The 175,849-nt window shown below is 67.6% G+C and carries 183 protein-coding genes, 1 tRNA gene, 3 pseudogenes and 1 riboswitch; of the genes and pseudogenes, 113 read left to right on the forward strand and 74 right to left on the reverse strand.

Annotated features, from left to right (window positions below; all coding sequences use genetic code 11):
• Positions 1-104 precede the first annotated feature (104 nt).
• Complete coding sequence (locus tag A5771_RS19165) at positions 105-1,220, forward strand: SDR family oxidoreductase (protein WP_064856781.1); 1,116 nt, start codon at positions 105-107, stop codon at positions 1,218-1,220.
• Between the two features lie 2 nt (positions 1,221-1,222).
• Positions 1,223-2,245, forward strand: a complete 1,023-nt coding sequence (locus A5771_RS19170) for a lysophospholipid acyltransferase family protein (protein ID WP_064856782.1) — start codon at positions 1,223-1,225, stop codon at positions 2,243-2,245.
• 5 nt (positions 2,246-2,250) lie between these two features.
• On the opposite strand, the gene A5771_RS19175 is transcribed toward A5771_RS19170, so the two are convergent.
• From A5771_RS19175 to A5771_RS19185, 3 genes are read right to left on the reverse strand one after another with little or no spacing between them, the layout of a single operon-like run.
• Positions 2,251-2,778 (reverse strand): FAS1-like dehydratase domain-containing protein, encoded by a 528-nt coding sequence (locus A5771_RS19175; protein WP_064856783.1) that lies wholly within the window; start codon positions 2,776-2,778, stop codon positions 2,251-2,253.
• 60 nt (positions 2,779-2,838) lie between these two features.
• Positions 2,839-3,732, reverse strand: a complete 894-nt coding sequence (locus tag A5771_RS19180) for an HAD family hydrolase (RefSeq protein ID WP_064856784.1) — start codon at positions 3,730-3,732, stop codon at positions 2,839-2,841.
• A 54-nt stretch (positions 3,733-3,786) separates the two neighbouring features.
• On the reverse strand, positions 3,787-4,245 hold the full coding sequence (locus A5771_RS19185) for a nuclear transport factor 2 family protein (protein ID WP_064856785.1): 459 nt from the start codon (positions 4,243-4,245) through the stop codon (positions 3,787-3,789).
• Between the two features lie 36 nt (positions 4,246-4,281).
• Between A5771_RS19185 and A5771_RS19190 the strand changes: the two genes are divergently transcribed.
• The 11 genes from A5771_RS19190 (at position 4,282) to A5771_RS19240 (ending at position 14,460) form a co-directional block, all read left to right on the forward strand.
• Positions 4,282-4,557, forward strand: a complete 276-nt coding sequence (locus tag A5771_RS19190) for a glutaredoxin family protein (RefSeq protein WP_064856786.1) — start codon at positions 4,282-4,284, stop codon at positions 4,555-4,557.
• Between the two features lie 63 nt (positions 4,558-4,620).
• Positions 4,621-6,000 carry a glutamyl-tRNA reductase gene (locus tag A5771_RS19195; RefSeq protein WP_064856787.1) on the forward strand — a complete coding sequence of 460 codons (1,380 nt, stop codon included), beginning with the start codon at positions 4,621-4,623 and terminating at the stop codon, positions 5,998-6,000.
• Between the two features lie 5 nt (positions 6,001-6,005).
• On the forward strand, positions 6,006-6,938 hold the full coding sequence (gene hemC, locus A5771_RS19200; protein ID WP_064856788.1) for a hydroxymethylbilane synthase: 933 nt from the start codon (positions 6,006-6,008) through the stop codon (positions 6,936-6,938).
• Positions 6,939-6,957: 19 nt separating this feature from the next.
• A complete protein-coding gene (locus tag A5771_RS19205) occupies positions 6,958-8,670 on the forward strand; it encodes a uroporphyrinogen-III synthase (protein ID WP_064856789.1) in 1,713 nt (570 codons plus the stop codon).
• Positions 8,671-8,674: 4 nt separating this feature from the next.
• Positions 8,675-9,655: a porphobilinogen synthase gene (gene hemB, locus A5771_RS19210; RefSeq protein WP_064856790.1), complete on the forward strand. Its 981-nt coding sequence runs from the start codon at positions 8,675-8,677 to the stop codon at positions 9,653-9,655.
• Positions 9,652-10,083, forward strand: a complete 432-nt coding sequence (locus tag A5771_RS19215; RefSeq protein ID WP_064856791.1) for a hypothetical protein — start codon at positions 9,652-9,654, stop codon at positions 10,081-10,083. The genes hemB and A5771_RS19215 overlap by 4 nt, the downstream gene beginning before the upstream one ends.
• Positions 10,084-10,127: 44 nt before the next feature.
• Positions 10,128-11,132, forward strand: a complete 1,005-nt coding sequence (locus A5771_RS19220; protein ID WP_064856792.1) for a PHP domain-containing protein — start codon at positions 10,128-10,130, stop codon at positions 11,130-11,132.
• 60 nt (positions 11,133-11,192) lie between these two features.
• A complete protein-coding gene (locus A5771_RS19225; protein ID WP_064856793.1) occupies positions 11,193-11,750 on the forward strand; it encodes a hypothetical protein in 558 nt (185 codons plus the stop codon).
• Positions 11,744-12,034: a hypothetical protein gene (locus tag A5771_RS19230; protein WP_064856794.1), complete on the forward strand. Its 291-nt coding sequence runs from the start codon at positions 11,744-11,746 to the stop codon at positions 12,032-12,034. Before A5771_RS19225 ends, A5771_RS19230 begins: the two co-directional genes overlap by 7 nt.
• Before the next feature lie 26 nt (positions 12,035-12,060).
• Positions 12,061-14,157, forward strand: a complete 2,097-nt coding sequence (locus A5771_RS19235) for a heavy metal translocating P-type ATPase (protein WP_064856929.1) — start codon at positions 12,061-12,063, stop codon at positions 14,155-14,157.
• A 57-nt stretch (positions 14,158-14,214) separates the two neighbouring features.
• Positions 14,215-14,460, forward strand: a complete 246-nt coding sequence (locus A5771_RS19240; protein ID WP_064856795.1) for a hypothetical protein — start codon at positions 14,215-14,217, stop codon at positions 14,458-14,460.
• Positions 14,461-14,465: 5 nt separating this feature from the next.
• Here the strand turns inward: A5771_RS19240 and A5771_RS19245 are convergent, their stop codons facing one another.
• Genes A5771_RS19245 through A5771_RS19255 form a run of 3 tightly spaced genes read right to left on the reverse strand, consistent with a single transcriptional unit; the run spans position 14,466 to position 17,363 of the window.
• Positions 14,466-15,284 (reverse strand): alpha/beta hydrolase, encoded by an 819-nt coding sequence (locus A5771_RS19245; RefSeq protein WP_064856930.1) that lies wholly within the window; start codon positions 15,282-15,284, stop codon positions 14,466-14,468.
• A 48-nt stretch (positions 15,285-15,332) separates the two neighbouring features.
• Positions 15,333-16,319 carry an ATP-binding cassette domain-containing protein gene (locus A5771_RS19250; protein WP_064856796.1) on the reverse strand — a complete coding sequence of 329 codons (987 nt, stop codon included), beginning with the start codon at positions 16,317-16,319 and terminating at the stop codon, positions 15,333-15,335.
• Positions 16,320-17,363, reverse strand: coding sequence for an ABC transporter permease (locus A5771_RS19255; protein ID WP_064856797.1), 1,044 nt, complete (start codon positions 17,361-17,363; stop codon positions 16,320-16,322).
• Positions 17,364-17,530: 167 nt separating this feature from the next.
• On the opposite strand from A5771_RS19255, the gene A5771_RS19260 reads away from it, so the two are divergent.
• A complete protein-coding gene (locus A5771_RS19260) occupies positions 17,531-18,931 on the forward strand; it encodes a PPE domain-containing protein (RefSeq protein ID WP_064856798.1) in 1,401 nt (466 codons plus the stop codon).
• 19 nt (positions 18,932-18,950) lie between these two features.
• Here the strand turns inward: A5771_RS19260 and A5771_RS19265 are convergent, their stop codons facing one another.
• Together A5771_RS19265 and A5771_RS19270 are read right to left on the reverse strand one after the other, a co-directional pair.
• Complete coding sequence (locus tag A5771_RS19265) at positions 18,951-20,351, reverse strand: PPE domain-containing protein (protein ID WP_064856799.1); 1,401 nt, start codon at positions 20,349-20,351, stop codon at positions 18,951-18,953.
• A gap of 104 nt (positions 20,352-20,455) precedes the next feature.
• The gene (locus tag A5771_RS19270) at positions 20,456-21,682 is read right to left on the reverse strand and encodes a JmjC domain-containing protein (RefSeq protein ID WP_064856931.1); all 1,227 of its coding nucleotides are present in this window, start codon (positions 21,680-21,682) and stop codon (positions 20,456-20,458) included.
• Between the two features lie 131 nt (positions 21,683-21,813).
• Here A5771_RS19270 and A5771_RS24400 point away from each other — a divergent pair, with 131 nt between their 5' ends.
• Positions 21,814-23,370, forward strand: a complete 1,557-nt coding sequence (locus A5771_RS24400; RefSeq protein ID WP_064856800.1) for a PGRS repeat-containing protein — start codon at positions 21,814-21,816, stop codon at positions 23,368-23,370.
• A 1-nt stretch (position 23,371) separates the two neighbouring features.
• On the opposite strand, the gene A5771_RS19280 is transcribed toward A5771_RS24400, so the two are convergent.
• Positions 23,372-23,755, reverse strand: a complete 384-nt coding sequence (locus tag A5771_RS19280; RefSeq protein WP_064856932.1) for a nitroreductase family deazaflavin-dependent oxidoreductase — start codon at positions 23,753-23,755, stop codon at positions 23,372-23,374.
• 2 nt (positions 23,756-23,757) lie between these two features.
• Positions 23,758-24,141: a nitroreductase family deazaflavin-dependent oxidoreductase gene (locus tag A5771_RS19285; RefSeq protein WP_064856933.1), complete on the reverse strand. Its 384-nt coding sequence runs from the start codon at positions 24,139-24,141 to the stop codon at positions 23,758-23,760.
• A 94-nt stretch (positions 24,142-24,235) separates the two neighbouring features.
• On the opposite strand from A5771_RS19285, the gene hemL reads away from it, so the two are divergent.
• The 7 genes from hemL to A5771_RS19320 all read left to right on the forward strand — a co-directional run bounded on the left by hemL (position 24,236) and on the right by A5771_RS19320 (position 31,560).
• Positions 24,236-25,549 (forward strand): glutamate-1-semialdehyde 2,1-aminomutase, encoded by a 1,314-nt coding sequence (gene hemL, locus A5771_RS19290; RefSeq protein WP_234783123.1) that lies wholly within the window; start codon positions 24,236-24,238, stop codon positions 25,547-25,549.
• Entirely contained in the window at positions 25,549-26,151 is a 603-nt protein-coding gene (locus A5771_RS19295) for a histidine phosphatase family protein (protein ID WP_064856802.1), read from the forward strand. The genes hemL and A5771_RS19295 overlap by 1 nt, the downstream gene beginning before the upstream one ends.
• A gap of 2 nt (positions 26,152-26,153) precedes the next feature.
• A complete protein-coding gene (locus A5771_RS19300) occupies positions 26,154-26,744 on the forward strand; it encodes a TlpA disulfide reductase family protein (protein ID WP_064856803.1) in 591 nt (196 codons plus the stop codon).
• Positions 26,741-27,517, forward strand: coding sequence for a cytochrome c biogenesis CcdA family protein (locus tag A5771_RS19305; RefSeq protein WP_064856804.1), 777 nt, complete (start codon positions 26,741-26,743; stop codon positions 27,515-27,517). Before A5771_RS19300 ends, A5771_RS19305 begins: the two co-directional genes overlap by 4 nt.
• Positions 27,517-29,157, forward strand: coding sequence for a cytochrome c biogenesis protein ResB (gene resB / locus A5771_RS19310; RefSeq protein WP_207545480.1), 1,641 nt, complete (start codon positions 27,517-27,519; stop codon positions 29,155-29,157). The genes A5771_RS19305 and resB overlap by 1 nt, the downstream gene beginning before the upstream one ends.
• Entirely contained in the window at positions 29,158-30,135 is a 978-nt protein-coding gene (ccsB, locus tag A5771_RS19315) for a c-type cytochrome biogenesis protein CcsB (RefSeq protein WP_064856806.1), read from the forward strand. It begins immediately after the preceding gene.
• 93 nt (positions 30,136-30,228) lie between these two features.
• Positions 30,229-31,560, forward strand: coding sequence for a MinD/ParA family ATP-binding protein (locus A5771_RS19320; RefSeq protein WP_064856807.1), 1,332 nt, complete (start codon positions 30,229-30,231; stop codon positions 31,558-31,560).
• A gap of 16 nt (positions 31,561-31,576) precedes the next feature.
• On the opposite strand, the gene A5771_RS22820 is transcribed toward A5771_RS19320, so the two are convergent.
• Entirely contained in the window at positions 31,577-31,726 is a 150-nt protein-coding gene (locus A5771_RS22820) for a hypothetical protein (RefSeq protein WP_109401214.1), read from the reverse strand.
• A 97-nt stretch (positions 31,727-31,823) separates the two neighbouring features.
• On the opposite strand from A5771_RS22820, the gene A5771_RS19325 reads away from it, so the two are divergent.
• Positions 31,824-32,099 (forward strand): DUF4229 domain-containing protein, encoded by a 276-nt coding sequence (locus A5771_RS19325; RefSeq protein ID WP_064856808.1) that lies wholly within the window; start codon positions 31,824-31,826, stop codon positions 32,097-32,099.
• A gap of 64 nt (positions 32,100-32,163) precedes the next feature.
• On the opposite strand, the gene A5771_RS19330 is transcribed toward A5771_RS19325, so the two are convergent.
• Positions 32,164-33,045: a 1,4-dihydroxy-2-naphthoate polyprenyltransferase gene (locus A5771_RS19330; RefSeq protein WP_064856809.1), complete on the reverse strand. Its 882-nt coding sequence runs from the start codon at positions 33,043-33,045 to the stop codon at positions 32,164-32,166.
• Positions 33,046-33,078: 33 nt separating this feature from the next.
• Between A5771_RS19330 and A5771_RS19335 the strand changes: the two genes are divergently transcribed.
• Positions 33,079-33,855, forward strand: coding sequence for an S-methyl-5'-thioadenosine phosphorylase (locus A5771_RS19335; RefSeq protein WP_064856810.1), 777 nt, complete (start codon positions 33,079-33,081; stop codon positions 33,853-33,855).
• Between the two features lie 4 nt (positions 33,856-33,859).
• On the opposite strand, the gene A5771_RS19340 is transcribed toward A5771_RS19335, so the two are convergent.
• Together A5771_RS19340 and A5771_RS19345 are read right to left on the reverse strand one after the other, a co-directional pair.
• Positions 33,860-34,570 (reverse strand): cutinase family protein, encoded by a 711-nt coding sequence (locus tag A5771_RS19340; RefSeq protein WP_064856934.1) that lies wholly within the window; start codon positions 34,568-34,570, stop codon positions 33,860-33,862.
• 138 nt (positions 34,571-34,708) lie between these two features.
• A complete protein-coding gene (locus A5771_RS19345) occupies positions 34,709-36,160 on the reverse strand; it encodes a hypothetical protein (protein WP_082947332.1) in 1,452 nt (483 codons plus the stop codon).
• A 121-nt stretch (positions 36,161-36,281) separates the two neighbouring features.
• Between A5771_RS19345 and A5771_RS23625 the strand changes: the two genes are divergently transcribed.
• Positions 36,282-38,219: a hypothetical protein gene (locus A5771_RS23625; RefSeq protein ID WP_064856812.1), complete on the forward strand. Its 1,938-nt coding sequence runs from the start codon at positions 36,282-36,284 to the stop codon at positions 38,217-38,219.
• A gap of 18 nt (positions 38,220-38,237) precedes the next feature.
• Here A5771_RS23625 and menE read toward each other — a convergent pair whose 3' ends face one another.
• The 8 genes from menE to A5771_RS19390 all read right to left on the reverse strand — a co-directional run bounded on the left by menE (position 38,238) and on the right by A5771_RS19390 (position 44,025).
• Positions 38,238-39,338, reverse strand: a complete 1,101-nt coding sequence (gene menE, locus A5771_RS19355) for an o-succinylbenzoate--CoA ligase (protein WP_064856813.1) — start codon at positions 39,336-39,338, stop codon at positions 38,238-38,240.
• Between the two features lie 38 nt (positions 39,339-39,376).
• Positions 39,377-39,679 carry a DUF3349 domain-containing protein gene (locus A5771_RS19360; RefSeq protein ID WP_064856935.1) on the reverse strand — a complete coding sequence of 101 codons (303 nt, stop codon included), beginning with the start codon at positions 39,677-39,679 and terminating at the stop codon, positions 39,377-39,379.
• Positions 39,680-39,770: 91 nt separating this feature from the next.
• Positions 39,771-40,058, reverse strand: coding sequence for a hypothetical protein (locus A5771_RS19365; RefSeq protein ID WP_064856814.1), 288 nt, complete (start codon positions 40,056-40,058; stop codon positions 39,771-39,773).
• The gene (locus tag A5771_RS19370; protein WP_064856815.1) at positions 40,055-41,338 is read right to left on the reverse strand and encodes an inorganic phosphate transporter; all 1,284 of its coding nucleotides are present in this window, start codon (positions 41,336-41,338) and stop codon (positions 40,055-40,057) included. The genes A5771_RS19365 and A5771_RS19370 overlap by 4 nt, the downstream gene beginning before the upstream one ends.
• A 106-nt stretch (positions 41,339-41,444) precedes the next feature.
• Entirely contained in the window at positions 41,445-41,849 is a 405-nt protein-coding gene (locus tag A5771_RS19375; protein WP_064856816.1) for a VOC family protein, read from the reverse strand.
• A gap of 13 nt (positions 41,850-41,862) precedes the next feature.
• Positions 41,863-42,732 carry an SDR family oxidoreductase gene (locus tag A5771_RS19380; protein WP_064856817.1) on the reverse strand — a complete coding sequence of 290 codons (870 nt, stop codon included), beginning with the start codon at positions 42,730-42,732 and terminating at the stop codon, positions 41,863-41,865.
• 104 nt (positions 42,733-42,836) lie between these two features.
• Complete coding sequence (locus tag A5771_RS19385; RefSeq protein ID WP_064856818.1) at positions 42,837-43,739, reverse strand: 1,4-dihydroxy-2-naphthoyl-CoA synthase; 903 nt, start codon at positions 43,737-43,739, stop codon at positions 42,837-42,839.
• A gap of 88 nt (positions 43,740-43,827) precedes the next feature.
• Positions 43,828-44,025, reverse strand: coding sequence for a hypothetical protein (locus tag A5771_RS19390; protein ID WP_064856819.1), 198 nt, complete (start codon positions 44,023-44,025; stop codon positions 43,828-43,830).
• On the opposite strand from A5771_RS19390, the gene A5771_RS19395 reads away from it, so the two are divergent.
• The 9 genes from A5771_RS19395 to A5771_RS19435 all read left to right on the forward strand — a co-directional run bounded on the left by A5771_RS19395 (position 44,018) and on the right by A5771_RS19435 (position 51,043).
• A complete protein-coding gene (locus A5771_RS19395) occupies positions 44,018-44,839 on the forward strand; it encodes an amidohydrolase family protein (RefSeq protein WP_064856820.1) in 822 nt (273 codons plus the stop codon). The genes A5771_RS19390 and A5771_RS19395 overlap by 8 nt on opposite strands.
• 85 nt (positions 44,840-44,924) lie before the next feature.
• A complete protein-coding gene (locus tag A5771_RS19400; protein WP_064856821.1) occupies positions 44,925-45,119 on the forward strand; it encodes a hypothetical protein in 195 nt (64 codons plus the stop codon).
• Positions 45,120-45,266: 147 nt separating this feature from the next.
• The gene (locus A5771_RS23150) at positions 45,267-45,608 is read left to right on the forward strand and encodes a hypothetical protein (RefSeq protein ID WP_131808941.1); all 342 of its coding nucleotides are present in this window, start codon (positions 45,267-45,269) and stop codon (positions 45,606-45,608) included.
• Positions 45,605-46,879 carry a TNT domain-containing protein gene (locus A5771_RS22845; protein ID WP_234783124.1) on the forward strand — a complete coding sequence of 425 codons (1,275 nt, stop codon included), beginning with the start codon at positions 45,605-45,607 and terminating at the stop codon, positions 46,877-46,879. Before A5771_RS23150 ends, A5771_RS22845 begins: the two co-directional genes overlap by 4 nt.
• A 58-nt stretch (positions 46,880-46,937) precedes the next feature.
• Positions 46,938-47,273, forward strand: coding sequence for a hypothetical protein (locus A5771_RS22850; RefSeq protein WP_064856824.1), 336 nt, complete (start codon positions 46,938-46,940; stop codon positions 47,271-47,273).
• Entirely contained in the window at positions 47,270-47,509 is a 240-nt protein-coding gene (locus tag A5771_RS19420) for a hypothetical protein (RefSeq protein WP_109401219.1), read from the forward strand. The genes A5771_RS22850 and A5771_RS19420 overlap by 4 nt, the downstream gene beginning before the upstream one ends.
• Before the next feature lie 110 nt (positions 47,510-47,619).
• Positions 47,620-48,825, forward strand: coding sequence for a hypothetical protein (locus A5771_RS19425; protein ID WP_131808942.1), 1,206 nt, complete (start codon positions 47,620-47,622; stop codon positions 48,823-48,825).
• Between the two features lie 79 nt (positions 48,826-48,904).
• Complete coding sequence (locus A5771_RS19430) at positions 48,905-49,852, forward strand: o-succinylbenzoate synthase (protein WP_064856827.1); 948 nt, start codon at positions 48,905-48,907, stop codon at positions 49,850-49,852.
• Positions 49,853-49,897: 45 nt separating this feature from the next.
• Positions 49,898-51,043, forward strand: coding sequence for an LLM class flavin-dependent oxidoreductase (locus A5771_RS19435; RefSeq protein WP_064856828.1), 1,146 nt, complete (start codon positions 49,898-49,900; stop codon positions 51,041-51,043).
• 146 nt (positions 51,044-51,189) lie between these two features.
• Here A5771_RS19435 and A5771_RS19440 read toward each other — a convergent pair whose 3' ends face one another.
• The 3 genes from A5771_RS19440 to A5771_RS19450 form a co-directional block, all read right to left on the reverse strand.
• Complete coding sequence (locus A5771_RS19440) at positions 51,190-51,933, reverse strand: SDR family NAD(P)-dependent oxidoreductase (protein ID WP_064856829.1); 744 nt, start codon at positions 51,931-51,933, stop codon at positions 51,190-51,192.
• 137 nt (positions 51,934-52,070) lie between these two features.
• The gene (locus tag A5771_RS19445; RefSeq protein WP_064856830.1) at positions 52,071-54,050 is read right to left on the reverse strand and encodes a thiamine pyrophosphate-dependent enzyme; all 1,980 of its coding nucleotides are present in this window, start codon (positions 54,048-54,050) and stop codon (positions 52,071-52,073) included.
• Positions 54,040-54,522 (reverse strand): Rieske (2Fe-2S) protein, encoded by a 483-nt coding sequence (locus tag A5771_RS19450; protein WP_064856831.1) that lies wholly within the window; start codon positions 54,520-54,522, stop codon positions 54,040-54,042. The genes A5771_RS19445 and A5771_RS19450 overlap by 11 nt, the downstream gene beginning before the upstream one ends.
• Before the next feature lie 150 nt (positions 54,523-54,672).
• On the opposite strand from A5771_RS19450, the gene A5771_RS19455 reads away from it, so the two are divergent.
• Together A5771_RS19455 and A5771_RS19460 are read left to right on the forward strand one after the other, a co-directional pair.
• Positions 54,673-55,257 carry a TetR/AcrR family transcriptional regulator gene (locus tag A5771_RS19455; RefSeq protein ID WP_064856832.1) on the forward strand — a complete coding sequence of 195 codons (585 nt, stop codon included), beginning with the start codon at positions 54,673-54,675 and terminating at the stop codon, positions 55,255-55,257.
• A complete protein-coding gene (locus A5771_RS19460) occupies positions 55,254-56,807 on the forward strand; it encodes an alpha/beta hydrolase (RefSeq protein WP_234783126.1) in 1,554 nt (517 codons plus the stop codon). The genes A5771_RS19455 and A5771_RS19460 overlap by 4 nt, the downstream gene beginning before the upstream one ends.
• Before the next feature lie 72 nt (positions 56,808-56,879).
• Here the strand turns inward: A5771_RS19460 and A5771_RS19465 are convergent, their stop codons facing one another.
• Complete coding sequence (locus tag A5771_RS19465) at positions 56,880-57,548, reverse strand: sensor domain-containing protein (protein WP_207545481.1); 669 nt, start codon at positions 57,546-57,548, stop codon at positions 56,880-56,882.
• Between the two features lie 91 nt (positions 57,549-57,639).
• On the opposite strand from A5771_RS19465, the gene A5771_RS19470 reads away from it, so the two are divergent.
• The 4 genes from A5771_RS19470 to A5771_RS22245 all read left to right on the forward strand — a co-directional run bounded on the left by A5771_RS19470 (position 57,640) and on the right by A5771_RS22245 (position 60,950).
• Positions 57,640-58,470 carry an alpha/beta fold hydrolase gene (locus tag A5771_RS19470; RefSeq protein ID WP_064856834.1) on the forward strand — a complete coding sequence of 277 codons (831 nt, stop codon included), beginning with the start codon at positions 57,640-57,642 and terminating at the stop codon, positions 58,468-58,470.
• 10 nt (positions 58,471-58,480) lie between these two features.
• On the forward strand, positions 58,481-60,142 hold the full coding sequence (gene menD, locus A5771_RS19475) for a 2-succinyl-5-enolpyruvyl-6-hydroxy-3-cyclohexene-1-carboxylic-acid synthase (protein ID WP_064856835.1): 1,662 nt from the start codon (positions 58,481-58,483) through the stop codon (positions 60,140-60,142).
• Between the two features lie 29 nt (positions 60,143-60,171).
• Entirely contained in the window at positions 60,172-60,651 is a 480-nt protein-coding gene (locus A5771_RS19480) for a DUF3592 domain-containing protein (RefSeq protein WP_064856836.1), read from the forward strand.
• Between the two features lie 161 nt (positions 60,652-60,812).
• Complete coding sequence (locus tag A5771_RS22245) at positions 60,813-60,950, forward strand: excalibur calcium-binding domain-containing protein (RefSeq protein WP_234783127.1); 138 nt, start codon at positions 60,813-60,815, stop codon at positions 60,948-60,950.
• Here the strand turns inward: A5771_RS22245 and A5771_RS19490 are convergent.
• Complete coding sequence (locus A5771_RS19490; protein ID WP_082947335.1) at positions 60,947-61,648, reverse strand: DsbA family protein; 702 nt, start codon at positions 61,646-61,648, stop codon at positions 60,947-60,949. The two genes, A5771_RS22245 and A5771_RS19490, sit on opposite strands and share 4 nt — an antisense overlap.
• Positions 61,649-61,685: 37 nt before the next feature.
• Here A5771_RS19490 and A5771_RS19495 point away from each other — a divergent pair, with 37 nt between their 5' ends.
• A complete protein-coding gene (locus tag A5771_RS19495) occupies positions 61,686-62,378 on the forward strand; it encodes a demethylmenaquinone methyltransferase (protein ID WP_064856837.1) in 693 nt (230 codons plus the stop codon).
• A 6-nt stretch (positions 62,379-62,384) separates the two neighbouring features.
• On the opposite strand, the gene A5771_RS19500 is transcribed toward A5771_RS19495, so the two are convergent.
• The 3 genes from A5771_RS19500 to menJ are packed head-to-tail and all read right to left on the reverse strand — an operon-like array spanning position 62,385 to position 64,794.
• Positions 62,385-62,828 carry a nitroreductase/quinone reductase family protein gene (locus A5771_RS19500; RefSeq protein WP_064856838.1) on the reverse strand — a complete coding sequence of 148 codons (444 nt, stop codon included), beginning with the start codon at positions 62,826-62,828 and terminating at the stop codon, positions 62,385-62,387.
• A 7-nt stretch (positions 62,829-62,835) separates the two neighbouring features.
• Entirely contained in the window at positions 62,836-63,513 is a 678-nt protein-coding gene (locus tag A5771_RS19505; RefSeq protein ID WP_064856839.1) for a class I SAM-dependent methyltransferase, read from the reverse strand.
• A 60-nt stretch (positions 63,514-63,573) separates the two neighbouring features.
• Positions 63,574-64,794, reverse strand: coding sequence for a menaquinone reductase (menJ, locus tag A5771_RS19510; RefSeq protein ID WP_109401221.1), 1,221 nt, complete (start codon positions 64,792-64,794; stop codon positions 63,574-63,576).
• Between the two features lie 21 nt (positions 64,795-64,815).
• Between menJ and grcC1 the strand changes: the two genes are divergently transcribed.
• From grcC1 to A5771_RS19525, 3 genes are all read left to right on the forward strand, one after another.
• Positions 64,816-65,832 (forward strand): nonaprenyl/(2E,6E)-farnesyl/geranylgeranyl diphosphat synthase, encoded by a 1,017-nt coding sequence (gene grcC1, locus A5771_RS19515; protein ID WP_082947336.1) that lies wholly within the window; start codon positions 64,816-64,818, stop codon positions 65,830-65,832.
• A 69-nt stretch (positions 65,833-65,901) separates the two neighbouring features.
• On the forward strand, positions 65,902-66,750 hold the full coding sequence (htpX, locus tag A5771_RS19520) for a zinc metalloprotease HtpX (RefSeq protein WP_064856840.1): 849 nt from the start codon (positions 65,902-65,904) through the stop codon (positions 66,748-66,750).
• Positions 66,751-66,872: 122 nt separating this feature from the next.
• The gene (locus A5771_RS19525; RefSeq protein WP_064856841.1) at positions 66,873-67,211 is read left to right on the forward strand and encodes a type II toxin-antitoxin system HicB family antitoxin; all 339 of its coding nucleotides are present in this window, start codon (positions 66,873-66,875) and stop codon (positions 67,209-67,211) included.
• A gap of 85 nt (positions 67,212-67,296) precedes the next feature.
• Here A5771_RS19525 and A5771_RS19530 read toward each other — a convergent pair whose 3' ends face one another.
• Genes A5771_RS19530 through A5771_RS19540 form a run of 3 tightly spaced genes read right to left on the reverse strand, consistent with a single transcriptional unit; the run spans position 67,297 to position 70,390 of the window.
• Entirely contained in the window at positions 67,297-68,322 is a 1,026-nt protein-coding gene (locus A5771_RS19530) for an NAD(P)H-dependent glycerol-3-phosphate dehydrogenase (protein WP_064856842.1), read from the reverse strand.
• A 55-nt stretch (positions 68,323-68,377) separates the two neighbouring features.
• Complete coding sequence (locus A5771_RS19535; RefSeq protein WP_064856843.1) at positions 68,378-69,871, reverse strand: flavin-containing monooxygenase; 1,494 nt, start codon at positions 69,869-69,871, stop codon at positions 68,378-68,380.
• 27 nt (positions 69,872-69,898) lie between these two features.
• Complete coding sequence (locus tag A5771_RS19540; protein ID WP_064856844.1) at positions 69,899-70,390, reverse strand: YajQ family cyclic di-GMP-binding protein; 492 nt, start codon at positions 70,388-70,390, stop codon at positions 69,899-69,901.
• 79 nt (positions 70,391-70,469) lie between these two features.
• Here A5771_RS19540 and A5771_RS19545 point away from each other — a divergent pair.
• Positions 70,470-70,552, forward strand: a tRNA-Tyr gene (locus A5771_RS19545).
• Positions 70,553-70,558: 6 nt separating this feature from the next.
• Here the strand turns inward: A5771_RS19545 and A5771_RS19550 are convergent.
• Both A5771_RS19550 and A5771_RS19555 read right to left on the reverse strand, forming a co-directional pair.
• Positions 70,559-71,716: a tyrosine-type recombinase/integrase gene (locus tag A5771_RS19550; RefSeq protein WP_234783129.1), complete on the reverse strand. Its 1,158-nt coding sequence runs from the start codon at positions 71,714-71,716 to the stop codon at positions 70,559-70,561.
• Positions 71,717-71,784: 68 nt separating this feature from the next.
• Entirely contained in the window at positions 71,785-72,321 is a 537-nt protein-coding gene (locus A5771_RS19555; RefSeq protein ID WP_064856845.1) for a helix-turn-helix domain-containing protein, read from the reverse strand.
• Between the two features lie 450 nt (positions 72,322-72,771).
• On the opposite strand from A5771_RS19555, the gene A5771_RS23160 reads away from it, so the two are divergent.
• From A5771_RS23160 to A5771_RS19575, 4 genes are all read left to right on the forward strand, one after another.
• Complete coding sequence (locus tag A5771_RS23160) at positions 72,772-73,467, forward strand: hypothetical protein (RefSeq protein WP_131808944.1); 696 nt, start codon at positions 72,772-72,774, stop codon at positions 73,465-73,467.
• A 230-nt stretch (positions 73,468-73,697) separates the two neighbouring features.
• Positions 73,698-74,018, forward strand: coding sequence for a helix-turn-helix domain-containing protein (locus A5771_RS19565; RefSeq protein WP_064856847.1), 321 nt, complete (start codon positions 73,698-73,700; stop codon positions 74,016-74,018).
• Positions 74,018-75,460 carry a hypothetical protein gene (locus tag A5771_RS23165; RefSeq protein ID WP_131808946.1) on the forward strand — a complete coding sequence of 481 codons (1,443 nt, stop codon included), beginning with the start codon at positions 74,018-74,020 and terminating at the stop codon, positions 75,458-75,460. Before A5771_RS19565 ends, A5771_RS23165 begins: the two co-directional genes overlap by 1 nt.
• Before the next feature lie 789 nt (positions 75,461-76,249).
• A complete protein-coding gene (locus A5771_RS19575; RefSeq protein WP_064856849.1) occupies positions 76,250-76,507 on the forward strand; it encodes a hypothetical protein in 258 nt (85 codons plus the stop codon).
• A gap of 78 nt (positions 76,508-76,585) precedes the next feature.
• On the opposite strand, the gene A5771_RS23170 is transcribed toward A5771_RS19575, so the two are convergent.
• Together A5771_RS23170 and A5771_RS24485 are read right to left on the reverse strand one after the other, a co-directional pair.
• Complete coding sequence (locus A5771_RS23170; RefSeq protein ID WP_131808948.1) at positions 76,586-77,119, reverse strand: hypothetical protein; 534 nt, start codon at positions 77,117-77,119, stop codon at positions 76,586-76,588.
• Between the two features lie 1,080 nt (positions 77,120-78,199).
• Positions 78,200-78,790, reverse strand: coding sequence for a hypothetical protein (locus A5771_RS24485; protein WP_131808953.1), 591 nt, complete (start codon positions 78,788-78,790; stop codon positions 78,200-78,202).
• A gap of 148 nt (positions 78,791-78,938) precedes the next feature.
• On the opposite strand from A5771_RS24485, the gene A5771_RS23500 reads away from it, so the two are divergent.
• From A5771_RS23500 to A5771_RS19595, 5 genes are all read left to right on the forward strand, one after another.
• On the forward strand, positions 78,939-79,172 hold the full coding sequence (locus tag A5771_RS23500) for a hypothetical protein (RefSeq protein ID WP_165606163.1): 234 nt from the start codon (positions 78,939-78,941) through the stop codon (positions 79,170-79,172).
• Positions 79,169-79,387 carry a hypothetical protein gene (locus A5771_RS23505; protein ID WP_064924582.1) on the forward strand — a complete coding sequence of 73 codons (219 nt, stop codon included), beginning with the start codon at positions 79,169-79,171 and terminating at the stop codon, positions 79,385-79,387. Before A5771_RS23500 ends, A5771_RS23505 begins: the two co-directional genes overlap by 4 nt.
• A gap of 286 nt (positions 79,388-79,673) precedes the next feature.
• Entirely contained in the window at positions 79,674-80,900 is a 1,227-nt protein-coding gene (locus A5771_RS19585; protein WP_064856851.1) for an RES domain-containing protein, read from the forward strand.
• 85 nt (positions 80,901-80,985) lie between these two features.
• Positions 80,986-81,831 carry a serine/threonine-protein kinase gene (locus A5771_RS24180; protein ID WP_428844426.1) on the forward strand — a complete coding sequence of 282 codons (846 nt, stop codon included), beginning with the start codon at positions 80,986-80,988 and terminating at the stop codon, positions 81,829-81,831.
• A 905-nt stretch (positions 81,832-82,736) separates the two neighbouring features.
• Positions 82,737-83,300 carry a recombinase family protein gene (locus A5771_RS19595; RefSeq protein WP_064856853.1) on the forward strand — a complete coding sequence of 188 codons (564 nt, stop codon included), beginning with the start codon at positions 82,737-82,739 and terminating at the stop codon, positions 83,298-83,300.
• 10 nt (positions 83,301-83,310) lie between these two features.
• Here A5771_RS19595 and A5771_RS19600 read toward each other — a convergent pair whose 3' ends face one another.
• Positions 83,311-84,357, reverse strand: a complete 1,047-nt coding sequence (locus tag A5771_RS19600) for a hypothetical protein (RefSeq protein WP_064856854.1) — start codon at positions 84,355-84,357, stop codon at positions 83,311-83,313.
• Between the two features lie 345 nt (positions 84,358-84,702).
• Here A5771_RS19600 and A5771_RS19610 point away from each other — a divergent pair, with 345 nt between their 5' ends.
• The 13 genes and pseudogenes from A5771_RS19610 to A5771_RS19665 all read left to right on the forward strand — a co-directional run bounded on the left by A5771_RS19610 (position 84,703) and on the right by A5771_RS19665 (position 99,325).
• Positions 84,703-85,779 carry a hypothetical protein gene (locus A5771_RS19610; protein WP_131808955.1) on the forward strand — a complete coding sequence of 359 codons (1,077 nt, stop codon included), beginning with the start codon at positions 84,703-84,705 and terminating at the stop codon, positions 85,777-85,779.
• Positions 85,780-85,829: 50 nt separating this feature from the next.
• Complete coding sequence (locus A5771_RS19615) at positions 85,830-87,194, forward strand: AlbA family DNA-binding domain-containing protein (RefSeq protein WP_207545482.1); 1,365 nt, start codon at positions 85,830-85,832, stop codon at positions 87,192-87,194.
• Between the two features lie 139 nt (positions 87,195-87,333).
• A pseudogene (locus A5771_RS24185) lies at positions 87,334-87,447 on the forward strand (HNH endonuclease); the annotation flags it as partial.
• An 89-nt stretch (positions 87,448-87,536) separates the two neighbouring features.
• Positions 87,537-87,719: a hypothetical protein gene (locus A5771_RS24190; RefSeq protein ID WP_064856858.1), complete on the forward strand. Its 183-nt coding sequence runs from the start codon at positions 87,537-87,539 to the stop codon at positions 87,717-87,719.
• 143 nt (positions 87,720-87,862) lie between these two features.
• Positions 87,863-89,863, forward strand: a complete 2,001-nt coding sequence (locus A5771_RS19630) for a type I restriction-modification system subunit M (protein WP_064856859.1) — start codon at positions 87,863-87,865, stop codon at positions 89,861-89,863.
• Positions 89,860-91,209, forward strand: a complete 1,350-nt coding sequence (locus A5771_RS19635) for a restriction endonuclease subunit S (protein WP_064856860.1) — start codon at positions 89,860-89,862, stop codon at positions 91,207-91,209. The genes A5771_RS19630 and A5771_RS19635 overlap by 4 nt, the downstream gene beginning before the upstream one ends.
• On the forward strand, positions 91,209-94,325 hold the full coding sequence (locus A5771_RS19640; protein WP_064856861.1) for a type I restriction endonuclease subunit R: 3,117 nt from the start codon (positions 91,209-91,211) through the stop codon (positions 94,323-94,325). The genes A5771_RS19635 and A5771_RS19640 overlap by 1 nt, the downstream gene beginning before the upstream one ends.
• Before the next feature lie 43 nt (positions 94,326-94,368).
• Positions 94,369-95,382, forward strand: coding sequence for a gamma-glutamylcyclotransferase (locus A5771_RS19645; RefSeq protein WP_165606164.1), 1,014 nt, complete (start codon positions 94,369-94,371; stop codon positions 95,380-95,382).
• Between the two features lie 922 nt (positions 95,383-96,304).
• Positions 96,305-96,529 carry a helix-turn-helix domain-containing protein gene (locus tag A5771_RS19650; RefSeq protein ID WP_064856862.1) on the forward strand — a complete coding sequence of 75 codons (225 nt, stop codon included), beginning with the start codon at positions 96,305-96,307 and terminating at the stop codon, positions 96,527-96,529.
• Complete coding sequence (locus A5771_RS19655) at positions 96,526-97,344, forward strand: DUF2637 domain-containing protein (RefSeq protein ID WP_064856863.1); 819 nt, start codon at positions 96,526-96,528, stop codon at positions 97,342-97,344. The genes A5771_RS19650 and A5771_RS19655 overlap by 4 nt, the downstream gene beginning before the upstream one ends.
• Positions 97,345-97,403: 59 nt before the next feature.
• Positions 97,404-97,562, forward strand: coding sequence for a hypothetical protein (locus tag A5771_RS23510; RefSeq protein ID WP_165606160.1), 159 nt, complete (start codon positions 97,404-97,406; stop codon positions 97,560-97,562).
• 92 nt (positions 97,563-97,654) lie between these two features.
• Positions 97,655-98,101 carry a hypothetical protein gene (locus tag A5771_RS19660; protein ID WP_064856864.1) on the forward strand — a complete coding sequence of 149 codons (447 nt, stop codon included), beginning with the start codon at positions 97,655-97,657 and terminating at the stop codon, positions 98,099-98,101.
• 498 nt (positions 98,102-98,599) lie between these two features.
• Positions 98,600-99,325 (forward strand): hypothetical protein, encoded by a 726-nt coding sequence (locus A5771_RS19665; protein ID WP_064856865.1) that lies wholly within the window; start codon positions 98,600-98,602, stop codon positions 99,323-99,325.
• A 286-nt stretch (positions 99,326-99,611) separates the two neighbouring features.
• On the opposite strand, the gene A5771_RS19670 is transcribed toward A5771_RS19665, so the two are convergent.
• Positions 99,612-100,043, reverse strand: a complete 432-nt coding sequence (locus tag A5771_RS19670; RefSeq protein ID WP_064856866.1) for a pyridoxamine 5'-phosphate oxidase family protein — start codon at positions 100,041-100,043, stop codon at positions 99,612-99,614.
• 134 nt (positions 100,044-100,177) lie between these two features.
• On the opposite strand from A5771_RS19670, the gene A5771_RS22285 reads away from it, so the two are divergent.
• From A5771_RS22285 to vapC, 8 genes are all read left to right on the forward strand, one after another.
• A complete protein-coding gene (locus A5771_RS22285) occupies positions 100,178-100,393 on the forward strand; it encodes a CopG family transcriptional regulator (protein WP_082947343.1) in 216 nt (71 codons plus the stop codon).
• Positions 100,390-100,797, forward strand: coding sequence for a PIN domain-containing protein (locus A5771_RS19675; RefSeq protein ID WP_064856867.1), 408 nt, complete (start codon positions 100,390-100,392; stop codon positions 100,795-100,797). The genes A5771_RS22285 and A5771_RS19675 overlap by 4 nt, the downstream gene beginning before the upstream one ends.
• A gap of 85 nt (positions 100,798-100,882) precedes the next feature.
• On the forward strand, positions 100,883-101,671 hold the full coding sequence (locus tag A5771_RS19680; RefSeq protein ID WP_064856868.1) for a class I SAM-dependent methyltransferase: 789 nt from the start codon (positions 100,883-100,885) through the stop codon (positions 101,669-101,671).
• A gap of 21 nt (positions 101,672-101,692) precedes the next feature.
• A complete protein-coding gene (locus A5771_RS19685; protein WP_064856869.1) occupies positions 101,693-102,169 on the forward strand; it encodes a DUF309 domain-containing protein in 477 nt (158 codons plus the stop codon).
• Positions 102,166-103,248: a galactose-1-phosphate uridylyltransferase gene (gene galT / locus A5771_RS19690; RefSeq protein ID WP_064856870.1), complete on the forward strand. Its 1,083-nt coding sequence runs from the start codon at positions 102,166-102,168 to the stop codon at positions 103,246-103,248. Before A5771_RS19685 ends, galT begins: the two co-directional genes overlap by 4 nt.
• A complete protein-coding gene (locus A5771_RS19695; protein ID WP_064856871.1) occupies positions 103,245-104,318 on the forward strand; it encodes a galactokinase in 1,074 nt (357 codons plus the stop codon). The genes galT and A5771_RS19695 overlap by 4 nt, the downstream gene beginning before the upstream one ends.
• A gap of 23 nt (positions 104,319-104,341) precedes the next feature.
• Complete coding sequence (locus A5771_RS19700; protein ID WP_207545483.1) at positions 104,342-104,554, forward strand: type II toxin-antitoxin system VapB family antitoxin; 213 nt, start codon at positions 104,342-104,344, stop codon at positions 104,552-104,554.
• Complete coding sequence (vapC, locus tag A5771_RS19705) at positions 104,551-104,955, forward strand: type II toxin-antitoxin system VapC family toxin (RefSeq protein ID WP_064856873.1); 405 nt, start codon at positions 104,551-104,553, stop codon at positions 104,953-104,955. The genes A5771_RS19700 and vapC overlap by 4 nt, the downstream gene beginning before the upstream one ends.
• Before the next feature lie 6 nt (positions 104,956-104,961).
• Here the strand turns inward: vapC and A5771_RS19710 are convergent, their stop codons facing one another.
• From A5771_RS19710 to A5771_RS19725, 4 genes are all read right to left on the reverse strand, one after another.
• Positions 104,962-106,119: an FAD-binding domain gene (locus tag A5771_RS19710; RefSeq protein WP_064856874.1), complete on the reverse strand. Its 1,158-nt coding sequence runs from the start codon at positions 106,117-106,119 to the stop codon at positions 104,962-104,964.
• Positions 106,120-106,123: 4 nt separating this feature from the next.
• Positions 106,124-108,490 carry a lysylphosphatidylglycerol synthase transmembrane domain-containing protein gene (locus A5771_RS19715; protein WP_064856944.1) on the reverse strand — a complete coding sequence of 789 codons (2,367 nt, stop codon included), beginning with the start codon at positions 108,488-108,490 and terminating at the stop codon, positions 106,124-106,126.
• 181 nt (positions 108,491-108,671) lie between these two features.
• A complete protein-coding gene (locus A5771_RS19720; protein ID WP_064856945.1) occupies positions 108,672-109,547 on the reverse strand; it encodes an oxidoreductase in 876 nt (291 codons plus the stop codon).
• Between the two features lie 21 nt (positions 109,548-109,568).
• The gene (locus tag A5771_RS19725) at positions 109,569-110,246 is read right to left on the reverse strand and encodes an ankyrin repeat domain-containing protein (RefSeq protein WP_064856875.1); all 678 of its coding nucleotides are present in this window, start codon (positions 110,244-110,246) and stop codon (positions 109,569-109,571) included.
• A 116-nt stretch (positions 110,247-110,362) separates the two neighbouring features.
• Between A5771_RS19725 and A5771_RS19730 the strand changes: the two genes are divergently transcribed.
• The 3 genes from A5771_RS19730 to A5771_RS19740 all read left to right on the forward strand — a co-directional run bounded on the left by A5771_RS19730 (position 110,363) and on the right by A5771_RS19740 (position 113,040).
• A complete protein-coding gene (locus tag A5771_RS19730) occupies positions 110,363-111,508 on the forward strand; it encodes an ADP-ribosylglycohydrolase family protein (RefSeq protein WP_082947345.1) in 1,146 nt (381 codons plus the stop codon).
• A 358-nt stretch (positions 111,509-111,866) separates the two neighbouring features.
• Positions 111,867-112,160, forward strand: coding sequence for a hypothetical protein (locus A5771_RS19735; RefSeq protein WP_064856876.1), 294 nt, complete (start codon positions 111,867-111,869; stop codon positions 112,158-112,160).
• A gap of 106 nt (positions 112,161-112,266) precedes the next feature.
• Positions 112,267-113,040, forward strand: a complete 774-nt coding sequence (locus A5771_RS19740; RefSeq protein WP_064856877.1) for a hypothetical protein — start codon at positions 112,267-112,269, stop codon at positions 113,038-113,040.
• Here the strand turns inward: A5771_RS19740 and A5771_RS19745 are convergent.
• From A5771_RS19745 to A5771_RS19760, 4 genes are read right to left on the reverse strand one after another with little or no spacing between them, the layout of a single operon-like run.
• The gene (locus A5771_RS19745; RefSeq protein WP_064856878.1) at positions 113,015-113,323 is read right to left on the reverse strand and encodes a hypothetical protein; all 309 of its coding nucleotides are present in this window, start codon (positions 113,321-113,323) and stop codon (positions 113,015-113,017) included. The genes A5771_RS19740 and A5771_RS19745 overlap by 26 nt on opposite strands.
• Positions 113,320-113,673, reverse strand: coding sequence for a hypothetical protein (locus A5771_RS19750; RefSeq protein WP_064856879.1), 354 nt, complete (start codon positions 113,671-113,673; stop codon positions 113,320-113,322). Before A5771_RS19750 ends, A5771_RS19745 begins: the two co-directional genes overlap by 4 nt.
• A 20-nt stretch (positions 113,674-113,693) precedes the next feature.
• Entirely contained in the window at positions 113,694-114,977 is a 1,284-nt protein-coding gene (locus A5771_RS24195; RefSeq protein ID WP_064856880.1) for a DUF4226 domain-containing protein, read from the reverse strand.
• 51 nt (positions 114,978-115,028) lie between these two features.
• Entirely contained in the window at positions 115,029-115,838 is an 810-nt protein-coding gene (locus A5771_RS19760; protein WP_064856881.1) for an acyl-CoA thioesterase, read from the reverse strand.
• Positions 115,839-115,947: 109 nt separating this feature from the next.
• Here A5771_RS19760 and A5771_RS19765 point away from each other — a divergent pair, with 109 nt between their 5' ends.
• The 3 genes from A5771_RS19765 to A5771_RS19775 all read left to right on the forward strand — a co-directional run bounded on the left by A5771_RS19765 (position 115,948) and on the right by A5771_RS19775 (position 118,240).
• Positions 115,948-116,199, forward strand: a complete 252-nt coding sequence (locus A5771_RS19765; protein ID WP_019736076.1) for a CopG family transcriptional regulator — start codon at positions 115,948-115,950, stop codon at positions 116,197-116,199.
• Positions 116,196-116,627, forward strand: a complete 432-nt coding sequence (locus tag A5771_RS19770; RefSeq protein ID WP_064856882.1) for a type II toxin-antitoxin system VapC family toxin — start codon at positions 116,196-116,198, stop codon at positions 116,625-116,627. Before A5771_RS19765 ends, A5771_RS19770 begins: the two co-directional genes overlap by 4 nt.
• Before the next feature lie 179 nt (positions 116,628-116,806).
• Positions 116,807-118,240 carry a protein adenylyltransferase SelO gene (locus A5771_RS19775; RefSeq protein WP_064856883.1) on the forward strand — a complete coding sequence of 478 codons (1,434 nt, stop codon included), beginning with the start codon at positions 116,807-116,809 and terminating at the stop codon, positions 118,238-118,240.
• A gap of 6 nt (positions 118,241-118,246) precedes the next feature.
• On the opposite strand, the gene A5771_RS19780 is transcribed toward A5771_RS19775, so the two are convergent.
• Both A5771_RS19780 and A5771_RS19785 read right to left on the reverse strand, forming a co-directional pair.
• The gene (locus tag A5771_RS19780; RefSeq protein ID WP_064856946.1) at positions 118,247-119,095 is read right to left on the reverse strand and encodes a class I SAM-dependent methyltransferase; all 849 of its coding nucleotides are present in this window, start codon (positions 119,093-119,095) and stop codon (positions 118,247-118,249) included.
• 32 nt (positions 119,096-119,127) lie between these two features.
• Entirely contained in the window at positions 119,128-121,431 is a 2,304-nt protein-coding gene (locus tag A5771_RS19785; protein ID WP_082947346.1) for an MMPL family transporter, read from the reverse strand.
• Positions 121,432-121,769: 338 nt separating this feature from the next.
• Here A5771_RS19785 and A5771_RS19790 point away from each other — a divergent pair, with 338 nt between their 5' ends.
• Genes A5771_RS19790 through A5771_RS19800 form a run of 3 tightly spaced genes read left to right on the forward strand, consistent with a single transcriptional unit; the run spans position 121,770 to position 124,338 of the window.
• Positions 121,770-122,822, forward strand: a complete 1,053-nt coding sequence (locus A5771_RS19790; protein ID WP_064856884.1) for a type III polyketide synthase — start codon at positions 121,770-121,772, stop codon at positions 122,820-122,822.
• A gap of 2 nt (positions 122,823-122,824) precedes the next feature.
• On the forward strand, positions 122,825-123,325 hold the full coding sequence (locus tag A5771_RS19795) for an isoprenylcysteine carboxyl methyltransferase family protein (RefSeq protein WP_064856885.1): 501 nt from the start codon (positions 122,825-122,827) through the stop codon (positions 123,323-123,325).
• A complete protein-coding gene (locus A5771_RS19800) occupies positions 123,322-124,338 on the forward strand; it encodes an NAD(P)/FAD-dependent oxidoreductase (RefSeq protein ID WP_064856886.1) in 1,017 nt (338 codons plus the stop codon). Before A5771_RS19795 ends, A5771_RS19800 begins: the two co-directional genes overlap by 4 nt.
• Here A5771_RS19800 and A5771_RS22290 read toward each other — a convergent pair.
• The 12 genes from A5771_RS22290 to A5771_RS19855 form a co-directional block, all read right to left on the reverse strand.
• On the reverse strand, positions 124,223-125,323 hold the full coding sequence (locus A5771_RS22290; RefSeq protein ID WP_082947347.1) for an aminotransferase class I/II-fold pyridoxal phosphate-dependent enzyme: 1,101 nt from the start codon (positions 125,321-125,323) through the stop codon (positions 124,223-124,225). The two genes, A5771_RS19800 and A5771_RS22290, sit on opposite strands and share 116 nt — an antisense overlap.
• On the reverse strand, positions 125,320-126,339 hold the full coding sequence (locus A5771_RS19805; RefSeq protein WP_064856887.1) for a 3-oxoacyl-ACP synthase III family protein: 1,020 nt from the start codon (positions 126,337-126,339) through the stop codon (positions 125,320-125,322). Before A5771_RS19805 ends, A5771_RS22290 begins: the two co-directional genes overlap by 4 nt.
• Positions 126,340-126,346: 7 nt before the next feature.
• Entirely contained in the window at positions 126,347-126,994 is a 648-nt protein-coding gene (locus tag A5771_RS19810) for a hypothetical protein (RefSeq protein ID WP_064856888.1), read from the reverse strand.
• On the reverse strand, positions 126,972-128,714 hold the full coding sequence (locus tag A5771_RS19815) for a thiamine pyrophosphate-binding protein (RefSeq protein ID WP_064856889.1): 1,743 nt from the start codon (positions 128,712-128,714) through the stop codon (positions 126,972-126,974). The genes A5771_RS19810 and A5771_RS19815 overlap by 23 nt, the downstream gene beginning before the upstream one ends.
• A 4-nt stretch (positions 128,715-128,718) precedes the next feature.
• Positions 128,719-129,414: an anti-sigma factor family protein gene (locus A5771_RS19820; protein WP_064856890.1), complete on the reverse strand. Its 696-nt coding sequence runs from the start codon at positions 129,412-129,414 to the stop codon at positions 128,719-128,721.
• Positions 129,411-129,902, reverse strand: a complete 492-nt coding sequence (locus A5771_RS19825; RefSeq protein WP_064856891.1) for a sigma-70 family RNA polymerase sigma factor — start codon at positions 129,900-129,902, stop codon at positions 129,411-129,413. The genes A5771_RS19820 and A5771_RS19825 overlap by 4 nt, the downstream gene beginning before the upstream one ends.
• Positions 129,903-130,019: 117 nt before the next feature.
• Entirely contained in the window at positions 130,020-131,642 is a 1,623-nt protein-coding gene (locus tag A5771_RS19830) for a carotenoid oxygenase family protein (protein WP_207545484.1), read from the reverse strand.
• A complete protein-coding gene (locus tag A5771_RS19835; protein ID WP_064856892.1) occupies positions 131,639-131,914 on the reverse strand; it encodes a sigma factor-like helix-turn-helix DNA-binding protein in 276 nt (91 codons plus the stop codon). Before A5771_RS19835 ends, A5771_RS19830 begins: the two co-directional genes overlap by 4 nt.
• Positions 131,915-132,052: 138 nt before the next feature.
• Complete coding sequence (locus A5771_RS19840; RefSeq protein WP_234783130.1) at positions 132,053-132,787, reverse strand: S1 family peptidase; 735 nt, start codon at positions 132,785-132,787, stop codon at positions 132,053-132,055.
• Positions 132,788-132,865: 78 nt separating this feature from the next.
• Entirely contained in the window at positions 132,866-134,284 is a 1,419-nt protein-coding gene (locus A5771_RS19845; RefSeq protein WP_064856894.1) for an SDR family oxidoreductase, read from the reverse strand.
• Positions 134,285-134,351: 67 nt separating this feature from the next.
• Positions 134,352-134,729, reverse strand: a complete 378-nt coding sequence (locus A5771_RS19850) for a hypothetical protein (protein WP_064856895.1) — start codon at positions 134,727-134,729, stop codon at positions 134,352-134,354.
• 38 nt (positions 134,730-134,767) lie between these two features.
• Positions 134,768-134,947 carry a DUF6131 family protein gene (locus A5771_RS19855; protein ID WP_064856896.1) on the reverse strand — a complete coding sequence of 60 codons (180 nt, stop codon included), beginning with the start codon at positions 134,945-134,947 and terminating at the stop codon, positions 134,768-134,770.
• 418 nt (positions 134,948-135,365) lie between these two features.
• On the opposite strand from A5771_RS19855, the gene A5771_RS19860 reads away from it, so the two are divergent.
• The 8 genes from A5771_RS19860 to A5771_RS19895 all read left to right on the forward strand — a co-directional run bounded on the left by A5771_RS19860 (position 135,366) and on the right by A5771_RS19895 (position 144,210).
• Positions 135,366-138,467, forward strand: coding sequence for a DUF3427 domain-containing protein (locus tag A5771_RS19860; RefSeq protein WP_064856897.1), 3,102 nt, complete (start codon positions 135,366-135,368; stop codon positions 138,465-138,467).
• A 53-nt stretch (positions 138,468-138,520) separates the two neighbouring features.
• Complete coding sequence (locus A5771_RS19865) at positions 138,521-139,177, forward strand: DUF429 domain-containing protein (protein ID WP_234783131.1); 657 nt, start codon at positions 138,521-138,523, stop codon at positions 139,175-139,177.
• A gap of 58 nt (positions 139,178-139,235) precedes the next feature.
• A complete protein-coding gene (locus tag A5771_RS19870; protein ID WP_064856899.1) occupies positions 139,236-140,018 on the forward strand; it encodes a thioesterase family protein in 783 nt (260 codons plus the stop codon).
• 42 nt (positions 140,019-140,060) lie between these two features.
• Complete coding sequence (locus A5771_RS19875; protein WP_064856900.1) at positions 140,061-141,080, forward strand: hypothetical protein; 1,020 nt, start codon at positions 140,061-140,063, stop codon at positions 141,078-141,080.
• A 163-nt stretch (positions 141,081-141,243) separates the two neighbouring features.
• The gene (locus A5771_RS19880) at positions 141,244-141,624 is read left to right on the forward strand and encodes a hypothetical protein (RefSeq protein ID WP_064856901.1); all 381 of its coding nucleotides are present in this window, start codon (positions 141,244-141,246) and stop codon (positions 141,622-141,624) included.
• 20 nt (positions 141,625-141,644) lie between these two features.
• Positions 141,645-142,304, forward strand: a complete 660-nt coding sequence (locus A5771_RS19885; RefSeq protein ID WP_064856902.1) for a vWA domain-containing protein — start codon at positions 141,645-141,647, stop codon at positions 142,302-142,304.
• A 69-nt stretch (positions 142,305-142,373) separates the two neighbouring features.
• A riboswitch (SAM riboswitch) is annotated at positions 142,374-142,486 on the forward strand.
• 57 nt (positions 142,487-142,543) lie between these two features.
• Positions 142,544-143,815: an ADP-ribosylglycohydrolase family protein gene (locus A5771_RS19890; RefSeq protein ID WP_342707875.1), complete on the forward strand. Its 1,272-nt coding sequence runs from the start codon at positions 142,544-142,546 to the stop codon at positions 143,813-143,815.
• Positions 143,812-144,210 carry a hypothetical protein gene (locus A5771_RS19895; RefSeq protein WP_064856904.1) on the forward strand — a complete coding sequence of 133 codons (399 nt, stop codon included), beginning with the start codon at positions 143,812-143,814 and terminating at the stop codon, positions 144,208-144,210. The genes A5771_RS19890 and A5771_RS19895 overlap by 4 nt, the downstream gene beginning before the upstream one ends.
• 37 nt (positions 144,211-144,247) lie before the next feature.
• Here A5771_RS19895 and A5771_RS19900 read toward each other — a convergent pair whose 3' ends face one another.
• The 6 genes and pseudogenes from A5771_RS19900 to A5771_RS19915 form a co-directional block, all read right to left on the reverse strand.
• Complete coding sequence (locus A5771_RS19900) at positions 144,248-144,496, reverse strand: hypothetical protein (RefSeq protein WP_234783136.1); 249 nt, start codon at positions 144,494-144,496, stop codon at positions 144,248-144,250.
• A 13-nt stretch (positions 144,497-144,509) separates the two neighbouring features.
• Entirely contained in the window at positions 144,510-144,695 is a 186-nt protein-coding gene (locus tag A5771_RS19905; protein WP_064856905.1) for a hypothetical protein, read from the reverse strand.
• 10 nt (positions 144,696-144,705) lie between these two features.
• Positions 144,706-144,864 (reverse strand): hypothetical protein, encoded by a 159-nt coding sequence (locus tag A5771_RS24200; RefSeq protein WP_234783133.1) that lies wholly within the window; start codon positions 144,862-144,864, stop codon positions 144,706-144,708.
• Between the two features lie 16 nt (positions 144,865-144,880).
• A pseudogene (locus A5771_RS24720) lies at positions 144,881-145,228 on the reverse strand (ADP-ribosylglycohydrolase family protein); the annotation flags it as partial.
• A 722-nt stretch (positions 145,229-145,950) separates the two neighbouring features.
• The gene (locus A5771_RS22300) at positions 145,951-146,397 is read right to left on the reverse strand and encodes a tautomerase family protein (RefSeq protein ID WP_082947351.1); all 447 of its coding nucleotides are present in this window, start codon (positions 146,395-146,397) and stop codon (positions 145,951-145,953) included.
• A gap of 17 nt (positions 146,398-146,414) precedes the next feature.
• On the reverse strand, positions 146,415-147,116 hold the full coding sequence (locus A5771_RS19915) for an SDR family oxidoreductase (protein WP_064856950.1): 702 nt from the start codon (positions 147,114-147,116) through the stop codon (positions 146,415-146,417).
• A gap of 96 nt (positions 147,117-147,212) precedes the next feature.
• Between A5771_RS19915 and A5771_RS19920 the strand changes: the two genes are divergently transcribed.
• From A5771_RS19920 to A5771_RS19935, 4 genes are all read left to right on the forward strand, one after another.
• Positions 147,213-147,698: a winged helix-turn-helix transcriptional regulator gene (locus tag A5771_RS19920; RefSeq protein WP_064856907.1), complete on the forward strand. Its 486-nt coding sequence runs from the start codon at positions 147,213-147,215 to the stop codon at positions 147,696-147,698.
• A 147-nt stretch (positions 147,699-147,845) separates the two neighbouring features.
• Positions 147,846-148,694: a DUF2182 domain-containing protein gene (locus tag A5771_RS19925; RefSeq protein ID WP_064856908.1), complete on the forward strand. Its 849-nt coding sequence runs from the start codon at positions 147,846-147,848 to the stop codon at positions 148,692-148,694.
• Between the two features lie 13 nt (positions 148,695-148,707).
• Positions 148,708-149,304, forward strand: a complete 597-nt coding sequence (locus A5771_RS19930) for a DUF1326 domain-containing protein (protein ID WP_064924584.1) — start codon at positions 148,708-148,710, stop codon at positions 149,302-149,304.
• Positions 149,305-149,308: 4 nt separating this feature from the next.
• On the forward strand, positions 149,309-150,031 hold the full coding sequence (locus A5771_RS19935; protein WP_064856910.1) for a ferredoxin--NADP reductase: 723 nt from the start codon (positions 149,309-149,311) through the stop codon (positions 150,029-150,031).
• Here A5771_RS19935 and A5771_RS19940 read toward each other — a convergent pair.
• A complete protein-coding gene (locus tag A5771_RS19940) occupies positions 150,025-152,004 on the reverse strand; it encodes an SEC-C domain-containing protein (protein ID WP_064856911.1) in 1,980 nt (659 codons plus the stop codon). The genes A5771_RS19935 and A5771_RS19940 overlap by 7 nt on opposite strands.
• Positions 152,005-152,099: 95 nt before the next feature.
• Between A5771_RS19940 and A5771_RS19945 the strand changes: the two genes are divergently transcribed.
• The 10 genes from A5771_RS19945 to A5771_RS19985 all read left to right on the forward strand — a co-directional run bounded on the left by A5771_RS19945 (position 152,100) and on the right by A5771_RS19985 (position 159,761).
• The gene (locus A5771_RS19945; RefSeq protein ID WP_064856912.1) at positions 152,100-153,083 is read left to right on the forward strand and encodes a metallophosphoesterase; all 984 of its coding nucleotides are present in this window, start codon (positions 152,100-152,102) and stop codon (positions 153,081-153,083) included.
• Between the two features lie 107 nt (positions 153,084-153,190).
• The gene (locus A5771_RS19950) at positions 153,191-153,436 is read left to right on the forward strand and encodes a type II toxin-antitoxin system VapB family antitoxin (protein ID WP_064856913.1); all 246 of its coding nucleotides are present in this window, start codon (positions 153,191-153,193) and stop codon (positions 153,434-153,436) included.
• Positions 153,433-153,831, forward strand: a complete 399-nt coding sequence (locus A5771_RS19955; RefSeq protein ID WP_064856914.1) for a type II toxin-antitoxin system VapC family toxin — start codon at positions 153,433-153,435, stop codon at positions 153,829-153,831. The genes A5771_RS19950 and A5771_RS19955 overlap by 4 nt, the downstream gene beginning before the upstream one ends.
• 20 nt (positions 153,832-153,851) lie before the next feature.
• Positions 153,852-155,138, forward strand: coding sequence for a cytochrome P450 (locus A5771_RS19960; protein WP_064856915.1), 1,287 nt, complete (start codon positions 153,852-153,854; stop codon positions 155,136-155,138).
• Positions 155,139-155,251: 113 nt separating this feature from the next.
• Complete coding sequence (locus A5771_RS24405) at positions 155,252-155,386, forward strand: hypothetical protein (protein ID WP_267887479.1); 135 nt, start codon at positions 155,252-155,254, stop codon at positions 155,384-155,386.
• 51 nt (positions 155,387-155,437) lie between these two features.
• Positions 155,438-157,078, forward strand: a complete 1,641-nt coding sequence (locus A5771_RS19965; protein WP_064856916.1) for a nuclease-related domain-containing DEAD/DEAH box helicase — start codon at positions 155,438-155,440, stop codon at positions 157,076-157,078.
• Between the two features lie 62 nt (positions 157,079-157,140).
• On the forward strand, positions 157,141-157,989 hold the full coding sequence (locus A5771_RS19970) for a hypothetical protein (RefSeq protein ID WP_234783134.1): 849 nt from the start codon (positions 157,141-157,143) through the stop codon (positions 157,987-157,989).
• Between the two features lie 97 nt (positions 157,990-158,086).
• Positions 158,087-158,986, forward strand: a complete 900-nt coding sequence (locus A5771_RS24205; RefSeq protein WP_064856917.1) for a hypothetical protein — start codon at positions 158,087-158,089, stop codon at positions 158,984-158,986.
• Positions 158,987-159,033: 47 nt separating this feature from the next.
• The gene (locus A5771_RS19980; protein WP_207545485.1) at positions 159,034-159,330 is read left to right on the forward strand and encodes a FitA-like ribbon-helix-helix domain-containing protein; all 297 of its coding nucleotides are present in this window, start codon (positions 159,034-159,036) and stop codon (positions 159,328-159,330) included.
• Positions 159,327-159,761: a type II toxin-antitoxin system VapC family toxin gene (locus A5771_RS19985; RefSeq protein WP_064856919.1), complete on the forward strand. Its 435-nt coding sequence runs from the start codon at positions 159,327-159,329 to the stop codon at positions 159,759-159,761. The genes A5771_RS19980 and A5771_RS19985 overlap by 4 nt, the downstream gene beginning before the upstream one ends.
• A gap of 12 nt (positions 159,762-159,773) precedes the next feature.
• Here A5771_RS19985 and A5771_RS19990 read toward each other — a convergent pair whose 3' ends face one another.
• Entirely contained in the window at positions 159,774-160,016 is a 243-nt protein-coding gene (locus A5771_RS19990) for a hypothetical protein (protein WP_064856920.1), read from the reverse strand.
• 69 nt (positions 160,017-160,085) lie between these two features.
• Between A5771_RS19990 and A5771_RS19995 the strand changes: the two genes are divergently transcribed.
• Genes A5771_RS19995 through A5771_RS20005 form a run of 3 tightly spaced genes read left to right on the forward strand, consistent with a single transcriptional unit; the run spans position 160,086 to position 163,022 of the window.
• Positions 160,086-160,559, forward strand: coding sequence for a nuclear transport factor 2 family protein (locus A5771_RS19995; protein ID WP_064856921.1), 474 nt, complete (start codon positions 160,086-160,088; stop codon positions 160,557-160,559).
• A 2-nt stretch (positions 160,560-160,561) separates the two neighbouring features.
• Positions 160,562-161,389, forward strand: coding sequence for an SDR family NAD(P)-dependent oxidoreductase (locus A5771_RS20000; RefSeq protein ID WP_064856922.1), 828 nt, complete (start codon positions 160,562-160,564; stop codon positions 161,387-161,389).
• A 34-nt stretch (positions 161,390-161,423) separates the two neighbouring features.
• Positions 161,424-163,022, forward strand: a complete 1,599-nt coding sequence (locus tag A5771_RS20005; RefSeq protein ID WP_064856923.1) for a peptide chain release factor 3 — start codon at positions 161,424-161,426, stop codon at positions 163,020-163,022.
• A 7-nt stretch (positions 163,023-163,029) separates the two neighbouring features.
• Here A5771_RS20005 and A5771_RS20010 read toward each other — a convergent pair whose 3' ends face one another.
• The 5 genes from A5771_RS20010 to recC all read right to left on the reverse strand — a co-directional run bounded on the left by A5771_RS20010 (position 163,030) and on the right by recC (position 172,919).
• A complete protein-coding gene (locus tag A5771_RS20010) occupies positions 163,030-163,905 on the reverse strand; it encodes an NYN domain-containing protein (protein ID WP_064856924.1) in 876 nt (291 codons plus the stop codon).
• 95 nt (positions 163,906-164,000) lie between these two features.
• Positions 164,001-164,309, reverse strand: a complete 309-nt coding sequence (locus tag A5771_RS20015) for a hypothetical protein (RefSeq protein ID WP_064856952.1) — start codon at positions 164,307-164,309, stop codon at positions 164,001-164,003.
• A 293-nt stretch (positions 164,310-164,602) separates the two neighbouring features.
• Positions 164,603-166,351, reverse strand: coding sequence for an exodeoxyribonuclease V subunit alpha (recD, locus tag A5771_RS20020; protein WP_082947353.1), 1,749 nt, complete (start codon positions 166,349-166,351; stop codon positions 164,603-164,605).
• Positions 166,348-169,653, reverse strand: coding sequence for an exodeoxyribonuclease V subunit beta (gene recB / locus A5771_RS20025; protein ID WP_064856925.1), 3,306 nt, complete (start codon positions 169,651-169,653; stop codon positions 166,348-166,350). Before recB ends, recD begins: the two co-directional genes overlap by 4 nt.
• The gene (gene recC / locus A5771_RS20030) at positions 169,650-172,919 is read right to left on the reverse strand and encodes an exodeoxyribonuclease V subunit gamma (RefSeq protein WP_064856954.1); all 3,270 of its coding nucleotides are present in this window, start codon (positions 172,917-172,919) and stop codon (positions 169,650-169,652) included. Before recC ends, recB begins: the two co-directional genes overlap by 4 nt.
• Positions 172,920-172,991: 72 nt before the next feature.
• On the opposite strand from recC, the gene A5771_RS20035 reads away from it, so the two are divergent.
• From A5771_RS20035 to A5771_RS20045, 4 genes and pseudogenes are all read left to right on the forward strand, one after another.
• Complete coding sequence (locus A5771_RS20035) at positions 172,992-173,477, forward strand: protein disulfide oxidoreductase (protein WP_064856926.1); 486 nt, start codon at positions 172,992-172,994, stop codon at positions 173,475-173,477.
• Positions 173,478-174,344 carry a cytochrome c biogenesis CcdA family protein gene (locus A5771_RS20040; protein WP_064856927.1) on the forward strand — a complete coding sequence of 289 codons (867 nt, stop codon included), beginning with the start codon at positions 173,478-173,480 and terminating at the stop codon, positions 174,342-174,344.
• 10 nt (positions 174,345-174,354) lie between these two features.
• Positions 174,355-174,474: pseudogene (locus A5771_RS23515) on the forward strand (zinc-binding dehydrogenase); the annotation flags it as partial.
• Between the two features lie 20 nt (positions 174,475-174,494).
• On the forward strand, positions 174,495-175,619 hold the full coding sequence (locus A5771_RS20045; protein ID WP_064856928.1) for a 6-phosphofructokinase: 1,125 nt from the start codon (positions 174,495-174,497) through the stop codon (positions 175,617-175,619).
• Positions 175,620-175,849: the final 230 nt, after the last annotated feature.

Raw genomic sequence — 175,849 nt, forward strand, 5'->3', positions numbered from 1 at the left:
GCAGAAAACTCGGTAAGTAACTCCGTCTGGCCTGCGCCTCGGCTACGACCGTGCACGGCCGATCGCCGGTACTCCTTTCCTCCAGTGGCCGTTAGGCTTGCGGAGTGGACGAGGCCGGCCCCCCGAGCGACAGCACGCGAAGCGACGTCCGGCACTACCCCAAGGTTGTGCTGGTCACCGGCGCGTGCCGGTTCCTGGGTGGTTATTTGACCGCCAGGCTCACGCAGAACCCCTTGATCAACCGGGTGATCGCGGTCGACGCGGTCATGCCGAGCAAGGACATGCTGCGCCGGATGGGGCGCGCTGAATTCGTCCGCGCCGACATTCGCAATCCCTTTATCGCCAAGGTGATTCGAAACAGTGAGGTCGACACCGTGGTGCACGCTGCCGCGGCGTCCTATGTGCCGCGCTCCGGCGGCGGGGCGGCGCTCAAGGAGCTCAACGTGATGGGCGCCATGCAGTTGTTCGCCGCCTGCCAAAAGGCGCCCTCGGTGCGCCGGGTGGTGCTCAAGTCGACCTCGGAGGTCTACGGGTCCTGCTCGCGTGACCCGGTGCTGTTCACCGAGGACAGCACCAGTTACCGGCCGCCCACCCAGGGCTTTCCGCGCGACAGCATCGACATCGAGGGCTACGCCCGCGGGCTGGGCCGGCGCCGGCCGGACGTCGCGGTCACCATTCTGCGGATGGCCAACATGATCGGCCCGGCCATGGACACCGCGCTGTCGCGCTACCTCGACGGACCGCTGGTTCCGATGGTGCTGGGCCGCGACGCGCGCCTGCAGCTGCTGCACGAGCAGGACGCGCTGGGCGCGCTGGAACGCGCCAGCATGGCCGGCAAGGCGGGCACCTTCAACGTCGGCGCCGACGGCATCATCATGATGTCGCAGGCGATCCGCCGCTCGGGCCGGATTCCGTTGCCGCTGCCCGGTATAGGCCTGTCGGTGCTGGATTCGCTGCGGCGCGCCAACAACTACACCGAGATCAACCGGGAGCAGCTGAACTATCTCAGCTTTGGCCGGGTGATGGATACGACTAGAATGCGAACCGACCTCGGGTACACGACGAAGTGGACTACCGCTGAGGCATTTGACGACTACGTTCGGGGGCGAGGTCTCACTCCGATCATCGACCCCAAATGGGTGGAGTCGATGGAGCGACGCGTGGTGAGCGCGGCGCAACGACTAGGTGACATCGGTATGGACAGGTTGCGGGGAGGTTAACCATGGCTGGTGGTGCAAAAGCCAAAGTCATCCCGCTGCACAAGAACTCGGGCGCCGGGCGGCGGCACCCGTCGACGCTGAGCGGCCCCGCCGAACGCGCCTCGGCCGAGCAGATCGCCGCCGTCGTCCGCGAGATCGATGAGCGCCGTGCTGCGGTGTCCGGCGACCCCGAGCCGACCCCGGGCGAGTTCGGCCGGCGGGTCGCCGCCGTCGTCGCGTTCCTGCGCGAGCGGATCACCGGCGATTACCAGGTCGACGAGTTCGGCTTCGACCCGCACTTCAACGAGGCCGTCGCGCTGCCGCTGCTGCGGCTCGTCTTCAACGAGTGGTTCCGGGTCGAGGTCAGCGGCATCGAGAACCTGCCGGCCGACGGGCCCGCGCTGGTGGTGGCCAACCACGCCGGGGTGCTGCCGATGGACGCGCTGATGCTCTCGGTGGCGGTGCACGATCACCACCCGGCCCACCGCGACCTGCGGATGCTCGGCGCCGACCTGGTATTCGACCTGCCGCTGATCGGCCCGGCCGCCCGCAAGGCCGGCCACACCATGGCCTGCACCGTCGACGCCAACCGGCTGCTGGCGGCCGGCGAGCTGACCGCGGTGTTCCCGGAGGGCTACAAGGGCCTGGGCAAGCGGTTCAAGGACCGCTACAAGCTGCAGCGGTTCGGTCGCGGCGGCTTCGTCTCGGCGGCGCTGCACAACCAGGCGCCGATCGTGCCGTGTTCGATCGTCGGCTCCGAGGAGATCTATCCGATGATCGCCGACGTCAAGCTATTGGCACGGCTGCTCGGTGTGCCCTACTTCCCGATCACCCCGCTGTTCCCGCTGGCCGGGCCTGCTGGTCTGGTGCCGCTGCCGTCGAAGTGGCACATCGCCTTCGGTGAGCCGATCAAGACCACCGACTATGAGCCCGGTGCGGCCGACGACCCGATGGTCACCTTCGAGCTGACCGACCAGGTGCGCGAGACGATTCAGCAGACGCTGTACCGGCTGCTGGCCGGCCGCCGCAACATGTTCCTGGGCTGAGCCGCCTACTTCTTGCCCTGCGCCCGGTCGCGCATCGATGCGATCGCGGCGATCGTGGCCGCCTCGGTGTCGGCGTCCTGGTTGACCGACTCGCCGAGCATGGTGACGACGCTGGTCACCACCGGCTTGCCCTCGGCGTCGGTGACTTCGCTGCGGACCTCGCTGACCACCGTGCCGTGGGACTCGATCACCGAGTCCAGGTAGGTGTCGAAGTACAGCCTGTCCCCGGCCATGATCGGCCGGTGGAAGGTGAACTTCTGGTCGCGGTGCAGCACCCGGGCGATGTTGATCGGGATGTCGAACTTCTCGAAGATCTCCAGCTGGACCTGGCGCCCGGCGACCGCCAGGAACGTCAGTGACGCGACCAGGCCGGTGTACCCGGCCTCGGCCGCGGCGTCCTCGTCGAAGTGGGCGGGGTGGTCATCCTTGACCGAGCGGGCGAACTCCCGGATCTTCTCCCGGCCGACCTCGAAGTAGTCCGGGAACCGGTAGTGCGTCCCGATGATTCCCTGCGACTCGGTGTGTACTGCCATGCCGGTCTACCCCTCCGCTCGCCGTGGTGTTCGGCGGGCGGAAGCTTATCAGCGGTCACGCTAGGCGCGCTCGTTCCGGTGCGCCACAGCCGCAGCCAGGGCCCCGCCGACCGCCCCCAGCGCCAGCGCCGACGGCACGCCGATACGCGCCGCCCGCCGCGCGGTGCGGAAGTCGCGGATCTCCCAGCCCCGGTTGCGCGCCATCTCCCGCAGCGCGGCATCCGGGTTGATCGCGACCGCGGTGCCCACCAGCGACAGCATCGGCACATCGTTGAAGCTGTCGGAATAGGCGGTGCAGCGCCGCAGGTTCAACCCCTCGCGGATGGCCAGCGATCGCACCGCGTGCGCCTTGCCGAGCCCGTGCAGGATCTCGCCGACCAGCCGGCCGGTGAACACCCCGTCGACCGACTCCGCGACGGTGCCCAGCGCCCCGGTCAGCCCGAGCCGCCGGGCGATGGTCGCGGCCAGCTCGTAGGGGGTGGCGGTCACCAGCCACACCTGCTGGCCGGCGTCGAGATGCATCTGGGCCAGCTCGCGGGTGCCGGGCCAGATCTTGTCGGCGATGATCTCGTCGTAGATCTCCTCGCCCAGATCCACCAGCTCCGACACCGGCCGGCCCTCGATGAACGCCAGCGCCTTGCGCCGGCCGGCCGCGACGTCGTCGCTGTTCTCCCGGCCGGTCAGCTGGAACTTGGCCTGCGCGTAGAAGAACCCGACGACGTCGCGGTAGGTGAAGTAGTTGCGCGCGGCCAGCCCCCGGCCGAAATGCACCATCGACGAGCCCTGCACCAGGGTGTTGTCGACGTCGAAGAACGCGGCCGCGGTCAGGTCGACCGGGGCGGGCGTGTCGGCTTCGGGCAGCTCCTCCAGCGCACGGTCGGCGCTGGCGCCGGCGACCAGCACGGGGTCGGCGCCCGCTGCGGAATCCCCGTCGGCCGGGCCCGGTAACGCCATCACCCGACTCCTTCCGCTTCGCATGGGCAGCCGGTTCTCCGGCCGCCGTCAACCCTAATGGGCCCCGCCCCCCAAGACCCCCAGGTGATCGCGCAGATCGCCTGTGAAATCGAGCATCGAGTAGTCCCGGAAACTGAACCGCCAGACGCCGTCGACCCGCTCGAACTCGTCGTGATAGCGGCCGGCGGCGACTACCTGCAGCGGCAGGGCGTCGGTCTGTTGCAGCACGGTGTAGTAGGACCGGCAGGCCGCGGTACCGGCCTCCTCGTCGATGTCGAGGATCGGATTGGTGACCACGTGCTTGGTGCGCGGCGTGCCGTCCGGGTGGATCTTGACCAGCCCCCGCCACAGTTGCAGCAGCCCGGTGCTGTCGAGGACGACGGTGCCGTCGGCGTCGGCCTTGATCCGGGCGTGGGTGAACAGCGCCGCAGCCGACTCCAGGTCACCGGCGTCCATCAGCTCGGCGTAGCGGTACAGCAGATTCGTGATCGAGACCGCACTTCCGCTGGGCATATCGAAAAGATAGCCACCCTGCGCCAGACTGAACTCATGACCCGCCCGCAAGTGCAGCTGCTGACCCGCGACGGATGTCCGGTCTGCATCGAGGTGCACACCCAGCTGGCGCAGCTCGCCGCTGAGCTGGGGTTCGACCTGCACGCAGTCGACGTCGACGCCGCCGCAGCGGGCGGTGACAGCGCCCTGCGAGCGGAATTCGGGGACCGGCTGCCGGTGGTGCTGCTCGACGGACGCGAGCACAGTTACTGGGAGGTCGACGAGCCCAGGTTGCGCGCCGATATCGCCGAATTTGGTGGGCCAGCGCTTTAGCCTCTACCGTGGAGTGAAGTTTGTTCACGGGTGACAGCAAGGAGCGGACCAGGTGATCTTGCCGTGAGCGTCCTGCTCTTCGGGGTATCGCATCGTAGCGCCCCGGTCTCCGTACTCGAGCGGCTCAGCACCGCCGAACCCGATCAGGTCAAGATCGTCGAGCAGGTGCTGGAATCGCCGCTCGTCACCGAGGCGATGATCCTGTCGACCTGCAACCGGGTCGAGGTCTACGCCGTCGTCGAGGCGTTCCACGGCGGGCTCTCGGCGGTCGGGCAGGTGCTGTCCGAACACTCCGGCATGTCGATGACCGACCTGACCAAGTACGCCTACGTCCGCTACAGCGAAGCCGCCGTCGAGCACCTGTTCTCGGTGGCCAGCGGTCTGGACTCGGCGGTCGTCGGCGAACAGCAGGTGCTGGGGCAGGTGCGCCGCGCCTACGCCTCCGCCGAGGCCAACAACACCGTCGGCCGGGTACTGCACGAACTGGCGCAGCGTGCGCTGTCGGTGGGCAAGCGGGTGCACTCCGAAACCGGGATCGATGCCGCCGGCGCGTCGGTCGTGTCGGTCGCGCTGGGGATCGCAAGTAACCAGCTGGGTGACAACGGATTACAGGGGCGCACCGCGGTGGTGATCGGTGCCGGATCGATGGGAGCGCTGTCCGCGGCGCACCTGGTGCGCGCCGGCGTGAAACGCATCCGGGTGGTCAACCGCTCGCTGTCGCGCGCCCAGCGCCTGGCCCGCAAGATCCGCGAATCCGGTGTGGCAGCCGAACCCGTCGCCCTGGACCGGATGACTGCAACCCTGTCCGACGCCGACGTCGCGGTGTGCTGCACCGGGGCGGTGAGCCCGGTGGTGTCGCTGGCCGATGTGCACCACGCGCTGGCCGCCGGTAAGCGGGATGAGGCGACCCAGCCGCTGATGATCTGTGACCTGGGCATGCCCCGCGACGTCGACGCCGCGGTGGCCGGCCTGCCCGGGGTGCAGGTCATCGACATGGAGCGGATCCAGCGCGAGCCGTCGGCGCAGGTCGCCCGCTCCGACGCCGACGCCGCGCACGGCATCGTGGCGCGTGAGGTCGCCACCTACCTGGCCGGTCAGCGGATGGCCGAGGTCACCCCGACCGTGACCGCGCTGCGCCAGCGGGCCGCCGACGTGGTCACCGCCGAGTTGCTGCGGCTGGATCACCGGCTGCCGAATCTGGAGACCGCCCAGCGCGAGGAGGTGGCGCGCACCGTGCGCCGCGTCGTCGACAAGCTGCTGCACGCCCCTACCGTGCGGGTCAAGCAGCTGGCCAGCTCGCCCGGCGGCGACAGCTACGCCGAAGCGCTTCGCGAGCTCTTCGAGCTCGACCCGACCGCCGTGGACGCGGTCGCGACCGCCGGTGAATTGCCAGTGGTGCCCGACGGGATGGACGTCGGCGCCGAAACCGGGTCAGCCGGGTAGACGTTTTGGGTGACGTAATCCGTATCGGTACCCGGGCCAGCGTGCTGGCTACCACTCAGGCCGGGACCGTTCGTGACGCCTTGGTGGCCGCCGGGCACCCCGCGGAGCTGGTCCTGATCAGCACGGCCGGGGACCGTTCGTCGGGTCCGATCGCCGACCTCGGGGTGGGGGTGTTCACCGCCGAGCTGCGGGAGGCCATCGCCGACGGTCGCGTCGACGCCGCGGTGCACTCGCACAAGGACCTGCCCACCGCCACCGATCCCCGGTTCCAGCTGGCCGCGATCCCGGCCCGGGAGGACGCCCGGGACGCGCTGGTGGCGCGCGACGGGCTGGTGCTCGGCGAGCTGCCGGCCGGGGCGGTGCTGGGCACGTCGTCGCCGCGGCGGGCCGCACAGCTTAGAGCATTGGGTCTCGGTTTGGAAATTCGCCCCCTACGAGGCAACCTAGATACCAGGTTGAACAGGGTAAGCAGCGGAGAACTCGACGCCATCGTGGTAGCCCGGGCGGGTCTGGCCCGAGTGGGACGCCTCGATGTGATCACCGAGACGCTGGAGCCGGTGCAGATGTTGCCGGCGCCGGCTCAAGGTGCGCTGGCGATCGAGTGTCGTGCCGGCGACACCGCACTGGCGGCAGTGCTGGCGGAGTTGGACGACACCGACACCCGCGTCGCGGTCACTGCCGAGCGTGCCCTGCTCGCCGAACTGGAGGCGGGTTGTTCCGCACCGGTCGGCGCGATCGCTGAGGTGGTCGAGTCGATCGATGAGGACGGCAGGGTCTTCGAAGAGCTGTCGCTGCGCGGTTGCGTGGCGGCGCTGGATGGATCCGACGTGATCCGTGCATCCGGCATCGGCAGCCCCGAGGCGGCCCGAGAACTGGGGATCTCGGTGGCCACGGAGCTGTTCGAGTTGGGTGCACGTGAGCTGATGTCGGACGCGTGAAGTGACTGGGAGTGGGAAAATGGCTCGCCATCTGAGCGTGCGAGGGCAAAAGCCCAAGCCGGGCCGCATCGTGTTCGTCGGCTCGGGTCCGGGTGACCCGGGCCTGTTGACGGCGCGAGCGCGCACGGCGCTGACGAACGCCGCGCTGGTGTTCGTCGACCCCGACGTGCCCGAGGCGGTGCTCGGGCTGGTCGGTACCGACCTGCCGCCGATCGCCGGGCCGGTTCTGCCGGACCCCAAGGCGGACAAGACCGACGACGCCGACGGCACCGACGGCTCTGAGGCCGACTCGGACAAGGCGGCCGCCGCGACCGTTCCGGGCGGGCCCGACATCCGCCCGGCGCTGGGCGAGCCGGCCGAGGTGGCCAAGATCCTGACCGCCGAGGCACGTTCGGGCGCCGACGTGGTGCGCCTGGTGGCCGGCGACCCGCTGTCGGTCGACGCGGTCATCACCGAGGTCAACGCGGTGGCCCGTACCAACGTGGTATTCGAGATCGTGCCGGGCCTGCCGGCCACCAGCGCGGTGCCGACCTACGCCGGCCTGCCGCTGGGCTCGTCGCACACCGTGGCCGACGTCCGCGACCCGCAGGTGGATTGGGCGGCGCTGGCCGCCGCCCCGGGCCCGCTGATCCTGCAGGCCACCACCTCGCATCTGCCCGAGGCGGCCCGCACCCTGATCGAGTACGGCCTCGCCGACGCCACGCCGTGCGTGGTCACCACGTCGGGCACCACGTGTGCGCAGCGTTCGATCGAGTCCACCCTGGCCGGGCTGACCGAACCGGCGGCGCTGGCCGGGATCGACCCGGTCGTGCTGCCCAATGGTCAGGAGACCACCGCCGGCACGCTGGTGGTGACCATCGGCAAGACGGTCAACAACCGGTCCAAGCTGAACTGGTGGGAGAGCCGCGCCCTGTACGGCTGGACGGTGCTGGTGCCGCGCACCAAGGACCAGGCCGGCGAGATGAGCGATCGGCTGGTCTCCCACGGCGCCCTGCCGGTCGAGGTGCCCACCATCGCCGTGGAGCCGCCGCGCAGCCCGGCCCAGATGGAAAGGGCCGTCAAGGGTTTGGTGGACGGCCGCTACCAGTGGGTGGTGTTCACCTCGACCAACGCGGTGCGCGCGGTGTGGGAGAAGTTCGGCGAATTCGGTCTGGACGCTCGCGCGTTCTCCGGCGTCAAGATCGCCTGCGTCGGCGAAGCCACCGCCGAGCGGGTCCGGGCGTTCGGGATCAGTCCTGAGCTGGTGCCGGCCGGGGAGCAGTCCTCGCTGGGCCTACTGGATGAATTCCCGCCCTACGACGACGTTTTCGACCCGGTCAACCGGGTGTTGCTGCCGCGCGCCGACATCGCCACCGAGACGCTGGCCGAGGGGCTGCGCGAGCGGGGCTGGGAGATCGAGGACGTCACCGCCTACCGCACCGTGCGGGCCGCCCCGCCGCCGGCGACCATTCGGGAGATGATCAAGACCGGCGGGTTCGACGCGGTGTGCTTTACCTCGAGCTCCACGGTGCGCAACCTGGTCGGAATCGCCGGTAAGCCGCACGCGAGGACCATCGTGGCCTGCATCGGCCCCAAGACCGCCGAGACGGCAGCCGAATTCGGGCTGCGGGTCGACGTGCAGCCCGAGACGGCCGCGGTGGGTCCACTGGTCGACGCGCTGGCCGAGCACGCAGCCCGGCTGCGGGCCGAGGGTGCGCTGCCGCCGCCGCGGAAGAAGAGCCGGAGGCGCTAGCCGCATGGCTTTTCCCCGGCAGCGTCCGCGTCGGCTGCGGTCCACGCCGGCGATGCGCCGCCTGGTGGCCCAAACCTCGCTGGAGCCGCGGCATTTGGTGCTGCCGATGTTCGTCGCCGACGGCATCGACGAGCCCAGGCCCATCCCTTCCATGCCCGGTGTCTACCAGCACACCCGCGACTCGCTGCGCACCGCGGCGGTTGACGCGGTGGCCGCCGGGGTGGGCGGGCTGATGCTGTTCGGCGTTCCGGCGGAGGCGGACAAGGACTGCGCAGGGTCGGCGGGCACCGACCCGGACGGGATCCTCAACACCGCGCTGCGCGATCTGGCCGCCGAACTCGGTGACGCCACCGTGCTGATGGCCGACACCTGCCTGGACGAATTCACCGACCACGGCCACTGCGGAGTGCTCGATGACCGGGGCCGGGTCGATAACGACACCACCCTGAAACGTTACGTGGAACTCGCTGTGGCGCAAGCGGATTCCGGTGCCCATGTGGTGAGCCCCAGCGGCATGATGGACGGCCAGGTCGCCACCATTCGCGACGGGCTGGACGCCGCCGGGCACAGCGACACGGTGATCCTGGCGTACGCGGCGAAGTTCGCGTCGGCGTTCTACGGCCCGTTCCGCGACGCCGTCGCCTCCAGCCTGGAGGGGGACCGCCGCACCTATCAGCAGGAGCCCGGCAACGCCCGCGAGGCACTGCGTGAGGTCACCCTGGATCTCGCCGAGGGCGCCGACATCGTGATGGTCAAGCCCGCCATGGGATACCTGGACGTGATCGCGGCCGCGGCCGCGATCTCACCGGTTCCGGTCGCCGCCTACCAGGTCTCCGGCGAGTACGCGATGATCGCGGCGGCGGCCGCCAACGGCTGGATCGACCGACGGGCGGCGGCACTTGAGTCGCTGGTCGGCATCCGGCGCGCCGGGGCCGACATCGTGCTGAGCTACTGGGCGGCCCAAGCGGCCGGCTGGCTGCAGTGACGGACCCGGACGTCGGGTCGCAGCCACCGGCGGCGACCCGGCCCACCGACGTCGACACCGGGTTCTGGCTGTGGCTGGCCGCCCTGCCGCTGATGACGACGGGGTATGTGGTGAGTCTGCTGGCCGCGCCGGAGATCGCCGACCTGCCGGTGACCTATCCGATCGTCGGGCTGACCGCACTGGTGCTGGTCGTGGTGGTGGCGACCTTCCTGATGCTGATGCGCTCCGGGTACCGCTGGGCCCGCACCTTGCTGACCGGCGGGGGGATCGGCTCGGTGGTGTACGCGGTGAACGGGCTGTCGCACGCCGATGCCCGGCCGGCGGTCGCAATCACCCTGGCCGTCACCGGCATCGTCGGATCGGTGCTGATCGCCGCGGGAACCTTCCTGCTGCATCGCAAGGACGCTCAGCAGTACTTCATCCGTTAGTCGGATCAGCCGGTGGCGCCCGTCACCGACGGCAGACTGGGTTGATGGACCCGGTGGAGGCACTGCGCCAGATCGCGTTCTACAAGGACCGGGCCCGCGAGGACCCGCGTCGGGTGATGGCCTACCGCCGCGCCGCCGACGTCATCGCGGCCCTGGACGACGACGAGCGGCGCCGCCATGGCCTGGCCGAGAGCTGGCAGTCCCTGCCGGGCATCGGGCCGAAGACCGCCGCGGTGATCGCGCAGGCCTGGGCCGGTGCTGAGCCCGACACCCTGGCGCGGTTGCGCGACGAGGCGGCGGATCTGGGTGGTGGGGTGCTGCGCGCGGCGTTGCGCGGGGACCTGCATCTGCATTCGGACTGGTCGGACGGCTCGGCCCCGATCGAGGAGATGATGAGCACCGCGGTGGCGTTGGGGCATGACTACTGCGCGCTGACCGATCATTCCCCGCGGCTGTCCATCGCCAACGGGCTCTCACCGCAGCGGCTACGCCACCAACTCGAGGTGATCGACGGGCTGCGGGAGCAGTTTGCGCCGCTGCGGATCCTGACCGGCATCGAGGTCGACATCCTCGACGACGGCAGCCTGGATCAGGAACCGGAGTTACTGGAGCGACTCGACATCGTGGTGGCCAGCGTGCACTCCAAGCTGGCGATGGAGCCGGGCGCGATGACGCGGCGGATGGTGCGCGCGGTCTGTAATCCGCGGGTCAACGTGCTCGGGCACTGCACCGGGCGGCTGGTGACCGGTGGGCGCGGCCGGCGGCCGGAGTCGCAGTTCGACGCTGAGGCGGTGTTCACCGCCTGCCGCGAGCACCACACCGCGGTGGAGATCAACTGCCGCCCGGAACGACGGGACCCGCCAACCCGATTGCTGCATCTGGCGCACGAGTTGGGGTGTGTGTTCAGCATCGACACCGACGCACACGCTCCCGGCCAGCTCGACTTCCTCGGCTTCGGCGCCCAGCGCGCGCTCGACGCCGAGATTGCCGCCGAGCGGATCGTCAACACCTGGCCGGTCGAGGAGCTGCTGGCCTGGGCGACGGCCTGAGAGCCTTGGTGAAAGAACCACCGTTTTTCGGGTAGCGGCGCCACGTTAGGCTGACCCGACATGTCTAACTCCGAGCTGTCCGCGCAGCCCGCACCGCTGTTCTTCGAGAGCGGTGCCAGCTGGTGGTGGGTGCTGTTCGGGCCGGTCGCGGCGAGCCTGCTGGTGGCGATCCAGAACTCCGGCGGCTACGGAATCCAGCCGTTGTTGCCCGCGCTGCTGGCGGCGCTGGTCTCGGCCATGCTCGCCATCCAGGTGAAGGCGGCGCGCATCCACACCTCGGTCGAGTTGTCCGCAACCACGCTGCGGCAGGGCACCGAAACGCTGCGGATCGCCGACATCGTGATGATCTACCCCGAGGCCAAGCGGCCCACCGGCTGGGGCAAGCAGCAACCGGAGAAATGGCAGGAAGCCCGGGCGCTGGGCGAACTGAGCGGGGTGCCGCGCCGCCGGGTGGGCATCGGGCTGCGGCTGACCGGGCGGCGCACGGTGCAGGCCTGGGCGCGTGATCACCGCACGTTGCGGGCGCTGCTGAGCGAGCTGGTGCCCCAGGCGGTCCCGCCCGGCGACCTCACCGCGCCGGCGGAGCTCGACGAAGATACCGAAGAAACCTCATGGTGAGAGCCCCGATCGTGCGAGGGGTCGTCGAGCTGATCCTGGCCGGGGCCGCAGCGGCGGGCTGCGCGGCGAGCTGGCTGAATGTTCGCTACCTGGTGCTGGTCGCGCCGGTGACCGACGGTGAACCGGCCACCCTCTCGGTGGCCTACCACCCCCGGATGGTGCTGCTGGCGCTGTTGTTGGCGACGGCCGCCGGCGTGCTGGCGGTCGTCGGTATCGCTCGGCTGCGCAGGGCTCGTCGCCGTCCCGGGGCTATATACCCCGCGGGGGTATCATCGGCGGGGTGATCGTTACCGACCTCGAACTGCGGGGAATGACCTGCGCCTCCTGTGCGGCGCGGGTGGAGCGCGGCCTGAACGCGCTCGACGGAGTGCAGGCCACGGTGAACCTGGCGGTCGAACGCGCCCACGTCGAACACGACGTGAGCGTGTCGGCCGAAGAGCTGGTGCTCGCGGTGGAATCGGCCGGCTACCAGGCCGCGGTGATCGGGGCGGCGCACGAGCACCCGGCTGAGCATGCGGACATCCCGGCTGGGCAACTACGCCCCCGGCTGATCGGGTCGGCGCTGCTCGCGCTGCCGGTGGTGGCCCTGTCGATGGTGATGGCCTGGCAGTTCAGCGGCTGGGGCTGGCTGGCGCTCGCGCTGACCACGCCGATCGTGGTGTGGGGCGGCTACCCGTTCCACCGCGCCGCTGCGCGCACGGCGGCCCACGGCGCCGCCACCATGGACACCCTGGTGTCGCTGGGCACGCTGGCGGCCTACCTGTGGTCGGTGGTCGCGGTCCTCACCGGCTCGGGCCACCTGTATTTCGAGGTGGCGGCGGTGGTCACCGTCTTCCTGCTGACCGGCCGCTACGCCGAGGCGCACGCCAAACGCTCGGCGGGTGCCGCGCTGCGCGAGCTACTGGAACTGGGCGCCAAGGACGCCGCGGTCATGCGCCGCGGCGACGACGGCCTCAAGGAGACCCGGGTGCCGATCGCCGAGCTGCGGGTGGGCGACGTCGTCGTGGTCCGGCCGGGTGAGCGGGTCGCCACCGACGGCGTCGTCGTCGACGGCGCCACCGCGCTGGACATCTCGGCGATGACCGGCGAGTCGCTGCCGGTCGACGTCACCGAGGGCGATGCGGTGCTGGGCGGCTCGCTCAACACCACCGGGCTGGTGCTGGTGCGCGCCACCAAGGTGGGCGCCGACACCCAGCTGGCCCGGATGGCCAAGCTGGTCACCGACGCCCAGGCCGGCAAGGCGTCGATCCAGCGGCTGGCCGACCGGGTGTCGGCGGTGTTCGTGCCCGCGGTGCTGGTGATCGCCGCGCTCACCCTGGCCGGCTGGCTTTTGGCCGGGCAATCCGCGGCGGCGGCGTTCACCGCGGCGGTCGCGGTGCTGATCATCGCGTGTCCGTGCGCGCTGGGGCTGGCCACGCCGACCGCCATCCTGGTCGGCACCGGCCGCGGCGCGCAGCTGGGCATCCTGATCAAGAACCCGCAGGTGCTCGAAGCCGTCAAGGACATCGACACCGTCGTGCTGGACAAGACCGGCACGGTCACCACCGGCGTGATGGCCGTCGCCGGCCTTGCGGTCAGCCGCGGCGAGGACCCCGACACCGTGCTGGCGCGCGCCGCGGCCGTTGAATCGGGGTCCGAGCACCCGATCGCCGCGGCCATCGTCGCCGGGGCGAAAGCGGCCGGGCTGACGATCGCACCGGTGACCGAGTTCGCCAGCCGGCCCGGCCACGGGGTGAGCGGGCTGGTCGACGGGGTGCGGGTTGAGATCGCCCGCTCGGCCGCCGCGCACCAGACCGGGACCGCCGTCGAGGTGTCCTGGGACGGCCGGGAACGCGGGACGATCACCCTGACCGACACGGTGCGGCCCAGCAGCGCCGCGGCGGTGGCCGAACTCAAGGCCATGGGCATCACCCCGGTGCTGCTCACCGGCGACGGCGCGACGGTGGCGCGCAAGGTGGCCGGCGAGGTGGGAATCGACCCGGCCAACGTCATCTCCGACGTGCTGCCCGTGGACAAGGCCGACGCCGTCAAGACCCTGCAGGCCGCCGGCCGTCGGGTGGCGATGGTCGGCGACGGCGTCAACGACTCGGTGGCGCTGGCGACCGCCGACATCGGCATGGCGATGGGCACCGGCACCGACGCCGCCATCGAGGCCGGTGACCTGACCCTGGTGCGCGGTGACCTTTTAACGGTTCCGGCCGCGCTGCGGCTCTCTGGGCGTACGCTCCGCATCATCCGGCAGAACCTCGTCTGGGCGTTCGGTTACAACGTCGCCGCGATTCCGCTGGCGGCGGCGGGACTGCTCAACCCGATGATTGCTGGCGCGGCGATGGCCGCTTCTTCGGTTCTGGTGGTGACGAACAGCCTGCGACTGCGGGCGTTCTCGGCCGAGCGAAGGAGTGATTAGGTGAGAATCGTTTCAGCGTCTTCGGTGGCTGTTGCTGCCGCCGCATGTGCCCTGGTAATGGCCGGACCGGCCGCAGCCGACCCGGCCGACCCCGACCCGTTCAGCCCCAGCGACTGCATCGCCAACGCCAGTGCGGCCTGCAACGCCGGCCCGTACGGACCCGACAGCCTGACCAACCCGGCCAACATCAGCAGCCCGCTGAACCCGGACAACCCGGCCAACATCGACAGCCCGATGAACATCGACAACCCGGCGAACATCGACAGCCCGATGAACCCGGCGAACCCGATGAACCAGCCCTAGGAAAATCAGGAACCCAGCCAGGCCAATTCGCCCGGCAGCTGCCCCCGCCAGTAGGTCACATCGTGGCCGCCCGGTGCGAACCCGCCGGCCGGCGGCGGATTCAGCTGGCCGACGAAGCTTCGGGTCGCGTAATTGAAACTGTCCGAGGTGCCGCAATCCACTCGCAGCGGAATGTGGGCCAGCTGCGGCACCAGGCTGAACGGCGAACTCGTCCGCCAGTCGTCGACACTGTCGAACGCCCCGGCGGGCGCGCCGAAGTAGGTCATGTAGATCGCCGGGCTGATCGCGCAGATGCCGGCGGTGCGGGCCGGCCCCAGCCGGGTGCCCAGCAGCATTGCGCCGTAGCCGCCCATCGACCAGCCCATGAACCCGATCCGCGAGGTGTCGATGCCCTTGTCGGCCAGTATCGGGACCAGCTCATTGAGCACCATCGCCCCGGAATCCTGGCCGTTGCTGTGCGGTCGCCAGTAGGAGTTGCCGCCGTCGACGGCCACCACCGCGAACGGGGGCCGGCCCGAGGCGGTCAGCTTCGCCAGCTCCTCCTCAACCCCGAGATCCATCACCCAGGCGGCGTCGCCGTCCTTGCAGTGCAGCGCGATCACCGGCCGCAGCGGCGCGGTCTGCCCCGGCGGCCGGGCGATGATCCAGTTGGTCTCCACCCCGCCGCGGGCCGCGGACACGAACGACCCGGACTCCCGGGTGGGGTAGGCATTCCCGGTGGCCCGTGCCTGACCCGAGACCCACGTGCCCGAGCCGAACAGGCCCGCGGCACCGACCCCGAGGCGCAATGCAGCCCGGCGGGTCAGATCAGCCATGACAGGCATCATCTCGTGACCGCGCACCACGATTGGACAGGCACGCCGCAGGAACGGTCACGTTGATGCAGGGGCGTCCGGAGCCGGCGGGTGACCGAACTGTTCGCGAAACGCCTCCACGGTGTAGCTCACCACCGTCGCCTCGCGGGGCGCGCGGACGGTGGCCGAGCGGGGGATACGAACCATCGGGCCGAGCTGCCCGGCATAGTTGTCCGGCTTGCCGATCTTGAGCAGACCCCCGCCGGCATCGGACGATTGCGGTGCGATCTCCACCTCGCCCTCGGTGACGACGTAGATCAGATCCTCCACGGTGCCCTGTTCCAGCAGCACCGCGCCGGGCCCCAGCCGGACCGGTGCCTGCTGGGCGCGTGCCGGGGCAGGCGCCGCGGTCGGTGAGAGCTGGATGACGATGTCGGCCAGCGGCACGATCCGGGTGTCGTGGGTGGCCACCACCACGACGCGGTCACCGGCGGCGAGCACCCGCAGCAACTGCACGACTTCGTCGGCGCGGACGTAGTCCAGTTGCGCGGTGGGTTCGTCGGCCAGGATCAGCGGCGGGTCCAGGGCCAGGGCCCGGGCCACCGCCACCCGCTGCTGCTGGCCGCCGCTGAGCTGGCCGGGCCGGTGGTCGATCCGGTCGGCCAGGCCGACCCGGGTGAGCAGATCGCGGGCGCGTTCGGTGGCCGACCACTGCGTCCAGTCGGCCGCCCACAGCGGCACCATCACGTTCTCCAGGGCGGTCAGGCTCGGCACCAGGTTGAACGCCTGGAAGACGATGCCGACGGTGCGGCGCCGGTAGGAGGTGATCTCGCGGCGGTTCAGCGCGGTGACCTCGGTAGCGCCGAACCGGATCTCACCGCTGGTCGGGCTCAGGATCCCGCCCAGGCACGACAGCAGCGTGGTCTTCCCACACCCGCTGGGCCCGAGCACGACCACCAGCGATCCCGCCGGAATCTCCAGGCTCAGGCCATTGATGGGGCGAATCGGTTCCCCGCCGCCGGTCGCGTATTCGATGACCAGATCGCTGATCCGCAGGTCACCCATTTACGGCCCCCCGAACGCCAGCACCGGGTCGACAGCCACCGCGTGGCGCAGGCCCGCCAGGCTGGCCAGCAGGCCGATGCCGACCGCGGTCAGCATCAGCAGCGAGAACGACGACGACGTCACGGCCACCAGCATCGGAAACGCCGGCCCGATCGCCACCGCCAGGATTCCGCCGAGCACCGCCGCGGCCACCGTCACGATCACCGACTGCAGCGCCAGCCCGGCCAACACCATCCAGGTGGTCACACCCAGCGCCTTGAACACCGCGAAGTCGCGGGTGCGCTCCAGGGCCGACAGATAGATCAGCGAGCCCACGATCAGCGCGGCGACGCCCCACAGCAGCACCGACATGTACGACAGCGCCATCTGCGCCCCGGCCAGCGGGCGCACCATGTCGTCGACCGCGGCGGCCCGGTCCACCACCCGGTAGCCCTCGGGCACCTTCGCCGGGGTGCCCCGCAAGCCGATCGCCGAGGCCACCGGCTGCGCGGAGAACATCAGGCGCTGCGCTCCCGCGACGGTCAAAAAGCCATTGGGTTGCCCGGCCAGCGTCGTCGACTTCTCCACCAGTCCGACGATCCGTAGCTTGTCCGCCCCCATTTCGACGTCGTCGCCGATGGCTCGCTTCAGCGTCGTGGACATCGCGACCTCGTTGGGCTCGGTCGGTGCCCGCCCCGAAATGATCGGCGGCATCGCCTCCTTCGGGACGCCGTAGATGTTCACGTTCAGCGGTGACTCGCCGTCCTGCAGGATGGTGTTGCCGTAAACCACCGGCAGTGCCGCTTCGACACCGGAGATGCCGGCGACGTCGCCCGCCTCCTTCTGCGGGAACCGCGACGAGCCCATGAACGGACCGACGGCGGCCGTCTGGATCAGATAGCTGTCGATGCCCAGCGAATCGACCACGTGCTCCGCCTCGACCCGGAAGCCGTGGGTCAGCCCGGCCAGCACCAGAGTCAGCGCGAACACCATCGCGGTGCCCACGGCGGCGACGATGAACCGGCGCAGCCGCCACTGCAGGTCGCGCAACGCAGTGATCAGCATCCGCACGCGCGCATGTTATCGCAGCATGCGGCTGTGACCGCCATCTCGGCAGCTGAGCCGGACCCTTGCCCCGCAAAACCGGAATCGTAGGCCACGGGGGGCGATTTTCGGATAGAAATACACACACGACGGTTTCCGTCGGCGGTGCCCAGGGAGGGGGTCAGTGAATGAATTACGCTGCCCTGCCGCCGGAGGTCAATTCGCTGCGGATCTACACCGGCCCGGGCTCCACGCCGATGCGGGCGGCGGCCGCCGCCTGGAGCGGCTTGGCCGCCGAACTGCACTCGACGGTCACCTCCTATGAGACGGTGATCGCCGAGCTGACCGGCCAAGCCTGGCTAGGGCCGGCGTCGGTGGCGCTGACGCAGTCCGCCGCGCGGTACGCGACCTGGATGGCCGCCACCGCGGCGCAGGTCGACCAGACGGCGGCGCAGGCCAACGCGGCGGCCGCGGCTTACGAGGCGGCGTTCAGTGCGACGGTGCCACCCACGGTGGTGGCCGCCAACCGGGCCCAGCTGATGCTGTTGGTCGCCACCAACGTGCTGGGCACCAACACCGCGGCGATCGCCGCCAACGAGGCCGAGTACGCCCAGATGTGGGCACAGGACGCCGCCGCGATGTACGCCTACGCCGCGGCGTCGGCGACCGCGACCGGGCTGGCACCATTCCAGCAGCCCCCGCAGACCAGCAATCCGGCCGGGCCGCTCAGTCAGACCGCCGCGACCGGCACGGCGGGGCTGGACGCGTCGTCGTCGAACATCCAGTCGCTGCTGGGCCAGTTGGCCTCGGGAATCTTCGGATCCCCGCAGAGCACCGCGCTGCAGGCGGGGGCGGCGGCCGCGGCGGGAGTGGCCCAGGAGACCCCGGTTCTACCCGACCTGATCGGACTGAACCTGATCGCGGCGATTTCCCTGGGCGCGTCGTCGGCCGGCATCGCGCTATCGGCCGGCGCCTGGACGGCGGCCGACGCCAGCACCCGGGAGATCCTCTCCGAGCAGGATCAGTTGCGGATGGTGGAGTACGAGATCCTGCACAACATTGATCTGTTCTCGCCGTTGACCCCATCGCGGCCGAGTGGCTTCATCGGGGACGCGCTCTCGTCGGCGTCATCGGTGTCGTCGGTGACGTCCGCGGCCAGGGGCGAGGCGATCAGCGCCGGGAACCTGTCGGTGCCGATCAACTGGGCCGCCAACGCCCCGGAGGTCCGCACGCTGTCTTACACGACGCCGCTGGCCGGACCGGGCGTCGGCGGCGCACCGGCGGCCTCACTCGCCGGCGCCGGAAGCGCGTTCAGCCAGATGGCGCTGGCCGGCATGGGCGGCAGCGCGCTGGCCGGCTCGGTCAGCCGTGGCCGCGCCGACGCCGCGCCGGCTCCGGCGAACGCCCCCACGCCGCACCGTGCCGCCGGCCCGGCTGCGGATTCGCCGACCGGTGCGACCGGCGGCGACGGCACCCCGACGATGATGGGAATCGCCGCGGAGATCCGCGAATTCGCCGAGCTGCGCGATCGCGGTTTGATCACCGACGACGAGTACAACGAGCAGAAGATGCGGCTCCTGGGCCACTGAGACGGTCGGGGTATCTGGATCAGCCCGAGCCTTCGGGGCTCTCCCAGGTGTGCGGCAGCATCGGGGCACTGTCTGTCAGAGTCGTCAAACCCGTTACCGCAGAACCGGTTTCCTGGTGCACGGTGCCGGTGAAACCCAGCTGTCCCGCCCCGCTCGCCGAGTCGAGGTACTCGTAACGGTTGCCGGGGTCCCGCAGCCCCTGACGGTGCCGGCGCCGGCGGGCCTGACGCTCCGTGGTCGCGGTGACCGCGGCGGCCGCAGGCGCGGGGGAGCGCTGGGCCGCCGCTGGTGCGGCGAGGCGCATCGCGGTGGCCGCGCCGTGGTTCGGGCCGCTGCCGACCAGATACGGGAAGACCGCGGCCTCGGCTCCGGTGACCGGGGGCGGCATTACCGGGACGCCGCCGGCAGCCGTGGCGGCCGGGGCCAGTGTCGGCGGAGCCATCGCCGGGGGAGTGGCCGCGGCCGGGGCTGGCGGGGCGGCCAGCGTCGTCGGCGCAGCAGCGGACGCGGCGGGCACCGGCGGGCTGGGGGCCGGCAGCGCCGGTGCGGCGGGAACGTTGATGCCGGCCAACCCGGCGACCGCGGCGAGGCCGGCCAGCGGTGACGCCGGTGCGACCAGGCTGAGCATCGTCTCGGTCAGCGCCGTCACGGTCGGCGCCATCCCCAGGACGATCTCACCGGCGTAATGCGGGGCGATCGTCATCAGCACCGGGTCGCTGATCAGGCTGGTCAGCGGATTGTTGCTGGAAAGATCGGCCTGAATGGCCTCGTTGATCTCGGCGATCCGGGTGGTCCACCAGCTCTCCTGGTAGATGTTGCCGAAGTCCTGGGTCTGCTGCTGGTTCGGCCGGTGCTGGTGGTCGCGATGTACCGGTGTGTCGGGGTTGAGCACCGTGGGCGCCGTTGTCGCAGCCGGGGAGGACGCCACGGCCGCACCGGCCACCGCCTGATACGTCGACATCGTGCTGGCCGCCTGCACCCACATCCGGGCGTAGTCGGCCTCGTTGAGCGCGATCGGAATGGTGTTGACCCCGAAGAAGTTCGTTGCCTGCAGCACCGCGTGCACGGCGTGGTTGGCGGCCAGTTCGGCCAGGGTGGGCATCGTCGCCAGCGCGGAGATGTAGGCCGTGGCGGCGCTCTGGTGCCGGGCCGCCAATGCCATCGCGTCGGCGCCGGCTTTGGCCAGCCAGGTCAGGTACGGAACATTCGCGGCCACATAGGATTCCGCGCTCGGTCCCTGCCACGAGCCGGCCTGCACCGCCGCAAGCATCGTGGACAGCTCCTGCGCCACCACGGTGTATTCGGTGCTCAACGCGTCCCACATGCCGGCGGCCGCCAGCAGTGGCCCGGCACCCGGACCGCTGCTCAGCAGCGCCGAGTACACCTCCGGTGGCGACGCCATCCAGATTGGTGCCGTCATGGTCACCTTTCCCCGTTGCGAACGCCTCGATCCTATCCTCAAATCAAGAGCAATAACTGGATGTCGGCTGGGAATACGGATTTTACCCCCGGCAATCACCGCATTTATGGAATCACCGGTGCGGCTTGGGCGGTCCAGGTGGTCGGCCGCACCAGGAATCCACTCATGATCAGACTCCGCACCAGCTCCACCTGCTGGGCGTCCGTCAGCCCGGGCAGTTCGCCGATGCGGAACGGGTCGGTGCGCTCCGAGAGAAACCGCATCGCCGCTTCATGGTCCGGACGGGCGCTGACGATCAACTGGGCGAACTGCAGGCCGACGCCCTCGGCGGTCGTGGTCACCCGGGAGTACAGCGGCTGCTGCTTGTGCACCACCGTGTCGGTGTCGAGGCCAACGGTGTCGGAGACCTGTCCGACGACCGGGCAGCGGGCGCGCCGCAGCAGGAAATCCTGCATGGCGCCAAGACCTTCGGCCAGCGCCTCGGGAGCCGCGATGGCGGCCAGCCCGTCCCGGATCAACGTGCCCAGGCCGGCGCGCACCTGCGGGTCGTCCAAATGCCTTGCGGGCAAACGGGTGTGCACCGCATCGTCGCGCAGGCTCAGCATGTGCAGCGTGTGGGTCAGCAAGGTGAGCACCGTCGGCACGTGAATGCCCACGGTCAGATGCACCGACGCCTGCGATGTCGTCTCGGCCGAATGCACCCGGCCGCGGGGCAGATACAAGGTGTCCCCGGCGGCCAAATTCAGGCTGGTCGGCTCCGGCAGCCCGGCCGGGTCGACCTCATGCATCTGCTGCATCAGGTGCGGTGGCACCGGATCGTCGCCGTAGAAGTACCAGCTCTTGCTGCCCTGGATCTGCAGCACCAGCACGTCGTGGTGGTCGTAGTGCGGCAGGAACCCTGTCGAGGCCGGCGGGGTGAGGTAGGCGTTGACGTGCGTCGGGAAGTTCAGCTCCACCTCGACCGCGTGGGTCAGCGTCGACATCGGGCGCAGGTACTTCTCGATGTTGTTGCAGATGACCGTGTAGCCGCGGGCCATCTCGGCGTGAACCCGGGCCAGGTCCAGGGTGCCGTCGGCAAGGGTGTACTCCGGCGGCTGCAAATGATCGGCCCCGCGCACTAATCGCACCGCGGACGGCTCGGTGCGCAGCGCGGCCAGGAGCTGTTCGGCCGACGACGGGCCGGCCAGCAGGTCGAAGTAGTCGGCGCTGTCTCGGGCGATGTGATGCGGCGCGGCGCCCCACAGTTCATCGAGGAAGGTCTGCACCGTCACCGGTGCCAGCAACCAGGCAAGCGGGGACCCCGGGCCTGAGAAGCCACCACCGGCTGACATCGGCACAAAATACACCCGGCCACCTCTGGTATCTGCGGCGGCTATCGATCAGTCGATCCGCACCTGCCCAACGTTACCGGGTTGAATATCCGTAGTTGTGGAATCCGTACCTGGCTGGATAAGTTCGGTGGATGCCCGGTCGTCGCGCTGAGAACCAGAACCCTCGCCCCTCTCGTGCCGTCGGCGCGGCCACGTCGGTAGGCACGTTCCTGGCGCTCGGGCTCAGTCCACTGGCCGCCGCGCCGGCGCGCGCCGACTTCGATGAGCTGTTCTCCCTCGATGGGCTGATGGACGCCTTCGCTGGGGCCGACCCGGGTCCGGCGGAGGCGGACACCTTGGATCTGTCCCAGGTGGGCACCGATCTCTACACCTGGACGTCGGTGGTCGAGGTCGTCTTCGCCGGGCTGATCCAGAACCAGCTGTACGCCACCATCCACGATCTGGGCAACTTGTGGATCATGGGCCCGGGCGCCCTGATCGATCCGATCATCAACCCGCTCTTCGCATTCGACGGGGCCTGCGGGCTGATCTGTCACGGTGTCGACGGCACCGTGGATCACCCCGACGGCGGTGATGGCGGCTGGTTGTTCGGCGACGGCGGCAACGGCTACGGCGCGGGCAGCGACGAGAACATCGCGGCGGGTGTGGTCGGCGGCCACGGCGGTAACGCCTTCATGGTCGGCAACGGCGGCTGGGGCGGTGACGGCGGTGCCGGAGCCGACGGCGGTGACGGCGGCACCGGGGGCTGGCTGCTGGGCAACGGCGGCGAAGGCGGCTGGGGCGGCGACGGACTGGACAGCATCTCCGGCACCGCGGGCAACGGCGGTGACGGCGGACTCGGCGGCGACGCCATCTCGCTGTTCGGTGCCGGTGGGCGTGGCGGCGACGGCGGCGACGGCGGCTGGGGCAACGGCGGTGGCGACGGCGGCCGCGGCGGCAACGCCGGGGACGGCGGAAACGGGGTGGCCGGCTTCGGCGGTCCCGGCGGCTCCGGCGGGTACGGCGGCAACGGCGGGGCCGGCACCGCCGACCACCCCAGCGGCGGCAACGGCGGGGATGGCGGAGCGGCCGGTAACGCCGGCGACCTGGTGTTCATGGGCAACGCCGGGCCCGGCGGGTTCAGCGCCCCCGGTGGTAACGGCGGCGACGCGCTGGCCGGCTCCGACGGCAACGGCGGCAACGGTGGTCGTGGCGGTGACGGCGGCTCAGGCGGCTACGGCGGCGTCCCCAGCCACGGCCGGGTGGCCGGCGCCGGGGGCAACGGCGGCGCGGCGGGATCGTGGGCCGGCACCGCCGGAAACGGCGGCGACGGCGGCAATGGCGGCCAGGGCATGCTCGGTCACCCGGGCAGCGGTGAGAGCGGCGGCGGCGGCAAGGGTGGCACCGGTGGTGCGGGTGGTGCCGGTACGGCGGCGCATCCCGATGGCGGCGTCGGCGGGATGGGTGGCAACGGTGGCAACGCCGGAGACGGGGCCGCCGCGGTGGCCGGTGGTGCCGGAGGTACCGGCGGTGCCGGCGGTGCGGCGGCCGCCGGTGGCTCGGTCGGTCCGGGCGGACCGGGTGGCGACGGCGGTGACGGTGGCAATGGTGTCCAAGCCGGAAAGGCCGGCGCGGCCGGAGCCGGCGGGGCCGGAAACCCGGACGGCAACCCCGGGCAACCCGGCAACGCGGGCACTGAAACGGGGTAGGTCAGCCGGCGCGGTCCAGCAGCAGGGTGTGCGCCACGCCGGCGCGCCCGAGCAGCTGACGCCAGGGCGACCGCAGCAGCCCGACGGCCTCGTCGGTCGGCACTACTCGCGGACCGGTGACGGCGAACGTCTTGCCGGCGACCTTGACCCGTCCGCCGCCGGCCGCCTGCAGGTTCTTCACCCAGTCCCGGTCGGTTCCGTACGGCAGCAGCACCGCGACGCCGTCCGCGGTGTGGAACATCGAGACCGGGGTGCGGTAGGTCGCGCCGGAGCGCCGGCCGGTGTGCTCGACGATCGACCACATCGGCACCCAGCCGGAGATCGGGCGGAACAGCGGGTTGGTCACCACCCGGTTGAACCGGGCGCGGCGCTCGGAGAACTGCACCACTAGCTCTGCCTGGTGAGCAGGACCGCCTGCTCGAACGGCAGCCGCCCGAACACCCGGCGCGATCCCGGGCGCACGTGCGCCGCCGCCTCGTCTCGGCTCACCACCCGCGGATTCGTGACGGCGAAGGTCTTACCGTGCCGGCGCATCTTCGCGCCGCCGGCGGCGGTGATGTTCTTCAGCCAGTCCCGGTCCGGGCCGTAGGTGAGCAGGATGGCCACCCCGTCATCCGTGTTGAACACGCTCAGCGGGGTGCGGTAGGGCTTGCCGGATTTGCGACCGACGTGTTCGAGGATGCCGAAGCTCGGGGCCCAGCCGGCCCACATGCGCTGGATCGGGTTGGTGACGTGCCGGTTGAACCGGGCGAGGCGTTGCGGTAGTTGCATGGTCGCCATCCAACTCCGTGAGCCGGGTCACCTCAACCCCTGACAACTACACCCTGTAGTCGGCTGAGCTGCAGGAGCTGGGACACTGGTCGTCGTGGATCGTCTCCTTGCGGCATCGGAGCGGCTGTTCGCCGAGGCCTGCGCGGTGATTCCCGGCGGGGTCAACTCGCCGGCCCGCGCGTTCGCCTCGGTCGGCGGCACGCCCCCGTTCATCACCGAGGCCCAGGGCTGCTGGCTCACCGACGCCGACGGCCACCGGTATGTGGACCTGGTCTGCTCCTGGGGCCCGATGATCCTCGGCCACGCCCACCCGAAGGTGGTCGAGGCGGTTCGCACCGCTGCCGGTGCCGGCCTGTCGTTCGGGGCGCCGACGCGCACCGAGACCGACCTGGCGGCTGAGATCATTCGCCGGGTGCCCGTGGTGGGCAAAGTCCGGTTGGTCAACTCCGGCACCGAGGCCACCATGAGTGCGTTGCGGCTGGCCCGCGGCTTCACCGGCCGGGCCAAGGTGGTCAAATTCTCCGGCTGCTACCACGGTCACGTCGACGCGCTGCTCGCCGACGCCGGCTCCGGGGTGGCCACCCTGGCGCTGCCGTCCTCACCCGGGGTCACCGGCGCCACCGCCGCCGACACGATCGTGTTGCCTTACAACGACGTCGCCGCCGTCCGCGCGGCGTTCGCCGAACTCGGCGACCAGATCGCCGCCGTCATCACCGAGGCCAGCCCCGGCAACATGGGCGTGGTGCCGCCGGAGCCCGGCTTCAATGCCGCACTGCGGGAGATCACCGCCGAACACGGGGCGTTGTTGATCATCGACGAGGTGATGACCGGCTTCCGGGTCACCGAAAGCGGTTGGTACGGCGTCGATCCCGTCGACGCCGACCTGTTCACCTTCGGCAAGGTGATCAGCGGCGGGTTGCCCGCTGCGGCCTTCGGCGGCCGGGCCGAGGTGATGGACCGGCTGGCACCGCTGGGGCCGGTGTATCAGGCCGGCACGCTGTCGGGGAACCCGGTGGCGGTCGCCGCCGGGCTGGCCACGTTGCGCGCCGCCGACGCCGAGGTCTACGGCGCGCTGGACAAAAACGCCGACCGACTGACCGCGCTGCTGACCGAGGCGTTGACCGACGCCGGTGTGGCGCACCAGATTCCGCGGGCCGGCAACATGTTCAGTGTGTTCTTCGCCGAGGAGCCGGTCACCGACTTCGCCGCCGCACGCGCAAGTGACACCTGGCGCTTTCCGCCGTTCTTCCATGCCCTGCTGGACGCCGGCGTCTACCTGCCGTGCAGTGCCTTCGAGGCCTGGTTCGTCTCAGCGGCACTGTCCGATGACGCCTTCGAACGGATCGCGGCCGCGCTGCCCAGGGCAGCCGAAGCGGCCCGCGACGCAACCCCGGAGCCGAAAACCTGATGCAGACCCGCGTACACCTGATCCGCCACGGCGAGGTCCACAACCCCGGCCGCATCCTCTACGGCCGGCTCCCGGGCTTCCGGCTCTCCGAGACCGGTCGGGCCCAGGCCATTGCCGCCGCCGACATGCTGGCCGATGCCGACATCGTCGCGGTGATCGCGTCGCCGCTGCAGCGCGCCCAGGAGACCGCCGCGCCGATCGCCGCCCGTCACGGCCTGCCGGTCGACACCGACGAAGACCTGATCGAGTCGGCCAATATTTTTGAGGGCAAACGGGTTTCGCCGGGCGACGGCGCGTGGCGCAACCCGCGGTACTGGTGGCACCTGCGCAATCCGATCACCCCGACCTGGGGCGAACCCTATGCCGAGATCGCCGCCCGGATGGCCACCGCGGTGGACAAGGCCCGGGCGCGGGCGGCCGGCCACGAGGTGGTGTGCGTCAGCCACCAGTTGCCGGTGTGGACGGTGCGGCAGTACCTGAGCGGCAAGAGGCTCTGGCACGACCCGCGCCGACGGCAGTGCGACGTGGGTTCGGTCACCACGCTGATCTTTGACGGTGATCGGCTGGTCGACGTCGACTACCGCGTTCCGTCCGGCGGTTGACGATGCGGGCGGTGCTGATCGCCGGGGCTTTAGCGGCCGCCCTGGTCTCGGGTTGCTCGGTCGGCGACGACGCGGTGACCCACGGCGGCACCTTCGAGTTCGTCTCACCCGGCGGCAAGACCGACATCTTCTACGACCCGCCGGAGGCGCGCGGCAAGCCCGGCCCGATCTCCGGGCCCGACCTGATGGACGCGCAGCGCACCATCGGCGTCGATGACTTCGCCGGCAAGGTCGTCGTGATCAACGTCTGGGGACAGTGGTGCGGGCCGTGCCGCACCGAAATCAGCCAGCTGCAACAGGTCTACGACGACACCCGCGCCGGCGGGGTGGCGTTTCTCGGCATCGACGTCCGCGATCCCGAGCCGCAGGCGTCCCGCGACTTCATCAAAGACCGCAAGGTGACCTACCCGTCGATCTATGACCCGGCGATGCGCACCATGATCGCCTTCGGCGGCCGGTATCCGTCGTCGGTCATCCCGGCGACCATGGTGCTCGACCGGCAGCACCGGGTGGCCGCGGTGTTCCTGCGTGAGGTGCTCGCCGAAGACCTGCAGCCGGTGCTACAGCGGCTGACCGCCGAGGCGCCGCAGTGAGCAGCCTCACCGCCACCGCCACCACCGGCCCGCTGCTGCTGGCCGTCGCGGTGTCGGCGCTGGCCGGGCTGGTGTCGTTCGCCTCGCCATGCGTGGTGCCGCTGGTGCCGGGCTACCTGTCGTATCTGGCGGCGGTGGTCGGCATTGATGAACGGCTGGAGGGCGCACTCAGGCCGCCGCCGTCGGCGAGGTGGCGGGTGGCGGGGTCGGCGGCGCTGTTCGTGGCCGGATTCACCGCGGTGTTCCTGCTGGGCTCGGTCGCCGTGCTGGGCATGACCACCACCTTGATCCGCAATCAGGTGCTGCTGGAGCGGGTCGGCGGCGCGCTGACGATCGTGATGGGCTTGGTGTTCATCGGCTTCGTCCCGGCGTTGCAGCGCTCACTCCGATTCACCCCGCAACGACTGTCGACGGTGCTGGGGGCGCCACTGCTGGGCGCGGTGTTCGCGCTGGGCTGGACCCCGTGCCTGGGGCCGACGCTGACCGGGGTGATCGCGGTCGCCTCGGCCACCGACGGCGCCGGCGTGGCCCGCGGGGTGGTGCTGGTAATCGCCTACTGCCTGGGATTGGGCATTCCGTTCGTGGCGCTGGCGTTCGGTTCGGCCAGTGCGGTGGCCGGGCTGGGCTGGCTGCGCCGGCACACCCGGGCCATTCAGATCGCCGGCGGGGTGCTGCTGATCGCGGTCGGGTTGGCGTTGATCACCGGCGCGTGGAGCCACTTCGTGGCCGCGGTGCGCGACGGGCTGGTCTCCGACGTCAGGCTGCCGATCTGATGGTCACTTCTACCCCACCGCAACCCACCACTCCTCCGCGAGCAGACGCGAATGCCCCCAAAACGGGTGGCTTTAAGGGGCTTTCACGTCTGCTCGCGAGGCTCACCGCCAGGCTGCGCAACACCTGGCGGGCGCTGACGTCGATGGGCACCGCGCTGGTGCTGCTGTTCCTGCTCGCGCTGGCGGCGATCCCCGGGGCACTGCTGCCGCAACGCAACCTCAACGCCGCCAAAGTCGACGAGTACCTGGCGCTGCACCCGGTGCTCGGGCCGTGGCTGAACCGGCTGGAAGCGTTCGACGTCTTCTCCAGTTTCTGGTTCACCGCCATCTACGTGCTGCTGTGCATCTCGCTGATCGGCTGCCTGACCCCGCGGACCCTCGAGCACCTGCGCAATCTGCGTGCCAGCCCGGTCGCCGCGCCGCGCAATCTGGCCCGGCTGCCCAAACACGCCGAGACGCAACTCGCCGGCGATGCCGACGAACTCGGCGCCCAGCTGGCCGGGCGCCTGCGCGGCTGGCGGCGCACCACCCGCTCCGAGGGCGGCGTCGTCGAAGTCTCGGCGGAGAAAGGCTATCTGCGCGAATTCGGCAACCTGGTCTTTCATTTCGCGCTGCTGGGTCTGCTGGCCTCCGTCGCGGTCGGCCGGCTGTTCGGCTACGAGGGCAACGTGATGGTCATCGCCGACGGCGGGCCCGGGTTCTGCTCGGCATCGCCGGCCGCGTTCGACTCGTTCCGCGCCGGCACCACCGTCGACGGCACCCGACTGCACCCGATGTGCATCCGGGTCAACGACTTCGAGGCCAACTACCTGGTCTCCGGGCTGGCCACCTCGTTCACCGCGCACATCGACTACCAGGTGGGTGAGGACCTGCGCGCCGACCGGTGGCGCCCCTACCTGCTGGAGGTCAACCATCCGCTGCGGGTGGGCGGCGTCCGGGCCTACCTGCAGGGACACGGCTACGCGCCCACCTTCACGGTGATCTTCCCGGACGGGCAGACCCGCACCCAGACCGTGCAGTTCCGCCCGGACGACCCGCTGACCCTGCTGTCGTCGGGTGCGGTGCGCATCGACCCACCGGCCGGCACCTATCCCGACGCCCGCGAGCGCCGCAAGCACCAGATCGGGATCCAGGGCCTGTTCGCGCCCACCGCGGAGCTCGATGACGGGCTGCTGTCGTCGGCGTTCCCGGCGCTGCGCGACCCGGCGGTGGCGGTCGACGTCTACCGCGGTGACACCGGCCTGGACACCGGCCGCCCGCAGGGACTGTTCACGCTGGATTCCCGGCTGATCCACCAGGGCCGGATGACCAAGGTGGCCCGCTCCAACCTCAAGCCCGGCGAAGAGATCCGGCTCGACGACGGCACCCGGGTCCGCTTCGACGGCGCCGTGCCGTTCATCAACATCCAGGTGTCGCACGATCCGGCCGCGGTGTGGGTGCTGGTGTTCGCGATGACGATGATGGCCGGACTGGTGGTGTCGCTGGCGGTGCGCCGGCGCCGGATCTGGATCCGGATTTCTCCCGCCGGGCAGGCCGGTACGGTGAACGTCGAGCTGGGCGGGCTGGCCCGCACCGACAACTCCGGCTGGGGCGACGAATTCGAGCGGCTGACCGCCCGGCTGTTCGGCAAGGAGAGCTAGATGAACACCACCCATATCGACGTCGGACTGGCGCGCTACTCCGACTGGGCGTTCACTTCGGCGCTGATCGTCCTGGTCATCGCGCTGCTGCTGCTGGCCGTCGAACTCGCCTCCAGCCGCGGCCGCACCCCCGCCGAGGCCGAGCTGGTGGCCGCCGGAGGCGTTCGGGCCGACAGCGCCACCCCCGGGGTGGTGGCGCCCGCGGCGCGGCGGCCGTTCGGGGAGCGGGTGGGCCGCGCCGGGCTGGCCCTGGTCTACCTGGGCATCGCGTTGCTGCTGGCCTGCATCGTGTTCCGCGGCGCGGCCACCCTGCGCCCGCCGTGGGGCAACATGTACGAGTTCATCAACCTGACCTGCTTCTCTGGGCTGGTGGCCGCCGCTGTCGCGCTGCGCCGTCCGCAACACCGCAGCCTGTGGGTGTTCGTGCTGCTGCCGGTGCTGATTCTGCTGACGGTCTCGGAGCGCTGGCTTTATGCCACCGCCGCCCCGGTGATGCCGGCGCTGCAGTCCTACTGGCTGCCGATCCACGTCTCGGTGGTCAGCATCGGCTCGGGGGTGTTCCTGGTGGCAGGTGTGGCCAGCATGCTGTTTTTGGTGCGGTGCTCACGGTTGAGCGATCCCGAGACCCCGGGTGCGCTGGCCCGGATGGCCCGCCGGTTGCCGGACGCGCAAACCCTGGACCGCATCGCCTACCGGACTACGATTTTCGCCTTCCCGGTGTTCGGCTTCGGCGTGATCTTCGGCGCAATCTGGGCCGAAGGTGCGTGGGGCCGCTACTGGGGCTGGGACCCCAAGGAGACGGTGTCGTTCGTCGCCTGGATCATCTACGCCGCCTACCTGCATGCCAGGTCGACGGCCGGGTGGCGCGACTACAAGGCGGCCTGGATCAACGTCGCGGGGTTCGTGGCGATGATCTTCAACCTGTTTTTCGTCAATCTGGTGACCGTGGGCCTGCACTCCTATGCCGGAGTCGGCTAACGCTGCTGACAGATACGCTTAAAGGGCCTGCGCTACCCTGCGCTTACAGACGTCCACCGACTCGACCCAACCACCGTGATGGGGGAGATATCAGTGTCTGACCATGCACCGGGTGATGCCACCCAGGGCAATGACGTAACCGATCATCCGACCACCCAGTTCCGGCCGTATCAGCAGGGCGCCGGGGCCGACGAGGCGGGCAACCCGGACACCGGGGAGTTCAACCGGCAGTCGGACGGCACAGAGGGCGGCGACACCCGGTCTTTCGGCGGGTTCCGCACCGAACGCCGGTTCTCCGAGCCGCTGGGCCCGTGGCCGGCGCCCGCCGAGACCCAGACCCACCAGCAGCAGCAGTGGAACCCCGGCCCGGCGACCTGGGTCCCGCAGCCGATGGAGAACCCGGCGCCGGTCTACTACGGCGGCAGCCCGGGTAACGCCCCCGGCGGCGGCAGCGCTCCCTATCGCCCCGCGGAGCCCATCGCACCCTTTTCGGATTTGTCCACCACGTCACTGCTGCGGCAGGTCAAGCCGCCGCCCACGTCCGGCTGGCGCCGGCTGCTCTACGTGCTGTCCGGCCAGCTGATCAACGTCGGGGAGAGCCCGCGCACCGCCCGCTACAACGATCTGGTGGTGCAGGTCAACCGGCCACTGCAGGGCTGTCACCGGATCGCGGTGCTCTCCCTGAAGGGCGGCGTCGGCAAGACCACCATCACCGCGACGCTGGGGGCCACCTTCGCATCCATCCGCGGCGACCGAGTGGTCGCCGTGGACGCCAACCCCGACCGGGGCACGCTGAGCCAGAAGGTGCCGATGGAGACCCCGGCGACGGTGCGTCACCTGCTGCGCGACGCTGACGGCATTCAGCGCTACAGCGACGTCCGCAGCTACACCAACCAGGGACCCAGCCGGCTCGAGGTGCTGGCCTCGGAGAGCGACCCGGCGGTGTCGGAGGCGTTCAGCGCCGAGGACTACGCCCGCACGCTGCAGGTGCTGGAGCGGTTTTACAGTCTGGTCCTGACCGACTGCGGCACCGGCCTGATGCACTCGGCCATGTCGGCGGTGCTGGCCAAGGCCGACACCATGATCGTGGTGAGCTCCGGTTCGGTCGACGGCGCCCGCAGTGCCTCGGCGACGCTGGACTGGCTGGACGCGCACGGCCACGAGGATCTGGTGCGCAATTCGATCGCGGTCATCAACGCGGTGCGCCCGCGAGGGGGCAAGGTCGACATGCAGAAGGTGGTCGACCACTTCTCCCGGCGGTGTCGCGCGGTGCGACTAATCCCGTTCGACCCGCACCTGGAGGAGGGCGCCGAGATCGATCTCATGCGTCTGAAGCGGGACACCCGCGAGGCGCTCGTCGAGCTGGCGGCCATCGTCGCCGAGGCCTTCCCGGGCGACGACCGGTTCAACCAGCACTTCGTCTAGAGCCGGGGTTGGCGTCCTACGGCTGGTTGTCGCCGTGGCTGAGCCGCCACAGGAAGTCCGGGTCGTCGTCCGGCCCGATGACGCGCGTCTTCGGCCGCGCGCGGCTGGCGCGCAGACCAAGGTAGATCAGTGTCCCTAGGGTCAGGACGAGGAGCAGGTAGAGCACTCGCGACACCTCCTGGCGCCGAATATACCGTGAGTGCCGCCGGAGTCCCCCAGACCCGACAGTAGGCTTGGTGAGCGTGACAGCGGGTCGAGGCCGGATGGGCCGTGCGGTAGTCGATGTGATGGTGTACACGGCGGCGCGCCTGGCGCTGGTAGCGGTGCTGAGCGTGGTGATCTACGGGCTGGGGCGGCTGATCGGGCTCAGTGACTTCCCGCCGGTGGTCGCGGTGCTCTTGGCGCTGATCATCGCGCTGCCGTTGGGCATCTGGATCTTCACTCCGCTGCGCCGGCGGGCCACCGCCAGCCTGGCTGAGGCCGGCGAGCAGCGCCGGCGAGACCGCGAGCAGTTGCAGGCCCGGCTGCGCGGCGAGTGACCTTCCCCGTTGACTCTGCGCTCACCAGGCCGTCGACTCGCACTTTTGCCTGGTACACGCAGAGTCAACGCGGGACGGACAGCGCCACCGCCTCCGCGATCGCCCACACCAGCATCGTCAGCCCGGTGTCGCGCAGCACCGGAATCAGCGCCACGCCGCCCTGACCCGAGCGCACCGGTGCCATCGCCCGCAGTGCCAGCGGGGTGGCGATGAACCCGGCCGCGCACCACGGGGTGGCCCGCATCAACGCCAGCGTCAGCACCGCGGCCAGCGCCAGCAGGAGCTGAAACAACACCCGGGTACGGGCGTCGCCGAGCCGCACCGCCAGGGTGATCTTGCCCGCCGGTTTGTCGGTGGCGATATCGCGCAGATTGTTGGCCACCAGCACCGCCGAGGACAGCGACCCGACACCGACGGCCAGAGCCGCCCCGACCCAGTCCACCCGCAGCGCCTGGGTGTACTGGGTGCCCAGTACCGCCACCAGGCCGAAGAACACGAACACCGCGATCTCACCGAGGCCGGCGTAGCCGTACGGGCGCGAGCCGCCGGTGTAGAGCCACGCCCCGGCGATGCAGGCCGCGCCGACGGCCAGCAGCCACGGGGCGCTGACCAGCGCCAGCGCCAAACCGGCCAGCGCGCCCACCGACAGCGCGGTGATCGCCGCGGCCAGCACCGCGCGCGGGGTGGCCAGCCGTGAGCCCACCAGCCGCAACGGGCCGGTCCGGTCGTCGTCGGTGCCGCGGATGCCATCGGAGTAGTCGTTGGCGAAGTTCACCCCGATGATCAACGCGACCGCGACGGTCAACGCCAGCAGCGCCTTCCACCACACCGCAGCGTCCAGCCAGGCCGCCGCGCCGGTTCCGGCGATCACCGGGGCGATCGCGTTGGGCAGGGTGCGGGGCCGGGCGCCTTCGATCCACTGTGCAAAGCTGGCCTTTTGCGACATGGGCACGATCCTTGCACGCGGGAGGAGCACGAGTTGCTGGGCGTGATCGGCGGTAGTGGCTTCTATTCGTTCTTCGGCGACGACGCGCGCCGGGTACCCTGCGACACCCCCTACGGCAAGCCCAGCGCGGAGATCACCGTCGGCACCGTCGGCGGTCACGAGGTTGCGTTCCTGCCCCGCCACGGCGAACGACACGAGTACTCCGCGCACACCGTGCCCTACCGGGCGAACCTGTGGGCGCTGCGCGCGCTGGGGGTGCGGCGGATCCTGGCCCCGTGCGCGGTCGGCAGCCTGACACCTGAGCTGCCGCCCGGCTCGGTGGTGGTGCCTGATCAACTGGTGGACCGCACCTGGGGCCGTGCCGACACCTACTTCGACGACGGGGGCGTGCACGTCGAATTCGCTGACCCGTACTGCCCGACGCTGCGGACCGCGATGGTCGGCCTGCCCGATGTCGTCGACGGCGCCACCATGGTGGTGATCCAGGGGCCGCGGTTCTCCACCCGCGCCGAAAGCCAATGGTTCGCCGCCGCGGGTTTCCGCCTGATCAACATGACCGGGTATCCCGAGGCGGTGCTGGCTCGCGAGCTGGAAATATGTTACGCCGCAATAGCGTTGGTGACCGACCTGGACGCCGGTGTCGACGTCGGCAGTGGCGTGAAGGCCGTCGACGTGTTCGCCGAATTCCAGAAGAACATCGAACCGTTCAAAAAGCTGGTGCACCAAGGCATCGAGCGGGTCGACGAAGAGCGCAGCTGCACGCACTGCCTGGCGCACGAGGGCATCGAGTTGCCGTTCGAGCTGCCCTAGCGGCTCAGAGGTGGGCGGCCGCGAAGTCGGCGCCCTGCTCCGTCATCCCGTTGGCGCCGTACGTCGCGTGCGCAAAGGGCGGCCCGCCGGCCGGGGCGCCGTTGCAGATGGTGTCGCCGTCGGCGCACAGCTGCAAGGTCTTGGGCTCATACAGCGGGCCGATCCGGACCGGCGGTGCACCGTTGGGCGCCAAGAACTCCGCCGAGGGCGTGCCGAACAAGACGACCGCGGCCACGTGCTTGGCCACCGACGCCGGCATCGGCTGCGGGACGTAGGCGCGGTAGTCGGCGGGCACTTCCTTGGGGATCTCGGCCGAGGTGGTGTAGCCGGCCAGCGCCGCGCCCTGCGAGAAGCCGCCGAGCACGATCCGGGTGTTGGGGCAGTTCGCGGCGGTGCCCTCGATGTGGGTGGCGGCGTCCCGGATCCCGTCGACGACGGTGCGGGCGAACTCGACGCCGCCGCCGAAGTCGCTGCTGGCGGCATAGTTGACCGGATACACCTCCAGCGATCGCTCACCGACCCGGCCGCGTAGCGCGTCGACGAAGGCTTGGCCGAAGCCCCCGACGCCGGGCGGCTCGCCGGTGCCGCGCGCGAACACCACCTCCACGTCCGGACACGGCTGCGCCGAGACCGACGCGACGCCCGGGGACACCAGTGCGGCGCCGCTCATCACCAGCACGGCGACCAGATACCTGGCGAGCGGACGTGCTTTCATCGCGATCAATGCAGTGACGTACATCGTGACCCTCATTCGTATCTTCCTCCCCGACCCGGGCTGATTCCCGGGTCCCTGCATGTGCAGGAGCTAAAGCGGAGTGACGGCTACCCGGCCTCGGTGTTCGATAAACGCCCCCTATGCCGACGTCCCGGCGCCGGTCGGATGGTCGGCTCCCCGGTAGATCTTCGGGCCGCCGGTGGCTGCGGGCGCCGTCGAGTTCTCCGACCGGAAGATCTGCGGTGCGCCGTGGCCACCGGGTTTGGGGCGGTCGTCGGCGGGCAGGGCCAGGCGGCCGGCGATGATCGCGACGGCCAGGGCGCACAGCGCCAGCCCGCACAGCACCACATCGAAGGTGCTGGTGATCTGCTGGGCGAGCCCGTTGCCGTAGACGGGGTTCGCCAAGGCCTCGGCCCGCTGCCGGTCCGGCAGCCGCGGCGCCAGCCCGATGCCCACCACGAGGCGGGCGATCGTGAACCCGAACAAGACCGCGGCCACCGACCACAGCGCGGCCGCCGGAAGCGTCCGATTGCCCAGGTTGATCCGCAGCCAGATCGCGACCACCGCGGTCACCACGTCGAAAGATGCCATCGCCGCGCTGTCGTAGGGCGAACGCGGCAGATCCAGAGCGGCCGCGACCGCGAGGTCGTTGATGCGCATCAACGCCGACCCCAGGCACCAGACGATGATGAGCAGCAACATATTACGGGTCGCGGCCAGCCAGGTCGTCGCGGAGACGTCGCGCACCGCGGCCACCGCGAAGATCGCGGCCGCGGCCACCCACACCAGATAGCCCTCGAACCCGACGCCGGCGGTGGAGGTGTTCTGCGCGATACCGTGAAAGCCGTCGATGATCCGGCCCACGGGCAGCGCCCACACCAGTACGCCGGCAAGCAGGGTGGCGCCGCCGAGCATGACCACACCGAGCTGGGATGCCTTGTCGTGCCGCAGAATCCAGCGCGATGCGGTAAGCACTGCGATCCAGGCGACCAGCCCGTACACCAGAGCGGTCACGATGATTCCGACGTGCTGCGCACCGAAGTCACCCGCCGAGTGCGAGCCGGGCAGGGCGTAGCGCACCCGCCAGTACAGGTTGAACAGCACGCTCAAGGCAGCGCTGGCGATCGCGGCTGAGCCCAGGGCACGGGCCCCGCGTTTCCAGAATCGGACCGGCCCGGCCAGCACCGGCTGCCCGGCGAGCAGCGCGCCGGTGACCCCCAGCCACGCACCGGGACCCACACCGCCGGGCGGCTTCGCGCTGCCGCCGTATTGGATGGTCTGCACCACGTCGGCGACCACTACACCGAGTACCAGCAACAGATACGGCGCACTGAGCACCCGGCGCAGCCGTCCGGCCAAAGCAGGGTTGGGATGCGCGCCCAGCAGCGCCCCGGGCCCGACATAGGTCACGGCGACCGACCCCAGCGCGAGCACCGTTGCGGCGGCCAGCACCGCCAGCAACCGGGTGTCGCTGCCGGGGATTCCGGCCCCGAAGTACAGGCTCCAGGGCAACGCCGGCGCGACGCAGAGCAGCACCACTGCGGTCGCGTCACGGCCGATGTTCCAGCGCCTGGTCGACTCGGCGATCACCTGCTCACCATAACCGCGCGCCGGCCGGGCACCGCTGATCAGCGAAGATCGGCGCCGCTGCGCTGTCGGTTCGCGCGGCTAAACTGGCTGATCGAAGTGTTGGGCGGAAGGAGTCGCGCAGATGGATGTCGCGCTGGGCGTCTCGGTCACCGGCGCGCTGGCCCGCCTGGCGCTGGTGGAATCGGATGCCTACGGCGACGCCGTGCTTGACGAGTCGATGCTCGATCTGACCCAGGATCCGGTCGGCACGCTGGCCGAGACGGTGACCGGAACCTACCGGATGTTGGCCGACGAAGGCCATCGGCTGGCCGCCACGCGGCTGTGCTGGCCGGATCCGGAATTGCTGGCCGATCTTCGCCGGGCCCTCGACCAAGCTGGAGTCGAGAACGTCTCCGAGCAGTCCCATGCGCGCTCGGCAGTGGCGTTGGCGCGCAACGTTTCGGGCGAGGACGGTGAGACGTCCATGCTGCCGTCCCCCGGCGGGGAGGCGACGATGGCCGCCCCGGCGGCGACGGTGGCCGAGCCGACGATGGCGGCGGCCGCGCTGCCCGACCTCGACGCGGCGGACGCAGCGGCCACCGCCGCGGTAGCGCCGGTGGACAGCGCCGAGCCCGAACAGCAGCTGGCGTACTCCCTCACCGACGACGACTCCGAGTTGCTGCCGGTGGAGTACGCCGAAGACGACTACGACTACCACGACGACGCCGAGACCACCGCGGTCGACGAGTTCGACGTCGCGCCGCCACCGGTGGGTCGCGCACTTCTGGTGGGCAGCACGGTCGGCGGCATCCTGGTGGCCGGGTGCGCCGCCCTGGCGGTGGCGGTCACGATCGGTATCCGCCCGACCGCGGCGGCCACCCAGGTGCAGCCACCGGTGGTGGCGGAACCGCTGCCGCCCCAACCGGTGCCGGGCAACTTCCTGCCCGCGCTGCCGGCCCCGAAACCGGTGTCGGCGCCTGCTCCGCAAGTTCAGATTCCTCATCCCATTGTGGCGCCGGTGGTTCCGGCGCCCCCGGCTGCGGTTGCTCCGCCGCCGGTCGTTGCTCCGGTGCTACCGCCTGTCGCGCCCTCGGCGCCGGCGGTGATCCCGTTCCCGATTCCGATCCCGATCATCCCCGGACCCATTGACGGCGGCGGTGGTGGGCTGGGCGGCTCCGGCGGCAGCGGTGGTGGGCTGGGCGGCTGGGACGGCAGCGGTGGTGGGGGAGGCGCTGGCTCCGGTGGAGGCCACACCGGCAGCAGCCATCCCGGCGGAGATAACAGCTCCGGTGGCGACGCCGGTTCCGGCGGCAGTGGTTCTGGCGGTAGCGGCTCGGGTGGTAGCGGGTCCAGCGGTAGCGGCTCGGGTGGTAGCGGGTCCAGCGGTAGCGGGTCGGGTGGCACAGGTACGGATGAAAGCCATTCCGGTGGCAGCGATTCGGGCGGCAGTGGTTCAGGTGATTCGGGCAGCAGTGGCTCCGGCGGCAGTGGTTCTGGCGGAAGCCATTCCGGCAGTACCGGCTCCGGTGAGGATGAGGGGAGCACCGGCAGCTCCGGTAATAGCCCGGGCGGGTCGGGCAGTAACCCAGGCGGGTCGGACGACAGCGACACGGGCGGACAGTCCGGCGGGTCCGGTGGTACATCCAGCGGGTCGGGTAGCTCGGGGTCGGGTAGTGAGTCGGGCGGGTCTGGGAGCAGCGGATCCAGCAGTGGCAGCTCCGGTAGCGATTCAAGTAGCTCCGGCAGTGGCGGGTCCGGCAGTAGCGGTGCGGGCAGTGACTCGAGCGGGTCCGGCAGCAGCGGGTCCGGCAGCAGCGGGTCGAGCAGCAGCGGTTCCGGGAGTAGCTCCGGGGGTTCCGATAGCAGCGGTTCCAGTGGTGGCTCAAGCAGTGGTTCCAGTGGTGACTCGAGTAGTGGTACGAGCAGCGGTTCCAGTAGTGGTTCCAGTGGTGGCTCGAGTGGTGGTTCGAGTAGTGGTTCCAGTGGTGGCTCCAGCGGTGGTTCCAGCGGTGGCTCGAGTGGTGCTTCCGGCGGTGGCTCGAGTGGCGGTTCCGGCGGTGGCTCGAGCGGTGGCGACTGACGTCACGCAGCAGTCACATCAGCGAGAAAACTGACGTCCCAACGCTTTCCGATCCAGTTTTCCGATCCCCAACCGCGGCAAGTCGGCCACGACGTGCAACTCGCGCGGGGCGGCCGTGACGTCCAGCGATGCCGCGACGTGAGCGCGCAGCTCCTCCAGGGTCGGCGGCGTGACACCGGCCACCACCACCGCGGCCACCACCCGCTGGCCCAGCCGATCGTCGGCGGTCCCGAACACCGCGCAGTCCGCCACCGCGGGATGGGTCGACAACGCCGCTTCCACCGGCCCGGGTAGTACGGTCAGCCCCCCGGTGCTGATCGCATCATCGGCCCGCCCCAGCACGCTCAGGCGTCCCGAAGCATCCACGGCACCAATGTCGTTAGTGTGAAACCAGCCCGGTTCGGCGAACGGGTCGGGATCGACGCGATTGCGGTAACCGCGGGCCAGCGTCGAGCCGCCGATCGCGATCCGCCCGTCTGAGCCGATCCGTACCCCAACCCCCGACAGTGGCACGCCGTCGTAGATGCAGCCGCCGGCGGTCTCGCTCATGCCATAGGTGCGCACCACCCGCACGCCCGCACCAGCGGCGGCGTCCAGCACCGGTTGCGGCGCCGGCCCCCCGCCCAGCAGCACCGCATCCAGTTCGGCCAACGCCGCCGTTGAAGCGGGAGCCGCAAGCGCCTTGGCAAGTTGAGTGGCCACCAGCGAGGTATAGCGCCGCCCGGACCCGAGTGCCGCGACGGCCGCCGGAAGTCGGTCGATGTCGAAACCCGTTGCCACATCCAGCTGTACCGGGGTGGTGCCGGCCAGCAGGCTGCGCACCACGACCTGGATTCCGGCGATGTGGTGCGGCGGCAACGCCAGCAGCCAGCGGCCCGGCCCGCCCAGCCGGTCCTGGGTGGCGGCCGCGCTGGCCAGCAGCGCCGCCCCGGTCAGCAGTGCCCCCTTGGGCGTTCCGGTGGTTCCCGACGTCGTCACCACCAGCGCGACATCGTCATCGACCGGTTCCCCCACCCGCAGTGCCGCCAGGACTGAGGGATCTCCCTCGGAGGCGACCGGCGTCAGTGCGGCGTCGCGGCCGTCCAGGACGGCCTGCAGAGCGGGCAGCAGCGTCGACACCGCACCGTCGGAGGGGACGACCAGTGCTCGCAGGCCGGCTATGGCGTTCCTCCGCCGGTGGGGGCGTCGTCGAGCAGCCAGCCCTTGGCGGCCAACCGTTCCCGCACCCGGTCGATGTCCTCGGGGGAGGGCAGTTCGTTGGTGAGGCGGGCGATCAGCACGCCGATGTCGACGTGGTCGAATTCGCCGCGACCGATCAGTTCTCCGGCGACGGCCTTGACCTCGTCGTTGGTCAGCCGCCGCGACAACAGCGCCAACAGCGGGATGTAGTCGGTCTGCGGGACACCGTCGGGATATCCGGCGCGCAGCCAGGCAACGATCGAGGTGAGAAATTTGTTCATACCCGACTTCCCCGCGCTGACACCCGGCATGTCCAGACGATATTACGTCGAATGGAGCCCGAAGACGTTCGTCCCAGCCGCACGACCTGGGCTATGCCGGTTTTGCCCCGAGCAGATACCAGCCGAAGTGATGCCCGAGGAAGTCGCGGGCGATGAACAGCACCCCGACGACCACCACGGCCAGCACCAGCAGGAAGATCACCCAGCTGAGTGCGATCAGCGCCGGCCGCTTCGCGCTCGCGGTGCCCTCAGCGGTGTGACTGCTGCCGACGGCGTTGACCCGCACCCCGACCGCGAACAGCGCCGGTAGTGCTCCGCCGACCAGCAGCCCGAACACCAGGATTTTCAGGGTCGCGCTGTAGTTGAACCACTCGCTCATGACCGGACGACTTCGCGCGCGGCGGATTCGTCGTCGGTGACGACCGTCAGCTGCGGCACCTGGGGGGCGGCGTCGAACGCCGTCCGGAGGGCCTGCTCGACCAGCGGGCTCTGCGCCGGTACCGGCACGTGGCTGTCGAGGTCGGCCAGGCCGCCGGTCAGGCTGCCGTCCCACTCGGCGTTGACGTTGTTGTGGTCGATGCGCGACCGGCGCGACCGCAGCCAGATCGCCAAGATGGCGGTGATCAGCAGCGCTACGCCGATGATGATCCCGGGGAAGCCCCCGATCCCGTGCACCAGGCCGTAGGCGCCGGAGCCGACCGCGCCGGCCATCGGCAGCGTCACCAGCCAGGCTGACGCCATCCGGCCGGCGACGCTCCAGCGCACCTGGGCACCCGGCTTGCCGACACCGCTGCCCAGCACCGACCCGGTGGCCACCTGCGTGGTCGACAGCGAGTAGCCGAAGTGGCTGGACAGCAAGATGACCGCGGCGGCGGCCGATTCGGCGGCCATGCCTTGCGGCGGTTTGATCTCGACCAGGCCCTTGCCCAGGGTGCGAATGATGCGCCAGCCGCCGGTGTAGGTGCCGGCCGCCATCGCGAGCGCGCAACTGACGATCACCCACAGCGGCGGCAGCGTCGCCGACGTACTCACCGCGCCGTAGGACATCAACGCCAGGAAGATCACGCCCATGGTCTTCTGCGCGTCGTTGGTGCCGTGCGCCAGAGACACCAGCGCGGCCGAGCCGATCTGGCCGCGCTGGAACACCTTTTCGGAATGCTTCTCATCGACGTTGCGGGTGATGCGGTAGACCAGCCAGGTGCCGACGGAGGCGATCAAGGTGGCGATCACGGTGGCCACCACCGCCGGAACCAGCACCTTGGAGACCACGCCGCTCCAGATCACGCCGTGCCCGCCGACGGCGGCGATCATCGCCCCCACGATGCCGCCGATCAGCGCGTGCGAGGAACTGGACGGAATGCCGAGCAGCCAGGTCAACAGGTTCCAGACGATGCCGCCGACCAGGCCGGCGAAGACCAGCTCCAAGCTCACCAGGTGGGCGTCCACCAGACCCTTGGCGATCGTCGCCGCGACGGCGGTCGACAGAAAAGCCCCGAGCAGGTTCAGGCACGCCGACATGGTGACCGCCGCCTTGGGCTTGAGCGCGCCGCTGGCGATCGAGGTCGCCATCGCATTGCCGGTGTCATGGAAGCCGTTGGTGAAGTCGAAGGCGAGCGCCGTGACCACGACGATGATCAGAAGGAACAGATCAAGGCTCACGAGAGCATCACAGCGCCAATTCTGGCGACCGACGGTGCTGTTGTCTAACGATCACCCGCCCGAAATGCCGGTGTACTTCGAGACGTTCCGAAGTGTTCGCCTGCTGTTAACCTTCCGCGCGCTTGTCCTGGCGGGTGTCTCGGCGGAGCGGGTGCTCGGCGGGGACCTCCACGAAGATCAGGGTGGTGCCGTCGGGATCAGTGACATGCATCTCGTGCAGTCCCCACGGTTCGCGGCGGGCGGTTCGGGCGATTGGGACGCCGCGGCCCTCTAGCTCGGACTGGGTGGCGGCGACGTCGCGGACCTGCAGCCACAGCGCCCCCGGAAACGGCGCTTCCGGGCGCTCCGGGTTACCGTGGCCGGCCAGTTCGATCAGCGACTGCCCGGCGTAGAACACCATCCCGGCGCCGTAGTCGCGGGCGATGGCCAGACCGATCTCGTCGCGGTAGAACCGCAGCGAGCGTTGGTAGTCGGCCGGTCGGAGCAGCACCCGGCTGGCCAGAATCTCCATGACCTCGTGTCTATCACGTACCGCGCTGCATGACGGTGGTGACCAGGCCAGGCGCCATCACATCCAGCGCCCGCGCGGTCACCGCGATCCGCGGAGCGATGCGCACCGGCCGGCTGTGCGCCGCGGTGATCATCCACTCGGCCGCCTCGTGCGCCGTCAGCGCCGGACGGTTCTGGAAAGCCTTGGTCGGCGCGATCATCGGGGTCGCCACCAGCGGGTAGTACAGCGTGGTCGAATGCACGCCCTTGGCGGCCCACTCGGTTTCGATCACCCGGCTGACCGCCGACAGCGCCGTCTTGGAGGCGTTGTACACCGCGAACAGCGGTGAGGCCTCGGTCATCACGCCCCAGGTGGCGACGTTGATGATGTGCCCATCGCCGCGCTCGAACATCCCCGGCGCGATCGCGCGGATCAGCCGCAGCGGCGAGTAGTAGTTCAGCGTCATGGTCCGCTCGACGTCGTGCCAGCGGTCCAGTGATTCGGCCAGCGGCCGGCGGATGGACCGGCCGGCGTTGTTGACCAGAATGTCCACCCCGCCCAGCCGCTTTTCGACGTCGGCGGCGAGCGCGTCCACGGCGTCCATGTCGGACAGGTCGGCCGCGATCGCGATCGCGTCGCCACCGGCGGCGGTGATGCGTCCCACCACCTCGTCGAGCAGGTCTTTGCGCCGCGCCGCGGCGACGACCGTGGCGCCCTTCGCGGCAAACAGTTCGGCGGCGGCCTCACCGATGCCCGACGAGGCGCCGGTCAGCAGCACCCTCTTGCCGCGCAGGTCGATCTGTTTGGCCAGCGGCCGGTACGACAGCAGTTGCGGGGCGACTGGCGGGCGCATCGCGACCATGGCGGCCGCCTCGGTCAGGCGGCGTAACGGGCTTTTGCTCATGGATAGCCACTCTATGCGGTGGGACCGTTTGCCCCGAGCCTGTAGTTACCGTGCACGCCACTCGCACTTCTTCTCGCCAACTGCAGCCTCGGCGAAGCGCCCGCTCAGAAGTAGCGCGGGAAGGCGCTCCAATCCGGGTCGCGTTTCTCCAGGAACGCATCGCGGCCCTCGACGGCCTCATCGGTCATATAGGCCAGCCGGGTCGCCTCGCCGGCGAACAGCTGCTGGCCCACCAGCCCGTCGTCGAGCAGGTTAAACGCGAACTTCAACATCCGTTGGGCCTGTGGGGATTTGCCGTTGATCTCCTTGGCCCACTGCACGCCGGTAGCCTCCAGCTCGGCGTGGTCGACGACCTCGTTGACCGCACCCATGTGATGCATCTGCTCGGCGGTGTAGGCCCGGCCTAAAAAGAAGACCTCGCGGGCGAACTTCTGGCCCACCTGCCGGGCCAGATACGCGCTGCCGTAGCCACCGTCGAAGCTGCCGACGTCGGCGTCGGTCTGCTTGAAGCGCGCGTGCTCACGGCTGGCCAGGGTCAGGTCGCACACCACGTGCAGGCTGTGCCCGCCGCCGGCCGCCCAACCGTTGACCAGGCAGATCACCGGCTTGGGCATGAACCGGATCAGGCGCTGCACCTCCAGGATGTGCAGCCGGCCGGCCCGGGCGGCATCCACGGTGTCCGCCGTCTCCCCGCTCGCGTACTGATAGCCGCTACGGCCGCGGATCCGCTGGTCTCCGCCGGAGCAGAACGCCCAGCCGCCGTCTTTGGGGGAGGGCCCGTTGCCGGTCAGCAGCACCACGCCGACGTCCGAGGACATCCGGGCGTGATCGAGTGCCTGATACAGCTCGTCGACGGTGTGCGGGCGAAATGCGTTGCGCACCTCGGGGCGGTTGAACGCGACCCGCACCGTGGCGTCGGTGACATGGCGGTGGTAGGTGATGTCGGTCAGGTCGGCGAAGCCGTCCACCGGTCGCCAGATGCTCTCATCGAACGGGTTGCTGCTCAAGGCTTCTCCTCGTTGACTCTGCGGCCACCAGGCAAAAGTGCGAGTAACCCGCCTGGTCAGCGCAGAGTCAACCGTACGGCAAGCCGGGTCACGCACGTTTCGTTGACGGTGTCACCGAATCCAGGACGGCGGCGTAGCCCGGACCCTGGCCCGCTGCGGTGATCGCATCCAGGCGGGCGATGGCGTCGTCGCTCAGCACGATGTCGGCCACCGCCTGCTGGACCTTTTGGTCGCCGGAGTGGCCGCCACCGCATGAACCCGCGGCTACGGTGGGGACGATGACCATCGACGTGTGGATGCAGCACCCTACCCGCCGTTTCCTGGCCGACGACATGCTGGCGTCGCTGCGACGCTGGACCGGCGGGGCAATGCCCGACGATGAGATCCCCATCGAGGCCACCGTGGCCGCGATGGACAGCACCGGTGTGGATTTCGGTCTGCTCAGCGCATGGCGCGGACCCAACGGCATGGACCTGGTCTCCAACGACGAAGTCGCCGAATGGGTCCGGGCGCACCCGAGCCGGTTCGCCGGACTCGCCACCGTCGACCTGGATCGCCCGATGGAGGCCGTCCGCGAGCTGCGCCGCCGGATTAATGACGGGTTCGTTGGCCTGCGCGTGGTGCCCTGGCTGTGGAATGCCCCGCCCACCGACCGGCGCTACTACCCGCTGTTCGCCGAATGCGTCGAACTGGGCGTCCCGTTCTGCACCCAGGTCGGCCACACCGGCCCGCTGCGACCGTCGGAGACCGGGCGCCCGATTCCCTACATCGACCAAGTGGCACTGGACTTTCCCGAGCTGGTCATCGTGGGCGGGCATGTCGGCTATCCCTGGACCGAAGAGATGGTCGCCGTCGCCCGCAAGCACGAGAACGTCTACATCGACACCTCGGCCTACACCAGCAAGAGGCTGCCCGAGGAGCTGATCAGGTTCATGAAAACCCGAACCGGGCAACGAAAGGTGTTGTTCGGTACCAACTATCCGATGATCATGCACGATCACGCGCTGGACGGGCTGGATGATCTGGGGCTCGATGCCGAGGCGCGGGCGGATTATCTGCACGGCAATGCCGCGCGGGTGTTCAAGTTGGGGAGTGAGTAGCCGGCCGTCGCATTTATAGGTGACTGGCGGAACCGCCGTTAACCTTGCTAGCTTTCTGCTCAGAGCTCCAACGGGAGGTGTGAGCATGGCCTCGGTGCCGATCGATCCCGCGAAGCTATCGGTTCATCCGGCGCAGTTGCACGCCCAGGCTTCCCGGGTGGCCGACGCGACCGATGTGTCACGCACGTTCGCGGCCAGGCACGCTGGCTACGTGGGCGAATGCGCCGCGGCCTGGGCCGGGTCCTCTGCGGAAGCCCTGGCTGAGTTGAGCGCGCACTGAAAGGCTGCCGACGCGCGGTTGCACGGGCGGGTCGGGGCGTTCACCGAGGCCATGCGTGAGGGCGGCCGCCACTACACAGCGATGGAGGAGGAGCACGCCAGGATGTTCACCGTGCTCGTTCTCAGAGGAACCGGCGCTTCCTAGCGGATGACGATCACCACCGACGGCATCGAGAAGTGGAATCTCGAAACTCTGGACACGGTGTTCGAGATCGCCACGGAACGCGCCGCGCGCAAGGCCGACTTCGGTGCAGCGTTAGGCAGCGCCGGCAGCGGACTCAAGGACTGGGAAGGTCGCGGCGGCGACGCGTTCCGCCGAGAGTTGGGCAAGCACGGGCAGACATTGCCGATCACCAGAGTGAGGCGGCGGCGATCGCCAACGCCTTCTGCACCGCTCGGGCTGAGGTCTCGGCCTGTAAAACGGAGTGGACCTCGATCAAATCGGCTGCGGCAAGCAATGATTGGGCGATCAGTCCCGATGGACGGTTGAGCGGAAACGTCACCGAGAAGAAGCGCAACGACTTTGACACCCTGCAACGACGGCTGACCAAGCTGATGGCCGACGCAAGCAGGGCGGACCAGGATCTGGCCACAGCTATCCGGGCAGTGGTCGGTGACATCAAGGTCAACGCGGATGGTCGCGCGATGTTCGGCCCGCCGATGCCGGACGACGCCACGAAAGCGCCAGCCGGGAAGGCGCCGCTGACCGACGCGCGGAGGGCGGGTGACGCCTCCGGCGATCCAGCGGCTGGAAGCCTGCCCTGGCTGTTGAGCCAGGCGAAGCAGGGCGGTGGGCCCGTCCCCCCAGTGCCGTTAAACCCCAAGGACGTCGAGAGCTTCAAAGTAGCTGCTAGGCAGGTGCTGGCCAACGACGGTGTTCCGGCGGATCAGGTCGAGGCGCGGATCAATGCGGCCGTGGTCGCCGCCCAGCAGCCGCTGCCGCGATATATCCCCCCTGCACCGCAACGCGGACCGGCACCCGGGTTCGGCGACGGATTCGGTGACCGGTGGCGCGCCACCGAACACGGCGTCGAGAATCTGCTGGGACAGGGCGGACCGGGCGCCCCCGGTGTGCTGGAATCCTGGGGCGGAATGGCCAAAGGCATTGGCAGTGCCATGATCAACCCCGTCGGTGCAGGCTTCGCAGAAGTCAAAGACGCCCTCAACTCGCCGAGTCCCGCCTACTTCCTTGGAGAAAAGACCTTCGATGTCGGCTCCGCTGCCGCAACGCTCCCGTTCGCTGGGGAAGGTGCCATGGTTCGGGCGGGGCTTCCAGCTGAGGTTCTTACTCCGGGCGGCGCGCCCGCCGCAGTTTTGCGGGACTGGCATCCCACCGGCGGAATGCTGTCGGCGGAGTTTGAATCGCGGTTTGGCGCCCCAGAATCCCGAGCATGGCCTGGCAACGACGGGTTTCCACCGGGGTACGTCCCGCAACCGGCGCAGCTACCGGAGGGCACGATTCTCGACAGATTCGGTTCGGCAGGTGGTCGCTACCTCGCCCCCGACGGCACACCATTTGCGGATCGGTCCCTGGCCCCAGAATTGGTTGACGCAAACTACAATCGGTACATGGTTACCGGCGAGTCACTCCCGCCCGGTTGGCAAATAGTCGAGGGGCCAGTGCAGCCTTTTTACGGGCAGGCGCCGTCGCCTGGGGCAATGCAATACATGATCACTGCGCCAGATGGTGTCCAGCCAACGGTGCGGGAATTAGTAAAGTTAGGAATACTCGATAGTCATGGACCACCCCTCGGGCAATAAATCTACAGAACTTCAAATCGAAATTGATCGGTTATCGGAGCAATTGGGCGTTCGTTCCATGCCAGTCGGGCTGCGAACGGATGACGGGCTCAATATCTTCGTCGCCGACGATGGCTCGTGCCACTATGCCTTCTACGAGCGTGGGAAGCTTGGCTTCGACCGAGTCGGCAGCATAGATGATCTACGCTACTGGTACTGCGCTGATATCGTCACAGACGAAGCCGCAAAACGAGTCGGCGACCGCACCGAGCGTTTCAAACTTGAGTACGAAATATTAAGTCAATTCAGCACCGACTGGGCGAAAAGAAATGTCCGCGACACGGCGGCCATGTTTCGTAAGTATGGAAAGCCGCAGGATATCGCGCTGCTCCCTGATATCGGCGAGCCATTATGATGGATGTCGGCGTTAAATCCAACGCGCTTCAGATCGAAATCGATCGGCTGTCCGAGGAGGTCGAAGTCCGCTCCCTGCCGGTCGGACTGCGTACCAATGACGGGCTCAACATCTTCGTCGCCGACGATGGCGCCTTCGGCGAATACGTACCGCTCGAAGCCGCACTGGCTGGCTCGCCCGATCAGACCGGCCGCCTGCTGGAGCTGTTGATCGCCGGAGCGGCCGTCACGGGTTGACCGCGCCAGTGGGCAAGAGCCAGCAACCCCGCCTGGCCGAGCAAACCCCGCTAGGATAGGCAAGGTTAGCCTAAGCCGGGGGGCTTAGGCGGTAGTGCCGGGGGATGTCGGTGAGCGCTGTACTGGGGGTATCGCTGTCTGCGACGCGCGCGGGCGTGGTCGTGCTCGAAGGGATCGGGGCTGATGCGCGGACGGTGATCCGCGACGCGGTCGCCGTGTCTGCGGGAGGACTGGATGTCGTTGCGGACGCTGTCGCGCAGGCTGTGCGCACCGCAGCGAACCGCGGCTACCCGGTGCAGGCGGCTGGGCTGACCAGCACGACTGACGCCGAGCAGTATGCGTTGGACTTGGCAGGGCTGTTAACAGATTCGGATATTGCCGAGACCGTGATGTTCGAGCCGGCCGACGCTGTGGCGGCGCTGGCCGAGGTGGTCGCCTCGAGCAGACGATCTCAGCGCGCTACCGTCAGCCTGATCGCCGAGGACCAAACCATCGCGGTGCTGGCCGATGACCGAGACGGCGTGCACCATACCGCCGTCTCCGAGCACCACGACGACGACGCGGCGTTGGTATCGCTGGACCAACTCGTCGCCGACTGGGCACCAGGTGCGGTGTTCGTGATGGTCCCGCATGGCCTCGTGGCCGCAGGCTTCCCGCAGCGGCTTGAGCGCGCCGTCGCTCCGCGAACGATGGCGCTGATCGATGCCGAGCTGGGGTTGGCCCGCGGGGTGGCGCTCGCGGCCGGAAACGCAGCCCTCAACGGTGGCATTGTCGCCGAGGAGCCGACTGTTCCTATGCGGCAACGGCTCCACCGCGCCGATGCGCTGTTGGTAGCCGCCGTGGCGGTGACGTTGTTGCTGGCAGCGATGACGATCGCGCTGGTGCGCGGGGCTCTGTTCGGGGCCGAACCGCCGGCGCAGGCGAGTGTCGGCGCTTCCGGCAACGAGACCCAGCAGAGCCGACAGGCTCCACTGCCGCCCTCGTCCGCTGGGGCGCCGCCGGTTTCGGCAAGGGAGAAGGACTCCGTTGTGGTGCCACCGGTTTCGGCGCCGGCGCAGGCCGAACCTCACATCGCGGAAGCCGGTGAGGCGCACCTCCGAAAGATGACCGAGCCGCTCGCCGAATCAGCCCCGGCTCCGGCTGCCACACCCATAGGGTCTCCGCCGCCGCCGGAACCCGTCGAGGAACCGGCACCGTCGCCCATCCAAGACGCGATCGCCTTTGTGGAACAGACGTTGGGGATCGATGTCGACAATGACGGTCTGATCAATGGTCGCCCAGCAACACCGGCGCCGGACCCCGAGCACGCTCCGTAGCGGCCATGACCTAACCAGTTTGCGGGCCCGGTCCGACATCCACCTGGCGCACGCACCAGCCGACCGGCACCATAGACCGATGCCGCCCCTTGACGACATCCTCGACCGCCTGCATGTAGTGGCGTTGCCGATGCGCGTCAAATTCCGCGGCATCACCGTTCGCGAACTGGCGCTGCTCGACGGCCCGGCCGGCTGGGGCGAGTTCGGCGCCTTCCCCGAATACGAACCCCCCGAGGCGGCGCACTGGCTGGCGTCGGCGCTCGAATGCGCTTACCACCAGCTGCCGCAACCCCTCCGGGACCGTATCCCGATCAACGCGACCGTGCCCGCCGTCGACGCCGGTCAAGTCCCCGACGTGCTCGCACGATTCCCCGGCGCGAAGACCGCCAAAGTCAAAGTCGCCGAGCCCGGCCAGAGCCTGGCCGACGACGTCGCCCGCGTCGAGGCCGTCCGCGCGCTCGTGCCCACCGTGCGGGTCGACGCCAATGGCGGCTGGACCGTCGAGCAAGCAGCGCAAGCCGCAAAGGTGTTGGGGCCACTGGAATATCTGGAACAGCCCTGCGCCACCGTCGCCGAACTCGCCGAGCTGCGCCGCCGCATCGACACCCCGGTGGCCGCCGACGAGAGCATCAGGAAAGCCGAGGACCCGCTGGCCGTCACCAAAGCGGGTGCCGCCGACATCGCGGTGCTCAAAGTCGCACCGCTGGGCGGTGTTTCAAAGCTACTAACCATCGCCGACCAGATCGGCATCCCGGTGGTGATCTCCAGCGCGATCGACTCCGCGGTCGGCATCGGTGCCGGCTTGCATGCCGCCGCCGCACTGCCGGACCTGCGGCACGCCTGCGGGCTGGGCACCGGATCACTGTTCATCGACGATATCGCCGAGACGCCACCACAAACGGACGGCTACCTGCCGGTGCAGACCATCACCCCGGACCCGGCCCGACTGAACGCACTAGCAGCTCTACCGCAGCGGCGGCAATGGTGGATCGAGCGAATCAAGGCCTGCTACCGGCATTTGGGGTAGGCGCCTACCCTAGGCGGGCCGACGCGGCCGGCGCACACTGCGCACATGTCTGGATTCCGCGTGGGCATTCAAGAGGGTATCGTCGCCGCTCGTCCGACGGTCGACGCTTTCACCAGGGCCAACTATCTCGGGGCGGTGGCGAGTCGGGTCGACTCGTTCTGGGTGCCCGACCACCTCAACGCACTGTTCCCCCGAGCGCTGTGGCAGCCCAAGTACGCCGGCGCCGCCAAGGTCATGCCGTCGGTGGACGCCTTTCTGGAACCTTGGACCATGCTCGGGCATATCGCCGCGCGCAACCGGATCGGCCGCTTGAGGCTCGGCACCTCGGTGACCGACACCGGTCGGCGCAATCCGGCGGTCACCGCGCAGGGCGCCGCGACACTGCATCTGCTCACCCGCGGACGGGCCATCCTGGGCATCGGCACCGGAGAGCGGGAAGGCAATGAGCCCTACGGCGTGGAGTGGTCCAAGCCGGTCGCCCGGTTCGAGGAGGCGATCGCGACGATCCGCGCGCTGTGGGATTCCCATGGCGAACTGGTCAACCGGGATTCACCCCATTTCCCGTTGCGCAACGCGCTCTTCGATCTACCGCCCTACGGCGGCAAGTGGCCGCCGATCTGGATTGCCGCGCACGGGCCTCGCATGCTGCGCGCCGTCGGTCGCTACGCCGACGGGTTCTATCCCGCCGCGCCGCACCAACCGCAGGAATACGCGCGGCGCCTCGACGTTGTTCGCGCGGCGGCCTCCGACGCGGGACGCGACCCCAGGTCGATCGTCCCGGCCCTGTGGATGGGCGTCGTCACGGGCCGCAGCGCCGCGGAGGTCGACCAGGCACTGGAATCCGAAATGATCAAAGCATGGGCACTGAACGCAACCGACGAGTTCTTCGCCCAGCACGGCGCGCAGCACCCGTTGGGGATCGGCTTCGGCGGCGGCCAGGACCTGTTGCCGCACGACTGGGACGAGAATACGGCGCTGTCCTACATCAAGGACATTCCGCGGGAAGTCTTGAGCGAAACGCTGCTCGCCGGCACGCCCGCTGAGATCGTCGACCGGGTGGCGGAGTGGCGGGACTGCGGGGTGCGCTACATCGTGTTGGCGAACTTCAGTGCGTTCCAACGCAGCCTGCGCAACGGCATGGCCGCCAACGTGCCCTTCTTCAAGATCATCAGGGCACTCAAAAGGCTCTGACGCTTACACGCTGGGCAGTCGCGCGTCGATCCCGTTCGCGATCGTGACCGCCTCATCACTGACATAGAGTTTGCACGCCAGCACATCGATGGCGACGTTGTTGGCCACGCGCAGCGCAGTCGCCCCGCAGCAGTGGATCGCCGATATCAGAATTGGCTGGCGCCACCATCGACGTAGATCTCTGAGCCGGTCATGAAGGTGCTGCCGTCGGAGGCCAAAAAGGTGATCACGTTACCGATCTCCTCCGGCTGTGCACGCCGCTTCATCGGCACTGTGGAGGTCACCGCTGCCAGTGCGTCGTCGGCACCGTCGAAGAGTTCGGCCAGGCCCGGTGTCTCCGTGAGCCCTGGAGCAACGACGTTGACGCGGATCTTCCGGTCGACGAGTTCTGCGGCCCAGCTGCGGGCCAGCGACCGGATCGCGGTCTTGGACGCGGCGTAGACGCTGGTGCCGGGCGATGCCTTCACATCGCCGGAGGAGCCGCACAGGATGACCGATGCGCCTTCGTTGAGCAGCGGAAGGGCGGCCTGCACCGTGAAAATGATCCCGCCGACGTTGGTGTTGAACGTCTTGGCGTAGTGCTCCCAGGTGATCTCTTCCAGGACCGCGATCTCGGCGATACCGGCATTGGCGAAGACGATGTCGAGCTTGCGTCCCGTGGCCTCGATGGTGGATGCGACGCGGCGGAGATCAGACGGCTTGGTCACGTCGGCTCGAATGTAGCTGGCCTGACCGGTTCCGATGCCGGCGACAGCATTTTCGAGGGCGTCTTCGCGACGTCCCACGAGGAAGACGTAGGCCCCCTCTTTAGCCAGAGCACGCGCCCCGGAGAGACCTATGCCCGACGTTGCTCCGGTGACGAGCGCAGTCCTACCTGCCAGGAACGACATGCGAACCTCCAGGCTTTGTACCGTTCGGTTGCCCGCTGTTCGGGTATTGCCGGTTACGTTCTCGGGTGGCACTCATGGTCCGATCCTTCCCTTGGGGTCTGAGGAGTCGCGCATGTCATCGACAAGTGCTGCGTCCGCTAATGGGCACTGGGATGGGCAAGAATCTCGACCAGTGCTGGCCCGCGGTGGTTGAAGGCTTCCGCGATCGCTGCATTCAACTCGGCGGGATCGGTGACCCGCCTGCCGTAGGCGCCGCAGCTTCGGGCGTAAGCGGCGAAGTCGGGGTTGTGCAGCGATGTCTGCCAGACCTCGTATTCGGAGGCCCGCTGCTCCTGGCTGATCTTGGCGAGTTCGGCGTTGTTGAGCAGAATATGGGTGATATCCATGTCGTATTTCACTGCGGTGGTGATCTCGGCGAGGTATTGCCCGAATCCCCCGTCGCCGGTGACGGCGACAATCGGTCGGTCGGGGGCTGCGGCCCAGGCACCCATGGCGGCAGGAAATCCGAAGCCGATCGAGCCGAGATACCCGGACATTAGGACAGACTGCTCTTTGGCTTCGAAATATCGACCGAACGAGTACGCATGGTTGCCCACGTCAACGGCGAGAACGGCGTTCGCCGGAACCAGGTGGTTTAGCTCTTGAAAGATCGTTGCGGGAGCCACCCCCTCATCGGGGTTCTTCGCGGCCCGGCGGGTCTTATCCGCCCGCCACACCGACCAGCGTTGAGCGACTTCTGGACGCTGGTCGACCAGTGCCGGATGGAGGCGCACATGTTCCCACAAGGCGGAGGCAGTCACCCCCACGTCGCCGAGCACGGGAACCGCCACGGGTCCGAAACGACCGAGGGCCAGCGGGTCGGTATCGACTTGGATGGTTGGCTTGTAAGGGGAAATGCCGGTGTGGTTGGAGAAAGACGCGCCGAATACCAGCAGCAGATCGGCCTTGTTCATCATCCACGAGGCGACCGGCGTGCCGGAACGGCCCAGCACACCGCAGGCCAGGGGATGTGCGTCGGAGATTTGGCCCTTCGCCTTGAACGTGGTCAACACTGGCGCGTGCAGGCGTTCGGCCAGTGCAACAACGCCCGGCATGTCGAACTTCGAGCCGGCACCGACCACGATCACCGGTCGGGTGGCGCCCTCTATCGCGTCGAGGGCCTGCGCGAGTGGTACGGCGGGGGGCGCCACCCGGAGGTCGGGCATCCGACCCTCCGGCCCCAAGGACCGAACGTTGGGGGCCGCGATAACTTGCACCTCGTCCGGCACGACCAGGTGGCCGACACCGCGTTCGAGGATCGCGTGTTTGAGCGCCAGAGTCATCAACTCCGCGTGATCGGAGTTGGCCCGCACCATCGTTGAATAGACGGCAACGTCGGCGAATGCCGCAAGCAGGTCGATGTCTTGAAAGGCGCCCTTGCCCGCGACCGACGAGTCGACGTTTCCGGATAGCGCGAGCACCGGGGCACGGTCGGATCGTGCGTCGTAGAGCCCGGTCAGCAGGTTCGTCGAACCCGGGCCGGCGATACCGAAGCATGCCGCGGGCCGGCCGGTGAGTTTCCCGTAGGCGGCGGCGGCGAAGGCCGCTGCTCCTTCGTGCCGGATGCCGAAGTACCGGATTTTCCCCGCGGTTTCTGCACGGTGCAACGCCTCGGCAATGCCAAGGTTGGAATGACCGACCATGCCGAAAACCGTGTCCACGCCCCAATTGGTCATCGTCTCGACCAGCACATCGCTGATCGTCCGATTGGGTGGGCTGGGTTCGGGAATCCCGACGTAGACGCCGTCGTCGCGTGCTTCGACCGGGTAGGTGGGGACATCGAAATCCGGTCCGCCTGCGGCCATACCGGTGAAGGGGTCGAAATCGAAGCCATGCCATGGACAACGGATTTTGTCGTTCTCCACCGTTCCTTGCCCGAGCGGTCCGCCCTGATGCGGGCAACGGTTGTCGATAGCGCCGTACCGACCGTGCAGCTTGGTCAGGGCGACGGTCTTCAGGCCCGCCGGGCAGGCCGTGACTTCGCCCTCGTCAAGGCCGTCGGACTCGGCGACCTTGTGCCAGCGCACTTCCCGTTGCTGATCATCGGCCCCGGCGGGCGAGGTTTTTTCAACAGTCACAGTGGTTCAACTCCTGCGTAGGGGACCCCGCTGAGGTAGGCGAAGTGTGTGTGACGAAGGGTTCCTCGGCGGTGTCCGCCGGCTTGATCCACGCGCCCTGGTAGCCGTCGTCGTCATAGGTTTGTGAATTGGCTTCGGCGAACTCGGTCAGCGTGGACCTGTCGACATACACCGAGTCATCGGATACCCAGGCCGGAAACTTCGTCAGGGCGACCGATGGGTTGACCGGTGAGACGCCGGTGTCGACGGCGTAGCGCCAGCCGTGAACCGTGCACACCAGAACGTCTCCGTCGACATGCCCGTCGGCCATGAGGGCCCCGCGATGAGCGCAGCGCCCGTAAAGCGCGGAGACGTCGTTGCCGCGGAGGATCAGGACAAGGTCCACGCCGGACACTTTCGCGGCGAATGGCTCGCGCTCAGCCAGGTCTGAAAGCGATGCCACTCGCAGGCCGGTTGTCGACTCGGGCGTCATGATCGTGGCTGCTCCTAGTAGGTGACTGATCAAAAGTGCTTCTGTTTCAACCCGGCTAAGGTTCTACCTGACGATACGGAACGGTCCGTCTCGTGTCAAGACGGACCGGTCCGTCTTGTTGTATGCGTCGGACCCCATTAGTGTTCTGGCATGCGCGCAAGCCCCCGAGACCCCAGCCGGCGCAACGAACACTCGCGTCTTGCCATCCTCGAGGCGTCGATTTCCTTGATCGGCGAGCTAGGGTACGACAACGTTTCGATCGAGGCGATTGCCAGGCGGGCCGGCGTGGGCAAGCAAACGATCTACCGCTGGTGGCCCTCCAAAGGTGCGGTGGTGCTTGAAGCCGCTACCCAGAGTCTTGATCCCGTAGTCGCGTTTCCAGACACCGGGGACCTAGAGGCTGACCTGCGGGTTCAGCTGACTGGGATCCTGGAGGTCGTCACGACCACGGGTTTCGGAGCGGCATATCGAGGTGTGGTCGCCGCCGGCCAGTCCGACCCTGGCCTGTTGCGTGCCGTCTTCGACCAGATCATCGAACCCAACGTCACGGCGTTCGGCGCGCGGGCCGCCCTGGCTCAGGAGCGTGGCGAGATACGCGCCGACGCTGACGTGGGAACTCTGCGCGATGTGCTTTACGGGGTCATCGAGTACCGGATGTTTCACGCGATGCCGATCGAACCCAGATACATCGACGCAGTTCTGGAGATTGCGTTCCAAGGAATCAAACCGGGGTGAAGATCCACAGTTGTTCACGTACTCTCGCTGCCCTCACGGTTCTCACCTCGGCCATGACGTTGGCGGCCTGCGCTTCAGACGCCCCGGCAACAACGCCCTCATCATCCGGCCTGGATCGGTTCTACTCTCAGCAGATCGCCTGGGAGGCCTGCGAGCGTTATGCCAACACCTCGATCGAGAGTGCCGTCTTTGCCCGGACGCCGACTATTGAGTGTGGACGCTTGGAAGTGCCACTGGATTATCGGGATCCGGACGGCAGGACAGCCCGCCTCGCCGTCGCGCGAGTGCCCGCGCGAGGCCGGCCCGTCGGCTCGTTGGTGATAAACCCCGGCGGGCCCGGCGGCTCCGGGTTGTTCGCCACCGCGGCGATGGCGATGTCGCTCCCGGACGCTCGGCTGACCGAAAGTTTTGACCTTGTCGGTTTCGACCCGCGCGGCGTGGGTAGCTCGGACCCTGCCATCGAGTGCTTCACCGATGCCGAGGCAGATCGTGGCGAGTTCCTGTTGAGCACGCAGGGCACCACTGTGCAATGGACAGAACAGGACACGAAAGACATTCTCGATCGGTGCGCCGAGCGCTCGGGTGGCGTCGACGTACTGACCAGTGTCGGCACCCACAATGCAGCGCGTGACATAGACGTACTGCGGGCCGTGCTCGGCGATGAACAGCTCACCTTCCTGGGGCAGAGTTACGGGACGCGACTGGGCGCCGTCTACGCCGAGCAGTTCCCCCAGAACGTGCGCGCGATGCTGCTCGACGGCGCCATCGATCCGAATCAGGGCACCGTCCCGCGCCGGGTCGGTGCGTACGCAGGGTTCCAGCGCTCTTTCGAGCAGATGGCCGCGTTCTGTGCCACGCAGGTCGACTGTCCACTGGGCGACGACCCGGCCAGGGCTACCGAGGTGTTTCACCAGATCGTGCGCCCGCTCTACGGTAGGACGGTGCCGGCGTTGAACTCCGATCTAGGGTTCGACGAAGCGATCGGCGGAGTGATCTCCGGTCTCTACAGCCAAGCGGCTTGGCCCCGAATCATCACTGGGATAACGCAGTTGCAACAGGGGCGTGGCGACGAACTGCTACAGCTCAACTATGACTTCTCGCTGCGCGACGCCGAGGGGCGTTGGCCCAATTTCGCCGAGGCGCTCTACGCGATCAATTGCATGGATGAAGAACGGCTCAGCGAGAAGGAGGGTAATGCGTTGCGTGCCCGCATATTCGACGCTGCACCCTTCATGGACCCCGGAGTCGCTCTTACCGGCGCCCGCGACGGTTGCGAACAGTGGCCGACGGAGCCGACGCTTGGCATCCCGTACGCGGACGACATCGTGGGACTACCGCCCACGCTGGTCGTGTCGATCACCGGTGATCCCACCACACCACATGCCGGCGGCGTCAAGCTGGCAGCGAGGCTCGGCAGTGCCTTGCTCACGGTGGAAGGGGAAGGACACACCATCGTCATGGCCGGAACCAACCAGTGCGTCAACGAGATAGCCGCCGATTACCTGATCGAACTCAAGTTGCCGCCGTTAGGTGCGTCATGCAAGCTGTGACGCTGCCGGCGAACTGAGCCAAACGAGGCACCTGCATCGACACGGTCGTGACCTGCACCGCCATGCGCGGTGTCACACGCTGGGCAGTCGCGCGTCGATCCCGTTCGCGATCGTGACGGCCTCGTCACTGACGTAGAGCTTGCACGCCAGTACATCGATGGCGACGTTGTTGGCCACCCGCAGCGCCCGCTGGCAGGACCAGCCCGCCGTGTTGTCCTGGTGCTGGGTCATCCAGAGCGTGGAATCGATGTCGGAGACCGTGTCGAACGTCCACGGCGTATCGCGGTAGCCGTCCTTGGTGGTCGTGAAAGACCGCTCACCGCAGGGGGACCAGCGCCGCGCGGTCGTGTCGAAGAAGCTCTGGGCATCGCCGCGGTTGACGAACGTCGTCGCCGCCTGAATGACGAAGTGGTCCAATGCGGTTTCGGACAGGGTCTGGACGACCGTGGCGGTCCAATTGGTGTCGGCGTAGACCGACTGCTCCACGGGCATCCAGGCGGCCATGCACTCGTGGTCAGGAAATTGCCGGGCGGAGTCGAACATTCGCGAGCGCGAGTCTTGCACCCGCATCCCGGAGGCGCCCATGATGTCGCTGACGGTGGAGGCCTCCAACAGCAGATCGGCCAGCATCGACGCTGCGACCGGCCGGGGCCCGTTGTGGTCGGCCGGCACCGCCAGGCCGCCGGTCACCCTCGAACATCCGGCCAGCACGGCGCAGGCCAGCACCAACGTGCAAGCCACCCCTGCGGTCCGTCCCCGCATCACCGTCCCCAGCTGCGCAGTTGCGATGCTGACACCATAGGGCGTTGGCGGGTCGCGTACCTTCAAACCCGTGACCAACCTTGCTTACGACGACCGTAATCAGGATGGCGATCCGGTTTTGTTCATCGCAGGGCGTGGCGGGGCGGGCCGCGGCTGGCATCTGCACCAGGTACGCGACTTCCAGCTCGCCCGCTACCGCCCGATCACCTTCGACAACCGTGGTATCGGCGCCACGGAGAATGCCTCCGGGTTCACCACCGAAACAATGGTGGCCGACACCGCGCAATTGATCGAAACCTTGGGCGTCGGCCCGGTGCGGATCGTCGCGGTGTCGATGGGTGCCTTCATCGCCCAGGAACTGATGTTGGCGCGGCCCGAGCTGGTGCGCTCAGCGGTGCTGATGGCCACCCGCGGGCGCCATGACTGCGCGCGCGACTTCTTCTACCAGGCCGAAGTGAAGCTGGCCGAGTCCGGCCTCGACCTTCCTGCTGAATACGAAGCCAAAGTGCGCCTGCTGGAAAGCTTTTCGCCGAAAACACTCAGCGACGACGCGGCGATCAAGGACTGGATCGCCATGTTCACCATGTGGCCGGTCAAGAACACCCCGGGGCTGCGTCGCCAGCTCGATGTGGCGCCGCTGACCAACCGGCTTCCCGCCTACGCCAACATCACCCAGCCGGTGCTGGTGATCGGGTTCGGCGACGACGTCGTCATCCCCCCGCACCTGAGCCGCGAGGTCGCCGACGCGATTCCGGGCGCGCGGTACCTGGAGATCCCCGACGCCGGCCACCTGGGGTTCATCGAGAAACCCGAGGCGGTCAACAAGGCCGCGCTGGAGTTCCTCGCCGAGGTCGACGGCAAGCCGTTCCGCTGGACGCCTCCGCCGCCGGCACACGACTAACCTCATACCAATGACCAACCCTTCGACGGCACAGGCCCGCATCGTCGTCGACGAGCTGATTCGCGGCGGCGTCCGCGACGTGGTGCTGTGCCCGGGGTCGCGCAACGCACCGCTGGCGTTCGCGCTGCACGACGCCGACCGGGCCGGCCGGCTGCGCCTGCACGTGCGCATCGACGAACGCACCGCGGGGTATCTGGCGATCGGGTTGGCAGTGAGTGCCGGCGCGCCGGTGTGCGTGGCGATGACCTCAGGCACCGCGGTGGCCAACCTCGGGCCTGCGGTGGTGGAGGCCAACTACGCGCGGGTGCCGCTGATCGTGCTGTCCGCCAACCGGCCCTATGAGCTGCTCGGCACCGGCGCCAACCAGACCATGGAGCAGCTCGGCTACTTCGGCACTCAGGTGCGTGCCACCATCAGCCTGGGCCTGGCCGAGGATGCTCCTGAGCGGATGGACGCCCTCAATGCCACCTGGCGCTCAGCAGTGTGCCGAGTATTGGTGGCCGCCAACGGGTCCCGCACCGCCAACGCCGGCCCCGTGCAGTTCGACATTCCGCTGCGTGAGCCGCTGGTGCCGGAGGCCGATGACGCCGGTGCATTGACGCCGGGCCGTCCGGGCGGCCGACCGTGGACCTACACCCCGCCGGTCAGCTTCGATCAGCCCCTCGACATCGACCTGACCCCGGACACCGTGGTGATCGCCGGGCACGGCGCCGGTGTGCACCCGAACCTGGCGGCGCTGCCCACGGTCGCCGAACCCACCGCCCCGGTGCCGAAGAACCCGCTGCACCCGCTGGCGTTGCCGCTGCTGCGCCCACAGCAGGTCATCATGGCCGGCCGGCCGACTCTGCACCGCCCGGTATCGGCGCTGCTGGCCGACCCGGCGGTGCCGGTGTTCGCACTGACCACCGGGCCGCGCTGGCCTGACGTGTCGGGAAACTCGCAGGCCACCGGCACCCGCGCCGTCACCTCGGGGTCACCGGATGCGGCCTGGCTGCACCGCTGCGCCGAGCTGAACCGCAGCACCAACGCCGCGGTGCGCGAGCAGCTGGCGGCGCACCCGCTCACCACCGGCCTGCACGTGGCCGCGGCCGTCGCCGACGCGCTCCGCCCCGGCGATCAGCTGGTGCTGGGCGCTTCCAACCCGGTGCGGGACGCCGCGCTGGTGGGGCTGGGAAGCTCCGTGGGGGTCCGTGACATTGCCGTGCGGTCCAACCGCGGGGTCGCCGGCATCGACGGCACCGTTTCCACCGCGATCGGTGCCGCGCTGGCCTTCGAACGAGCACAAGGCGGGTCCGACCCCGGCCGCACCATCGCCCTGATCGGGGATCTGACGTTTGTGCACGACAGCTCCGGGCTGCTGATCGGGCCCACCGAGCCCGCCCCGCGCCAGCTGACCATCGTGGTGTCCAACGACAACGGCGGCGGCATCTTCGAGCTGCTCGAGCAGGGCGACCCGCGGTTCGCCGACGTGTCGTCGCGGATCTTCGGCACCCCGCACGACGTCGACGTCGGCGCGCTGTGCCGCGCTTATCACGTCGAGTCCCGGCAGATCGAGGTCGACGCGCTGCCCGCCGCGCTCGCCGAACCCGCCGGCGGCATGCGGGTGCTCGAGGTCAAGGCCGACCGGTCCTCTCTCCGCGCACTGCACGCCGCGATCAAGGCCGCCCTGTGAGATTGCCACGCTGTACGTCGTTGAAAGCGATGTTGCGCAAACTGATTCACGGTACGGGTGCCGTCGCGCCGGATAGCACGGCCGGACGTGTGCTGCGCTGGGCCCGAACCGGTGTGCTGATCATGGTCGTCGTGGTGACGCTGCAGTCGCTGCTGTTGGTGGCCGGGGCCTGGCGCAACGACATCGCCATCGAAGGTGACATGGGGGTAGCCGAGGCCGAAGTCCTCAACGCGGGCTTTCGGCGCTCCACCATCGAGTTCGTCACCCCGGAGCGAATCACCTACCGCCCCGAGCTCGGGGTGCTCTATCCCTCCGAATTGGCAACCGGGATGCGCATTTACGTCGAATACGACAAGGCCGACCCGGACCTGGTGCGGGTACAGCACCGCACCGCGGTACTGGCGATCATCCCGGCCGGCTCGATCGTGGTGATCGCCTTGCTGGTCGGCGCCGCGGCGCTGGCGGGATTGGCCGTCGTCGAACGGCGCTGGGCGGGAACCAGTAGCTGACGCAGGGTTGGCCACCTGCTAGCCTGCCGTGGATTTCCTGCCGTTCGGTTGCCAGCAAGCGACGGCCCTCAACGACGAGGAGTCCTTCCACGAATCGACGTACCGTGTCCCTCATCGGTGCACTCGCTTTCGGAGTCGGCGTTGCAACCGCTCCAACCGCTGTGGCAGAGCCCTACTACAAGAACTGCGCCGCCGCCCGTGACGCAGGAGCGGCGCCCATCTACCAGGGTGAGCCAGGGTATCGCTCGGAACTCGACCGCGACGGCGACGGCATCGCCTGCGAGCCGAAGCGCCGCTAGCGCTCCTGCACCAGCCGGTCCAGCCAGCCGGCATCATCGGTGTCGACAACAGTTCGGGTGGCAAGATCGTAAACCGTTGGGGTGCCGGGGCTCTCCGGGTTGGCCGCCAGCAGCTGTACCCGGTTGAAGGCGTTCATCGACGTCGGCTCGACGGCCGGCTGACCCTCGGCGATCCTGTCCACCACGTGGGCGGGCAGGCCGCTCTCCCGTGCGGTGGTCGCGATGTCCTCGAGATTCGGCGTCGCGCCCTTGCGGTACAGCTCGTTGACGAACGTCTGGTAGGACGCTGCCGGGGTGACCGGATCGGCGGCGGCCATCAGCGCGTTGCCGACGCGGGCGGAGGTGTCGTTGTCGCGGCGGGCATCCAGAAACGTCATCCAGCGGTAGGTGACCGTGACGTCCCCGGCGGCCAGGTGCCGGCCCAGGGCGTCCCCGGAGGCCGCCTCGAACTTCGCACACTCCGAGCATTGCGGGTCGCAGAAGATCTCCAGCTGTACCGGGGCGTCGGCCGAGCCGGCGAGCACGCCGAAGTGGTCGGGGGACAGGGCGGTGCCCGGCACACCGGGTCCATGCGCCGGTCCCAGCTTCGCCTCTCCTCCGTCGAGGCTCGCTGAACCGCTGGGGTCTGCCGCCGCGGGAGCCGCCAACGCCGCGCCGAACGTCACCAGTGCCGCCAATGTGCCCAGCCAAGACCGCATTCCACCCACCCTATCGGAGGCGGGTAGCGTCGACACCGTGAGCCGCGCGAGCCTGGACAAAGACCCCCACGCGGTGGCATCGATGTTCGACGGTGTCGCGCGCCGCTACGACGTGACCAACACCGTGATGTCGCTGGGCCGCGACCGTTCCTGGCGGCGAGCGACGCGGAAAGCACTGGGACTGCAGCCCGGGGAGAAGGTGCTGGACCTGGCCGCCGGGACTGCGGTGTCCACCGTCGAACTGGCGAAGTCGGGCGCGTGGTGCGTGGCCGCGGATTTCTCGGTCGGCATGCTGGCCGCGGGCCACAAACGAGACGTGCCCAAGGTGGCCGGCGATGCCACCAAGCTGCCGTTCGACGACGGCGTGTTCGACGCGGTGACGATCAGCTTTGGGCTGCGCAACGTCGTCGACCATACCGCGGGGCTGCGGGAGATGGCCCGGGTGACCAAACCCGGTGGGCGACTGGTGGTTTGCGAGTTTTCCACCCCGACCGTCCCGGTGTTCGCCACCGCCTACAAGGAGTACCTGATGCGGGCGCTGCCGGCGGTGGCCCGGGCGGTGTCGTCTAATCCGGAGGCCTACGTCTATCTGGCCGAGTCGATCCGGGCCTGGCCCGACCAGGCCGCGTTGGCCGAGCGGATCGGCGCGGCGGGCTGGTCGGACGTGAGCTGGCGCAACCTCACCGGCGGCATCGTCGCCCTGCACTCGGCCCGCAAGCCCTTGGCCTGACGGCGATCAGTCCGCCACCGGGTCGAACCGGAAGACGGCGCAGCGGCCGGCGAGCGCTTCGATCTCCTCAGGGGTGCCGTGCGGTGCCAGGCCGGTGCGCTTCATGAACCCCACCCCGACCGGCACCTCGGAGTGAAATGCCCGCAGCACCGGCCGCGCCTCGTCGGCGGGCAGTTCCACGATCTGCACGGTTCGCGATCTGCGCCCACGGGTCAACGTTCCCACCCGCGCGGCGCGGGCATTGCTCGCCCAGTCGGCACCGGGAAACGCCACACCGTGCACGCTGCCATTGACTGTGAACGGCGTCATCGGCGTACTGCGGGGTTGGCCTGACTTGCGGCCGGGCACCGTCAACACGCTGACGGGTCCCGCGGTGATGCCGAGCTTCTGGATCGTCATCATGACCTTGTTCATCGGCTTGAGCCAGCCGGGGAGACTCGCAGTGCTCATGGCGATCTCAGCCCAGGTGCGCCGAGAGCAGCCAACCCGCAGCCGATTTGCGGCCGCCTGCCTCGTCGCGCAGCGGCACGCCGCCGAAGCCGGGGAAGTCGTCGGGGAACACCGCGTGCAACCGGGCCGGCTTGATCTCGTCGATCACCCAGTACTTCGACACCACCTCGCGCAGTTCATCCTCGGTCACCGCGAACGGCGGGCCCTCCGGGATCGCGGCCTTGTCGAAGACCAGGACGAAGTACGACGCTCCCGGCGCGGCGGCGCGCACGATCGACTGCTGGTAACCCTCGCGGGCCTCCACCGGGATGGAGTGGAACAGCGTGCTGTCGACGATGGTGCCGAACCGGCCGTCATAACCGGTGAACGCGCTGATGTCGGCGACCTCGAAGGTGGCGTTGGTCAGGCCGCGTTTGGCGGCCTCGGCGCGGGCCAGGTCGATGGCGGTGGGCGACATGTCGAGACCCACCGTGGTGTGGCCCCGTTCGGCCAGATACAGCGAGATGGCGGCCTCGCCGCAGCCGACGTCGAGGATGTCGCCGTGAAACTTGCCTTCGGCGATCAGGGTGGCCAGCTCGGGTTGGGGTTCCCCGATGCTCCACGGTGGCTTGGCGCCCAAGCCGCCCATTTGCTCGGATTCGCCACGGTAGGCGGCGTCGAACTCAAGATCTAATGAATCGCTCATTGCCCCGGTATATCAATCAGGCTGATATATGTCAACGGCGTTGATACCACCGGGGACCGGCTAAGCGAACGGAGGCCGACGGTCGATCAGCCGCGATAGCCGCCCTCCGCCCCGCCAGGCCCGCGCCACCAGGTCGGCGTCGTCGTCGGTGACCAGATTGGCCATCACCCGCACCGCCACCCGCATCAGCGTCGTCGAGCGCATCGCCACCGGGCCGGTGGCCGGCAGGAACTTCGGGAACGTCAGCAGCAGCGCCAGCCGGCGCGCCACCGAGAACCCGCGGGCGTAGCGGGCGGCCAGCAACTCCGGCCAGGCGTGGGTGAGGTCGCCGCAGTCCAACATCTCGGCGGCCAGCAGTCCGGTCTCCAGGCCGTAGTCGATGCCTTCGCCGTTGAGCGGGTTGACGCAGGCCGCGGCGTCGCCGATCAGCATCCAGTTCGGCCCGGCCACCCCGGAGACTGCGCCGCCCATCGGCAGCAGCGCGCTAGCCGGGGCCCGCACCGGACCCTCGAAACCCCATTCGTCGCGGCGCAGGTCGGCGTAGTAGGACATCAACGGCCGCAGCGCCACGTCGGCGGGCCGCTTGACGGTGGCCAGCGCGCCGACGCCGATGTTCACCTCGCCATTGCCCAGCGGGAAGATCCACCCGTAACCCGGCAGCACCGCACCGTCGGGCGAGCGCAGTTCCAGGTGCGAGGTCAGCCACGGTTCGTCGCTGCGCGGTGAGGCCAGATATCCGCGGGCGGCCACCCCGTACACCGTCTCCTGATGCCATTGGCGGCCCAGTGCCCGGCCCAGCGTGGAGCGGGCGCCGTCGGCGACGATCAGCTGCCGGCAGGCGACCTCGGTGCCGTCGGCGAGCGCCACCGCACGCACCCGTCCCGACGAGTCGTGATGGACGCCGACGGCCTTGACGCCCAACCGCATCCGGGCCCCGGACTCCTCGGCGACCTTGCGGATCCGTTCGTCGAGTTCGGTGCGCGGCGCGGCGCTGCCGGTCGACGGGAACGACGGGCCGGGCCAGTCCACCTGCACCTCGCCGCCGAAGCCGGCCATCCGCAGGCCGCGGTGCCGGATGTGGCTGTCGAGCCACTCGCCGAGCCCCAACAACTCGAGCTGCTCGACGGCGCGCGGGGTCAGCCCGTCGCCGCAGGGTTTGTCCCGCGGGAAGGCGGCCCTGTCGATCACCAGCACGTCGCGACCCGCCCGGGCGGCCCAGGCGGGCGCCGCCGACCCCGCCGGTCCAGCCCCGACCACCACCACATCACCCTGCGAACTCACACTGACCAGTATGTTGGAGCCGTGAGGACACCGGCGAGTGTGGTGGCGGGGCTGGATTTCGGGGGCTTGGGCGACCCGGCGTTCGCGGGCAATGTCCGCGACGGGGTGGCCCGCATCGAAGAGCTGATGGACACCGAGTTGCGCGGCGGCGACGCGCTGATGACCGAAGCCGTCACCCACCTGTTCGACGCCGGGGGCAAGCGCTTCCGTCCGTTGTTCACGGTGCTGTCCGCACAGCTCGGCCCGGAGCCCGACGCCTGGCAGGTGACGGTGGCCGGAGCGGTGATCGAGCTGGTGCACCTGGCCACGCTGTACCACGACGACGTGATGGACGAGGCGCAGATCCGCCGCGGAGCGCCCAGCGCCAACGCGCGATGGGGCAACAACATCGCGATCCTGGCCGGGGACTACCTGTTCGCGACGGCGTCGCGGTTGGTGTCGCGGCTGGGACCGGAGGCGGTGCGGATCATTGCCGAGACCTTCGCCCAGCTGGTGACCGGCCAGATGCGCGAGACCCGCGGTGCCGCCGACGGGGTGGACTCTATCGAGCACTACCTGAAGGTGGTCTACGAGAAGACGGCCTGTCTGATCTCGGCGTCCGGTCGGTTCGGTGCGACGTTCTCCGGCGCCGACGACGATCAGATCGAGCGGCTGGCCCGCCTCGGCGGCATCGTGGGCACCGCGTTCCAGATCTCCGACGACATCATCGATATCGATTCCGACCCCGAAGAGTCCGGCAAACTGCCCGGCACCGATCTGCGCGAAGGGGTGCACACCCTGCCGGTGCTCTACGCGCTGCAGGACAGCGGCGCGGACGCCGAGCGGCTGCGGGTGCTGCTGTCCGGCCCGGTCACCGACGACGCGGCGCTGGCCGAGGCGTTGGGGCTGCTGCGCGCGTCGCCGGGCATGGCGCGGGCGAAGGAGACGGTGGCCGACTACGCCGCGCAGGCCCGTGCCGAGCTGGCCGCGCTGCCCGACGGCGTCGGCCGGGCGGCGCTGGCCGGACTGGTCGACTACACCATCCACCGCCACGGCTGATCACCATGCGGAACCCCCGTTGTGCCCGCGGCGTTGAATGAGCAAGACCGCGGTTGAAGGAGGAAGTCGATGACCTGGCACCCGCATCGCAACACGGCGAAGACATTTTTCTTGTTGCTCGCCATGTCGGGGCTGATCGTCCTGGTCGGTCGAGCATTCGGGCCCGGGATGATGTGGGTCGCGGTGCTGTTCGCCGTGGCGATGAACGCCTACACCTACTTCAACAGCGACAAGTTGGCGCTGCGGGCGATGCGGGCCCAGCCGGTCACCGAGGTTCAGGCGCCGGAGATCTACCGGATCGTGCGCGAGCTGGCCACCTCGGCCCACCAGCCGATGCCCCGGTTGTATGTCAGCGACACCAACGCCCCCAACGCATTTGCCACCGGCCGCAGCCCCCGCCACGCGGCGGTGTGCTGCACCAGCGGGATCCTGCGGCTGCTCAACGAGCGCGAGCTGCGCGCGGTGTTGGGCCACGAACTGTCGCACGTCTACAACCGCGACATCTTGATCTCCTGCGTGGCCGGCGCCCTGGCGTCAGTGATCACCGGGTTGGCCAACATGGCGATGTTCATGGGCAACCGCCGCGACGGCAATCCGCTGGCGATGCTGCTGGTCGCGTTGGTGGGGCCGCTGGCGGCGTCGGTGGTGCGGCTGGCGGTGTCGCGGTCGCGGGAGTATCAGGCCGACCAGTCCGGTGCGGTGCTGACGGGTGACCCGCTGGCGCTGGCGTCGGCGCTGCGCAAGATCTCCGACGGGGTGCAGGCCGCCCCGCTGCCGCCCGAGCCGGAGCTGGCCAGCCAGTCGCATCTGATGATCGCCAACCCGTTCCGCGTCGGGGAGAAGGTCGGGCAGCTGTTCTCCACCCACCCGCCGATGGCCGAGCGGATTCGCCGGCTCGAGGAGATGGCCCGGGGATAGTTCTCCCCAGCCGCCTGCCGCCCACGCCACTTTGGCCCCGGCTTCCCCACCCGTCACTTCCGCACCCGCCCCTGGGGATAGACGTCTTCTCGAATCGGATAGCGCATGCGCTACTACCGGCCATGAACCATTACACCTACCGGGCCGAATGGTCGCGTGAGCACGACGAGTACGTCGGGCGCTGCCTCGAACTGCCGTTCCTGAAGCATTGGGCACCGACCCTGCGCGATGCCATCGCCGGCGTCGAGAAGGCTGTCGACGAACACCTGGCCGAGCGGGAAGGCGACGACGTACCTGCTCCGATCACCGAGCGGAAGTTCAGCGGCAACTTCCTGGTCCGGACATCACCGGCGCTGCATGCGCGGCTCGCCGTCGAGGCCGCTGACCAGAACGTGTCGATGAATCAGTGGGTGGTCCAGAAGCTCGCCGACCGCCCGCCGAGCAGCCTGCTGGACTGGTGATACCGCCGGCGCTATCCGATTTGAACTCATCACACCCCTCCTCTGGGGGTGCCAAAGTGACGCCTGTGACGGCAGCGCCCCGGGTTCAGAACCCGCTGCCCTCCACCTCGTGCCCGGGCGCCTCGGCGATCAGCCCACGGTAGGCCTGCTCGACGGTCGAGCCGTGGTTGATCACGCCGTCGACCTCGCGGGCAATCGGCATGTTCAGCCCGTACTGCGCGGCGAACTTCATGATCACGCTGGCGGCCCGCACGCCCTCGGCGACCTGGTTCATCGACGCGATGATCTCGTCGATCGACTTGCCCGTCCCCAGCTGTTCGCCGACGAACCGGTTGCGGCTGCGCTGGCTGGTGCAGGTGACGATCAGATCGCCCATGCCGGCCAAGCCGGCGAAAGTGTCGCGGGCGCCGCCCATCGCTTCGCCCAGCTTGGACATCTCCCGCACCGAACGCGACATCACCATGGCCCGGGTGTTCTCGCCGATCCCCAGCGAGTAACCCATCCCCACCGCAATCGCGTAGACGTTCTTGAGCGCCCCGGCCATCTCGACCCCGGTCACGTCGTCGCTGGTGTAGACCCGGAACCGCTTGGTGCGAAAAAGCAGGGCCAACTGGGCCGCCAGATGCTGGTCGGGCATCGCCAGCACCGCCGCGGCCGCATAACCCTCGGCGACTTCGCGGGCGATGTTCGGCCCGGCCAGGATGCCGGCCGGATGCCCGGGCAGCACCTCGTCGACGATCTGCGACATCCGCATGTTGGTGCCCTGCTCCAGGCCTTTGACCAGGGACACCACCGGCACCCACGGCCGTAGCTCGTTGGCGAGCTCGGTGAGCACGCCACGGAACCCGTGCGACGGCACGGCCATCACCACGACGTCGGCGCTCCGGGCGGCCTCGGCGAAATCGGTGGTGGCCCGCAGGGTTTCGCTGAGCACTACGTCGTCGCCCAGGTAGCGGCTATTGCGCTGGTTGTCGTTGATGTCGGCGGCGGTCGATTCCGATCGCACCCATTGCAGCGTCGGGGCGCGCCGCGAGCAGATCGACGCCACCGTGGTGCCGAATGATCCGCCGCCGAGCACGACGACTCTGGGTGTACGAGTAGCAGCTGCCATGTTCGTCAGCGTATTGCCGTCGCTGCCGTCATACCGGCAGTTGACGAAGTCGGTCCTACCCGGCCAGCGGTATCGGCTCGCCGGCCCGGCCGAACACCATCGACTCCTCGATCCGGTCGAAGCGGTAGTCCAGCGCGTCCGCGAAGTAGTTCTGCCGCACGTTCCAGGGCCGCTTGGTGCCGGACTTGGGCAGCGCGTGCAGTGCCCGCAGCACGTAGCCGGCCTGAATATCCCAGGCCGGCTTCTCGGTGAGCGGCTCGTCGCCACGGTGCGGGTAGGCGTGGGTGTACCCGCGAGCGGCCATGTGCGACATCAGCTTTGCGGTAGCCCGGGCCGTCATGTCGGCACGCAGCGTCCAGGAGGCGTTGGTGTAGCCAACGCACCAGAACAGGTTGGGTATGCCTTCGAGCATGTGCGCCTTGTAGACGAAGCGATCGGTGGGCTTGACCTCGGTGCCGTCCAGGCTGATCCGCACCCCGCCGAGTGCTTGCAGCTGCAGGCCGGTGGCGGTCACGACGATATCGGCGTCCAGGTGTGTCCCGGACTGCAGCGCGATGCCGGTGGCGTCGAAGTGATCGATCCGGTCGGTGACCATGTCGACGCGGCCGGCGCTGATCTCGCCGTAGAGGTCGGCGTCGGGTATCAGGCACAGTCGCTGGTCCCACGGCTGGTACGGCGGCTTGAAGTGGGTGTCGACGTCGTAGCCCGGCGGCAGGTTCTGCACGGCCGTCCGGCGCAGCATCCACTTCAGGACCGCCGGCGTCTTGCGGGCCAGGAACCAGACCACACCCTCGAACAGGGCCATGGTGAACCGGATAATCGGGTGAGCCAGCTTGCGCGGCAACAGCTTTGCGACGGCATCGGTGAAACGACTGTATTTGGACGCCGAGATCAGGTAGGTGGGGGTGCGCTGCAGCAGGGTCACGTGGCCGGCCCGCTCGGTCAGCGCCGGAACCAGCGACATCGCCGTGGCGCCGCTGCCGATCACCACCATCTTCTTGCCGGTGTAGTCCAGGTCCTCGGGCCAGTGCTGCGGGTGCACCACCGTTCCGGTGAACGTCTCGACGCCGGGGAAGTCCGGGGTGTAGCCGTCGTCGTAGTTGTAGTAGCCCGACCCGAAGAACACGAACCGGCCGCGGTACACCCGTTGCGTGCCGCCCTCATCGGCGGTCACCGTCCAGGTGTCGGTCGCCGAATCCCAGTCGGCGTCGACGACGTGGTTGTTGAACCGTATGTGGGAGTCGATGCCGCGCTTGCGTGCGGCATCGGTCAGGTAGTCGCGGATCTCGTCACCGTCGGCCACCCGTTCGCGGCCCGTCCACGGCTCGTACGGCAGGCACAGCGTGAAGATGCTGCTGTCGGAGCGCACTCCCGGGTAGCGGAACAGATCCCACGTGCCGCCGATGCGCTCGCGCCGCTCCAGGATGACGTAGCGGGTGCCGGGGTTGCGTTCGGTGATGCGGTAGGCCGCGCCGATACCGGAGATGCCCGCTCCGATGATTACCACGTCGACGACATCTTCGGTGCTCACGCCCACCAGCGTAGGCATCGGGTCGGCGGCGGGCCAAGCTTTGGGCTACCGGTAGTTGACGAACTGCAGCGCCAGGTCGAGGTCGGCGCCCTTCAGCAGCGAGATGACCGCCTGCAGGTCGTCGCGCTTCTTCGACGACACCCGGATCTCGTCGCCCTGGACCTGGGTCTTGACACCTTTGGGACCCTCGTCGCGGATCAGCTTGTTGATCTTCTTGGCGTGCTCGCTGTCGATGCCTTGCTTGAGGCCGCCACTGACCTTGTAGGTCTTGCCCGAGGCCTGCGGTTCGCCGGCGTCGAACGCCTTCATCGAGATGTCGCGGCGGATCAGCTTCTCCTTGAACACGTCGACGGCGGCCTTGACGCGCTCCTCGGTGGAGCTGACCAGCTCGATGTTCTCCTCGCCCTTCCAGGCGATGGTGGTGTCGGTGCCACGGAAGTCGAACCGGGTGGCCAGCTCCTTGGCGGCCTGGTTCAAGGCGTTGTCGACCTCCTGACGGTCGACCTTACTGACGATGTCGAACGATGAGTCGGCCACGCGATCTGTCCTCTCTTGATGATGTGCTGCCCGTTTGTGTTCGGAGTACATCCTCGTTGTAGTCTGCTAGGCGCGATACGGCAGGTTGCCCGAGCGGCCAATGGGAGCGGACTGTAAATCCGTCGGCGCAAGCCTACGCAGGTTCGAATCCTGCACCTGCCACCCAGGTCAGGCCCCCTTTCGAGGGGGCCTGATTGTATTCAGAGGCAGGTTCGTCCGCAGTGCGTCCGCAGTAGTTCGCGTGGCGGCGTCGAATGCGAGCGCAATGGCGTCTAGATCGTCCGGGAACAGGTGTCCGTAGCGGTCGAGTGTCAACACCGCTGATTTGTGGCCCAGGAGCCTCTGCACCACCTTGATGTTTGCGCCTGATTTGATCGCCAGACTGGCGCAGGTATGACGCAAGTCATGCAACCGCACCCCTTGGCAGCCCTCGACCACGGCAGTTGCCTTTTGGAAGGCGTAGCGAGCCTGCCCCAGCGTGAGCCACTCCCCGCTGAGGGACGACGGGAACACCAGGGCATCTGGCTCGCGTTCGTCGACCTCTGTCTTGAGCAGCGCAATCAAGAACGCGGGGACCGGCACCATGCGGGATTGCTTTCCCTTAGTCGGTCCTTCCACGAGGCCTGTCTTCCGGACGTAAGTCACCGACCGTGCGACCCGTATCCGACTGGTTTCAAGGTCAATGTCGGACACGGTGAGTGCCGATGCCTCGCCGAATCGCAGACCGCAGTAGCCGAGCACCAGAACCATGGTCCGCAGGCGACCCGAGGCTACTGCCACCCGGTGTAGCTGTTCGTGGGTCAAGTACCGCTGCTCGCTCTCCGGGATGTCGGGCAGGTCGATCCCCTCGGCCGGATTGGCCGCTAGGTGCTTGGCTTTCACTGCGAACCGCAGCACAGCACCCACGAGTTGGTGGGCCTGGCGTACCCGGGATGCGCTTAAACCCTTGCCCTCGAACCGTACGGACCCGTTAACGGATAAGCCTGTGGTCCATACCTGGAGATCGTCGAACCTAATGTCGCGCAGCGCGACAGCCTCCCAACGCGGCAGCACCACGGTCTCCAGCAGCGACCGGTAGCCTGCGACCGTTTTTGCCGCACGATTAGCCTTTGTAGCGACCCAACGTTCGGCCATCGTTCCAAAGGTCACACCGGACAGGTCAGGATCGGTCCACCTTCCAGTAACCTGGTCCGAGACCTGCTGGTTCAGCCAAGACTGTGCGTCAGTCTTGCGGCCGAACGCCTTAGCGTGTTCGCGCCCCAAGTCATCGACATACCGTGCACGCCACCGACTGCCTTTGCCATGGTTGGCACTCGGTACAGTCACGATCGTTCCGTCGGAGTTCCGGACGGTTCTTGTCCACCGGTCCTCGACACCGGCCCGGCGATTACGTCTCATCCCTGCGACCCGTCCTCTCGTGTGCGGGCGGCCTCCCCCTTCGCGACGATCACATCGGTAGCTCCAGAGCTGACCTGTTCAAAGCTCTGACGGGCCTTTTTTAGATGGCGGGCGGCGTCGCGCGAAAGCTCCAGCAAATGTTCGATCTCTGGAGACGCAAAACGATCCTTGGCGTCTTCAAGGATCTCTTCGAGCGTGGCGGTGGTCTCGTCGGCGGTGACGGTCTGTTGGCGGGCTGATTCTGCGTACGTGTATGTGTTCATCATTGCGAACGTAAGGCTGTTCTCGTCGGGGTCCAAGCGTCCTAGAAGCGCGTCGGTCGTGGTGGAAAACAGGTCTGCCAGGGCGGCAGCTTCGTTGATCCTGACTGCCCGTTCGCCGCTTTCAATCTTCGCGACCGTTGTGGCATAAACGCCTCGAATGCCCTTGGCTGTCAGCATCTTTGCTAGCTCAGCCTGTGACCAGCCGTGGAGCTTGCGCTCGTGGCTGACCCTTTCCCTGAACCGGTTCTCGACAGGCGACCGCGATTCCATAATCGGAAATATACCTCATACAGGTTGACAAAGACGGCAGGCGCGAGTCACGATGGCAGCATCCCGATTATCGGGTGTCGAACCGATCAAAGGAAATCGCGACGTGGGACACGAAGAAGCTGCCAACTCGCATGCCGAGTACATGAATGCTCATGACCTGGAGCAACTCACGACTATCCCCGCCTCTACTTGGAGGTACTGGGCCCACATCCGTTCGGGGCCGCCATCATTTCGCATCGGGCGTCGCCGGGTATGGCGAAAGACGGAGGTGCTGACCTGGATCGCTGATCAGGAGGGCGACGCGCAGGGTTCTGTCAATGAGGTTGGCCGCGCCTTCGTGGGGCGGCGCCACCGGCGAAACGTACAGGCGACCTATCAGGCTCGGAACGCGGAGCCTCTGGTGTGCGCCCACACTGACACCGATGGTGGCGAGCCAGCTGGGGGCGCGCAATGACTGCAAAGCGACTTTGGGTGACGCCTCCTCTCTCGGTCACGCAGGCATCAGTCGAGTCCGGTCGTCCGGCGCGCACCATCAGGCATGCAATCAAGACCGGTTCTCTGCAGGCCCACAAGCTCCCGGGAGCCACTGGTGCCTATCTGATCAAGCGCCGCGATTTCGATACTTGGATGCAAAACTGCTTTGAAGGGGAGAACCTGGGTGAAGTCGAAATGGCGAGCGACATCAAGGTGCCCGACGAGGATCTGGCCGAGGCTGATCGGCTCGAAGCACAAGCAAAGCAGGTCGAGGACCCAGATGAGGCTGCTGCCCTGAGGCGTATCGCTGGCCATCTTCGGATGCCGTGGTGCTTCCCCGTTATGGATCATCCACGCGCCGAGGAAAATCGGGAGCTATCCCGGCAAGTAGTCAAAGAATTTGGCGCAATCGCGCCGTACTTTCCCGAGGATGACTCCTACCGCACACTGCCCCTGCGCTTGGCGCATAACGCGGCGGGTGGTTTTCGGATCGAGTTCGGGCCATTCAGTCTCGGACGGCGCGAACTGAGGGTGCTGCACCGCGCGATCGTCGAGTGGGCTCGGTATGAGGCTCCTGCGCAGGAATATCCCACAACCACGCGGCAAGACGATCGTCGAATAGTCCAACGACAGCCAGTGCGGCGGCGCTCGATGCGAAGCGAAGGCGGGTAAGCACGGGCCGCGCAACGGATCACGATCCCGACCCGTAGAAAGACGATCGCCTCAGTGCAGGAACACCGAGGCGATCGAAAGGATTGCAAAGGACAATAATATGTTAACACCGCAGGACCATGCGGACGCGCATCCCAACACAGAACTGCAATTCGCAGATCGGTTCAATGCGCCGTGCCAAGTCGCTGACCATCACCGCGGTCAGGTGTCCGCCTGCGGGGAGTCGACCAATGGCTCTTGATTACGAGACTGCCGACTCCTGGTGTGCGGACGTCGAGGACGAATTCATCCACTTTCCTGGTTGGCCCAGGTGGCTTTTCGGTCGCGTCCGGCCTTCGGCGGTTCTGACGTACACCGCGATGTTCTGGCACGAGTGGGCCGATACCCGGCCGAAGGTCAACACGATTGCGGCAATGATCGGCGTCAGTGAAAGCACGGTGCGCAGGTCGATTCATGAGTTGGAGAGGGCCGGGCTGTTGAGGGTCTACCGCGAGGTCGACCAAGACGGACGAAGCACGCGGAATCGATACGTGGCGGCGGAGGTCCACTGATGCTTTCGTACGAGATGAGCATGACGTTGCGGCAAAAGTTCGGCCTCGCTACCCAGGCTGTCTTCGAATTCCTGACCCACCACTCGGCCAACGGCGTCATCCAGGTCGTCCACCGGCGAATCGCAGCAGAGACCAGTCTCAGTGAGAAGTCAGTTCGGCGGTCGATCACGGCCCTATGCGATGCGGGCTTGATACAGCGTCAGTATCAGTTCCGTGACCACCGGCAGTGCGCCAACAGATACCGAATCCTGGCGTTTGATCATATTGAACAACCGGGTGGACATACAGACGACCCAGCATCAGCAGTGTTGTCGATGGGTGGTCTCAGTGACCACCTGGTATGTATCAATAATTCTTCTTCTACTGGAGAGAAGGAAGTATCTAGTGCAGGTATTACTGCGGCTGACCTGCGGTCAGCCAAGGTGCACCCACCTCTCCCAGAGGTTCTGCCTTCGGAGAGCCAGAAGGAGCACGAGAGTGAGCTGGTCCGGATTTGGCCATCGCCTGATAACCCAATGCCTTTGGCTTCTCTTGGATTCGGCGGCAGGCTGAGCATTTTCCAGGTCGACCGCGCGGCTGCTTGGCTCGTCGTTGAATTCCAGCGTCTTGTCCTGGCTAGAGAAAACTGTAACCGTCAGCGTCTGGGCAAGAAACCTCTGGCGTCTTACCCCGATCGGCGTCTGCTGGGATGGTTTACTACGGCGTCCGTGGCACTGGGTAGGCCTAATCCTCCACCCCTTGACGAGATCACCAACCTCTTACGTTGGCTGTTCGGGGAGCACGATGGCGTCCTGCCGTTTGACGTTGTCAACGAGTTCAATCCCACAGGGCGATACCGACCCAAGGACCGGAAGATCACCCGACTCAAGCAGGTCTTCGACAACTACGACCAGATCCGGGAGATGCGTATGGGAAATAAACCGGACGGGCTGGTGGCATCGGCAGGTAACCACAATCTTGCTCGGCCTTCCGTGCCCAACCTAAAAGCGAAGGTCGAGGAACTGGTGTCCCGTTTTAGCGCCGTCCGCACTATGGAGCCGGACGATTTCATGCGGAACAACTTCCGCACGACGTTTCGCATAATGCTGGATCGGGACCGCCGCAGTTACGACCAGATCAAGCTGGTGGTAGACAACTTGGGCTCCCCCCGAGTGCAGGAGTACCTCGACGTTAGCCGGTATCAGGACGCCTACTGGCTGCGCCAAGAGTTCGATCACGCCTACGAGATCATGGCCGCGGTTCTGACCGCACCCACCTGCGACTCATCAACTGTTCCTTCAAAACCCGAGGCATGGATTACGGCTGAACGGACCGACGAGCAGGACCGTTTTGAGGAGTTTGTTCCCGATCGGCGGCACACCTCGCCGTCGGACCAGGACGATGATGGTCAAGTCTCGAACGATGCTATTTGCAGTAAATTCGGTCAATTGGCGGATCTCTGATGCCGAAGCGGATGGCCCGTTCTGGCCGGGCGCTACTTGCCGCCGCCGCACGCGACCTCCGGCACTCTCCGACCGTCATCGGTGCCGGACGGGCCTCGGCGCTATGCAGCGCACCATTCCGCACCGAGCGACGCGGTATGTGCCCTCGCTGCGGCAACGCCATCGCGCTCGGCGACTACGTCCGCTTTCTTGTCGACTACGAGATCCCTGTGCACTCACGTTGCCGGAAGTCGACAGCGCGGGCAGGCACGAAGCCCAAGAACCAGCCTCGCCCGGAGCCCCCACTCTGCCCGCGCTGCTGGACATATCACGCGGGCGAATGCTTCTGACCGCCGTATGTCTGTGGCTGCTTGGTGCCTATGCAGAGGGTTGCGGATGAACCACCAGGCCTGGCGACTCTGTGGGTGACTGATGGTCATGGGTACACCCGCAACTCGAAAGCGACGACGGCCCAGAAAATATAAGGAGGTAATCATGCAGATACAGCCCCAAGAGGACCAATGGCCTGCGCGTGTCGTCGAGGTCAGAAAGTCACTGCCTCGCACGGAGCGTGATCATTGGGGACTCTGGCCCTATACCAACGAGCCTGTTCCGCTGCTGCCGAGCACCCAGGGATGACCGAGAGAGAGCGGCTCCAAGTTCAACTAAGTACGAAAGATTCGTTGATAGTTGATAGTTGCAACTACAACAGGGGCTCAGTTGACGGGCTTGGCGGGTGATCGCATACGTGTCACCAGGGCGGCCCTGGAGATTGTTGAACCCCGCTGCCACATCTGCAGAAATCCCGCGGTGCGGCGTGCGGTCAACGACCTGCTTGACTGGCACGGATTGCCGCTCCCCGACGGCGGCAGGATCGGTTACCAGGACATCCTGGCCAAGGTTCATCGGAGTGATCTCGTAAGCTCGCAATGGGAGCGCGTCACCTATACGTCTCTGTGGAACCACGCCAAGCGTCACTACGACCACGACGCGGTGACGGCCTATTGGGCAACGCGGATGGACAAGGAACTGAGCGATACCCTGACTCGGCCTTCCTGGACTTCGTGAACTGCGTCCCGTAACCGCTCAGAAGTGCAGGTCCTAGGTGCGGCGGACTTCGGGACCGTAGGGCCGTCGCCCGATCCGCTAAGCCGGTTGGTCGACCCCACCGGTACGTATCACGCGTCGCTTGCTTTCGATTCTGCGGACGTCCGGAACGTGCGTACGCGGCCACCACGGCCATAACCTCAACGACTTGTAGACATCGACAAACGCGTAGATCTCTGACCAGTGCGTGAACTTGCTGAGCTTGTCGTCCGTAAATGTCCAAGCAATATGCCCGTGGCCTTCGACACGTATTGGCGCTGTCGGATCAAGCCCAGAATTGCTGAATGCACGGCCGGTTTCATCTGAACGGACGAAATTTCGAGCTGATCCATCGTGCAGACCGATCGTCTTTATGGTTGCAGCCTCTGCGCCACGATTGACAACGACCACCTGGACACTATCGCTTCTAGGCTGCGCTGGGGATGGCCCTTCGAGGCAGACATCAAAGATCTGCATGTGCTCAACGTCAACGAGCAGTCGCGGCCACCGAAGATAGGTCAGCACAAAATTCCAAGCGATTGAGATCAGCGATAAGGCCAGCGCCGCGACCGACAGCCAGTTACTGAACTCCATATGCCAAACCATAAACTGCGGAGCGCTCGCCGACGAGCGCTACCGGGCCCACCGTCAAGGTCGCATCCGTAGTTTGCCGATTCTCGGAGGAGTCCCAGGGTGTTCCGGCTTCTTCGAATCCCACCAGTTGCAACCACACCTGATGTTCGGCAGTACGCGACCCACGCCCGTCAGAAGCCGTAGACGTTTTCAATGCTGACGAACATTCCGTGACCCGTGCGGACGTTCCTAAAGTTGGTGCCGTCGGTGTTGGATTCGATGCGCCACCCATCGACGACGTAGGTGCGACCGTAGTCGCTCAGAATACTGCCGACGATCGAATAGGAACGAGATCGCCAGTGACAGCGTGTACCTGGACTACAACTCAACAAGTTGACCGTCATGCGAATGCGGGCCGACTATGCGGCCAAGAATGCAGAACTGCGCACGATCGATCATGGCGACATACCGCCGCTTCGGGTGACCGAAGGCGACCGTGCTAGCAGCGCAGTCACCAGGCTGATCGAGGTAGGGATGAGCCAAGAGATCAGCAGCGGCGCGACGAGCAGGAGCGGGAGTCCGCAATGTCACGCGGCCTGCGTCGAGCCTGGGGATGTCTAGCCCCAGGCAACCAAGATCGATGCTGAATTTCCGGTGCCTCGGAGCGCTCGCCGAGCAGAGACAGCGGGAGGCCGTCGAGGACGAGCGTCGACGACTGAGGGGTCTGGTGTCCGGCAAGGAATCGCGACTCGCATCTACAGAGGGAAATGATATAAATTTCCCAGACACTTGTAATTAACTTTACCGTCACTGGGACTTGATTCCAGCCAAACAAGGGGCAGGTACATGGGGAATCGCCGCGGCGCTGGACAAAGTCCCTCTTCACGCGGGTACACGATGCGGTGCGCTGTGAGTGGCGCGCTGAGTGGGCTTCTAGCCTTCGGGATGGTGCCGCTGGTGAGCCCTCCAGCAGCACACGCAGATCTCCTGGACGTATTCGACCCGGGCGATGCAGCCGGTACAGCAGCAGCGGGTGACTGGCTGCCGTTCGTGGATATTCCGGGTGCCGCGAGTGCCTCTGACCTCGATTGGCTTGGGCAACTACACGACTCCTACCTCGACCTTCACACTCAGGTAGAAGCCTTCATCGAAGACCCTGCCAATGCACAGTTCCTGGAAGCGCTCAATGCTCCGGCCGTGTATCTGTTTGGCCGCACATTGATCGGCGACGGCCTTACCATCGGCGACCCGCTCAGCACAGGCGGCACCTGGGACGGCATCAATCATTCGGTCCTCGGCAGCCCCGGAAACTTCGGCAACCTGCACGACGGCGGATTCCTCTTCGGTGACGGAGGCACCGGTGTGGCCGCCGCCGACAACAACGGTGTGGCAGGTATTGGCGGCAACGCCGGTATGTTCGGCAACGGCGGCGCGGGCGGTGCAGGTCTTGACGCCCAGCTTGTCCCCGCCGTCATTAACGGTGGTCCGGGCGTCAAACTCCTCGATGCCACCGACGGCGGCAACGGCGGCAACGGCGGTTGGTTGTTCGGCGACGGCGGCGCTGGAGGACAGGGCGGGACCGGATATTTCGACACGGTCGGCACGGACGCTGAGACACTTAGCCATCTCGGTGGCACCGGCGGAATCGGCGGTAACGCTGGCATATTCGGCAACGGCGGCGCTGGGGGCCAAGGTGGTACCGGCGGAGCAGGCCAAGGTGGTTATCGCGGAACTGGTAGCAATCTGGTCGTCAACAACGATGGTTCTTTGTCTTTCTCCGACGGTTCAGGCGGTCCAGGCGGACCCGGCGGTGACGGCGGAACAGGTGGGAGCGGCGGTAATGGAGGGTCCCTCATCGGTCGTTCCGGAGATGGCGGCCAGGGCGGTCTCGGTGGTGTCGGTGGAGCGGGCGGTTCCGGCTACGACGGTCCTGAGCCCGCCTCTGGCCTGGGATGTGTTGACTGTTCGCCGACTGCTGGCGGTGCCGGGGGTGACGGCGGTGACGGCGGTGACGGCGGCTCAGCTGGTGTCAGCTTCGGCAAGTTCGGCGGCGGTGCCGGTGAAGACGGCGTGACCGGTGCTGGCGGTCGCGGCGGTCCCGGTGGAGACGGTGGCAATTCGCCTGAACGCACCGACGGCACGTTCTACTACAACGGGGCTGCCGGTGGCGACGGTGCCACTGGTGGCGACGGCAGCATCCCCGGCGCGGGCGGTACTGGTGGGACCGGCGGCAACGGCATAACCAACGGCGCAAACGGCACCGACGGGCCGGACGGCAACAGTCGCTGATTCTCTGGCGTCGCACACGCCGTCTCGATTCTTTAGTTCCGAGACGTCCGCACGGACCCGTCCCACTCCCCGTGTATCCACAGGTGAAATTCTTGAAAGTTGTCTCGTATCAGAAAGGTGATTGTCGGCTTTTCCGGCTTTTCGGGCTTTTCGGAATACAACAACCCAGCTGCTTGGGTAGACCCGGCCTTCCACCGAACACCAATCCCTTGACGCTCAGATCGACGACCGCACCGCTCCGGTCGACTAAAATTGACTACCAAACAGATTGGCGGAGTAGCGCAAAGTGGGCTTGGCGAAGAACGCGGCGATGGCCGCCGACGGCCGCGGATACTGGTGGACCGATCAGGCACTGTGTCCAGCACACATCGGCGACCCAGTGCTCAACGCGGTGATCACTGCCAACCTCACCGAAACCTCATGCAGCTACTGCCCCGCCACTGGGGGTGACGAGGAATCCCCGGTCGCGACACCCTTGGACACGTTCCTCGAAGCATTCATGGTCGGCGTGCACTTCCTCTACGAACCAGCCGAATACTCCGGCGTACCGGTCGCCGAGGGAAAGCGGATAACTACCGTCTACGACTCCGACGAGGTGGTTTGGACGGCGATGGACCACGCCACAGCTGGCCGAGGCGACAGCGACACGTTGACAACCGACATCGCGGCCGCCTTCACCACGCCCGCCTGGGTCGACAAGGACTGGCAACGGCTATCTCCCGATCGCGTCATGCACCACAGCTGGGAATCGTTTAAGACCCTGGTAAAGCACTCCACCCGATTCTTCTTTGGCTCAATGATCAGCGACCCAGACGATGAGGCACTGCCCGCAACAGGGTTTTTCGCCGAGCTGTCCCGACTTATCGCCGAGATACCCGAGATCTACCCCAGTCCATGCCCACCGCTGTACCGCGGTCGAATGGCCCCCACCGAACCGGATACCGAAAAGTACTCGTCCGCTACCGAACTCGGCCCGCCACCACCAGAGCGCGCGACGGCAAATCGGATGAGTCCCGCGGGTATCAGCATGTTCTACGGCTCAACCGACATCGACACCGCCATCGCGGAAATCGGAGCCCACAGCTCGTACGGGCACGCCGTAACCGGAGAATTCACCCCCGCACGGGAAATCCGGCTCATCGACCTGACCAAACTGCCCGGACTGCCGAGTATCTTCGACCCCAGCCTTCGGGAGCGTTATTACGCCATCCTGTTCCTACGAGAGTTCATTTGCGACCTCACCCTGCCTATCGACTTGGACGGACGCGAACACATCGACTACGTACCCACCCAAGTCTTCACCGAATACCTAAGATATGCGTTCCCCGCCCGGGTCGACGGCCTCATGTTCGCCAGCTCTCAAGGACCGGGCGCGAACGTCGTGCTGTTCTACGGCCCCGAATTCTGCTCCGACAAGGGCGTCGAAAACGAGTACACGCGGCTCTCCCTCGACCCAGGCTCAGTGAGGAAACATCGAGTCACGACGGCCATCCGCAGGCCGACCAAAACTTAAAGAAGGACCAACTTCGCCTGCGGGAGATCTGGCCCGGATGAGCGAATCACGCCCACCCCAGTTGCCCCCGGATAGCATCTCGACCATGTCGCTGACGATCGGCGAAACCTTCGCCGAGTACCAAATTCTCCGGCTGTTGGGTTCCGGCGGAATGGGCCACGTGTACCTTGCGCGGCATCCCCGCTTGCCCCGCGAAGATGCCCTGAAAGTTCTGCGCCCCGATGTCTCTAGCGACACTTCGTTCCGAGAGAGGTTCGTTCGCGAAGCAGATCTGGCTGCGGGCCTGCGCCATCCCCACATCGTTGGAGTCCACGATCGGGGTGAACACGATGGGCGGCTGTGGATCGCCATGGACTACATCGACGGGACTGACGCAGCCCAACTCGTAGCGGAGCAATACCCGACAGGCATGCCGGTCGACATGGTGATCACCATCGTGACAGCGATCGCTAGCGCATTGGACTACGCGCACCGGAAGGGGCTGATGCACCGCGACGTCAAGCCCGCCAACATCATCGTCGCCGATTTAGATACCGACGAACCGAACGTCTCCTTAGCGGACTTCGGCATCGCCCGTCCACTCGACGACACCGGCGGTATCACCACCACAAATATGACCGTGGGCACGGTGGCCTACGCCGCCCCGGAACAACTCATGGGTGACTCCCTTGACGGTCGCGCTGATCAGTACGCTCTGGCCTCCACCGCATACCACCTTCTGACCGGCTCGCAGCTGTTCCCCAACTCCAATCCGGCGGTCGTCATCAGTCGCCACCTGAACCGCACCCCCCCAGGTTGGCCGACTACCGGCCGGAACTGGGCGGGCTCGACACTGCCCTCCAGACCGCGCTGGCAAAGCAGCCCAACGATCGACACGTGTCGTGTACAGCATTCGCGCACGCCCTCACCGGTGATTCTCGCGGACAAGTGACCACCTCCTCGCACGCACGGACTCAGCTGGCACCTCGACCACATCGGCCCGCGACCAAAACAACCGACCTATCGTCTAACGGGCACCGCGCTTTCGCCCCACCCCGGACCTGGTCCCGCAGCATCTGGGCAATTGGAGGCAGCGCCTCGGTGGCCCTGTTGCTAATCGGCATCTTCGCGCTGTCCGAACTACGACCGCACAACTTCGACTCCTCCCGTACCGAAGGCACAAACACCCCGGCACGATCAACTGCCACCATCACTCCTGCAGTCCCCCCGACCCAAGCCAGCCCGCCCCTCACTGAGCCTTCCCTCCCAACCAGCTCGACAACTCCGTCGATGAACACCATGCCGACGCCCGCGCCTAGTCCGCCGCCGACTATGTCAACCAGCGATCTACCCGCTGCCACCATCACTCCCGACGAGTGGGGCATGGACGACGGGATCGGGGTCGGCACTCGAGTAGCAGGAACTTCCTGCCTCAGGTCGGAAGCTCATCAGTGGGCCAGTCCGGCCGACGACAGCAGATACGCGCTGTGGTGCCCGCCCCCGGCGTTCGTCTGGGTGTCGGTGGGGTGACGCCCCGTCTAGCACTTGATCAGGTTTGCGCTGCTGGGACGGCACTGGTGTCGTCCACCGGCCGCTCAAGGAATCCTCAAGGTACGGATGCGCACTGTCACCTATTCACCCAGCAGACTTGGCAACTCAAGCAAAATTTGCGGGTCGGTGCCGTCGGCCGGGCAGAATCGCCCGTCTCGAAAACGATGGGTTGATGCGACTGCGACAGCTTTCGCTGACGAGCGCCGCTCCCAGGCTCAACAGGCATTCGAGATGTCTTGAAAACCCGTCGCATAACCAGTATTCTCAAAATCAGGTAATCAACGGGAATATGCGACGGGAGCGCCAGTGTCCACCATCGGGTACGCACGGGTCTCGACAACCGACCAGGACCCTCAGCTTCAACTCGACGCGCTCAAGGAGGCCGGGGCCGCCCGGACCTTCACCGACCATGGCGTCAGCGGGTCGACCGCACAGCGACCAGAGCTCGATGCCTGCCTGGACCATCTCCGCGAGGGTGATGTGCTGACGGTATGGAAGCTCGACCGGTTGGGCCGCAATACTCAGCACGTGCTGGCTGTCGTGGACCAACTCACGTCGCGCGGAATCGGGTTTCGCAGCCTGACTGAGGGCCTGCACACCGACGGGCCGATGGGCAAGGCGATGCTGACCATCATGGCTGCCTTCGCCCAGCTGGAGCGCGACACCATGATCGAGCGGACCCGTGCCGGTCTGGCTGCTGCTGCCGCCAACGGACGCAAGGGTGGTCGGCCCCGCAAGGTAGACGACGCCGACGCGGCCAAGGCGCGCAGCCTGCGAGACAAAGGCATTGCGGCCACTGACATCGCGAAGATGCTCGGAGTCTCCCGTGCCACGGTGTACCGACACCTCTCCGAGAACCATGCTGCTTGAGCAGATTCCGCTACTCAGGCATGGCGTCTAGTAAATCTAGGACAAACTTCAACAAGTCAGGGTTCACTTCCCGCAGTTGCTCGACCGATGGCCGCTTCTGCTTGCGTTTCAGTCCATGAACAAGTCGGCTGCGCTGGTCGTAGACTTTCTTGAAGAATTTTCCGGGAGCCTCGCCACGGTAAACCGCTGTTAGCACGGCTTCGGCTTGTTGTGCGCCAGCTTGCGTGATCGACTCTCTTTCGTCCTCCCTCAGGATGTCTTTCAAACACTTGAGAGTGCCTTCGTTAATCGCCTCATCGGGAGGCGATTCTGCCCAATCTTCGACGTGACTCATAAGCGCTCTGAGTGCCACTACAACATCGGCGGGCTTTGGACGTTCGTCAACCAAGGTTTCTGCGGCAGTGACTAACTGAACGTGCCGCGTCTCTGGATTTGGGTCGCGAAGCGCGGAGTGTATTAAGCGATAGGCCAGCTGCCTGCTGTTTCCCCATGGGGCGTAGGTGCGCTCGGCTACTTGTACTCGCTCCTGAAAGCGTGCCAGCCAGCCCGACAGTGAAATGGTTGGTGTGCCGAACTCAGCGCTGATAAACCTGGGTTTGGGGTGGGTCCGGTACACGGTGAGCTTGTAGCCGTCGTCCCAAATGACCCGGTCTCCTGCCTTGACGCCGATCTGTTTGAACAATTCTGGCGGATCTTCGTTCGCCGCATACGTAATCTCGGCATGCGGTGCTGTCTGATCGTCAGGACCGAAATCGACGCCGAGGCTTTCGCGTGCCAGTACGGCAGCCAAGACGTGCCGCCACTTGCGGCCCGCCGTGCTCGCCGATCCGGCATCGGCGTACTCCTCGCCGAGCAGGACCAGGTCGTCGGTCTTTGAAACGAAGTTTGGGGTGTCCTCACCCTCTGGTGCCTTTGCGCCCCGTATGACGACCGACTCGACATCGGACGTTGCCAACGGGATCTCAAGCGCGTCCCCAGAGTCCAGCCTCTGATTCTGAATAAGCTTGAAACGATTGCGGAATGAGTACGACTGTGGCGCGTTATCGTCGCTCGTCATGGTCGCCGACCTTATCCGCTGTCGTTGTTGGCCAGCAGCCCAAGGTCGGCGATGCCGACGCGCAAAGGCACGCAGCCTCCGGGAGAAGGGCATCGCGGTCACCGACAGCACCAAGATGCTGGGGCATCTCCCGCGCAACGGTCTACCGCTACCTCACCTAGACCGCGACGCTACCGCGCACGACGGGCAGGTCACCGAGACGCACTTCTCCCTGCGGCCGGTCCATCCGGGCCAGTTCACGGGGGCTCGGTGACCTGAACGTCGAGGGGCCTGTCGGACTCCGACAAGCCAGAAGCGGGTGCACGCGTCTGCTGGTTGTCGGTGCGGCCCGGCAAACTGAGCCACATGTCGAGCAAGCGCAGGAAGACCAGGGCGGCGGCGCCAACACCGCGGACCGTCGTGCGGTTCAAGTACGGCCCCGATGTCAGGCCGCACACGATCAACGAGTTCAGGCGCACCCGCGGCCTACCGAGGATCTCCGGACTGCGCCAGACACCCGGGCTCATCGCCGAGCGCGTCCGCGCCTTCACGCAGACGGTTAACGACGTCGTCCCGCCGGGTACGACCGTCTCCGTCTGGCCCGCCATCGACATGGCCGTCACCCTGGCCCACGTCGCGCCGGAGGAGTTCAGACCGGCATCGGGACACTCCTACACCCTTGACCGCGGCGCGAACACGGCCGTGGCGAAGACACTCACCCGTTCCGATGGGCGCGGCTTCGACATTGTCGTGGACGGCAACCTGTTCATCAGCACCCAAGCGGACAGCGATGAACAGGTTGCAAACAAGTCCCGCATGCTCGCGCACCTCGCGGCGCACGAGCCGCAGCACATCGTCCAGACTCTCGCCGGACTGGACACCGGGGACCTGGCCGAGGCGGCTCGCGGTGAATCCCCCACTGTGAACGACCTCCTGCTGCCGTTCGCCGAGGCCGTTAACGAGTACCAGTGCGAGCTAGCGGCCAATCGGATCAACACCGAGCCCTTTCCGCATGACGCCCAGTCGCTGTCCGACGACCTGCGTGCGTTCCGGGCGGCGCTCTCCGAATCCGTTCGGTTGAACGACACCGACCGCTACCAGGCGTGCGTGACCGTGCTGACCGCGGCGAAGGAACTGGTCAAAGGCGTCGCGTACGCCGCCGCCTACCGCTTCTACGACGGTGACGACCAGTCGGCCCCGGATCCGTTGCCCGAGCAGTGGGATCGCTACATGGCGGAGCTCTGGCCGGACCTGCTGGACATGTTCGCCGCGATCCCCGCCGCGGGCGAGCCCACCGACAAGGCCGTGCTGGCACGCGCCCTCTACAGGATTACCGAGCGAACGCTGCGGTGGCTTGAGGAGATCGGGGTCAGGTACGAGGTGGAGATCCAAGGGGACGAATCGATCAGGTCTTGCTGGTGGAGCGTCGCCGAGCCGATCTGACGGTTCGCAGCCGCTCCGGATCTGTAGCACCTGCCGCATACGCTGATCCGGTGGACTCGGAGCCCCGCACGCTGAGTGACATCGATACGTCGCGCCCACTCCGCACCGACGATGAACTCCTGCGTCTGATCGCGGCGATCCACGGTTCCCGCCCCGAAGTGCAGGAGACCAGCTGGCTGGAGTGGAAGAGCAGCCTCGACCTGACCAAGGCCGCCGGTAGGTTCACGGTCGCGAAGGCGGTCCTCGGGTTCGCGAACCGGTCGGTAGACGACGCCCAGCTCACCACCGGCGGCGTCGCATACATGGTCGTGGGAGTGGAGCCCGGCGCGGCCCCGGGTGTGGCCGCGATAGACCACGCCGACCTCACCCCGTGGATCAAGATCTATGCGTCCACGCCGCGGTTCACGCCGCGCACCCTCCGGTACGCTGGAGTAGAGGTGCTCGTGATCGTCGTCGAGCCGCCCGAGGCCGGTGACCCCCTCCACACGCTGCGGAAGCAGTACGACAAGTTCGACGCGGGCGTAATCTTCAACCGCGGGTCTGCACGCACGGCGCCAGCCAGCCCGGGGGACATCGAGATGCTCAGCGACCGCCTCCTGCAGGGTGCGCGGCAACCGGATCTCGATCTGAAGCTCCGATGCACCGCCGATCCGCTGTATCGGCTCAACATCGGCCGCGAGCAGGTCCAGGAGTGGCTGAGCCGACACGAAGCGTACGTCCGCGCTACCAGCGGCGAACCACCTGCGCCGGTGCCCACCCCGGCGGAGCCATCGATGACGGGCTTGTCGTTGTCGAGTCTGTTCGCCGACAACATCGGGCTGGGGGCACTCGACCGCTCCAACGCCGCAGAGTTCGACCAGCGGGTAGAGACGTACCTCGCGAAGCTGGGCCGTGTACTCACCAGCCACGTGCTGCGGGAGATCGTGCGGGACGAGGACGCCAACACCGTGCGCTTCCAGGTAGGCAACGACACCCCGGATCCCGTTTCCGGCGTGCAGCTGACCGTCCGCGTGCCGAAGAACCGCGTGCTGGTCTACACGACTTCGCCGCGTACCGGTGACTGGCCGGAGAAACCGAAGTGGCCGGACCCTCTGGACCAGTTCCGCCCGCAGTCCGCGGCGTGGTTCCGCTCCAGCGTCGAGGATCTCGTACCAATTCAGAGCCGATCAGGATCCGTGACCGAGCTGGATGACTCGTTCGAGGTCACCTGGGACATCGGCGACCTTCACCCCGATCTATGGTCGCGCGAACTCGACATCACCGTTATTGCAGCCGCCGCGACACCGGAGCAGCTCGACGTGGAGATTGTGGCGCGGTCGATGAGTCGGAGGGGGATCGTCGCGAGGACGGAGACGCTGACGGTGTCGGCAGATGAGTTGACGATCGACGACTTCTTCACGGCGGATCCCGAGTAGTTGAGCCGCGAGTACCCGCGGCGGGGCACGGTGCGCCGCTGGTCTTCACGCCATCGAGGCGGCGGTGGATCATCGACAGGGTGCCCGGGACGTGGAGGGCGTCCTGCTCGGACACCTCCCAGTCGAGCAGCCGGGGTTCGTGCACTGCGAGGTCTGCGGGTTCGACTTCGAGGGCACCTACGGGGAGCGCGGGCACGAATACACCGAGGTCCACCACCTCGTGCCGCTGCACGTCTCCGGCGAGACCAAGACCAAGATCGCCGACCTGATCCTGCTGTGCGCCAACTGCCACCGGATGATCCACCGCCACCGCAGCGCCCCCTGGCTGACCTCGATCCGGGGGTGTATCCGATCGTGTGGTCGGCCACCGACGAGTTGGCATTGGGTTCGGACGGCACCTCGTTGCCAGTGCTCTTCTTCGTCCCGCACCCTGCCTGGGCCATGCGACAGCCTCAAGACACCCGCGACAAGTACGAGCAAGATCTCGCTGATGCATTGACGTGGAGCTTCACCAACCAGCGCTGATGTCACCACCCCCGCGTCCACATGGCCGCCGAAGGAAGCAATCGGCCATCAACGGCCCATACACAGAACGTGCGACCGCGCCCCGGGCGTTCGGGGTAGCTTCGCTCTGACTGGAATTCGACTGTAGGGAGCGGATCAAGGAGATGGCGCAGAGCAACGCGCAGGCACAGGCACAGAACCACGCCAACCTGATCTGGAAGATCGCCGACCTGCTGCGCGGGCCGTATCAACCCAACCAGTACGGGGACGTGATCTTGCCGTTCACGATCCTGCGCCGCCTGGACTGCATCCTGGAGCCGACCAAGGACCAGGTGCTCGCCGAGTACAAGAAGATCAGCGCGACCAAGGTCGACCCCGACGTGATGCTCAAGGCCAAGTTCAAGCTGCCGTTCTACAACATCTCCCGGTGGAGCTTCGCCTCCCTGATCAGCGACCCCGAGGGGGTGGCCGACAACCTCATCGACTACATCGAGCACTTCTCCCCCAACGTGCGCGACGTCTTCGAGGGCTTCGGCATGCTCGACGAGATCGCCAACCTGGCCAAGACCGACCGGCTGTATCTCATCGTTAAGGAGTTCGCCGCCGTCGACCTGCACCCGGATGTCGTCACCCAGCACGACATGGGCTATGTGTTCGAAGAGCTGATCCGCAAGTTCGCCGACTCCAACGCCACCCAGGCCGGTGATCACTTCACCCCCCGCGAAGTCATCGCCCTGATGGTCGACATCTTGTTCCTGACCGAGGACGACGCCCTGACCAAGCCGGGCACGGTACGCACCATCTACGACCCCGCTGCCGGGACCGGCGGCATGCTCTCGGTCGCCTACGACCACCTGGTCGCGATGAACCCCAAGGCCCGCCCGGTGCTCTACGGCCAGGACGTCAACCCTCGCTCGTACGCTCTGTGTAAGTCGGACATGATCGTCAAGGGTCAAGACGTCGACAACATCTACCTCGGCGACACCCTCACCGACGACGGCTTCCGTACGCGGCACTTCGACTTCCTGCTGTCCAACCCGCCGTTCGGAGTGGACTGGAAGACTCAGCAGAAGAGGGTCACCGACGAACACGAGCAGCGCGGCTTCGCCGGGCGCTTCGGCCCCGGCCTGCCCCGGGTCTCTGACGGGTCGATGCTGTTCTTGCTGCACTTGATCTCCAAGATGCAGCCCGTCAAGGGTGGCGAAGGCAGCAGTCGCCTGGCCATCGTGCTCAACGGCTCCCCGCTGTTCACCGGTGGGGCCGGGTCCGGGGAGTCCAACATTCGGCAGTGGATCATCGAGAACGACCTGCTGGACGCGATCATCGCGCTGCCGACCGACATGTTCTACAACACCGGTATCGCCACCTATATCTGGATCCTGGACAACAACAAGCCCACCAAGCGGCGCGGGAAAGTGCAGCTGATCAACGCCGTGGAGATGTACGGCAAGATGCGCAAGTCCCTGGGGTCCAAGCGCAAAGAGCTGAGGGAGAAGGACATCGCCCGGATCTGCCACCTCTACGAGGGCTACCGCAACGAACACGGCACCGATGAGCGCCCGGCCCACTCAAAGGTGTTCAAGGGCGAGGAGTTCGGCTACTCCACCATCACCGTCGAACGGCCTCTGCAGCTGCGGTTCACCCCCACCGCCGACAACATCGACGACGTCCTCGCGCAGAAGAGCATCGCCAAGCTCAAGACCGGTGAGCAGGCCGCAATAGGCACCGCGCTGACCGGGCTGATCGGCTGGGAGTGGAAGAACCGCGACGAGTTCGTCGGCGAGGTCAAAGACGCCCTGCGCAAGGCCGGGTTCATCACCCCAATGGCCCCGGTGGTCAAGGCGATCTGGTCGACGATCGGCGAGCACGACGACACCGCCACCATCGTCGCCGACGCCAAGGGCAACCCCGAACCCGACACTTCCCTACGCGATACGGAGAACGTGCCACTGACCGAGGACATCGAGGCCTACTTCGCCCGCGAAGTCCTACGCCACGTCCCCGACGCCTGGATCGACCACGACAAGACCAAGATCGGCTACGAAATCCCGTTCACCCGACACTTCTACCGCTACACCCCACCCCGACCGCTGGAAGAGATCCAGAAGGACCTCCGCGTCCTCGTCGAGGAAATCCAGGTCATGCTCGCAGAGGTCGGAGCATGAACTGGCCTGCTTACCCGCGCTACAAGAGTTCGGGGGTCGAATGGCTCGGGGACGTACCGGGCGCATGGGCGGTCGATCGACTCAAGCAGTCGGTATCGTGGAGTCAGAACGGCGTCTGGGGCGATGAACCCGATGGTGGCCCGGACGATATTCGGTGTGTTCGGGTTGCAGACTTCGATCGTGCGCATCTTCGTGTTCAGGACCGCGACATCACCTATCGGAAGGTGGGCGGCTCTGATCGACGGGGTCGCGTCTTGGAGCCCGGGAGTCTCATCCTGGAGAAGTCGGGCGGCGGCGAGAAAAGTCCAGTCGGGTTCGTGGTGTTGTACGACAAACGTGACCCTGCGGTCTGCTCCAACTTTGTCGCAAAGGTAACCCTGAGACGAGGGATGGAACCCCGCTACTGGGTCTACGTCCACCACTCCTTGTATCAGTCGCGCCTGACGCAGCGATCGATCAAACAGACGTCAGGTATCCAGAATCTGGACCAGCAGAGCTACTTCAACGAGAGAGTGTGTTTTCCACCGGAGGACCAGCAGACCGCGATCGCCGACTTCCTAGACCATGAGACGGCGAAGATTGATGCGTTGATCGCCAAGCAGGAGCAGCTCATCGCCACCCTGCGCGAGGACCGCACCGCCACCATCACCCACGCCGTCACCAAAGGCCTCGACCCCGACGTCGAGATGAAGGACTCCGGTGTTGCGTGGATTGGGAAGATTCCGCACCACTGGGTGCTCTGCAAGGTGAAACATGGTTTCTCGGTGGTCCTGGGCAAGATGTACCAGGGCGAGCGGCGGTCTTCCGATGATGAGCTGCTCCCTCACCTGAAGGCTGGAAGCCTCACCGCGACTTGTGAACTTGATCTGGATGATCCTATGCCCTGCTGGTTTTCACGCGATGAGCAGAAAAAGCTTTCGGTCCGTAGGAACGACCTCCTGGTCGTCGAAGGCGGCGCAACGTACGGGCGATGTGTCGTCGTGGAGGAAGACCTTCCCGGATGGGGCTTCCAGAAGTCCCTGAACAGGGTCAGGGCGCGCAACGCCGACAGCATCCGCTTCCTCGCATACCTAATCCAAACCGCCACCGACATCGGCCACGTGTCGATTCTGTGCGGCAAGGCGACAATCCCGCACTTCACCGCAGAGAAGCTCGAAGCCCTTGAATGGCCTCGCCCGGCACTCGAGGAACAACTCAACATCGTCGGCTTCCTCGATGAGCGGTGCGGGCGGATCGAGGCCTTGATCAACAAGGCCAACGAGGTCATCGAGACACTCCGCGAGTACCGCTCGGCGCTGATCACCGACGCCGTCACGGGGAAGATTGATGTGCGGGGGGCGGCGTAGTGGTTGCGCTGCAGCATCACGAGTCCGTCTTCGAGGCTGAGATCTGTGAGCACCTGGCCGCGCACGGCTGGTTGTACTCACCCACCGACGAGGGGTATGACCGTGAGCTGGCCCTGTTTCCGGAGGATGTGTTCGAGTGGCTGGAAGAGTCCCAGCCGGATCAGTTGGCCAAGCGGGTCAAGCCGGAGCTGACCGGCACGGCCCTGTCCAAGGCGCAGGCGGGTGTGCTGGCGACGTTGGTGAAGGCGTTGGGGGCTGATCCGAAAGCCAACGGCGGCACGCTCTCGGTGCTGCGGCGGGGGTTTAAGGACCTCAACGCGCAGTTCCAGATGTGTCAGTTCCGGCCCAACACCACCCTGAACGAGACCACCGCCAAGAAGTACGCAGCGGTGCGCCTGCGGGTGATGCGCCAGGTGCACTACTCGACGCAGAACCACAACAGCATCGATCTGGTGTTCTTCGTCAACGGCATCCCGGTGGCCACCGCCGAGCTCAAGACCGACCTGAGCGTTCAGAACATCACCGACGCCGTCCTGCAGTACAAGCACCACCGGCCACCCAAGGGCGAACCACTGTTGGCGTTCGGGTCTCGGGCGTTGGTGCACTTCGCGGTCTCCAACAGCGAGGTGCAGATGACCACCAAGCTGGCGGGCAAGGACACGGTGTTCTTGCCGTTCAACCGGGGCGATCACGGCCACGCCGGGAACCCACCGAACCCGCACGGATCGAAGACTTCCTATCTGTGGCAGCAGATCCTGGCCCGCGACACCTGGCTGGACATCCTGGGCCGGTTCATGCACCTGCAGATCGACGAGACCATCGACCCCGCCACGGGCAAGAAGGTCCGCAAGCAGACCATGCTGTTCCCGCGCTTTCATCAGTGGGAGGCCGTCACCCGGCTCGTGGAGGCCGCCCACGAGCAGGGGCCGGGGCACCGGTATCTGATCCAGCACTCAGCGGGTTCGGGGAAGACGAATTCGATTTCGTGGTTGGCGCACCGGCTCTCAGTTCTGCATGACGACGCCAACGCTGCGGTGTTCGATTCGGTCATCGTGATCACCGACCGCACCGTGCTCGATACCCAGTTGCAGGAGGCGATCCGCCAGATCGACCGCACCCCCGGGGTGGTCGCCCACATCGCCGGGTTGGGTGGGGCGAAGTCTCAGGAGCTGGCCGACGCGCTGGGTGGGGGGACGAAGATCATCATCGTCACCATCCAGACCTTCCCGCACGCCTTGAGACTGATACAGGAACAGTCCGACTTGGCGGGTAAGAGTTTCGCGATCATCGCCGATGAAGCCCACTCCTCGCAGGCTGGTGAAGCCTCCAAGCGCCTGAAGGCAGCCCTGAGCGCCACGGAGATCGAGGAACTTGAAGATGGCGGCACGGTGGATGCCGAGGATGTGTTGGCGGCGGAGATGGCCGCTCGGGCGGAGTCGAAGAACTTGTCGTTCTTTGCGTTCACCGCCACGCCGAAGGCCAAGACTCTGGAGTTGTTCGGGCACAAGGGCCTTGATGGCACCCCGCACCCGTTTCACCTGTATTCGATGCAGCAGGCCATCGAGGAGGGCTTCATCCTCGACGTGTTGCGCAACTACACCCCGTATAAGACGGCGTTTCGGCTGACCCACAACGGCCAGACCTACGAGAGCGAAGACACCACCAACGCCGGGACCGTCGCGGTCACCGGCAGCACGGATGGGGAGTTGGTCGACAAGAGCGCGGCCATCAAGTCGCTGATGAACTGGGTACGCCTGCATCCAACGAACATCGCCCAGAAAGTCACGATCATCGTCGAGCACTTCCGGGCCAACGTCGCACCGCGACTGGACGGTAGAGCGAAGGCGATGGTGGTGACCTCCTCGCGGAAGGCGGCAGTGCGCTACAAGATCGCCATCGACAAGTACGTGACCGAACACAGCTACACCGATGTCCAAGCGTTGGTGGCGTTCTCCGGTGAAGTCTCCGACGCCGAATCCGGGATCGAGAAAGTCAGCGAGACTTCAACGCTGATGAACCCTGGGCTGAAAGGCCGTGACTTGCGTGATGCGTTCGCCACCGATGAGTACAACGTGATGTTGGTGGCCAACAAGTTCCAGACCGGCTTCGACCAACCCTTGCTGGTGGCGATGTATGTCGATAAGCGGCTGTCGGGGGTCGCGGCGGTTCAGACGTTGTCGCGGCTGAACCGGACCGCACCGGGCAAGGACCAGACGTTCGTGTTGGACTTCGCCAACACTGCCGAGGACATCGTTGAAGCGTTTGAACCGTACTACGAGGCCACCACGTTGGCCGATGTGACTGATCCGAACATCGTGCACCAGACGATGAACAAGCTGGATTCGGCGGGCATCTATCAAGAGTCGGAGATCGACGGCCTGGTCGGCGACTACCTCAAAGGCAAAGGTCATGAGGCGCTGAACAAGTGGGTTGGGCCGGCCCGGGATCGCTTCCGGGATCGGGAACGCAACGCCCGGGAACGCAACGACAAGCACGGCCTCGATGAGCTGGAGTTGTTCCGCAAGGATGTCGGCACCTTCTTGCGGCAGTACGACTTTCTGTCCCAGATCATCAACTACGAGGACATCTCGCTGGAGAAGTTGTCGATCTACCTGCGTCACCTGGCCCCGGTGATCAGCAGTGAGCAGCTGCACCATGACATCGACCTGTCCGGCGTGGACTTCGACTACATCGCCCAACGCCAGCAGGTCACCACCTCGGCCAAACTCACCGGCGACGTCCCGCTAGAACCACCCAAAGAGGCAGGAACCGGCGTCGTCCGAGACCCCGAGATGGTGGCCCTCGATGAGGTCATCGCCCAGATCAATGACCTGTTCTCCGGAGACCATCCGGACTCCAGCGTGCGCAACGTGGTCACCCACATCCGGGACCGGCTGGAGGAGAGCGAAACCCTGCAGCAGCAGGCGCAGAACAACACCCTGGCGCAGTTCTCCGCCAGCCCTGACCTGCATAACGAGTTCGTCGGCGCGGTGATCGGGGCCATGGCCTCCTCAGAAGACCTGTCCGCCCAGATCCTCAACAACCCCGAGCTATCCCAGAAACTGCTCGGCGAGCTGGTGCCGCTGATCTACAAGGGGTTGAAGGTAACGGCCTAATGCGTATCGCCGGTCGGTTGTCGTTTTCTATGCTTTGTCTACTGTGAGCGACAAGCACGACGACGCTCTGAGCGTCGCCAAATGTGAGCCATGTCCAGAAGGCAGCGGAGGCGACGGCCTCGGAATGCCTCGAGACATTGGGAAGCCACTGTTCGTGTACGGGAATCTCAAGCCAGGGGAACTCGGCTACGACCTGATCGCTGAAAGGGTAATCAGCCAACGATCGGCTAAGCTGCCGGGGCATATATGGGTTAGAGACGGAGTTCCACTAGCCGATGTCACCGCCGGTGGTGGACTAATTTCCGGTTACACACTCGCATTATCGACTGAGGGCTATAGCAAGGTCGGTGAAATTGAGCCCGCCACGCACTACCGGTGGTCGGACGCCACCTGCACTGAACCCGCCGGACTGGAGGTCAATATCCTCGGACCAGTCGAGGGCCTCACAGCTGATCGTGGTGGCGGCGATGTACTTCACGAGGAGTGGACCACTGCATCGGACCCGCTCTTCGCGCATGGCTTGACCGCTGTCGCGACAACGCTTCGAACCGATGGCCGGATGCCTTTCGGGGGCAGTTTCTCCGACGCCGAGACTTGGACGCGGTTTTACCGCTTGCAGGCTGCGTACATGTTGGCCTGCTCGATCCTCGAGCGGGTCGCGTTTTGGGCGAGTCCAAACGCCGGACCGACCGCGGCGGTAAAAGCCGTCGGACACCAGCCGGGGTTCGTCGCGGCCGTCCGACAGGGCGGTGTATCGATCCCGAAGGACCCGGTCTATCGGGCCGACAAGCCTCGCAAGAAGGCGCATTTGAACACGCCTGATCAGTTCGCGGATTGGGCCTATCAGATCCGCAGCAACTTGATGCATCGCGGTAAGAGTGCCGGGAACGAGGCCGAGCTTGTTCGCACCGCATTGATTGACCTGCACGATGTACTCCGCACCTATCTCTTGACCAAGGTCCCCGGATTTGGTGAAACATGGACCGAAACCGACGCCGAGGGTGAGCCCTATAGCTGGCGGATCAAGCCCGAATTCGACGCCTCGCCCGGCGACTGAATGCACGCGGCACACCCCAGGTGCATGTGGTCGGCTTGCTCCAAGCTGGCCACTGCCAGCTCAGGATTGACGTCATTGCCGCGTCATCCGAGACCAAACAGCGTCGGGCATGGTCATATCACCGGCCCAGCGTAGGAAGGGCGTGCGATGCGCCGACCGATGCAACACCAGGCACACCCAATCCGCTCGCGTAGCGATTTCGCGTGCCACTGAGGTAGGCGCGCAGCTCTTCTCGCGCCCAAGCGCTCAGCGAGACCCTCCGGGTGCAGTGGTGCAGGCCCAGCGCGTGGAGCTCGTCGCTAAGTTCTGCACGTTCACGATCGGACGCGGCAGCCCAGTATTGGTCGGCATTCTCCACGGCACGGCTTTGAGGGTCCGACACGTTGCAGCCGATTGCGAACGGCGACATCATGGCCTTCCAGACGGTAGCCAACGCCGAGCCTGCCCGGTAGGGCGCAGTTGGCGCGTTTCGCCGTGGTTGCTTGTGGCAAGTTGGGGGCATCGCAGTTCCTTTTCGTTGTGGTGGTGTGAAATAAAAAACCCGGCCACCAGTAGGTGTCCGGGCAATCGGGTATCCATGCACTGGCGTCAGGATTCGGGTTGCTGCGCTGCTGCGACTCCCTTCCATGTGTTCTCGGGCACAAAAAAACCGCACGCCTCTCCTGAGGATGCGGTCTAACGCTTCGTACGGTTTGAAACCGGCCTTCCGCTTGTCCAGCGGCACCGCTGCTTTCGGAGGTTGCCCTCTCGGCCCAGCTGGCTTATTTCCAGTAGACCATGCCATTTTGCGACTTCGTGACATTGAGGAATTTTCTTAGTCAAACCGCTTCGGGCGCGCCGACTCGACACCGGTACCACTCCGACGACGACAACCCTCAGATTATTAGTTGTAATCAATATCGTGTTGAGCTAATATTGCTAGATGATCGAGTTGGGCCGGATCCGGCGTGAAGCGGGAGTGACCCAGGCAGAGATGGCCGCTCGGCTGGGCATCACCCAGGGCAGCGTCTCACAGCTGGAGCGCCGAGGAGACATGCTCCTGAGCACCCTGTCGGAGTATCTCGCCGCCCTTGGAGCCGAGGCCCGCATCACGGTATCGATCGGCGACCAGACCTTCGAGCACGACCTGATAGGGGGCCAGCAGTGATCACCAACCTCACCCAGGCCGAGGCCACCCAGCGGAACCACCGGCGCGCGGTCCGGTTCTTCTGGTTCATGCTGGGCGGGGCTACCTTAATCAGCCTCATCGGCAACATCGCACACGCGGTGCTGCCGTACCTTCCGCCCGTCACGATCCAAGTTGGTGCCGCCGCAGTACCGCCCATTGTGCTGCTGGCCGCCGTTCACGGTGTCGCCCTCGCGGTGCGGGCGGGCGCATCCGGTGCGGTCTACCGGTGGGCAGTCACCGCCGTGGCGGCCATCGGCGGCGGCGCGTTTGTGTTGAGCTTCCTTGCCCTGCGTGACCTGATGCTGGTCATCGGGTACAGCCCAGCGATCGCCTGGATTTTTCCGGCCATCGTCGACACCGCCGTTGCCGTGGGGACGTTGATGCTGGTTGCGCTCGGGGACAAACCCGCACGCCGCACCCGCACCGCGTCGCAGCAGGCTGCCGCGTCTACCGGCAGATCTGGAGGGAATGCACCTGCACCTGCACCATCGCGCCATGCAGGCGCGCCAACGACCAGCACTGCACGCCCACCACGCAGCCGGACTGCACATGCACCCGCACTCCAGGCCGTGCCCACGGCGGGGGCGGGCCGAGACGCGAGTGCGATGGCCCACGCGCTGGTCGCCGCAGGTGCAACAACCAAGAGCGTCAGTCAGGTCGAACAGGTCTTGGCCGCACATGCAGCCGGAGCTGCGGTCACGCGGATCGCCGCCGATGCGGGGATCCATCACCAGACGGTGCGGTCGATACTCACCGCGGCTGCCGAACGCCAGCAGCTGGCCACGGTCGGATGAGATGACGACCGGGACTGGAGTTCGTGTGAAACGCGGCCTCCTCCAATAGCATCACCGCGTTGCCGGTCGAGACCGTCATCGCCGTGCTGACTGCAACTCGTGGCGGCATGTCGATCAACGCCGCCGCCAAGATCTCCGGCATCAACTACCGGACCGCGCAGAGGATCGTGCAGGCCGCCGTCAAGCAGCAGAAGCGGGAACTGGCGGTGGTCGGCTGAGCCGCTACGCAGATCGTTTCACTGAGAGGTATGCCTAGCAACAGCTGCGCTGGGCAGCAGATGCCCCAATCTCGACAGAGAGGACACCAGCGATGCTGAAATTGAACGAGTTGCCGAATCCCAATGGCCTCACCCGGTTTAACGTGCGTGATCACTACACCCAGCGACTCGTTCTCATCGCTGCGGTATGCCGGGAACTCCAGCATGAGCCGGAAATCAGGGTCGGTGATCGCGCTCGGGCGGCAATAGAACTGCTCGCCTGGTGGATGCGATGGGTGTACGACCTTCCGGAAGACCAAGCCCTGCGTTATTCCTACGGCTTCAGCGAGCCGTATCTGACGAAGTACGCCAACGATATGTTTCGCGAGCTTGCGCTTGGCGCGGCGGTCTGCGATTCCGTCGCCAAGTCCTTCACCGCCGACAAGCCGTGGGAGCTCGACGAAGACATGCGGCGGGTCCGCATGCACCTGGACACCTACCTGGCAGCCAGCAACGCTGACGCTGACGCTGACGGCAGCCTAGGAACCGACGGGCGCTGAAAGCGGGCCGGGATGGAGAGCCCCAACCTCCGACGGAGTGTCTGAGGCTGCGTGCCTCGCCCCGCCTGAACCGCTTTACCGGAGTCAGTAAATTGGTCTTGAGCTGCGACGATATCGGCTGAGCGCATTGACTCAGCACCTGTGTGCTCTTGGGGCGGACGCCAGCATCACGGTGACGGTCAATCAGGCGGGCGCGCCGATCCCTGGACACGGGACGCGCCAGTGTCACGACGTTGTCACAACTCAAACGGAACTCCGACCGAACGGTCACGAACGAACTCGAACGCCCCGGAAGCATAACCGCAGCTCAGCAGCCATGTAACTCTCAAGCCGAACAGGCCCGAATATCCACGAACGTCCCGAACCGACTTCCCAAGCCGAATACGCGGGCTCGACTGCAGTCATCGGCTCCACATTGACCAGGGGTTTGCCCCGATCACCCACTCGAATCGGGGCGCTGGCCCCGGAACGGTCCCGTACGCCGCTTACCATTTGGCCATGTCGCTCAATGCCTGGCTTGACGGAGAGCAACCAGACTTTGAGCGGCTGGCGGTCCTGTTCGCGGACGGAGACGTGCGGATTGTGCGCGACGACGAACGCGATGCCTACTATCTGACCGCGGCGGAACTCGACAGCGCGGATGACGAAGATGTTTACTTCACCATCGAAGCGCTACTCAAGCGGATCAACGGTTCAGCGCGAACCCTGACGCCAGACTTCCAACCCGTGAGGTACGCCAGAAAGTACACCACCAACGGCGGCATAGTCATCCAACCGGCTACTGTCCAGCTGAAGATTCGCGTCAGTCTCACGGTGTCGGCAGTTGTACGGGGGCCGGACGGTGAACCTCAGCCGACATCGCCACCGCCAGGAGCGACCCACCTAGCTCTAGCCGCGTCCGACGGCACCGTCGACGAGGTGTTAGCGCGTATGGCGGGTGACCTGGATTGGTTCAACCTTTTTAAGGTTTACGAGCTGGTGCGCGACGACTCGACGAAACCATCCTCAATCGCCGGGATGGGGTGGGCTACGGAAAATGAGCAGTCTGCCTTCAGAGCCTCCGCAAATCGGCCCGACATTAGTGGCGAAGACGCTCGGCACGCGGTGTCGCCGAACACAAAGCGCCCAAAGCGGACGATGAACCTCGCCGAAGGCCAGGCTTGGGTATGCAACCTGGTCTCGAATTGGTTGGCGTGGAAGGCGGCCCCGCCGCCTGGCGCCTAACCGTCGTGCGGAATTGGGTTGCCGCCTGCCGGAGCCGGGAACATCGGGATGTGGTTCGCGCGTTCGGCCGTACCGTCCGCAGGCCGTCCGCAGTAGAGCTAGCAACAGCTTGACACCACCAACGCAGCCAACGGGCTGACCTAGAAGTTCTCTGCGTGGCCAACACAGCACGTTGGTGCAAACGCCAAGAGAGACAGACTGTAAATCCGTCGGCGCAAGCCTACGCAGGTTCGAATCCTGCACCTGCCACCGAGGTCAGGCCCCTTTGCCAGGGGCCTGATTGCGTTTACAGCTCCCCGGAGAAGTCGGCGGTCAGCCAGCGGTCGGGCCGGATGGTGAACAGCACGCTGGTGGCGCCGTCCATGTTCGCGGCGAACGCCCGTCCGCCCTCCTCGCCGAGGTAGCGGACGGCGATGGCCTCCCGTTGCTCCAGCGGGGCCGGGGTGGCGGCGTCGATAACGGTGCCCTCGACGACGACGTACTGATAGGGCAGCTCCTCCCGCTGCACCACCAGGGTCACCGCGCGGGCCTGTTCGATGAGCTTGGCCTTGCGCTTGCCGGCGCCGGTGTTGACCAGGATGTTGCCGCCGGCGGTGTAGTCGTACCAGATCGGGACGCTGGCCGGAGGCCGGCCGTCGTCGGCGGCCACCGACAGGACAGCGACGTGCTTGTCGGCCAGGAATTGTTGACGCTGCGCTTCGGTGAAGGGTTTCGGCATGCCGACACGAACAGCGGTGGTCTCGGGGCTATTCCATCGGCGGCCTACCAATCCGTGGGCAGCGGGTTGATCGTGTCGTGCTCCTGGCACCGGCCATCAGCCACCGTCATACCACCGGTGGTACCATATATGGCATGGATAAGACGACGGTCTACCTGCCGCAGGAACTCAAGGCCGCGGTCAAGCAGGCTGCCCAGCGACGAGGAACGTCAGAAGCCGAAGTAATCCGGGAATCCATCCGCGCATCGGTGGGTGATGTCCGCCCCACCCCGCGGGGAGGCCTCTATTCGGGATCAGAGCCGATAGCGCGCCATGTCGACGGGCTACTGGACGGCTTCGGCGAGCGGTGATCGTCGACACCAGCGCCCTGCTGGCCTATTTCGACAGCGCGGAACCCGACCACGCAGCTGTCTCACGCGCCATCCATGACGCTGATGAGGAACTGGTCGTCTCTCCCTACGTCATCGCCGAACTCGACTATCTCGTCGCGACACGGGTGAGCGTCGATGCCGAACTGGCTGCGCTGCGTGAACTGTCCGGCGGCGCGTGGGAACTGGCCGGCTTCGCTGCAGCCGACGTCGATCAGGCCGCAGCTGTCATCGGGAAATATCGCGATCAGAACATCGGCATCGCGGATGCGTCCAATGTCGTTCTGGCCAAGCGATATCAGATGCGGACCATCGCAACGCTCGATCGCCGGCGCTTCGGGGTCCTGCGGCCGCTGGACGGCGGGCGTTTCACTGTGGTCCCGTGAGCATCACCCGCGCGGGAATTTAAAGGACACGTAGGGTCTAAAGTCCCCTAGCGGATGCGGGCCTGGTAAGGCTAACCTTCGTCGCATGACACTACCCATGTCCGATCGCAAGACCGCTGATCTCCCCGGCCACTGGTTGTTCGCCCGCCTCGGCAAACGTGTCCTGCGGCCCGGCGGCCTCGGGCTGACCCATCGGATGCTCGCCGACGCGCAGCTGCCCGGCACCGACGTCGTCGAGCTCGCGCCCGGCATGGGACGCACCGCAAAAGAGATCCTGGCGCACACGCCGGGCACCTACACCGGCGTCGAGGCCGACGCCAATGCCGCCCGCGTAGTCCGCTCGGTGGTCGGCGACAAGGGCACGGTGGTCACCGCCGAGGCGTCGGAGACCGGGCTGGCTCCCGAGAGCGCCGACGTCGTCGTCGGCGAGGCGATGCTGACCATGCAGACCAACGCGCACAAAGCCGAGATCATGCGCGAGGCCTTCCGGGTGCTGCGGCCCGGCGGCCGCTACGCCATCCACGAGATGGTGCTGCAGCCCGCCGACGTGCCCGAGGCCGTCAAGGAGGAGGTGCGCACCGCGCTGGCCCGATCCATCAAGGTCAACGCCCGCCCGCTGACGGCGGCGGAATGGACCGAGCTGCTCACCAAGTCCGGCTTCATCGTCGAGAAGATCTCCTATGCGCCGATGGCGCTGCTCGAGCCGCACCGGCTGATCGCCGACGAGGGCCTGTTCGGGGCGGCGCGGTTCGTGTTCAATGTGCTGCGCGACTCCGATGCGCGGGCGCGGGTGCTCAACATGCGCGCGACGTTCCGCCGGCACCGCAACCACATGGGCGCCATCGAGGTGATCGCCGCCAAACCGGCCGCGTGAACCACTTGCGATGATGTACGGGTGAGCACCCGCGACCGCGACGAAGCCGGCCGCCCCCGCAACGCCCGACCGCGGGACCGGCTGGGCCGGCCGCTGCCACGTGGCAGTGCGGGCGGGGTCGAAGGCGTTCCCGACGATCTGGACCTGCCGCCGGCGCAGACGCTGGCCTACGCGCAGCTGTTGCTTGACGACGGCCTGGCGTTCAACGCCCACGAGGTGCTGGAAGCCGCGTGGAAGCACCGGCCCGACACCGAACGTGGCCTGTGGCAGGGCCTGGCGCAGCTGGCGGTCGGGGTCACCCATGTCCAGCGCGGCAACGTCATCGGCGCGGTGAGCCTGCTGCGCCGCGGCGCCGACCACCTGGCGGCGGTGCCGGCCCCGGCGCCCTACGGCATCGACCTTCCCGGTCTGTTGCGCTTCGCCGCAACCCTGGCCGACGACCTGGCGGCCGGCGTCGAGATCGCTCCGCAGCGGCTGCATCCCCGGTTGGTCGTGTGAACCTTCCGACGCACTGGACGCTCGCCGACGGCCGCGACCTGTTGTTCTTCTCGCTGCCCGGCCACCGCCCGGCCCCGGTGCCGGACCGGCGGCCGTTGCCGCCGCGCGACCCGGAGCCGTCGCAGCTGCGCTTCGACCGCACCACCGGCCAGTGGGTGATCATCGCCGCGCAACGCCAGGACCGCACCTATCACCCGCCCGCCGAGGCCTGTCCGCTGTGCCCGGGACCGAGTGGGCTGACCAGCGAGGTGCCCGCAGCCGACTACGACGTGGTGGTCTTCGAGAACCGGTTTCCCAGCCTCGCTGGCGCCGGGGCCGCGGTCACCGCCCCGTCCGACGGCGCCGAATTCATTGCCGCACCGGGAAACGGCCGCTGCGAGGTGATCTGCTTCTCCGCCGACCACACCGGCTCGTTCGCCGACCTGCCCGCGGCGCACGCCGCGCTGGTGGTGCAGGCCTGGCGGCACCGCACCGCTGACCTGTTGGACCGCCCCGGGGTCGAGCAGGTGTTCTGCTTCGAGAACCGCGGCGAGGAGATCGGGGTGACGCTGGCCCACCCGCACGGCCAGATCTACGGCTACCCGTATCTGACCCCGCGCACCGCCACGATGCTGGCCCAAGCCCGCAGGCACCGAAACACCCACGGCACCAACATCTTCGCCGACCTGCTGGCCGCCGAGTTGGCCGACAGCGCCCGGATCGTGGCGCAGAGCGACTGCTTCACCGCGTTCGTGCCGTTCGCGGCGCGTTGGCCCGTCGAGGTGCACCTGTACCCGAATCGGTGGGTGCACAACCTGACCGAGCTGACCGATCCGGAGCTTGACGACTTCGCGGTGATCTACCGAGATCTGTTGGGCCGCTTCGACCGTATCTATGACACCCCGCTGCCGTATATGGCTGCCCTGCACCAATACCGCGCCGACGGGGTGCAGGCCGACGGCTACTTCCACGCCGAGCTGATGTCGATCCGGCGCAGCGCCACCAAGCTGAAGTATCTGGCGGCCTCGGAGTCGGCGATGGACGCCTTCATCGCCGACGTCACCCCGGAGTCCGTCGCGGCCAGGCTGCGTGAGCTGTGATCAGCTACTCCGCGCCGGGCCGGGTCAACCTGATCGGTGAGCACACCGACTACAACGGCGGTTTCGCGCTGCCGATCGCGCTGCCGCAGCGCACCAGTGTCACTTTCACCCCCGCCGAGACCGACACGCTCACCGTGGTTTCCGATCACACCGATGCCTCGGTGCTCATCCCGCTGGACACCACCCCCGGCGGGATCACCGGCTGGGCCGCCTACGTTGCCGGGGTGATCTGGGCGTTGCGCGAGCACGGCGTTGCGGTGCCCGGTGGCATCATGATGATTAGCAGCGACGTGCCGATCGGCTCGGGCCTGTCGTCCTCTGCGGCCCTGGAATGCGCGGTACTGGGCGCACTGACCGCCGGGGTCCGGATCGACCGGATCGAGCAGGCCCGCATCGGGCAGCGCGCGGAGAATGACTACGTTGGCGCCCCAACGGGTTTGCTCGACCAGCTGTCGTCGCTGTTCGGTGAGGTCTCGGCCGCGCTGTTGATCGACTTCCGCGACGTCGCGGTGCACCCGGTGCCCTTCGACCCGGACGCCTCCGGGGTGACGCTGTTGTTGTTCGACTCCGGTCAACGCCACGGCCATGTCGACGGCGAGTACGCCGCGCGGCGGGCGTCCTGCGAGCGGGCCGCCGCCGACTTGGGGGTGGCGTCGCTGCGGGAGGTGCAGCACCGCGGCGTCGAGGTGCTCGACGCCATCAGCGACCCGATCGATGTGCGCCGGGCCCGCCATGTGCTGACCGAGAACGAGCGCGTGCTGGATTTCGTTGCGGCGCTGGCAGAGCTGAACTTCGCCGCAGCGGGACGGTTGTTGACCGCCTCGCACGCCTCGATGCGCGACGACTTCGAGATCACCACCGAGCATCTCGATCTGATCGTCGATGCCGCGGTGGATGCCGGCGCACTGGGCGCCCGGATGACCGGCGGCGGTTTCGGGGGCTGCGTGATCGCCCTGGTGCCCACCGAGCTCACGCTCAAGGTGGGTGATGCGGTGCGCACCGCGGTGCTGGCCGCCGGCTACGGGGAGCCGGAGGTGAGCCGGGTGTATGCGGCAGCCGGGGCCGGGTAGGGACAAAGGTGTATTGTTGGTGTATGGCACGCACCAATATCGAAATCGATGACGAGCTCACCGCTGAGGTGATGCGCCGATTCGGCGTGACCACCAAGAAGGCGGCGGTTGACCTCGCGTTACGCCGTCTCGTCGGCGCGCCCTTGACCCGTGAGTTTCTGCTGGGCCTCGAGGGCGTCGGGTGGGCAGGTGACCTCGATGAGTTGCGCACGGAACAACCCGGCGAACTCGGATGATCCTGGTCGATACCTCGGTATGGATCGAATACTTCCGGGCAACCGGATCGGCGGCAGCACTGGAAGTGCGGCGGCTGCTCTCCGAAGAACCGGATCAGGTGGTGACCTGCGAGCCGATCGCGATGGAAATCTTGGCCGGCGCAAGCAACGAACAGACGTACCGAAAGCTCGAGCGGCTGGTCAACGGGTTGTCATTGCTGGAGGTCGAGACGGCAACCGACTTTCGTTCGGCCGCTGACATTTATCGTGCGGCCAGAAGCACCGGCCAGACGGTTCGCAGCATCAACGACTGCCTGATCGCCGCGGTTGCGCTCCGCCATCATGCCCGGGTCGCGCACCGCGACGCCGACTTCGATGTCATCGCGAGGATAACCGGCCTGATAACCACATCGCTGCGCTGACCGGGATCACATCCCGTATTCGGGCAGGTCGAAATCGTCGCGCACGGTTCCGGCGAATAGGCGCGTCAGTAGCCGCAGGTTCATCGCCCGGATCGCCAGATTGCGAAACCACAGCCCTAAACGGGTTCGGGTGGCGAAGAACCCGAGGAACTGTTTGGCGCCGGCTTGTTTGCTTTCGATGAACGGGCGCAGCCGGGCCTCGTAGGCGGCGAATGCGCGCCGATGGTCGCCGCCGGCCCGCTGCAACTCGCCGGCAAGCACGTAGGCCTCGGTGATCGCCAGGCCGGTGCCCTCGCCGCCCAGCAGTGAGATGCACCCGGCCGCGTCGCCGATCAACAGCACCCGGCCCCGCGACCAGCGTTCCATCCGGACCTGGCTGACCACATCGAAGTACAAGTCCTCGGTTACGGCGGCCAGCAGCTGCGGGCATTCCCAGCCGGCATCGGCGAATCGGCGGTGCAACTGTGCTTTCGGGTCCGCCACGTCGGGGGAGTCATCGCGGAACACGAACAGCACCAGGGTCCGGTCGTCACGCAACGCGACCCGGGACACCTGCCGACCCGGCACCGCGTAGCTCACGTACGCCAGTTCGTCGCGTTGCCGGTAGCCCTCAACGACGGCCGCGGCCACCTTGCAGCCCAGGTAGTGCTCGAAATCGGTGTCCGGACCGAAAACCAGCCGGCGCACGTTGGAGTGCAGTCCGTCGGCGCCGATCACCAGGTCGAAGTCGCGCGGCGCGGCGTGGGCGAAGGCGAGTCGGACGCCGTCGTGGTGTTCGTCGATGGCGGTGATGCTGTCGCCGTAGATCATCTCGACGTGCTCGGCGATGCCGGCGTGGATGGTGGCGGCCAGGTCCCCGCGCGGCAGGCTGGTGAAGTCCTCGCCGAGCAGGTGCCCAAAGACGCCTGCGTCCAACGCCGCGCGCACCCGTCCGTCGGCGCCGACCGATCGGACCGACTCGATCTGGTAGCCCTTGCCGAGGAGCTGCGCCTCGATGCCCATCCGTTGGGCCACGGTGTAACCGACGCCCCAGAAGTCGATCATGTAGCCCCCGGAGCGGAAGGTCGGGGCCTGCTCGATCACCGTCGGGGTGTGGCCGGTGCGGTGCAGCCAGTACGCGAGCGCCGTCCCGGCTACTCCAGCACCGCTGATCGCGATCCGCATCGACTCAGATCATCTCGTTCTCTGTCAGCCAGCGCATCACCGGCCAGCCGACGAACACCGGCAGCCAGCAGGTCAACACCCGGTAGAGCAGCACCGACGGGACCGCCAGCGCGGCCGGCACACCGAAGGCGGCCAGCCCACCGATCAGGGCGGCTTCCACCGCGCCGACCCCGCCGGGTGTCGGGGCGGCCGAGGCCAGGGTGCCGCCGACCATCGTCACCACCGTGACGGTGACGAACGAGGTATTACCGCCGAACGCCTCCACGCTGGCCCACAGCGCAAGTGCCGCACCAAGAGTGGTGCCGGCCGCGCCCAGCACGATCAACGCCAGACGTTTGGGTTCGCGGGCCAGCTCGATCAGGTCGCCGGTGACCTCGGTGAGCCGGGGACGCAACGCCGTCGTCAACCACCGGCGCAGGTTGGGCACCAGCAGGAAGATGCCGGCCAACCCCAGTGCCACACCGGCGATCAGATACAGCAGGGTGGCGCTGGGCACGAAATGCGACAGGTCGGCCCGGGCGCCCGCGGCGGTGGTGAAGATGATCAGCAGGATCACGTGCACGATCACCTGCACCGATTGCTGCAAGGCGACCGCGGCGGTGGCCCGCAGCGTGCTCAACCCGCCCTTGACCAAAAACCGGGTGCTCAACGCCAGCCCGCCCACACCAGCCGGGGTGGTGGTGGCCGCAAACGTATTGGCCACCTGCATGATCGCCAAGTTGCGGAACTTGACCGCACCGTTGGTGCAGGCCCACAGCGCCCCGGCCGCGCCGACATAAGTCAGCGACGAGACCAGCAGCCCCACCAGCGCCCACGACCAGTTCGCGTGCCGCAGTTGGGAAAAGAACGTCGGCACCTGGCTGATGAACGGATAGGCGACGTAGACCAGCGCGACCAGCAGCACCAACTGGATCAGCTGGCTGCGGGTGAAACGGGTGATGGTCTTGGTGTGGATTTCGTCGGTGTTGGTCTGCCGCTTGACCTCTTCGCGAGCGGCTGAGATCACCGCACCGACGTCCGGCACCGCCTTGCGAAGCCGCGCTGGCACAGCCGATTTGGTGAGGCGACGGGAGGCGGCCAGCACCGTGGTACGGCCGAAGCGTTCGATGGCCGCGGCCACCGCCGACGACGCGTCGTACAACGACGACGTCGTCACCAGCAACTGGGCGATATCGGACTGCAGCTGGCTGTCGGTGGCGCCGTACTCGGCGTTGCCGAATCCGCCGAACAACACCCGGTCGCCGTCGACCGTCATCTCCTTGGCGCGCAGATCCCCGTGTGAGATCTGCTGATCATGTAGCCGCCGCAGCGCCGCCCACGCGATGCCCACCGGGATGCTATCGGTGCACTCGGCGATCGGCACGCCGCGTGGCAGGGTGTGCGCGTACAGCGTCCAGCCCCGGTCCAGGGAGGCCACCGCGACGGTGTTTGTGTTGGCCACACCGGTCTCGCCGATGGCGATCGCCATCAGCGCGCGATGCTCGACGGCGCGGTGCAGCGAAGCGTGCAGCGGCGCGGTCTCAGTGGTGCGCAGTCGTAGCTTGCGCCAGAGCTGACGCACTGCGCCGCCGCTGCGCTGGTTGGGGCCGTACAGCTCGATGATCGTCGGGTGCTTGCTGACAGTGGACAGCACCAGCGGCCCGCGGCCGGCCGGGCGGACCACGGTGAGCTCGGTGACATTGCAGCCGCGGCGGGCCAGGGTGCGCACGGTGCCATCCAGCGGCACCTCCAATGCGGGCGTGCCCACGATCAGGATCACCAGCGCTCCGACGAACCAGCCGACGGCCAGACCGAGCAGCGAGCGGGCCGGCACGATGGCGCTGACCACCAGGTGGATCGGCACGAACGCCAGCAGCAGCGCCCACCACCAGCGTCGCCAGCGAGCCGGTAGCCACGGGCCGGAGACGGTGAGCATCGCGGCGAGCATCGCGATCCACCGCGGGTCGTCGAGGAACTGGGCCAACGTGGTGGCCAGCCGTTCGGACAGGTCGAAGTGCCAGCGCGGCGCGGCCAATCCGTTGCTGCGGATGGACAGCGATGCCACCGCGAGCAGCCCGGCGACCGCGTAGGCGCCCAGCAGTTTCCATTGCCGGGAGACGACCAGGCCGATCAGGATCGCGAACGGCAGGCCCACGATGGCGATGCCATAAGCCAGGTAGACCTGGTTGGCGTGGGTGGGGGAGAGCACCCCGACGATCTGGGAGACCGAGCGTTCCAGCGAGACCCATTCATAGCGGGTGACCAACGAGCTGGTGATGACGGTCGCCAGGAACACCGCCGCCAGCACCAGACGCAGAATGTCGTTGATGCGTCGGGTCAGCGGTTGCAGCAGGTTGCCGGTGACGGCAACCTCGCGTCCCTCAACTCGCATGATCACTTTCGGTCCATCAGGTGCCGCAGATTGCGGCTCGCCACAACTTAACCGGTGAGCTGGGGTGTCACGTCAGTTTGTCGGCGACATCGGGGCGCGTCGCCGGGGGTGAGTCTCATCCGCCCCAGGCGTAACGGCGGGACGGAGGTGTGAGATGTGCCCGGCTCTGCGCGACAACTCCTCAGAGCGGGTAGTGCACTCCGGTCATCTTCTCCGACTCTTCCCACAGCCGCCGCCACAGCCGCTGGTCTTTTGACAGCCTGTTCGACGGGCACGGGCCGACCGGGCCGCGGGCCTGGTTCAGCTTGGTCGGCCCCCAGTAGGTGTCCGGGTCGGCGTCGGCGGTGGTGGCGGCGAAGACGATCGACTCGGCGGCCCGCTCGGGTGGCTGGCCGACCAGCGTCATGCCGTACTTGGCGACCAGACCGGGCAGGCTCTTGTCGTTGTCGAACAGCTCGGTGGCCGACACCCCGGGGTGCACCGCGTAGGACCGCAGCGGCGAGCCGGCCGCGCGCAACCGGTGCTGCAGGTCGCGGGCGAACATCAGGTTGGCCAGTTTGGACTGCGCGTAGGCCAGGTTGCGCTGGTAGAAGCGGTGCTCGTAGTTGAGGTCGTCGATCCAGAACTTCGGGGTCTGCTTGTGCGCGATGCTCGACACCGTCACCACCCGGTCGCCGATGCGGTCCAGCAGCAGGCCGGTCAGCGCGAAGTGGCCGAGGTGGTTGACGCCGAACTGCATCTCGAAGCCGTCGACGGTGCGCCGCATCGGGATGTTCATGATCCCGGCGTTGTTGACCAGCACGTCGAAGCCGCGTTGCTGGGCGGCGAAATCGCGCACCGAGGCCAGGCTGCCCAAGTCCAGCGCCGCCACCGTGACGTCGCCGGTGATGCTGTCGGCGATCTGCTGGGCCTTGGCGGTGTTGCGGCAGGCCATCACCACGGTGGCGCCCTTGGCGGCCAGGGTGCGGGTGACGACCTCGCCCAGTCCGCCGTTGGCGCCGGTCACCACGAAGGTGCGGCCGTGCTGGTCCGGTGTGTCGGCAAGTCTGAAAGCCATGGCCGTCACGTTACGCGACCCTCAGGTGCGGCCTTCGGCGGTCAGGACCACGCCCCGCTGGGTGATCACCTGCATCTGCCCGGTGGGCCGGCGCCCGCTCATCGCCTCCAGATAGCCGCACCGCAGGGTGACGCGCACGCCGCCGGTCAGGCCCGGGATCGCCAAGCGCACCGACCGGCCGGGCGCTTCGTGCAGCAGGGCCACCGGAGGATAGCGCAGCAGCATGCGCAGTTCGTGATCGCTGCAGCCGTCGAAGAGCCCTGCGGTGCGCAGAGTGCCGTCGATCGCCCACTCCAGGTTGGCGTCCAGGGCGCGGATCCGCTCGGCCGACAGCGGCGACGGCGGCGGAGCAAGCAGGGACAGCAGCGCCGGTGGGTGCCCGGCGTCGTCGGCGATGTCGCACGCGGTGAAACCCCGCGCGTCACGCAGGCAGCGCAGCGCGCCGCGATCGAGCAGCGCGGCAAGGGTTTCCGCCGGTGCGCCATGGCGGGCGGCCTGGTGCAGCGGGTTGAGCCACTCGGGGCTGCCGGGCCGCCACTGGTTGACGCTGAGCGCCGGCGTGGCATCCAGCAGATCGAACAACGCCGGCCAGTCGCCGGCTTCGGCCGCATCCGCCAGTTGGTGCCCGGCCGTGATGGCATCCTTCGGCAGCAGTGAAGGTTCCAGCACGCCGGGCCAATCTAGGGGTGGTTCGTCCATAGCGGTGAAGGTAGCGGCGGGTACCGACAAAAACTGTCGACTGTTCGACGGACAGAGAGTTGTCGGTGGTCGCCGATACTCTGATGCCGGCTGTTCTGGACGAAGGGTGAGTTTCCATGGGGCTTACTGCCGCACAACGTGATCGGGCCTGCGGGGCGCTGCTGGCTACCGCCGCCGGAGACGCCTTGGGCGCCGGTTACGAATTCGACCCGCCGCGCGCCGCCGACGAGCCGGTCGCCATGATCGGCGGCGGGCTCGGCCCGTTCCGGCCGGGCGAGTGGACCGATGACACCTCGATGGCCATCGCGATCGCCGAGGTCGCCGCCACCGGCGCCGATCTGCGCGAGGAGGCGGCGCTAGATGTCGTGGTCCGGCGCTGGCACGAGTGGTCGATGACCGCCAAAGACGTCGGCGTGCAGACCCGCTCGGTGCTCTCGGCGGCGGCGCGGCGCGGCATCGGTGCGCGAAGCGCCTGGCAGGAGTCCGTGGCGCTGCATGAGCACACCGGCCGCAGCGCGGGCAACGGCTCGCTGATGCGCACCGCGCCGGTGGCGCTGGCCTACCTCGACGACGAGGCCGGGCTGGTCGCCGCCGCCCGCAGCGTCAGCGAGCTCACCCACTATGACCCGGATGCCGGGGATGCCTGCGTGCTGTGGTGCACCGCGATCCGCCATGCCGTGTTGACCGGCCAGCTCGATGTGCGGATCGGGTTGGAACACCTGACGGCGGAGCGTCGGGCGCTGTGGACCGAGCGGCTGGCGGAGGCGGAAAGTACTGACCCGAGCGCGTTTTCACCCAACAACGGGTGGGTGGTGGCTGCGCTGCAGGGCGCGTGGTCGGCGATCGCCGGGACGGCGGTTCCCGACGAAGATCCCGCCGCCGGGGTGTTCCGTGCCGATCACCTGCGGCTGGCGTTGGAGGCCGCGGTACGCGGCGGCGGTGACACCGATACGGTCGCGGCGATCGCCGGCGGGCTGTTGGGCGCGGTCTACGGCGCGTCGGCGGTGCCGTCGCAGTGGCGGCTGCTACTCGGCGGCTGGCCGGGGCTGCGGGCGCGAGGGCTGATCCAGTTGGTGGACCGGATCCTGGCCAAGGGCGCACCCGATGAGTTCGACGACAGCCATCGCGGCTTTCCGGAGACCCGAACGCAGGGCGCCGGCGTCGATGAAGCATTGGCGGATCTGTCTGCGGCGCCGCGGGATTCGTCACCAATTGGCTACTTCCGGCAGGTACTGCGGCGGTTGGCGCCGGGGCAGCGATGAACGCCGAAAAGGGATGGATCGGGGAGCCGCAAACTTCGCGAGAGTATTACCCGGGCGAAGAGTACAAGCATTACGGAATGGCTGGATGCCCACTGCCGTCGTCCTACTACCGGGCGCACAACACTCGTGACCGTCGTGCTGTCGAAGAACGCCGCCGCCGGTCGGAGCGGACTCCCGAATTCCCCGAGGAGGCTTCGTGACTTGGGATGCCTCCCGACAATGGGGCACTCCCCTCCTCGTACGATCCCTTCTCATGCACGCGCTGTTCTCGGCCGGCGGTCTCCCGCTCATGCCGTAGCCCCCGCCCCGCGGACCGACCGTGGGCTCGGCGGGGGCTACCCCGCCCGAGGAGACCGTTGTGTCCCGTACCGATGCCCACAGCCCCTACCGCGTCCGCGTCGCCCGCCGTGAAGTCCGCGTTTGTGCAGTACACGCCTGCGGTGGTTTCGACTGCGATCTGGGCGCGCCCGATCCCGGCTGGTCGATCGGCCGTATCGGCCGCTGCTACTGGGAATTCGTCTACTCCGGAACGAACGTGTGCAGCTGCTGGATGTGCCACTGGCATCACCGCCCGGAGCACCGCCGCTCCGCGGTGCGCACCGAGTTGCGTGCCGTCGCCCGCGCGTGGAACGCCGGACAGCGGGAGGAGTGAGCAGCTACATCACCGGGCAGCCGGCCGGCAGAACTTGTCGGTGGTCGCCGATACATTCCTTTCACCAGCACTTCCCCACGGGGGCTTGACAAATCGGGAGGTATCGATGCCGCATTCCACACCCGTCATTCTGCTCGGAGACCGTGACACCGCGGCCCATCGCGGCGACCTGGCCGCCGACGCCGGCGAGCGAGGCTACACCATCGTCGACACCTTCGGATTCGACGAAGGGGCGGCCGCCCGCGAAGCCGACCTGACTCGGGTCGAGGCCGTCGTTGACGCGCTGAGCCGTGCCATCGCCGGCCGGATCGACATCTGGGTGCCATTTCCGGGCCCGGACTTCCTGCGCGAGCAGCACTTGCGACGGCTCAGCCTGGTGCTGCAGCGCCACGGCCTGAATCTGCTGGTTTACCGGGAGCTTTTCCGGGTGCCCACCGACGGCGGAATCAGCGAGATCGACCAGGCGCTGCGGCTGGAGGTGCGGGCCGTCGACGAGCTCGACCGTGCGGCGCTGGCGGCGGCCGGTGTCACGAGTCTGAGCCGTGAGATCGAGCAGGCGCTGGCCAAGGCCGCTGCCACACCGGCGGTGCGGAGACTGACGGATCGCGGTACTACAGCGGCACACTCGCTGCCCCCGGTGCTGCCGCCACCGTCGGTGCCGTGGCCGCAGCGCAAGCGGCTGCTCAAGTTCTACGCGAGCTGGCTGGTGTACGGCTGCGGTGTCACCCAGGCGGCCACCGCGCGGGTGCTGAACTCGGCGGGGCAGCGCACTCCGACCGGCCGGCACTGGAAGCCGGCTACGGTGTCGAAGCTGCTCACCGGCAAGTACGACGATCCGGGCCGCGCTGGTGACTTCAGGCCAGATGCAGTAGCTGGGTGACCACGAAGGCCGGGATGACGGTCAGGGCGATCGTCAGGGGAGTGGCGAGAAGGCCGATGAGGATTCCTCGGCCAACTTCGCCTTGTTCCCCTGGCATTTCGCGCATGAACAGCCCCGCCGACCCCAATATGACTGTTGCCACGCCGAAGAAGAACAGCTCGATGATCCAATAGGGAAACCACGCCCACGTCGCAGTCTCGACGACCGCGATGGTCACCACCGCGGCGACGAAGCCGCGCGGGCCATAGCGGGCCGGGTGTTGCGGGCTCTGCGGAGTCGTCATCGCACCGCGGCATCCGACGGCAACATCAGAAACAGTGCGTAGGTGCTGGCGCCGATCAAGACCGCCAACCCCGACCCCACAAGACTGAACCCGAAAGCCCGGCGGCGCACCGACGCCGACGGCGTCAGCGCTACGCCGATCGCGGCCGACACCGCGGTCGTGATAGCCGTGGCGATCAAGACGACCGCTCGGAAACCCAGATTCGGGCCCAGCAGCCGGTCCGTCAGCAGCGAGGTGACGCCGGCCAGTAGCAGTAGTACCGGCTGGATAGCGACCGGCATAAGCCAGGTGGCTTTGCGCCACACGGCTGCATCGGTGTCCCGGATGCGGGCCAGCACCGCGTTGGGCATACACAAGCTCCTCTCGGTGCTTAGGCCGGGACGCCGCCGGGGCCGCCCGACGATGATGGTACCGACGGTGGCGAGGAGGTCGGTCCGAAATCGGTGGCGGGGAGCGGAGTTCGAATGTCGAATCTGGGGTTCCAGTTCCCGCCGTGATCAAACGGCGCGAACGCCTTGCCGCCGATTCCGACGTCATGGTGGAACGGCAGATTGAGTGCCGGCCCGGTGCTACGGCCAGATTGCGCGGGGTCGATCAACACCGTGCGGGTGTTTCCGTTCGGCAGGTCCTGGTAGATCTCCAGGGACGGGTAATCCGTACGGGTGCCGTCGACATGCACACCACCTGGGCCGGGGGTGAACACCAGATCCCCGTTGACGCTCAATCGGTGGTCGCCCAGCGGTCCGCGGGGGTCGGTACTAATCCCCGGGACGAGGGGATTTCCGGCGTCGTACTTGATTCGTACAGATCCGTCGGGAGTCTGCGTGACGCTGCCCTGGGGAACGCCGACCGCTACGCGTCCAGGCGAGCCGTCTTGATTGAGTTCGACGGACGGGTTCTGTCGCATCACCACGATGCCGTTGTCATAATCGATGTAGCTGGTGACCTTGGTGTCTTCGGGATCGAAACGCGAGTCAGAGCCTCTGCCGTTGCCGGCGTCGCGTGAAGTCAGGCCACTTCTGACCCAGGGTTGCTCAATCCACTGCGACGCGCGCACCACACCCTGCCCGGGCACCGGCTCGATCCGGGCCACCCGCACCTCGGACTCCACGCCCTGAAACTTCGGGTCGTAGGTGTGCGAGTCCAGTGCCGCAGCTGTTGTCCAGTCGGAGGCCGAGACCGGATCGCGGCCGCAGACCTCGCGGAAGGCGTCGATCTGATTCTGCCGACGCTCGTCGCCGGACGTCGGGGACCGTTTGACGGTGTGGTCGACGGCCTGGATCTCCGGTCGGCGCGGTTTGTCGACCGTATACCCACCGCCCAGGGTGCGCAGCAGCGCCGCCTTCTGCGCGCTGTCGGCGGCGGCGTCGTTGACCACCGCGAGAATGTCGCGGGTCTTGGCGGTCAGGAACCGCTGGAATTGGCGGGCGCCCGTCGGAGTGTCCAACGCCAGTGCACGCTGATCGGCCAGGACACCGCGGATCTCGGCTTCGATGGCGTCCAATCGCTTGCGGCCGGCCAGCGCCGTCCGGTAGGCGTCGTGCAGCGTCGCCGCGAAGGCCCGGTCGGTAGCCGCGGAGGTATACAGGCGCCGCGCGAGGACGGCCTCGCGGTCGCGCGCCGCGTCGGCGTGGGCGCCGGTCTCCGCTGGCATATTCGGGAGGCTAACGCAGCGGCGCCCGCTGGGGTATTCACCCCGTGGCGGTCAGTCCTTGAAATAGACCAGCTGGTGGCTGCTGGTCAGCAGCACGCCGTCGCGCGACCACACGTGCGCGCTCTGGTCGAAGTAGCCGCGGGAAAACGCGTTGGCATGCGCGCTGCCCAACACGAAATCATTGCCCACCGCATCGATCTGCGCTTCGTCGGCGTGAAAGTAGGTGGTCAACGAGACCGTGCCGGCCGGGATGAAGCCGCCGCGGCGCAGGAACACCCGCGGATAAAAGATGTCGGAGACTGCGGCCAGCCCGGCGAAGTCTAGTGGGCGCTGGTCGGCGTCACGCACCCACAACGTGGTCGTCGACGACTCGCTGGGCACACCCTCGGCGGGAACCGGCCCTTCGGTGAAGCGCATATCGTAGCGCTGGGCCCACACGATGGCCTCGATAAAAGTGCTGCGCGGAATGTCTTCGGGTGCAGCGGCTTTCGGCGGTTGGGCTTCGATGTCGGCCCAGGTGTTGCGGTGGCGGCCGAATACCGCGGTGGCGGTGGTCTTGACCTCGTCGCCCTGGCGCAACTCCAGGATCCAGTGCTGGTTGCTGCGGTTGGTACGGGCGGCACGCAGGGCGATATCGAACTCGCCGTCGGCGATGGGCGCGGCGTAGTTGACCGTCAACGCCAGCGGGTCACCGATGCGGTCCGGGTGGAATTCGACGGCACGCAGCAGCACCGCCGCGGTGATCCCGCCGAACGGACCGACCATGTTGGCCCACTGCGGGTCGGTGGCGCCGCGGACGACGCCGTCCCCGACCTGGTCCAGGTGAAGGGCGCGGCCGAAGGCGTGCGAAGCGGCCGGCATAGGTGTCCTTCGGTAGGCGAAACGATCTTGGCCACGCTAGCGCGTGCCCGCGCGCACCGCCGTCGCTCATGCTCGGGGACGAATAGCATGTGCATGCTAATGTATGTGCATGTCTCCGCTGGAGCATCGACTGCAGATCCTGCTCGACGACGAACGCCACCGCCGACTGACTGCGGCGGCACGGGAACGTGGCGTCTCGGTGGCCAGCGTGGTGCGCGAAGCCATCGATCGCGGCCTCGCAGGCCCCGTCGACCGCCGCAAATCCGCCGGTCAGCGGCTCCTCGACGCTCCTGACATGCCCGTTCCCGACCCCGCCGAACTCAAGCAGGAATTGGACGAACTGCGCGGCCGCCGCGGATGATCGTGCTGGACACCACGGTGCTCGTCTATGCCAAGGGCGCCGACCACCGGTTCAGGGAGCCGTGCCGTGACTTGATCGCGGCGGTTGCTGCCGATCGCATCGAAGCGACCACTACCCCCGAAGTGATCCAGGAGTTCGTCCATATTCGGGCCCGTCGACGTGGCCGCAACGATGCCGCAACGCTGGGGCGCAGCTACGCCGAGCTGCTCGCGCCCCTGCTGACTGTCACTGGCGACCACCTCGAGCGAGGATTGACGATGTTCGAGACGACCCCGAGTGTTGGTGCCTTTGACTCCGTGTTGGCTGCGGTCGCCAAATCCGCTGGGGCGGTCCTGGTCTCGGCGGACGGTGCGTTCAGCGACCTCCCCGACATCACCCACGTACTGCCCGACACCGCGGGCGTCGCCGGCTTGCTTGGCGACCATTGATCTCGCACCATGGCGCGGCCTCGGCGTTGCTCCGTCTGATATCGCCGGCACTATCGTTTTCCGACATCACACATACCAACTCTCCGGGTACAGATGTGGCGGATGTGAAAGCCAACGCCATCTCCGGCTCGCCACGGCGGCCACGGCAGTGACAGCCGCGAGACCCGTAGGCTGGTGAGGTGCCACCCCCGGACCTGACCGCCGACTTCGCCCGCGACTTCCCGGAGCTGTCGGTGCGCTGGCAGGCCGAAACGCCGCCGGAGCCAAAATTGCTGGTGCTCAACGAAGCGCTGGCCACCGACCTGAAACTCGACCCGCAGTGGCTGCGCAGCCCACAAGGCATCGGACTGCTGACCGGCACCGAGGTTCCCGACGGCGCGACCCCGGTGGCGCAGGCCTACGCCGGACACCAGTTCGGCAACTACGTTCCGCTGCTCGGCGACGGCCGGGCGCTGCTGCTGGGCGAACTCACCGACAACAACGGTCACCACCGCGACCTGGCCCTCAAGGGCTCCGGGCGCACGTCGTTCGCCCGCGGCGGCGACGGCCTGGCGGTGGTCGGCCCGATGCTGCGCGAGTACGTGATCAGCGAGGCCATGCACGCCCTGGGCATCCCCACCACCCGCTCGCTGTCGGTGGTAGCCACCGGGCGCGACGTGCAGCGCGAGGGGATGCTGCCCGGGGCGGTGCTGGCCCGGGTGGCCGCCGGCCACCTGCGGGTGGGCAGCTTCCAGCTCGTCGCCCAGCAGGCCCGCGCCAGCGGTGATCTCGGGCTGCTGCGCCGGCTGGCCGAGCACGCCATCACCCGCCACCACCCGGAGGCCGCGCAGGCCGAAAACCCTTACCTGGCCCTGTTTCAGGCGGTGCTCGAGGCCCAGGCCTCGCTGGTGGCGCAATGGATGCTGGTCGGGTTCGTGCACGGCGTGATGAACACCGACAACATGACGATCTCCGGGGAGACCATCGACTACGGGCCGTGCGCGTTCATGGAGGCCTACGACCCGGCCACGGTGTTCAGCTCGATCGACTACGCCGGGCGCTACGCCTACGGCAACCAGCCGCTGGTCGCGCAGTGGAACCTGGCCCGCTTCGCCGAGACGCTGCTGCCGCTGATCGACGACGACGAAGACAAGGCCCTGAACGTAGCGGTAGAGACCCTGGAAGGGTTCATGCCGCGTTATCACGGCTACTGGTCGGCCGGGATGCTGGACAAGTTCGGGCTGACCGGCAGCGTGGAGGCCGCCGCGCTGATCGATCAAGCGCTGGCGCTGCTCAAGGACAACACCGTCGACTACACCTCGTTCTTCCGGGCGTTGAGCAAGGCCGGCCGGGGCGAAGAATCCTTGCCGGGCAAGGCCTTTGACGACTGGCTGGCGCACTGGCGGTCGCTGGGCCCGGATGTCGAGGCGATGGACCGGGTCAACCCGGTCTACATACCGCGCAACCACCTGGTGGAGCAGGCGCTGAGCGCCGGGATGCGCGGCGATCTCGCGCCGGTGCAGAAGCTGCTCGAGGTGCTCGCCGAGCCGTATCGGGAACGCGATGGCTTGGAGGCCTACGCCGCGCCGGCGCCGCCGGAGTTCGGGGATTACCGGACGTTCTGCGGGACGTGACGGTGCTCAGCCCGGATTGACCGCGGTGACCACCCAGGTGTGGCCCGGGAACTTCACCACACCGTCGACCCGGCGCCGGCGCAGTTCGTCGCGCAGTTCCTCGATGACAGCGGCCCAGCCGTCCGCACCCAGTCGCTCCGGGAGCTCGGCGCGGGCCTGCCGCCCGGTGGTGTTGGCCAGGAGCAGGCTCAGGCGCTCCTCGACGCCGTCGCTGCCGTCGATGCCGAAGTCGCAGACCCCGTCGAAGGCCGCCACATCGACGTCACGCCAGCCGGCGTCGGCCAGGATGGCTCGCACCCGCTCGGCGTTGCCGAAGGCCAGCGGTCCGGGGGCGTCGGGATCCGGTGCAGCGGGCGGTGTTTCAAGGCGATCCGCGAGTATGTCGACACCCAGGGTGAACATCGGGTTGTCGCCTTCTCGCCAGCACACGAACGTCAGCCGGGCACCCGGCGCGGCTGCGTCGCGGATGTTGGCGAAGGCGGCCACCGGGTCGTCGAAGAACATCACCCCGAATCGCGAGATGATCCGGTCGAATGCCTCGCCGGTGGCCGGCCGCAGGGCGAGGGTCTGGGCGTCACCGAGCGCTACCGTGGCCCCCGGCACCCGGCGGCGTGCCGCCTGCACCATCGGCTCGGAGATGTCGATGCCGAACGGGATGGCCCCCAGCGCTGCCGTCCGGTGCAGCAAAGTCCCTGAGCCGCAACCGATGTCGAGCACCCGCGCACCGGGGCCGATGTCGGCGGCTTGCACCACCGCGTCGGCGAACGGCGCCAATACCGCCTCGAAGATCGCCGCGTGGTCCACCCAGTCGACGCCCTGCGCCGCCCACGCCTGCTGCTGTTCCTCGTTGGCCATGACCATCAGCGTAGGCGTCGCCGGAGCGCGGGCTATCGGACGTCCTGCGGGACGTGCCGCAGCTCGTGGCGCCCGGCGGGGTGGGTGGCGAAGCCCGGCGGTGCGGCATGCCTGCCCGCGGAACCGTTTTCGCTGAGCTCGAACCGTTTAGCCACCCACGCCAGGGGTTTGGGCGCCCACCAATTCCACCGGCCCATCACATGCATGAATGCGGGCACCAGCACCATCCGGACCAGGGTGGCATCCACCAACACGGCCAACGTCAGACCGAGGCCGAGCATCCGCATGAACGACACCTGCGCGGCGATCAACGCGGCGAACGAGATCGACATCACCAGCGCCGCGGCGGTGATCACCCGAGCGGTCCGGGCCACCCCCAGCGACACGCTCTCGTCGTTGTCGGTGCGAGTCTGACCCGACGCCAGCCAGTACTCCCGGATCCGGGACACCAGGAACACCTCGTAGTCCATCGACAGCCCGAACGCGATGCAGAACAACAACACCGGCACGTTGGCCACCAGCGTCCCGGTCGGTGTGGTGCCGAACGCACCGAGATGGCCGTCCTGAAATATCCATACCAGTGCCCCGAACGCGGCGACCAGCGACAAGACATTGAGGATCAAGGCCTTGGCCGGTAGCACCACACTGCCGGTGAGCAGGAACAGCAGCACGAACGTGATGGCGGCGATCAGCCCCAGCACCAACGGCAACCGGTCGGTGATGGCCTGCACGCTGTCGCGGTTGATCTGCGCCAGCCCGGCCAGCTGCACCGGCCGATCGCCCGGGGCGGGCACCTGATGCAGGTTGTCGAGCTGGGTGTCGGACCGCTGCGAGAACAGCGGCGCGGCGCTGGCGACCGTCAAAAACGCACTGACCCCGGCGATCCCGGTCGCCGCGGCCGGCTCGCCCACTCGAGCGCCGTCGACGAAGGTGCCGGAGGGGGCCGACACCGACGACACGTCGGGGACCCGGGACAGATCGGCGGCGTAGCGGTTGAGCTCGTCGGCCGGCACGCCGCCAATGTCGGGCAGGACGATCGGCACCGCCCGGTCCGAGTCGTCGGCGAAGTCGTTGCGCAGCGCGTCACCGACCTGGTGCGCCGACGCCGACGCCGGAAGCACCCGGTCATCGGGGAAGCCCCATTTCACCCCGAAGAAGGGCAGCCCGACCGCCACCAGCAGCGCGACCACCGCCAGGCCGATCGGTATCGCGCCGCGGGCCACGAATTTCGTTGCCCGGTACCAGAATCCCAGCTCGATGGGCCGCGCGGTGGGTGCCGGGCGGCGCAGCAGCCGGCGCGCGGGCCGGCGGACGTCCAGCGCGTCGAGTCGGGGTCCCAGGAATGCGATCGCCGCCGGGGTCACCACGATCGCCGCGAGCGCAACGAAGCTCACCGTGGCCACTCCGGCGTAGGCGAACGACTTCAGGAAGTACATCGGGAACAACGCCATGACCGCCATCGACAACGCGACCGTGCTCGCCGAGAACAGCACGGTGCGCCCGGCGGTGCTCATGGTCGTGATCAGCGCCCGATCGGGAGCCGCACCGTCGGCCAGCTCGTCGCGGTAGCGTTTGATGATCAGCAGCGTGTAGTCGATCGCCAGGGCCAGGCCCATCGCGGTGGTGAGGTTCAGCGCAAAGATCGAGACATCGGTGGCCAGCGTGATCAACCGCAGCACCGCCATCGACCCGACGATCGCCAGCCCGCCCAGCGCGACCGGCAGCGCCGCCGCCAGCAGGCCGCCGAACACCCACACCAGCACAAGGAAGCTCAGCGGGATCGCGATCGACTCCATCAGCAGCAGGTCGTGCTGGTTCTGGTGGTTGATCTGCGCGTAGACCATGGCGCCGCCGCCGGCACGGACGCTGACCCCGTCGCGGTCGTGCGCCACCTGATCGACCAGGGTGCGGGCGTACTTCTGCGCGTCGTTCTCGCCGCCCTTGAGGTTGGCCACGATCACACCGGAGGTGCCGTCGGTGCTGATCAGCTGGGAGGCGGCCGACGATGGCCCGGTCCACGGTGAGGTGACGTTGTAGACGTGCGGTGAGCGCTGCAGCTGCCCGGCGATGTCGGTGCCGATCGAGCGGGCGGGCTCGGCTACGGCACCACCGGGTGCGCTGAGCATGATCAGCAGCTGCTGCTCGCTCTGGCCGAATCGTTCGGTCAACAGCTTGGTGGCTTGGGCGGATTCGGAGGTGGGGTCTTGGAAGCCGCCGGCGGACAGTTTGTCGGCCACCGGGATGCCGAAGACGGCGGCGGCGATCAGCACCAGGAAGGCAAGGGCGAGGACGCGTCGCGGAGCGGCGAGGGCCAGCAAAGCCATCCGGTGCAGCACGTCTAGCTACCTTCCGCCGAAATGGTCGACGAGAGGTGCCGCTGGCACCCCCACCGAACATGACACGAGTCCGGGCTCTGCGAGGTTCACCGCGTCAATTCGTTCAGCCTACCGCCGGCATCAACCCTCCGGCGGCCTTGAGCGCGCCCGCCCGAGGGACGGCAGGATCTTTGCCCGCCTCTCAGCGACAACTTCCGCCAACGCGCTGCCGCCGCAACAGTTTGATGCTCAGAGCCCGGCGCACACCACATCACCGCGGCCGTGGATCGATGCGACCGATCACACAACGTTTACCTGCCAGGCTTGAACCGCGGCACCGGCAACTCCGTGACCTCGACATGGACAAGCCCGCAATAAACACCCCGACAGTGGCCGCTGTGGCCGTTGAATTCCCGTCCCACCGGCACAGCCAGGCCCAGGTGATGGCGGCCCTGTCCGACTTCGCCGGACCGGAGTTCGCGCGGTTCGCCGCCAGCAGCGGCGTCGCCAAACGCCAGCTGGCACTGCCGTTGTCGCGCTACCCCAAGCTCAGTGGCTTCACCGAAGCCAACGACGCCTACCTCGACATCGCGCTGGATCTGAGCGAACGCGCGCTGCAGTCGGCCCTGGATCAGGCCGGACTGATCGCATCCGATGTCGACGTGGTGTTTTCGACGACGGTCACCGGGCTGGCCGTGCCCTCCCTGGAAGGGCGGCTGGTGACGCGGATGGGACTTCGCGCCGACGTCAAGCGCATCCCGATGTTCGGTTTGGGCTGTGTCGCCGGGGCCGCGGGCCTGGCACGGGTGCACGATTACCTGCGTGCCTTCCCCGGTGATGTGGCGGTGCTGCTGGCGGTTGAACTGTGCTCGCTGACCGTGCAGCGCAAAGACCATTCGATCGGAAACCTGGTCGCCTCCAGCCTCTTCGGCGACGGTGCCGCGGCCGTCGTCGCAACGGGGCCGGGCCGAGCGCCTACCGGGCCGAAGGTGCTGGCGACCCGAAGCCGGACCTATCCCGACACCGAGGAGATCTTGGGCTGGGATATCGGCAGCAATGGTTTCAATATCGTGTTGTCCGTCGAGATCGCCACCGTCGTCGAGAAATACCTCGGTGACGACGTCCGCGACTTCCTGGCCGATTACGGATTGGTGACCGACGACATCTCCACCTGGATCGTGCATGCCGCCGGCCCGAAGGTGATCGACGCGGTCGAAGACGTGCTGGACCTGCCCCCGGATGCACTTGAGCGGACCCGAAAGTCGTTGCGTGAGCACGGCAATCTGTCCTCGGTTTCGGTGCTGGACATTCTGCACGACACCGAGGCCGACCCGCCGCCGCCGGGATCGATCGGCCTGATGGTCGCGATGGGGCCGGGGTTCTCCGCCGAACTCGTGCTGATGAGTTGGTAACCATGTACTACCTGCTGATCCTGGCCGTCGGCGTAGAACGACTGGCCGAGCTGGCGGTGGCCCACCGCAACGCCCGCTGGGCATTCGCCCACGGCGGCACCGAATTCGGTCATCGCCACTACCCGGTGATGGTCAGCATCCACGCGGCGCTGCTGCTCAACTGTGTGGTCGAGGTGGCGCTGTTGCACCGGCCCTTCATTCCGGTGCTGGGCTGGCCGATGTTCGCCTTGACGCTGGCCAGCCAGGGGCTTCGGTGGTGGTGCATCGCGACACTCGGCCGGCGATGGAACACGCTGGTGATCGTGATGCCGCAAGCTCCGCTGGTCCGCCGTGGACCGTATCGATGGTTGCATCATCCCAACTATGTGGCAGTGGTGGTCGAGGGGTTCGCGCTGCCGCTGGTGCACACCGCCTGGGTGACCGCGATCGGGTTCACCCTCGCCAACGCGGCGGTGTTGCGGGTACGTATCCGGGTGGAGAACGCTGCCCTGGGGTACCGGTGAGCAGCATCGATGCCGACCTTCTGGTCGTCGGCGGCGGACCAGCGGGCCTCGCCGCCGCGTTATACGCACGGCAGCAAGGTCTTTCGGTAATCGTCGCCGAGCCGCGCGGCAACCCGATCGACAAGGCCTGCGGTGAGGGTCTGATGCCGGGCGGGCTGGCCGCTCTGGCGTCGCTGGGCGTGGACCCGGCGGGTACGCCGCTGCGGGGCATCGCCTACCTGAACGAGCAGCGCCGGATCGAAGCACCCTTCCGCGACGGGCCCGGGCGCGGGGTGCGCCGCACCACCCTGCATGCCGCGCTGGCCGACCAGGCCAAGCAGCACGACGTCGACTGGGTCGGCAAGCGGGTCGGCACCGTCGACCAGGACGCCCACGGCGTGACGGCCGGCGGGATCAGGGCCACCTGGCTGATCGCCGCCGACGGGCTGCACTCCACGGTGCGGCGAGCCGTCGGGATCGCGGCGGTGGCCGGCACCCCGCGGCGCTACGGGGTGCGATGGCACTACCGGATTCCGGCCTGGTCGGAATTCGTCGAAGTGCACTGGTCCCGGTGGGGTGAGGCCTACGTGACGCCGGTAGAACCGGATCTGGTGGGAGTGGCGATCCTGTCGCCGCAGCGCCCCGCACTCGACTGGTTCCCGCAATTGGCAGCCCGCCTGAGCGGTACCCAACGCGGCCCGGCCCGCGGGTGCGGCCCGATGCGCCAAGTGGTTTCCCGCCGGGTCGAAGGCCGGGTGCTGCTGGTCGGTGACGCCGCCGGTTACGAGGACGCGTTGACCGGTGAGGGCATCAGCCTGGCCGTCAAGCAGGCTGCTGCCGCCGTCGCGGCGATCGTCGACGGCAATCCGGCGGCCTACGAGCGGGCCTGGCCGGCGATCACCCGGCGCTATCGCCTGCTCACCCGAGCGCTGGTATTGGCCAGCGCTCCGCAGCCGACTCGGCGGGCCTTGATCCCGGCGTGCGAGCTGCTGCCCGGAGTGTTCGAACGCGCGGTGCATCTACTGGCGCACTGAGCATCCGCTCGACCGCCGACACCACCAACCGGGTCGAGGCGCGAGTGCCCACCGTGATGCGCACCGCGCCGTCGGGGTAGTGCCGAGCCTGCAGCCCGGTGCCGGCGAAGACCTCACGCCAGGGCCGACCGGCGGCGGGCAGGTAGAGGAAGTTCGCATGCGAGTCGGTGCAGTAGACACCGGCGGCCTGCAGCCGTGCCCGCAGGTACTGGCGTTCGGCGGTGATCTGCTCGATGCGTTGCTGCAGCTGCGCTTCGGCGGCATAGGAAGCCGCCACCGCCACCATGCAGCTGGTGGGGACGCCGAACGGCATCTGCATGGCCCACAGCGCGGCCGCCGGCACCGGCGCCGCGACGCCGTAGCCGATCCGTAGCGCGGCCAGTCCGTAGGCTTTGGAGAAGGTCCGCAACACCACCACATTCGGGAACCGCTGGATGAGGTCGGCCGCGTCGATGCGCTGGTCGGGTGCGACGAATTCGATGTAGGCCTCGTCGAGCAGCACGATGGTGTCCCCGGGGATGCTCGTCAGGAACCGCTCGACATCGGCGACGGGCTCCAGCGTCCCGGTCGGGTTGTGCGGCCGGCACAAGACCACGACGCGGGCGTCGGCGGCGGCGCGGGCCATCGCGGGCAGGTCATGACGGCCATATCCGTCCAGCGGGATGTCGACCGTCATCAGCCGCGCGATTCCGGCGAAGATCGGATAGCCGTCGAAAGTCGGCTGGCTCAGCACAATCCGATCACCCGGGTTCGTCATCGCGTGCAGCACTTGTATCGCCAGCCCGGAGGCGCCGGGCCCCAGGACCACACTCTCCTCGGGCACGCCTACGTGGTCGGCCACCAGCCGGCGCAACCGGGTCGGCAGGAAATCCGGATAGCGGTTGGCCGCCCCAGCGGCGTGCATCAGTGCCGCACGTACCGCCGGCAGCGGCGGGAACGGATTCTCATTGAGTGCCAGCGCACACGGATCGACGGCCGGCGTCATGGGCGTCCGCCCCACCGGATCGCCGCGGCGCCCGCGAAGTCGCCGGCGTGCGCAAACCCGGCCATCACCACTACCTCGCCCGGGTGGAGTCGCTGCGCGGTGATGGCTCGATCCAGGTTGATCGGGATACCGGCGCCGAACAGGTTGCCGCACGCGTCGAAGGTGTCGAAGTGCCGTGATTGGGGCAGTTCGAGTGCTTCGCGCCAATTGCGCAAGAACACCCGGTTGGGCTGATTGGTGACCAGCAGGGCGATGTCGGCAGGGGACAGGCCGAGTCGGTGGCAGACGGTCAGCGCGACCTCGGGCACCTGCCGGTTGCCGCGTGCCATCACCTTGGTGATCTTGTCTTCGGTGAAGCCGATATAACCGGACCCGGGCCCGGGTTGCCACCACTTGCGGGGCGGGTCGATGGTGTAGGTCATGTCCCCGGCGTACTGGCCGTAGGTGCGGCACTCCACGTCGAGAATCGGCGAGTGATCGGTCAGTGTGACCAGGCCGACCGCCGCACCGTCACCGGGTACCGAGGCCTGCGACTTGCCTCGAACGGCGGGCTGGTCGAAGACCTGGCCGGCGGCGTTCTGGGCGATCGCGATCAACGCGGTGCGCCCCGCGCCGGCGGTCAGCAGTTGCCGGGCGACGTTGAGTCCCAACACGAATGCGGCACATCCGCCGTTGTGCAGATCCAGCACCGACGACGGGCGCATACCCAACCGGTGGGCGATAGCCCCGCCCGCGCCGCAGAACGGGATGTCGGGCAACTGGGTGTGGGTGATCAAGACGTCGACGCCTTCGATGACGTCGCGGCCGTGCCGGTCGATCAGGCCCTGTGCCGCCTGCTCGATCATGTCGACCGCGGACTCGTCGGCGGCGACGTGGTGGCGGAACACCGGCGCCCGGAACATCACGTTGTCGCGTAGCTCGTCGGATTCGGCGAACTGGGCGTAGTACTGCGCGGTAATCGGTTCCCCGGGAAGGTAACTGGAGACGTCGGTCAAGCTGATGGCGGGTTGGCCCATGATCGGCTCATCTCATCCAGGACGGTGTGATCGGCAGGCCGTTGTGGTGGCGGTACTCCGCAATCGCCTTCAGGTTCTTCAGTTCCAGCAGATGGCCGGCGCTGAACATGTCCCAGAAGTCACCGACCCAGACCGGGCGCTGCGGTGGTGCGGTCTCCGGATACGGGTTGTGGTCGTAGAACGGGTGATGGCAATTGGTCCACAGCACCACCGATCCGGGCTTGTTCAGCACCACCTGGGCATCGACGACCCGCAGCAGATAGATCATCCACAGGTGGTGGCCCTGATCCCACGCACAGTGGTAATCCACGGTGCGCGAGCGGCTGTCGGCGACGGTGCGAGTGTAGATCCGGGTCTCCGAACCGAGCCGGTCGTAGGCGAGCCACAGGCCCGGCTCCTCGGTGGGGGTGAAGCCACGCAGGCTGTAGGTCCACTCTTCGAGGCAGCGGGTGTCGGCCAGATAGTCGAACAGTTCATCGGGCGGGCAGTCGATGTAGTCGTTCACGGTGCAGTAGTCGCCGAAGACCACATCGTGCGGGTAGACCGACCGCATCATCTCCATGATGATCGGGGTGGCCACGTTGCGGGGACTGGTCTCTACCCGGATCAGTCCGTCGATGGGCTCGCTGATATCAGCAAGTGCTGGAAGCGACATAGCGGTGGTCCTCCCTACGTGTCGGTGCGGAAACGCCGGCGGTCAGAAACGGTGCGAACGGCGGGATCTCATCGGCGGCGCAGTCGACGCTGATCACCGACGGCCCGTCGTGGGCCAGCGCGGTGCGCAACGCGGCGCCGAATCCGCCGGCGTCGGCGGTGTCGACGGCAGGCAGGCCCGGCAACATCGATGCCAGGCCGGCGCCGAGGTGGCTGGGGGTGTAGCGGTTGTAGCTGTGCCAGCCGTGGTAGAACAGCTGCTCGCGGGTCACGCACATGCCGTGCGCGTTGTTGTTGAGCAACACAAACAGCATCGGCAGCCGGTACTGCACCGCGGTGTGGATCTCCATGCCGTGCATGAAGAATGCGCCGTCGCCGGCGATCACCACGGTGCGCCGGCCGCGGAACAACGCCGTGCCGATGCCGGCGCCGAAGCCATACCCCATCCCGCCCATGCCCAGGGCCACCAGGAAGCGGCCGTCGCGCCGCGGCGCAAGATAATGGATTGCCGCGGCGCCGGTGTTGCCGGCGTCGACGACGATGTCGACCCCGCGGGGCAGTTCATGGTCGAGTACGGTCATCGCGTCGCGGTAGCGCACGCCGGGCCCGGTGTAGGGCGGCGGCCGCAACTCGGTGCGCGACACGGTGTCAGGCACCCGCAGCCACTGCGGGCGCCCGGGTCCGGCCAGCGCCCGGCACAGCATCCGCAGCGACGCGCGCAGATCGGCGGTCTGCACGTGGGTGCACGGCAGATACGGGGGCGCCGAACCGATCGACACGGTGCGGACGTCGGCCAGCACTGAATCGAGGCCTGCGCGTGCGGTCTGCGACAGCCGGGTGCCCACCACCAGGCACAGCGCACTGGCCGCCACCGCGTCGGCAACCGAGGGGTGACCCATCACACCGGAAACGCCCAGCGCCGACGACGAACCCAAACCCGGTGTGCCGGCCACATCCTTGGCGTCGGGAACACATACCACCTGCGCCCGCAGCAGCGCGCGCAGTTCCTCGAGTTCCGTGCGGGCGTCGTCGCGGGCCACCTGTTCGCCGGCGATGATCGTGACCGGGCCATGAGCATCGCGCAGCGCGTGCAGGATCGGCTGCGGGTTGCCGAGCGGTGGCCGCTCAGGACGGCGCACACCGTTGCGCAGGCAGGCTCCGATCGTGACGGTCCCTTGCTGAATATCCTTGGGCAACAACAGCACCGCCGGTCCGCCGCGGCGGGCTGCGGCGATAGCGCGCGGCAATGCCGAGACGATGTCGTCGGGGTCGAGCACCCGCTCGCAGAAGATCGACACGCCGGCAAACAACGCCTCGGCATCCAGCGCACCGTTGCGACCGCTGGTGTCCTGAAAGCTGCCGCGGCCGTCCATCGCACTTGGGGCCTGCCCGACCAGCGCCAACACTGGAACCCGGCTGGCCAATGATTCCCCCAGTCCCGGAATCAGGTTCAACGCGCCGCCGCCCGACGTCGCGGCGACCACACCCAGACCGGCGCCGCTGCGGCTGTATCCATCGGCCATGGTGGCGGCCCCGAACTCGTGCTTGGCCAGCACCGCCGTGATGTCGGTGCGGAAATACGCTGCGTCGTAAAGGTCTTCGATGTTCGCGCCGTCGACGCCGAAGATGTGGCGCACTCCCGCTGCTGGCAGCTGGGCCACGATGTGGTCGACTACTGAGTAGTTCCTGGACATGCCAGTGACACGGCGGGCGAATGGCATTGGTTCACATTGCGCGTTCCAGAAGCACTTTGCCGTTGTCAGCGGAAACCACTTGTACCGAGGCGATTTGGTCGCGGGGCGTGGAGATGCTGCCGGCCGGTGTGGCGGTGTGCCCGGGCTCGGCCACCCAGGTCGCCAGTCGGGTCTGGTTGCCGTCGCGGTCGACGATCACCAGCGCCAGGGTGTCGTGGTGCGCGGTCACCGGAGCCAGGCAGACGCAGCTCAAGTCGATGATGCTGCCCCAGGGCTGGCTGCTGACTGCGACGGTCGAGGCCAGCGCTGTGGTGCCCACCTGCGCCATCGGCAGCGCGGCTTGCTGCGCCGGCTGCGTCGTCGACGGATAGCCACCGACTCCGACCAGGACACCGATTCCCAACACGGCGGCAGCGGCACTGGTTGCCGCCCAGGTCATCAGCCGGGTACGGCGGCGCCGTCGTCGCACCGCGCTCAGCAGTGACGGCAGCAGCTCTGCCGATGGCTGGGGTGCCGCGGTGCCGTCGGCGATTTCGGCCACCGTGGCGTGCTCGAGCTGGGAGAGCAGGGCGGGCACGCCGCTGATCTCGGCGACCGCGTCTCGGCATGCCGGGCAGCCGGTCAGGTGGTCTTCGAACTCGCGACGGTCGGCGGCGGACAGCGAACCCAGCACGTAGGCGGCGTCCCACATCGCGTACGGGTGCTCCGGCCTCGAAAACGCGGTCATCGTGTCACCCCCATCTCCTGCAAGGCCAATCGCAGCGCCCGCACCGCGTAGTGCAGGCGTGATTTCACCGTTCCCTCGGCGATCCCGAGGTCTTCGGCGACCTGTCCGGTGCTCCAACCACGGTAGTAGGACCTCTCGATCACGGCCTGATGATCCTTCGATAGTTGGGTCATGGCTTCGGCGATCAACATCCGGTCCAGGGCGGTGTCCACTTCGTCGCGCGTGGGTTGCTCGGGTGGGGCCGACTCGTCGAACAAGGCGACGACGTTGCGGTACTGGGCGCTACGCCGTTCATCGATGATCAGGTTGCGCGCGACGGTGCACAGCCAGGCCCGCGGCGACCGCTCGGGGTCACCAATGACGTCTGGGTGTTGCCAGGCGCGCAGCAGCGTCTCCTGGACGACGTCCTCGGCGCGGCTCCGGTCGCCGGTCAGACGCAGCGCGTACCGCCACAACACCGCCGCGTGCTCGTCGTAGAGCGTCTTCATCAATGCGGCTTCGTGGTCCGGCGGGTTACCGACTCGAGGCACACCGATCACCTCCTGCCTAGTGACACGGGGCGCGCGCCCGTCGGGTTCATGCGCGGCACCGCGTGCCCGAAACGATCAGTCGGGAATCCAGTTGCCGTGGAAGCCGTGCGGAACGCGCCGGGGCAGCCGCACCCGAGCGGCCGGTTTGGCGTCGAAATCGGCGGCGTCGATGATCACCAGGTCGCTGCCGTTGCGCACCGGGTCATAGACGTAGGTCAGATACCAGCCAGCCGATTCATCGGCCTGCCCCGGTGACGGTGCGAACACTGCCTCACTGGGCGCACCGGACAGGCCGTTGATGCCGAACCGGTGCACCTGCGCGTCGCCGCGCGCCAGGTCGTAACGGACCAGGCTGTCCCGGGCGACTGTGACGGCGTAGCGGGCGTCGGCGCCGACCAACCGATCATCGACGCGGGGGAACTCGATGTCGCGGTCATCGAGCTGGACTTCGTCGACGACACCGGAATCCAGATGGATCGTCCAGCGCCACAGCGTGGCGTCGGTTTCGAAATCGCTGTTGTGGCGCCACATCTCCGGGTAGCGGGCCGCTTGCAGCACGATCGCATCACCCGAGGGCATGTCGAAAGCGTTAGCGAGATGGAAGACGTAGCAGGGGTTGATGTCGAACCAGCGCACCGGGCCGTAGGGGTCATCGCGGCGCAGCACCCCCAATCGGGCGCCGTATTCGTCATCCCAGCGATAAGGCAGGTCACGTTCGTAGCGTCCGGTGAGCGCGACCGCCAGGTTGAACACCAGCGGCAGATCCAGGAAGACGACATGCTCGGCGGTGAGCGCGAAGTCGTGCATCAGCGTCATCCCGGGCACGTCGATCGGACGGCGGATAATCAGCTCACCGTCGGCGTTGGCCCGGTAGTAGTTGACGTGCGGATCGAGGATGTCGCCGTGGCCGAAGAAGTGCAGCTCGCCGGTGGCGGGACAGATCTTGGGGTGCGCGGCCATGGAATCGGCCAGCTTGCCGGCGAAGTCGTAGACCCCCAACGTCTTCAGGTCGTTGGTGATCTCATAGGGCAGTGAAGATTCCATCAGCGCCAGGGTCTTGCCGGCATGGCGGATCACGTGGGTGTTGGCCACACTGGAGTGCAGATTGCGGCTACCGTCGGGATTGAACAGCGCCAGCGGCTGCTCGAAGCTCTCGGTGCGCACCCACCGGTTGCGGTACCAGGCCGCCCGGCCGTTCTCCAGACGGACCCCGTGGACCATGCCGTCGCCGGTGCACCAATGCCCGCCCGCCTCGCGCGGGTTGGGTCCGTTGCGCAGGTACCAACCGTTCAGTTCCGCCGGGATGCTGCCCTCCACGCGCAGGTCGAAGGCGGTGAGCTCGTCGGGAACCGGCGTGTAGTTGCCGGTGCGGAAGATCGGGAAGACGGTCTCCGGTGGCTGCAGCACCGCGACCGGGGCGCTGGATTCGAATCGGTCGGAGGCGCCGTCGGTGCGCCGGGCGATGCCGGCCTGGGCGACGCGGGCGGGGCCGCTCAGTTCGCCGTCGTGCATGGCGTCGATGTCGTCGCGAGTCAGCAGCGACAGCAGCGCCGGCATCCCGGACAGTTCGGTCACCGCGGCGCGACAGGACGGGCAGTCGTCGAGGTGCTGCTCGAATTCGAGATGGTCGGACTCCGACAGAGATCCCAGCACGTAGGCGGCGTCCCACATGGCGTACTCGTGGCGACATGTCGTCATGGCGCCACCCCCATGTCTCGCAGGGTCTGCTGGAGGGTGCGCAGCGCGTAGTGCAACTGGGTCTTCACGCTGGCTTCGGCGATGCCCAGGTCGGCGGCGATCTGCCCGGTGGTCCAGCCGTGGTAGTAGGCGCGACCGAGCAGCCCCCGGTTGTCGGCGGACAGCTGCGCCATCGCGTCGGTGACCAGGGTGCGGACGGAGTCATGCGGCAGTGCGGCCGCGGCCTGCCCGCGGTCGGGTGTCCATCTGTTGCTGGCATCGCCGAAATCCATAGACCAGCCTCCCGGACGTGACACGACGCAGCGGGGCGTTCGGTTCAGATCTGGTTCCCGCCGCGTCGCAATCCCAGTGTGTTCCGCGCGGGCTTGCGGCGGTAGGGGCAGCCGAGACTTTGACCGTGCCGCTAGTTTCTAGGGTGTCGCGGTGGCCAGGGTCAGCTCCCATGCCGCCAGCCACGGCTTGATCAGCTGCGCGACGGAGTAGATGTGCGGGCCGTCGCAGGTCGGCTCGGAGTAGTCGCCGTTGGACACCGCGGTGAAGATCCCGACCGCTTCGACGCTGCCGTCGGGCCGGACTTTGTACACCGGCCCGCCGGAGTCGCCGCACTTGGCGGTCGCGGCGAACCGGATTTTGTTCTCCTCACTGGTGACCACCGGCCCGCACACCGCGCCGCCGCTGCGGATCCCGAAATGACAGACGGTGTCACCGATTTCGACTCTTTCAGCGAGGCCGACCACCGGTTGTCCGTCGATCTCGGCGGTGAGCGGGATCTTCCCGGGCGGGTCCAGGGCGATCAGGCCGATGTCGAAGTCGTTCCAGTCGTTGCCGTCGTAGATGGTCTCGGTGAACGTGCCGACGACCGGATATTTGAAGAGCCCGCCGTGGCGGATGGCCACCGCGGCGGGCCCGCCGGGCTTGTTGCAGTGCCCCGCGGACAGCAGCGCCGGCCGGTCATCCTTGGTGTGCACCAGAAATCCAGCCGTGCAGCTGATGTTCTCGGAGCCATCGGCGGGGCTGATGTTGATGCCGATGCCGGGGCCGATGGCCTTGGCGGTGGGCATGGGGATCGGGTTGCCCGCGGGGTGGGTGCGACTGGCCCACACCGTGGCCACCATGATCGCTGCGACGACGACCGCGATGGTCACTCGGGTGATCAGGTTTTTCAACGAGCGCCTCGGCGACCGGCCATCAGGTGACTGTACTGAGCGGGCGGCACGAGACCGCTACCAATTGCTCGGCTCGTAATCCTTGAGGAAACACCCGTACAGATCTTCGCCGGCCTCCCCGCGCACGATCGGGTCATACACCCGGGCGGCGCCGTCGACCAGATCCAGCGGGGCGTGAAAGCCCTCCTCGGCCAGCCGCAGCTTGGTGGGGTGTGGGCGCTCGTCGGTGATCCAGCCGGTGTCCACCGCGGTCATCAGGATCCCGTCGGTCTCGAGCATCTCCGCGGCGCTGGTGCGGGTGAGCATGTTCAGCGCGGCTTTGGCCATGTTGGTGTGCGGATGCCCGGCGCCCTTGTAGCGGCGGCTGAACTGGCCCTCCATCGCCGACACGTTCACCACATATTTACGACGGGCCGCCGATGCCGCCATCGCCGGTCGCAGCCGGCTGACCAGGATGAACGGCGCGGTCTGATTGCACAGTTGCACCTCGAGCAGCTCCAAGGGGTCGACCTCGTGCACCCGTTGGGTCCAGCTGTTGATTGCGGCCGTGTCCGGAAGTAGCCCGCCGGCGTCGATCGCGGTGCCGGCGACAATCCGTGCCGGGGAGGCGCTGCGGGCGGTCAGGGCCAGTTCGGTCAGCGCGTGCGGTTGCTGGTGTTCGGCGAGGCTGCCGGCCAGCGCGGCCGGGTGTGCGTCGCTGACGTGATCGAAGGTGATGACGTCGACGAGCTCGGCGGCCGGTGTGCGTTCGGCCTCGACCAGGGCGGCATACGAGCCGGGGGCGCGGCGCACCGTCTGCGCGGCGTTGTTGATCAGGATGTCCAGCGGGCCTTGGTCGGCCACCGTGTCGGCCAGCGCGACGACCTGGGCGGGGTCGCGCAGGTCGATGCCCACCACCCGTAGGCGGTGCAGCCAGTCGGCATGATCGGGCATCGCGGCGAAGCGGCGCACAGCGTCGTTGGGGAAGCGGGTGGTGATGGTGGTGTGGGCGCCGTCGCGCAACAGGCGCAGCGCGATGTACATGCCGATCTTGGCGCGCCCACCGGTGAGCAGGGCGCGGCGGCCGGTCAGGTCGGTGCGGGCGTCGCGTTTGGCCCGGCTCATGGTGGCGCAGCCTGGGCACAGCTGGTGATAGAACGCGTCGACCTGCGTGTAGTGGGTTTTGCAGATGTAGCACGGCCGCGAGCGGATCAGGGTGCCCGCCGATGCGCCCTTAGTGGCCGATACCAGCGGGATGCCCTGGGTCTCGTCGTCGATGCGGCCCGGGGCGCCGGTGGCGGTGGCGGCAATGACGGCCTTGTCGGCGGCGGCCACCGCGTCGCGCTTCGCGTCGCGGCGGGCCTTCTTCACCTGCTTGAACATCCGCGCGGTGGCGCGGCGGACGGTTATCGCGTCGGGGTGTTCGGATGGCAGCGCATCGACCTCGGTGAGCACCTGCAGGCAGGTGGCGAGTCTTTGCGGGTCGATGCCGGTCACGCCTGGTAAGGGTACGGGGCGTGATCGGCGATGCCGATCAGGTCCGTTGCTGCTCGGGTTGAGAGCGTTACCGGGCCGGTGGGGTGTCGGACGTGGATGCGCCGGGATCGAGCTTGTCGGCGCGTTGGAATTCGGAGTCCAATTCGCTGCGCGCGGTGGCCGCATCATTGCGGTGTTGGTGCGCCTGGTGTTCCAGGTTTTCCGCTTGCGCTGCCAGCGCTTCGGATTCGGCCCGCACGGCGCGGCTCTTGGCCGCAATCTCCTCAGCGTGGGCTTCGCGCTGTCCCACCTCATGAACCTGCTCGGCAGCTTTGTCCCGGATCGCCCCGGCCTGGCTGCGACGCCGCTCGGTGCGCTTGTTGCGCGCGACCAGGGCCAAAGCGATCAGGACCAGGACGGCCACGATCGCGACGACAACGATGAGAATGATGGTGCTGTCACTCATTGCGGTTTCCTTTGCGTTGCGGGCAGATGGGTCGGCGGTCAGTAGTAATGACGCCGACCGCCCACCGGGCTGCCCATCCGTCCGGCCAGCATCAGTAGCAGGCCGACGACGAGAAGAATGACCCCGATCACCACCATCAGGTGGGCGTAGACGAAGGTCGGGATGAGAGCAGGCAAAACGAGACCGAGAATGATGAGAACAACTCCGAGGGCAATCATGGCGGTCACCGATTTCTGTGGAAGGGGCTAATAAGTGGTGTTGCGCAGCATTCCCAGTTTCGGCTGCGCATAAACCCAGGTGACGAGCTGTCCGTGCCGTGGAAACACTTCGGCGGCTTCGCCGGCCGCGTCACTTTTTGCTGGGAATGATGATGACGACGATGAGCGGGTGATCCGCGACAACGCACGATCTGATCGGGGTGTCGGCACCCGACAAGTAGAAACGATCTGGGCTGAGCTGGGTCATATCTGGTGGAGCAAAGCATGGCTCTCAGCCGGCGGCGCGGCTGAGAGCAGAGGTGGCGCCGGATTGGTTGGGCCTTGGGGGTGTCCCAGCCAGTGCTCGGCTGTCGCGGTTTGAACCGTTTGCTATTGAGCGAGTCTCGGGATGTCCGCCACATCCGCTAACCTGCCGGCCATGGACGCCGGCGTTTACGAATCCCTGCTCACCGAGCAATTGGCTGTCCAACTCGCGCACCACACCGATCTGCATCCTGACTACGGCACCGTCGACGACGCCGAACACGCGTTGGCCATCGCGCGCTACCTTGCGCCGATCATCGAACGGTCTCTGCAAACTGCGGGCAACGTTGAAGACCGGGTGGCCCTGGCCCACCGCATCCTGGATGTACTTCCCGACAACTACACCGACGGGGCCGCCCTGCACGCAAAGGAGCCCGGCAAGATCATTCGCCTCGACGAAGTGCGCCGGGCAACGGCGCTGGGCGCCGCAAGGCTCCCGCGTCCCGCCACCCCGTTCTCCGACGCCGCGCTGATGACCAACGGCCGTGGCGAGCCGACCCTGGCTGCCGAGTTACGCGCCGAGCTGGCCAGCGCCGACCGGGTGGATCTGCTGTGCGCGTTCGTCAAATGGCAGGGCCTGCGGCTGCTGGAATCAGAACTCACCGACCTGCACCGGCGGGGCATCCCGCTGCGCGTCATCACCACTACCTACCTCGGTGCCACCGACGCTCGCGCGCTGGACGCCCTGGTGAGCGAATTCGGTGCCGAGGTCCGGGTCAACTACGACACCACCATTACCCGCCTGCATGCCAAAGCGTGGCTGCTACGGCGCCACACCGGCTTCCACACCGCTTACGTCGGCTCCAGCAACCTGTCGCACGCTGCCCTGGTCGACGGCCTGGAATGGAACGTTCGGCTCTCGGCCATCGGCACGCCGCACCTGCTGGAGAAATTCCGGGCGACGTTCGATTCCTACTGGGAAAACCGTGATTTCGAGCGGTACCGTCCCGACCAGGACGGTGAACGGCTCCGCCAAGCCCTGCAGAACGCATCCGGCGAGCGCAAACGTGACTCACTGGCCGTCACTTTGTCCGGTCTGGAAGTGCGTCCCAAACCGTTTCAAGCCGAGATGCTGGAACAACTCGACGCTGAACGCACCTTGCATGATCGGCACCGCAACCTGATCGTCGCCGCCACCGGTACCGGCAAGACCGTGATGGCCGCCCTGGACTACCGCCGGCTGGCCCGCGAGGTCCACGGCCGCGACCTCACCTTGCTGTTTGTCGCGCACCGCAAGGAGATCCTTGGCCAAGCCCAACGCATGTACCGGGAGGTCCTCACCGACGCCACCTTCGGTGAACTGCTCATCGATGGCCAGCAGCCGACCAAGTGGCGGCATGTGTTCGCCAGCATCCAATCGCTGTCGGCGAACCGGCTGGCCGACATCGCCCCCGACCACTTCGACGTCGTCGTGGTCGATGAGTTCCACCACGCCGAAGCCGCGTCGTATCGGCGTCTGCTCGACCATGTGCAGCCGATCGAGCTGCTCGGGCTCACCGCCACCCCGGAACGCGCCGACGGCGTGGACGTGCGCGCCTTCTTCGACGGCCGCATCGCCGCCGAACTACGTCTGTGGGAGGCCCTGGAACAACACTTGCTCTGCCCATTTCATTACTTCGGCATCTTCGACGACACCGATTTGGAATCCGTGCAGTGGAAGCGCGGTGGATATGACCTGGCTGCACTCAGCGGCATATACACCGGCAACGACGCCCGCACCCGCATCGTGCTCAAACAACTGCGCGACAAAGTCGGTGACGTTGCGGCCATGCGCGCTTTGGGATTCTGCGTCAGCGTCGATCACGCCCGCTACATGGCCGACAGCTTCAACGACGCGGGCATTCCTGCGCTAGCGGTCTCGGCTGAGACGCCCGCCGACGAGCGTCGCTCGGCCCTGGCGGCGCTGCGCAACCGCGACATCAACATCATCTTCGCCGTCGACCTGTTCAACGAGGGTCTGGATATTCCCGAGGTCGACACCGTGCTGTTTCTGCGCCCGACCGAAAGCGCGACCGTCTTTCTGCAGCAGCTGGGCCGCGGGCTGCGGCTCACCCACGGCAAGACCGTGCTGACCGCGCTGGACTTCGTTGGCCACCAGCGCCGCGAGTTTCGCTTCGACCAACGCTTCCGGGCCCTGACCGGGGCGGGCGGCAAGGCGTTGCAGCATCAGGTGGAGCAGGGCTTTCCGTTCCTGCCGTCGGGCAGCCAGATCGTGCTGGACCGGGTTGCGCAGAAACTGGTGTTGGACAACATCAAACAGCAGGTGGCGCCCCGCTGGGCGGCGCTGGTATCCGAGGTTCGCGCCCATCCCGATGACCGGTTAGTCGGCTACCTCGACGCCTACGGCCGGGAGCTGCCCGAAATCGTGAAGAACAACCGGTCCTGGACCACGCTGTGCCGCGAAGCGGGCAAACTGACGGCCGATGCGGGTCCACGGGAAACAGATCTGGTCAAACGCGTGCGCGCCCTGGCCCACACTGATGACCGGCTGCGCTGGCAGACCTACCGGGCCATCCTGGATGGCACTGTCGACCTGGACAGCCCCGCGGAGCGGCGACTGGCCGCGATGCTGTTCTACTCGCTGTTCCCCAACGGCGGCGGATTTGCCGATGTGGCAGATGGACTCGGTGCCCTGGTCGGCGAACCGGTGATCGACGAAATGCGCCAGGTCATTGATATCGCCTTCGATAGAGCCCGGCGCACCACCTATGAGCTCGGTGGCCTGGTCCCGTCGCTGCGCGAGGTGCCGCTGCAGGTACACGCCACCTACTCGCGCGAAGAGATCCTGGCCGCCCTGGACTACGCCGCCCAGAACCGCACCCCCAGCACCATGCGCGAGGGTGTCATGTGGCGCCCGGAGCTCAACACCGACGCGTTCTTGATCACGCTGAAGAAATCCGAGACCGACTACTCACCGACCACCATGTACCGCGACTTCGCGCTGAGCGACCGGCTGTTTCACTGGGAGTCGCAATCCACCACCTCGGCGGTATCCCCGACCGGGCAGCGCTACATCCACCACCGCGAAAACGGCTCACACATCCTGCTATTCGTCCGCGCCACCAAAACCACCGCGCTGGGTGCGTCGCCGTATGTGTTCCTCGGCCCGGCCGACTACGTTTCGCACGAGGGGGAGAAGCCGATGGCGATCACCTGGGAGCTGCACCAGGCCATGCCGGCGGAGGTGTTTCAGGCATCGGGGGTGGCGGTGGCGTAGGGAGACACGATCCGTTCCCCGACCGTAGTGTCGTAGCGGTGCGCGTATTGGGTGTGGATGCCGCCGGCAAGGTTTGGGTTGGCGTTGAACTCGTCGACGGGCAATTCGCTCGCGCCGTCACCGCTGCCCGACTGGTCGACTTACCCGACCTTGCCGATTACGCGGTTGTCGCTGTCGACATACCACTGGGATTGTTGGATAAGGGCTTTCGGCTCGCCGACACTGCTGCCCGATCTCTGGTGGGACCGCGGCGCAGCAGCGTGTTCCTCACCGCGCCACGGCCGGTGCTGCTCGCAGATTCGCACCACGCCGCCAGTATCCTGCATCGTCAGCTGACCGGCATGGGGCTGAGCCAACAGAGTTTCGCGTTGCGCACACGAATAGTGGAGGCCGATGCGCTCTACTCCGACGACTCGCTGCCACTGTTCGAAGTCCACCCCGAGTTGTCCTTCACCATGATGGGTGACGGTCCGCCGAAGGCCGGCAAGAAGAGTTGGCATGGCCAGCGCGACCGGATGGCCCGCCTCGAATCAGCCGGGATCGTCATACCCGCGGAGATCGGCGACGCCGGTCAAGCCGGTCCCGACGATGTTCTCGATGCCGCGGCAGCCGCGTGGAGCGCCCACCGGATTGAGACGCACGTGGCCTGTTCGGTTCCCGATCCGCCGCAGAGCAACGAGCGGGGGCAGCGTATGGCGATCTGGTATTAACCGCGCCGGCCCGGAGAACTTGCCCGCGGGCTGGAGGCCCCGCGCTAGCGTTAGCCGCGTGGATGCCAAGGCGTTCTATACGCAGACCGGGGCCGACGTGTTCGACAGTTCGCCGTCGACCGCGGGACCCTGGAGCCCGCTGGCGCAGCATGCCGGGCCGCCGTCGGCGTTATTGGCGAGACAGATCGAGCGGCACCAGCCGCGGCCCGGCCACCGGCTGGCGCGGGTGACGGTGGACATTCTCCGGCCGGTGCCGGTGGCACCGTTGCACATCACGGTGGAATCTCTGCGCAAAGGCAAGCGGGTGGAGCTGCTGCAGGCGACGGCCCAGGCGGATGGGTACACGGTGCTGATCGGGCGGGCCTGGCGGCTGATTGCCGCATCGGCGGATTTTCCTGCGCAGCCACCACCTGAGGAGTTGCGGGAGATCGACGCGGAACTCCCCGCCTCGGATGCGGCGGTTCCCGACGGTTGGCACGCCGATGGCTACCTGTCGGCGATCGATTGGCGTTTCGAGCAGGGCGGCTTCGTCGAATTCGGTCGGGCGAAAGCCTGGACACGGCCCAAGGTGGCGCTGGTCGACGGCGAGACCATGACACCGTGGCAGCGGGTGCTGACGGTGGCCGACTCCGGCAGCGGGATCAGCATATGTGCGCCGCCGGACCGACATCCGGCGATCAACTGCGACTTGTCGGTGGTGCTCGACCACGATCCGGTCGGTGATTGGATCGGCATGGATTCACGCACCACCGTGGTCCCCGGGGCAGGGGCGATGACGCAGACGATCATTTTCGACCAGGCCGGACCCGCGGGCCTGGCGACGCAGATGCTGGTTGCGTGAGCGCCGGCGCGATTGTCGGCGCCGTGTGCCACGATTTGCGCTATGTCATCCCGCGACTGGTTCGAACGCCTGATGGGTTTCAGCGAGGACGGCTACGCGTCGACTTGCAGCCGGCTGGTTGTCGAGGGCGACGAGTTGGTGTCGACCGTCAACGGCCGCCGCTACGGCATCGGCGCGCTGTCCTTGCCGACCCTGGCTCAGCTGCGGGCGCGGGTGAATCGCGGTGGCCGGCAGCGCAGTACCGTCACCTGCCTGCCGGGCGACGCCCGGGCGCTGCACGCCGATCCCGCATTCGCCGGTGCGCTGTTTCAGGTTGCCTCGCAGTTCAACCTGCTGGAGATGGTTTCGCCGCACGTCACCCCGGAGCAGGGCGTCGCTGGATACGCCCACGATGCCACCCAGGGGCCGGCCTGCGCGATGGCGGCCGGGGCGGCCACCATCTACCGCAACTATCTTGTGCCGATCGACGGGCAGACCGGCCAGACCCACGATCGTCAACTCGATGCACTGGCCCCGCTGGGGGACGCGTTGTCCGCGGAGCTGCGCCGTCCGGTGAGCGCGCTGTGGCAGATGCGCAACGGATATGCGCTGTGCACCGATGACGGCCTCGATGCGATCAGCGCACTGCTGAGCGGTGCCGACGACGAACTCCGCGACACGCTACGTGGGCAACTGGCGATCGGGTTGCACCGCAACGTTCAAGTCACCGACGTCGCCGGCGAACCGCGCCACCACGTCTCACAAGCGTTCTGTTCGGCGCTGCCCGTTTCGTATTCGCACAATCGGAGCCATGCCGGCTGGGCACCGTTTGCACGGCTGGTGCTGCAGGCCGCCTATGAGGCGACCCTGCTCGCCGCGGCGGAGCAAGCCGGTGCCGGCGGTTCCAACATTGTGCTGCTGACCCGGCTCGGCGGCGGAGCGTTCGGTAACACCCCGGAGTGGATCGACGACGCCATCAGCCGGGCGCTGTCGGTGGTGGAACATGCCGGGCTGGACATCCGGCTCGTCGATTACGGACGAGTCAATGCGTCGTCCCAGGCGATCGCCGAGAGCTGGGGTTGACGACTCCGTGATCCGGAGCGTGGCCCGGAGCGCGACATAGCGCCGCTACCCGGCGCCCTGGAATGGTGATGCACCGTTTGGCTCACGCATGCCACACCCGACGCGCCCCTTCAAAGTGTCCGCAGTTATTGCGGATAACGCACAAAGTGCGGCAATCTGGGATATGCCCAATCGCTACCCGCTGATTCGCAGCCATCTTGACCGGGCAGAGTCGGCCGACTCCGCCGCCCAAGTGCTGCAACACCTTCGGTCAGTCCTGATCGAGGTCGGCCAGCTACTCGACGAGCAGTTGGCCAGCGCGGTCGTCGATGACGAATTGTCGCTCGCGGCGGCCGGCAAGAACGCCGGTCTCACCGAGAACGCGGTGGGGCCACGCCTGGCCGGCACGCCCAGGCTGGCGCCGTATGCGTCGGCGGCAGGCCGTGTCACCGCCGAAGACGTCAAACGCGCCCGCCGCGACAAGTACGCCGGCAGGTCGCTGCCGCCGGCAGCTCCCGCCGAGCCGATGCGGTTCAAGCCGCGCCGTAAATCCAACCCCTCCTGACGATCTCGAAAGGACCGCTCATGTCAGATCCGAACCTCACCAACCTGGTGTTCCTGCTCGACCGCTCCGGCTCGATGCAGTCGATCAAGTCCGACGTCGTCGGCGGATTCGACGCGTTTATTGCCGAGCAACGCGAAGGCGAGGGCCGGTGCACCGTGACCTTGGCGCAGTTCGACTACGAGTACGAGGTCGTCTACCGCGGCATCGACGTCGGGCGGGTACCTCCGCTGAAGATCCAGCCGCGCGGAAGCACGGCGCTGCTGGACTCGATGGGCAAGCTCATCACCGACACGGCCGCCGAGATCGATGCGCTGCCCGAGGCCGACCGGCCGGGCACCGTCGTCGTGGCGATCATGACCGACGGGTTGGAGAACTCCAGCAGCGAATGGCGCCGGCCCGACATCAAAGCTCTTGTGGGGCAACAGACCAACGATCACGGGTGGGAGTTCCTCTACATGGGTGCCGACCAGGACGCTGTCGAGGTGGGCAAGGGGCTCGGGGTCAAAGATGGGCAGGCCGTCACCTACGCGCGGGGCAAGTCACGCGAGGCGATGTTGACGGTGTCGGCCAATGTCCGTGGCTACCGCGACGCCAGGACGGTCAACCCGGACGCAATAATGCCCGAGTTCACCACGGCGCAACGGGCAGAATTGGCCGACGACGACGGGCCCGAACGCTAGCCCGTTTCGCCCGGGCGGACCGGGGTCGCGGACGGCGACTTGTCGGACAGCCGGGTTACACTGAATCAGCTTCATGAGACGCCGTCGACAAGCTCCGACTGGATGGCGCGCCAACCCCACGCTCGTGGGTGGCTCGGATGACGAAGCGGCCGACACCGACCGGTGTACGGCAAGAGCGCCTCCAGTGGGAGGCCCGGGCATTCTGGAGTAATGCGATGGGCAGCAACGTATCTGCACGTTTGACGACCGTTCAGCGAGACCGCGCCTGCGGCGTGTTGCTGGGTACCGCCGCCGGTGAGGCGCTGGGAGCCGCCAAGGGCGGCGAGTGGATCGGCGGCACGGCGATGGCGATCGCGGTCGCCGAACTGGCCGCCATTCAGGTTGACCTGCGCCGAGATGTCATTCAGGACCGGATCGTCGAGCGTTGGGACTGGCGGGCCAAGACCGTCAAACGTATTGGGGGGCGGCCGGCGTCACTCGCCCGGACCGCGTCGGTGGCGCTGGCACACCTCGATGACGAGACCGCGCTGGCCGCCGCGGCCCGCGTCATCAGCGACTTGGCCCACCACGACCCCGATGCCGGGGACGCCGGTGTGCTGTGGTGCGCGGCGATCCGCCACGCGGTGCTCACTGGGCAACTCGATACCCGAATTGGCCTGGGGCAGCTCGATATCGGGCGCCAACAGTGGTGGAGCGTTCGGTTCGATGCTGCCGAGAACACTCCACCGCACGAGTTCACCGCAGCCGGTGGGGTGGTGGTCGAGCTGCAGGCGGCCTGGTCGGCGATCGTGCACACCCCGATCCCCGTCGACGAACCCGCCAAGGAAGTGTTCCGGGTCGATCACCTACGGCTGACGCTGGAAGCGGCGGCGATCGCGGGCGCCGGACCGGCCGCGATCGCCGGTGGACTGCTGGGTGCGACCTACGGCGCCTCGGCGGTGCCCTCGGACTGGCGGTTGGGGCTGCGCGGCTGGCCGGGCTTGCGAACACGCGACCTGATCCGCCTGGCCGACAACATCATTGACAAGGGCGAGCCCGAACGTCGAGGCGGGTACTGGGCGACAGAGGATCAGCCTCCACCACGCCGCCATCCCCACGACGAGCAGCTCTGGATCGGCGGCGTCGGCGCCCTGGCCCGGCCGCGGCAGTACGTCCCCGACGGTGTCGATGCGATCGTGTCGCTGTGCCCGGTGTCCGATACGTGGCTGCGCACCGGCGCCACCCACCTCGACGTGCGGCTGGGCGACGAGGAGGACGAGAAGCCCAACCTCGACTTCGTGCTGCTCGACACCGTGCGGGCCGTCGAACAGCTGCGGGCCACGGGCCGCACGGTGTTCCTGCACTCGATGCACGCCCGCAACCGCACCCCGGCTGTCGCCGCTCTCTACGGGGCCCGCAAACGAGGCATCGGGATCGACGAAGCACTGCACGACGTGGCAAAAGTGCTGCCCGACGCCAACCCCGCCGGGGATCTTCGCGCGGCACTACATCGGTTGGCAGGTGCGGCATGAACGAGAAGAAGCGGGAGCTGAAGCCCTCGACCCGCTGGTCGGATCACGGCCCGAACACCTGGGGGCCGTACTGGGATGCGATGTTTTCGCCGGCCATGGTGACGCCGTGGATCAATTGGAAACGCGGTTCGACCGGTGTGAATGTCGCTCGCCTCTACTGGTACGAGCGCGAGTACCTGCGCTTGGCCTACGAATCCGTGTATGGAAGCGTTCCGGAGAACTGGCCGTCGCAGCATCCCGGCGTCGTGCTGGGGGATCGGGCGGCGTGCCTGCGCTGCCACTACTTCGGCACCTGGAGCGGGCCGCTGTCGGCGCTCGACTTGGCGCGGCGGCACGAAACCTCCGGCGGGGAGTTCCGCGGCCGGCGGGCATCAACGCCCAGATCGCGAGAGTGAGCCGTGGCCGACTCCGGTGTAACCGTGCGGTCCGCGACTATCCCTTCCCGAACCGTTGATACGCGGCCTGGCGGCTGGTGCCGAGTGCCACCCCGATCGCGTCCCAGGTGTCTCTTGCCGCTCGGGCGGCAGCGACCGCGGCACGTAGATCAGCTTCGGCGCCTACCAGCGCTTCGGCAGTTGCGATGATCCTTCGGATGTGGCTGGCATCGCGCGCATCGGTCGGCTCCGGCTCGATCGAATCCAGCCAATCCTCAACATCCCGTTCGCGCTTCACATTCGCCATGATGAGCACCGCCTCACTGCAGATACTTGTAGAACTTGGCGCGTAGCTTGTCGGCGTGGATGACCCGGTGCGGCTCGTCGGTCGGGACCACCAGTTCCAGTAGTGCGCCGGTGCGACTGGGACCGATCACCAGCATCTGGACCTCGCCCTCGTATTCCAACTGGACGTAGCGGAGCTGGTTGCGCCACGCGTGGAGGATGTCGCCATCCTCACCTCACCGCCCGCGCGATCGCGATGAGCTCGTCGAGCCAGAACGTCCCCTGATCGTTGAGATGTGTGGCCCACCGGGTCAGCCGCGGCGTCAACCCGTCGAGGCCGACGGCGGCACCGGGGACCATCGCGCCGGCCATGGCGGCGACGGTGTCCACGTCGCCGCATGCGTGCCGCGTCGTCGGAGAGGCCGATGATCTGGTCGCGGCCCAGCGCGAGGAAGCCGACCGGCCCTGCCCGCGTGGCGGCGCCGTTGCCCGCGCTCGGTGAGGGCTCACCGGCGCGGTCCCACGGCACACCGTCGATGAGGCGCCAGGCAGCCTCCTGGGTTGCCTGGCCGCGCCCGACGATCGTGTTGTTGTCGAACAGCGCCGCGATGCGCCCGGCGAAGTCGTCGGGGACGAACCCGTGCATCGTTCCCAGGCTTAGCACCAACTCCCGGGCGAGTTGGGTGTCGTCAGAGTGCTGCCCGAACGCGAACGGCCCGCGGAAGAATTGCGGCGGATCGGCCTTAGCGAACACATCGTCGGCGTAGGGCGTGCAGACTGCGGGTGGGTGCCCTTCGACGAGGAACCCAGCGCGTCGCCGAGTGCTTGCGCCACCAGCGAACCGGCGCGGCCGTCGTGGGGGTCGTGGGTCATGGTGCGCTCGCTTTCACCGGGGAGGCCAACAGTGGCCCCGTGGTCATGAGGCCAGTCGTCCCTGCAGTATCACCGCGGCCACCGACGATCGGACTCGATGTCACACCCCCCTCGTAGCGTCACAACCATGAACATGCCGACAAGGCAAGCCGCCGTGGCCGTTGCGGTCCTGGCCATCCTGGCCTTGGCGTCCGGATCCCTCGAGTGGGCCGTGGCGATCGCGGTCTTGGCCGCGGTCGGGTTCGGCGGATACGTGCTGCTGCCGCGGATCGCCGAACAACAGGCCGCCGCCGCGGAGCGCCGGGACGCGATCCGGGAGCGCGCCGACCGGCAGCACAGTTGGGCGTTGCGCGGCGACAGCCGCGGCCTCTACGGCGCTGACGGTGCCGAGGTGATGCGCCGCATCGCCGACGCACCGAACCTCGATGACATCGCCGACGACTCCGACGACGAACCGGCGATAGCAGCGGTGGCCTACACCCCGGAGGACTTGAGCGCACTACTCGCCGAACGGCCGGCCTGTTGGCGCTACGCGGCCTTCGTCTCGGTGCTGGTGCAGCGGCGCGCGACATTGCTATCGCGGCTGCGGGACCAGCAGCTGGGCTACGCACCGAAGCTAGGCATGCAATACGCTGACGCGACATTCTCGCTGGCCCAGCGCCTTTCCGCCTCCGACCCACCCGGCGGCGGGACCAGCCCGTTGATCATCCACATCTCCTCGCTGGTCTCGTCGACGTGGAACTCCCAATGCAGTCCGGGATGCCGCTCCAGAAACGGCGCCAGAATCTTCTTGATCCCCCCGGCGATCCGCTGCCGGGTCTCCTTATCGGCGGCGCGCCGAGCGATGTGATCGATGACGATGCGCACCCCGACCGGGGTCGGCTCACCACCGACATACAGATCCTCGGGAGCCGTCTCCTGGAACAAGGCGACCACGTAGAAACGCGGCAGCCCGACCCGCTCGTAGTGATCGGTGATGCGCGAGGCCAGCTCGCGCTTGTCCGCGGCGCTGAAGATCCCGGGTGTGTGGTGAATCGTCCACAGCGGCATGACGGTTCGGCCGTCGATCAGACTGGCAGTGCCACGAACAGCTTTTCGACCGGGCCCGACAGGGCGGCCTTGACGCCGACGCTGATGTCGTCGGCAAGCACCTCGAGCGCCCCGTCCTCCACGCCGTCGACGATCCGCCGGGCCACCTCGGCCGGTGACGTCTTATCCGCCGCCATCGACGAAACCATGTCGGTGTCGATGAACCCGGCGTGCACGCCGAGCACCTGCGTGCCTTGTGCCGCCAGCTCGGAGCGCAGTGAGTTGGTGGCCGACCAGATGGCGGCCTTGGACGCACCGTAGGCTCCGGCACCGCCCAGCCACGACAGCACCGAATGCATATTGACCAACGCTCCGCCGCCGTTGGCCGCCAGGATCGGGGCGAAGGCGCGGGCGACGCGCAGCGGCCCGAACACGTTGATGTCGAACGTCTCGGTGATATCGCCGAAATCGCCGGTCAGCAGCGGCCCCGGCAGCAGGATGCCGGCGTTGTTGAACACGATCTCGGCGTCCGCGGCGGTGCGCGCCAGCGCGGCCACCGACTCGGCCGACCGCACATCGAGGGCATGGGGCACCACCGCGGGCCGGTCATCGCTGAATGCCGATCGGCCGGTCGAGTACACCTTGGCCGCCCCGCGGGCCAGCACCTCGTCGACCAGTGCCGCGCCGAGCCCCCGGCGTCCCCCGGTGACGACAACCGCCTTGCCTTGAATTGCAACCATCTCCAACACCCTCTTCGAGCTAGATAACGAATACGTTAGTCAGATAGAACCACGGATCGCTGGATAACGCAAGCGTTAGTCACGTAGGATGTCGGTATGCAGTTCGAACCCCGCCTGCGCGACCGCACCCGATGGTCGATCGGTGAAGGCTGCTCGATGACGAAACTGCTCAATGTGCTGAGCACCAAGACGGCGTTTTTGGCGCTGCGCGAATGCTTCTACGGCACCACCCGCTTCGAGGACTTCACCGAGCGGATCGGGGCCTCCGCGCCGGCCGTTTCGCGGGCGCTCAAGCAGCTCGAAGCCGCCCGGATCATCACCCGGGCGCCATATCAGGAGGAGGGCAAACGGGCCCACGACGAGTACCGGCTGACCCCGGCCGGGGAGGATCTGCTGCCGGTCCTGGTGGCGCTGGTGCAGTGGGGCGACAAGTACCTGCAAGACGATGGTCCGCCGCTGGAACTTGTCGCCACCGACACCCAGCGTCGCGTCGCGGTGTGCATCACCGACGATCCTGACCCGCCGTCGGTGGAACTCGCCGACATCGAGATCCGGGTGCCCGCCCGGCGCCGAACGCCCTGAGCTGTCAGACCTCGCCCTGCGCGGCGCCCGGAGCTTCATGGACTCGGCCAGGCGCTGACCACAGTGCTCGCCAAAACCCTTGCCCCTGGCCCCAATAGGCATCCGGTAATGTTCGCCAAATAATCCATCGGCGAAGGGGCGCCCCAGATGGTGGCATCCGACCAGGTAGCGGGCCGGTCCTCGGCTGCCGTCGCGGAGTGGTTGCGCGACCCGGGCCGGCTGCTGTGGACGATCGCCGCGCTGTGCTGGGTGGCGCTGCTGGTGACCGGGCATCACCACGACGGCCTCATCGCCGGGGGTAATCGGCCGGAATCGGCTGCGGGCATTGCGGTCTCCGTTGCGTTGCTGGCCGCTGCCTGGCTGGAAATGACCGCGGCGATGATGTTGCCGACGACCATTCCGATGGTGCGGATGTTCACCGTCGTCAGTGCCCGCGCGCCGCGAACGGCCTTGGTGCGTACCGCCTTTCTCGCCGGCTACCTGGCGCTGTGGCTGGCGTTCGCGCTGGCCGCGGTCGCCGTGGCGACGGTGCTGCGGGCCTGGGCGCCACCGGCGCAGCTGAGCTGGATCGCCGCCCGGCCGCATCTGGTGCTCGCGGCGGTGCTCGCGATCGCCGGCGTCTTCCAACTCACCCCGCTCAAAGACCGCTGCCTGACCCAGTGCCGCGACCCCAGAGCCTTCCTGTTCGCGCACTACCGCCGCGGTGTCGCGGGAGCCTGGAATCTGGGGCTGCGCCACGGCTGGTCCTGCCTGGGCTGCTGCTGGGCGTTAATGCTGATCATGTTCGGCACCGGGCTGGGCAACGTACTGGCCATGCTGGCGCTCACCGCGGTGATGCTGATCGAGAAGACCGCGTCTTGGGGCAGGCGGATCGTCACGCCACTGGGGATTGGCCTGCTGGCCACAGCGGCGTTGGTCGGCCTGTTCGGAAACCACCTGCCCGGCTGGGAATTGTATGAACCCCTGCAGTCGTCGACCGGCACACACCACCACTGAAAAGGAGATCGCCGTGGGATATGAGTTGAACGGACGGATGGCCGAGGTGTGCAGCTGCCGGTCACTGTGCCCGTGCACCATCGGGGAGAACGCCGACGGCAACAACTGCGGATTCAACTGGGTGTTCCACATCGACCGCGGCCAGATCAACGACGTCGACGTGTCCGGGCTCAACCTGGGACTGCTGGGGCATCACGCCGACAACATCTTCGACGTCAACACCCGCGTGTTCGTCATCGTCGACGACCGCGCCGACGACACCCAGCAGGACGCGCTCGTGACCGCATTCACCGGCCAGGCGGGTGGGCCGCTGGCGGATCTGGCCGGCCTGGTCAAAGAGATCGTCGGCGTGACCCGGGCGCCGATCGAGTTCGACGTCGACAAAGGCAGCGGGCATTTCAAGGTCGACGGGATCTTCGAGGCCCAGGTCGAGGGCTTCCGGGCCAAAGACGGATCACACACCACCTTGAACAACACCGCGCTCGGCCACGTCTACGGCGCACTGACCTACCCGGGCAAGGTAATCCGGCACCGGGTGACCGACGCCGAACACGGCCTGCAGTTCCGGGGCCGCCAGTCGACCCAGACCGAGTTCAGCTTCGCCTCCTGAAGCCGTGGACCTCTACGAGACGCACCTGACCCGACGTGAGCTGGTCGCCGAAGACACCATGGCGTTTCATTTCGCGCGCCCCGCGGGCTACGCCTACCAGGCGGGCCAGTCACTTCAGCTCACTTTGATCGACCCGCCCAAGAGCGACGGCAAGGGTCCGACACGCGAGTTCACCATCGCCAGCGCCCCACACGAACCCGAGTTGATGGTCGCAATGCGCCTGCGGGACGGCGCGTTCAAGCAGGTACTCCGCGACGCACCGATCGGGACCGCGGTCCAGATCAGCGAAGCCGACGGGGATGTGATCCTGCACCGCGACGCCGCTCGGCCGGCAGTGCTGATCGCCGGTGGCATCGGGATCACACCGTTCCTGTCCATAGCCCGGCATGCCGCGCGCGAAGCCCTGCAACATCCGCTGTATCTCTTCTACTCCAACTGGCGGCCCGAACTGGCGCCGTTCCTGCCGGAGTTGCACGAGCTGCAGCGGTCCAATCCGCAATACCGGTTGATCGCCACGATGACCGACCCGGACACCTCAGCGCAGCCGTGGTCGGGCCAGACCGGAGTCATCGATGCCGAGCTGCTCAAACAGCACCTGCCGGACCTCACCAGCCCGGTCTACTACGTGGCCGGGCCACCGCCGATGGCGCTGGCGATGCTCGACCTACTGCAGGACCTGGGCGTCGACGACGACGCCATCAAGTCCGCCGAGTTCTACGGCTACTGATCATCGTCCAGCTCCGCCTCGGCGAATCGCCGACTCAGAAAGCCCACCAGCTCCACCGGATCTGGGGCGTGATCAAGCAGCGCAAGCAGCTCATCGCGCTCATCGGGCTCGACCGGATCGATCCCGCCGAAGAACGCGAAACCCTCGCCGGTTGGCAGCACCCGCGAGCAGATCAGCTGCCCGCGCTCCAGCGCGCGGCCCCGCTCGGTGACCTCAAGAACCTCGCCGGTGCGCACGTCGCGCACGGTGACGCTGTGGCCGGGGCGGGCCTGCTCGACTTCGAACACCGAGCGCGGCACCCCCAGCCACTGCTCGGCCAGCTTCCTTTCGTCCTCGGGCAGCAATTCGCCACGTAACTCCAGGAATTCGGCGAACGCCCCACCCTCGAACAGCACCGTGTCGATCGCCAGCGGGTCGGTCTTGGCCGCCGCCACCAGGTCATCGATCTCATCCTCGACGTAGCGGATGCGTTCGTAGCCGGCCAGCATCAGCAACTCGCCCCACTCGCCACCGAGCACCTGTTGGTGGGCCTTGGCGTAGAGCCAGCGCACCCGCTCGGCCAGCGACAGCTGCTCATTGCCCAGGTGGCACTTCTTGTACTTGCGCCCCGACCCGCACCAGCACGGCTCGTTGCGGCCGACGTCGGTACGCGGCTGCGCCCGGTGCTGTTCCAGCAGACGCACCAGCGGGTGATCGGCTCCGACGCCGGCGCGCCGCAGCAGCCCCAAACCCGCCTCGGCGTCACCGCGATCGGAGGCGATCCGGGCCAGCGTCAGCAACGTCAGTGGCCAGTCCGGGTCCAATGATTCGGCGGCCAACAGCTCGCGTTCGCACCCGGCGACGTCGCCGAGCCCCTCGCACGCCATCGCCTGCAGCCAGTGCGTCGCCACCCGCGCCGAGCGCGGCACCTTGGACTGCAGCGACTCGGCGAGGATGCCCAGCGCGGCGGCACCCCGCCGTCCGGCGCGGGTCGCCTCCTCCATCAAGGACAGCGCCAGCACCGGATTGGCCAGTGCCGCACCCAGTTCGCCGAGAACCTCCGCGTATTGTCCGTCGGCGGGCTCGGTGTCGGCGGGCTCGTCGACGGCGGTATCCTCCTCGTCTTCTGCATCTATTGCGAGGTCGAGCACAGCCGCCATCTGAGCGTGCATCTCGACCAGCGTGGTCAGCACGAAGGCATCATCGTCATCCAGGCCGTACTGGTCGGCCAGCCGTGCGCACTTGCGCTCGAAGCGCCACCGCTCGAAGTCGAACCCGGCCGGTGCCAGCCAGCCGCCGCTGCGGGCCAGCCCGTGCTGGTCGGCGATCTCGCTGAGCGGGGCGGCCGGACTGGTGAACAGTGCGGGGTCGGCCGCGCAGGCCGCCCACGCCACCGAGGCGAAATGCGACGGGGATTCATCCGCGTCGAGCAGAGCAGCCAGCCGATCGCCGAGCGTGGTATCCGTGGTCGCGGTGACCGGCTCCAGGGCAATTCCCCTGTCGGTCAACCGCATTCCGAGCAGATCGCCGGCCGCCACCCCCAGGCCGGCCAGCGTGCCCGGTACCAGCAGCAGGGCGCCGGGCTCCTCGACCAGCTCGAGTGGGATGCCGCGCTCCTCCAGCAGCTCGTCGTCGTAATGGGGCAACACAAGCGACATCGGTGAGCCGTCGGCGAGCTCGGCAGAGTCGTCGTCGCACAGTTCGGAGATCGGATCCAGATCCGGGCCGACCGCCAGCAAGTCGTAAGTGAGCTCCTCGGCGGTGAGCCGGTGGGTGAAGACCCGCCCGGCCAGCAGTGCCGGCAACCACGCCCACCGGCCATCGGCCAGCGGGCGGGCCGGGCAGCTGAACTCATTGAGCAACTCGTCGATGACGGCGTCCGGGTCGGGGATCCCGGCCTCGTGCAGCCGATCGGCGATGTCGTCCTTGGACGCCGGTCCGTGCTCGGTCAGGATCGCCGCAAGTGTCGGTACCGCGTCGGAGGGTTCGGTCACGGTTGACACCTTAAGGTCGGCGGGCCAGCGGCGCAGCCATCCCGATGTCGGACCCCACTGAAACAATCGAACTACCAGGAGATAGGAGGGCCCCGATGGCAGAGTCCACGGTGCAGGGCTACGACATCATCGGCGACGTCCACGGCTGCGCCGACCAACTGGAGGCGTTACTGGCCAAGCTCGGCTACGAAACCACCGGTGGTGCAGCGGAATACCGTCACCCGGATCGGCAAGTGGTGTTCGTCGGTGATTTGATCGACCGCGGCCCGGGGCAACTGCGGGTGCTGGAAGTAGCCAAGGCCATGGTCGACGCGGGCAGCGCCCGGATCGTCATGGGCAACCACGAATTCAACGCGCTGGGCTACCACTACGAACACCCGGCCGGCAGCGGAAAATACCTGCGAGACCGCAACGCGAAACACATCGAGCAGCACGAGGCATTCCTGGACCAGCTCACCGACGACCAACAGCGCCACTACCTGGAGTGGTTTGCCACCATGCCGCTGTGGCTGGACCTGGGCGGGCTGCGCGTCGTGCATGCCTGCTGGCATGAAAAGTCGATGGCGGTGGTGCAAGAGCACTGCAAAACCAACGCCCCCTTCGCCGATGAGCGTCATCTGGTGGCGGCACACGACAAGAAGCACGCGCTCTACGACGCGATCGAGATCCTGCTCAAGGGCCCCGAGATCAGCCTGGTCGAGCGCGGCCAGCTCAAGTACAAGGACAAGGACGGCAACGAGCGCGGGAAAGCCCGCATGCGCTGGTGGGACAGCGGCGCGCGCACCCTGCGCGACGTCGCGGTAATGAGCAGTAGCTACACCACCACGGAGGGCGAGCCTTACCCGCCGCTGCCGGAGCTGAAACTGCTGGACGGCACCGAGTCGTTCGTCTATACCGGCGACGTCCCGGTGTTCTACGGCCACTACTGGCGGCAGGGCTCGCCCGCACTCGGTGAGGACTTCACCGAGCGCACCGCGTGCGTGGACTTCAGCGCCGTCAAAGACGACGGGACGCTGACCGCCTACCGCTGGTCAGGGGAGCGCCGAATCCGGCCCGAGAACTACGTGCAGGTCGGGTGACCGGCGATAGCGCCGGCGCTATCCGATTGGAAACTACCCACATCGTTCGGTCGAGGGCGGACGGCGCAACACGCTGGTACCATCAGGACGGTAGGAAGGTACCAGTCATGGCGTTGAACATCAAAGATCCGTCGGTTCATGAAGCGGTCAAAGAGATCGCCAGGATCACCGGTGAATCCCAGGCGCAGGCCGTCGCGGCCGCAGTGCGGGACCGGCTGGCTCGCCTGCAGGCGGATGACGTCACACACCGGCTGCTTGCTATCGGTCGCCGGACCGCGGCTCGCATGAGCCCGGAGGCGAAGCGCGTCGACCATGGCGCGCTGCTTTACGACGAGCGCGGCCTGCCCGCATGATCGCCGACACCTCGGCAATCATCGCGATCCTCCGAGATGAAGCGGACGCGGATAGCTATGCCCGGGCGATCGCCCGGGCGCAGACCCGTCGACTGTCCGCGGCGTCCTATCTCGAATGTGGGATCATCTTGGACTCCCAGCGCGATCCGATCATCAGCAGAGCGTTGGATGAATTCCTCGACGAGGCCGGCTTTGTGGTCGAGCCGGTAACCGAGCGGCAGGCTCGGCTGGCCCGACAGGCCTACATCGACTTCGGGAAGGGCAGCGGGCATCCAGCGGGTTTGAACTTCGGGGACTGCCTCTCCTACGCCCTGGCGACTGACCTTCGTGAACCACTGCTGTGGAAGGGCGACGACTTCGGCCACACCGGAATTCACTCCGCTGTCGACGGATAGCCCACTACTCTGAGGCACACATGACCCAGCCCGTACGCTATCGACCCGGCGACGCGCTGGCCGCGCTGCAACGGCGTCGCAGCCCGATCGTCGACGCCGGGATCGGCCGCCACGGCTACGTGTATCTGTTCGGCGCCGAGGCCAATAGGTTCGTCTTCGCCAACTCCGACGCCTTCAGCTGGTGGGACGCCTTCCAGGTGCTGGTGCCGGTCGACGGGCCCACCGCCCTGATCGTCAGCGACGGGGCCGATCACCGTCGCCGCCGCAGCCTGGTCCAACCGGCATTTCACCAAAGGCACATCGGCGGCTACCTGCAGATCATGGCCGCCAACGCCGACGCCGTCATCGGCACCTGGCGACCCGGTGACACGATCGACATCTTCGCGCAGCTGCGCTCGGCGATCCGGCGCAGCGCCATCGAAGCACTGTTCGGCCAGGCGATGGCCGGCCACGCCGACTTCCTGGGCGAACAATTGCAGCCGCTGATGGACCTGACCCATCGGCTGCCCCAGGTGCTCAAGGCCGAAGCCCGGCTGAAGACTCCGGCCTGGCGGCGTGCAATGGTCGCCAGAACCCGCGTCGACGAGCTGATCTACGCCGAGATCGCCCGCGCCCGAACCCATCCCGGCGCCGACGACAACGTGCTGGCCACCTTGATCACCGGGCACACCGAGACCGGCGAGGCGCTGCGCGACGACGAGATCCGCGATCAGATCGTCTCACTGATCGCCGCCGGGTACGAAACCACCAGTGCGGCAATGGGGTGGGCGGTCTACGCGCTGCTCAGCACCCCCGAGGTGTGGCAGACCGCCGCCGCCGAAGTCCGTGATGTCACCGGCGGCCGCGCCCCCGATGCCGGCGACCTGAAAAACCTGACCTACCTCAACGGCGTCGTGCACGAGACGCTGCGGCTCTACCCGCCGGCGGTGATCTCCGCGCGCAAGGTCGCCCGCGAGCTGTCGTTTCACGACCGGCGCATCCGCGCTGGGCGCACCCTGGTGTTCAGCCCGTACGTCACCCACCGGCTGCCGGAGCTGTGGGCCGATCCGCTGCGTTTCGAGCCGCGCCGCTGGGACCCCGCCTCCCCGGGGTATCGCCGCCCCGCCCCGTACGAGTTCCTGCCGTTCGGCGGCGGCACGCATCGCTGCATCGGGTCCGCATTCGCCACCGCCGAGCTGACGGTCATGCTGGCCCGGCTGCTGACCAAGACCCGGCTGCATCTCCCTGACCAGCGCATACGCGCCGGTGGATACGCGGCGTTACAGCCTCGGCCCGGCTTGACCGTGCAGGTCGGCGAGCCGTATTAAATTTCGGCGCCTTTTTGGTGAATGCGACGGGACTGGCATTTTCCTTAGAGATATGATGTGGTGTAGACCACGAAAAAAAATGGTTGTGATCTAAACCACAGGAGATGATGGCCATGACGACTTTCTTGAGCGGCCTGGGCCTCACCGCCGCCACTGCCACTGTTGGAGCCGGCCTGATGGGGCAGACGACGGTGGCGTTGTGCGTCGGTCTGGTATCGGCGGCGTTCTTCGCCGGCCGCGCCTGCTGATTCGCCCCAACCACAGCAGCCGAAGTCCCCGAACGTGGCACGCTCATCGGCGTGCCCGTTTCACTGCCGGAAAACCCGAGGTTCGCCAGCTCCTCCGAGCGCCACGTCTACCAGGCGCTGATCGAGCAGCTCCACGACGGTGACGTCGTGGTCGCGGGCCAGCGCGTCACCGACCACCTCAAAGACCACGAGATCGATTTCGTCGTCGCGATCGAGGGCGCCGGCATCATCTGCATCGAGGTCAAAGGCGGCGAAGTCTGGCACGACGGGGCCGGGTGGCATCAGATGCGCGGCGGCAAGAAGTGCCGGATCGAACCCGTGCGGCAGGCGCGCGAGGCCTGTTATGCGCTGCGGGACTACATCGAGCACGATCCGCGCTGGACGCAGGGCCGGCTGCGCTGGGACCACATCGTGGCCTTGCCGCACACCGAGCTGCCCGACGACTTCGAGCTGGCCGACTGTCCGCGCTGGAAGGTGGTCGACCGAAACAACTTGCCGCAGCTGGCGTCTCGACTGCGCTATGTGCTCGTTCGCCAGGAACTGGACCGCCCACTGCTGACGGCCGAAGGCATCGACCAATTCCGCAGCGTCCTGGGCGGACGAGGCCTGCCGCAGCGCGACGTGGTCGCCCGCGCGCTGGCCAACGACAGCGCCGCCGATGCCCTCACCGAGCAGCAGGCCGTGATCTTAGAAGCCATCCGGCTGCTCAACCGGGTGCAAGTGCGCGGCAGCGCCGGCAGCGGCAAAACCTATTTGGCGGTGGAGCAGGCGCGCCGGCTGGCATCCGAGGGGAAACGGGTTGCGCTGCTGTGCTGTTCGCACGGCCTGGCGTCCTACCTCAGGCGGATCACCGGGACCTGGCAGCGTCGCCAGAAGCCCGCCTACGTCGGTGAGTTCCATTCCCTGGGCGTGGCGTGGGGTGCACCTGACGGCCCAACGCACTCGGGGGAGTCGGTGCGCTTCTGGGAGGAGCAGCTGCCGCAGCAGATGCTCGAGTTGGCGCAGCACCTCGACGACGGGCAACGGTTCGACGCGGTGGTGGTCGACGAGGCCCAGGACTTCGCCGACGCCTGGTGGGATCCGGTGCTGGCGTCACTGCGCGACGAAGAGGAGGGCGGGCTGTTCGTGTTCAGCGATGAGGGTCAGCGGGTGTTCGACCGGCAGGGCACTCCGCCGGTGCCGCTGGTCCCGCTGGTGCTGGACCGCAACCTGCGCAACACCCGCCAGATCGCCAGCACGTTCCAGCCGCTGGTGGATCACCCGATCCGCTACCTGGGCGCCGACGGACCGGAGGTCCACTTCGTGCCGTGCAGCCGGGCTGATGCGGCGGAGACCGGCGACGATCAGGTCGAGAAGCTGCTCGATGACGGCTGGCGTCCCGAAGACGTGGCCTTGCTGACCACCGGTAGCCGCCACCCCGAGCAGATTTCCCGTCAGGAGCAGGGCAACGCGGCCTACTGGGACAGTTTCTGGGACGCCGATCAGGTCTTCTACGGACATGTGCTGGGATTCAAGGGATTAGAGCGCCGCGCCGTCGTGCTCGTGGTCGATGCCGCCGGGCCGGTCGAGCGGGCCCGCGAACGGCTCTACGTCGGAATGTCGCGGGCCCGGGATCAACTCGTGGTCTGCGGCGACCGGGACTTCATCGCCACGGTGGGCGGCCCGGATCTGGCGCGCAAGCTGGGGATTTGAGTAGCGGTCAAGTCCGGATTCGTCGATGACAAGATCGTCGCTGCTGTGCCACTCTGGACAGGGTGGACGAGGAACCAGAGCTCTTCATTTTCAAGATGGGAGATTCTGACGCTGCTGCCGAATACCGGCGGCAGCGAGAGCGTGCGCGTGAGGTCTCCCGCCGGCGTTACCGCGATTACCTGACCGCAGCTTTCGATCTGCACGGCGCAGCCGATGCCGCCACCCTGGCGGACGTCGCGCTGAACACGCTCACTATTTGGCAGGACATCGAGACCGGTGAGCCGTGCCCGTGCTCGTGCCACCCGCGCTTGCCTGAGAGTGACCTGCACGACTTCGGGTTTCGGTGCAACTGCTCTCGTACCTCCGAAGACCGGCGCCGGGCGTGGGCGGAGTGGCGAAGCGACAACGATGCCTTCTGGAAATCCCCTCATGGTCAAGAGATCATCGCGGCTCGGCGGGTCGCCGAGGCCGAACTGGTCGCGTGGCTGGCCGCTCAAGAAGGTGTGACAGTGCGGAGCCATGGCGGGATGGCGCCGGAGCAGTGGCGCGGTGAAGTCGACGGACATTCGTTCTACTTCCGCGAGCGTCATGACGAGTGGCAGATTGAACTCGACATGCGACCATCCGGGCGTTTCGCCGACGCCCTCGTCGGGACCGATCCGCAGGGCAAACCCCAGACCGAGCCGCGTGAGCTCGACGAAGGGGACGTGATCGCCGAGGGCACCATCTATACCGACAGCTATGGAACGCGTCCGGTCGAACGCGCGCAGTTCATCGTGGACACGATTCGCAACCATCTGGCTCGGCAGGCGTGCACTTTGCACTCCGAGGACCTGTCGTCGCTTCAAGCGTTGCTCGGCCGCGAGGTCCGGTGGTGCCCGACGTGCGGTGTGCGGCTGGCGAAGCCGTGACCCTCGCGCCATCTATCCACAGTCCGCGGCTGGGTGACTGGCCGGCATCGGCCGCTGGGCGCAGACTCGTCGCCAACCGGGAAAGGGTTGGTGAGGGATGGGGAATCGGGCGAACTTCGTCGTCGTCGAAAAACAGGGCTGGCGACTATATTACGCGCACTGCACGGGCTATCGCATGCTCGACGCGCTGGTCGGTGGTCCAGACTTCGCGGTGCGCTACGCGCGCGCGATGGAGGCCCGCTGGGAGACGGATTGGGTTGATCCCATTTGGGCCGATGGCGGCGCGGTGATCGACCTGGACCAGCGCCGGCTGTTGTTCTTCGGTGACGAGCTGATGGTCGAGATGGCGGAGCGACGCGCGATGCTGAAGGTCCTTGACGTCCTGTGGCCGGCGTACGAGGTCTGCTACGCCTACGACGGCACCGCCGAACTGGTGGACTACGTCGGCGCCAACCTGCCACCAATCGAGTGGGACCGAAGCCCGCAGATTCGACTCGCGCGGAAACGAAATGGGCTCTGCCACCTGGTCTCAGTCATCGATGAGTCGGGAAGTCTCCGATTCTGGCCGCTGTGGTGGCGCCTCAGTCAGGCATGGCACGGCCCGGCCCTGCTCGACAAGCTGCCCGGAGCCGGCCTGACCCGACTCAAACTGAATACCATTCCCGAGGGCGGCGTTCATATCGACGTCGGCCGAAACGCTTTGGGGGAGTGGCACACCTTCGATTCGTACGGAATCAGCCGGGAGTTGCCGGACCTGTGGCCCGGCTGGCACACCGAAGCATGGGGGGACGGGTTCGAAGAACAAGTAAGCCGCTGCGGGCCGGCGCTGCGGTTACCCGAACTGGACCTGGGAGCCGCCGCAGCCAGTGCTCGGGCCTGGATCCGTAAGCGGGAACCCGAAGCGCCCTACCGTGCTCCCGGACTCCCCACGGGCGAGTGGAGCCGGTTCACCGCGGCATGCGATGCGCTGCGAGCTGACCGTGCCGAGTCGGCGTGAATCGATGACAGTGATATCAGCGCATGGACATTGCTATCATCGGGTATGTGAAGCAGCTTCTTCTTCGGGTACCCGAAGACCTGCACCGACGACTGGTGGCTCGTGCGGCGCGGGAGGGCCGCAGCCTCAATGCGCTGGCCACCGAGATCCTCGACGCCGCTGCCGAGGCGGACTCCGGTGACCGGCGAGCGAAACTCCGGGCGGCCGCCGCGGCTTCGGGTGCACTGCGAACGATGCCTGCCCGGCCGATGAGCGCCGCCCGCCGGCAGCGCGCGATCGCTTCGACCTGCGGCCTGGGAGCACAGCTCGACCGCCTACTCGCCGATGAGCGCGACCGGCCGTGATCGCCTACCTGGACTCGTCGGTTCTGGCGCGGGCCTATCTCGCCGACGAGGACGGGCATGAGCAGGCGACTGACTTGCTCGCCGATCCCGAGATCGCCACCGTGACCGGTACCTGGACCCGCATTGAGGTCTCCGGGGCGCTGGTCCGCGCCGCACGTTCCGGCCGTGCCGACGAAAAAGGTCTGCTTGCCGCGCTGGACGCCGATCTTGTGGACAAGGTGACCGTACTGGGTGCGCCACAGGAGCAGGTGGAGGAAGACGCCCTGGGACTCGTGCGCCGCCACGCGTTGCGCGCCATGGACGCCTGGCATTTGGCGGTCGCCGCGCTCGTGGTCCCGCCGCTGCTGGAGCCCGGCGAGCAGAAGGGGTTCGCCTCGCGCGACGAGGCACAACGCCGGGTCGCCGAACTGCTCGGCTTCGTCGCGATCTGACTCCGCCGCTACCTAAGTCCCCGGCACATACGTCCGGCACGAATACGTCTGCGGGTCGCACATCATCGGCAGGGTGGTGCGGCCACCGTAGACACCCGGCAGATTCCAGGTCGGCATCAGCGGACCGTCGTACCAGGGGTTGGGCATATAGCGGCAGGTGTCGAACGCCGCGCACGGCGGCTGCGGGACCTCGGCGGCGGCGACCGCCGGAAAAGCCAGGCCCAGACCCAACGCCACCAGCAAGAGCGTGCGCATCGCGGACTCCTTTCTGCTCGGTTACGCCCACCATCGCACCGCCCACCGACAAAACCGTAGGGTCGAGCGGTGAGCATCGAAGACCGGCTGGCCGCCCTCGAACAGGTCGAGGCGATCAAGGCTCTCAAGCACCGCTATCTCCGGGCCTGCGACGCCAAGGCCCCCGACACCTTCCGCGCCTGCTTCATCGCCTCCGGCGCCGACGTCGACTACGGCCCGCTGGGCGGTTTCGCCGACGCCGATCAGATGGCCGAAGTATTCCGCCGCATCGCGCTGCACACCGTGGGCGGCGACCACGTCATCTTGGACATGCACCACGCCATGCACCCGGACATCACCATCACCGGGCCCGGCCGGGCGACCGGACGCTGGACGCTGAAGTTCCGCCAGCTCAACCTGATTGAGCGCACCGAGCGGCTGCTCACCGGCGAGTACGACGACGAGTACGTCATCGAGGACGGGGACTGGAAGATGTCACGCTCCCGTTTCCGCCAGCTGTGGTCGATGGTGCGCCCCCTCGGCGAGGCCGTGGTGGAGGCCTGAAGATGAGCGAGGCACGCATCGCCCTGGTCACCGGCGCCAGCCGCAGCGTCGGCAAGGGCATCGCGCTGGCACTGGGCTCGCAGGGCTGGACGGTCTATGTCACCGCGCGGCGGCAGGGCCCGCTGGAGGAGACCGCCGGCAGCGTCACCGAGCGCGGCGGGCGCGGCATCGCGGTGCAGTGCGATCACCGCGACGACGACCAGATCACCGCGCTGTTCGCCAGCGTCGCCGACGAGCAGGGCGGCCGGTTGGATCTGCTGGTCAACAACGTGTGGGCGGCGCCCAAGGGATTCGCCGGGTTCACCGAGAAGTTTTGGCAGCGCCCGCTGTCGGACTGGGACACCCTGATCGGGGTGGGGCTGCGCGCCCACTACGTCGCCTCGGTGTACGCCGCGCAGCTGATGGTGGCTCGCGGGTCGGGACTGATCGCCAACATCTCCTCGTTCGGCACCCGCGGACACCTGCACTCGGTGCTCTACGGCATGTCCAAGGCCGGGCTGGACAAGATGGCCGCCGACATGGCCGTCGAACTCGGCGGTACCGGCGTGAGCGCGCTGTCACTGTGGCCGGGGCTGGTGAAAAACGAAGTGATGCAGGGCTTCATGGACCGCGGCCTGGACAACTTCCAGGGTTTTCCGCTGGCCAACGCCGAGACACCGGAGTTCATCGGCCGTGTCATCGCCGCGCTGGCCGGCGACCCGGACATCGCGGCCCGCAGCGGACGCACCCTGATCACCGCCGAGACCGCGCTGGATTACGGTGTCACCGACATCGAAGGCAACCAGCCCGACTCGCACCGCGAACTGTTCGGCGGCGGGCCGCTGTATTGACCGTGCACCAACCCCCAATACACTCGCTGGCGCCATGACCGACAATGCCCTGGAGTCCGAAGCGGGCCGCCGCCGAACGTTTGCGGTCATCAGCCATCCCGACGCCGGAAAATCCACCTTGACCGAGGCGCTGGTGCTGCATGCCCGGGCCATCACCGAAGCCGGCGCGGTGCACGGCAAATCCGGTCGCCGCGCCACCGTGTCGGACTGGATGGAGATGGAGAAAGCCCGCGGAATCTCCATCACCTCGACCGCCCTGCAGTTCCCGTACCGCACCGCGCGGGGGCAGGACTGCGTCATCAACCTGCTCGACACTCCCGGCCACGCCGACTTCTCCGAAGACACCTACCGGGTGCTGACCGCCGTCGATTCCGCGGTCATGCTCATCGATGCCGCCAAAGGTCTTGAGCCGCAGACACTCAAGCTGTTCCAGGTATGCCGTCACCGCCGGATCCCGATCATCACCGTCATCAACAAGTGGGACCGCCCCGGCCGTCATGCCCTGGAATTGATGGACGAGATCGCGACCCGGATCGGGCTGCGCCCCACCCCGCTGACCTGGCCGGTCGGCATCGCCGGAGACTTCCATGGGGTGCTGGACCGCCGCTCGGGAAACTTCATCCGGTTCACCCGTACCGCCGGCGGCGCCACCGCCGCACCCGAAGAGCACATCGCCGCCGCCGACGCGCATGAGGCGGCCGGCGTCGACTGGGACACTGCGGTCGAAGAGTGCGAGCTGCTGAGCGCCGACGGCTCCGACTTCGACCGCGAGGCCTTCCTGGACTGCACGGCGTCACCGGTGCTGTTCACCTCGGCGGCGTTGAACTTCGGGGTGAATCAGCTGCTCGATGTGCTCACCGAGCTGGCACCGGCGCCCAGCGGGGCGCTCGACGTCGACGGTGTCCGGCGCGCCACCGACGCGCCGTTCAGCGCGTTCGTGTTCAAGGTGCAGGCCGGCATGGACTCCGCCCACCGCGATCGCATCGCTTTCGCGCGGGTGTATTCGGGAACCTTCGAACGCGGCGATGTGCTCACCCACGCCGCTACCGGCAAGCCCTTTGTCACCAAGTACGCCCAGTCGGTGTTCGGCCAGCAGCGCTCCACACTCGACACCGCCTGGCCCGGTGATGTGATCGGGCTGGCCAACGCCGCCGCGCTGCGACCGGGGGACACGTTGTATTGCGATGTGCCCGTGCAATATCCGCCGATACCGAGCTTTTCACCGGAGCATTTCTCGGTGGCCCGCAACGTCGATCCCAGCAAGCACAAGCAGTTCCGCCGTGGGATCGAGCAGTTGGATCAAGAGGGTGTCGTTCAGGTGCTGTGCTCGGATCGCCGCGGCGATCAGGCTCCGGTGCTCGCCGCCGTCGGCCCGATGCAGTTCGAGGTCGCCGCACACCGGATGGCAACCGAGATCGGTGCGCCGATCGCACTGGAGTCGCTGCCCTACCAGGTGGCGCGGATCGTGGACGAGGGCGACGCCGACTTCGTCAACAGGCAGTCGTTGGCCGAAGTCATGACCCGCACCGACGGCGTGCACCTGGCCTTGTTCTCCAACAGCTGGCGACTTCAGGGTTTCCAACGCGACAACCCCGACGTGCAGCTACGGTCCTTGGTGGCCGCGGAAGGCTAGCTCGCCCTCACTCGCGCAGCCGCACCATCCGCGTCGTCGAACTCTCGTCGAGCTCCACCAGGTCCGAATAGGACCGCAGGAAATCGCTGAACGACTTATAGCCCAGGGCTTTCTCGCTGAACGACGGATCCATGCGCTTCATCTGCGCCTTGACCGCCGAATTGTGCAGCCACTCGACGTCGTCCTTCTCCAGGCCGATCTGCAACGCGCGGGTGAGCAGCGCGGTGGCGGTGTCCACCGGATCCGGTGGCGGCGGCTCGTCGGGTTCCTTATTGGCCTGCCGGGTGCGTCGTTTCGGTTCTGTGTCGGGGTCGGCCGGCGCGGGCTCGAACACCGGCACCCCGGGCAGTGCGTCGTAGCTGACGAAGTCGTCGCAGGCTGCGGCCAGCGCGCGACTGGTCGATCCGGCCACGCCGATCCCGACGACATAGCGGCCCAGGCGTTTACAGCGCTGTGCCAGTGGGATGTAGTCGGAGTCGCCGGCCACGATCACCACGTGCGTCAGATCCGGCAGCCGGAACATGTCCTCCACCGCGTCGACGGCCAACCGGATATCGGCGCCGTTCTTACCGTAGGCGGCCGCCGGGAACAGCTGCACCAGATCGACCGCGCGCGCCACCAGTTGCGCGCGGTAACCGGTGTTGACCTCCGCCGACCAGTCGGCGTAGGCGCGGGTGAGCACCAGCGTCCCGAACGACGACGCGAAGTCGATGATCGCGCCGACGTCGACGGTGGCGCGCGCCAGCCGATCCGGCTGCTTGGCCAGGCCCTTGGCCTTGTCCTTCTGAAAGGAGCTGCGCCCGTTGACCTGGTCGTAGCGCGAGATCACGATGTTGTCGAAGTCGAGGTAGACCGCGACCCGGGTATCGCCGGATTCCGTCATGGATGCCAGTGTGGCACGCAGCGCCGCCCTCAGCCGTGGCGGCTTGTCGCTCAAAGGCGGGCAACTATCCCTATGGTTGGCCGCCGGCGACGTACCTACCCGGGCCGGTACCACCGCGGGATCAACTCCCGGTCGGGCAGCGGATACTGCCCGTAGAACCCGTGCGGATCACCCCGCAACACCTGGGCATTCTGGATCTCGGCGCGCTGGCGGATGTCGCGGAGGCGGGCTTGTTCGGCGGCGCGGTGCGCGGCGTACAGACCCACCGACCATCGGGTGACGATCACCGCCAGGGCGATCACCGCACCGGCCAGAATGAGCCAGCGCAGCCACCACAGCACCGCGATCACCACCAGGATGGCCAGCCCCGTTCCGCTGCTGCCTGACTGCTTGCCTTTCGCCATGATCGTCACGGTAATCCGGGGGTGTGACAGGTCGGGGCGGCTAGCGACCGGGGGAAGCGGTCGGCAGACCGGGAGGGTTAGCGCTCCTCATTCCGCATCTCACGGAGCAGTTCCCCTGCCTCGTGATCGGTACGAATAGGACCCGTTGGGCGAGGCACCGGCCCGCTGACGGTCGCCGGATGAAGTAGCCCAGCCTTGATCATCTCGGCCAGTGGACTGTCCTGGTTCGGCTCAGGTTCGGGCACTTCGGACATGCTCGCAGGGTACCGCCGATTTGCTGCATTCGACCGGAATCACGCCTCGCGCAGCCGCAACGCCAGCCCCGACGCGCGCACCGCCCGCCGATCCAGCGCGGCACGGATCTCCTCCTCGGAACCGACCACCCGCACCTTGTGCTTGGCGCGGGTCACCGCGGTGTAGAACAGCTCCCGGGTCAAAAGGCGCGACTCGACCGGCGGCATCAGCACCGTCACCACGTCGGCCTCGCTGCCCTGGCTCTTGTGGATGGTCATCGCGTACATGCTCTCGACGTCGGAGAGCCGGCCGGTGGCGAAATCGACCGGGCCCGCGGCGGTGGCGATCACCGCGCGCAGCCCGTCGGCGCGCGCTGTGACCACCCCGGTGTCGCCGTTGCGCACTCCCAGCCCGTAGTCGTTGGCGGTGATCAGCAGCGGCCGCCCGGCATACCAGTCCGCCCACACCGGATCCCCGGTCTGCTCGGACACCCAGCGCCGCACCTGACGATTCCAGTGGTTCGCCCCGTGCCGGCCGTCGCGGTGCGCGCACAGCAGCCGGTGCTCGTCAAGATTGCGCAACGCCTCCCCGGCGTCGCCCAGCATCGCCGCCTGGCGCACCCGCAGCGCATGCGGCACCGCGATCTGCGCCAACTTGTCGGCCAGGGCGGACGGACCGGTCACGTCGATCCATTCCCGGTGCTCATCATCGGAGCCCAGCAGCGCGATCACGGTGTCACCGTCGCCGTCGCGGATCGCCGCCGCCAGCTCACCTATCGGCTTCTTGTAGCGGTGCGCGGTCCGCAACGTCGCCACCCGGGTGCCCGGCCGCGCCGCCAACCCCTCCACCAGGTCGGCCAGCACCGCCCCAGCCTCCACCGACGCCAACTGGTCGGAATCACCCACCAGGATCAGCCGGGCGGTCGGCCGCACCGCCTCGAGCAGCCGGGCCATCAACGTCAGCGACACCATCGACGTCTCGTCGACCACGATCACGTCGTGCGGCAGCCGGTTGGCCCGATTGTGCTTGAACCGCGACGAATTTCCCGGCCGCGACCCCAGCAGCGCGTGCAGCGTGCGGGCCTGCAACCCGGCCAGCCGCGTCTGATCCACCGGATCCAAATCCGCGACCTGACCGGCGACCGCCTCGGTCAGCCGGGCCGCGGCCTTGCCGGTCGGTGCGGCCAGTGCGATCCGCAGACCCGGGCGGCCCGATGCCTCGGCCTGCTCGGCAAGCAGCGCCAGCAACCGGGCCACCGTGGTGGTCTTGCCGGTTCCCGGCCCGCCGGTGAGCACAGTGACGGCCTGGGTCAGCGCGATCTCGGCGGCGCTGCGCTGCTCGTGGTAGTCCGGCGGGAACAGCCGCTCGAGCGCCGCCGGCTCGGCCGGCCCGGCGTGCGGGGTGGACAGTGCCAGCAGATCAGCGCAGACCTGCTCCTCCTCGCGCCAGTAGCGGTCCAGGTAGAGCAGTCGATCGGCGTACAGGCGCAGCACCTGCTTGGTGACCAGTGCACTGGCGCGCACCGCGGCCAGCCACGCCTCCGGTTCCGGCCAGCCCAGCTCCGGCAGCTCGGTGCTGGCCGCCACGGAGGCCAGCTCCACGCAGACCGACCCGGTGCGCAGCGCCCGTACCGCCAAAGCGACTGCCAGGGCCACCGATTCGTCGGCTTCGCCGCCCAGCGCGCAGACCCGTTGGGCGGTATGCACGTCCGCCGTCTCCAGCACACCGGCGTCGTTGAACTCCCGCAGGATGCCGGTGGCCGACTGGGCCACCCGCCACGACAGCGGGTCATCGATGCTCAGGCTCATGCCGCGGTCACCCCCTGATGCAGCAGATCGGACAGGGCGATCACCAGTGCGGCCGGCGGGCGCCAGCTGAACACCCCGGTCGGATGCCCGTCGAGAATCGGGGTCTCCGGCCCGCACATGCCGCGCACGAACAGATACAGCACCCCGGCCAGGTGCTGCTGCGGGTCGTAACCCGGCTGGCGCCACCGCAAGAATCGGTGCAGCACCGCGGTATACAGCAGCGCCTGCAGCGGATAGTCCGAGTGCAGCATGGCCTCGGCCATCCGCGCGAAGCTGTAGTCGGCGGCGGTCTCACCGAGCTGATTGGTCTTGTAGTCGACCACCAGATAGCGCTGATCGGGCAGGCGCAGCACCACATCCAGCGAACCGGACAGGTAGCCACGCAGCGACTGCCCACCCAGCGTGTCGGAGAGCAGCCGGTCGGCGTAGACGGCGAAAGGGTCCTCGGGGGCCAGGTGTTCGCGCAGCAGTGCGCCCACGTCGGCGACCCGGACCTGCGGCGCTACACCGGAAACATCGCCGCCGGCCAGTGGGATCTCGAACTCCAACTCCCGCAACCGGTCCGGCAGCCCGATCTGCCGCAACGTCAGCCCTTCGGCCAGCGGCCCCAGCGAGGTGTCGTGCATCGGCACCAGGGCCGCGGCGAGCTCGTCGGCCTCGACACCGATCGGCCACCACGGCTCGTGGTCGCGCACCTGCGCAGCCAGCTCGGCGGCCAGGTCCGCCGCGAACGGGTCGGCGGTCTCCAGCACCGCATGCACCAGCGACCCGAACGTCGTGCCGCCGGGCAGGTCCGCCATCGGCGAGCGCACCTGCGCGCCGGTCGGCGGGGCGACCTCGGTAACGGTGACGTCCTCGGACTCGTCGTCGCGGGCGTGGGTCTCCGGCTCGCTGTGCACCCCGCTTTCGGCTTCGGCCTGGGCGCCGCGGATCAGCGCCGAATAGGAGGTGCGCCGCCAGCCGGTGTCAATGGATCGGTGAAAGTGCCGTACCGCCAAGTCTTTCGGGGTCACCGTCCTGGGCAGCGGGGTCGGTTGCACCACCTCGGAGTGCTCGGCCACCGGGCCGCCGGCGGCCTGCCAGCTCTCGAACAGCGCCCACGCGTCGGCATCGCTGATCCGCGGCGGGCAGGAGACCGGCACCTGCACCTCGCCGAACGAGCGGCCACGCAGCAACCGGGACAATCCGCTGTTGGCCTCGTCGCGGCTGGGGCCCCACCACGCCACCACCTGCGATTGCGCCCGGGTCAGCGCGACGTAGGTGTTGCGCAAGTGGTCCAGGGCCTCCTCGGTCTGGTGCAGATCTGCCGCCAGGTACCGATCCGGGCCGTCGTCGCCGCCGATGTAGAGGCAGCGCGTCTCGGAGTCGTCGACGGCGGGCTCGTGGTAGAGCAGGTCGCCCTTGTCGCCGATGAACCGGTTGAACAAGAACGGCAGGTACACCACCGGGAATTGCAGCCCCTTGGCGGCGAACACCGTCATGATCTGTACGGCGCCGGCATCGCTGTCCAGCCGGCGACTGCGTTCGGTGGCGCGGCTGGTGCGGTCCTCACACTGTTTGCGCAGCCAGTCGCGCAGGCCGGGCAGCCCGAGCCGCTCGGCGTGCGCGGTCTCGTGCAGCAGCTGCCCGATGTGCGCGCAGTCGGTCAGTTGCCGCTCCCCGCCGCGCTGACTGAGCACCCGCCGGCCCATCCCGGCCAGTTTGGCCGCCTCGAACACCGCGGCGATGCCGCGCAACCGGGCGTGGTCGATCCACTCGCGCAGCGTCTGCGCCACCCGGTCGGTGAGGTCGTCCCCGCCGGCGGCCAGGGTCTCGGCGGTCTCGCCGAAGAACATCGTGCATGCCGCGGCCCGCACCAGGCCGCTGCGGTGCGGGGCGTCGAACGCCTCCAGCAGGCACAGCCAGTCCGCGGCCGCAGAGGAGACGAACACGTCCGCATCGCCGGTGTAGACCACCGGAATATCCAGCGCCGTCAACGCATCCCGGCACAGCGCGGCGTCCTCGTGCCGCTCGACCAGGATCGCGACATCACCGGCGGTGATCGGCCGCCCGTCGTAGGTCGCAGCCGAACCGAGCAGGGCGGCGACGTCGGCGGCCAGATCACCCGGGATGTATTCGCGCAGTACGGGTATCGGAATGTCTTTGACGGCCGAGCAGCCCACAGCGGGCCGGTCGACCACGCGAAGCCGAAACGGCGCGTTGTGCGGCGCCCCGGCCAGCCGCTGCCCGCGATGGTGGGCCTGCACAGCGGGCACCACGATCTCCGGATGGCCCAGCTGCACCCCGCCCAGCACCACCTGCAGGGCGTCGACCAGGTCGGAATCGCTGCGCCAGTTGGTGTCGAGGGTGCGATGGTCGTCGGCGTTGCGGGCAGCGGCCAGGTAGGTGTAGATGTCGCCGCCGCGGAAACCGTAGATGGCCTGCTTGGGATCGCCGATCAACACCAGGGTCGAATGCCCGCGGAAGCCGGCGTCGATCACCTCCCACTGCACCGGGTCGGTGTCCTGGAATTCGTCGACCATCACGATCGGCCAGCGCCGGCGCATCCGCTCGGCCGCATCGGAATCACTGCGCCGCAGTGCGTCTCGAAGCAGCGTGAGCAGGTCGGTGTAGCCGAGGATGCCGTGGCGGCGTTTGCGGTGCGCCAGTTCGGCCAGCACCTCCGCGGCGAAGTCCAGGCGTGCGGCCGCCGCCGAGCCGGGGTCGGGGTTCGCCGGGCGCAGCTGTGCGGCGGGCTCCTCGACCACCTTGGCGGCCAGTGCCAGCGCCTCGTCACGGCTGAACGGCGGGGGACCCTCGGCGTGACCGAAGTGCGCCAGGTAGCGGTCGTCGACGATCTCACCGACCAGATCGGCCAGGCTCTCCAGCAGCGTCAGGGTCTCGTCGGTGTCACCGGCCACCCCGAGGGATTTCAGTACCAGCGAACAGAACTGGTGGATGGTGACGATGGTGGCGGCGTCGAAATCGGCCAGCGCGTCGCGCAGCCGGTCGTGCCGGGCGCTGCGCAGGTCGGCGGGGCCGTCGAGTAGGTAGCGCTCCAGCTCATTGTCGGCGGCCTGCGCCCCGCCGAGCACCGCCAGCGCCCCGGCGACCAGGGTGCGCACCCGGTCCCGCAGCTCGCGGCTGGCCAGCCGGCCGAAGGTGATCAGCAGCAGCTCGTCCGGGCGGGCCAGCCCGTCGGCGAGGTAGCGGGTGGTCAGCCCGGCCAGGGCGAAGGTTTTGCCGGTGCCCGCGCTGGCCTCCAGCACCACCGTCGAGCCGGCTTCCGGCAGCGGGCCCACCAGGTCGAAGCTGCGGGTCATAGCTGTCCCTCCGCGGCCAGCAGCGGCGCCCACAGCCGCACCGCCAGTGCGCCCAAACGGGTGCTCTCCCCGTCGATCTCCTCACCGGGTCGCGGGGGACCGAGCAGCCGGCTCAGCGGGGCATTAGCACCCCACACCTTGGCGACCGCCTTGTCGGTGCAATCGCCGTAAGTGCCGCCCCAGATGTAGCGGGTCTTCCACAGCGGATCATCACCGTCGCGCCGAGCCTCCGCCCAGGCGCATGACGTCGCCAGCGGCAGCGGGATCGGTTCGCGGCGGCCCGCGTCGTAGATCGCCACCAGCTGGCCCAGCACCGCCCGCGGCTCGGCTGCCGGACAGAACAGCCGCTGGCTGATCGGGGTGCGAGTACCGCGGCCGATGCACAGCGCCGACCACCCCCGGTCGGGATGCTGGGCGGCCAATGCCTGCAGCGCAATCCAGTCCTGCAGCACGTGTTTGGCCGCCAGTTTGGAATAGGTGACCGACACCGTGCGGGTGCCGTACACCCCCGGGACGGTGCCGGACAGCCGCCGGCCGCCGCCCAGGTCGATGTCGACGTCGTAGGCGGCCGGGTCGCCGCGGCGGTGGCCGATCGCGGCCTCGGCCAGGCTGCGGGCCAGATCGCGGATCTCGCAGGCGGTGCGCATCCCGAGCCGCCCCGGTGGCAGGGTGCCGCGGCGCCACTCGGCGTTGGCCGCCTCGTCGGGGTGCATGCCGCTGAGCATGTCGGTGAGCATCCGGTCGCCGACGCCCCAGGTGGCCAGGCTGTCGATCTCGACGGGCATGGCGTCCTCGACGCCGTCGACCTCCCACGGCAGCGTGTAGTCCAGCGCGCGGAAGAAACCTTTGACCGGGTCTTTGAAGAAGGCCAGCAGCTCGGCCAGTTCCACATCGCCGGCCGGCGGCGTCAGGATCGCGGTGAACTGCTCCGGGGGTTCGCGGCGTTTGCCGGCGGCGGCTTCGGCGGCGGTGCGCGCGGTCGGATCGAAGGTGAACGGACCGGGCCGGCCCAGCGCCCCGGGCGTGACATTGCGAATGTCGAACGGCTGCAACGGTTGTTCGACGACGACGCGGCCCCGCACCGGCTCGCCGGTGGTGGCGTCCAGCGCGTCGAGCAGTTCGGCCAGCGGCACCGCCGGCGGCTGGGACTTGCCCGAGTGTTCGTCGGCGCCGGTGTAGGTGATGACCAGTGTTTCGGTGGCCGCACCCACCGCATCCAGCAGCAGCTGCCGGTCTTGGGCGCGCAGGTCGCGTTCGCCGGTGTGCGGCCGCCGGGCCAGGGCGTCGTCGCCGTTGATGTGCGCGACCCGGGGAAAGACGCCGTCGTCCAGCCCGACCAGGCACACCACCCGGTGCGGCACCGAGCGCATCGGCACCAGGGTGCACACCGTCAGCCCGCCGGTGCGGAAGTTCGCCCGGGTCGGGCGGCCGGCCAGCCGCCCGGCGAGCAGCGCGCGCACATCGGGCAACCGCAGCTCGGTCTCAGCGCGCGTGTCGGCCCGGGCCAGCACGTCGGTGAATTCCCGGTGCAGCTGGCCGGCCTGCCAGCCGTCGTCGGCGGAGACCCGGGTCAGCGCGGCCACCCCGTCGAGCAGGGCGGTGATCCACTCGCTGAGCGGCGCCGCCCCGGTGAGCGCGTCAGCGGTGGTCTGCAACCGGTCGACGAACTCAGCCAGCCGCCCGGCCAGCTCCACCTGGTTGCTGCCCACGTCATCGAGCGGCAGCGCGGTGTCCAGCCAGGCCCGCGAGTCATCGGACATCGCGACACCGGTCAGAATCCGATCCAGCCCGAACCGCCAGGTGTTGTGCTGAATTTTGGCCAGGCCGTACGGTTCCCGGTGCGCCGCATCGAAGCTCCACCGGATGTTGGCGCTGCGCACCCAGCCGGTGATGATCTCCAGGTCGTCGTCGGTGAACGCGAACCGGGCCCGCACCGGCGCTGCCTGCGCGAGGTTGAGCACGGCACTGGCGGTCACCCGGCTGTCGGTGATGTCCAGCAGCGCGGCGGCTACGCCCAGCAGCGGATTGGTCTGCACCGGTGCCCGGTCGGCCAACTGGACCCGCAGCAGATGCGCCGGGTGGTTCTCCCCGGCCAGCTCGCCGAGCCCGAAGCCGGCGACGATCAGCGGCGCGTAGGTTTCGATGTCCGGGCACATCACGATGATGTCGCGCGGCTGCAGCGTCGGGTCGTCGGCCAGCAGGCCCAGCAGCACTTCGCGCAGCACGTCGACCTGCCGGGCCGGGCCGTGGCAGGAGTGCACCTGCACCGACCGGTCGGTCTCGGCGAGCACCCGGCCCTCGGGCCGGATCGCGTTGCTCGCCAGATCCGACTGCAACCAACTCAGCAGCGTGTCGGAACCTGTTGGGTTGTCCAGGTATTCGTCGGTATCCGGCTGCGGAAGCCCGCGCTGCAGCTCGCGCAGATCACGGCCGAGCGTGCGCAGCAGCGGGTGCTCGGCCGCGGTGCGGCTGGTGTCCTCGCTGCGCGGAACCACCCCGTGCACACCGCTGAGCGCCTGCCACAACCGATCCGAGGGGTGTGGCAGCCACAGGTGCAGCTCATGATGGGTGGCCAGCGCGCCGAGCAGTTCGATGTCGGTGCACGCCAGTCGGGTATGGCCGAACAGAGACAACCGCGGCGGCAGCGTCTCGGCGGACGCCCGGCGCAACCGGGCCAGAGTCTGCTGGTGGCGCACGTGCGGAGGGTCGATGCCCATGGCGGCGACCAGGGCCCGCCACAGCGGCGGCTGCCAGGCCAAATCGGCGTCCAGATCGCCCGGTGCCTCCTCGAGCCAGTCGGCCAGCAGCTGCGGGCGCTGGCGGGCGTAGGAGGCGAACAGCCCGGCCAGCCGCCGGGCCACGGCATAGCGACGCCCGCACCGCACCTGCGCGTCGTCACCGGTGTGGAAATGGCCCAAATGCGTTGCCAGCGTGGCACACCAGGGCTCATCCAGGCTGGCATCGATGACCGCTAACAACGGCCAGCTCATGGCATCCGGCGACCACGGATCGTCGTCGGCGACACCGGTGATCTCGGCGATCAGCGACGCCGGGTTGCGGAACTGGACCCCGGCGCAGACCCCGTCACCCCCGGACCCGGCGCCGAGCACGTGCGACAGGCGTTGAGACAGCCAGCGTTCCACCCCGCGGGCCGGCACCAGCACCAGCTCCTGGGCGAACGGATCCGCCGGCGGCGTCGCCAACAGCGCGCCCAGGCCGTCGGCAAGGGCGTCGGTGCGTTCGGCGCGGTGCAGGTGCAGTCCCATCGCGGCCACCATAAACCGCAGCCCCGACACCCGGCGCTGAACCATCGCCCCGTCGCCGTCGTGGTGCATGTCATGAGGATCTGCACGCTGATACTTGCCGCCGTTGCCGCACTGGTTGTCGGGCTGGCCGGCCCAGCGGCCGCCACCGCCGCCGACGAGCGGCTACAGTTCACCACCACCACCGTCGACGGGATCCCATTCGACGGTGCGAGCCTGCAGGGCAAACCCGCCGTGCTGTGGTTCTGGAGACCCGGCTGCCCGTTCTGCAACGCCGAGGCGCCATCGGTGAGCCAGGTCGCGGCCGCCAACCCGCGGGTGGCCTTCGTCGGGGTCGCGGGGCGCGCCGATGTGGCGGCCATGCGGGACTTCGTGGCCAAGTACCACCTGAACTTCACCAACCTCAACGACGCCGACGGCTCGATCTGGGCGCGTTTCGGGGTGCCGTGGCAGCCCGCGTACGTCTTCGAGCGCTCCGATGGCACCTCGACGTTCGTGAACAACCCGACTTCGGCGATGTCGCAACCGGAGTTGTCCGACCGGGTCGCGGCGCTGACGTAGGTGGACCACAACCTGCCGGGGCTGGCGTTCGCCGCCGGGTTGGTGGCGGCGCTCAATCCGTGTGGCTTCGCGCTGCTGCCCGCCTATCTGGCGTTGGTGGTGCGCGGTGAGCGGGGTGGCGGCCGGGCCGCGGTGGGCCGGGCGCTGGCGGCCACCGCCGCGATGACCCTGGGCTTTCTGGCCGTGTTCGGTGCCTTCGGGCTGCTGACCGTGACGGTGGCGGCGCGGGTGCAGCGTTTCCTGCCCTATGCCACGGTGGTGATCGGCGTCGTGCTGGTGGCGCTTGGTGGTTGGCTGCTGGCGGGCCGCCGGCTCGCGGTCGCCTCCTTCGGCGGGCGGTGGGCACCGACCGCCCGGATCGGGTCGATGCTCGGCTACGGGGTGGGCTACGCGTGCGCGTCACTGGGCTGCACCATCGGCCCCTTTCTGGCGGTCACCGGGGCGGCCTTGCGCGGTGGCTTGGGCGGGATGACGGCCTACCTGGCGTATGCGGCCGGGTTCGGGCTGCTGGTCGGGGTGCTGGCGATGTCGGTGGCGCTGGCCCGTTCGGCGCTGATCGTCCGGTTACGCCGAATCACGCGCTACGCCAGTCGGATCAGCGGTGCACTGCTGGTGGCCGTCGGGCTCTACGTCGGCTACTACGGCTTCTACGAGGTGCGGTTGTTCGAGTTCGGCGGCAGCCCGGGCGATCGGGTGCTGGCCGCGGCCGGACGGCTGCAGGGCACGCTCGCCGGGTGGGTGCATCAGCAGGGCGCGTGGCCGTGGCTGGCGGTGTCGGCCGTGGTTGCGCTGGGTGCGCTGCTGCGTGCTCGGCCGATGACAGCGCGGTCACCACACACCCCCGATGTCGACGGGACTGCCTCGTAGGCTGGTGCCCGTGAAAGCGGTCAGCTGCAGCCATGCGCAACTCGAGCTCGTCGACCTGCCCAACCCGTCACCGGTCAAGGGCCAACTGCTGCTCGAGGTGCTGCGCTGCGGCATCTGCGGCGAAGTGCTCGACTACGTGCAGGAGGTTTCGTGACGCCCGGCATCAAACGCATCGCGATCAGCACCGGCGGTGGCGATGCTCCTGGCCTCAACGCGGTCATCTACGCCACCACCCTGGCCGCCCGCAACCGCGGCTGGGATGTCGTCGGGATCCGCGACGGCTTCAACGGGATGCTGCTGGGCGACCACTACGCCGACGGCGGGCTGATCGACCTGACCCGTGAACGGGTGCGCGGCATCATCTATCAGGGCGGAACCATTCTGGGCAGCACCAACCGCGGCAACCCGATCGCCTACCCGGTGCAGCAGGCCGACGGCAGCTGGGTCGAGGTCGACCGCACCGAGGAGTTGCTCGGGCGTTTCACCGAACACGGGATCGATGCACTGGTCACCGTCGGCGGCGACGGCTCCCTGACGATCGGCAATCACCTGCACCAGGCCGGGCTGCGGCTGGTCGGGGTGCCCAAGACCATCGACAACGACCTGGACCGCACCGCCTCGACATTCGGTTTCGACAGCGCCGTGGGGTTTGCCTCGGAGTGCATCGACCGGCTGTTCTCCACCGCCACCTCGCACAGCCGGATCATCGTGGTGGAGGTGATGGGCCGTTACGCCGGCTGGATCGCCCTGCACGCCGGCATGGCCTCCGGGGTGCACGCCATCCTCATCCCGGAGATCCCCTACCGCCTGGAACCGGTCGCCGAGCTGATCAACCAACGCGCACAACGTGGTTCGACGTATTCGATGGTCTGCGTTGCCGAGGGCGCCGCGCCGGTGGGCGGCACGCGCACGGTGGCGGCCACGTCGGTGGGCCAGGCCGAACGCCTCGGCGGCATCGGCGCCAAGGTGGCCGCCGAACTGGAGGCGCTGACCGGGCGCGAATCGCGTGCGGTGGTGCTCGGCCACCTGCTGCGCGGCGGATCGCCGACGTCGCTGGACCGGCTGCTGGGGTTGCGGTTCGGGGCCGCCGCGGTGCGTGCCCTCGATGAAGGGCATAGCGGGGTGATGGTGGCGCTCAATCCGCCGACGGTGGACTATGTGCCGTTGGCCGAGGCCACCAGTCGACAGAAAACCGTTCCGCCGGACTGTGATTCGGTGCAGACCGCGCGTGATATCGGTATCCGGTTCGGCGATGAAAGTGTCGCTGCGGACTGAGTTCCAGGCCCGCGGCGGTGGTCTTCCGGCGTTGTGGGGGAGGTGATGTGTGCCCGCCTTTGAGCGACAGGCGATGTTATGTCAGCTTCCCGGGGGTGGGCGATGGGAATCGGGTGCCGGGCCGACGCCGCCACAGGTTGACACAATCGACGTTGTCGCTCAAAGGCGGGCACACGCCCATATCCTCCGGACCGGTGACGGATGGGGCAGGTGGGAAACGATGTGCTCAG

Origin of the sequence: Mycolicibacter sinensis (assembly GCF_001667375.1) — a bacterium.
Classification (GTDB): Bacteria; Actinomycetota; Actinomycetes; order Mycobacteriales; family Mycobacteriaceae; genus Mycobacterium; species Mycobacterium sinense_A.

Coding starts and splice junctions, on each gene's coding strand:
- recB (WP_064856925.1), bottom strand. CDS start 169,653: ATGACCCGCAGCTTCGACCTGGTGGGCCCGCTGCCGGAAGCCGGCTCG.
- A5771_RS19700 (WP_207545483.1), top strand. CDS start 104,342: ATGGCACGCACCAATATCGAAATCGATGACGAGCTCACCGCTGAGGTG.
- A5771_RS19900 (WP_234783136.1), bottom strand. CDS start 144,496: ATGGCGAATGTGAAGCGCGAACGGGATGTTGAGGATTGGCTGGATTCG.
- A5771_RS19455 (WP_064856832.1), top strand. CDS start 54,673: ATGCGCGCAAGCCCCCGAGACCCCAGCCGGCGCAACGAACACTCGCGT.
- A5771_RS19535 (WP_064856843.1), bottom strand. CDS start 69,871: ATGCCTACGCTGGTGGGCGTGAGCACCGAAGATGTCGTCGACGTGGTA.
- menD (WP_064856835.1), top strand. CDS start 58,481: ATGACCAACCCTTCGACGGCACAGGCCCGCATCGTCGTCGACGAGCTG.
- A5771_RS19670 (WP_064856866.1), bottom strand. CDS start 100,043: ATGCCGAAACCCTTCACCGAAGCGCAGCGTCAACAATTCCTGGCCGAC.
- A5771_RS19780 (WP_064856946.1), bottom strand. CDS start 119,095: ATGGCCAACGAGGAACAGCAGCAGGCGTGGGCGGCGCAGGGCGTCGAC.
- A5771_RS19945 (WP_064856912.1), top strand. CDS start 152,100: ATGGCAGAGTCCACGGTGCAGGGCTACGACATCATCGGCGACGTCCAC.
- A5771_RS19285 (WP_064856933.1), bottom strand. CDS start 24,141: ATGCAACTACCGCAACGCCTCGCCCGGTTCAACCGGCACGTCACCAAC.
- A5771_RS19660 (WP_064856864.1), top strand. CDS start 97,655: ATGCTGAAATTGAACGAGTTGCCGAATCCCAATGGCCTCACCCGGTTT.
- A5771_RS20015 (WP_064856952.1), bottom strand. CDS start 164,309: ATGGCGAAAGGCAAGCAGTCAGGCAGCAGCGGAACGGGGCTGGCCATC.
- A5771_RS19380 (WP_064856817.1), bottom strand. CDS start 42,732: ATGAGCAAAAGCCCGTTACGCCGCCTGACCGAGGCGGCCGCCATGGTC.
- A5771_RS19820 (WP_064856890.1), bottom strand. CDS start 129,414: ATGACCGCGTTTTCGAGGCCGGAGCACCCGTACGCGATGTGGGACGCC.
- A5771_RS19895 (WP_064856904.1), top strand. CDS start 143,812: ATGAACGAGAAGAAGCGGGAGCTGAAGCCCTCGACCCGCTGGTCGGAT.
- A5771_RS22300 (WP_082947351.1), bottom strand. CDS start 146,397: ATGCCGCTGTGGACGATTCACCACACACCCGGGATCTTCAGCGCCGCG.
- A5771_RS19650 (WP_064856862.1), top strand. CDS start 96,305: ATGATCGAGTTGGGCCGGATCCGGCGTGAAGCGGGAGTGACCCAGGCA.
- A5771_RS19815 (WP_064856889.1), bottom strand. CDS start 128,714: ATGCCATTCGCCCGCCGTGTCACTGGCATGTCCAGGAACTACTCAGTA.
- A5771_RS19880 (WP_064856901.1), top strand. CDS start 141,244: ATGCCCAATCGCTACCCGCTGATTCGCAGCCATCTTGACCGGGCAGAG.
- A5771_RS19790 (WP_064856884.1), top strand. CDS start 121,770: ATGGACAAGCCCGCAATAAACACCCCGACAGTGGCCGCTGTGGCCGTT.
- A5771_RS19375 (WP_064856816.1), bottom strand. CDS start 41,849: ATGGAGATTCTGGCCAGCCGGGTGCTGCTCCGACCGGCCGACTACCAA.
- A5771_RS19175 (WP_064856783.1), bottom strand. CDS start 2,778: ATGGCAGTACACACCGAGTCGCAGGGAATCATCGGGACGCACTACCGG.
- A5771_RS19745 (WP_064856878.1), bottom strand. CDS start 113,323: ATGACGACTCCGCAGAGCCCGCAACACCCGGCCCGCTATGGCCCGCGC.
- A5771_RS19710 (WP_064856874.1), bottom strand. CDS start 106,119: ATGCGGATCGCGATCAGCGGTGCTGGAGTAGCCGGGACGGCGCTCGCG.
- A5771_RS22285 (WP_082947343.1), top strand. CDS start 100,178: ATGGATAAGACGACGGTCTACCTGCCGCAGGAACTCAAGGCCGCGGTC.
- A5771_RS19915 (WP_064856950.1), bottom strand. CDS start 147,116: ATGGTTGCAATTCAAGGCAAGGCGGTTGTCGTCACCGGGGGACGCCGG.
- A5771_RS19205 (WP_064856789.1), top strand. CDS start 6,958: ATGGCTCGCCATCTGAGCGTGCGAGGGCAAAAGCCCAAGCCGGGCCGC.
- A5771_RS19235 (WP_064856929.1), top strand. CDS start 12,061: ATGACCTGCGCCTCCTGTGCGGCGCGGGTGGAGCGCGGCCTGAACGCG.
- A5771_RS19860 (WP_064856897.1), top strand. CDS start 135,366: ATGGACGCCGGCGTTTACGAATCCCTGCTCACCGAGCAATTGGCTGTC.
- A5771_RS19760 (WP_064856881.1), bottom strand. CDS start 115,838: ATGCCGGCCGCTTCGCACGCCTTCGGCCGCGCCCTTCACCTGGACCAG.
- A5771_RS19190 (WP_064856786.1), top strand. CDS start 4,282: ATGACCCGCCCGCAAGTGCAGCTGCTGACCCGCGACGGATGTCCGGTC.
- A5771_RS19270 (WP_064856931.1), bottom strand. CDS start 21,682: ATGTCAGCCGGTGGTGGCTTCTCAGGCCCGGGGTCCCCGCTTGCCTGG.
- A5771_RS22850 (WP_064856824.1), top strand. CDS start 46,938: ATGCCAGTCGGGCTGCGAACGGATGACGGGCTCAATATCTTCGTCGCC.
- A5771_RS19740 (WP_064856877.1), top strand. CDS start 112,267: ATGCCGCATTCCACACCCGTCATTCTGCTCGGAGACCGTGACACCGCG.
- A5771_RS19435 (WP_064856828.1), top strand. CDS start 49,898: ATGTCTGGATTCCGCGTGGGCATTCAAGAGGGTATCGTCGCCGCTCGT.
- A5771_RS19950 (WP_064856913.1), top strand. CDS start 153,191: ATGGCGTTGAACATCAAAGATCCGTCGGTTCATGAAGCGGTCAAAGAG.
- recC (WP_064856954.1), bottom strand. CDS start 172,919: ATGGGACTGCACCTGCACCGCGCCGAACGCACCGACGCCCTTGCCGAC.
- A5771_RS19525 (WP_064856841.1), top strand. CDS start 66,873: ATGAACCATTACACCTACCGGGCCGAATGGTCGCGTGAGCACGACGAG.
- A5771_RS24180 (WP_428844426.1), top strand. CDS start 80,986: ATGTCGCTGACGATCGGCGAAACCTTCGCCGAGTACCAAATTCTCCGG.
- A5771_RS19725 (WP_064856875.1), bottom strand. CDS start 110,246: ATGGACGAACCACCCCTAGATTGGCCCGGCGTGCTGGAACCTTCACTG.
- A5771_RS24205 (WP_064856917.1), top strand. CDS start 158,087: ATGGGGAATCGGGCGAACTTCGTCGTCGTCGAAAAACAGGGCTGGCGA.
- A5771_RS19260 (WP_064856798.1), top strand. CDS start 17,531: ATGAATTACGCTGCCCTGCCGCCGGAGGTCAATTCGCTGCGGATCTAC.
- A5771_RS19555 (WP_064856845.1), bottom strand. CDS start 72,321: ATGGAATCGCGGTCGCCTGTCGAGAACCGGTTCAGGGAAAGGGTCAGC.
- A5771_RS19635 (WP_064856860.1), top strand. CDS start 89,860: ATGAACTGGCCTGCTTACCCGCGCTACAAGAGTTCGGGGGTCGAATGG.
- A5771_RS19530 (WP_064856842.1), bottom strand. CDS start 68,322: ATGGCAGCTGCTACTCGTACACCCAGAGTCGTCGTGCTCGGCGGCGGA.
- A5771_RS19265 (WP_064856799.1), bottom strand. CDS start 20,351: ATGACGGCACCAATCTGGATGGCGTCGCCACCGGAGGTGTACTCGGCG.
- A5771_RS19255 (WP_064856797.1), bottom strand. CDS start 17,363: ATGCTGATCACTGCGTTGCGCGACCTGCAGTGGCGGCTGCGCCGGTTC.
- A5771_RS19185 (WP_064856785.1), bottom strand. CDS start 4,245: ATGCCCAGCGGAAGTGCGGTCTCGATCACGAATCTGCTGTACCGCTAC.
- A5771_RS19955 (WP_064856914.1), top strand. CDS start 153,433: ATGATCGCCGACACCTCGGCAATCATCGCGATCCTCCGAGATGAAGCG.
- recD (WP_082947353.1), bottom strand. CDS start 166,351: ATGAGCCTGAGCATCGATGACCCGCTGTCGTGGCGGGTGGCCCAGTCG.
- A5771_RS19680 (WP_064856868.1), top strand. CDS start 100,883: ATGACACTACCCATGTCCGATCGCAAGACCGCTGATCTCCCCGGCCAC.
- A5771_RS19920 (WP_064856907.1), top strand. CDS start 147,213: ATGCAGTTCGAACCCCGCCTGCGCGACCGCACCCGATGGTCGATCGGT.
- A5771_RS19770 (WP_064856882.1), top strand. CDS start 116,196: ATGATCGTGCTGGACACCACGGTGCTCGTCTATGCCAAGGGCGCCGAC.
- A5771_RS19340 (WP_064856934.1), bottom strand. CDS start 34,570: ATGAAAGCACGTCCGCTCGCCAGGTATCTGGTCGCCGTGCTGGTGATG.
- A5771_RS19330 (WP_064856809.1), bottom strand. CDS start 33,045: ATGTCGCAAAAGGCCAGCTTTGCACAGTGGATCGAAGGCGCCCGGCCC.
- A5771_RS19225 (WP_064856793.1), top strand. CDS start 11,193: ATGTCTAACTCCGAGCTGTCCGCGCAGCCCGCACCGCTGTTCTTCGAG.
- A5771_RS20000 (WP_064856922.1), top strand. CDS start 160,562: ATGAGCGAGGCACGCATCGCCCTGGTCACCGGCGCCAGCCGCAGCGTC.
- A5771_RS19240 (WP_064856795.1), top strand. CDS start 14,215: ATGGCCGGACCGGCCGCAGCCGACCCGGCCGACCCCGACCCGTTCAGC.
- A5771_RS19325 (WP_064856808.1), top strand. CDS start 31,824: ATGGGCCGTGCGGTAGTCGATGTGATGGTGTACACGGCGGCGCGCCTG.
- A5771_RS24400 (WP_064856800.1), top strand. CDS start 21,814: ATGCCCGGTCGTCGCGCTGAGAACCAGAACCCTCGCCCCTCTCGTGCC.
- A5771_RS19565 (WP_064856847.1), top strand. CDS start 73,698: ATGGCTCTTGATTACGAGACTGCCGACTCCTGGTGTGCGGACGTCGAG.
- A5771_RS19360 (WP_064856935.1), bottom strand. CDS start 39,679: ATGAACAAATTTCTCACCTCGATCGTTGCCTGGCTGCGCGCCGGATAT.
- A5771_RS19990 (WP_064856920.1), bottom strand. CDS start 160,016: ATGCGCACGCTCTTGCTGGTGGCGTTGGGTCTGGGCCTGGCTTTTCCG.
- htpX (WP_064856840.1), top strand. CDS start 65,902: ATGACCTGGCACCCGCATCGCAACACGGCGAAGACATTTTTCTTGTTG.
- A5771_RS19505 (WP_064856839.1), bottom strand. CDS start 63,513: ATGAGCGATTCATTAGATCTTGAGTTCGACGCCGCCTACCGTGGCGAA.
- A5771_RS19610 (WP_131808955.1), top strand. CDS start 84,703: ATGTCGAGCAAGCGCAGGAAGACCAGGGCGGCGGCGCCAACACCGCGG.
- A5771_RS22290 (WP_082947347.1), bottom strand. CDS start 125,323: ATGACGCCGGCCGTCGATCCGTGTGCGCTGGCACTCAATGAGAATCCG.
- A5771_RS19250 (WP_064856796.1), bottom strand. CDS start 16,319: ATGGGTGACCTGCGGATCAGCGATCTGGTCATCGAATACGCGACCGGC.
- A5771_RS19400 (WP_064856821.1), top strand. CDS start 44,925: ATGGCCTCGGTGCCGATCGATCCCGCGAAGCTATCGGTTCATCCGGCG.
- A5771_RS19715 (WP_064856944.1), bottom strand. CDS start 108,490: ATGCGAGTTGAGGGACGCGAGGTTGCCGTCACCGGCAACCTGCTGCAA.
- A5771_RS19830 (WP_207545484.1), bottom strand. CDS start 131,642: ATGACGACATGTCGCCACGAGTACGCCATGTGGGACGCCGCCTACGTG.
- A5771_RS23160 (WP_131808944.1), top strand. CDS start 72,772: ATGACTGCAAAGCGACTTTGGGTGACGCCTCCTCTCTCGGTCACGCAG.
- ccsB (WP_064856806.1), top strand. CDS start 29,158: ATGAACACCACCCATATCGACGTCGGACTGGCGCGCTACTCCGACTGG.
- A5771_RS19490 (WP_082947335.1), bottom strand. CDS start 61,648: ATGCGGTCTTGGCTGGGCACATTGGCGGCACTGGTGACGTTCGGCGCG.
- A5771_RS23165 (WP_131808946.1), top strand. CDS start 74,018: ATGCTTTCGTACGAGATGAGCATGACGTTGCGGCAAAAGTTCGGCCTC.
- A5771_RS19810 (WP_064856888.1), bottom strand. CDS start 126,994: ATGTCGCTTCCAGCACTTGCTGATATCAGCGAGCCCATCGACGGACTG.
- A5771_RS19730 (WP_082947345.1), top strand. CDS start 110,363: ATGGGGCTTACTGCCGCACAACGTGATCGGGCCTGCGGGGCGCTGCTG.
- A5771_RS23150 (WP_131808941.1), top strand. CDS start 45,267: ATGACGATCACCACCGACGGCATCGAGAAGTGGAATCTCGAAACTCTG.
- A5771_RS19395 (WP_064856820.1), top strand. CDS start 44,018: ATGACCATCGACGTGTGGATGCAGCACCCTACCCGCCGTTTCCTGGCC.
- A5771_RS19220 (WP_064856792.1), top strand. CDS start 10,128: ATGGACCCGGTGGAGGCACTGCGCCAGATCGCGTTCTACAAGGACCGG.
- vapC (WP_064856873.1), top strand. CDS start 104,551: ATGATCCTGGTCGATACCTCGGTATGGATCGAATACTTCCGGGCAACC.
- A5771_RS19885 (WP_064856902.1), top strand. CDS start 141,645: ATGTCAGATCCGAACCTCACCAACCTGGTGTTCCTGCTCGACCGCTCC.
- A5771_RS19420 (WP_109401219.1), top strand. CDS start 47,270: ATGATGGATGTCGGCGTTAAATCCAACGCGCTTCAGATCGAAATCGAT.
- A5771_RS19960 (WP_064856915.1), top strand. CDS start 153,852: ATGACCCAGCCCGTACGCTATCGACCCGGCGACGCGCTGGCCGCGCTG.
- A5771_RS19765 (WP_019736076.1), top strand. CDS start 115,948: ATGTCTCCGCTGGAGCATCGACTGCAGATCCTGCTCGACGACGAACGC.
- A5771_RS19300 (WP_064856803.1), top strand. CDS start 26,154: ATGCGGGCGGTGCTGATCGCCGGGGCTTTAGCGGCCGCCCTGGTCTCG.
- A5771_RS19480 (WP_064856836.1), top strand. CDS start 60,172: ATGTTGCGCAAACTGATTCACGGTACGGGTGCCGTCGCGCCGGATAGC.
- A5771_RS19630 (WP_064856859.1), top strand. CDS start 87,863: ATGGCGCAGAGCAACGCGCAGGCACAGGCACAGAACCACGCCAACCTG.
- resB (WP_207545480.1), top strand. CDS start 27,517: ATGGTCACTTCTACCCCACCGCAACCCACCACTCCTCCGCGAGCAGAC.
- A5771_RS19500 (WP_064856838.1), bottom strand. CDS start 62,828: ATGAGCACTGCGAGTCTCCCCGGCTGGCTCAAGCCGATGAACAAGGTC.
- A5771_RS19665 (WP_064856865.1), top strand. CDS start 98,600: ATGTCGCTCAATGCCTGGCTTGACGGAGAGCAACCAGACTTTGAGCGG.
- A5771_RS19825 (WP_064856891.1), bottom strand. CDS start 129,902: ATGAAGACGCTCTACGACGAGCACGCGGCGGTGTTGTGGCGGTACGCG.
- A5771_RS19170 (WP_064856782.1), top strand. CDS start 1,223: ATGGCTGGTGGTGCAAAAGCCAAAGTCATCCCGCTGCACAAGAACTCG.
- A5771_RS23625 (WP_064856812.1), top strand. CDS start 36,282: ATGGATGTCGCGCTGGGCGTCTCGGTCACCGGCGCGCTGGCCCGCCTG.
- A5771_RS24405 (WP_267887479.1), top strand. CDS start 155,252: ATGACGACTTTCTTGAGCGGCCTGGGCCTCACCGCCGCCACTGCCACT.
- A5771_RS19245 (WP_064856930.1), bottom strand. CDS start 15,284: ATGCCTGTCATGGCTGATCTGACCCGCCGGGCTGCATTGCGCCTCGGG.
- A5771_RS19795 (WP_064856885.1), top strand. CDS start 122,825: ATGTACTACCTGCTGATCCTGGCCGTCGGCGTAGAACGACTGGCCGAG.
- A5771_RS19440 (WP_064856829.1), bottom strand. CDS start 51,933: ATGTCGTTCCTGGCAGGTAGGACTGCGCTCGTCACCGGAGCAACGTCG.
- A5771_RS19390 (WP_064856819.1), bottom strand. CDS start 44,025: ATGGTCATCGTCCCCACCGTAGCCGCGGGTTCATGCGGTGGCGGCCAC.
- A5771_RS19875 (WP_064856900.1), top strand. CDS start 140,061: ATGTCATCCCGCGACTGGTTCGAACGCCTGATGGGTTTCAGCGAGGAC.
- A5771_RS19600 (WP_064856854.1), bottom strand. CDS start 84,357: ATGACGAGCGACGATAACGCGCCACAGTCGTACTCATTCCGCAATCGT.
- A5771_RS19365 (WP_064856814.1), bottom strand. CDS start 40,058: ATGAGCGAGTGGTTCAACTACAGCGCGACCCTGAAAATCCTGGTGTTC.
- A5771_RS19720 (WP_064856945.1), bottom strand. CDS start 109,547: ATGGCTTTCAGACTTGCCGACACACCGGACCAGCACGGCCGCACCTTC.
- A5771_RS19835 (WP_064856892.1), bottom strand. CDS start 131,914: ATGGATTTCGGCGATGCCAGCAACAGATGGACACCCGACCGCGGGCAG.
- A5771_RS23170 (WP_131808948.1), bottom strand. CDS start 77,119: ATGGAGTTCAGTAACTGGCTGTCGGTCGCGGCGCTGGCCTTATCGCTG.
- A5771_RS19295 (WP_064856802.1), top strand. CDS start 25,549: ATGCAGACCCGCGTACACCTGATCCGCCACGGCGAGGTCCACAACCCC.
- A5771_RS19180 (WP_064856784.1), bottom strand. CDS start 3,732: ATGGCGTTACCGGGCCCGGCCGACGGGGATTCCGCAGCGGGCGCCGAC.
- A5771_RS19750 (WP_064856879.1), bottom strand. CDS start 113,673: ATGCCCAACGCGGTGCTGGCCCGCATCCGGGACACCGATGCAGCCGTG.
- A5771_RS19450 (WP_064856831.1), bottom strand. CDS start 54,522: ATGACGCCCGAGTCGACAACCGGCCTGCGAGTGGCATCGCTTTCAGAC.
- A5771_RS19855 (WP_064856896.1), bottom strand. CDS start 134,947: ATGATTGCCCTCGGAGTTGTTCTCATCATTCTCGGTCTCGTTTTGCCT.
- A5771_RS19230 (WP_064856794.1), top strand. CDS start 11,744: ATGGTGAGAGCCCCGATCGTGCGAGGGGTCGTCGAGCTGATCCTGGCC.
- A5771_RS19850 (WP_064856895.1), bottom strand. CDS start 134,729: ATGAGTGACAGCACCATCATTCTCATCGTTGTCGTCGCGATCGTGGCC.
- A5771_RS20010 (WP_064856924.1), bottom strand. CDS start 163,905: ATGACGGAATCCGGCGATACCCGGGTCGCGGTCTACCTCGACTTCGAC.
- hemB (WP_064856790.1), top strand. CDS start 8,675: ATGGCTTTTCCCCGGCAGCGTCCGCGTCGGCTGCGGTCCACGCCGGCG.
- A5771_RS19925 (WP_064856908.1), top strand. CDS start 147,846: ATGGTGGCATCCGACCAGGTAGCGGGCCGGTCCTCGGCTGCCGTCGCG.
- A5771_RS20035 (WP_064856926.1), top strand. CDS start 172,992: ATGAGGATCTGCACGCTGATACTTGCCGCCGTTGCCGCACTGGTTGTC.
- A5771_RS19430 (WP_064856827.1), top strand. CDS start 48,905: ATGCCGCCCCTTGACGACATCCTCGACCGCCTGCATGTAGTGGCGTTG.
- A5771_RS20005 (WP_064856923.1), top strand. CDS start 161,424: ATGACCGACAATGCCCTGGAGTCCGAAGCGGGCCGCCGCCGAACGTTT.
- A5771_RS19805 (WP_064856887.1), bottom strand. CDS start 126,339: ATGGGCCAACCCGCCATCAGCTTGACCGACGTCTCCAGTTACCTTCCC.
- A5771_RS23500 (WP_165606163.1), top strand. CDS start 78,939: ATGGAGGGTCCCTCATCGGTCGTTCCGGAGATGGCGGCCAGGGCGGTC.
- A5771_RS24195 (WP_064856880.1), bottom strand. CDS start 114,977: ATGCCAGCGGAGACCGGCGCCCACGCCGACGCGGCGCGCGACCGCGAG.